Origin of the sequence: Leptospira brenneri, from assembly GCF_002812125.1 — a bacterium.
Taxonomy (GTDB): Bacteria; Spirochaetota; Leptospiria; order Leptospirales; family Leptospiraceae; genus Leptospira_A; species Leptospira_A brenneri.
The window spans coordinates 1-230,686 of the sequence record NZ_NPDQ01000006.1; the positions used below are offsets into that span (position 1 = coordinate 1).

The 230,686-nt window shown below is 38.7% G+C and carries 194 protein-coding genes, 1 tRNA gene, 2 rRNA genes and 1 pseudogene (1 of these 198 cut by a window edge); 125 read left to right on the forward strand and 73 right to left on the reverse strand.

Features of this window, described 5'->3' with window-relative positions:
• From CH361_RS13165 to CH361_RS13220, 12 genes are all read left to right on the forward strand, one after another.
• The coding region (locus CH361_RS13165; protein ID WP_100791284.1) for an ATP synthase F0 subunit C at window positions 1–202 on the forward strand (202 nt) is incomplete at its 5' end.
• 2 nt (window positions 203–204) lie between these two features.
• Complete coding sequence (locus CH361_RS13170; protein WP_100791285.1) at window positions 205–729, forward strand: F0F1 ATP synthase subunit B; 525 nt, start codon at window positions 205–207, stop codon at window positions 727–729.
• A complete protein-coding gene (gene atpH / locus CH361_RS13175; protein WP_100791286.1) occupies window positions 726–1,289 on the forward strand; it encodes an ATP synthase F1 subunit delta in 564 nt (187 codons plus the stop codon). Before CH361_RS13170 ends, atpH begins: the two co-directional genes overlap by 4 nt.
• Entirely contained in the window at window positions 1,286–2,800 is a 1,515-nt protein-coding gene (gene atpA, locus CH361_RS13180; protein WP_100791287.1) for a F0F1 ATP synthase subunit alpha, read from the forward strand. Before atpH ends, atpA begins: the two co-directional genes overlap by 4 nt.
• Window positions 2,801–2,811: 11 nt before the next feature.
• Window positions 2,812–3,681 carry an ATP synthase F1 subunit gamma gene (gene atpG, locus CH361_RS13185; RefSeq protein WP_100791288.1) on the forward strand — a complete coding sequence of 290 codons (870 nt, stop codon included), beginning with the start codon at window positions 2,812–2,814 and terminating at the stop codon, window positions 3,679–3,681.
• Between the two features lie 21 nt (window positions 3,682–3,702).
• The gene (atpD, locus tag CH361_RS13190) at window positions 3,703–5,109 is read left to right on the forward strand and encodes a F0F1 ATP synthase subunit beta (RefSeq protein ID WP_100791289.1); all 1,407 of its coding nucleotides are present in this window, start codon (window positions 3,703–3,705) and stop codon (window positions 5,107–5,109) included.
• 5 nt (window positions 5,110–5,114) lie between these two features.
• Complete coding sequence (atpC, locus tag CH361_RS13195; protein ID WP_100791290.1) at window positions 5,115–5,495, forward strand: ATP synthase F1 subunit epsilon; 381 nt, start codon at window positions 5,115–5,117, stop codon at window positions 5,493–5,495.
• A 47-nt stretch (window positions 5,496–5,542) separates the two neighbouring features.
• Window positions 5,543–5,839, forward strand: a complete 297-nt coding sequence (locus tag CH361_RS13200; RefSeq protein ID WP_100791291.1) for a hypothetical protein — start codon at window positions 5,543–5,545, stop codon at window positions 5,837–5,839.
• Window positions 5,840–5,848: 9 nt separating this feature from the next.
• On the forward strand, window positions 5,849–8,089 hold the full coding sequence (locus tag CH361_RS13205) for a hypothetical protein (RefSeq protein ID WP_100791292.1): 2,241 nt from the start codon (window positions 5,849–5,851) through the stop codon (window positions 8,087–8,089).
• 1 nt (window position 8,090) lies between these two features.
• Window positions 8,091–10,316: a GAF domain-containing protein gene (locus CH361_RS13210; protein WP_100791293.1), complete on the forward strand. Its 2,226-nt coding sequence runs from the start codon at window positions 8,091–8,093 to the stop codon at window positions 10,314–10,316.
• 102 nt (window positions 10,317–10,418) lie between these two features.
• The gene (locus CH361_RS13215; protein ID WP_244279881.1) at window positions 10,419–11,723 is read left to right on the forward strand and encodes an MBOAT family O-acyltransferase; all 1,305 of its coding nucleotides are present in this window, start codon (window positions 10,419–10,421) and stop codon (window positions 11,721–11,723) included.
• Window positions 11,724–11,732: 9 nt separating this feature from the next.
• The gene (locus tag CH361_RS13220; RefSeq protein ID WP_100791522.1) at window positions 11,733–12,782 is read left to right on the forward strand and encodes a hypothetical protein; all 1,050 of its coding nucleotides are present in this window, start codon (window positions 11,733–11,735) and stop codon (window positions 12,780–12,782) included.
• Here CH361_RS13220 and CH361_RS13225 read toward each other — a convergent pair.
• From CH361_RS13225 to CH361_RS13235, 3 genes are read right to left on the reverse strand one after another with little or no spacing between them, the layout of a single operon-like run.
• Window positions 12,744–12,929: a DUF5808 domain-containing protein gene (locus tag CH361_RS13225; protein WP_100791295.1), complete on the reverse strand. Its 186-nt coding sequence runs from the start codon at window positions 12,927–12,929 to the stop codon at window positions 12,744–12,746. The two genes, CH361_RS13220 and CH361_RS13225, sit on opposite strands and share 39 nt — an antisense overlap.
• Window positions 12,930–12,956: 27 nt before the next feature.
• On the reverse strand, window positions 12,957–14,042 hold the full coding sequence (carA, locus tag CH361_RS13230; RefSeq protein WP_100791296.1) for a glutamine-hydrolyzing carbamoyl-phosphate synthase small subunit: 1,086 nt from the start codon (window positions 14,040–14,042) through the stop codon (window positions 12,957–12,959).
• A gap of 46 nt (window positions 14,043–14,088) precedes the next feature.
• A complete protein-coding gene (locus CH361_RS13235) occupies window positions 14,089–14,562 on the reverse strand; it encodes a hypothetical protein (RefSeq protein ID WP_244279883.1) in 474 nt (157 codons plus the stop codon).
• 271 nt (window positions 14,563–14,833) lie between these two features.
• On the opposite strand from CH361_RS13235, the gene CH361_RS13240 reads away from it, so the two are divergent.
• Complete coding sequence (locus CH361_RS13240) at window positions 14,834–15,760, forward strand: porin OmpL1 (protein WP_100791298.1); 927 nt, start codon at window positions 14,834–14,836, stop codon at window positions 15,758–15,760.
• 127 nt (window positions 15,761–15,887) lie between these two features.
• Here the strand turns inward: CH361_RS13240 and CH361_RS13245 are convergent, their stop codons facing one another.
• From CH361_RS13245 to CH361_RS13260, 4 genes are read right to left on the reverse strand one after another with little or no spacing between them, the layout of a single operon-like run.
• On the reverse strand, window positions 15,888–16,184 hold the full coding sequence (locus tag CH361_RS13245) for a 4a-hydroxytetrahydrobiopterin dehydratase (RefSeq protein ID WP_100791299.1): 297 nt from the start codon (window positions 16,182–16,184) through the stop codon (window positions 15,888–15,890).
• Entirely contained in the window at window positions 16,181–17,068 is an 888-nt protein-coding gene (locus tag CH361_RS13250) for a DMT family transporter (protein ID WP_100791300.1), read from the reverse strand. Before CH361_RS13250 ends, CH361_RS13245 begins: the two co-directional genes overlap by 4 nt.
• On the reverse strand, window positions 17,058–17,723 hold the full coding sequence (gene ung / locus CH361_RS13255; RefSeq protein WP_100791301.1) for a uracil-DNA glycosylase: 666 nt from the start codon (window positions 17,721–17,723) through the stop codon (window positions 17,058–17,060). The genes CH361_RS13250 and ung overlap by 11 nt, the downstream gene beginning before the upstream one ends.
• A complete protein-coding gene (locus CH361_RS13260) occupies window positions 17,704–18,921 on the reverse strand; it encodes a hypothetical protein (protein ID WP_100791302.1) in 1,218 nt (405 codons plus the stop codon). The genes ung and CH361_RS13260 overlap by 20 nt, the downstream gene beginning before the upstream one ends.
• 42 nt (window positions 18,922–18,963) lie before the next feature.
• Here CH361_RS13260 and CH361_RS13265 point away from each other — a divergent pair, with 42 nt between their 5' ends.
• Window positions 18,964–19,878 (forward strand): DMT family transporter, encoded by a 915-nt coding sequence (locus CH361_RS13265; protein ID WP_100791523.1) that lies wholly within the window; start codon window positions 18,964–18,966, stop codon window positions 19,876–19,878.
• A 49-nt stretch (window positions 19,879–19,927) separates the two neighbouring features.
• Here CH361_RS13265 and CH361_RS13270 read toward each other — a convergent pair whose 3' ends face one another.
• Window positions 19,928–20,986, reverse strand: coding sequence for an AI-2E family transporter (locus CH361_RS13270; protein ID WP_100791303.1), 1,059 nt, complete (start codon window positions 20,984–20,986; stop codon window positions 19,928–19,930).
• A complete protein-coding gene (locus tag CH361_RS13275; RefSeq protein ID WP_100791304.1) occupies window positions 20,983–21,504 on the reverse strand; it encodes a cyclic nucleotide-binding domain-containing protein in 522 nt (173 codons plus the stop codon). Before CH361_RS13275 ends, CH361_RS13270 begins: the two co-directional genes overlap by 4 nt.
• A 59-nt stretch (window positions 21,505–21,563) precedes the next feature.
• Here CH361_RS13275 and bioD point away from each other — a divergent pair, with 59 nt between their 5' ends.
• From bioD to serB, 7 genes are all read left to right on the forward strand, one after another.
• Complete coding sequence (gene bioD, locus CH361_RS13280) at window positions 21,564–22,256, forward strand: dethiobiotin synthase (protein ID WP_100791305.1); 693 nt, start codon at window positions 21,564–21,566, stop codon at window positions 22,254–22,256.
• Window positions 22,246–23,568, forward strand: coding sequence for an adenosylmethionine--8-amino-7-oxononanoate transaminase (gene bioA / locus CH361_RS13285; RefSeq protein ID WP_100791524.1), 1,323 nt, complete (start codon window positions 22,246–22,248; stop codon window positions 23,566–23,568). The genes bioD and bioA overlap by 11 nt, the downstream gene beginning before the upstream one ends.
• 63 nt (window positions 23,569–23,631) lie before the next feature.
• Window positions 23,632–24,687 carry a biotin synthase BioB gene (gene bioB / locus CH361_RS13290; RefSeq protein ID WP_100791306.1) on the forward strand — a complete coding sequence of 352 codons (1,056 nt, stop codon included), beginning with the start codon at window positions 23,632–23,634 and terminating at the stop codon, window positions 24,685–24,687.
• Between the two features lie 92 nt (window positions 24,688–24,779).
• Window positions 24,780–26,294, forward strand: a complete 1,515-nt coding sequence (locus CH361_RS13295) for an MFS transporter (RefSeq protein ID WP_100791307.1) — start codon at window positions 24,780–24,782, stop codon at window positions 26,292–26,294.
• 24 nt (window positions 26,295–26,318) lie between these two features.
• A complete protein-coding gene (locus CH361_RS13300) occupies window positions 26,319–26,498 on the forward strand; it encodes a hypothetical protein (protein ID WP_002975048.1) in 180 nt (59 codons plus the stop codon).
• Between the two features lie 19 nt (window positions 26,499–26,517).
• Window positions 26,518–27,243 (forward strand): SGNH/GDSL hydrolase family protein, encoded by a 726-nt coding sequence (locus CH361_RS13305; protein ID WP_100791525.1) that lies wholly within the window; start codon window positions 26,518–26,520, stop codon window positions 27,241–27,243.
• Between the two features lie 2 nt (window positions 27,244–27,245).
• A complete protein-coding gene (gene serB, locus CH361_RS13310; protein ID WP_100791308.1) occupies window positions 27,246–28,145 on the forward strand; it encodes a phosphoserine phosphatase SerB in 900 nt (299 codons plus the stop codon).
• Here serB and mutS read toward each other — a convergent pair.
• The 5 genes from mutS to CH361_RS13335 all read right to left on the reverse strand — a co-directional run bounded on the left by mutS (window position 28,116) and on the right by CH361_RS13335 (window position 34,092).
• On the reverse strand, window positions 28,116–30,638 hold the full coding sequence (gene mutS / locus CH361_RS13315) for a DNA mismatch repair protein MutS (RefSeq protein ID WP_100791309.1): 2,523 nt from the start codon (window positions 30,636–30,638) through the stop codon (window positions 28,116–28,118). The genes serB and mutS overlap by 30 nt on opposite strands.
• Window positions 30,622–31,254, reverse strand: coding sequence for a phosphoribosylanthranilate isomerase (locus CH361_RS13320; protein ID WP_100791310.1), 633 nt, complete (start codon window positions 31,252–31,254; stop codon window positions 30,622–30,624). Before CH361_RS13320 ends, mutS begins: the two co-directional genes overlap by 17 nt.
• A gap of 16 nt (window positions 31,255–31,270) precedes the next feature.
• Window positions 31,271–31,891 carry a TetR/AcrR family transcriptional regulator gene (locus CH361_RS13325; RefSeq protein WP_100791311.1) on the reverse strand — a complete coding sequence of 207 codons (621 nt, stop codon included), beginning with the start codon at window positions 31,889–31,891 and terminating at the stop codon, window positions 31,271–31,273.
• A 62-nt stretch (window positions 31,892–31,953) separates the two neighbouring features.
• The gene (locus CH361_RS13330; RefSeq protein WP_100791312.1) at window positions 31,954–33,153 is read right to left on the reverse strand and encodes a Mur ligase family protein; all 1,200 of its coding nucleotides are present in this window, start codon (window positions 33,151–33,153) and stop codon (window positions 31,954–31,956) included.
• 45 nt (window positions 33,154–33,198) lie between these two features.
• Window positions 33,199–34,092 carry a shikimate dehydrogenase family protein gene (locus CH361_RS13335; protein WP_100791313.1) on the reverse strand — a complete coding sequence of 298 codons (894 nt, stop codon included), beginning with the start codon at window positions 34,090–34,092 and terminating at the stop codon, window positions 33,199–33,201.
• Window positions 34,093–34,166: 74 nt separating this feature from the next.
• Here CH361_RS13335 and CH361_RS13340 point away from each other — a divergent pair, with 74 nt between their 5' ends.
• Entirely contained in the window at window positions 34,167–34,511 is a 345-nt protein-coding gene (locus CH361_RS13340; protein ID WP_100791314.1) for a hypothetical protein, read from the forward strand.
• Here the strand turns inward: CH361_RS13340 and CH361_RS13345 are convergent.
• A complete protein-coding gene (locus CH361_RS13345; RefSeq protein WP_100791315.1) occupies window positions 34,416–35,258 on the reverse strand; it encodes a glycosyltransferase family 2 protein in 843 nt (280 codons plus the stop codon). The genes CH361_RS13340 and CH361_RS13345 overlap by 96 nt on opposite strands.
• A gap of 2 nt (window positions 35,259–35,260) precedes the next feature.
• The gene (locus CH361_RS13350) at window positions 35,261–35,965 is read right to left on the reverse strand and encodes a histidine kinase (protein ID WP_100791316.1); all 705 of its coding nucleotides are present in this window, start codon (window positions 35,963–35,965) and stop codon (window positions 35,261–35,263) included.
• A gap of 37 nt (window positions 35,966–36,002) precedes the next feature.
• On the opposite strand from CH361_RS13350, the gene CH361_RS13355 reads away from it, so the two are divergent.
• From CH361_RS13355 to CH361_RS13385, 7 genes and pseudogenes are all read left to right on the forward strand, one after another.
• Window positions 36,003–37,379, forward strand: coding sequence for a hypothetical protein (locus CH361_RS13355; RefSeq protein ID WP_100791317.1), 1,377 nt, complete (start codon window positions 36,003–36,005; stop codon window positions 37,377–37,379).
• Window positions 37,376–38,530 (forward strand): S1 RNA-binding domain-containing protein, encoded by a 1,155-nt coding sequence (locus CH361_RS13360; protein WP_100791318.1) that lies wholly within the window; start codon window positions 37,376–37,378, stop codon window positions 38,528–38,530. Before CH361_RS13355 ends, CH361_RS13360 begins: the two co-directional genes overlap by 4 nt.
• 8 nt (window positions 38,531–38,538) lie before the next feature.
• Window positions 38,539–39,006 (forward strand): tRNA (cytidine(34)-2'-O)-methyltransferase, encoded by a 468-nt coding sequence (locus CH361_RS13365; protein ID WP_100791319.1) that lies wholly within the window; start codon window positions 38,539–38,541, stop codon window positions 39,004–39,006.
• 48 nt (window positions 39,007–39,054) lie between these two features.
• Complete coding sequence (locus tag CH361_RS13370; RefSeq protein ID WP_100791320.1) at window positions 39,055–39,723, forward strand: ATP-binding protein; 669 nt, start codon at window positions 39,055–39,057, stop codon at window positions 39,721–39,723.
• A gap of 6 nt (window positions 39,724–39,729) precedes the next feature.
• Window positions 39,730–41,724 (forward strand): excinuclease ABC subunit UvrB, encoded by a 1,995-nt coding sequence (uvrB, locus tag CH361_RS13375; protein WP_100791321.1) that lies wholly within the window; start codon window positions 39,730–39,732, stop codon window positions 41,722–41,724.
• A 13-nt stretch (window positions 41,725–41,737) separates the two neighbouring features.
• Window positions 41,738–44,083, forward strand: a pseudogene (lon, locus tag CH361_RS13380) (endopeptidase La); the annotation flags it as partial.
• A 23-nt stretch (window positions 44,084–44,106) separates the two neighbouring features.
• Window positions 44,107–46,596 carry a transglycosylase domain-containing protein gene (locus tag CH361_RS13385; RefSeq protein WP_100791323.1) on the forward strand — a complete coding sequence of 830 codons (2,490 nt, stop codon included), beginning with the start codon at window positions 44,107–44,109 and terminating at the stop codon, window positions 46,594–46,596.
• Here the strand turns inward: CH361_RS13385 and CH361_RS13390 are convergent.
• Entirely contained in the window at window positions 46,553–47,974 is a 1,422-nt protein-coding gene (locus CH361_RS13390; protein WP_100791324.1) for an ABC transporter substrate-binding protein, read from the reverse strand. The genes CH361_RS13385 and CH361_RS13390 overlap by 44 nt on opposite strands.
• A gap of 2 nt (window positions 47,975–47,976) precedes the next feature.
• Here CH361_RS13390 and CH361_RS13395 point away from each other — a divergent pair, with 2 nt between their 5' ends.
• Window positions 47,977–49,860 carry an ABC transporter ATP-binding protein gene (locus CH361_RS13395; protein ID WP_100791325.1) on the forward strand — a complete coding sequence of 628 codons (1,884 nt, stop codon included), beginning with the start codon at window positions 47,977–47,979 and terminating at the stop codon, window positions 49,858–49,860.
• A gap of 24 nt (window positions 49,861–49,884) precedes the next feature.
• On the opposite strand, the gene CH361_RS13400 is transcribed toward CH361_RS13395, so the two are convergent.
• Window positions 49,885–50,304: a zinc ribbon domain-containing protein gene (locus CH361_RS13400; RefSeq protein ID WP_100791326.1), complete on the reverse strand. Its 420-nt coding sequence runs from the start codon at window positions 50,302–50,304 to the stop codon at window positions 49,885–49,887.
• 71 nt (window positions 50,305–50,375) lie between these two features.
• On the opposite strand from CH361_RS13400, the gene CH361_RS13405 reads away from it, so the two are divergent.
• The gene (locus CH361_RS13405; RefSeq protein WP_100791327.1) at window positions 50,376–51,878 is read left to right on the forward strand and encodes a succinate CoA transferase; all 1,503 of its coding nucleotides are present in this window, start codon (window positions 50,376–50,378) and stop codon (window positions 51,876–51,878) included.
• Window positions 51,875–53,128, forward strand: a complete 1,254-nt coding sequence (locus tag CH361_RS13410; protein WP_100791328.1) for an FAD-dependent oxidoreductase — start codon at window positions 51,875–51,877, stop codon at window positions 53,126–53,128. Before CH361_RS13405 ends, CH361_RS13410 begins: the two co-directional genes overlap by 4 nt.
• Before the next feature lie 12 nt (window positions 53,129–53,140).
• Here the strand turns inward: CH361_RS13410 and CH361_RS13415 are convergent, their stop codons facing one another.
• On the reverse strand, window positions 53,141–53,896 hold the full coding sequence (locus tag CH361_RS13415; RefSeq protein ID WP_100791329.1) for an SAM-dependent methyltransferase: 756 nt from the start codon (window positions 53,894–53,896) through the stop codon (window positions 53,141–53,143).
• Between the two features lie 41 nt (window positions 53,897–53,937).
• On the opposite strand from CH361_RS13415, the gene CH361_RS13420 reads away from it, so the two are divergent.
• From CH361_RS13420 to CH361_RS13435, 4 genes are all read left to right on the forward strand, one after another.
• Window positions 53,938–54,204, forward strand: a complete 267-nt coding sequence (locus CH361_RS13420; RefSeq protein ID WP_100791330.1) for a metal-sensitive transcriptional regulator — start codon at window positions 53,938–53,940, stop codon at window positions 54,202–54,204.
• A gap of 101 nt (window positions 54,205–54,305) precedes the next feature.
• Window positions 54,306–54,530 carry a YgaP family membrane protein gene (locus CH361_RS13425; RefSeq protein ID WP_100791331.1) on the forward strand — a complete coding sequence of 75 codons (225 nt, stop codon included), beginning with the start codon at window positions 54,306–54,308 and terminating at the stop codon, window positions 54,528–54,530.
• Window positions 54,531–54,534: 4 nt separating this feature from the next.
• Window positions 54,535–55,947: a TolC family protein gene (locus tag CH361_RS13430; protein ID WP_100791332.1), complete on the forward strand. Its 1,413-nt coding sequence runs from the start codon at window positions 54,535–54,537 to the stop codon at window positions 55,945–55,947.
• Window positions 55,925–59,104, forward strand: a complete 3,180-nt coding sequence (locus tag CH361_RS13435) for an efflux RND transporter permease subunit (RefSeq protein ID WP_100791333.1) — start codon at window positions 55,925–55,927, stop codon at window positions 59,102–59,104. The genes CH361_RS13430 and CH361_RS13435 overlap by 23 nt, the downstream gene beginning before the upstream one ends.
• 121 nt (window positions 59,105–59,225) lie before the next feature.
• Here the strand turns inward: CH361_RS13435 and CH361_RS13440 are convergent, their stop codons facing one another.
• The 4 genes from CH361_RS13440 to CH361_RS13455 all read right to left on the reverse strand — a co-directional run bounded on the left by CH361_RS13440 (window position 59,226) and on the right by CH361_RS13455 (window position 64,352).
• The gene (locus tag CH361_RS13440) at window positions 59,226–60,008 is read right to left on the reverse strand and encodes a hypothetical protein (protein WP_100791334.1); all 783 of its coding nucleotides are present in this window, start codon (window positions 60,006–60,008) and stop codon (window positions 59,226–59,228) included.
• Between the two features lie 156 nt (window positions 60,009–60,164).
• The gene (locus CH361_RS13445; protein ID WP_100791335.1) at window positions 60,165–60,971 is read right to left on the reverse strand and encodes a hypothetical protein; all 807 of its coding nucleotides are present in this window, start codon (window positions 60,969–60,971) and stop codon (window positions 60,165–60,167) included.
• A 48-nt stretch (window positions 60,972–61,019) separates the two neighbouring features.
• A complete protein-coding gene (locus CH361_RS13450) occupies window positions 61,020–61,826 on the reverse strand; it encodes a hypothetical protein (RefSeq protein ID WP_100791336.1) in 807 nt (268 codons plus the stop codon).
• Between the two features lie 144 nt (window positions 61,827–61,970).
• On the reverse strand, window positions 61,971–64,352 hold the full coding sequence (locus CH361_RS13455; protein WP_100791526.1) for a HAMP domain-containing sensor histidine kinase: 2,382 nt from the start codon (window positions 64,350–64,352) through the stop codon (window positions 61,971–61,973).
• Between the two features lie 162 nt (window positions 64,353–64,514).
• Between CH361_RS13455 and CH361_RS13460 the strand changes: the two genes are divergently transcribed.
• The 4 genes from CH361_RS13460 to CH361_RS13475 all read left to right on the forward strand — a co-directional run bounded on the left by CH361_RS13460 (window position 64,515) and on the right by CH361_RS13475 (window position 70,182).
• Window positions 64,515–65,171, forward strand: a complete 657-nt coding sequence (locus CH361_RS13460; RefSeq protein ID WP_100791337.1) for a transglycosylase SLT domain-containing protein — start codon at window positions 64,515–64,517, stop codon at window positions 65,169–65,171.
• Between the two features lie 70 nt (window positions 65,172–65,241).
• Complete coding sequence (locus CH361_RS13465; protein ID WP_100791338.1) at window positions 65,242–66,444, forward strand: hypothetical protein; 1,203 nt, start codon at window positions 65,242–65,244, stop codon at window positions 66,442–66,444.
• 3 nt (window positions 66,445–66,447) lie between these two features.
• Window positions 66,448–68,934, forward strand: a complete 2,487-nt coding sequence (locus CH361_RS13470) for a penicillin acylase family protein (RefSeq protein ID WP_100791339.1) — start codon at window positions 66,448–66,450, stop codon at window positions 68,932–68,934.
• A gap of 84 nt (window positions 68,935–69,018) precedes the next feature.
• A complete protein-coding gene (locus CH361_RS13475) occupies window positions 69,019–70,182 on the forward strand; it encodes a tetratricopeptide repeat protein (RefSeq protein ID WP_100791340.1) in 1,164 nt (387 codons plus the stop codon).
• Here CH361_RS13475 and CH361_RS13480 read toward each other — a convergent pair.
• Complete coding sequence (locus CH361_RS13480; RefSeq protein WP_100791341.1) at window positions 70,174–71,463, reverse strand: PilZ domain-containing protein; 1,290 nt, start codon at window positions 71,461–71,463, stop codon at window positions 70,174–70,176. The genes CH361_RS13475 and CH361_RS13480 overlap by 9 nt on opposite strands.
• 92 nt (window positions 71,464–71,555) lie before the next feature.
• Here CH361_RS13480 and CH361_RS13485 point away from each other — a divergent pair, with 92 nt between their 5' ends.
• The 9 genes from CH361_RS13485 to CH361_RS13525 all read left to right on the forward strand — a co-directional run bounded on the left by CH361_RS13485 (window position 71,556) and on the right by CH361_RS13525 (window position 78,748).
• A complete protein-coding gene (locus CH361_RS13485; RefSeq protein ID WP_100791342.1) occupies window positions 71,556–72,083 on the forward strand; it encodes a hypothetical protein in 528 nt (175 codons plus the stop codon).
• Window positions 72,067–72,885, forward strand: coding sequence for an enoyl-CoA hydratase/isomerase family protein (locus CH361_RS13490; protein ID WP_100791343.1), 819 nt, complete (start codon window positions 72,067–72,069; stop codon window positions 72,883–72,885). The genes CH361_RS13485 and CH361_RS13490 overlap by 17 nt, the downstream gene beginning before the upstream one ends.
• A gap of 67 nt (window positions 72,886–72,952) precedes the next feature.
• Window positions 72,953–73,651, forward strand: a complete 699-nt coding sequence (locus CH361_RS13495; protein ID WP_100791344.1) for a Crp/Fnr family transcriptional regulator — start codon at window positions 72,953–72,955, stop codon at window positions 73,649–73,651.
• Window positions 73,652–73,834: 183 nt separating this feature from the next.
• A complete protein-coding gene (locus tag CH361_RS13500) occupies window positions 73,835–74,782 on the forward strand; it encodes a rhomboid family intramembrane serine protease (protein ID WP_100791345.1) in 948 nt (315 codons plus the stop codon).
• A gap of 49 nt (window positions 74,783–74,831) precedes the next feature.
• Window positions 74,832–75,299, forward strand: a complete 468-nt coding sequence (locus tag CH361_RS13505; RefSeq protein ID WP_100791346.1) for an LIC11177 family protein — start codon at window positions 74,832–74,834, stop codon at window positions 75,297–75,299.
• 264 nt (window positions 75,300–75,563) lie between these two features.
• A complete protein-coding gene (gene hisB, locus CH361_RS13510; protein ID WP_100791347.1) occupies window positions 75,564–76,145 on the forward strand; it encodes an imidazoleglycerol-phosphate dehydratase HisB in 582 nt (193 codons plus the stop codon).
• Window positions 76,142–76,768, forward strand: coding sequence for an imidazole glycerol phosphate synthase subunit HisH (hisH, locus tag CH361_RS13515; RefSeq protein ID WP_100791348.1), 627 nt, complete (start codon window positions 76,142–76,144; stop codon window positions 76,766–76,768). Before hisB ends, hisH begins: the two co-directional genes overlap by 4 nt.
• 1 nt (window position 76,769) lies before the next feature.
• Window positions 76,770–77,516, forward strand: a complete 747-nt coding sequence (gene hisA, locus CH361_RS13520; RefSeq protein WP_100791349.1) for a 1-(5-phosphoribosyl)-5-[(5-phosphoribosylamino)methylideneamino]imidazole-4-carboxamide isomerase — start codon at window positions 76,770–76,772, stop codon at window positions 77,514–77,516.
• The gene (locus CH361_RS13525) at window positions 77,516–78,748 is read left to right on the forward strand and encodes a vitamin K epoxide reductase/DsbA family protein (RefSeq protein WP_100791350.1); all 1,233 of its coding nucleotides are present in this window, start codon (window positions 77,516–77,518) and stop codon (window positions 78,746–78,748) included. The genes hisA and CH361_RS13525 overlap by 1 nt, the downstream gene beginning before the upstream one ends.
• A gap of 23 nt (window positions 78,749–78,771) precedes the next feature.
• Here the strand turns inward: CH361_RS13525 and CH361_RS13530 are convergent, their stop codons facing one another.
• From CH361_RS13530 to CH361_RS13545, 4 genes are read right to left on the reverse strand one after another with little or no spacing between them, the layout of a single operon-like run.
• On the reverse strand, window positions 78,772–79,761 hold the full coding sequence (locus CH361_RS13530) for an N-acetylneuraminate synthase family protein (RefSeq protein ID WP_100791351.1): 990 nt from the start codon (window positions 79,759–79,761) through the stop codon (window positions 78,772–78,774).
• 31 nt (window positions 79,762–79,792) lie between these two features.
• Window positions 79,793–81,862 carry a ferrous iron transport protein B gene (gene feoB / locus CH361_RS13535; RefSeq protein WP_100791352.1) on the reverse strand — a complete coding sequence of 690 codons (2,070 nt, stop codon included), beginning with the start codon at window positions 81,860–81,862 and terminating at the stop codon, window positions 79,793–79,795.
• Window positions 81,859–82,098 carry a FeoA family protein gene (locus tag CH361_RS13540; RefSeq protein WP_100791353.1) on the reverse strand — a complete coding sequence of 80 codons (240 nt, stop codon included), beginning with the start codon at window positions 82,096–82,098 and terminating at the stop codon, window positions 81,859–81,861. The genes feoB and CH361_RS13540 overlap by 4 nt, the downstream gene beginning before the upstream one ends.
• Before the next feature lie 9 nt (window positions 82,099–82,107).
• Complete coding sequence (locus CH361_RS13545) at window positions 82,108–83,406, reverse strand: ABC1 kinase family protein (protein WP_100791354.1); 1,299 nt, start codon at window positions 83,404–83,406, stop codon at window positions 82,108–82,110.
• 115 nt (window positions 83,407–83,521) lie between these two features.
• Here CH361_RS13545 and CH361_RS13550 point away from each other — a divergent pair, with 115 nt between their 5' ends.
• Entirely contained in the window at window positions 83,522–85,522 is a 2,001-nt protein-coding gene (locus tag CH361_RS13550) for a helicase (protein WP_100791355.1), read from the forward strand.
• A gap of 89 nt (window positions 85,523–85,611) precedes the next feature.
• On the opposite strand, the gene CH361_RS13555 is transcribed toward CH361_RS13550, so the two are convergent.
• From CH361_RS13555 to CH361_RS13580, 6 genes are all read right to left on the reverse strand, one after another.
• On the reverse strand, window positions 85,612–85,908 hold the full coding sequence (locus CH361_RS13555; protein WP_100791356.1) for a hypothetical protein: 297 nt from the start codon (window positions 85,906–85,908) through the stop codon (window positions 85,612–85,614).
• 25 nt (window positions 85,909–85,933) lie between these two features.
• Entirely contained in the window at window positions 85,934–87,556 is a 1,623-nt protein-coding gene (gene lnt, locus CH361_RS13560; protein WP_100791357.1) for an apolipoprotein N-acyltransferase, read from the reverse strand.
• Window positions 87,525–88,574, reverse strand: coding sequence for a lipase secretion chaperone (locus CH361_RS13565; protein WP_100791358.1), 1,050 nt, complete (start codon window positions 88,572–88,574; stop codon window positions 87,525–87,527). The genes lnt and CH361_RS13565 overlap by 32 nt, the downstream gene beginning before the upstream one ends.
• Window positions 88,575–88,668: 94 nt before the next feature.
• Window positions 88,669–89,595, reverse strand: a complete 927-nt coding sequence (locus tag CH361_RS13570) for an esterase/lipase family protein (protein WP_425268688.1) — start codon at window positions 89,593–89,595, stop codon at window positions 88,669–88,671.
• Between the two features lie 275 nt (window positions 89,596–89,870).
• A complete protein-coding gene (locus CH361_RS13575; RefSeq protein WP_100791360.1) occupies window positions 89,871–90,338 on the reverse strand; it encodes a GNAT family N-acetyltransferase in 468 nt (155 codons plus the stop codon).
• Complete coding sequence (locus tag CH361_RS13580; protein ID WP_165782270.1) at window positions 90,339–91,739, reverse strand: glycine--tRNA ligase; 1,401 nt, start codon at window positions 91,737–91,739, stop codon at window positions 90,339–90,341. It lies immediately after the preceding gene.
• Between the two features lie 63 nt (window positions 91,740–91,802).
• On the opposite strand from CH361_RS13580, the gene CH361_RS13585 reads away from it, so the two are divergent.
• Window positions 91,803–93,611 carry an energy transducer TonB gene (locus tag CH361_RS13585; protein ID WP_100791362.1) on the forward strand — a complete coding sequence of 603 codons (1,809 nt, stop codon included), beginning with the start codon at window positions 91,803–91,805 and terminating at the stop codon, window positions 93,609–93,611.
• Window positions 93,608–94,399, forward strand: a complete 792-nt coding sequence (locus CH361_RS13590; protein WP_100791363.1) for a PrsW family glutamic-type intramembrane protease — start codon at window positions 93,608–93,610, stop codon at window positions 94,397–94,399. The genes CH361_RS13585 and CH361_RS13590 overlap by 4 nt, the downstream gene beginning before the upstream one ends.
• Here the strand turns inward: CH361_RS13590 and CH361_RS13595 are convergent.
• Window positions 94,389–94,853, reverse strand: coding sequence for a GyrI-like domain-containing protein (locus CH361_RS13595; protein WP_100791364.1), 465 nt, complete (start codon window positions 94,851–94,853; stop codon window positions 94,389–94,391). The genes CH361_RS13590 and CH361_RS13595 overlap by 11 nt on opposite strands.
• Before the next feature lie 91 nt (window positions 94,854–94,944).
• On the opposite strand from CH361_RS13595, the gene rrf (CH361_RS13600) reads away from it, so the two are divergent.
• Window positions 94,945–95,061 (forward strand): 5S ribosomal RNA (gene rrf / locus CH361_RS13600).
• Window positions 95,062–95,624: 563 nt separating this feature from the next.
• On the opposite strand, the gene CH361_RS13605 is transcribed toward rrf (CH361_RS13600), so the two are convergent.
• Window positions 95,625–96,260, reverse strand: coding sequence for a TetR/AcrR family transcriptional regulator (locus tag CH361_RS13605; RefSeq protein WP_100791365.1), 636 nt, complete (start codon window positions 96,258–96,260; stop codon window positions 95,625–95,627).
• Between the two features lie 187 nt (window positions 96,261–96,447).
• Here CH361_RS13605 and CH361_RS13610 point away from each other — a divergent pair, with 187 nt between their 5' ends.
• From CH361_RS13610 to CH361_RS13695, 17 genes are all read left to right on the forward strand, one after another.
• Complete coding sequence (locus CH361_RS13610) at window positions 96,448–97,983, forward strand: phytoene desaturase family protein (RefSeq protein WP_100791366.1); 1,536 nt, start codon at window positions 96,448–96,450, stop codon at window positions 97,981–97,983.
• A 53-nt stretch (window positions 97,984–98,036) separates the two neighbouring features.
• A complete protein-coding gene (locus tag CH361_RS13615) occupies window positions 98,037–99,221 on the forward strand; it encodes a 2Fe-2S iron-sulfur cluster-binding protein (RefSeq protein WP_100791367.1) in 1,185 nt (394 codons plus the stop codon).
• Window positions 99,222–99,357: 136 nt separating this feature from the next.
• Window positions 99,358–100,383: a hypothetical protein gene (locus CH361_RS13620; protein ID WP_100791527.1), complete on the forward strand. Its 1,026-nt coding sequence runs from the start codon at window positions 99,358–99,360 to the stop codon at window positions 100,381–100,383.
• 219 nt (window positions 100,384–100,602) lie between these two features.
• Window positions 100,603–101,550 (forward strand): hypothetical protein, encoded by a 948-nt coding sequence (locus CH361_RS13625; RefSeq protein ID WP_100791368.1) that lies wholly within the window; start codon window positions 100,603–100,605, stop codon window positions 101,548–101,550.
• A 56-nt stretch (window positions 101,551–101,606) separates the two neighbouring features.
• Window positions 101,607–101,723: ribosomal RNA gene (gene rrf, locus CH361_RS13630) — 5S ribosomal RNA — on the forward strand.
• Between the two features lie 631 nt (window positions 101,724–102,354).
• Window positions 102,355–102,741 carry a hypothetical protein gene (locus CH361_RS13640; protein ID WP_100791370.1) on the forward strand — a complete coding sequence of 129 codons (387 nt, stop codon included), beginning with the start codon at window positions 102,355–102,357 and terminating at the stop codon, window positions 102,739–102,741.
• Window positions 102,742–102,777: 36 nt separating this feature from the next.
• Window positions 102,778–104,157 carry a TolC family protein gene (locus CH361_RS13645; protein ID WP_100791371.1) on the forward strand — a complete coding sequence of 460 codons (1,380 nt, stop codon included), beginning with the start codon at window positions 102,778–102,780 and terminating at the stop codon, window positions 104,155–104,157.
• Window positions 104,147–105,151 carry a heavy metal-binding domain-containing protein gene (locus CH361_RS13650; protein ID WP_100791528.1) on the forward strand — a complete coding sequence of 335 codons (1,005 nt, stop codon included), beginning with the start codon at window positions 104,147–104,149 and terminating at the stop codon, window positions 105,149–105,151. The genes CH361_RS13645 and CH361_RS13650 overlap by 11 nt, the downstream gene beginning before the upstream one ends.
• Window positions 105,132–108,308: an efflux RND transporter permease subunit gene (locus CH361_RS13655; RefSeq protein WP_100791372.1), complete on the forward strand. Its 3,177-nt coding sequence runs from the start codon at window positions 105,132–105,134 to the stop codon at window positions 108,306–108,308. The genes CH361_RS13650 and CH361_RS13655 overlap by 20 nt, the downstream gene beginning before the upstream one ends.
• Window positions 108,309–108,475: 167 nt before the next feature.
• Window positions 108,476–110,434 (forward strand): PAS domain-containing hybrid sensor histidine kinase/response regulator, encoded by a 1,959-nt coding sequence (locus CH361_RS13660; protein ID WP_100791373.1) that lies wholly within the window; start codon window positions 108,476–108,478, stop codon window positions 110,432–110,434.
• A 50-nt stretch (window positions 110,435–110,484) separates the two neighbouring features.
• Entirely contained in the window at window positions 110,485–111,732 is a 1,248-nt protein-coding gene (locus tag CH361_RS13665; RefSeq protein ID WP_100791374.1) for an Nramp family divalent metal transporter, read from the forward strand.
• 3 nt (window positions 111,733–111,735) lie between these two features.
• Window positions 111,736–113,112 (forward strand): Na+/H+ antiporter NhaC family protein, encoded by a 1,377-nt coding sequence (locus CH361_RS13670; RefSeq protein ID WP_208861440.1) that lies wholly within the window; start codon window positions 111,736–111,738, stop codon window positions 113,110–113,112.
• A 95-nt stretch (window positions 113,113–113,207) separates the two neighbouring features.
• Complete coding sequence (locus CH361_RS13675; protein WP_100791375.1) at window positions 113,208–114,026, forward strand: RNA polymerase subunit sigma-70; 819 nt, start codon at window positions 113,208–113,210, stop codon at window positions 114,024–114,026.
• A 63-nt stretch (window positions 114,027–114,089) separates the two neighbouring features.
• Window positions 114,090–114,431, forward strand: a complete 342-nt coding sequence (locus CH361_RS13680) for an STAS domain-containing protein (protein ID WP_002989181.1) — start codon at window positions 114,090–114,092, stop codon at window positions 114,429–114,431.
• A 21-nt stretch (window positions 114,432–114,452) separates the two neighbouring features.
• Window positions 114,453–117,488 carry an LIC_11026 family protein gene (locus tag CH361_RS13685; protein WP_100791376.1) on the forward strand — a complete coding sequence of 1,012 codons (3,036 nt, stop codon included), beginning with the start codon at window positions 114,453–114,455 and terminating at the stop codon, window positions 117,486–117,488.
• Between the two features lie 7 nt (window positions 117,489–117,495).
• Window positions 117,496–118,083: a DUF1318 domain-containing protein gene (locus CH361_RS13690; protein WP_100791377.1), complete on the forward strand. Its 588-nt coding sequence runs from the start codon at window positions 117,496–117,498 to the stop codon at window positions 118,081–118,083.
• 86 nt (window positions 118,084–118,169) lie between these two features.
• Window positions 118,170–126,026 carry a PD40 domain-containing protein gene (locus CH361_RS13695; protein ID WP_100791530.1) on the forward strand — a complete coding sequence of 2,619 codons (7,857 nt, stop codon included), beginning with the start codon at window positions 118,170–118,172 and terminating at the stop codon, window positions 126,024–126,026.
• Here the strand turns inward: CH361_RS13695 and CH361_RS13700 are convergent.
• Window positions 126,023–127,108, reverse strand: coding sequence for an aminopeptidase (locus CH361_RS13700; protein WP_100791378.1), 1,086 nt, complete (start codon window positions 127,106–127,108; stop codon window positions 126,023–126,025). The two genes, CH361_RS13695 and CH361_RS13700, sit on opposite strands and share 4 nt — an antisense overlap.
• A gap of 3 nt (window positions 127,109–127,111) precedes the next feature.
• On the opposite strand from CH361_RS13700, the gene CH361_RS13705 reads away from it, so the two are divergent.
• The 4 genes from CH361_RS13705 to purM are packed head-to-tail and all read left to right on the forward strand — an operon-like array spanning window position 127,112 to window position 131,374.
• Window positions 127,112–128,239 carry a S1C family serine protease gene (locus tag CH361_RS13705; protein WP_100791379.1) on the forward strand — a complete coding sequence of 376 codons (1,128 nt, stop codon included), beginning with the start codon at window positions 127,112–127,114 and terminating at the stop codon, window positions 128,237–128,239.
• 5 nt (window positions 128,240–128,244) lie between these two features.
• Window positions 128,245–129,546: a pyridoxal phosphate-dependent aminotransferase gene (locus tag CH361_RS13710; protein ID WP_100791380.1), complete on the forward strand. Its 1,302-nt coding sequence runs from the start codon at window positions 128,245–128,247 to the stop codon at window positions 129,544–129,546.
• Complete coding sequence (murI, locus tag CH361_RS13715; protein ID WP_100791381.1) at window positions 129,547–130,356, forward strand: glutamate racemase; 810 nt, start codon at window positions 129,547–129,549, stop codon at window positions 130,354–130,356.
• Window positions 130,349–131,374: a phosphoribosylformylglycinamidine cyclo-ligase gene (purM, locus tag CH361_RS13720; protein ID WP_100791382.1), complete on the forward strand. Its 1,026-nt coding sequence runs from the start codon at window positions 130,349–130,351 to the stop codon at window positions 131,372–131,374. Before murI ends, purM begins: the two co-directional genes overlap by 8 nt.
• On the opposite strand, the gene CH361_RS13725 is transcribed toward purM, so the two are convergent.
• From CH361_RS13725 to CH361_RS13740, 4 genes are all read right to left on the reverse strand, one after another.
• Window positions 131,367–133,853 (reverse strand): PAS domain-containing sensor histidine kinase, encoded by a 2,487-nt coding sequence (locus tag CH361_RS13725; RefSeq protein WP_100791383.1) that lies wholly within the window; start codon window positions 133,851–133,853, stop codon window positions 131,367–131,369. The genes purM and CH361_RS13725 overlap by 8 nt on opposite strands.
• Window positions 133,840–134,220, reverse strand: coding sequence for a response regulator (locus CH361_RS13730; protein WP_100791384.1), 381 nt, complete (start codon window positions 134,218–134,220; stop codon window positions 133,840–133,842). The genes CH361_RS13725 and CH361_RS13730 overlap by 14 nt, the downstream gene beginning before the upstream one ends.
• A 98-nt stretch (window positions 134,221–134,318) precedes the next feature.
• Window positions 134,319–135,647, reverse strand: a complete 1,329-nt coding sequence (locus CH361_RS13735; RefSeq protein WP_100791385.1) for a hypothetical protein — start codon at window positions 135,645–135,647, stop codon at window positions 134,319–134,321.
• Window positions 135,607–136,632 (reverse strand): hypothetical protein, encoded by a 1,026-nt coding sequence (locus CH361_RS13740; protein WP_100791386.1) that lies wholly within the window; start codon window positions 136,630–136,632, stop codon window positions 135,607–135,609. Before CH361_RS13740 ends, CH361_RS13735 begins: the two co-directional genes overlap by 41 nt.
• Before the next feature lie 19 nt (window positions 136,633–136,651).
• Here CH361_RS13740 and CH361_RS13745 point away from each other — a divergent pair, with 19 nt between their 5' ends.
• From CH361_RS13745 to CH361_RS13780, 8 genes are all read left to right on the forward strand, one after another.
• Complete coding sequence (locus CH361_RS13745) at window positions 136,652–136,993, forward strand: hypothetical protein (RefSeq protein WP_100791387.1); 342 nt, start codon at window positions 136,652–136,654, stop codon at window positions 136,991–136,993.
• Window positions 136,994–138,361 carry a PP2C family protein-serine/threonine phosphatase gene (locus tag CH361_RS13750; protein ID WP_100791388.1) on the forward strand — a complete coding sequence of 456 codons (1,368 nt, stop codon included), beginning with the start codon at window positions 136,994–136,996 and terminating at the stop codon, window positions 138,359–138,361.
• 5 nt (window positions 138,362–138,366) lie between these two features.
• Window positions 138,367–139,143: an enoyl-CoA hydratase-related protein gene (locus CH361_RS13755; RefSeq protein ID WP_425268689.1), complete on the forward strand. Its 777-nt coding sequence runs from the start codon at window positions 138,367–138,369 to the stop codon at window positions 139,141–139,143.
• Between the two features lie 3 nt (window positions 139,144–139,146).
• Window positions 139,147–139,611 (forward strand): DUF192 domain-containing protein, encoded by a 465-nt coding sequence (locus CH361_RS13760; RefSeq protein ID WP_100791390.1) that lies wholly within the window; start codon window positions 139,147–139,149, stop codon window positions 139,609–139,611.
• Window positions 139,612–139,662: 51 nt separating this feature from the next.
• Window positions 139,663–142,176, forward strand: a complete 2,514-nt coding sequence (locus CH361_RS13765; protein ID WP_100791391.1) for a glycogen/starch/alpha-glucan phosphorylase — start codon at window positions 139,663–139,665, stop codon at window positions 142,174–142,176.
• A 49-nt stretch (window positions 142,177–142,225) separates the two neighbouring features.
• Entirely contained in the window at window positions 142,226–142,696 is a 471-nt protein-coding gene (locus tag CH361_RS13770) for a response regulator (protein ID WP_100791392.1), read from the forward strand.
• A gap of 115 nt (window positions 142,697–142,811) precedes the next feature.
• Window positions 142,812–143,759: a HEAT repeat domain-containing protein gene (locus CH361_RS13775; protein ID WP_244279890.1), complete on the forward strand. Its 948-nt coding sequence runs from the start codon at window positions 142,812–142,814 to the stop codon at window positions 143,757–143,759.
• Window positions 143,756–144,253, forward strand: a complete 498-nt coding sequence (locus CH361_RS13780) for an LIC_11959 family protein (RefSeq protein WP_100791393.1) — start codon at window positions 143,756–143,758, stop codon at window positions 144,251–144,253. The genes CH361_RS13775 and CH361_RS13780 overlap by 4 nt, the downstream gene beginning before the upstream one ends.
• Here CH361_RS13780 and CH361_RS13785 read toward each other — a convergent pair.
• On the reverse strand, window positions 144,250–145,815 hold the full coding sequence (locus CH361_RS13785; protein ID WP_100791532.1) for a hypothetical protein: 1,566 nt from the start codon (window positions 145,813–145,815) through the stop codon (window positions 144,250–144,252). The genes CH361_RS13780 and CH361_RS13785 overlap by 4 nt on opposite strands.
• 304 nt (window positions 145,816–146,119) lie before the next feature.
• Between CH361_RS13785 and CH361_RS13790 the strand changes: the two genes are divergently transcribed.
• Genes CH361_RS13790 through CH361_RS13805 form a run of 4 tightly spaced genes read left to right on the forward strand, consistent with a single transcriptional unit; the run spans window position 146,120 to window position 149,696 of the window.
• Entirely contained in the window at window positions 146,120–146,335 is a 216-nt protein-coding gene (locus CH361_RS13790) for an LIC12298 family protein (RefSeq protein ID WP_100791394.1), read from the forward strand.
• Between the two features lie 56 nt (window positions 146,336–146,391).
• A complete protein-coding gene (locus tag CH361_RS13795; RefSeq protein WP_100791395.1) occupies window positions 146,392–147,141 on the forward strand; it encodes an ABC transporter permease in 750 nt (249 codons plus the stop codon).
• Between the two features lie 5 nt (window positions 147,142–147,146).
• The gene (locus tag CH361_RS13800) at window positions 147,147–148,346 is read left to right on the forward strand and encodes an ABC transporter ATP-binding protein (RefSeq protein WP_100791396.1); all 1,200 of its coding nucleotides are present in this window, start codon (window positions 147,147–147,149) and stop codon (window positions 148,344–148,346) included.
• A 45-nt stretch (window positions 148,347–148,391) separates the two neighbouring features.
• Complete coding sequence (locus CH361_RS13805) at window positions 148,392–149,696, forward strand: UDP-glucose dehydrogenase family protein (protein ID WP_100791397.1); 1,305 nt, start codon at window positions 148,392–148,394, stop codon at window positions 149,694–149,696.
• A gap of 42 nt (window positions 149,697–149,738) precedes the next feature.
• Here the strand turns inward: CH361_RS13805 and CH361_RS13810 are convergent, their stop codons facing one another.
• A complete protein-coding gene (locus CH361_RS13810; RefSeq protein WP_100791398.1) occupies window positions 149,739–150,560 on the reverse strand; it encodes a thioredoxin family protein in 822 nt (273 codons plus the stop codon).
• Between the two features lie 98 nt (window positions 150,561–150,658).
• Between CH361_RS13810 and hisE the strand changes: the two genes are divergently transcribed.
• Both hisE and lpxK read left to right on the forward strand, forming a co-directional pair.
• Window positions 150,659–150,937: a phosphoribosyl-ATP diphosphatase gene (gene hisE, locus CH361_RS13815; RefSeq protein ID WP_002989187.1), complete on the forward strand. Its 279-nt coding sequence runs from the start codon at window positions 150,659–150,661 to the stop codon at window positions 150,935–150,937.
• 27 nt (window positions 150,938–150,964) lie between these two features.
• Window positions 150,965–152,044: a tetraacyldisaccharide 4'-kinase gene (lpxK, locus tag CH361_RS13820; protein WP_100791399.1), complete on the forward strand. Its 1,080-nt coding sequence runs from the start codon at window positions 150,965–150,967 to the stop codon at window positions 152,042–152,044.
• Here the strand turns inward: lpxK and mnmC1 are convergent.
• A complete protein-coding gene (mnmC1, locus tag CH361_RS13825) occupies window positions 151,992–153,185 on the reverse strand; it encodes an FAD-dependent 5-carboxymethylaminomethyl-2-thiouridine(34) oxidoreductase MnmC1 (protein ID WP_100791400.1) in 1,194 nt (397 codons plus the stop codon). The genes lpxK and mnmC1 overlap by 53 nt on opposite strands.
• 7 nt (window positions 153,186–153,192) lie before the next feature.
• On the reverse strand, window positions 153,193–153,936 hold the full coding sequence (gene mnmC2, locus CH361_RS13830) for a tRNA (5-methylaminomethyl-2-thiouridine)(34)-methyltransferase MnmC2 (RefSeq protein WP_100791401.1): 744 nt from the start codon (window positions 153,934–153,936) through the stop codon (window positions 153,193–153,195).
• A 414-nt stretch (window positions 153,937–154,350) separates the two neighbouring features.
• On the opposite strand from mnmC2, the gene flhF reads away from it, so the two are divergent.
• The 9 genes from flhF to CH361_RS13875 all read left to right on the forward strand — a co-directional run bounded on the left by flhF (window position 154,351) and on the right by CH361_RS13875 (window position 162,115).
• Window positions 154,351–155,691: a flagellar biosynthesis GTPase FlhF gene (gene flhF, locus CH361_RS13835; protein ID WP_100791402.1), complete on the forward strand. Its 1,341-nt coding sequence runs from the start codon at window positions 154,351–154,353 to the stop codon at window positions 155,689–155,691.
• Window positions 155,692–155,725: 34 nt separating this feature from the next.
• Window positions 155,726–156,649, forward strand: coding sequence for a MinD/ParA family protein (locus tag CH361_RS13840; RefSeq protein ID WP_100791403.1), 924 nt, complete (start codon window positions 155,726–155,728; stop codon window positions 156,647–156,649).
• Entirely contained in the window at window positions 156,650–157,123 is a 474-nt protein-coding gene (locus tag CH361_RS13845) for a hypothetical protein (protein ID WP_100791404.1), read from the forward strand.
• Window positions 157,124–157,225: 102 nt separating this feature from the next.
• Window positions 157,226–158,026 carry an RNA polymerase sigma factor WhiG gene (gene whiG / locus CH361_RS13850; protein WP_012387953.1) on the forward strand — a complete coding sequence of 267 codons (801 nt, stop codon included), beginning with the start codon at window positions 157,226–157,228 and terminating at the stop codon, window positions 158,024–158,026.
• Between the two features lie 6 nt (window positions 158,027–158,032).
• Window positions 158,033–160,024, forward strand: a complete 1,992-nt coding sequence (locus tag CH361_RS13855; protein WP_100791405.1) for a FapA family protein — start codon at window positions 158,033–158,035, stop codon at window positions 160,022–160,024.
• An 11-nt stretch (window positions 160,025–160,035) separates the two neighbouring features.
• Window positions 160,036–160,326, forward strand: a complete 291-nt coding sequence (locus CH361_RS13860; protein ID WP_100791406.1) for a hypothetical protein — start codon at window positions 160,036–160,038, stop codon at window positions 160,324–160,326.
• A gap of 47 nt (window positions 160,327–160,373) precedes the next feature.
• The gene (locus CH361_RS13865; RefSeq protein ID WP_100791407.1) at window positions 160,374–161,249 is read left to right on the forward strand and encodes a hypothetical protein; all 876 of its coding nucleotides are present in this window, start codon (window positions 160,374–160,376) and stop codon (window positions 161,247–161,249) included.
• Between the two features lie 12 nt (window positions 161,250–161,261).
• Window positions 161,262–161,546, forward strand: a complete 285-nt coding sequence (locus CH361_RS13870) for a DUF370 domain-containing protein (RefSeq protein WP_100791408.1) — start codon at window positions 161,262–161,264, stop codon at window positions 161,544–161,546.
• The gene (locus CH361_RS13875; RefSeq protein WP_100791409.1) at window positions 161,543–162,115 is read left to right on the forward strand and encodes a guanylate kinase; all 573 of its coding nucleotides are present in this window, start codon (window positions 161,543–161,545) and stop codon (window positions 162,113–162,115) included. The genes CH361_RS13870 and CH361_RS13875 overlap by 4 nt, the downstream gene beginning before the upstream one ends.
• Here the strand turns inward: CH361_RS13875 and CH361_RS13880 are convergent.
• Together CH361_RS13880 and fliJ are read right to left on the reverse strand one after the other, a co-directional pair.
• The gene (locus tag CH361_RS13880) at window positions 162,112–162,762 is read right to left on the reverse strand and encodes a periplasmic-type flagellar collar protein FlbB (protein ID WP_100791410.1); all 651 of its coding nucleotides are present in this window, start codon (window positions 162,760–162,762) and stop codon (window positions 162,112–162,114) included. The genes CH361_RS13875 and CH361_RS13880 overlap by 4 nt on opposite strands.
• Window positions 162,762–163,361, reverse strand: a complete 600-nt coding sequence (gene fliJ, locus CH361_RS13885; RefSeq protein ID WP_100791411.1) for a flagellar export protein FliJ — start codon at window positions 163,359–163,361, stop codon at window positions 162,762–162,764. The genes CH361_RS13880 and fliJ overlap by 1 nt, the downstream gene beginning before the upstream one ends.
• An 82-nt stretch (window positions 163,362–163,443) precedes the next feature.
• Here fliJ and CH361_RS13890 point away from each other — a divergent pair, with 82 nt between their 5' ends.
• Window positions 163,444–166,590 carry a SpoIIE family protein phosphatase gene (locus tag CH361_RS13890; protein WP_100791412.1) on the forward strand — a complete coding sequence of 1,049 codons (3,147 nt, stop codon included), beginning with the start codon at window positions 163,444–163,446 and terminating at the stop codon, window positions 166,588–166,590.
• A gap of 90 nt (window positions 166,591–166,680) precedes the next feature.
• Here the strand turns inward: CH361_RS13890 and CH361_RS13895 are convergent, their stop codons facing one another.
• The 5 genes from CH361_RS13895 to murA form a co-directional block, all read right to left on the reverse strand.
• A complete protein-coding gene (locus tag CH361_RS13895) occupies window positions 166,681–168,045 on the reverse strand; it encodes a FliI/YscN family ATPase (protein WP_100791413.1) in 1,365 nt (454 codons plus the stop codon).
• Window positions 168,046–168,204: 159 nt separating this feature from the next.
• Window positions 168,205–168,984 (reverse strand): hypothetical protein, encoded by a 780-nt coding sequence (locus CH361_RS13900; RefSeq protein WP_100791533.1) that lies wholly within the window; start codon window positions 168,982–168,984, stop codon window positions 168,205–168,207.
• Between the two features lie 137 nt (window positions 168,985–169,121).
• Window positions 169,122–169,436: an LIC10235 family protein gene (locus CH361_RS13905; protein ID WP_002973161.1), complete on the reverse strand. Its 315-nt coding sequence runs from the start codon at window positions 169,434–169,436 to the stop codon at window positions 169,122–169,124.
• A gap of 176 nt (window positions 169,437–169,612) precedes the next feature.
• Window positions 169,613–170,287, reverse strand: a complete 675-nt coding sequence (locus tag CH361_RS13910; protein WP_100791414.1) for a 4Fe-4S dicluster domain-containing protein — start codon at window positions 170,285–170,287, stop codon at window positions 169,613–169,615.
• Complete coding sequence (gene murA / locus CH361_RS13915; RefSeq protein ID WP_100791415.1) at window positions 170,288–171,592, reverse strand: UDP-N-acetylglucosamine 1-carboxyvinyltransferase; 1,305 nt, start codon at window positions 171,590–171,592, stop codon at window positions 170,288–170,290. It lies immediately after the preceding gene.
• Between the two features lie 44 nt (window positions 171,593–171,636).
• Between murA and CH361_RS13920 the strand changes: the two genes are divergently transcribed.
• Window positions 171,637–172,782: a hypothetical protein gene (locus tag CH361_RS13920; protein ID WP_100791416.1), complete on the forward strand. Its 1,146-nt coding sequence runs from the start codon at window positions 171,637–171,639 to the stop codon at window positions 172,780–172,782.
• Window positions 172,783–172,788: 6 nt separating this feature from the next.
• Here the strand turns inward: CH361_RS13920 and CH361_RS13925 are convergent, their stop codons facing one another.
• Window positions 172,789–174,555 (reverse strand): glycoside hydrolase family 3 protein, encoded by a 1,767-nt coding sequence (locus CH361_RS13925; protein ID WP_100791417.1) that lies wholly within the window; start codon window positions 174,553–174,555, stop codon window positions 172,789–172,791.
• An 89-nt stretch (window positions 174,556–174,644) separates the two neighbouring features.
• On the opposite strand from CH361_RS13925, the gene CH361_RS13930 reads away from it, so the two are divergent.
• Window positions 174,645–175,817: a DUF3095 domain-containing protein gene (locus tag CH361_RS13930; RefSeq protein ID WP_100791418.1), complete on the forward strand. Its 1,173-nt coding sequence runs from the start codon at window positions 174,645–174,647 to the stop codon at window positions 175,815–175,817.
• Between the two features lie 7 nt (window positions 175,818–175,824).
• Here CH361_RS13930 and CH361_RS13935 read toward each other — a convergent pair whose 3' ends face one another.
• A complete protein-coding gene (locus CH361_RS13935) occupies window positions 175,825–178,590 on the reverse strand; it encodes a hypothetical protein (RefSeq protein ID WP_100791419.1) in 2,766 nt (921 codons plus the stop codon).
• 302 nt (window positions 178,591–178,892) lie between these two features.
• Between CH361_RS13935 and CH361_RS13940 the strand changes: the two genes are divergently transcribed.
• From CH361_RS13940 to CH361_RS13950, 3 genes are all read left to right on the forward strand, one after another.
• The gene (locus tag CH361_RS13940) at window positions 178,893–179,597 is read left to right on the forward strand and encodes an OmpA family protein (RefSeq protein WP_100791420.1); all 705 of its coding nucleotides are present in this window, start codon (window positions 178,893–178,895) and stop codon (window positions 179,595–179,597) included.
• Between the two features lie 73 nt (window positions 179,598–179,670).
• Complete coding sequence (locus tag CH361_RS13945; protein ID WP_100791534.1) at window positions 179,671–180,783, forward strand: hypothetical protein; 1,113 nt, start codon at window positions 179,671–179,673, stop codon at window positions 180,781–180,783.
• 125 nt (window positions 180,784–180,908) lie between these two features.
• Entirely contained in the window at window positions 180,909–181,568 is a 660-nt protein-coding gene (locus tag CH361_RS13950; RefSeq protein ID WP_100791421.1) for an arylesterase, read from the forward strand.
• Window positions 181,569–181,684: 116 nt separating this feature from the next.
• Here the strand turns inward: CH361_RS13950 and CH361_RS13955 are convergent, their stop codons facing one another.
• The 4 genes from CH361_RS13955 to CH361_RS13970 all read right to left on the reverse strand — a co-directional run bounded on the left by CH361_RS13955 (window position 181,685) and on the right by CH361_RS13970 (window position 183,946).
• A complete protein-coding gene (locus CH361_RS13955; protein WP_100791422.1) occupies window positions 181,685–182,104 on the reverse strand; it encodes a type II toxin-antitoxin system VapC family toxin in 420 nt (139 codons plus the stop codon).
• Window positions 182,101–182,349: a DUF6364 family protein gene (locus tag CH361_RS13960; protein ID WP_100791423.1), complete on the reverse strand. Its 249-nt coding sequence runs from the start codon at window positions 182,347–182,349 to the stop codon at window positions 182,101–182,103. The genes CH361_RS13955 and CH361_RS13960 overlap by 4 nt, the downstream gene beginning before the upstream one ends.
• A 162-nt stretch (window positions 182,350–182,511) precedes the next feature.
• The gene (gene lsa25.6 / locus CH361_RS13965) at window positions 182,512–183,153 is read right to left on the reverse strand and encodes an Lsa25.6 family adhesin (RefSeq protein ID WP_100791424.1); all 642 of its coding nucleotides are present in this window, start codon (window positions 183,151–183,153) and stop codon (window positions 182,512–182,514) included.
• A gap of 94 nt (window positions 183,154–183,247) precedes the next feature.
• Window positions 183,248–183,946 carry a hypothetical protein gene (locus tag CH361_RS13970; protein ID WP_100791425.1) on the reverse strand — a complete coding sequence of 233 codons (699 nt, stop codon included), beginning with the start codon at window positions 183,944–183,946 and terminating at the stop codon, window positions 183,248–183,250.
• Between the two features lie 650 nt (window positions 183,947–184,596).
• On the opposite strand from CH361_RS13970, the gene CH361_RS13975 reads away from it, so the two are divergent.
• The 5 genes from CH361_RS13975 (at window position 184,597) to bla (ending at window position 188,765) form a co-directional block, all read left to right on the forward strand.
• Window positions 184,597–184,668, forward strand: a tRNA-Gly gene (locus tag CH361_RS13975).
• A gap of 62 nt (window positions 184,669–184,730) precedes the next feature.
• Entirely contained in the window at window positions 184,731–186,077 is a 1,347-nt protein-coding gene (tig, locus tag CH361_RS13980) for a trigger factor (protein ID WP_100791426.1), read from the forward strand.
• A gap of 3 nt (window positions 186,078–186,080) precedes the next feature.
• On the forward strand, window positions 186,081–186,683 hold the full coding sequence (clpP, locus tag CH361_RS13985) for an ATP-dependent Clp endopeptidase proteolytic subunit ClpP (protein ID WP_100791427.1): 603 nt from the start codon (window positions 186,081–186,083) through the stop codon (window positions 186,681–186,683).
• A 17-nt stretch (window positions 186,684–186,700) separates the two neighbouring features.
• Window positions 186,701–187,981: an ATP-dependent Clp protease ATP-binding subunit ClpX gene (gene clpX, locus CH361_RS13990; RefSeq protein WP_100791428.1), complete on the forward strand. Its 1,281-nt coding sequence runs from the start codon at window positions 186,701–186,703 to the stop codon at window positions 187,979–187,981.
• Between the two features lie 4 nt (window positions 187,982–187,985).
• Window positions 187,986–188,765, forward strand: coding sequence for a subclass B1 metallo-beta-lactamase (gene bla, locus CH361_RS13995; RefSeq protein ID WP_100791429.1), 780 nt, complete (start codon window positions 187,986–187,988; stop codon window positions 188,763–188,765).
• On the opposite strand, the gene rktP is transcribed toward bla, so the two are convergent.
• From rktP to CH361_RS14010, 3 genes are all read right to left on the reverse strand, one after another.
• Window positions 188,742–189,836 carry an Arg-Lys translocation region protein phosphatase RktP gene (gene rktP / locus CH361_RS14000; RefSeq protein WP_100791430.1) on the reverse strand — a complete coding sequence of 365 codons (1,095 nt, stop codon included), beginning with the start codon at window positions 189,834–189,836 and terminating at the stop codon, window positions 188,742–188,744. The two genes, bla and rktP, sit on opposite strands and share 24 nt — an antisense overlap.
• Window positions 189,833–190,549: a twin-arginine translocase subunit TatC gene (gene tatC / locus CH361_RS14005; RefSeq protein ID WP_100791535.1), complete on the reverse strand. Its 717-nt coding sequence runs from the start codon at window positions 190,547–190,549 to the stop codon at window positions 189,833–189,835. The genes rktP and tatC overlap by 4 nt, the downstream gene beginning before the upstream one ends.
• Before the next feature lie 75 nt (window positions 190,550–190,624).
• Window positions 190,625–190,894, reverse strand: a complete 270-nt coding sequence (locus CH361_RS14010; protein WP_100791431.1) for a Sec-independent protein translocase subunit TatA/TatB — start codon at window positions 190,892–190,894, stop codon at window positions 190,625–190,627.
• A gap of 23 nt (window positions 190,895–190,917) precedes the next feature.
• Between CH361_RS14010 and CH361_RS14015 the strand changes: the two genes are divergently transcribed.
• Entirely contained in the window at window positions 190,918–192,819 is a 1,902-nt protein-coding gene (locus tag CH361_RS14015) for a hybrid sensor histidine kinase/response regulator (protein ID WP_100791536.1), read from the forward strand.
• On the opposite strand, the gene CH361_RS14020 is transcribed toward CH361_RS14015, so the two are convergent.
• Window positions 192,799–193,818, reverse strand: a complete 1,020-nt coding sequence (locus CH361_RS14020; protein WP_100791432.1) for an alpha/beta hydrolase — start codon at window positions 193,816–193,818, stop codon at window positions 192,799–192,801. The two genes, CH361_RS14015 and CH361_RS14020, sit on opposite strands and share 21 nt — an antisense overlap.
• 10 nt (window positions 193,819–193,828) lie before the next feature.
• Here CH361_RS14020 and CH361_RS14025 point away from each other — a divergent pair, with 10 nt between their 5' ends.
• Entirely contained in the window at window positions 193,829–194,266 is a 438-nt protein-coding gene (locus CH361_RS14025) for a copper chaperone PCu(A)C (RefSeq protein WP_244279891.1), read from the forward strand.
• Entirely contained in the window at window positions 194,263–194,829 is a 567-nt protein-coding gene (locus CH361_RS14030) for an SCO family protein (protein ID WP_425268687.1), read from the forward strand. Before CH361_RS14025 ends, CH361_RS14030 begins: the two co-directional genes overlap by 4 nt.
• Here the strand turns inward: CH361_RS14030 and CH361_RS14035 are convergent.
• Window positions 194,809–196,755: a M3 family metallopeptidase gene (locus CH361_RS14035; protein WP_100791434.1), complete on the reverse strand. Its 1,947-nt coding sequence runs from the start codon at window positions 196,753–196,755 to the stop codon at window positions 194,809–194,811. The genes CH361_RS14030 and CH361_RS14035 overlap by 21 nt on opposite strands.
• A 67-nt stretch (window positions 196,756–196,822) precedes the next feature.
• Here CH361_RS14035 and CH361_RS14040 point away from each other — a divergent pair, with 67 nt between their 5' ends.
• The gene (locus CH361_RS14040; RefSeq protein ID WP_100791435.1) at window positions 196,823–197,227 is read left to right on the forward strand and encodes a thiol-disulfide oxidoreductase DCC family protein; all 405 of its coding nucleotides are present in this window, start codon (window positions 196,823–196,825) and stop codon (window positions 197,225–197,227) included.
• Here CH361_RS14040 and CH361_RS14045 read toward each other — a convergent pair.
• Window positions 197,224–198,696, reverse strand: a complete 1,473-nt coding sequence (locus CH361_RS14045) for an ArnT family glycosyltransferase (protein WP_100791436.1) — start codon at window positions 198,694–198,696, stop codon at window positions 197,224–197,226. The genes CH361_RS14040 and CH361_RS14045 overlap by 4 nt on opposite strands.
• Before the next feature lie 119 nt (window positions 198,697–198,815).
• Here CH361_RS14045 and CH361_RS14050 point away from each other — a divergent pair, with 119 nt between their 5' ends.
• A complete protein-coding gene (locus CH361_RS14050) occupies window positions 198,816–199,961 on the forward strand; it encodes a phosphoesterase (RefSeq protein WP_100791437.1) in 1,146 nt (381 codons plus the stop codon).
• A gap of 29 nt (window positions 199,962–199,990) precedes the next feature.
• On the opposite strand, the gene CH361_RS14055 is transcribed toward CH361_RS14050, so the two are convergent.
• The 4 genes from CH361_RS14055 to CH361_RS14070 are packed head-to-tail and all read right to left on the reverse strand — an operon-like array spanning window position 199,991 to window position 203,115.
• On the reverse strand, window positions 199,991–201,214 hold the full coding sequence (locus tag CH361_RS14055; RefSeq protein ID WP_100791438.1) for an LIC_12337 family protein: 1,224 nt from the start codon (window positions 201,212–201,214) through the stop codon (window positions 199,991–199,993).
• 3 nt (window positions 201,215–201,217) lie between these two features.
• Window positions 201,218–201,421 carry a hypothetical protein gene (locus tag CH361_RS14060; RefSeq protein WP_100791439.1) on the reverse strand — a complete coding sequence of 68 codons (204 nt, stop codon included), beginning with the start codon at window positions 201,419–201,421 and terminating at the stop codon, window positions 201,218–201,220.
• Window positions 201,422–201,460: 39 nt separating this feature from the next.
• On the reverse strand, window positions 201,461–202,381 hold the full coding sequence (locus CH361_RS14065; protein ID WP_100791440.1) for a DUF4384 domain-containing protein: 921 nt from the start codon (window positions 202,379–202,381) through the stop codon (window positions 201,461–201,463).
• A 2-nt stretch (window positions 202,382–202,383) separates the two neighbouring features.
• The gene (locus CH361_RS14070; RefSeq protein ID WP_100791441.1) at window positions 202,384–203,115 is read right to left on the reverse strand and encodes a FecR domain-containing protein; all 732 of its coding nucleotides are present in this window, start codon (window positions 203,113–203,115) and stop codon (window positions 202,384–202,386) included.
• A 121-nt stretch (window positions 203,116–203,236) separates the two neighbouring features.
• On the opposite strand from CH361_RS14070, the gene CH361_RS14075 reads away from it, so the two are divergent.
• Genes CH361_RS14075 through CH361_RS14120 form a run of 10 tightly spaced genes read left to right on the forward strand, consistent with a single transcriptional unit; the run spans window position 203,237 to window position 221,930 of the window.
• A complete protein-coding gene (locus tag CH361_RS14075) occupies window positions 203,237–204,787 on the forward strand; it encodes a TolC family protein (RefSeq protein ID WP_100791442.1) in 1,551 nt (516 codons plus the stop codon).
• Complete coding sequence (locus CH361_RS14080) at window positions 204,774–206,141, forward strand: Ig-like domain-containing domain (protein ID WP_244279893.1); 1,368 nt, start codon at window positions 204,774–204,776, stop codon at window positions 206,139–206,141. Before CH361_RS14075 ends, CH361_RS14080 begins: the two co-directional genes overlap by 14 nt.
• The gene (locus CH361_RS14085) at window positions 206,138–206,665 is read left to right on the forward strand and encodes a hypothetical protein (protein ID WP_100791443.1); all 528 of its coding nucleotides are present in this window, start codon (window positions 206,138–206,140) and stop codon (window positions 206,663–206,665) included. Before CH361_RS14080 ends, CH361_RS14085 begins: the two co-directional genes overlap by 4 nt.
• A complete protein-coding gene (locus tag CH361_RS14090) occupies window positions 206,665–207,165 on the forward strand; it encodes a hypothetical protein (protein ID WP_100791444.1) in 501 nt (166 codons plus the stop codon). The genes CH361_RS14085 and CH361_RS14090 overlap by 1 nt, the downstream gene beginning before the upstream one ends.
• A gap of 1 nt (window position 207,166) precedes the next feature.
• Window positions 207,167–207,799 (forward strand): hypothetical protein, encoded by a 633-nt coding sequence (locus CH361_RS14095; protein WP_100791445.1) that lies wholly within the window; start codon window positions 207,167–207,169, stop codon window positions 207,797–207,799.
• The gene (locus CH361_RS14100; protein ID WP_100791446.1) at window positions 207,796–209,196 is read left to right on the forward strand and encodes an efflux RND transporter periplasmic adaptor subunit; all 1,401 of its coding nucleotides are present in this window, start codon (window positions 207,796–207,798) and stop codon (window positions 209,194–209,196) included. Before CH361_RS14095 ends, CH361_RS14100 begins: the two co-directional genes overlap by 4 nt.
• Window positions 209,193–212,153, forward strand: coding sequence for an efflux RND transporter permease subunit (locus CH361_RS14105; protein WP_100791447.1), 2,961 nt, complete (start codon window positions 209,193–209,195; stop codon window positions 212,151–212,153). The genes CH361_RS14100 and CH361_RS14105 overlap by 4 nt, the downstream gene beginning before the upstream one ends.
• A 10-nt stretch (window positions 212,154–212,163) precedes the next feature.
• Window positions 212,164–214,845, forward strand: coding sequence for an efflux RND transporter permease subunit (locus CH361_RS14110; RefSeq protein WP_100791539.1), 2,682 nt, complete (start codon window positions 212,164–212,166; stop codon window positions 214,843–214,845).
• A 24-nt stretch (window positions 214,846–214,869) separates the two neighbouring features.
• Window positions 214,870–221,217 (forward strand): TIGR04388 family protein, encoded by a 6,348-nt coding sequence (locus CH361_RS14115; protein ID WP_100791448.1) that lies wholly within the window; start codon window positions 214,870–214,872, stop codon window positions 221,215–221,217.
• Complete coding sequence (locus CH361_RS14120) at window positions 221,214–221,930, forward strand: hypothetical protein (RefSeq protein ID WP_100791449.1); 717 nt, start codon at window positions 221,214–221,216, stop codon at window positions 221,928–221,930. Before CH361_RS14115 ends, CH361_RS14120 begins: the two co-directional genes overlap by 4 nt.
• 222 nt (window positions 221,931–222,152) lie before the next feature.
• Here the strand turns inward: CH361_RS14120 and CH361_RS14125 are convergent, their stop codons facing one another.
• From CH361_RS14125 to CH361_RS14135, 3 genes are read right to left on the reverse strand one after another with little or no spacing between them, the layout of a single operon-like run.
• Complete coding sequence (locus CH361_RS14125; RefSeq protein ID WP_100791450.1) at window positions 222,153–224,009, reverse strand: adenylate/guanylate cyclase domain-containing protein; 1,857 nt, start codon at window positions 224,007–224,009, stop codon at window positions 222,153–222,155.
• Complete coding sequence (locus tag CH361_RS14130; protein WP_100791451.1) at window positions 224,006–225,982, reverse strand: glycoside hydrolase family 5 protein; 1,977 nt, start codon at window positions 225,980–225,982, stop codon at window positions 224,006–224,008. The genes CH361_RS14125 and CH361_RS14130 overlap by 4 nt, the downstream gene beginning before the upstream one ends.
• A 12-nt stretch (window positions 225,983–225,994) precedes the next feature.
• Complete coding sequence (locus CH361_RS14135) at window positions 225,995–227,305, reverse strand: O-antigen ligase family protein (RefSeq protein WP_100791452.1); 1,311 nt, start codon at window positions 227,303–227,305, stop codon at window positions 225,995–225,997.
• Window positions 227,306–227,354: 49 nt separating this feature from the next.
• Here CH361_RS14135 and CH361_RS14140 point away from each other — a divergent pair, with 49 nt between their 5' ends.
• Entirely contained in the window at window positions 227,355–228,644 is a 1,290-nt protein-coding gene (locus tag CH361_RS14140; RefSeq protein WP_100791453.1) for a glycosyltransferase, read from the forward strand.
• Window positions 228,641–229,267 (forward strand): hypothetical protein, encoded by a 627-nt coding sequence (locus CH361_RS14145; RefSeq protein WP_100791454.1) that lies wholly within the window; start codon window positions 228,641–228,643, stop codon window positions 229,265–229,267. Before CH361_RS14140 ends, CH361_RS14145 begins: the two co-directional genes overlap by 4 nt.
• Here CH361_RS14145 and CH361_RS14150 read toward each other — a convergent pair.
• Both CH361_RS14150 and CH361_RS14155 read right to left on the reverse strand, forming a co-directional pair.
• Window positions 229,236–230,318 (reverse strand): hypothetical protein, encoded by a 1,083-nt coding sequence (locus CH361_RS14150; RefSeq protein ID WP_100791455.1) that lies wholly within the window; start codon window positions 230,316–230,318, stop codon window positions 229,236–229,238. The two genes, CH361_RS14145 and CH361_RS14150, sit on opposite strands and share 32 nt — an antisense overlap.
• Before the next feature lie 49 nt (window positions 230,319–230,367).
• Window positions 230,368–230,686: the 3' portion of a glycosyltransferase family 9 protein gene (locus tag CH361_RS14155; RefSeq protein ID WP_100791456.1), read on the reverse strand. The gene runs 740 nt beyond the window's last position; the window shows 319 of its 1,059 coding nt (coding positions 741–1,059); its start codon lies beyond the right edge, outside the window — the gene reads right to left on this strand; its stop codon occupies window positions 230,368–230,370.

A 230,686-nucleotide genomic window follows, 5' to 3' on the forward strand; every position in this document is an offset into this window, starting at 1 on the left:
TGGTGGATCAGTGGCAGAAAGCATTAGCCGCCAACCAGAAGCAGCGGGAAAGATCCAACTCGTTCTTTACGTAGCAGCAGGTATGATTGAAGGAGCAGCACTTTTCGCAGTGGTTATCGCTCTTCTTATCGCGCTTAAACTCAATGGCTCAATTGACAAAACAATTGGTGCTGGTGCCACTAAAGTAGAACAAGGACAATAGTCTTGGTTATCCTCGCGGCTTCCGGCTTCAATTTGCTGAAAGTCAATCCGGGTCTGGTCATCTGGACCCTGGTCACTTTCTCAGTTGTTGTCTTCGTTCTTAAAAAATTTGCATGGGACAAGATCCTTCATGCTCTCGAAGAACGTGCTTCCGGCATCCAAGGCGATATCAACAAAGCAGAAACCCTTCGCGTAGAAGCAGAGAAGTCTTTAAAAGAATACAAAGACCAACTCTTCAAGGCGACGGAAGAAGCTCACAAAATTGTCGATGAAGCTAAAAAAGATGCAGTTGCTCTCCGCACAAGATTGACGGAAGAAGCACACAACGAAGTAAAAGGCATTAAAGACAGTGCACTTCGCGAAATTGATTTAGCGAAAAGCAGAGCTTTATCTGAAATGCAAAACCAAATTGTGGAAATGTCCGTTCTCATCGCGAGTGAGATCTTGGAGAAACAATTAAAGAAGGAAGACTATGCTTCCTTTGTCGAAAAAGAGATCGCAAAACTCGATAAACTTAAAATCAAATGAGTCTGAACCAAATTTCAAAGGTTTACGCAACGGCACTTTTAGAGTTAGCGCAGGAAGCTAACTCACTTGAGTCAACGGAAGAGGAACTTTCATCTTTAGTGGATGTTTTCTTTTCCGATGAGTCAATTCGCCATTATTTCCTTTCTCCGTTAGTTGATCCTTCCGAGAAAGAAAGAACTGCTGAAAAGTCAGTTCAGGGGAAGGCATCAGAAATCGTTGCCAACTTCATTACACTTGTGGTTCGTAAGAATCGCTTTCTATTCCTTCAGGATATTTTGGAAGATTATAGATCAGGAGTGGACAGGCTTAAAAATCGTAGTTCGCTTCGTATTGTTTCCAAAGAGTCTCTCGGTAAAGAAACAATAGATCGAATCACTAAGTCCATCTCTTCCAAATTCGGACGCGAAGTTCGCGTCACTGAACAAACGGATCCAACACTTATCGGTGGATTCAAAATCTTTATAGACGACTTTTTAATCGATGCCTCGATCCGAGCAAAACTTGCCGGAATAGAAGAGGCTCTCCTCCAAAAGAAAATCCCAGTCGGAGCATTTGAATGAAAATTAAAACAGACGAAGTAACGTCGGTACTAAAACAAGAAATTAAAAACTTCAAAAAAGACCTTCAAGTTGAAGAAGTTGGAACGGTTCTCGAAGTAGGGGACGGGATTGCGAGAGTTTACGGACTCACTAACGTAATGTCAGGAGAGCTTGTTGAATTCCAAAACGGAGTTCGAGGACAAGCATTCAACTTAGAAGAAAACTCTGTTGGGGTTGTAATCTTCGGTGATTATATTAAGATTGAAGAAGGTTTTTCCGTTAAACGTGTTGGGAAGATCTTCGAAGTTCCGGTAGGACCAGAACTTCTTGGTCGTGTGCTTAACCCTCTTGGGGAAGTCATCGACGGTAAAGGACCACTCAATGCTAAAAAAACAAGACCTGTTGAGTCACCAGCTCCAGGGATTGCAATGAGAAAGTCCGTTCATGAACCAATGCAAACAGGTATCAAAGCAATCGATGCAATGATTCCAATCGGTCGTGGACAAAGAGAGCTTATCATTGGTGACCGAGGAACAGGAAAAACTTCCATCGCAATCGACACCATCATCAACCAAAAAGGAAAAGGTGTGATCTGCGTTTATGTAGCGATTGGACAAAAAGCATCTACTGTTGCTTCCACAATCGAAATGTTACGTGAAAAAGGTGCATTAGAGTATACTATCATCGTATCTGCAAACGCATCGGAACCAGCTCCTATGTTATACATTGCGCCTTACTCTGGTGCGACTATGGCTGAATACTTTATGTATGAAGAAGGCAAAGCAACACTCGTTGTTTATGATGACCTTTCTAAACAAGCCGTAGCTTACAGACAAATGTCACTTTTACTACGCCGCCCACCAGGTCGTGAAGCGTATCCTGGGGACGTATTCTACCTTCACTCTCGCCTACTTGAAAGAGCAGCGAAACTTGATGATAAATTTGGTGGTGGGTCCATGACAGCACTTCCAATCATTGAAACGCAAGAAGGGGAAGTATCAGCATACATTCCTACAAACGTAATCTCCATCACTGACGGTCAGATTTACTTGCAGTCTAACCTTTTTGCATCGGGCCTTCGCCCTGCGGTAGACGTTGGTATTTCTGTATCACGGGTAGGATCTGCAGCACAAATCAAAGCGATGAAAAAAGTAGCGGGAACTCTCAAGTCAGATTTGGCTCAGTTCCGTGACTTAGAAGCATTCGCTCAGTTAGGAACAGAACTAGATCCAGTAACACAAGCTCAGCTTGATCGTGGATACCGAGTTCTTGAAATCTTAAAACAACCAAACAACTCACCAACTCCAGTAGAAGAACAAGTAATCTCCATTTTTGCCGTAACCAAAGGTTTTATGGATACTATCCCTACTGCGAAAGTACGTGAATTTGAAACTTACTTACTCAAGACCATGAGAGAGCAACACCAAGAGATTTTGGAAGAAATCAGAACTGCTAAAGAAGTAAAACAAGAAGCGGCTCTGCAAAAAACAATCAAAGCGATTGTAGAACATTTTCTAGCAAAGAATAACTAAGGGGAAAGATCTTGGCGACACCGCGTGAGATAAAAAAGAGGATTAACTCGGTTAAAAACACGAGAAAAATCACTCGAACCATGGAGATGGTCTCCACGGCAAAGGCAAAAAAAGCGACTAACAAAGTGAATGCTGCGAAACCATACGCAGACTTAACTCGTGAGTTAGTTTCTTCTTTGTCTAGCCTTGCGGGTATCATTCACAGCCCTTACTTGAGGAAGCCGGACAAAATCCGAAAAGTTGCTATCCTTGCAATTGCCGCAAACCGTGGGTTATGTGGTGGTTTTAACTCCAACCTACTCCGTATGGTGAAAAATCGTATCGAAGAGTTGAAGTCCAAAGGTGTGGAAGTTGAAGTCCATGCTGCTGGGAAAAAAGCAATCGCTTTCTTTAAATTTGCAAAAGTAGATTTAGTAACAACACATACCAATATCGACGATAAAGCGGGAAGTAAGGAAGCAAACGAACTTGCTTCTTATTTTATGGAACGTTTTGCAAACGAATCGGTGGATTCAGTTGAAATTATTTCCACTCATTACTATTCGGCAGCAACGCAAAAACCTGAGATAACCACTGTGCTTCCATTACAAATGGAAGAGGCTGGATCCAAAGGTTCTTCGGGCCCAGAAGTATTGTATGAGCCAGATCCAAAAACTATTTTGGAAAACCTTCTTCCGATGGTGATCAAAACAACTTTTGTTAAGATCATTTTGGAGTCGGTAGCTTCCGAACACATTGCACGAAGAGTTGCTATGAAAGCGGCAACAGATGCAGCAGGTGAGATGATTAAACTTCTTACTCGCGGTTACAACCGAGTTCGTCAGGCAAAAATTACGCAGGAAATTTCAGAAATCGTAGGGGGAGCGGAAGCCATCTCCTAACAAAGGTCTTTCGGAGTATATATGAATAAAGGTAAAATTAAACAAATCATCGGTTCGGTATTGGACATCAGTTTTGAGTCCGGGAACATGCCTGAGATCTACAATGCCGTAGAGATTCAATCTAAAGTAAACGGCAAAGACGTTACAATTACTGCAGAAGTACAACAGCACATCGGAGACAACACAGTTCGTGCGATCTCCCTTCAATCCACAGACGGATTAAAAAGAGGATTGGAAGTTGTTGATACAGGAGTTCCAATTTCCGTTCCAGTAGGAACAAAAACTCTTGGTCGTATCTTTAACGTGCTCGGTGAGGCAATCGATGAACTCGGTGACCTTCCAAAAGACGTAAAAAAGATGCCAATCCACAGAAACGCACCTTCTTACGAAGAAATTAAACCTAAAACTGAGATCTTTGAAACAGGGATCAAGGTAATCGACCTACTTGCTCCTTATATCAAAGGGGGAAAAACAGGACTATTTGGTGGTGCTGGGGTAGGAAAAACCGTTCTCATCCAGGAGCTAATCAACAACATCGCAAAACAACATGGTGGTTACTCCGTGTTTGCTGGTGTGGGTGAAAGAACTCGTGAAGGAAATGACCTTTGGAACGAGATGAAAGAATCAGGCGTTATTGATAAAACCGTTCTTTGTTTTGGTCAGATGAACGAACCACCAGGTGCTCGTCTTCGTATTGCACTTTCTGCTTTGACTATGGCAGAAAACTTCCGTGATGAATCCGGATCTGATATCCTTCTTTTCGTAGATAACATTTTCCGTTTCTCTCAAGCGGGATCTGAAGTATCGGCCCTTCTTGGTCGTATGCCATCTGCGGTAGGATACCAACCAACTCTTTCCACTGAAATGGGTGGGTTACAAGAACGGATTACCTCAACTGTTCGTGGATCCATCACTTCGGTGCAAGCGATTTACGTTCCTGCCGACGACTTAACGGACCCGGCTCCTGCAACTGCGTTTGCTCACTTAGATGCAACAACGACTCTTTCTCGTGCGATTTCAGAAAAAGGGATTTATCCTGCGGTAGATCCACTGGATTCTACTTCTCGAATCATGAACCCACAAATTGTTGGGGAAGAACACTACAACACAGCGCGTGAAGTACAAAGAATTCTTCAAAGATACAAAGACTTACAAGATATCATTGCAATCCTTGGTATGGACGAACTTTCTGAGGATGACAAAATCCTTGTGTCTCGTGCTCGTCGTTTGGAAAAATTCCTCTCGCAACCGTTCCACGTAGCGGAACAGTTTACAGGTCGACCTGGAAAGTATGTAAAATTGGAAGATACCATCCGTTCCTTCAAAGGAATCATTGAAGGTAAGTATGACACCCTTCCTGAGCAAGCATTCTACATGGTCGGATCGATTGACGAAGTAATCGAAGCGGCGAAACAACTCAAAGGTTAATCAGGATGAGTAAAGAACTGACTTTAACAGTCATCTCTCCTGACAAGATCCTTTATCAGGGCAAGGCAGAATCGGTGATTCTGCCAGGTTCTGTGGGTTATTTTGGAATTTTACCAGGCCATGCCACTCTTGTGTCCCAACTCGATTTTGGACTCATCAAATTGCATACGGCTGGAAAGGAATTTCGAATCGCCATTGATGGGGGATTTTGCGAAGTGAAGGAAGACCAAATCAGAGTGCTTACCGAAGGTGGGGATTCTGAGGACGATTTATCTCATGACCACGCTGTGGAACTCCTCCAGGAGGCGGAAGCTCTGCCTCTCTCTAAAGACAAAGAAATTCTTCTAAAGAAAGCAAAAGTTCGTATTTTACTGCACGAACGTTAATTTTTTTCCCCCCTTCTTGCCGAAAATAAACCAGAGGGGGAATTCCTTTGGCTATAGATTGGATTCGACGTTCTGTATTGGTTACGATACTCATTGCCGGATTCTATTACTTAAAGGAAAACCCTGATTTGCGAAAAAGTATCTATTCTGAAAAACCGATTCGTGTTAAAATTGAAGGACCCGTGCTCCATCCTGGGTTTTATTCATTGGACGCAGGATCGAACGGAAAGGATTTAATTGAGGTAGCAGGTGGTTACGTACCTGGAACGCAAATCAAAACGGAGGACAGTATCTTGGAACAACCGTTAGAAGACGGCCAGATACTAAATTTGGGAAAACGGTAATCGAGGCGAATGGCGGATCAAGAACAGAATAAAAACGAAGATCTAGAAAACATCGAACCAATACTTGATGAAGACTCGTTTTCCTTAGATTTGGATGATTTTGATATGGGTGATGACGATGATTTGAATGTATCACCTGGGATCGAAGCTCCAAACCTTGAAGATATTACTGCTTTCGATGACGATGACGACTCCATTTCGGACATGGTGGCATCCTCCGATTCTTATGATGATTTATTAGATATAGACTTAGATTCAGATTTAAATCTACTTGGGGAAGAAGACCCAATCCTTCATGATGAAGACATACATGCAGATTTTTCTGATTATGAAGAAGAATCCGAAAAAGAAAAACCACAATCAAAACCAAAACAATCACATAATGCTTTAGATGAAGACCTTGAGTTAGAGTTTGATGATGATTTGTTAGACCTCGATAAAGAAATCGAATCAATTCTCAATGGCGAAGACGGAATTTTAACTCCAAAAAAATCAAAACAAAATTTTGAAGAAGAGGAAGATGGACCAATCTCTCTTTCTTTAGAAGAGTTAGAAAATATAACAGGTTCTGCAGAAGTTGAAGAGGACTTTGAGGGATCAGATGATTCTAACTTCGAAGAAGAACATTCTCTTATTGATGAACATTCCGACTTAGATTTAGATCTGGATGATTCTGAAATTGATACAAACCTTTCCTTTGACGAAGAAGGAAAACCTGAGTTTGATCTAACCGATCATGACGAAGAAGAACCATTTATACCTAAAGATGATTTAAGTTCTGGAGAAGAGGAAGAAGAGGTTGGGTTCCAGCCTTTAGTGGATCCAGAAGAAGAAGAACTTTTTGGCCAAACAAAAGAAGATGAAAATTTAACTCTCTCTGATGAAGAATTAGGGAGTATTTTAGGTGCTGGTGGAGAAGCAAGTTTAGAAGAAACACTTGGTTCTGAAGAAGAGTTCTCTTTATCAGATGATGAAGCTGAACTTCCTAGTTTCTCTGATGAAGAAGGCGACTTCGATCTATTAGGTGGTGAATTCGGAACACCAGAAGAAGAACCTATCATTACAGAAGAAGATGGTGAGGATGAAGGTCCACTTACCTTATCTTTGGAAGAGTTGGAAAATATCTCTGGAGAGGCGGTCGAAGAAGACTTTGAAGAACCAACTTCTGATATCTTAAACGAAGAATTAGAAGATGAGTCTATCACACTTAGTCCAGATGAACTTGGAAACATCATCGCAGGTGATCCAATTGAAGAAACAGAGGATTCTGAGGAAGAAGAATCCCACGAACTCGATACAGATCTTGGTGATGATTTTGGTTTTGCATTAGGCGAACCAGAATCTGACTTCGAAGAACCAGAAATTTCTGAAGAAGGTCTCGAAGGCCAAATGGAAGGGTTCGAATCTTCTGATGAAGAAGATGAAGGTCCTATCGCTCTTTCTATGGAAGAGTTGGAATCGATCGCTTCTGATGCAGAAGAAAACTCCGAAGAAGAACTTGTGGATAGTTTGGACAGGGCTCCGCTCCCTTATGAAGAAGAACTAACACCTAAATCTGATTTACTCGCAGAGGATGAGGAAGATGAATCCATTGCCTTGTCCATGGAAGAGTTGGAAAATATCACTGCTTCCGAAGAACAAGAAGAAGAGGAAATCGAAGAAGAAAACGTAACTCTTTCTGCAGAAAGTTTAGATGAAATTTTGGGAGAGGAACTTCCAGGTGAAGGCCTGGAAGACATTGCCGATCTTCCTATAGAAGAAGAATATTCGTTATCTGAACAAACGGGTGACGAAGAACCACTTGATTTCGACTTAGGTTCGTTTGGTGGTGATGATTTAGTAGAACATGAATCGGAAGCTGATTTCGGGGATTTTGCTTCTGAATCAGCAATTGATGATAGTTTTGATTTATCAACTCCCGATCTTCCCAAAGAAACGAGAACACCAACTCTTGCCAGCGATGATTCTGAAGAATATGAAGTTGATTTAGATGATTATGCGATGGATGGAAAACTTTCTCCATTAGAAGAACTTCGCAAATCAGATGTATCGGCACCAGAATTGGAACCTGCTTCTGCAAGTGCAATAGAAGAAGATGGGCCAGAGAATTTATCTGTGGGTGATCGTAAAAAGGTATTGGGTTATTTAGATAACTTACTTGGTAATCTACCTGATGATGTGATCCGTGAGTTCTCGAAATCTCAATACTTCGAGTTATACAAAAAAATGATGAAAGAATTGGAGTTATAAAGTGGGACTTCTCGATAGAGCCGAAGAAATTAAAAAAACTTCGGGTTCCGCGCCTTCAAAACCTTCTTCAAACATTCCCGAAAAACCGTCTTTATTAAAAAAAGCGGAACAGTTTCATGAGGAAGAAGTTTCTTCAATCAAAGAATCTGTTCCCGTCCTTGATTCCGACTCAGATTGGTTAGACGATAGTTTCCCTGATTCACTGGCTACTGAAATTGGCGATTTACCGAATCCAGATGGAGAAGAAGAATTTGATCTCAGCGATATCCCAGAACTTACAGATGCTGATTTTGGTGATTTAGCAGACGAACCTTGGGATGAGAATCCTCTCCCACATTTAGAAAATGATTTAGATGATTCACCAAACGAGTATGAACCTGTTTCGTCTGAAGATCCAACAGCAGAGGATACTCTTGCAGAACCTGACTTGGACTTTGATTTGCCATCGGAAGAGGATTTAAGTCCAGACTTAGTAGCAGAGCCACCAAAACCAGAAGAACCGGTGGAAGAAACACCTCTTTCGCATTCCACAGAACCAGAGTTTGGTGATGATTTGATTGATCGTGATTATCATGATGAAATCTCCGAACCAGATGCTCCTCTTCCGGAAGTGAATATTTTTGATGAGTGGGAGAACGATGCCAAAAAAGAGGCGGCCAAACAACCTCTTCGCCCAACCAAAGATGATCCAGCACCCATTGGAGAAGACGTTCTTTTTGATGATGAATCTGATTTTGGTACAGCACCAATCTCCTACCATTTAGCATCAAAGAAACGTATCGAAAACTATCAGGCAATTTTTGAGATCACTAAAGAAATTGCATCTTCTAAGGAATTTTCCGATTATTTTGATAATCTAGTGTATAGTTTGATTGGTCAGGTGGGTTGTAACTCTGTTGTGGTTCTCACTTCCACAAATCTAAAAAATCCAAAATGGGAATCGGTTGCGGCACAAGGTGTTTCATCCAAGGATTCTTGGTATCTTTCTCCTGGTGATGAGATTTATTCACGCATTGTGGATTCAGAAACTGTTATTTATGCTGGGGAATTTAAATCTTCTCGGTTGCCGGATCGAGAGTTTAAGTTATTAACCGAAATGGGTTCTGAAATTCTTGTACCCATTCGACATGAAGAAAAATGTTTTGGTGTTTTATCTCTTGGAAAACTAATCAACGGAGAAGAATACATCACTGATGATTTGGAATTTGCTAAAATTGTAGGAGATATCGCTGGATCCGTTTTTGCAAGAGTCTCTGAGTTCGAATCCATCAATGATGATTTAGTCCAAGCAAAGGAAGTCATCGAGATCAATGAATCTGTTTTACGTTTTGCTAGGGACTTCGCTCGTGTTCGTAAAATGGATGAAGCTTACGACTTACTCGTTGAAAATATCAAAACAAAGTTAGGTGTAAAACAGTTTTCCTTTTTAGTTTTAGATTCGGAAACTCGTTCTGACTATATTGTATTTGGTTCTAACTTTATATTACCCGAAAGAACCAAAGATTTTAAACTTAGTAAAGATTCTGATATTGTTGGAATGGTTTCCAATGTCCCAGGTGTTTACCGATTAGAAAATTTTCGTGAAGATGCAGAATTAAAATCTATTTTTACAAATGATGAATTGGGAATTATGAATGAGTTCACTATTTTACCAATCATCAATTTAAATTGGCTTGTGGGAATGATCATTGTGCATTCAACGGGTGCTGTTTGGACAGATACAACGAGAGATGTCGGTGTCACTCTTCTTGAAACCTCTGCTCCTGTGTTTGCAAACTTGCTCATTCTTCAGGAAAAAGAAGCTTTATTTAGAAATCCATTCAATCCATTAGAGGCACGAATCTTAAGCGAAATTGAAAAAGCCTCGCAGATGAATACAAACTTCACTGTCACACTTTTCAAAATTCAAAACGTATCCAGAATGATTCATTTGGTAGGAGCAGGGACGTTTGCTCGGTATGCTGATGTTTTGCGTAAAACAATGATGGATCATATTGGAGAACTGGACTTTTTTACTAGAGTGGGACAAGGTAAATTTGCGATGGTTCTTCATGGAAAAGATAAAGAAGAAACCGATGTAGTGATCAAAAAAATCAAATCCTCTTTTGCAAAAAAGGAAGATGCGATCATTGGATCATTTCGAGCAACTTATCGTGTTTTGAATTTATCTTATCCTCATGATACGAAGGACAAAAATCAATTTTTGGAAATGGTTGAAGAAGCCTAAGTAACTTTTGTGTTATTTAATTCTATTTCCTTCCTCTCGCATTTTGTCGTATTCTATTTAATTTATTATTATACGTCAGACCGAATCCGAAAGTATTTGCTTTTGGCATTTGGAATTTATTTCTACTCGCAGTGGAACATCAATGCAACGTTTCTATTATTTTTTTCTGTAATTTTCAATTATAGTTTAGCAAAGTATTTGGTTCAGGTTCCCGGGAAAAACAAAAGAGTTTTATTTGTTTTAGGGATTACTGCTAATCTGATTTATTTAGGAATTTTTAAATACTTTGTTTTTGTTTGGGGATTATTCTCTGATTTAAGAATTGGGTTTGGACTTTCTGGCCTTAGTTGGAAACCGGAAATTATTTTACCTATTGGAATTTCCTTTTATACTTTTCATAACATCAGTTATTTGATTGAAGTTTATGATGAAAAAATTCCTCCTTGCAAAAACTTTTTTACTTTTGCAATTTATGATTTGTTTTTCCCATTATTGTTGCTTGGACCCATAGAACGACCAGGGAATTTGATTCCGCAAATTGAATCAAAACAATTCATTTCCAAAGAAAATATTTGGAATGGAATTTCTTTATTTGTATGGGGTGTGTTCATCAAATCGACAATTGCTGATCCCTTTTCCAGGTATGTCGAGCTTCATGCCGAGAGTTTTGAGACTTTGGAACCAGGAATTTTATGGATTGTGGCTCCCGTCATCGCGTTTCAAATTTATGCAGATTTTTTTGGGTATTCTCTTTGTGCGATGGGCCTTGCTGAAATGATGGGTTTTCGGTTGATGAATAATTTCAAAAGACCATTTTTTTCCTCCAATCCTTCTGAGTTTTGGTCCAAATGGCATATTTCCCTTTCTACTTGGTTACGTGATTACGTTTATATAAAGTTAGGTGGAAATAGGCATGGGTTCTTACGAGAGAATACAAATCTTATTGTGGTTTGGTTCCTGGCTGGTATTTGGCATGGTGCCGGTTATGGATTTGTCATTTGGGGATTGTATTTAGGTCTTTGTTTGATTCTCTATCGTATCATGAAACACTATGGGTTAATCAGGTTTGAGAGTCGGCTTCAGTCCTTTTTTGGAATCATTTTTACTTTTTATAGTTTTTCTTTGGGTTTACTTTTATTTAGAATCCATTCACCTTCTGATACCAAACTGATTTTGGAAAACTTATTGTATCCTCCAAAACTTTCTTCCCTTCCGGTAATGATCCTTGTGACTACGATACCATTGTTAGTCTTTGATTTATGGCAAGAGTGGAAAAAAACGGATCGTCCTAATTTTTATATTTCTACAAAACCATATTCGTTTCTCCTTATGTTTTTCTTTTTGTTTCTTTGGTTTTCGTTATTCTCTCCATTTGGAAAACAGGATTTTTTCTATTTCCAGTTTTAGGTGCATTGTATGAAAATTCGTTATTGGATCCTTACCTTTGTTTTTCTTTCTTTATTTATGCATCTTACACTAGGGTGGTTCATCCCGTTTTGCGAAACTACTTCTTCATATTGGTATTTATCTAAAACTAGAGAAGGAAAAACCTCGGACAAAATTAAGGTTTTGGTATTAGGTGATAGTCAAATTGTCAGTGGGGTATCGCCTAAGTTAATTGCTGAAATCGAAGGAATTTCTTTGGACGAAGTATTATACCTTCCGAGACCAAGTGAACAACCAGAAGGAATTTTATTAAATTCACTTAATTTGATAGGTAAACTTCCCAATCTAAAAAAAATTTATGTAAACCTTTCTCCCTTAAATACAAGTAAGAATTCTATTACTGATTCTCATAAACAATTGTATCATTCTTTCGGAACATTTTCCTTGAATGCAATAACAAATCCATTTTTACGGAAGGCATATTTTTCTAATTTAACAGATATCAGTTGGAAAACTGTTATTACTGTTTTTCCTTATTTTGGAATTAGTTCTAATCTGAATCGTTTGGTTTATGATCGGTCTACTCAAATCGATCTTCCCAGAAGAAAAGAAGAATATCTTTTTATCAAACAAAGTATGCATAACTTACAGGGATCTTGGGTCTGGAAATCAGTTGGTGAAGATCCAACCTTACAAGAATCAGAAGATTTTCCAAATCTAAACACAATGATTCTTTCAGGAAAAAGAGAACTTTCCATTCAATTGTGGTTGGATTGTTTTAAGTTATGGGAAAAACAAAAATTAGAAGTAGTTTTACTTCGAATTCCCTTTTCTCCCAAAATGGAAAAGGACATTTTGAAAACAAAAGCAAATGTAGTGAGTGATGAGATTTTTAAAACTGTTACATCCAATTCTTTTCAAAAGAATGTAGTTATCTTTGATTTTAGGGCTATATTTTTAGAAGAGTATCAGTATTTTGCAGATCTAACCCATCTCAACCAAAAAGGAAGAGATGCGTTTTCACTGATTTTGAAAAGATCGTTATTTGATCACACCCGCTCTTCGACCAAGAGCATGTAAGTTAAGTCCCCAACCAAGGCCAAAAAATTGTTTTGGTGTTAGGATCTCCTCAGTGCTCGGATCCCAGATATCTTTTACAAACGCCTCTGCTGAGATTTCTGTTGCGTAAGGGATTCCCCAGAAATTTTTATCTTCTTTGTATGACATGAATTTGCCTCCTCATTTGACCTAATTTTAGGATTTGGAGGATTCTACCATAGTATAAAATTCTTGGAAATGGTAGGCCGAGTCATGGGGACCGGGGCATGCTTCTGGGTGGTATTGAACAGCCATCACAGGAAGGCCAGTGGTTTTGAGACCAGCAACCGTATTGTCAAATAGATTGATCCTTGTGATTGGCATCTCACTCGAAGACTCACCTAACACATGGAAGCCATGATTTTGGGATGTGATTTCGATTTTACCAGTTTCTTCATTTCGAACTGGATGGTTTCCACCACGGTGACCAAACTTTAGTTTTGCTGTTTTTTTACCCAATGCAAGCCCAATGATTTGGTGGCCGAGACAAATTCCAAAAAGAGGTTTCTTTGCATCCATGATTGCTTTCGCAGAAGCAATGGCATAATCCAGAGGAGCCGGATCTCCGGGACCATTGGAGAGAAAGTAGGCATCGAATCCATCTTTTAGTAGATCTTCAGCTTTTGTTTTTGCAGGAAAAACATGAACATTGAATCCAGCAGAATCGAGAAGTTTGAGTATATTTCTTTTGATTCCAAAATCATAAACAGCAAGTTTAAACTTACTAGGTGAATGTGCTCCAAACAAATATGGTTTTTCACAGGTCACCACTTGGGCAAGGTCTTGACCTTCCATAGAAGGTGCATTTTTTACTGCCTCTAAAAAAGAATCTTCATAAGTTTCGCTGATAAAAATTCCGCAAGACATTGCTCCAGAGTTTCGAATAATGCGTGTTAGTTTACGTGTATCAATCCCTTCAATTGCAGGGACTCCAAATCGAACGAGAAACTCACTCAGAGTTTCTTTGGATTGGAAATTGGAAGGTCGTTTTACATATTCTTTGACAATGAGTCCAGAAGCCTGGATCCGATCGGATTCCATATCGTCGGGATTTATCCCATAGTTTCCAATCATAGGATAAGTGAGGGTCACGAGTTGGCCTTTGTAGGAGGGGTCAGTGATGATTTCCTGATATCCCGCCATAGAGGTATTGAAGACTACCTCGCCGATCGAATTCTTATTTGCACCGAAGGATCGGCCCTTCATGACCGTTCCGTTTGCTAAAACCAAAAAAGCCTGCATCAAATCCATTCCAAAGAATTGAGTCCTAATGACGAACAAAAATTCATTAGTCTTTGGTGTAATAACGTTTTATCCGATCGTAACGGTAATCTCCATTGATTTCCACGGTTTGCATTTGGGAGAGTGATTCAGCCATTTCTTTGGCGAGAGCCGGCTCAATGGTCAAATAAGAACGTTTCCCACGGACCAGGTAGACAATCTGACCGGTTTCCCCATCGGCTTCGACCACCTGCCCTTGGATCCTTTTGGACTGAGAAGCAGGTGAATTGATAGAAACTTGGTATTTTTGAAAGATATGGGGACGGCCTACGCAAACCCAAACATCCGAAGTTGGTGAAATCTGTGTGGCCTTTCCTTCGACATGACGTTTTTCTGGGGACTGGTTGCCGAGAGCAAGGCGCATGGTATCTGCATCACAGAAGATGGTTTTCTCTCGGAGATTCGTACTATCCAAATAGCGAAACTGAGGCTCTGTTCCTTGTGCCTCCCAATGCACCAATTCGCCCGAAAAACGAATCACCTTCCTTTCCTTGGCAAGGAGATCGGTGGAAAACAGAACAAAAAGCAAGAATAATCTGCAAATAAGGAAAACTTGCTTAGACGGCGTTAGACTCATTCGAATTACCACATTTAACACAATTTTCGTTTAGATTTAACAATTTTATTTGACAAATCCTAGAAGAACGACTAGTTTCATTGCAATTGTCGGTATGAATGGCTGCTCACTTGCATTCGTTTGACCACAGGTACGAAAAAAATTCAGGAAACAACTCACTAAGGAGTAATCATCAATGCTGAAATCTCTACGTTTTGGAATGCTGGGGTTCTTACTTTTGTGCTTAGCTGGAAGCTTAAGCGCACAATCGGGTCCTCGTTCTTATTTTATGGTCGGTCTTGGTATGCAATTCGACCTGGCACAACTTGGTGGAACCATCACAAAAGATGGTCTCGATTCAGGTCAACCTAGATTAACTGCTTCAGGCCAACCTTACGGAACTCCGCAAAAAGCAATTTATGCTGAAAACACATTGATCAGCTTAAAGAGAACCACTGGTGGTGCTGTTGGTGCAAAAACTAACGGAGCTATGGTGGGTGGTAACATCAACGTAGGTTACGAAAAAGAAGGAATCTTTGGAATCAATAGCCTTTTTTGGAGAGTCAACGTAAACTACACTACTAAAATCTCAGGTGGTGATACCTCTTCAACAATTATGGGTTACAAATGGTTAGACCAAGAGTGGCACTATACTGCTTGGACAGTTCCTACTTACCTAGGGATCAAACTTTACAATGCGGCTAATGACACTGCGGTTTACGTTGGTGCTGGTGTGAACTACTACCAAGGATGGTGGGGAGTTTCTGGAACAATCAATAACCCTGCTCTTCAAAGTTTCACTGCAGGAATGGGCCGTGATGGAGCTCCATTGTTAGGTGCTGGTGGTGGATCACTTCTTGGTGATGCTCCAAACCCAGGGATTCATAAAGAAAACGTACGTTTTGGTGCAAGCGGGATCGGTTTGAACTGGCTCGTGGGTGCTCAAACAAAAATCACTGACAAAGGTCACCTTTTCTTCGAATTGGAAACTATCCTTTCTGCAGGAATGGGAGTTGGTGGAGTTCAATCAATCGGTGGAGCTTCTGCTCTTGCACCTTGGGTAGCTTACCCAGTGGTAATCGGTGGACAAACTTACCGCGTAGGTTACAAAATCGAGATTTAATCAAGTTTCTAACTTGAGAAAATCAAAAGCCGGTGTTGGATTCCAACCCCGGCTTTTTTTATGCTTTGTTGGTCCGAGAAATCGAATTTGGTTTGAAGAGACCAAAAGAATGATCAGGTGTCGGAACTCAATTCATCAGGTTTGTTATTAGTTCTTTGTCTTTTGTTGTGAGTGAATTTGTTTCATGGGTAAATACTTTGAGTTTCACCTGATTATAAACATTCCATATTTCAGCATGGTGGTCCAATGCTTCTGATACCAGTGCCAGTTTCGTGATAAAACTAAATGCAGTTTTAAAATCGGAAAACTCTTTCTCAAATCGGAAAAAGGAAATCCCGTCCTCTGCATCCAATTTCCAGTCTTTGTAGGCATTTAGAAGTAATTCAATTTCCTGATTGGTAAGATCTGTTGGAGTTTCTCTCATTGTTTTACCTTTCTTTTGTGAAACACAATTAAATATAATCCGAGAAGGATAAAACCTGCACCAAATATTTTTTTCTGATCGAATGGTTCCTGCATAAAGAAAATCCCAACAAACATTAAAAAGATGGGTTCTATGAGTAATGTGGCATTCAGTTTACTAATTGGTAAATAGTTGTGTGCTTCAAAATAAAATGCCCTACCTAAAAAATACCCTAGGAGTGAAAATAACCCGAGAACAAAAATGATAAAAAAGTCAGGGATATGGAAACTTCCAATGAAAAGAGAGTATAAAAAGAAAAATACAGTTAAAAGGAAAAGTCGTAAATAAGCATACTCAAGCCCCAAAATTTCAGGAATGTATTTTTTGATCATATAACTTTGGATCGCAAAAAGAAAAGCACTGACTAAGATTAAAAATGCAGAAAACAGTTGAATCTGTCCCTGTAAGGTGGAAATCATATAGATTCCTAAAATAGCAATGACGATCCCTAAAATTTCTCTTTTCTTAAGCGTTTCGCCAAGAAAAAAAACTCCCAGTAATACATTGTAAAGGACTGTTGTTTTGATAAGGATAGCAGCTGGGCCTAAATCCGTTTGTTTTAGGGCAAAATAATATAAAACAATCCCAATGGCGTTGGATATGGTTCCGAGAGTTAAGATGAGTCCGTCTCTTCTTATGGTTGTGATGACTTTTGTTTGTCTTTTTTTTGAAAACAAAAAGTAGGGTGTTACCATCAAAAAAGCAAACCCAACTCCAAATAAAGCTGCGATCTCTGGTTCTGTGTTGTAGTTACGAAAAATTTCTTTGAATCCAATGACTTCTAAAGCAAAGAATACTCCCGTTAGAAATACAAAGAAATATCCTTTTTTTTCATTACCAGTCAATGGGTTCTTTTCCTTGTGATACTAAGTATTCATTCGTTTTTGAAAAATGTTTATTTCCTAAAAACCCTCGATATGCGGAAAGAGGAGAAGGATGGGCTGATTTTAAAATCAAATGTTTGTTTGGTGGGATTAGAGATTCTTTTTTCCCCGCGAAAGATCCCCATAATAAAAATACCAGATTTGATTTTTCTCTGGCTAAAATTTGGATCGCTGCATCTGTAAACTCTTCCCAACCTTTGTTTTGGTGTGATCCCGCTTTGTCTTTTTGGACAGTGAGGGTAGCATTGAGAAGGAGGACACCTTGGTTTGCCCAGCGTGTCAGATTTCCCGATTTTGGTATGGGTTTTTGTAAGTCATCATGGATTTCTTTAAATATATTTTGTAAAGAAGGAGGAAAGGGGATTCCTTCGTTTACCGAAAAACAAAGACCATGAGCTTGCCTTTCTCCGTGATAAGGGTCTTGGCCAAGAATGACAACTTTCACTTGATCGAAAGGACAAGAATCAAAGGCATTGAAAATGAGTTTTGCTGGTGGGTAAACGGTTGAAGATTTATAAGCCTCACGAACCCATTCACGCAAATTAGAAAAATAAGGTTTTTCAAATTCATCAGTGAGAACCTCTTTCCAACCAGGTTCAATTTGAACGTCTTTCAATTTTACCCTCCGAATGAAAATATAATACTCGTAAGTCGATTCCGCCATGAGTGACATGGATTGTTTTTTTAGAAAAATTTCTAAGTTCTCTCATACAATCACTCCATTTATCTTCCGTGGGACAAAGGACAAATCCAAGTAATTTTGGTTGATTTTTAGTTAGTTTTAAAAGTTCTTCCAAACGTTTCCCGATTTTGGAATAGAGTTTTTCTTCAGGTCCTGTCTGTTCGTGTTTACGAAGTCCATAAGGCGGGTTTAAAGGTAAAAAGTAATGAGCTGTTTTTGAATCTGCCTCTGGCAAAACAGGAAAAGTTTTAAAAAAATCAGAGATACTATGATCCCAATGATTTACTGAAATGATAGACTTCCATCGTTTGAATTCTTCTAACCAATAATTTTCTAGGGCCGGGTCTGTGTCTTGGATAAGAATGGGTGTTGGGTTTGGATGTGTAGATGAAGATAAAATCTCTTGTCGTTTCTTTTGGAAGTGAGTGATTGATTTTTCTGGAAATAAAACTAGTTTAGAAAACAAAAAATTTCTTGGTAAGGATAAAAGAGAAATTTTCTCCTCTTGTAACATCCATTCGGTGGCAAATGTTAAGGTTCCTGCAAATGGAATGTACAAGGCAGAGATATCTTTTTTAGATACAAAAAAAATATCAAAAGTTTGCGAAATCAAGATTTGACTTAAATCTTCTGGGATCGGTGCACTTGTGGGGAAGTTGGCTTTGATTCCACGTTTGTAACCAGGTTCGCCTAGTAATGAAAGCGAAACGGTAATCTCATTCTCAAAATAACTAATATGTAAGTTTTCTTTGATTTCATAAAATTTGGTATTGGTATCAGAAAATAAAGGTTTTGCGATAGAAACCGCTTCCGTTAGAATACGATCCCATTCTTCTTCTCTTACATCAGAAGATTTGTCCCAATCAGTTGTACGACCAATCACCAGACGGATGTCTCTTAGAAAAAGACCATGGAACAAAAGATAGGCGATTTGGTGGGAGTTAGTATTTTCCAGTTTGATTTTTTCAGAAAAAACTCGGACATTGGGTTCCGGTTGGTTTGGCAAAGGAACAGAACCTAAAACCTCTTTGATTTTTTCGCCCACTTGAGTCGCGGTGCCAGGGGGAAAATAAACCTCCCAGCTGAGAGTGGTTCCGGTTTGTGGTTTTCGGATTCTAAATTTCCAATTCATCTTTTCCTTGCTCTGAACCTTTCTTTCGAAAAATTGACTTTTATGTCCAGGATCTTCACTCCAGAACTCTTTTTGGTGATTGCCGCCATTCTTTGGGGTGGAACCTTTGTGGTCATCAAACTTGCACTGGATTCGGTGCCACCTTTCCTTTTTTTAGCCGTTCGGTTCTGGCTTGCTGGGATCATCACTTTACTTCTCTATCGCAAAACTTTATTTTCAAAAGCAAACAGAAGATGGGATTATATCATTCCTGCCTTTCTTGTCGCTTTATCAGCTCTTTTGGGTTATGCCTTCCAAACCATTGGTCTTGTTTATACAACAGCCACTCAGTCTGGGTTCATGACTGGTGCTTATGTGGTATTTGTTCCTCTATTACAAATCTTAATCGAAAGAAAATTACCATCACTTAGGACATGGATTGCTGTTCTCATTGTGGTGGTTGGATTATTTTTAATTTCTCAAAATGGTCGCTCTTATGATGAAATCATTACATCCATGGAATTTGGATTTGGTGATGGACTCACTCTCATTGGTGCTTTTTTCTTTGCCGTTTACATCATACTCATTGATATTTTTAGTAAAAAAATTCCTGCACAAATTTTGGTTTCGTTTGAAATCCTTCTAATCGCTATTGTTTCCACAACCTTATTCCCTGTAGAATCGGTTTTTTTAAACCAATCAATCTCTATTCAGTTTGATTTAAAATTTTGGATAGGAATCATTTATACATCTGTTTTTGCTACGATATTTACCACTCAAATTCAAACTAGATACCAAAAGGCTGTCCCTCCAGCGAGGGCCGGCTTACTGTATAGTATGGAGCCTGTGTTTTCATTTTTTCTCGCTTATTTAGTATTAGGTGAGAGGCTTGGTGCTGTTGGAGCTGTGGGTTCTGCACTTACCCTTTTCGGAATTATATTTTCTGAACTAGGTAAGTGGAACAAAAGAGAAGAGTGATTGTAGTTGTCAGTATTAGAGTTTTCTCCGTGATACTGACAATTTAGGTTTAGATGATCTGGTGTTCTTTAAGAGCGTGATAAAGAATCCCGATGGTTACTTTGAGAATCGATAAAACCGGAATGGCAAGTAACATTCCAAAGATACCAAAAAAATTACCACCAACAGCGATCCCAATCAAAATTGCCAAGGGATGCAAAGATACCGCATTGGCAATCACTACAGGTTGGACAATTGCATTGTCTACTAACTGCGCCACTACGACAACAGAAGCAATGGAACCAATAGAAGGTGACATCTCTGGAAATAGAATATTAAATAAAATCGGAGGAACTGCTCCAATGAGTGGCCCTAGATACGGAATGGAGTTTGCCACTCCAAGAAAGATTCCAAATAGAAAAAAGAATTTAACACCAACAATATAAAATCCAAGAGAGGCAACGATGGCCATAATTCCACATTGGATTACTAAACTTTTTAAATAACTAGTGATTTGTTGGTTCATTCGATAAAACACCATCAGGAACATTTCAAAAAAACGATTGGGTATAAAACTAATCATTGTTTTGTAAATGAGATTAGCATCTAAAAGTAAAAAGAAACTAATGATCGGAATGATGATCATCCAACTGAGAAAAGTAGGGATCATAACAACCATTTCTCTTAAAAATTCTTCTAAGTTGCTAGTTGCCATTTTAGCAACTTCTTCTGGGTTGATAATTTTTTTCCAAAGTTCTGGATTTTTTGATAGAACCGGGAGTTTGTTAAAATCAAACAACTGAAAGTTTGGGTCATCCATTTTGACTGACCATTCTGAAACAATTGGTTGTGCCTTTTCAAAAAGGTTTGGTAAGTAAAACGCCAAAAACCAATAAGCACCAAAGATCAAAAAACTAAAAATAAAAATGATTGTGATGGCCCTGTGGATTCCTCTTGATTCAAAATAATCTACTATCCCATGAAAAATATAAAAATGAATTCCTGAAATCAGAAGGGGAATTGCTAAAAATTTTACTCCAATGATTCCGATGAGTGCAGTGAGGATAATGAGGCCAAAAAAAGCACTACGTAATATTAGCGAGGATATAGTGTTTTCTTTACTGTTCATTTGGTTTTGTTCTTTTTACTTTTAAAGTAAGCTGCTTCTAATGTATCGTTTGTTTTGCGTAGTCTATCAGCGATGATGGAAGCAAAACTTAAAAGTAAATCATTTCCTACTCTTGGTTTTGTCTCGAGTAAGGTTTTTAGTTCCGGTTGGAAAAATCCAAGAAGAATAGAATCAACAAGAGCTACGGCAGTCGCTGATCTTGGGAAATCTTGGAAGAGAGCGAGTTCTCCAAAAAAAGCACCTTTTTCTAGTTCGGCGAGTTTTAAGGTAACACCTTCTCTTTCAGAATAAATTTCCACCTTCCCTTGAAGGATGAGATAGACCCCTGTCCCTGCTTGGCCTTGGTAAAAAATAGTTTCACCAGCATAATATTTTCGTTTGTGGATTAGCCTTGCGACTTCACGTAGTGTTCTGCGAGACATACCTTCAAAGATAGCGGTTTCGCGTAAAAAATGTGAAATCTCCGTAATTGGGTTTTCGTCACGTTTGAGAATGGATTTCCAAAGGGGAAGTTGCATAAAGCCTCTCCTATATAAATCGGATAGACGGGGTCCGGAATTGATAAAACTTGATCCGTATGGGGCAAGCTTTTTACGTAACAGGCACGGGAACGGACATCGGAAAAACTTTTTTTTCGAGTTTGTTTATGGCCAAATACGCAAATACCCACGGATTTCGGTATTGGAAACCGGTCCAAACTGGTGCACCTAGCGCCGGTGATACTCAGTTCATACAAAAAACCACCGATTTACCAGATTCTTTTTTTCTTTCACCGGTTTATGAATTTGCAACTCCTGCAAGTCCACATTATGCCTCCAAACTAGAAGGGAAAAAAATTGATCCCAAATATCTTGTTGGGGAACTGGCAACAGTCAGAAAAACGAATACACTTGTTGAAGGAGCGGGAGGAGTTTTTGTTCCTTTGACAGAAGATTATTTAACCATTCGCGGGATCCAAGAAAGTAACTTCCCTGTGATTGTGATTGGATCCACAGAACTTGGAACCATCAATCATTGTTTACTCACATTGGATGCACTCACAAGTAGGTTTGTTCCTGTTTTAGGATTTTATTTAGTCGGACAAAAAAGTTCATTACAAACTGACAATGCTGAAATAATACAAAAGTTAGGTGGTGTTTCCTGTTTAGGGATTACAAATTTCCCTGAACAAAAATTGTCACCTGCTGAATTTATTTCATTTGCCAACAATCATTTTGATACAGATCGAAATGTGATCGATCTTTTACTGAGTCCAGATGATGAATTTTAATCCCGTTGAAACACATACCTGGGTTCCTTTGACCATCCAAGAAGAGGGCGAAACCTTAATTAATATTGTAAAAGCAGAAGCTGAGTTTGTCACTGATTCGGATGGAAATACTTGGATTGATGCCATCGCCAGTTGGTGGACCATGATCTTTGGACACCGTCATCCCAAGTTAGTTTCTGCGCTCGAAAAACAAATTACAGAACTTGACCATGTTATGCTTGCGGGACATATCCATCCTGCTGCTGAGTCTTTATCTAAAGCTCTACTAGAATTAACTAATTTAGACTTCCATAAGGTTTTTTATTCGGATAACGGATCAAATGCGATCGAAATTGCTTTAAAACTTTCCATCCAATACTATCAAAATCATCCTGATCATAAACCTAGGTCAGAGTTTCTGGTATTTTCTAATTCCTATCATGGAGACAGTATTGGAGCTATGAATGTCTCTGGAAAAAATTATTTTAATCGTATTTTTTCCGACTTAAGATTTCCTACAAAAGAATTTCCGGCTCCCAATTGTATGTTTTGCCCATGGGGAAAGTCGGCAAATACTTGTTCCGTGGAGTGTTTGACCGATTTGGAACTAGCAATCAAACAAAAGGAATATGTTGGAATTGTGATTGAACCGCTTGTTTTTGGTGCCAACGGGATGTTGTTTTATGATAAAAAGGTTCTTGTAAAACTTCGGGAATTAGCAACACAAACAAATACCCTTCTTATTTTTGATGAAGTGTTTACGGGAATGGGAAGACTAGGGGAAGCTTTTGCTTACCAAAAGGCAGGAGTCAAACCTGACTTACTTGTGATGGCAAAAGGTCTCACAGGAGGAATGTTACCTCTTGGTGTTACCTTGGTGGCAAAATTCATTTACGAACAGTTTATATCAAAGGATCCTTATCGCGCTTTTTTTCATGCCCATACCATGACGGGGAACCCATTAGCATGTAGCGTTGGTTATGCGTCGGTTTCTCTCTTAAAAGAAATAGGACTCAGTCAGGTAAAAAAACTAGAGGTTTACTTACAAAAACGAGTGGAACCATTCCAAAGAAAACTAGGGAAACGAATTGAAAACGTAAGGGTGATGGGAGGGATCTTTGCTTTTGAGTTTAAGGAAACCATTGCAGAAGACGAATATTTGAATCCTGTAGGAAAACGGATCCGTGAAAAAATGAAAGAATTCCGTGTTCTCCTTCGGCCATTGGGGCGAACCATCTATATCACTCCCCCATATACCATTTCAGAAAACTCTCTAGACCAGATATTTTTGGCCTTGGAAGAGACCCTACTTGGTTTTGCCGAATCAGATTGAGACTAAATATACGAACCGATTTTCTTCGTTTACACAGGTTCCTGGACTCAAGAACCTGTTCCCATGATTGCAGAAGTCCAAGAAAAAACAGTTTCCTCAGCACCTTCCTTGATTACGGAAGCGGAAGCCCTCGAAATCCTAGAAGGAAAAGTTCCTTTAATTTCGGTTGTGGCGCGTGCATCGGAAGAAAGAAATCGTTATTATACCAACCGTGTTCGCATTCATATATTAGATAATATCAAAAACGGTTATTGCCCAGAAGATTGTGGGTATTGTGCCCAAAGAAAAGGTGGAGATTCAGGAATCCAAGAGTATTCTTTAAAGTCTCCAGAAGAAATTTGGGAAGATGCAAAACGTGCCAAAGACAATGGTGCCTACCGGTTTTGTATGGTGACTTCGGGACGCGGTCCCACAGACAAGGCGGTTGATAAACTAGCTGAGACCATTTCCAAAATCAATGGGGAACTTGGGATGAAGGTTTGTTTGTCTGCAGGGATCTTGGATGCAAAAAAAGCGAGGACTCTAAAAGATGCGGGACTCGACAGATACAATCACAACCTGAATACATCTGAGTCCAAATACAATGAAATTTGTTCCACTCATACCTTTAGAGACCGACTAACAACACTTGAGGCGGCGAGAGAAGCTGATATTGGTCTTTGTTCTGGGATTATCGTGGGAATGGGGGAAGAACTAAAAGACTTGGTTCAAGTTGCGTTTGAATTGAAACGTCTTGGAGTGATCTCTATCCCTGTTAACTTTTTTATTCCCATCAAAGGACATGCCATCCAGAAGTCGTCACTCACTCCTGAATTCTGTATTCGCGTTTTATCTGTTTTCCGATTGGTCAATCCTGATTCAGAAATTCGTATTGGTGCGGGAAGGGAAGGTCATTTGGGTGCTTTACAATCAATGGCTCTTTTCGTAGCCAATTCATTGTTTGCTGAAGGATATTTGAATGTCAAAGGTAGTGAGATGGTTCAAACAATGAACCTGATTCGTGACTGTTCTATGGTTCCTGAATTTACGGAAGGTGTTCCTGAAGGATGGGATGAATTCGAATCACAATTCCTCTACGACGAGAAAAATTTTCCGGAACTCTATAAACATAAAAAGTAGTTTGCCTTTTTTACTTTTGGCGGTAATATGCTCCTACTTTACCGCTTCTAGTGAGAAACATGCGAAAACCATCTTTACCGTTTCGAAAGCAGATGAGTTATGCGATCGGCCAATTGGGCTGGTCCACTCTCGTTAATATCATCGGGCTCCATCAAGTTTACTTCTATCTTCCTCCCGCACCAAAGCCAGGCCAGGAATGTTTTCCTGATTTGATTGAAAAGATGGCCTTTTGGGGGCTCTCTACGATTGGAATTGTTGCTGCTGTGGGTCGTTTATGGGATGCGTTCACTGACCCTGTGATCGCCAATTCTTCGGACCGGTTTTCCTCTCGGTTCGGTAGACGGATTCCATTTCTGTTTTTAGGAGGGATTCCCGCTGCCGTCTTTTGTTGGCTTATTTTTGTTCCCCCATACAATTTCATCTCTTCTACAAATTTGGTTTGGATGACGGTTTGTATGTTGTTATTTTACCTTTTTTTGACCATCTATGTCACTCCCTTCTTTGCTCTCATCCCAGAGCTTGGACATACGCCAGAAGAAAGGTTAAACTTATCTACTTATATTTCAGTGACCTATGCCTTGGGAATCATAGTGGCCTCGACAGAACCAGTCATTGCAGGAATTTTGAAATCTAGTTTTGTTTTTGATGCGGATCTATCTCTCCAAACCTTAATTTCCCGCCAATACGCTCTGGGGATTTTATGTTTGTTTGCAGCGATTTGTATGTACTTCCCGGTTTTCACCATTCATGAAAAAACCTATTGTGAATCGGAAGCTTCGAGTGTTCCCTTCAAAGAAGCGATTTTTCTTACATTCAAAAATAAGAATTTTCTATACTTCGCTTTGTCAGACCTCTGTTATTTTCTTGCTCTCACCATTCTCACTACTGGGATTTCTTATTACGTCACTGTTCTTTTGGAACTTGAGAGAGAGTTTGTCACACAACTATTAACCGTGATGTTACTTGTTTCCTTCGCTTTTTATCCAGTGGTCAATTGGGTGGCTCGAAAAGTGGGAAAGAAAAAAACTGTCTTATTTGGATTTTATGTTTTTTTAGCATTATTCCTTTCGATCTATTTTATAGGGAAGGATCGTTTGCCAATACCGTCACATATCCAAGGTTATTTGATCGTAGCCATTGCGGCGATTCCTATTGCCATTCTTGGGATCTTGCCGAATGCGATCCTTGCTGATATTGCTGAACTCGATTCATTAAAAACCGGTTCAAAACGAGAAGGACTGTTTTATGCAGGAAGAACCTTTATGCAAAAGTTGGGACAAACACTGGCGGTTCTTATCTTTAGCACTGTCATTCTCCTCGGACTTGATCGTGAAACAAAGAAAAACGTAAGTCCCCATGTAACGGGAATCATTGCTCCTTCTGTCTCCGAACCTACGCAAGAAGGGAAAAAAAATAATGAAGTTGAGGCAAAAATAAGTAAGGAATCTACTATTTGTAAAGTCGAAGTAGAAGAAGCAGGAGGGGAGCTCGGCGTCCGTCTGACCGGTCCTCTTGCCTCTGCATTCTGTATATTAGCCATCTTTTTGTTTGGAAAATACAAGGAAGATGAAACTTTAGAAGAGATTGCAAAGATACGTGGAAATTAAATCCTGGTTTTTGGAGCTATTCAGATGAGATATCGCATTGAGACAACCAAGTTAAAGAACGGGTATATCGAAGCCAAACTCATTGAGACAACCACAAATAACCCGATTGAATTTCGGATTTGTGATACGGAAGAATACGCGCAGGCGCAAATCAAAGATTGGCAAAAGCGCTTCCGAATGAATGAACCGCAAGAACAAGATTAACATCTTCCTCCGTTGGGGCATGGTTCTTGCCCTAGTGACGAGCATCACCGATTGTAGATCGAGCTCGAAACGCGATTATTTCGATTCCAGTTTTCAATGTTTTGCAGAGCCAGGGTGGCGAGACAACTCTAACTTTAAAAAGTATATAGAGAACGCTTGGCTCCCCACACGGCTGTTATACGCAGAAGATAATTCAAAAATCAAAAGATCAGATATTGTTTTTGCAGGCGATAGTCTGGTGCATTTGTTTTTACCAGAGTTAATGGTGAAAGAATTCCCAGGCCAGTCAGTCACCAATCGTGGGATTGGTGGGGATATGACAGAAACACTACTCACCCGAATTGAAGAAGACGCCCTGACTCTCCATCCTGGAACAGTGGTGATTGAAATTGGAGGGAATGATTTCATCCAAGGGAAGTGTTTGAGTTTGGTTCAAAACAATCTCCTGGCAATCATTCAAAAGATTCATTCCAAAAATAGAAATACAAAGATCCTTCTCATTGCCATTCCACCTACTAGAGTGAAGGAACTGAATCAAATTGTTCCTGTATTCAATCTATTTCTAAACCAAGTGGCAAGGACCACGGCCAATGTGGAATATATCGAAGTTTGGGACAGAATGAGAAAAATAGATTCTCCTACACTCAGTGAAGAATTCATCCGCCCCAATGGAGACAGCCTACATTTTAATGAAAAAGGATATGAACTTTGGGGTAAAAAGTTACGGCCTTATTTACAAAAATAAAAATGAATTCCCTTCTTCTTATTTCTCGTTCCCATATTCCTAATTCGATTCTTTCTAAAACCTTTGATAATCTAAAGTTTGATCCCACAAATTCGTCTACTGCCGATTCGCTTTCGGCGATATCCCGTACGGAAAAGTTTGGATTGTATTGTATCCGAATTTCGCAACCTGAATCTTTAAACAGAAATCAAGTTCTGAATATTCGAAATCAATTGGCGGAACATAAAATTGATTTTTTATATCTTGGTGCTTTACTACCCAAGGATAAAGAGTCGCTTTTTGTTTTTGATATGGATTCCACCGTAATCAACGAAGAAGTCATTGATGAGTTGGCAAGAAAACACGGAGTGTTTGAGGAAGTGGCGACTGTGACCAAACAAGCAATGGAAGGTGGAATGGGTTTTGATGAAGCCCTTCGCCTCCGAGTGAAACACTTAGCGGGACTTTCCAAAGAAAGTTTTAAAGAAGTGTATGATCTACTCACGCTGAATGATGGAATGGAAAAGGTATTTCAATTTGTTCCGGCCAATGGATCAAAACTCGGAATCCTGAGCGGTGGGTTTACTCCCGTATTACAGTTATTCTCCGAAAAGTACCCTGTTAGCTTTTATAGAGCCAATGGTTTAGAAGAAGTAGATGGAATTTTTACAGGTTCCATTTTTGGTGAGATCATCAACAGGGAAAAAAAAGAAATTTATCTAAAACAATATGCTAGAGAACTCTCCATTCCAATAGAACAAGTGGTTGCTGTGGGAGATGGGGCCAATGATGCACTGATGCTCGGAGCAGCTGGTATTGGTATTGGTATCCACGCCAAACAAGGATTAAAAGATCAAATCACTAATTGGATAGACTTTACTGACCTATCTGCTTTAGTCTTTCTCTTTGAGGATACGTTTTAATTCATCCAAAATGGATAATGCCTCTAAAGGCGGAATTTGGTTTGGATCAATTTGTTTTAATCTTTTTAAAACCTTTTCTTCGTTTGCAGAGATATTGTTTGTTTGATTGTCCATAAGACCTGCAAACAAACTCGGTTCTTCATTTTTAATTTTGATTTCTCGTTTTTTGGATTCTAGCCCAGATAAAATTTCTTTGGCCCGATCCGAAACAGATTCAGGAATCCCTGCAAGTTTTGCAACATAGATCCCAAACGATTGTTTCGATTTCCCTCGTTTGACTTTTTTTAGAAATAGGATTTCTCCTTCTTTTTCAAAAGTATCCAAATACAAATTAAAAATTCCATTTCCTTTTTCTAGTTCCGTTAACTCATGATAGTGGGTGGCAAAGATGGTTTTTGGTTTGGGAAATTTTGCAGATAAAAATTCTAAAATGGCCCAAGCAATTGATAGTCCATCATAGGTAGAAGTTCCTCTGCCCACTTCATCAAATAGGATCAAACTGTTTTCTGAAAATTGATTTAGAATGGTGGCAGTCTCTTTCATTTCAACAAAGAAAGTGGATTCACCTTTGGTGAGATTATCACCTGACCCAATCCGAGTGAAGATTCGATCCACTATAGCCAGTGACGCCTTCTTGGCGGGAACATAAGAACCCATTTGGAAGAGGATTTGGTTGATAGCAATTTGGCGCATAAAAGTGGATTTACCGGCCATATTGGGGCCAGTTAACACGGCGATGGCGCCTTCTTTCGGGTTTAAGTCTAAACTATTGGGTACAAAACGTTCGCCAATAGGTAAAAAAGTTTCTACGACAGGATGGCGAGATTCGGAATAGTTTAGAATTCCATCATTACGAATTTCGGGTCTTGTCCATTGGTATTCTTCCTTAGTTTCTGTGAGGGAGAGGTGGTAGTCTAACGAAGCTACTTCGTTGGAAAGAGTGAGGAACTCTTCATAAAGAGAAATACAATGTGCTACCAGTTCATCAAATTTTTCTTTTTCAATTCTTTCGATGATTTCATCTGCTTGGAGGATAGCTCTTTCTAAATCTTCTAATTCAGGAGAAGTAAATCGTTCTCCTGTAACAAGAGTTTGTTTTTTTAGGAAATGAGAAGGGACTTCTTTTGCTTGTGCTTTAGAGATTTCAATAAAGTATCCCAAAATTTTATTGTAACGAATCTTTAAAGAAGAAATTCCGGATGTTTTTTTCTCCTTCTCCTCCAATTCCAAAATCCAATCTTTCCCTTTTTCTCGAGCGAGGATGGCGTCGTCGTATTCTTTGTTGAACCCCGATTTTAAAAAAGGTGAATTCCCAAGAAATACAGGAAGTTCTCCTTCGAAGAGGGTATCAAAAAATAGTTTGGATAGTCCTATAAGTTCCTTCGGAAGTTTGGAAAAATCATAACCAATTCCATCTAAGATAGTTTTGATATTTTTTGTAGATTCTAAACTTTTGTCGATCCCACGAAAATCTCGTGGCAGGGCTTTTCCTACACGAAACCGAGTGAGAACACGTTCTAAGTCGATAAGATCACCTAACGATTCTTTGATTTGGAACCTTTCTTTTTTGTTGGCAGATAAAATTTCTATTTTATCCCAATGGGATTTGATTTTGTTTTCTTCTCGGGTTGGGAAAAGAATCCTTTGTTTTAGATACCGTTTCCCGGTGGCTGTAATACAACGATTTAAAACTCCAAACAGTGTATGGTTTTTATCATTTGGATTTTCAACAAGTTCTAAGTGGGCAACCGTTTGTTCATCTAGAACTAAATATTCGTTTTCATCAATTCGTCTGGGTGACTTAAAAACAAAGTTTTGTTTTCTGTAATTGTATTGGAGATAAGCATCCAGAACATGGACAACCGTATCAATTCCTGCCCCTTTCTTTTTGGGGATAAAATCGGCAGGCACTTGTGAAAGGATGATTTTTAATTCTTTTGTGAGTGGAGGCAATTCATCAGTATAGATGATTTCTTTTGGTGAGAATCTTTTGATTGTATCGTTGATTCTTTCTGTTTCATTTTCTGAAAAAAAGAAATATAATAGTTCAGAAGTGGATACATCAGCAAACGCTAAATAGACGGATGTTTTTTCCTTATAGTATAAGGATAAATAATTGTTTTGGTATCCGCCGAGTAAATTGTCTTCAACCACTGTTCCTGGTGTGATGATCCGAACCACTTCTCTCGACATGATTTTGGCTTTGGGGTCTTCTGGTTTGATTTGTTCACAGACTATTACTTTTTTTCCAGCAGCGATCAACCTAGATATATAACTTTCTGTAGCATGGTAAGGAATCCCGGCCATAGGGATTTGATTTTGTCTTTTGGTAAGAGTGATGTCTAAAATCTGCGCAGCAATTTTTGCATCCTCTAAGAACATCTCGTAAAAATCGCCCATACGGAAAAATACAATTCCATCTGGATGTTGTTCTTTCACTTCCATGTATTGGCGCATTACGGGAGTATTCAATGCTTCATATTGTTCGGACATTTTGTACCAATTCTCGTATTTTTTTTGGATCTTTTTTCCCGTCGGTTTCTACTCCGCTTGCAACATCGATTCCATAGGGATGGACTGTTTCGAGAGCAGTTTTGACATTTTGGGGTGTGATTCCGCCAGCAAGTAAGAAAGGTCGTTTTACGGATGTTACATATTCCCAAGGGAAACTATGCCCGGTCCCACCACCAAAATCTTTATTATAACTATCTAGAATGACTAAATCGGATTTTGGTTCTAAGTCATCATCGGAGATGACTTTCTCTTGGATACGAATGGCAGGTAGGAGAGTTTTTTTCTCTGTGAAGTTTGTCCAAAGTTCTTGGGTTAGAAACTTATCACCACGAATGAGTTGGATGAGATCGGGATTGTAACGTTCTGTCAAATTTTGAATTTCGGAAACAGAGTTTTCGAAGAATAAAAAGACTAGTTTTGGGAATCCTGGTTTGGATCTAAGTTTTAATAAGGACTTTGCTGTTTCTTCATCGATTTGGCGTGGGGATCGTGGGGAAAAATTGAGGCCAACCAAATCGACCTGGAGGTCCACACAGAGTTCCAATGTGGCCAGGTCTTTGATTCCACAGATTTTGATTTTGTATCCGGTTCCCATCGAGAACCAGATTGAATCAACTCAGATCAGAGGCAATCGATCCTTTGTATCCGTAGTGTAAAAATTTAAGGAAACTGTCCTGATAGAACAACATATCCTCTTTGGAAATGCCCTGTCTAACCATTTGGACAAAGATATTGAGAAAGAAAGAAAGAATGTTTCGAACAACGAATTCGCTTACTTCTCCCTTGTAACTTGGAGTTTTTTCTTTGAAGGTCGTATACTGTTCAAAATTGATTTTTGTAAGACGAGTGAGAACAGTATCTGGGAATTCTTCTAAATGCGAGCCTTGGGCTTTGGTTAATAAAAGGATAAAATCATCTCGATTTGTATCTACATAATCGAGTGCAACATGAAATCGTTCCTTCCATGCATCATAACTGTCGTTAAATCTTTTTTCGAAATAATCTGGATGGGAAACATAAGCAAAAGCTTTTTCCATTCCAGAAAGAACTGGCTGTAAGATTTCCGTGAGTAGGTGTTCTTTGTTTTCGAAGTAATTATAGATATTACTCGTGGATACCTTTGCTTTTTTGGCAATGGTTCGCATACTAGCCTTCTCAAAACCGAGTTGAATGAATTCTTCTCGAGCCGCTTGTAAGATTTCTTTTCTTGTGTGTTCTTTGGGCGTTTGCATGATCCTGAACGTTGTTTCCTAAAAGAACAATGTCGTTCAGGATTCATTTGTAAAGTTTAATTTTACATGTTTATTGTATTTTGTATCAAATTTGCCACAATTCCATACAGGCGAAAACTTCCTAACACCAAAACCGGAGATCTGCCTTGAAATAAGCCTTTCAGATTTTCCTCAGAATGAACTCTCGTTGTTCTGGGCCTTAACACTTCTGGAGGCTCTGGAAAGGTTCCAAATCCGGCTCCCTCCCAAAGGTAAAGAGACTGGAGGGGGAGGCCTTCCAAAACTCGTAAGATTCCTTCCCTGTCTTTGTCGGGCAGGCTCCCCAAAACGATGGAAAAGGAGTCATGTGTGAGGGAAAATTCCCTTGTGGTTGTCGCAATGGCTTCTGGGTTGTGAGCAGGATCAAAAACAATCTCAGGGCTTGTATGTAAAACTTCCATTCTCCCTCGAGGTCGTCCTACGGATTCCCAAGAAATGGAGTTTAGCCTAGGGCGAAGGCCAGGAAGGAATGAACCTAATGTTTCTTTCGCAAAAAGAAAGTTTGTTTCTAGGTAGGTTGGTTTTTTTTCTGTCGGTAGAATCTGAACCGGTATTTTTATTTTTGGAAAACTTTCGATTTCTTTTTTTAGACTCAAGTCTTCTGGATCCATCGCCACAAGTTGCCTGCAAACATCTGTTAGGATTCCTAATTTTTCCTGACAGATTTTTTCTTTGGTGTCACCTAAGATTTCAGAATGATCGATCCCAATCTTTGTGAGTACAACATAATCAGCATGGACAAGTTTTGTGGCATCGAGTCTTCCTCCGAGCCCAGCTTCCCAAATTTCAAACTCTGTTTTTTGAAAAGAAAAGTAGAGATAAGAAAATACAGTTAAAAATTCAAAATAGGAAAGAGATTCAAATTCTTTTAAGTCGGGGAGAATGGTTCTTTGAAAGAAGGCCTCAACTTCGTCTTGGTTTGATAACTCTGGTTTTCCTTCTTTAAAAATTTGGAACCGCTCCAAGGGGGTAAGAAGGTGAGGCGAAGTATAAAGTCCAGTTTTATATCCCAAAGTAGAAAGTAGAGAAGCTAAATAGTGTGAAGTGGAACCTTTTCCGTTGGTTCCCACAACGCTGATTCGAATGGGTTTGTGAACCTTATGTTTGGAACTTAAAGATAGAAAGAGTTTGGATAATCCTTCCAATGAATATTCTTTGAATACATTGAAGTTTCTCGTTTTTTCTATATTCTGTAAGCTATGTAAAAAATTCAAAAACTGCATTGTGATTGATCTAGATTTAAACCTTTTCGTTCATAAATATTAAAGTTAAACTCTAGACTTTAATTGTTTTAGAAGTAAAGACTCCACTTTCCCAATCCATTTCTCTTTGGCTTTCGAATTTGTAAATAACTCAAATTGTTTGATCCCTTGGTAAAGTAACATATGATATCCAGGAATGATATCTGCCTTTTTTTTCTTAGCCTCTTTGACTAGGTCGGTTTCTAAAGGGTTATAAACAATATCGAATAACGTATGTTTTTTGGTAAAAAATTTTTTATCGAGTATTGGTTCCCCACCAAATCCTTTCATTCCCACGGGAGTGGTGTGGATGATGAGGTCATACTGATCCACTTCTTTCATACACTCTTCTTTGGAGGTAATATGCAACCAATCAGGATTCCCCAAGGAAAAAGATATTTCTTTGGAAGCAGATTCATTCCTTGCGAGGATTTTTACCTTTCTTTGGATCTTTTTATCACTACTGTTTTTTTTAAGAGTCTCCGCAATTTCAAATAGAATCCCTTTGGCACTTCCCCCACTTCCCAGGATTAAAATTTGTTTTTCTTTTTTAGGATCTAAAAGCTCTGGATTGGATTTTGTGATGGAGAGAACTGCACCTGTTCCGTCCGTATTCACAGCTTGGATGTTTCCATCGCGGAAAATTAAGGTATTGGAAGAGCCCATGGTCTTTGAAGCATTACAAACAACGTTCGCTTGTGAATAGGCCCATTCTTTCAATGGTATGGTTACTGAAACTCCCTTCACTCCTAGATCTATTAAGGGGCGAAGGCCAATCTCTTTCCATCTTTCGTTCTCAAATACCAAATAGACTCCATCATACCCTGAGAGTTGGAATAGAGTATTATGGATCCAAGGAGAAAGAGTATGACCCAAGGGATATCCTAAAATCCCAAAAATTTCAGTGTGTTTTGAATACAAGGAAAACCTCTTTTTTTATCTTATGGACTAAACTATGGCTTACCGAAAATAGGTATTAGACAGGTACAAGAACAATGATTTCATTACCGCTTGCCGCGCCATCAGAACCATGGACAATTCTAGTAGATATTTTATTCTTTTTTCTCGCATCCGCAGCCTGTGCCTATTATTTTTATTATTATAAAAAGAAAGACTTACTCGGAAAATTTTGGGGATCCACTTTTGTTGCAGGGATTGGAGCGTTAATTGTTTTTGCAACGTTCCAAACTTATATCCGTGACATCATTATGTGGCTCATGTCTCCAAAAATTGGATCCACTCAGTTATCCAACGTGAACTTGGTCGCCATCTTTCTCGGTGGATTTACTGCCCTTTACATCATGAACCGAATCAACCATAACAAAGAAAGAAGAGATTGATTTCGATTTTTCATACAACTTTAAGTATTTAAGAAAATTATAATAAAATCCTAGAAGGGCGAGTACAAATCCTTGTTTACCATCTAGGATTCCCAACCGAATCCAATACATATAGAATCCTTTAAAACAGGCTTTTAAAAAAGCCCAAAACACCGAACTCGATTTTCCTTTTCTGAATTCTTCTTCTGCAAACAAACTAGAATATCGATCAATGAATTGTAAATGGTCGGATATGTTTTTATAAGAATAATGATAAAGTGGATTCTTTAGTTTGATTGGTTTTCCGATGAGTTTAACTCTTTCATGCACCAAACCACCGCTAAACTCTCCAGCCGTTTTTTTAAATAATCTAATTTGGTAGTTAGGATAATACCCGCCAAAACGAATCCATTTTCCTAAATAATAAGTCAGGCGAGGGACAAGATAACCAACAGATTGGAGTTTGTTGTGAGCAAATAAATTGATAATTTCGGACTTTAATCCATCAGAAACCACTTCATCAGCATCAATGGCAAGGACCCAATCAAACTTAGTTTGTTCGATGGCAAAGTTCTTTTGCGAAGCATAATTATCAAACTTACGATAGAAAACACGTGCTCCTAAAGACTTTGCAATTGTTACTGTTTTGTCTGTGGAACCAGAATCGATGACAACAATATCTTCTATAAACGAAAGGGCTTTGAGCGTGCGAGAAATATTATCCTCTTCGTTGAGGGTAATGATGGCACAGGATAAAGGAAGAGGCATATTTAAATTTGGTTGGGGTCTCGCACAGAGACAAACTTATCAGAAAGAGGGATTTCTAATCTTGCGATGGTGGAATCTTCTCCGATAATGATTCGAAAGAAATTGGGGTCGATACCTTCCCCTTTGAGCATAATGAGAATGAGAGCAAGACCAAGGCCGGCACCTTCTGTGGTATCAGCATTGTCCATATAGAACTGGGCGATGTCATCATAGACCATACCTTTCTCTAATCTTTCTCTAATGGCTTTTTCTTCTTCTTTGGCAATAGGGGTGTTGTTGATGACTTCGATGGTGATCCCATCATCATTAAATTTAAAATTAATTAAACAATAGTATCCTTTCTTTTTGGCTTTCATTCCAAATTCGTTGGACATCTCTTCTGAAAACATTTCACGGTATTCTCTAACTCCCCTTGCATATTGAGAGGGGTTCAGCATACTGTATCCGCGTTCTTCAAAAAAGACACGTTTTTGGTTGGCTTTGCAGGCATTGATCGCCAGTTCTTTGATGATGGTATAGAGAGTTGGGACGAGAGTGGGATAGGTGAGGCGATCCAAAATCAGGCCAACAGCCTCTTTGATGTGCTCTTCAACGGATTTGGACACCCGGTGAGTCTTTAGCGAGAGAATTTTCCCATTTTCGATGTGTAATTTGATGTGATCAGAAATCTCGCTTGTTTCCTTTCCCATACCCGAAATCTTTTCCATTCTAGTCCTTACTGTCAAGGTAACTAAGACCGCTAGTATGAAAAACCGCAGGCTTCTATTCCTCTCCTTATTTCTATCGGCTTTTGCCCCTACAATTCTTCTGTCCCAAAATTTGAAAATGAAATCAGTACGAATTTGGGACAGTGAAAAAGCCAATTTTGGCGGATTTGTCGATTTAGAAGTGGCACAAGGCAAAGTCATCTCTTTCCGAGAAGGGACACCGGTTTCCAATCCGAAGTACCTGCTCCCTGGATTTTGTGATGCTTCTGTGACCTTGGGAGCCAATGCACGAGGAGGGAAAACCAACCGTGATGAGCTTCCAACCTACCTTTCTGGGTATTTAGCAGCCGGATTCAGCCATATTGAGTCGGTGGGAGATCCAAATCTCACCCAAGTACAAAATGAAATCACCAAATCGAAATGGTTTTCACCAATTTTCACTCAGTCACAAAAACCAGCGCTCTATTCAGAAATCGCAATCGGACAAAGTTCTCTTTATCATTCGGGACTAGGTCTTGTTCCCGATCCCAAACGAAATCGTCACCTCCCCATTTTTTTAAAAGAAGTAGAAAACAGGGGTTTTTCTCAAACCGAACTCTATGCCAAACGGAGAGAAGGAGAGGAAAAAGGTTATTTACCGGTGGCCTATACTTTTTCGGACAAAACCAGTTGGGAGGATGCTTTGGACACGGGATTTGCTGTGATCTTTCACCCCATGCCGGCAGGAACTAATTTGTACCGGACACAAAAAAGAGACTTTCGTTGGGCACCGATGTTGTCCGTTCTCTACATCCAAAATCTAAAATCCAATCCTGAAGTTTGGAAGGAGGAGATTGAAGTTTGGTCGAAGCTCCATTCGGTTTTTGGAGCTCGGTGGAAGGATTCGTTTTCGATTGAGTCCGAGCCGGGAGAAGATAGCGACTCTGTTCCCAATTTTTCCGAATACCAATCCACATTTCAAACGGAAGCCGAGGCGAGAAAGAATCTCCTTTTTGCCAGTGGGGCAGGGCATTTTGGACTTTTCCCAGGACAAGCTGCCATTGTGGAAGTGAGGCTTTGGGAGGCCTTACTCACAAAAAAATGGGGAGAGAGAACGAGTGCTCCCATCGGGAAACCTGGATTTTGGGCTTCGTTTTTTGGTTCCTTTTCACCGAATTTACAAACTACCAATCTTGATCCAGAAACCTTACCACAAATCCGTAGGGAGATCCTTCAAACTTTGACTCTGAAAACTTGTTCCTTTGTTGGTGCCGATCACGAGGGGAAAATCCGAGTGGGAGGTCCTGCACATTTCTCCGTCCACAACGAAAATCCCCTGAAACGGCCTTCCGGAATATTTCCAATTGAATCCATGGTATTAGGAGGAAAACTGGTATATACCCCAAAACCCACCAAGGAAGGAACCGCAAAATGAAAGGCCCATCCTCAGAATTTGAACGTTTATTAGAAGAAAGTTTTAAAAAAAGACAATCCATCGAACCTGGCTCACGTCATGAAGCCAAAGTAACAGCTGTTAAGAATGATTATGTGTTCATTCGCACTGTAGAAAATAAAATCACAGGAAATATTTCTACTGAAGAATGGAGAGATGAAGTTCCACCAAAGGTTAACGACTCACTTGTTGTTTACTTTTTAAAAGAAAACTCCGGAGATTTTTATTTTACTACCTGTCTTTCCGGCGACAACCTAACAGAAGAACATATTGATTTGGCATCACAGTATGAAATTCCTGTGCTTGGTCAATTGCTTACCGAAGCAAATGGTGGTTGGGATGTCAAACTTGGTAGTTTCTCTGCCTTTGTTCCTTTTAGCCAATTGGATATTTCCTTAAAAGGGAAAAACATTGCTGGAAAACGAATCCGGTTTGTGATTTCAGAACTTGGGAAAAAACAAAATAAAATCATTTTATCTCAGAAAAAAATTGCAGATAAAGAAAGAGAATCTAAGAAACAGCTGTTACGTGATGAACTGAAAGTCGGAATGTTTGTTTCCTGCTCTATCAAAAGCATCCATAAGTTTGGCCTAATTGTAGACATGGACGGATTTGATGCTTTGGTTCCGCAATCGGAAGCAACCTACAAAAAAAATGCAGACCTGACCACAGAGTTCCGAGTGGGTGAATCTCTCCGTGCCAAAATTTTGACTTTGGACTGGGCTACGAATAAAATTTCGCTCAGTGTAAAAGACTTTTTATCAGATCCATGGTCTGGAAAACTTCCGTTCAAAGAATCGGACATTGTGACTGGAACCTTAGAATCGATCAAACCTTTTGGTTTATTCGTTCGGTTAGGTGATGATTTTACTGGCCTTGTTCCTAACAAAGAAACAGGAGTTCCTTCTCGTACACCTTTAAATACTGTCTTTAACCCTGGCCAAAAGTTGGAAGTTTTTGTTTTGGAAATCAATCCTGAAAAAAGACAAATTGCTTTGTCTATTTCCAAAGCGGCAGAAGCAAAAGATCGAATGGAATACCAAGAGTATATGACCAAGGAAGAAAGTCCGAGTTCCGTTTCTAGTTTTGGACTGGCTTTGCAAAAATCGTTGGAAAAAAAGAATAAGAAGTAATTTGCCCTTTGGAAATCGCTCTTTTTCGCCCAGAAATCCCACCTAACACAGGAAATATCGCAAGGCTTTGTGTGAATGTGGGAGTTCCTCTTTCCATTGTGGGGGAGCCGTCTTTTGACCTTTCTGAAAAAGCGGTCCGGCGGGCGGGACTTGATTATTGGAAAGATTTGGACCTTCGTCTTTTTTCGGATTTTGAAGAATTTCGGACCAAAAAAGAGGCGGAAGGGAGCCGAATTTTTTTAGTTTCGAAGTTTGGGACCAAAGTGTACTGGGATGTTGCGTTTCGCCCAACGGATGTCTTTCTTTTTGGCCGGGAAACATCCGGTCTGCCCGAAGAAATCCATCGTTCCTGCCCTCCGGAACATATTATTTCCTTACCTATGGCAGAGGTGAGTCGATCCATCAATCTTTCCAATGCGGTTGCCATTGTACTTTATGAAGCACTGCGCCAAGAGAAAACACGGACTAATCCCTAAAGGATAAAACAATTTACAAGTCCTCCGTTCCCCTTGAAATGGGAATATATGCCGTTCCCTCTCTCCAGAACTGAGTTAGAGAAAGAAGTGAAAACTTTGTTCTCCAATGGCCTCTCGGGGAATGTGAACGATTTTTACTCTTGGGTGTTTATGGAAACCCAACGAAAATTCAAGGACAATCCAAATACCACTTTGGAAACAATGACTTCTCTCCTTGAAGATTTGATCAAAGACGGAATCATCACTACAAATCCGATTGACCCAAGGGAGTATTTACTTCCTGAATCTTCACCTATCGTTCGTAAGATGGGGACTACCGAGCAGTTTGTCATTCTTGGTGCACTTCCTTACAACCCAATGCAATATGTTCGCGCAAGACTCGATTACTTTCTAAAAAGAAATGGAATCGTCGAAGATTTACGTATGGATCTTTGTATTGCCACTGTAGAAGCCGTTGAAAATGCCGCGAAGTATGGTGACGGTGGCGGTGTGGAAGTGATATTTCGGATCGATAAAAATAAAACATTCACCATTGAAATGATCAATACGGTAAAAGACTTTAATCTAGAAGATGATATTCAGAGAGGTAAGTTTTCTTCCACAGCAACTCTTATGCGCGGCATGATGGTCATGCAAAAACTTTTCGATTCAGTGGATTTAGAAATCACCGACAATCGAAAACAAGCTATACTGAAAGCAACTCGTAAACTAACATAGGTTCCTATGGCAAATTTCAAAATGGTTTCTCCTTTTAAGGCTGCCGGAGACCAGGTCGAAGCAATTGAAAATATTGCAAAGTCCTTTGGTGAAGGTAAAAATAAAGTGACACTTGTCGGTGTGACTGGTTCTGGAAAGACTTTTACCATGGCCGAGGTCATCACTCGCGTCAAAAAGCCAACTCTCATTTTGTCACATAACAAAACTCTTGCGGCACAGCTCTTTCGGGAGTTTAAGGAGTTTTTTCCAGAAAACGCCGTAGAGTATTTTGTCTCTTATTACGATTATTACCAACCAGAAGCCTATGTTCCATCTTCTGATACATTCATTGAAAAAGATATGTCAATGAATGAGGAGATCGACAAACTTAGGTTACGTGCAACTTCCAGTTTGTTAGAACGGGATGATGTGATCATTGTAAGTTCTGTTTCTTGTATTTATGGTTTGGGATCTCCTGAAGACTATATGAACTCGGTGGTGATGTTAAAAATTGGGGACAAAATTGACAGAGATCAAATCATTCGTAAGTTTCTTCATATCCAATACGCAAGAAATGATATTGATTTTAGTCGTGGTAATTTTCGTGTTCGCGGTGATACGATTGAAATTATGCCTTCTTACCAAGAAGAAGGGATTCGGATCGAACTTTTTGGGGATGAAATTGATGGACTCTCAAAAATTGATCCACTGACAGGAAAGGTGAAAACCAAACTAGATAGAGTTGTGGTTTATCCAGCCAAACACTTTATCACTTCCGGCCCTAAAATCAAAGACGCCATTGAAAAAATTAAAACTGAAATGGCGGATCAAAAAGATAAATTTTTAAAACAGGGAAAACATTTAGAAGCGGAACGAATTGAGTCTAGAACCAATTACGATATGGAAATGTTGGTTGAACTTGGTTATTGTAGTGGAATTGAAAACTATTCACGTCACCTAACAGGAAGGCAGGAAGGAGAAAGGCCGGCTTGTTTACTCGATTATTTTCCGAATTTAGATTTTTTACTTATCATTGACGAGTCTCATGTGACTCTACCTCAAATTGGAGGGATGTATGCAGGGGATAGAACCAGAAAACAAACATTAGTTGATTTTGGATTCCGTCTTCCCAGTGCTTTGGACAATAGGCCTTTGAATTTTCAAGAATTTGAAACCCTTACTCCAATGACTTTGTATGTTTCTGCAACTCCTGATCAAAATGAAATTAATAAAAGTGAAGCAGTCATTGAACAAATCATTCGGCCTACCGGACTTCTCGATCCGATTGTAGAAGTTCGTCCCACCACAAACCAAATCGAAGATTTATTAAATGAAATTCGATTGCGTATCGAACAAAAAGAAAGGATACTCATCACCACTCTGACCAAAAAAATGTCAGAAGACTTAACCGATTATTATAAGGAAGTGGGTTTGAAAGTTGCCTACCTCCATTCGGAAATTGATACGATCGAAAGAACGGAAATCATCAGAGATTTGCGTAAAGGGGTTTATGATTGTATCATTGGAATCAATTTACTAAGAGAAGGGCTTGATATTCCAGAAGTCTCTCTGGTTGCCATTTTAGATGCTGATAAAGAGGGATTTCTTAGAAATTATAAGTCCCTCATTCAGACCATTGGTCGTGCGGCAAGGAATGTAAACGGTAAGGCAATTTTGTATGCCGACCGAATGACTGATTCCATGAAAAAAGCAATCGACGAAACTGAACGTCGCCGTCTAATTCAGGAAGAACATAATAAGTCATTAGGGATCACCCCACAAACGATCATTAAAGAAATTCATGATATTCTTCCGCGGGAAATGGCGGAAGAGGACAGTAAAGAAGAAGCTCTCAAGGAAATGGAAAAAGAATTCACCTTGAAGAAATATAAAACCAAAGACAAGTTACGTGATGCATTGAAGAGAGAAATGTTAAGATATGCATCTGACTTGGATTTTGAAAAAGCTGCAATGTTTCGTGATAAAATGTTAGCCTTCGGGCCCGATAAAATAGAATCATAAGGTAGGACAAGGATTGGAAACAAACGAATTTTGGGAAAACTCAACGAAGCTTGCAAGGTTAGAAGATTCTCTACCCAAACAAATTTTCCTTCTCCCTATCAAAGTGAGGCCAGTATTTCCAGGAATCATCACTCCTTTAATTGTCCCTCCTGGTCGTTTCATTCAGTCTATTGAAGAATCTTCGAAAGGTGCGGGGTTTTTAGGTCTGATTCTTTTGAAAGAAGATGAGTCTGAACTTCCATCGGAAGATAATATTTTTCAAATTGGCGTGGTGGCTCGTATCTTAAAAAAAATCAATCTCCCTGATGGTGGGATGAATATTTTAGTAAACACCATCCAAAGATTTAAAATTAATTCGATCCATACAAAAGAACCAGTCCTTCTTGCTAACGTAAGTTACCCGGAAGAAGAGCTTGGAACCAGTAAAAATAATATCAAAGCTCTTATGAGAACTTTGCTTATTTTGACCAAGGAACTTGCACAAAACAATCCTTTGTTTACTGAGGATATGAAACTCACAATGATGAATGTAAACGAACCAGCCAAAATGGCTGATTTTGTTTGTTCCATTTTGAATTTAGAAAAAGAAGAATACCAATCTGTGATCGAAGCCATCCAAATTAACGATCGTTTGGAAAAGGTATTATTGTTTCTTAAAAAAGAAATCGAGTTGGTAGTTCTTCAGAAAAAAATCCAAGAACAGATCAACGATAAAATAGACAACCAACAACGTCAGTTTTTTTTACGTGAACAATTAAAGGCAATCCAACAAGAACTTGGTGTTGGTGAAGATAAAACAGAAATTAAATATGATAAACTTTTGGAACGGTTAAAAGCAGTTCCAGTTGCTGAAGAAATCATTACAGAAGTTGAAAGAGAAATCGATAAGTTCAAAAATTCAGACCCAATATCGAGTGATTACAATGTCATTCGAAACTATTTGGATTTGGTAGATGCATTACCTTGGGAAAAACCAAAAGAGAAAGATGTAAATTTGGTTCATGCTAAAAAAATTCTCAATCGAGACCATCACAAACTAGAAGATGTAAAAGAAAGGATTTTGGAGTTTTTAGCAGTTCATAAACTAAATCCAAAAAGTAAAGGATCTATTCTTTGTTTGGTGGGGCCTCCTGGTGTGGGGAAAACTTCTATTGCGAAGTCTGTAGCAGAAGCATTGGGAAGAAAGTTTTATCGTTTTTCTGTAGGTGGAGTGCGGGACGAAGCAGAGATTAAGGGGCATAGGCGAACCTATATTGGTGCGATGCCTGGTAAACTCATCAGTGCCTTGAAGATTACAAAAGAAAGAGATGCTGTGATCCTTTTAGATGAGATCGATAAAATGTCTCAAGGTTTTCAAGGTGATCCGCAAGCCGCATTACTTGAAGTTTTAGATCCGGAACAAAACTCTAATTTTCGTGATCATTATTTAGATTTACCTTTCGATTTATCGGATGTTTTGTTCATTGCAACGGCGAATACTTTTGAACCAATCCCTCGCGTTTTGTTAGACCGAATGGAGGTGATTCAACTTTCGGGTTATATCACAGAAGAGAAGGTCCAGATCTTCCAAAAGTATATTTGGAAAAAAATCTTTGAAAAAAATGGTTTAAATCCGAACTCTTTTTCGATCAAAAAAGAAACCGTCTCTTTGCTCATAAACTCCTATTCTAGAGAATCAGGCCTTCGTGGATTAGAAAAAACTTTTGATAAATTAGTTCGAAAAATTGCCTTAAAACAAGTGTTAAAGGAAAAATATTCAAAAGAAATCCGTGAAAAGGATTTGGTTGAGTATTTAGGAACTCCTCCATTTGTTGACGACCGGATGACGAGCCCAAAGGTCCCAGGAACTGCTCTTGGTCTTGCTTGGACAAATGCCGGAGGATCTACTCTTCTAATCGAAGCTGTTTTTATCCCAGGAAAGGGTGGACTCACTCTTACGGGACAAATGGGAAAGATGATGGAAGAGTCAGCAAATATCGCATTATCGTTTGTGAAAAACTTTGTAAATAATGATGTATTGTTTGATAAAAAAGCCATCCACTTACATGTTCCTGACGGTGCAACACCCAAAGATGGACCTAGTGCTGGAATCACTATGGCCACTGCGATTCTTTCTCTCATAACGGGGAAGGCTATTGCTCCAGGTTTTGGTATGACCGGTGAACTGACGTTAACTGGTGAAGTTCTTGCTATTGGTGGATTACGAGAAAAAATTGTAGCAGCAAAAAGGGTGGGAATCAAAAAAATTATTTTCCCGAAAGACAATGAAAGGGCATTCGAGGAAATTCCTGACTATGTAAAACGAGGTGTTACCTTTTATCCGGTGACTCGTTATGAAGAAGTCGAAAAACTTGTTTTTCCAAAATCCAAAGGTAAGAAAAAATGATTAAACAATCCAATTCTTTTGTTCTCATCCTAGAAGTGTTATACGGACACCTAATTGATCTTCTTCGTTTTTTTTGGGTCAGAAGAGTTAAGTTTTTCACTCTTGGGTTTGTTTTAGCTGTTTTTTTGTCTTTTTTCTTTTTAGGTGGGGCTTATGTAGTTTGGTCGGGAGAAGAAGCTCGCGTACACAAATCTCTTGAAAAATATAGATCTGAAGTCTCCAATTTTTATGATAGTTTCCAACCAAAGTCCATAAAGATCTTAGATCGAAGTGGAAAAGTAATGGGTGAATTTTATCGCAGGAATTTCCGACCCATTCGTACAGACAATTTAGCAAAACATAATGTAATTGTTTGGGCTGTTCTTTCTTCAGAAGATCGGGAATTTTTTGCTCATTCGGGACTAAATTACACAGCAATCGGCCGTGCGGTGGTTACCAACTTAATCCAATTTCGTTTGTCGCAAGGTGGATCTACTATTTCGCAACAGTTAGCCAAACTTACGTTAAATTTAGGAAAACGAAATTTATTTAATAAACTAACCGAACTGTATTGTACTTTCTATATAGAGAGCCAATACTCAAAAGAAGAAATTCTGGCGATGTACTTAAACCAAATTTTCCTTGGTGAAGGGAATACGGGAGTAGAAGAGGCAGCCAGATATTACTTTAGAAAACCTGCATCCGAACTAAGTCCAGAGGAGGCGGCTCTCCTTGTTGGAATCATTCCTGCACCAAGTGTTTATAATCCTGTTCGTAATTTAGGAATTGCCCTATCAAGACAAAAACGCGTGTTATATGATATGGCTAGAAATCCGGAGTTACATCCCTCGCAGAAAGAAATACCTGTTAAGTTTTCTGATTCCATTGAACTAAATTTAAAGAAGTTTCGAACCATTTATAAAATTAAAGAATCAAAAGATGAGGAAGGAAATCCGAAATACTCGAGTGAAATTGGGAAGTATGGTGCTGACAAAGATTTTAGAGTGAACTTAGCGCCCGATTTTAATTCAGAGATTCGGAGATTTATTTTAGAGCGATTTTCGAATGAAGATTTAGAAGAAAGAGGATTACTTGTTTATACTACATTGGATTTGGAAAAACAAAGACTCGCAGAAGAGGCTTTACGTGTAGGTGTTGATTCCGTTCGAACTGATCTCACAAAACAAGAGTCAGATTACCAGAATAAAGGTAAGGCCGATTTAGCCGAAGTGACTCGCGCAATTTTACCACAATTGAGTGGTTCTATGATTTCACTTGATCCAGAAACTGGTGATATCGAAGCCATGGTGGGTGGTTATAAGATATCCAATGTATTTCGATTCAACCGCGCCGAAGATGCAAGAAGGCAACCTGGGTCTACAATCAAAGCTCTCGTTTATGCACTCGCCTTTGAAAAACGGATCGTAAATCCATCCTCCAAAATCAAAGACGAAAAATTGGATATCTCTGGATATTCTCCCAAAAACTGGTATAAAGGTTACAAGGGTGACATTACAGTCCGGCAAGCATTGGCACAATCTGTGAATACAGTTTCTGTGAAGTTGTTGCATGAAATTGGAATTTCTTATTTCATCCAAAAGTTAAGTGCGATCCTCTCCATTCCCGAAGAAGAGGCAGATTCCCGTTTCCAAAGAAATTTATCATTAGCACTTGGATCCGGGGAACTTAGTCCTATGGAACTTTCTGTGATTTATGCGACTCTGATGAATGGTGGAAGGAGAGTCACTCCAAGGAAAATTTTAAAAATCACTGATTTGGATGGAAACGAATTTTATAGCACTGTAGCTAACGAAGCCGCAGAACAAATATTAGATCCTGTTGCTTGTGCTATGGCAATTAATACCTTACAATCTGTCCTTACGGAAGAAGGGACGATGACATTGAAGAGAAAAGAAGGCGAGCCGTTTCTTTATGCTGGGAAAACTGGAACAGTTCAATCTCCAAAACTAAAAGCCTCACGATGGAAAGGGTTGAAAGGGGTTCGTGATGTTTGGTTTGCTGGATTAACACCAAGAAATGTAACAGTTGTTTGGGTAGGGCATGATGAAGGTGCACCGTTCCCTGGATCCGGTTCAGGAGTCTCTGGTGGAATTTGGTATCGGTATACACAAAATGTAAAATCGAAGTTAGGAATGGGAAATCAGTTGATTCCCAATTTTGTTGGAGATTTTGTTAAAGTGGATGTTTGCGCTGATGATGGAACGATTTTAGAGACCACATCCGATTATATTTGTAAGGTGCCTCTTTATGCGCAGTATTATTATATCGGAGACCTTCCACCCAAACGAGCTGGTTTTGTGAAACCAGAACCACCCACTCAAAACACAAACCTAACACCAGAACCGGTTGATGGGGACGATGAATCTGAAATCTCTACTTATGATTCACAAGGGAGTCGCATCCAACCAACGGCTGTGGATTCTGTAGAATTAGAACCACCACTTATAGAAAATCGGAGAGCGCGGTATAACGAAGAAACGCCTTAGATACTAAATAGTTTTCCTGGATGGACCAAAGGAAGATCCAGGGTTTATCTTCTCGAATTTTTTCAATGACTAGTAGTGCATCCTTCTCTGTTTTGAAAGGGTTGTCTAAAATTTTTCCCACATTTTCCTTTTGATAAAAAGATCTGTTCCCACCATTCCCTAGTTTTGTCGGATGAAAAAGTGGATCTAAAAAATTCCAAACAGAATCAAAATCAGAATACCAAGTAAGGAGTGTTAGGTCACCTTTACCTTCTCCATTTTCTTTATAAAGGGGCGCTTTTTCCATTGGTCTTAGTTTTATTTTTAAACCAATTTCTTCTAATGCTTGTTTAATGGCACGTCCTTTGGCTTGGTTTTCATCATCACCACGCATTCTAAATTCTAACTGAGTGGATTTTATTTTTGGGTAACAATTAGATTTTTCTAATTCTCTAACCGCTTGTGCTTTATCATACATCTCTGTTTGAACTTTCCCTTTTTTTAGTTTTTCTATGTATGTGATAGGAACAGGTCCATAGGTTAAGTCTGCATGATTTTCTAATAGTTTATGAATGATTAAATCTCTAGGGATGGATAAGTTTAAAGCATTTCTAAAGTGTTTGTCAAAACAAGAATTGTTTTGATTGATCGCTACATATTGGACAGATCTTCCTCTTTTAGTGAGTGTGGATTCTGAATTGGCTTCTGGTAAAGATAGAAGAAAATCTGTAAGTTTAAAAGCATCTAACTTACCTTTGCGATATAAAAATAAAGAAGTCGAAGACTGTGGTAAGATGAGAAATTGAATTTTTTTAGGAAAGTTAGGGTTGGATTCTGATTGTAAGCGTAAATTTATAAATTCATTTTTTTTCCAAGTAATCAGTTTGTATTTTCCATAGGACTTTAGGTTTTGTTTTTTCCACTCTTCTTTTCCAATGATGGATGCAAAAGGTAAACTGAGTTTCTCTTTCCATTCCGTTTCATTCGTTCCTTTTTTAAATTCTAATTCCAATTGATTTTGGGGTAAGGAACGGACTTGAACTAAAAACTGGTAATCACCCTTTCTTGGGTAGTTTTCCGTGATCAATCGAGACAAACTATATTCAATATCACTTAGAGGTGGGCTTTCGGAATCCAGCTGGAACCGCCAAATCTCCTTTGCGGGATGAAATGTCTTTTCAGAAGAATCGATCCATGGTGATGAGAATCCCGTTTGAGTGCGTGAAAACAGCCCCTGGTGGATAAATTTAGCTAATTTTTGGCCGGAAAGATCGGTAATGAAGAGAGGATCTAAATGCGCTGGATCCGAGGGGAGTGCGATTCTTAGATCAAAATTGGTAGTTTCTTCCCGGCAAAAAGTGAGGGACAAGAGAAAGAAAACGAGGGATAAGGTTCTCATACGTGAAGATTTACCGAAAACTCTGGCCATACTTGGCAAAATACAAATACAGACTTAGCTTCGGTGTTTTCTTGTCTATATTTGTTTCCATTTTTAATGGGGCCTCCCTCACGTCCCTCATCCCTATCTTTGATTCTTTAGGCACTGGCGAAAATTATAAATTTCAAATTGCTCTGACCAAAAAAGACCAATCGCTCCTTTCTGAATATAAAAAGCCTGACCATCTTGAAGGCCTAAAATATTGGGAATGGCAATTTGCTCACCTCAAACAAACAACAAATGAGGAACTTGCAGATAAAAAGCCGGATGATTTGGTTTATCTATTTTGTTTAATCATCCTTCCCATTTATTTTTTGAAATTAATTTGTCTTGCTGGCACTGTTTACTTTGTGAACTCAGCGGGACTTCTTGCTGTGAGTGACCTCAGGCAAGCTCTCTATAAAAAACTCCAAGTTTTACCACTAAACGAGTTCTACCGAGAAAAAACGGGCGTACTGATGAGCCGTGTGATTAACGATGTGGATATTGTTGGGAAAGTGGTATCAAATGATTTAAAAGATGCGATTAACGATTTTTTCTATATCATTACGCACTTAATCATCTTGCTTGTGTTAAGTTGGAAATTGTTTTTTCTTTTATTCATTGTCATTCCGCTCATTGTAGGACCGGTCAGTACTTTTGCAGATCGAATTAGAAGGACCACAAAAAACCAACAAGAACAATTGTCTGAATTGAATGGTGATCTTCAAGAAGTGATTTCAGGAATTCGGGTCATCAGAGCTTTTTCTATGGAAGAAAAGGAAGCTGAACGATTTTTTAAAGTAAATCAAAACCTTTCGGATAAAACTTTTAAAACACATTTTTATCATCAAATTGGTCCCGCATTAACAGAGTTATCTGGTTCGGTCGTAACAATGGTATTTTTAGGAATTGGTGCCTATTTATTAGAAGATGCCAGTTTTTCTAAAGGTATGTTTATTGCCTTTTTTCTTACCTTGATTTTTCTAATGCGCCCTTTGAAACAAATGAGTATTCTCGTAAATTTAATCCAAGCCTCTGTGATTGCCAGTGACAGAGTATTTGAAATTTTAAGTAGAGATGTCGATATCAAAGAACCAGAAACTCCCAATCAATTGGGTTCACTATCAAGAGCAATTGAATACCATAATGTTTCTTATTTGTATCCGAACACAGATATATATGCGTTAAAGAATATCAACTTAACACTCCCTCGCGGCGGAACGATTGCAATAGTGGGATCTTCTGGAGCCGGTAAATCCACGTTAGTTGATCTTTTGCCTAGACTTATTGATCCTAGCGAAGGCGGGATTTTTTGGGATGATGTGAATGCAAAAGATCTGAGTTTAGATAATTTGAGAAAACGAATTGGAGTTGTTTCTCAAAATATTTTTTTATTTAACGGTTCGATTCGCGAAAACATTGCTTTTGGAAAACCAAATGCTTCCGAAGAAGAGGTTAGGCGTGCCGCCGAAGATGCATTTGCTTCTGAATTCATCGAAGCTTTTGAGGAAGGTTATGATACCATTGTTGGAGAAAGAGGGGTGATGTTATCTGGTGGGCAAAGGCAACGGATTTCGATTGCTAGAACTTTACTTGCAAACCCAGAAGTCTTAATTTTGGACGAAGCAACATCCGCATTAGATACAGAGTCTGAACGCCTCATCCAACAAGCATTTGTTCGGTTATACGAAAATAAAACAGTTATCATCATAGCCCACCGCCTTTCTACAGTAAAGATTGCAGATACAATTTATTATCTAGAAAACGGTGAAATTGTCGAAAGCGGTAGTCATGCTGATTTATTGAAGAACGAAAATTCTAAATACAAACGTTTGTATGATATGCAGTTTTCGGGTAATACATAACTCAAAACAGATAATTGGCAATATTTAAGCTAAACGACTTGTTCCACAGTTGGGACAAAATTTAGCATTAGGAACTGCAACAAACGAACCACAGTTGGAACAATTCCAGTCATCATTGATTTTTGGTGAAGGAAGAGTTGTTTGGTTTGTTAGAACCAATTTTTTTTCTTTTAACTCAAGTTCCACTGAATCTAAAGCCTCAATATAAGGAAGTGATTGCGATTGGAACTCTTCCTCAGACAATTTTCCTGAATCAAAATCAGATCGAATGTCTTTTAGTGAGTCGAGTAGGTTTCTCTTTTTTTCTATGATTGGTTTTAGGTCGGCTTCTTCCTCTTTTCCAAAAGGTGACTCGTCGAGTCGAAATCGGAAATGAAATAACACGAAAGGTGCAATCAGAATGATTCCAAAAATGATACAATATAGATACAAGAGAAAATCCATACGTTCAGAATTTGGACTTTTTATTTTTAAGCAATCTCTTTATCTTGGGTGAAAGAAGAGAATTTAGATTTATGACCGTTACAAACTCATTAATTGAACAAAAATTAAAAACAGCAGAAGAAGTTGCGGCACTATTGCCCCAACACGTCACTTTAGGGTGTTCTGGTTTTACACCTGCAGGATACCCAAAACTCATCCCCGTTGCATTTGCCAAACGAATTGAAGAGGAAAAAAAATCAGGAAAAGAGTTTTCGATTAATTTATACGCGGGTGCATCTACTGGGGACGAATTAGATGGAGCATTAGCAAAAACAGGTGCCCTCAAACTAAGAATCCCTTATCAATCCAATTCGCACCTTCGTAATCTCATCAATCAAGGGGAGTCCGATTTCATTGATATGCATCTGTCCCATGTAGTAAAATACATCGAACATGGAATTCTACCAAAAATTGATGCCGCTATCGTGGAAGCTATCGATGTTACTGCCGATGGTAAAATTTATCTTTCCACATCATCCGGTATGAGTGCGACTTATATTCGTAATGCGGAATCTGTTTTTATTGAATTAACAGATACTCATCCTTTAGAATTAAAAGGATACCATGATATCTATTTACCCAATCATCATGAAAAGGGGCTTCCAATCAATATCATCACTCCAGGTGATAGAATCGGTTTGCCTTATATCCAAGTTTCACCGGATAAAATCAAAGGGATCGTACGTTCCAGTAAACCAGACGCGGCAACTGTTTTCAAAACACCAGACGCGGATTGCCAAAACATAGCAGCACATGTTTTGTCCTTTATCCAACATGAAATTAAAATGGGAAGGATTCCTAAAGAGTATCTTCCTTTCCAGAATGGTGTTGGAAATATTGCAAACGCAGTTCTTGCCAGTATGGCAAAAGATCCTAATTTCCACTCAATCCAGATGTACACAGAGGTTGTCCAAGATTCTGTATTTGATTTGATCGATGCTGGTAAGTTGGAAATTGCATCCACTTCTGCTCTTACGTTTTCAGAAGCAGGCTTAAAAAGATTTCATGAAAATATTTCCGAATGGAAATCTAAGTTTGTCATTCGTCCGCAAGAGATTTCAAACCATCCAGAAGTCATTAGGCGAATGGGACTCATTGCGATGAATACAGCTATCGAAGTTGATATTTATGGGAATGTCAATTCAACTCATGTGATGGGAACATCCATGATGAATGGGATTGGTGGTTCCGGTGATTTTACAAGGAACTCTCATCTTTGTATTTTTATGACCCCTTCTCTTGCCAAAGACGGAAATATTTCAGCAGTGGTTCCTATGGTGTCTCATACTGATCATAATGAACATTCCACTATGATTTTTGTTACAGAACAAGGGTTAGCTGATCTTAGGGGATGCCCACCGAAAAAAAGAGCGGAACTCATCATCAATAACTGCGCACATCCAATCTACCGCGACAAACTACGCGAATATTATGAAAATGCTCTTAGGGTTTCTAAGGGAAAACATACTCCGCATGATTTGGAAAAGGCACTTTCTTGGCATGTCCAATTTCTAAAGACAGGAAGCATGAAGTGATCGCAGTTGTGGGTTCTGGAATTGCCGGGTTGACTGCAGCCTGGGCAATTCGAAAGTTTAAGGATGTGACTTTATTTGAAAAACATCCAGAGATAGGGATGGCAGCATTTGGCGCCAAACAAACGATTGGTGGAAATGAGGTAGAGTTTGATATTCCTTTTAGAACCATTAAGCGTGATTATTATCCCACGCTCTTCCAGGTATATGATAAGGTTGGTATTAAAACTAGACCAGTTGACTATTCTTTCCGAGTAGAATCAAATGAGGAGGTTGTTTTTGGATTCCGTTCTCACCAATTGTTTGGGATTCCCTTTGGTATACCAACGATGGATTCTTTTGTTTCGGAGAAGGGTCGTAGAATTTTTTCTGATTTATTAAAGTTTTATGCCAATGCAAAAACCGATTGGCAAAAAGAGAATCCAACCATTTCCATCTTGGATTTTTTGATCAAATATGGTTATTCAAAAGAATTTATTTATGAATTTCTTCTACCAACCTTTGCGCTTGTTAACACTTGCAAAACGGAGACTGTTGGAGCTTATCCTGCAGAGACCATTATTGGATACCATTCTAGAGGTTATTCATATACTCCGCAAGAAACTGCAAGTTTTGGAACAAGAGATATAGTCAATCGACTCACTTCTGATCTTACCAATTTGACTTTGAATGCAGGAATTAAAAAGATTTATAAAAAAGGAAATAAAAATATCATTCAGTTTGCCAATGATGAAAAAGAATTTGATCATATAATTCTTTCGACACAAGCAAACCAAGGACAGGAACTTCTTGGTCAGGGGTTTGAATTAGAAAAAGAAATATTGGATGAGTTTCGTTATGAGTCGAGCGATGTAGTTTTACATACAGACGAGTCTTATTTTTCCAATACTTCAGTTTCTTTGGTTTTTAAAATCAGAGATGGGTATGACAAACCAGAAGTTACCTTAGATTTAGGAAGAATCATTCCTGAGTTACATGGTAAAAAGATCTTTCAAACATGGAATCCACACAAACTCCCAGACAGTAATGATACCTTGAAACTTGCAAAGTTTGAAAGGCCAGTGATGGACGCACGAACTGCTAAAGCAATTGAACGAATCGCAAAATTACATTCAGAAACCAATTGTAATCTATGGTTATGTGGTTCTTATTCTCTATATGGGATTCCTCTTTTGGAAGCAGGAGCAAAGTCGGCTTTGCTTGTGGCCTCTAGTTTACTTGGTCAAAGTATCGAACACTTAATACAAAGATAAAGTTTTAAAATTTTATTTTTCAAATACGTAATAATGATAACTAAGGTTTAGGTTTTTAACGAACCAATTCAAAATTTTACCAAATGTTTTTAAGGAAGTTGGTAATGTTTTTGAGTAATCAATAAAACCGAGTAGGACAGGACTTGTCCAGTCTTCGTTTTTGATTTGTTTGAATCCAATGCTTTCTAATTCTTGAACGGTTTCTTTCACAAGTTTTAAATTCCCTTTAGGAATCAGAAACGGAAGGTATAACCACCAAAAGATTTTCATAGTTTTATTTTTAACTTGGAAATGAGTAAATACTAGTTTCCCACCAGGTTCTAAAACTCGGTAACTTTCCTGATAAAATTTGTTTAGGTTTTCGAAATGGTAAGCTGCATCCAAAGAAAAGATATATTGGTAAGAAGAATCTTGAAATCCTTTTATCTCTTCCCAGCTACCTTGGAGAAAGGGTTTAACGTTTGTATTCGTTGAAACAAACAATTGTTCTGCGAATTCGGATTGTTCTCCAGGAAGATTGATGGCAGATAGAACTTTTGGATTGTATTCTTTCGACCAATACACCAAACTCCCGCCAAGCCCCGATCCAACTTCTAAAATTTTAGATTTCGGTTTTAGGTCGCATCCTTTGGCAAATTCAGATATAAATCTGATTCCCGCGGTTTTGTAGGAAGTATCCCCCGTCCAAAATCCAAAATTAGAGACGAAGTAGGGAGGTGATTGGGGAAAGACGGAAACAGGTGATTTTGAAAAGGGGAAGGGTGTCATTTTTTACTTGATAGAATCTTATACCCTGCTGGGTATGTGGTATGAGCCTTTCGGAAAACCAAACCAAACTGATCCATCGTATCAATCGAATCCAGGGACAGCTGGAAGCAATCAAGAATACAATCACAGCAGAAGAAAAAGACTGTGAAAAAGCCATTTTGCTTTTAAAAGCCGCCCACCAAGCAATGAAAAAATTTGGCGAGGCATACATTCATGAGTATATGGATGGATGTTTTAAAGAAAAGAAATCGACTCAAAGCATTGAATCTGATGTAAAAAAAGCCATTACTGCCGCATTCTCCCTCTAAATTTTCTCTAAAAACCAACCAAAGAAAACAGATAAAAACTTGCTATACATACCCCATGGGTATGTATAGACTTATAGTCATATACTATAGGGGGTATGGTAATGTTTTTGGCTTCGACAAAAACCTGGTATTTGGAGCGATTGGTTTATCTCATCGCTGGCCTTTTCAGTTTGGTGGGTGTTTCTCTAGGTACTTTGGTATCACCTTGGTGGTATCTTTTGAATCTAGTTGTGGGATTTAACTTGGTGATGTTTTCATTGATTGGTTTTTGTCCTATGGCCATTCTCTTGAACAAACTCGGTTTTGAACCCAGAGTTCGGGATTAAGACCATGAAACCGATCATTAGCATTTTGCTTTTGATATTTCCGATGGCTCTCTTTGCTGGAGCCATCGGGTTTGATGACTTGTGGAAAAGAATAGAGGAGAACTCTTCTGCAAGAAAATCGAAATACTTAGAATGGAAGGCAGGAGAGATCGCAAAAGATAGATCCGACAAACATTGGTTACCAAGAGTGTATACAGATTTACGTACCTTCCAAACAAATGACCCCACTCTTAATTTTATGGGGAAACTAAGCCAACGGAGTGCAACAGATTCCGATTTTTCTACCGCTTCCACAAGATATAGAGCTGGAAACTTTTTAGATTCAAATAACCAGCCTTATTCGACTTTAAATTCAAATACGATGAATTTAATTGCTAAAGATACTTTAAACTATCCAGGAACTCATACTTATTCTCGCGGTACCTTGGGAATGGATTTACCTTTGTATGAAGGTGGATCCGGAAAAACGATGGCGGAGATGAATGACAAAAGATCTGTCGGTCTTAAATTTGAGTGGCTCGCCATTCGCGATAGAGAATTTGCACAAACAGGCTTTTATTACAGAGCAATTCAAACATTAAATGAATATAAAAGTAGATTAGAAAAAATAAAAAAAACTGAATCTAAATTTCAATCCAACTATTCATTAGGAAATAAAGGTAATCCCGTTGGATATGCTGGTTATTTAGCATTAAAATCAATTAAGAATCAGATTACTCTTCTTGAAAAACAATCTGATCTACAGATAAATGATTACAAAACAACTCTCTATGTTTTATCAGATTTACTTCCTTCTGATTTAGAAATCACTGAGTCGGATTTAAATGTATTTTTAGATACATATTTTAAACGTCCAAGCGGGTATGAAAGATCCAACCAGATGAATGCTCAAATCAAATATGCTGAGGGTGAACGACTTAAAGTAGATTTGGAAACGGCAAAGTTTTTACCTAAAGTCGCTGCTTATTCGGAAGCTTACGGATATCATGGGAGTCGGGATACTTCTAATGCTTACCAAGCTGGAGTTTATCTACAAATGAACTTATATAATCCCAAAGATATGGGCGTTATCGAAGAATCTAAACTAAATGCAGAGGCTGCGTTAAAAAAAATTGAAGAGAAAACCAAAGAAGAAGAAGCACATGTGAAATCGCTTTTTCAAAAAGAAATTTCTCTGAAAGAGAGTTTAGATTTGGTAAAAGAAACAGTAAAATACCAAGAAGAACAAGTTGTGAATATGCAAAGGCTCTTTCAAAGCGGAGCCATCAATGCCATTCAATTTGCGGAAACATTAAATAAATCTTTAGAATTATCCCGAGTACTTATGGAAACTGAAATCGCTGTTTTGCAAGTAAGAACAGAGATATCGTTATTTTCAAATCATGGAGAGACAAATGAATCCACTGGAAGAAATTAGAAAGGGATTTGCAGGCAGACTTGCTGAAACTTTTTTACATTCGAGACTTACACCAGTCATTGCAGTTGCTAGTTTGGTATTAGGGTTGTTTGCGGTATATTTGACTCCTAAAGAAGAGGAACCGCAAATATCTGTTCCTATGATAGATATCCAAATTCCAGCGCCTGGATTTTCACCTGAAGAAACGGAACGTAAGGTGACTGAGTTTGTAGAACGAGCAGTTTGGGGATTGGAAGGTGTTGAATATGTTTATTCTACGAGTAAATGGCACGGAAGTTATATTACTGTTCGGTTTAAAGTAGGGGAACCTATCGAACCTTCGCTACTTAAGATTCATCATAAACTAATGGAAGTGAAAAATATCCTACCCCGAAACACACAGAATCCAATTGTTAAATCTTATTCCATTGATGATGTTCCGTTCCTTGCATTAAGTTTTAGTTCCGAAAACATAGACGATTATACTTTGCGACAACGAGTCGCTCCACTTGCCCGTGAACTTTCTTCAACCCCTGATCTCGCAAATGTACAGATATTAGGTGGTTTAAAGAAGGTGGTTCGGGTAAAGGTGGATCCAAACCTTCTTGTTCGATATGGAGTCACTGCAATCGAAGTTGCGACAAGTTTGGAACAAAACGATGCTTTGATCCCTGCTGGGAAAAATTGGTCCGCTGATTCCATTATGGATATCGAAGTTGGCGGTGTACTCAAAAAAATATCTGATGTCAAACGTCTTCCTGTAGCGCAACGAGGTGGGCGTGTGGTTCTCATCCAAGACTTAGCAGTTGTTGAGGAAGGGCCAGAAGAAAGGACAAGGTCTTCTCTACTTTTTGATAAATCTCTTGGAGAAGGAAAAAGGAATGCAGTCACTATTGTTTTTGCTAAACGCAAAGGAACAAATGTGGTGAATTTATCTAAGGATTTATTAGAAAGAGCTAATTTATTTCAAAAAGATTTACCAAAAGAAATTCGTTTGAGTGTGATTCGTGATTACGGAAGTACCGCGGAAGATAAATCACATGAGCTCATTGAACACTTATTGATTGCCACTATTTCTGTTACAGTCCTGATCGCACTTTGGATGGGATGGAGATCTGCACTTGTGGTTGCCATTGCAATTCCGGTGACTCTTGCACTTACTTTAGCAATTTATTATTTCCTTGGTTACACACTGAACCGAGTGACTTTGTTTGCGTTAATCTTTTCTATCGGTATTCTTGTGGATGATGCCATTGTTGTCGTAGAAAATATAGAACGACATTTGGAAGAAAATCCGAAATTAGGAATCATCCGTGCTACACTCGTTGCTGTTTCAGAAGTAGGTAATCCGACAATCCTTGCTACTTTTACTGTAATTGCGGCCATTCTACCGATGGCATTTGTTCGTGGCCTTATGGGGCCTTATATGAAACCCATTCCAGTTGGGGCAAGTTTAGCAATGATTCTATCACTTATTGTTGCTTTTGTCATCACTCCATGGGCATCGGTTCGTCTGTTAAAAGAAAATCATACTCATGCAGAGAGTGGATCATTAGAACGTAAAATCTCTAAACTCGACGTGATTTATATCCGTTTTATGAATTGGTTACTCGGGTTCAAAAAGAACGCCACCGTCTTTGGTGCCATTACCATTGGACTTTTACTGATTTCGATGGCTTTTGTTGGATTTAAATGGGTGAAGGTAAAGATGTTGCCTTTTGACAACAAAGAAGAGTTTCAGGTTTTAATCGATTATAAACCGGAAACAACACTGAATCAGAGTATGAGTCATACCGAGGAGTTAACAAAGCTCCTGTTGAAAAACACCAACGTAGAAAAAATTCAAATTTTTGCTGGGGAAGCCGCACCGTTTTCTTTTTCGGGTATGGTGAAACACTCTTTTCTTCGTAATCTCGATTCGATGAATGATTTACAGGTCATTCTAAAGAATAAAAATAATCGAAAAGAATCAAGTCATGAAATCATAGAAAGTCTAAGATTCGACATACAAAAGTTTGGTGAAATGTATGGGGCTGTAACGAAAGTGTTGGAAATCCCTCCAGGACCTCCGGTGATGGCAACTATGGTTGCGGAGGTGTATGGTCCTACCGCACTTGAAAGGAAACGTGTCACAGAAGAAATTTATCAAGTATTTAGCGAAGAACCAAGTGTCGTCGATTTGGATACATCACTTAGAAATGGTCGTCCAAAGATAGTCTACCCAATTGATTTTGAAAAATCAGGACTTTATGGAATTAAAACTTCTGCTCTGGCTTATACGGGCTCCATCCTGTTTTCTGAATCGCCGTTAGTCAGTTTGGCGACTTCAGAAGAGCCGGAAGAAGTCACTGTAAATCTTTCTGTGATTCAAAGTTTCCGCGGCTCTACAAATCCATTCCAAAATCAAAACATAATGTCTATGGAGTCGGGAGTCATCTCTTCAGAACGTGTTTTAGGAAAACCTCATTTGGAAGAAGACCGTGCCCTTTATCGTAAAAATTTAAAACCGGTCAACTATGTGATGAGCGAACTTTCTGGTATGGAGGAAGCTCCCGTTTATGGGATGTTGAAACTTGCACCGAAAATCAAATATCAAACACAAACCGCTGAAGTACCTTGGAATACAACGAAACCTGTGATTAAGTGGGATGGTGAGTGGTTTATCACCTATGAGGTGTTCCGTGATCTTGGCGGAGCTTTTGCGGTGGTGATATTACTCATTTATGTTTTGGTTTTAGGATGGTTTAAAAGTTATACTGTCCCGCTCGTGATTATGGCGCCAATTCCCATTTCACTGATTGGAATTTTACCAGGTCATTTTATGATGGGAGCTTACTTTACGGCAACGTCTATGATAGGTTTTATTGCTGGAGCGGGGATCATTGTTCGAAACTCGATCATCCTTGTAGATTTTATTGAAGGAGAAATCAAAAAAGGTGTCGAACTGAAAGAAGCTGTCGTGCATGCAGGAGTAGTGCGGTTTCGCCCAATGTTACTGACTGCTTCTGCCGTGGTTGTTGGATCTTTTGTCATGTTATTTGATCCAATCTTTCAAGGTCTTGCCATCTCACTTATGTTTGGTGAAATTGCCGCTACGGTTCTCAGTCGGTTTGCGGTTCCGGTTTTATACTACTGGTTTATCGGGAAATCAAGACAAGGTGTGATCAAACATGGATAAAAGACTATCGTTTTTAAATTAAATACTAAAAGCGGATTCTAATAAAAAAAGGCTGAAATGTTTTCAGCCTTTAAGTCAAAACCTATGGTAAAAACCAAAGATTTCTAATCAGACAGAATCATTAACGAGTTCCCTCGTTTTTAATTTCACTATGATTCTTATACAATCCAGTGGCTGTTAAAGAAGGTGCTCTAACATGACCTGTGTATTGTGTATAAGTAGTGCTTCCACTTACGATGGAAGATTGGCATTTATCAAGTCCACCAGCACGGTTGTATCCGCAGGAAGAGTGGTATGCCACAGCATAGTCGTCTTCTCCTGGAAGGATTGCAGACGGTCCAAAAGCACCTTTATAACCAGGTACATGGTTGATCTGAATTCCACCTGTGTTGTTGTGATTGAATGCGCCACGTGCAGTGGATACGATGAGAGATTTGTCCATCGCATTTCCTGCAAATCCAAATGTTACTCCATTTAATGCAGAGGCAAGTTCCGATCCACCAGAAGCCGCAGCAAGAGCTGTTACTTTTGTAAGATTGAATCCTTTTGCCGATGCTGTAGAACCTAGGTTTGACAACCAGAATTCTATCGCATAACACCCTGCAGAGTGACAAACGATTTTGCAAGAGTTAGACCCTTTGCAGTAGTTCGTAAGTCCGGTTGCAATATTTGTTTGTGCACGGGCAGATCCGTAAGTTCTTGGGTCAGAAGTTCCATCGTAACCGATGAAAATTTTAGATCCGGAAACTGTATTCGCAGAGGTTCCCCAATACGAATTTACGTCTGTCGTTCCCACGCCGTTGTGGTTTTTGTCTGATTTACCGTGAATGAACACGGTGTATGTTTGTGCACTGAGCGATCCTGCAAACAGCATCGCAAGTACAGTGGTTATGGTTCTTCGCATTTTTTTTTCCCTTTCCTGATTTTCTATATTACGACACAAATTGCAAAATTAAGTCAAATATGTCAAATTATATATCTTTGGGGCAAAAAAAAGGCCAGCCGATGGGGCTGACCTCTTTTCCTTTCTTCTTTTAAGAAGAACGAAGGTTTCGGTGGCTTACCGATATCCTTCCGATTTGATTTCGCTGTGGTCTAGGTAAAGACCAGTAGCCGTTACAGAGGGAGCACGGTAGTGTCCTGTGTATTGGGTGTAAGTTACGTTAGAGTTGAAAGGCCAAATTCCTTCGCTTTGAGTGAGGGAAGATTGGCATTTGTTCAGTCCACCTGCTTTGTTGTATCCGCAAGAAGAGTGGTATGCCACAGCATAATCATCTTCTCCAGGAAGGATTGCTGATGCACCAAACATTCCTTTGTAACCAGGAACATGATTTACCGCAACTCCTGCAGTGTTGTTGTGATTGAATGCGCCACGTGCAGTGGATACGATGAGAGATTTGTCCATCGCGTTTCCTGCGAACCCAAATGTGATTCCGTTCAGAGCAGAAGCGAGTTCCGATCCACCAGAAGCCGCAGCAAGAGCTGTTACTTTTGTGAGATTAAATCCTTTTGCTGACGCCGTAGAACCTAGGTTAGACAACCAATATTCGATCGCGTAACATCCAGCAGAGTGACAAACAATTTTACAAGTGTTTGCGCCTTTGCAGTAGTTCGTAAGTCCAGTGGCAATGTTTGTTTGTGCACGAGAAGTTCCGTAAGTTCTTGGGTCAGAAGTTCCATCGTAACCGATGAAAATTTTAGATCCAGAAACAGAACTAGTGGAAGATCCCCAGTATCCATTTACATCTGTGGTTCCCACACCGTTGTGGTTTTTGTCTGACTTACCGTGAATGAACACAGTGTAAGTTTGTGCACTGAGCGATCCTGCAAACAGCATCGCAAGTATTGTTGTGATTGAGCTACGCATCCCTTTTTTCCTTTTCCTTTCTATTTAAATGAAACCTATGTAATTTGATTATCTCCAACCTTCGGTTTTGATTTGTCCGTGGTCGAGATAAAGTCCTGTGGAAGATACAGATGGTGCACGGTAGTGTCCACTGTATTGGTTGTATGTTTTATTAGATCCAAATGGCCAGAGACCTTCATATTGAGTGAGGGACGCCTGACATTTGTTAAGTCCACCAGCACGGTTGTATGCACAAGAAGAGTGATAAGCGACAGCATAATCATCTTCTCCTGGAAGGATGGCAGATGCGCCAAACATTCCTTTGTAACCAGGGACATGGTTCACCGCAACTCCTGCAGTGTTGTTGTGATTGAATGCACCACGTGCCGTTGTAACGATGAGAGATTTGTCCATTGCGTTCCCACCAAAACCGAAAGTGATTCCGTTGAGTGCGTTCGCAAGCTCCGATCCACCAGAAGCCGCAGCAAGAGCTGTTACTTTTGTAAGATTGAATCCTTTTGCAGAAGCCGTAGAACCTAGGTTAGACAACCAATATTCGATGGCATAACATCCTGCCGAGTGACAAACAATTTTACAAGAGTTTGATCCTTTGCAGTAGTTTGTAAGTCCGGTCGCAATATTTGTTTGTGCACGGGAAGAACCGTAGGATCTCGGGTCGCTAGTCCCATCGTAGCCAATAAAAATTCGAGTTCCACTGACCGAGTTTACTGAGGATCCCCAGTATCCGTTTACGTCCGTAGTTCCTACCCCGTTGTGGTTTTTGTCAGATTTTCCATGAATGAAGACTGTGTAAGTTTGGGCACTTAGGGATCCCGCTAAAAAAACGGCTGTTAGTGTGGCTAATATCTTTCGCATTTTGATATCCTGGTTCAAAGATGTGTTCCCTTTGTTTTATAAGTTTGGCAAAAGATTGACAAGAAATTTTTTTCCAAATTTAGACAAATTTTTAACATAAATTTGACATTGTCAGGGTTTTTTGGACAGGACTAGGGCTAGAACCTAGGATTTTGCTAGGGGGATGCGGATGGTAAAAAGGGTTTTCCCGGGTTCGCTTTCCACATGGATGTTTCCATTGTGGTTTTCGATGATCTTTTGGACGATGGAAAGGCCAAGTCCCGTACCCATTCCGAGTTCCTTGGTGGTGAAAAAAGGTTCAAAGATACGAGGAAGGATTTCTTCCGGAATGCCTTTGCCATTGTCTTCAATTAGGACCAAAGCTTCCGTTTGTTCGTCTTTTAGTAGAATTCGGATTTTCCCCCCTTCCTTCGGGCAGGCTTGGATGGAGTTGTAGATCAGGTTTGTCCAAACTTGAACCAGTTCATCGGCGTGTCCGAGAATCACTGGGTCTCCCTCCACCTTCCAATCAATTTCGATGTTTTGTTTCCAACTTGTGGAATACATAGAAAGAACTGAATCGATTCCCTCTTTGAGAGAGAGGAGTTTTTGAGATTCTTTGGGTCCAGAATAGGAATGGTGTTTGAGTGCAAAAACAATTTTAGAAGCTCTTTCAACAGCGGTTTCAATAATCCCCAAATGGAATCCAATCACAAATTCATTTAGTTGCGATTGGAAAGTGAGTTTTCCTTCTTCCGTATCAAATAGTTGTTGGTATTCTTCTGGAACCACTTCCATCTTAAAATCAAAACAAGTATCAGCAAGGGAGATTGGATCGGGAATGGATTTGGATTTAAAAAATGCGATAAGTTCCTTTTTTCTTTTGAATCTTGAGGTAACTTCTGAACGTTTTTGGTCTTTAAACTCTGCAATGAATTTTTCTGCTAAAAGATCGTTGGCTGATTTGTTTTGATTGGTTCCAAAACTTTGCCCGTCTTTGATAAATTGAACACTCCCTTTAATGGCTGCTAGTGGGTTGTTGATCTCATGTGCTACGCTCGCGGCAATTTTGCCAAGAGTGGACATTCTTTCTGCTTGTAAGAGTTGTTCTTGGGTTTCTCTTAATTCTAAAATGGTTTGGTTTAGGGAAAGAGTTCGTTCTTCGATTTTTTGTTCTAATTGGAGTCTTGCATCCCGAACGATGGATATCATTTCATTGAAGCTATTGGATAACTCACCGATTTCATCTCTACTCGAAACTTTTACGGTAACAAATAGATCCCCCGCTTGCATTTTTCTGATTCCTGCAAGTAATCTTGTCAAAGGATAAACAATACTCGTTTTATGTAAAACCGGGTATAACATAAAGATGGTAAATAAGGAGAATAAAAGAGTAACGATTAGCCAAACTACTGTTTGATGGACTGTGTTTCTATATTCAATATAAGGGATTGCAATGAAAAAGTGATGGTTTTTAGCATGGAAGTCGGATGTCCAATAAATTCCATTTGGATCGGAGGAAAAAGATTCCAGTTTAAAGGATTCAAAGGTTGCTGGTCTATCTTGAAACTTCTTTATGATTTTTGCTGTATGGTCGGTTTTATTAATTCGAAAATTCTGGTTTTGAATATCAATGACTAGTTCCGTAAGATAAACAAAGGGATAAGTTGAACCTAACTCTAGTTGCGTTTTGATACTATGTTTTTCCCTGCTCATCTCATTTTGAAAGTCTGCGCGAAATCGGTTAAAAAGAAAATTGGCTACAATCGAAAGTATTAAATATAAGACCGTTAAGTTAAAGGTCATGATTTTGAATCCAACCGTTGACGGAATTGTTTCTTGGTTGAGCGAAACCAGAACAAGAATTGTCATGATAATGACTGTTAGGTTGGTAAGTAAAAATAAAAAGGTAGGTTTACTAAAATAATTTAGGTCAACTAAAATGTCTGCAAAGGCCAAGGATATAATTCCTAAAATGGCTAAAAGAAATCCCCCCGTATTCCTTTTTTTGGATCCTTGGAATTTGAAAAATTTTACAGTCAGCGCAAGGATGGTATGCCCAAGGATGAGACACAAAACACCAGCAATCGAGAGAATTGAAAGTTGGACGATATGGGAAGAGGAGTGTTGGTTGGGAACATAGAATTCCATTTTGGGATCAAACTGGATTTCTCGGAAAAAGAAACCGGTCCCATTGGCAAGGATGGCCAAGGTAGCAAGGAGAATGTGGATCCGAAGGCTCCACGCTTTCCAACGGGGAAATCCATTTTCCTGAAACCCAAAGGCTAAGTGAGAAGTGGAAACACCCATAATCAAGATGGCAGGGTTTTTTAAAAAAACGAAAACATAAGCAGTCCAGGGGGCAACGAAAGAATTACAAATCGACCAAGCAACGGACCAGATAAAAAGGCAGGCTAGGGGGATGAGGAGACCACGAAAGGTAGGAGTTAGATCTTCCTTTCGAGACATAAAGTACGCAAAAGCAATCCCGCTCACCAAACAGAGGCCAAAATAGAAAAAACTATAAAGATTCAGTAAGGGAGCCAAGCAATCCAGGTATCCACGAGGTTTGACTTTAGGCAAGCATTTCGCGGTTCCGAGGGATTTTCTTTGGTGCGACGCACAAAATTAGGCTTGTCGAGAGAATCGCTCGCGAAACCATGGCCTTATTGTGCGATGCACAATTGAAAATCGGAACCAGAGGATCAAATGCGAAAAATAAAACCACTCACCCGAATCTTAGGAACAAGCTTTCTTGTCCTTGTTTTCCTTTTGGAGTCTTACGGGAAAATCAGTTCTGCCGGGAATACGGTCAGAAACGAATCTTCCAAAAGGAAATTAGAAGTTTATATCGCCAAATTCAGGCCGAACCTCTCTTCCCAGGAAAGATTGGAACTTGTTTCCGCTATGGAAAGAGCCTCACTCAACCTTCGATTGCCTACTGGAAATAAGCAGGAACGTTATGATAAACTGGGATTTCTTGTTGGTCTCATCCATACGGAATCTCAGTTTCACAAAAAAGCAAAGTCCCATAAAGGGTCACTTGGTCTGATGCAAGTGATGCCAGCGACAGCCAAATGGTTTGCTGCAAGAGAAGGAATTCCTTACCATTCGGAAAAAGATTTATATGATCCAGAAACCAATTTACAAATCGGAGTTTTGTATCTGAACTATTTGATCGAACGAACTGATTCTGTAGAGGCTGCTTTATTATCTTATAATGCAGGACTTGGTGGTTATAAACGATTTGGAGGCATTCCAGAGTATTCAAAATCTATTTTTAGATACTATGAAGATTGGAAATCAATGCCAGTTCCAACACAAGGTTTGATTTCTGAATCTGTCGCGAGTCTTCTTTCTATTTAAATTTTACTTTACATAGTTTTAAAACCGACAAGGCTCTTATCCGTTTTATAAACAAAAAGGATGGGAGCGTATGGATTTAATTCGTAGATACGGTGTGTATCTAGCAGCTGTTATATTGGTCGTTATTGGCCTTATCTTCTATATTTCCAAGGATAATAACGGTTCTGACCAAGATGCTAGCGAAAAGGCCAGACAAGAGCGGATGGCAAGTAGCTCTGATCCAACGCAAGGTGAAGATGGTTCAGTAAGTGGTTCTGATGGATCTGGTGGGATCCCAGATGATGGGGCCACTCCTGAATATATTTTAGAAAAATATTTAGAATGGTCTGAATACCCTCCGTTTTCTAGGCCTATGTCAATTTTAAATCATGACTTAGCCTTTCCTTTCATTATCGAAACTTCTCCCGATTATTCCATTGATCCAAAAACGAACGAACCTACTGGTTACGTATGTTTATTCCAACCCAAAACTTGGGCTGTGATTGGAAACAAAGACATGATGTATGTAACTTTAGAATGTCGTGACAAAGCAAGAAATCGAGTGAAGGTTTCTATTGATTCACACCAAGTGTTTAAAGAATGGGAAGGACAAAGGTATGGAGTTGTCAGCGCTTCTGTAAATGATAATGGAACTGATGGGGATCAAACGAGAGGAGATAATATTTTTACTTTTTCTTGGAAACCGCAAAAACCAGATTGGGGACAAATGTCTCTTGTGGCAGAAATCACTTACGGACCTGAGAACCTTAAAACCACTCTTACTTCTAGTTTCTTTTCTAGTCCCTCCATCCCCGCTGAATTTAATGGAGTGTTTTCCGATTCTCTACAAGATGGATCACTCATTGTAAGGGCAGTGGTTAATGTTTATAAAAAAGGAAAATATCATTTAGAGGCCAATTTAAAGGATGAAAAGAATGGGGAATACATCGCCTATGCTGTGTATGACGGTGATTTAGTATCTGGTTCCAATGAAGTTGAATTTACTTTTTTTGGAAAAATCCTTCGGGATAAAGATTTGGATGGTCCCTATTTAGCTACTTCCTTTCGTGGACATCGTGTGAATTTGCCTATTGACCCTGAATGGTTCAACCAAGGTGCAGAAGGGCTTCGCAAAATCCAAGCTGCAAAAACAACGGAACCGGATCGCGAACTAGTCATCCCTTATAAGGAAGAATATAAAACAAAATATTATAAAGTGGAATCCTTCTCGAATGCTGCTTGGGATTCAGCTGACAAACAAAATCGCATTCGTCAAATTAAATCAATACAGTAAACTATGTTAGAAAAAACTAAATCATTCATCAGAAAGAGACCTTTTCTTAGTCTCTTTCTTCTTTTCATTCTTACCCTTCCGATTTCCTTACATTTTTTGTTTTGGGGTCTTGTTGCTTTCAAAGCTCCGAATTACCAAGGAGAAATTGTTTCTGAGAAACTCACATCCAAGGCAACTGTGATTAGAGACGGAGCGGGAATTCCTCATATAGTGGCTGGGGATGCTAAGTCCGCCTATTTTGCGCTAGGTTATACAATGGCACAAGATCGGATTTTTCAGATGGAGTTACAAAGAAGAATCGGAAAAGGAGAACTTACAGAAATTTTTGGGGACAAACTCATCACCACAGACCAGTTTCTAAAATCACTTCTTTTGAAAAAAACAGCAGAAGAATATGTGAACCAAAAAAGTCATATCTACCCAGAAGCTTGGGACCAACTAGACTGGTTTTTAGATGGTGTGAATCATTTTCTTGCCGAAGACAATTTACCAATTGAATATACGATTCTTGGAATCAAACCAAAACCCTTTGATCGAGTGGATGCTATATCCTTTCTTTTTTATATGGGTTTTTCTTTTGCAGAAGGAATTAAATCGGATAGCCTTTATAGTATCATGGAATCGGAGTTAAAGGGCCGTTCTGCAAGTGAACTTTTCCCAAGATATGATTTTGAAAAGAATGCTACCATTTTGGAAACACAACCTGGAATTCCAAAATTAGCAAAAACAAATGATTCCCCAATTCAAAACCAAAAATGGGAAACTCAAAACAAAATCACTAGGTCTGATGTAGGCAGTCTAAAAAAACTTCTTTCCGCGGTCGATCATCTGCAGTTACCGATTGAGCCATTGGAAGGAAGTAATTCTTGGTTAGTGGGTCCAAGTCGATCCGAAAGTGGTGGGGCAGTCCTTGCTAATGATCCTCATATAGCTCTTTCCAATCCCGGAGCTTGGTATGAGGCTTATATTGAATATCCCGGGTATGAAAACTATGGCTATTTTCTTTCCATCATTCCTTTTCCCCTCATTGCACATAACAGAGACAAGGCATGGGGACTTACCATGTTGGAACAAGATGATGTAAACTTGTATTTAGAAACCATCGAAGGTGGAAAATTTAAAAACGGAAACGTTTGGAAAGATCTGACTTATTACCGTGACCCTATCCGTAAAAAAGATGGAACAGAAATTCCTTTTGAAGTCGGAATTACAAACCACGGTCCGCTCATCACAGAACATATCAAAGGTTACAAAGGTAGACCCGTTAGTTTGTACTGGACTCATCACCATTTAGAAAACCCACTTCTCGATGTGCTTTTCCAAATGGGAAAATCTAAATCTTATACCGAGTTAGATTCCGCTTCTTCTATGATTGGTGCCCCTGGACTTAATTTCAGTTATGCGGATAAAAATGGAAACATTGCTTACTATGCGGTGGGAAGATTCCCGATTCTAAAGTCTGGGAACTCACGAAAAATTCTGGAAGGTTCTACGGGGGAAAATGAGGTAATTGGATATGTTCCCGCAAAAAACAATCCAAAGATCATCAACCCTAAAAATGGAATCATTGTGACCGCAAATAACCAAGTCACTGACAAACCACTTCCCGGACTTGGTAAACCAGATGGAAATTGGCAACCACCAGATCGTTTTCAAAGGTTAGTTGGAATTTTGGAGACGAAAGAGAAGTGGAGTTTAGAAGAACTTGCCTCCATCCAAAATGATACAGTTTCCTCTTTTGCACCAGAGTATTTGGATCTTGTTTTGTCTTCTGTAAAAGATGCAAAAACTCCAAATGGAAAAAAAGTATTAGGAATCTTAAAACATTGGAACTTCGAACATTTTCCTGAATCCCAGGGAGCTGCTGTTTACGATGTATTCTTTTATATCACTCTTCGAGAGTTGTTAATTGATGAAATGGGTTCCGCCAACTTTGAGTTATATGGTGATATGGCTGAATATTGGAATGCCTACCGTCGTTTTGTGCGAAATCCAGAGTCTCCTTATTGGGATGATTTACGTACGGAAGGAATTTTGGAAACAAGGGAAGATATTTTGAAAAGGTCAATTGAAGAGACGGGGAAATATTTAGAGGCAAAACTTTCTGCTTCTCCAAGCCTTTGGACCTGGAAAAATTTATATAAAATCAAACACCCTCATCCTTTGGGAGTGTTACCCCTTATCGGCGGAATTTTTGACATAGGACCGCTTCCCGCTGCTGGTGGGACAGAGGTGGTGAATAACCTGAAATACAAACTCATGAAAGAAGATTGGACTGCATTTGCTGGCCCATCCAAAAGGAGAGTGATTGATTACGGTCGATTCGAAGAATCTGTAACGCAGCTTCCCATTGGAAACAGTGGAAACCTCGCCAGTCCCTTCTATGGAAATTTAGTAGATGACTATATCAATGGAATTCATAGAAAAATTCTATATTCGAAGGAACAAGTGGGTGAAGGTAAGTTCCGTTTGGAATTTAGACCTCGCTAAACTCAGCATTTTCCCCACCGTTTTCGGTGGGGATTCTCGTTTTTCTACTCTTAAAGATTTCCTTTTGGTCGATCCTTACAGTAGATGTTCCGTTTTTTCCTAGTCAGCATCTCCCTTGTAACGACGATTTTTGCTCAATCTTCTTCTGACAGGTTGGCTTTCGCTTTTCGGAGCCAGGCTTCTCTTGACCCCTTACGTATGATTGTAGTGGGTGAGGTTGTTGGGATTGAAAAAGCGAGTTATTATGAAGTGGATACACTTTCCCAAGAGTTGGAAGTGGACACAAGGCCAGATACAGTGACTATCAAAGTCGCCGACCCAAAAGGGATCCGCGTAGGCCAAACTTTGTATCTTTTGGAAAAGAACCAAGACCACAAAACATTTCGTGATGGAAACATTGTGGGAATGATTACGGTAAAATCCGTTTACCAAACTACTTTTTTTGGATGGCAGGTTCGTGGGGAAGGATACCTGCGTTTGATTGAAGACCGCCCTGTAACAGCTGCAAGACTACTTGATACAACGAAATACGATGAAGCTTTTATGGCAAAAAAGAAAGGGGACCATTTTTTTGCCAAAGGACAAATGGACGAAGCCCTCAGAATGTACAAACATTCTGTTTCTCTTGACCAAGGATCACCTGATTCACATTATGCGCTTGGAAAAGCTCATTGGAAAGATGGAGAAGGTTACGTATCCACTGCCTTTGAATATTCTATGGCTTGGAAAAATCGGGAAAGATTTTCTAATCCCCAAGAGAGATTATTATTCCTTGTTGATTATTTACGATTTTTAACTTTTTATTTCAAAGTAGAAGGTAAAGAAAATAAAAAACAATTAGATCTAATGCCACAAGTGGCAAAAGAAGCTCGCAATTTGTATCCAAAAAACTATGAAGTTTGGTTGTATAGTTTTGAAACCTCTTTCCTGAATTTACTCCATTCAAACCTAGCTGATGCGGGTGTTGATGGAAGAAAAAAAAGGGAAGAGTGGGCAGAACGTTCGGAAGAATATTTAAAAAAGGCCTATTCCCTTAGAAAATCTGATTATTATCTTCACAAACTTGCTTGTGAGTTCTACAATCTAAAATGGAAAGAAATGCGCGGTTCTACAAAAGAAACAGAATATAGGGATAAACTTGTGGAACACGGAAAGTTGTTACGCCTTTATTATACGGGGGAAACAACTTTATCAGAAGACCTACTCAACGCGATTCGGCTTGCGGAAAAACAATCTGGATCATTCTGAGAGAATTTTCATACTCTTTTCAAAAAGATAAGATTCTAAATACAACATATCGTCTGGGGCGGAACTGAAATAGTTTACCCCTAGGTGGTAATGATCACCTCTATCCAAAAATCGAATGATTTCTCCACGAATGATCATGGTTCGATCCTTACTTAGAGGGATAAACATTTTAATGATATTGTGACGTTTTAGGTATTGGAACAAACGTTTGTCATAGATTTCAAAAAGAAGTCCATCGAGAGAAATATCCACAACCTTCGTTGTAGACTGCATGGTTTCGTAACTTCCATGTTGGATGGCAATTTTTGTGAACACATAACTGATGATTTCTGCTAATTCAAAAATATAAACAGCTTGGTTATGGGAAATTGTAAATCGATCCATTGCAGTGGAATTTACTTTGATAAATCCAACAACATCTTCATACAAACGAATGGGGGTGATGACATAGGAAACATAAAAGTCTCTCGATTCATCTTTTCTCATGGATTCAAAGAATTCTAAAGCAAATTCTTCCCCAAATTCTTTTGTCATTTCTTTGTATTCGTTAAAATAATTAAAGAGGACATCATCTCCTGGATCATTGATATAGGAAGTGATGCGGTTACAGTCAGGAATATAAATGGACTTACCAGTCCTTAGAATGGTTTTTTTGACAAAGTCTTCATATTCAGTTAATTTTTCATCTGGTTGGAAAAAATGAATTTTGTAGTCTTTGGAAATCCGTTCGATGGCCTCTGTTAACATCACATTGATGAGTTTACTGTCGGGTCTATCCTTTCGTACTTCTTTCATTAGGTGAGGGAACCTACTTTCTGCATAAAGGTTTTTCCCAACTTCCCTAGATCCCCCGGTCAAACTTCGAAAAAGAATGATAAAGTTCATAAACAAATCATCTACCGGGATTCGTTTGTTTGTCCTTAACTGATAGGATTGTAATTCGGTGGGAGTTTTGATAACGGTTCTTTCTTTTTGAATGTCAAGAATCACTACCTCAAATTGGTAGTTGATGTTCATCACTTCAAAACGAACCCGAGCTCTCCTAGATCCCTGTTCCACCAAATCAGGAATCATCAGTGTGACTGTATGTGCTTCAATTTCTTCCACAGCAGCCACAACCGTGTCTTCCTCATAAATAAATTCGAATTCTCTGTTATCGGCTTTGAGATAGTAAAAGAGGTGTTTTACAATATTGACATCAGATCCAATGATGGTTTCTTCAAATAACGATTCTAAAATCGTTATGAGTTCCTGCATCGAATCTGTTCTACCGATAGCCATACTTAAATTATCGATTTTTGGAGTGCGAAAATCGATTTTCTCTCCCGGAAAATGTGATAGGAAACGACAGAATACGCCGAAATGGGAAGTATATGGAACTCACTCTCCCCAAACAAGTTAATCCTGAACTATTGCCGATGATCCGACAAGGACTTCTCAGTCCAGAGAAACTAGCCATTCTGACCGAGTTGTATGCGATTGTGGAGCGGTTTGCGGGTTCGCTTTATACGGATGAGGTGACTCAAAAGAAAATTTTGGAAAAAACAGGATCTATCCCTGACCTCATCACTTGGGGTGATTATTTCCAAACAGAAGTAGCATCACGTTATTTTTTAGAATCGGAAGATTCACTCAAGAGAATTGTGGATACCATTCGTTTTGACCTAATCTCTGCCCATTTGATCTTCAGTGGAAAACCGGATCATTACAAAGATAAAATTAGAGCAGAGGTTTTGGTAAGCAAAGGCATTGATTCCGCCCTTCCCAATCAAAATCTAGAAACACAACACCTAGAAATTCTCCTTAATTACTTCGAAAATATGGAGATCGGGAACAAACCTTTATCTTTACAAGATAAAGCCTGGTACGAATCCTTTCAGATAGATGAAATCGCGATTTGAAACCAAAGAGTATGAATTTCTAGAAATTGAATCCCGTGATACTGAAGATGGAAAGATTGTTTCCATCTTCTTAAATAATCCCACTTCCCGCAATTCCATGACTTGGAAAATGGGGGAAGAGTTCGCAGACCTCATTCATTCCATTAAAAAAGAAAAAGTCCTTCCTCGAGCCGTGATTGTCTCTGGCAGAAACGATGTGTTTTGCGCTGGAGGTGACTTGAATTTATTAAGATCCTTCTCTGAGAAATCATTTTCACAAAACAGACGTGACATGAGAAAGTTCTATGGTTTCTTTTTATCCGTTCGTAAACTCCCCGTTCCAGTCATTGCAGCAGTCAATGGACATGCGATCGGTGCTGGTCTTTCTTTAACCTTTGGTTGTGATTTACGAATTTTTGCCGAAGAAGGGAAGTATTCTTTCAATTTTGTAAGACTAGGAATTCACCCAGGTATGGGTTCTAGTTATCTTTCTCCTGAACTACTCGGAAAAAGTTTAGGAGGTAGGTTATTGCTTACTGGTGAAACTTTTGATGGGAAGTTTGCTAAATCATGTGGACTTGCTTTGGACTCTGTTCCTAAATCAGAAGTGTACACTCGTGCAATGGAACTTGCTTTGTCCTTGACGAAAGCTGCACCACTCGCCTTACAAGAGTTAAAGAGAAATTTATACTCCTGGAAGCAGCTGGATAGTGCCCTAAAAAAAGAAGCAGAATCTCAGGCGCGGAACTTTATTTCGGACGACTTTAAGGAGACGATCAAAAGTATCTTAGAAAAGCGGGAACCAAAGTTTACCGGTAAATGAAAAATTTAGAAGGTTTCTAGATTTATGACTCGACAAGGATTTTTTAACAGGTTACACCAAAACTAAAATGGCGGAACTTCCACTCAATCCTGATTGTTTTGCATGTGACTATAAAAATCACAATGTCTTACACTGTGCTGCGCATGAAACCATAGAAAGGATCAATGCAGGCAAAGACTTTACTGTCTTCCCCAGAGGAAAACACCTCGTTACTGCTGGGATAAAAGCAGAAGGGTTTTTCTTCATCAAAACTGGTCTTGTCAGAAGTTATGTTCAACTTGCGAGCGGCAAGGAACAAACCCTCCGTCTCAGTGGACCTGGAGATTGGGTTGGGTTTCGGGATTGTATTTCAGATTCTGTTTCTCATCACAACGTAGTTGCTGTGGAAGATACTCATGCATGTTACATCACTGGGGCTCTCATTGATGCTCTTGTAAAAGATGATATTAATTTTCAAAAAGAAGTCTTCAAACAAATGGCTAAAGAATGGCAGGAGATGGAGGAACATGTAGTTTCTCTCGGAACCAAACAAGTCCATGAAAAATTAGCAGAGATCCTCATCGTTCTAGACAATGCCCAGGGACGCAAAAACCAAGTAGAATTAAAAGTCACGAGGGATGTTCTCGCCACTTTCATTGGTACCAAAACGGAAACCTTGGTTCGTGCGCTTTCTGACCTCAAAGCACGAGAATTTATCTCTGTGGACAAAAACCGAATTGATATCCTGAACAGAGAAGCATTGTATTCCCTTTCAAAAATTGCCTAAATTTTTTCTCCGGAACTATTAAGCCCTTGGATCGGATTTCCGATGGTAGAAGTGATTGATAATCGAGGTAGGGTCTGTTGCCTGATTTTACCTTAAGTCACTCCCGGGGGGGCTTTCCGAAAGGATTCCCCCTTTTTTTATTTCCCTTGTTTCTTTCTAAGCAATCTAAATTCTGGAAGTTACATGAGTAGAAACCGAAGCCAGGGTCCAAGTTTATTTGGGAATCCCATCCTTCATCCCCTGAATGTCATTCTCATCATCAATTGTCTTATTTTTTTTCTCCAATATTTTGCTAACCAACAATTGATTTATCGATTTGGTTTAACACCTGATTTCGTGTTAGGTGGTGCTATTTGGCAAGTATTCACTTATGGGTTTTTGCATGCAGTAGAAATCATCCCATTTCACTTACTTGTGAATATGTATGGTATGTACATGTTAGGAACCAATATCATTCCTATCATTGGTAAAACTAAGTTTACGATTCTTTATTTTGCCTCACAAATTGGTGCAGGAATTTTTGTGGTTCTCTCTGCCTATTTGAATGAAGTATTAGGTGGCAATCTTCCTTTTTTAGAATCTATGACCACACAAACCATTGGAGCCTCTGGTGCACTTTTTGGAGTATTGGCACTCTTTGGAATTTTTTATCCGAATGCAGAGCTCTTGTTATTTATTTTCCCCGTTAAGGCAAAAAACGCGGTTTGGGTTTCTCTCATCATTGGGTATTTGATTTCCCAATTTGGAAATGGAGCTATTTCCAATACTTGCCATTTGGGTGGAGCACTAACAGCATTACTTCTTTATAAATTGTTTCAAAAACAAATCAAACCAGGAAGTTTGCCTTACATTCCAGGACTTGAATGGGAAGCTCCTAAAGATTCCAAGAATCAGTCCAAACCGAAACCAGCTGTCATCGAGGATCTTTTCCTCGACCAAAAAAAATCCAACGAAAATCTTTTACGTCAGATTGATTCTAAAAAAGACAAACCATCAGTAATAAATTATTTACAAGGTTTGCAAGTAGCAGGTGCCAATATTTGTCCTCCCTCTACGTATAACACCGAGGATCCAATTTGTTTGCGTTGTGAATGGTTAGCAAATTGCGCGCTTCGTAAGGCAAAAGAGTAATTTTTCGTCTAATTCCTTGACAGTCTCCTCAGATAGGGATAATGAAACAATGCCTGTAGAAAAAAAATCCTCAGTAGATGAGGTTTTAAAACGCGAAAAACTAGCAAAAGAATTCGAAAAAGAAAAACGTAATTCCGAACAAAAAGCGATCGAACAAGCAGCTGCTAAATTGTCAGCACAAAGTCCTGAAACAACGGAAACTTCCAAATCATCGAAATTCATTACCAATATCGATATTGCCTTCTCTCAGGCAAAAACTGACCTTAGGTTTTATTTTTTGAATGATGGAACTTATGCAGATGATTTCAAAAAGATGTTCCAAGAGAACGAATCCTTATTCAAACGTTATGGAATCACAAGCCAAAAGTATTTGGAATACATAAGAGAGTCTTTTGATCGTTATAAAAAAATCCACGACATGATGCCTCTTGATCCCATGAAACCCAAACATTTTAAGTATGTTGAAGACTCCATCGCAGAGCTTGTACGGATGTTCAACCAACGTTTTGGGAAGTAAATTTCCCGCACGGATCCGTTTTTCAAAAATCATAGGATTTCCCTAAAAAACTGAGAAGAATTTCCCGGCCAGTTGTTGGTATTTTTAGAGGGACTTCTTTGCAAGAACATTGGAAACGCATTCTCATTTTTTCGGTCATTGCCATGGTTTATATTTTCTGGGTATTTGTAGGTTATGATTTAGCCGGGGTTTTGGGCCTCGCCTCGTAATCCTCTCCCACATTCTCTCTTGACACCTGGGTTTTCTGCCAAACATGCTAGGAATATGGTGGAATCAAGAAAGACATCCGAAACAGACATCCGGTTGGACTTAAATGTCCGAGGAACCGGGGTCTACCAGTTTGATACAGAAATCCCGTTTTTTGAGCATATGCTCTCCCATATTTCCAAACACGGTCTCATCGATATGGATTTGAAACTCCGGGGAGATATTGGAATCGATTGCCATCACTCGGTGGAAGATACCGCCATCCTTATGGGTCAGATGATCCACACACAACTCGGTGACAAAAAGGGAATCTTTCGTTACGGTCATTTTACCTTACCTATGGATGAGGTACTTACAACCGTTGCAGTGGATCTTGGTGGAAGATTTTATTTTAAATACTCTGGTCCTCCTATCGATGGAAAGTTCGGAATTTATGATGCGGAACTCACGTTAGAGTTCCTTCAAAAATTTGCTCTCAATGCGAAGATGAATTTACACGTAGTGGTGCACTATGGTGAAAATCGTCACCACATCCATGAGTCTATTTTTAAGGGGCTCGGCAAAGCGTTACGACAAGCAATTGCTATCGATTCCCTGGCCAAAGATCAAATTCCTTCCACAAAAGGAATGCTCGAGTGATCGCAGTTTTAGATTTTGGAATGGGGAATATCCATTCCTTACTCAAGGCAGTTTCTTTATACACAACAGATTTCCAGTTCACAAGTGATATCGAAACAGTAAAAAAAGCTGATAAAATCATTTTGCCTGGTGATGGTCATTTTGACAAAGCCATGCAAAATTTAAATGGAGCTGGGTTTTCTTCAGTTCTTAAAGAACATGTGGCGGCAAAAAAATTCTTACTTGGGATTTGTATTGGCTATCAGGTGTTATTTGAGGATTCTGATGAAACTTCAAAACCAGGAGCAACCATTCCTGGTCTCGGCCTTATCCGTGGAAAAATCAGAAAGTTTGAAGGAAAACCAAACTTGAAAGTTCCCCATATGGGTTGGAATAAACTTTTCGATATCAAAGCAAAAAATACAAAGTTACTCAAAGGAATTCCGAATGAGTCGTTTATGTATTTTATCCATTCTTACAGGCCTGTCGGAGTAGATCGTTTGGATATCACGGCTAACTGTCATTATTATGGAGAATCGTTCCCTGCCGTTGTGGAAAAAGAAACTGTATTTGGAACTCAGTTCCATCCTGAAAAATCAGATACAATAGGACTTGGAATCCTAAAAAATTTTATAGAACTTTAATATGTTAGTATTACCTGCTATTGATCTTTTGGATAACGAAGCAGTTCGTTTACTCCAAGGAGATTATTCTAAAAAAACTGTTTATTCTTCTGAACCTGAGAAAATGATCCAGGTATTTGAAGAACAAGGTGCCACACTCATTCACATTGTTGATTTAAACGCTGCCAAAACAGGAAAATCAGAAAACGAAAAAGCAATTCGCAAAATCAAAGACAAATGTTCTGTTGAGCTTGAGTTAGGTGGAGGAATTCGTTCCATCGACAATATGAAATTTTATGATGGCCTCGGGGTGTCGCGGTTCATTTTAGGAACTGTGGCTGTGGAAGATGTTTCCGTTGTAGAAAAGGGTCTCAAAGAATACGGCCAGGACAGAATCGTGATTGGTGTGGATGCTAAGGACGGTTATGTTCGTACCAAAGGTTGGGAAACCAATTCTGGAATCAAATACACGGAATTTTTAAAATCAATGTATGAGATGGGAATCCGTCATGTAATCTTTACGGATATCTCAAAAGATGGGATGATGGCAGGGCCAAACACAGCGGTCTATTTGGAGTTGTTGTCCCAGTTTCCAGATTTACAGCTTGTGGCTTCGGGAGGAGTTTCCTCCGTCCAAGATCTAGTGGATTTGTATGATGCTTCTAAGGGCAAACTCTTTGGAGCTATCACAGGAAAAGCCATTTATGAAGGAAAATTAGATCTAAAAGAAAGTATCAGGATTCTAAGTAAGAAGAGGGATGAAAATTAATGAATCGTAAGAATTTAGCATTAGCAGGAGTGATCGGTGGAGCCATTGGACTCATTGTCTCTTTCCTATTAGCAATTGAGTATTTTGGCATAGGAACCGAAAATATTGCCAATTCCGCATGTTCTGCATTAGGTGGTGGTGATTCCTGCTTAAAAGTAGCGGAGAGTTCTTATTCGGCAATCCCCGGAGTTCCTTTTCTAGGGAATGTTCCTATTGCCTTACTTGGTTTTGGTTTTTATGGGTTACTGACTTATTCTTTCTTTTTGATCACTAGAGCAAAAACAAACGAAGAAGTATCTAAAACGATCTCTCTTCTTTTCCCTGTTCTTGTTTTAGGATTTGTTTTAGATTTGGTTCTCTTTGGAATCTCTGTTGGAATCATCGGAACTATTTGCCAACTTTGTTTCGTAACTTATATCGTCACGATTGCCCTTCTTACGATTTTATTTCTACTTTGGAAAACAGAAGGAAAACCTGCTCTAAACATTCCTTCGGCCTTAAAAGAAGGAATCGCCACACTAGGTCTTGTTTATTTCTTCAGTTTTTCTTTAGGATTTGCAACAAGCAAAATGTGGGTGAATAGCGCAAGTTCCAACACTCTGGCAACTTCCAAAGGAATGGATTCTGCAGAAATTCAATCTAAAGTTGCGGCGTATTTTCAAGAGCCTACACTTGGAATCCAAGTAGCTGGATCACCTTTTATTGGTAAAAAAGATGCACCGATAACAATTGTTAAATATGCTGATTACAATTGTGGTCACTGTTTGCATACAAGCCATATCTTACACACCGTCCTTTCTGAATATGACGGAATGGTTCGGGTCGTTTATAAAAACTTTCCATTGGATGGGTCATGTAACCGTTTGATGCAACAACCTAGACCGGGTGCCACTTCTTGTGTGGCTGCCATTGCTGCTATTTGTGCTGATAAACAAGGGAAGTTTGAACCGATGTATCGTGGACTTTACGATAACTTAGAGAAGGGTGTAGCACATTCTGGCTCTAGTGTTGTGAACTTGGCAAACTCCATTGGATTGAATGTTAATTCGTTGAAAGCTTGTATGGCATCTAGAGAAGCACAAAATCAGTTGAATGCAGAAATTGATGAAGCAGAAAAGTTGAATATCCAATCCACTCCTTCCCTTTATATCAACGATAGAAGGATCGAAAGTGGAACTCCAAATCCAATTTTCTTAAAAACACTTTTGGAACAAATCATCCAAAAGATGTAATGATTTTAAACTTTAGCACCTAATTAATACTTAGGTGCTAAACGAATGGGTCCTTCTTGTAAAAGAGAAGGATCTCCCGCACGGTCCAACTCCCAAGAATTCAAAACGGTATTGTCTTTTGTATGTAAGGCTGGTCTTAGGCTTAAGATAGAGTTTCCTTTTTTGTAGAGAGATCTTCTTCCGTAAAACCAACCATTCGTTTCTTCAGAATGAGTGTTCTTTCCATATTCGCCACCCATCTCAAAACTAATTTTTAAATCTTCTGCAAGTTTAGAAAACATGATTGGATCCATGGAGATTCCATGGTCAGGTCCTTCTAAATTTCGATCTAAGGTAAAATGTTTTTCAAAGACAACAGCACCTAAACTTACGGCAACAGAGGAGGCAAGAGTTCCATCTGAATGATCGCTAAAACCCACAACATACTCTGTTGTATCCAAATAGAAGGGAATCGACTGAAGATTTACTTTGTTTAAAGGAGTTGGATACATGGATACACAATGAAGTAAACATATTTCAGCTTTCTCTTTTCTGAAAAAGGAAATTGCTCTTGTCACTTCTTCTGGCAGTGCAGCTCCCGTAGAAACAATCAGCGGTTTTCCTGATTCGGTGGATTTTTTGAGTAAGGGTAAATTAACAATATCACCAGAAGCGATTTTTAAAACAGGAACATCTAGTCCACAGAGTAAATCGACGGCAGACTCACAAAGAGGTGTGGAAAAAAAATCGAGCCCTAGGTCCAGTGCTGTTCTTTGGAATTCTTTATGTTGTGATTCGTTTAATTCGTATTGTTTGAAAATATCAAAAAGAAATTTTACATCTGGATTGGAATTATCAATAAACTCTTCCGTTCTGTATGTTTGAAATTTAACGGCATGGGCTCCAGATTCCTTTGCTTTGGCAATGGTTCGTTTTCCAATTTCTAAATCAGCATTATGATTCAGTCCGATTTCTGCGACCAAATACGGTGCAGAATTTCTAGTAAGAGTTTTTTTCCCAATATGAAAATCCAAGTGTAACCTTCTTTACTTCATTGTCGGCAGTTTAAACAAATCCTAAAATTTTTCCCAATTGAAAAATGAGAAAGGAGGAAGTAACGGCAAGAGAAGTCATATATAAAAATTGAACCACCGGCCAAAAGATCGTACCTGTTTCTTTTTTTGTTACCGCGAGGGTGGACATACACTGGCTAGCAAAAGCAAAAAATATAAGTAAGGAAAATCCTGACAGTGGTGTCCAAACCAGAGATCCATCTGGCCTAGTTTCTTTGCGAAGGGTGGCTCGTAAGGATTCACTTTCTTCATTCTCTTCTGAGCCATATAGCACTGCTAAGGTGGAAACCATCACTTCCCTGGCCGCAAAAGATGTGAGAATCGAGATCCCAATTTTCCAATCAAACCCCATTGGTTCAATTGCTGGTTCTATGGTTTTTCCTATGGTTCCAATGTATGAAGTTTCAATGGGACTAGTTTTCCATTCATTATCTTTGTATTCCGCTGGGAAATGACTGAGAAACCAAAGAAGGACAGAAATATATAAAATGATCTGACCGGCGGAAGATAAAAATGATTTCACTTTTCCATAAACTGTATGAAATAAACTTTTGATCGACGGAACATTGTATCTGGGGAGTTCCATCACAAAATAAGAGGCATCTTCTTTAAACACTGTTTTGCGAAATAGAAGTGCAAATCCAAAACTAGTGATCATTCCCAAAAAAAACATAGAAAACAAAACAAATCCTTGGACATTGAAGATTCCAAATATTGGTGGAAAACTAAAAACAGTTCCAACGATGAGAATATAAACGGGATACCGTGCCGAACACATTACGAGGGGCGATACCATAATCGTTGTAAAACGATCTGATTTATTTTCTATGGTTCTCGTTCCAAGGATGGCAGGGACGGCACAGGCAGCAGAGGAAAGGAGCGGGATAAAAGATTTTCCAGATAACCCGAACTTCCCCATAATTCGATCCATAAGAAAACTTGCACGTGCTAAGTATCCAGATTCTTCCAAAATTCCAATGAATAGAAATAACAAAGCAATTTGAGGAATGAATACAATGACACTTCCTACACCACCAATGATCCCTTCTGTGATGAGTGATCTTAGTAGGCCATCACTGAGAAATGATTCCACTAATGATTGTAAGTTTGTAATCCCCGATTCAATTAGATCCATCGGGACTTCAGCAAAACTAAATAAACTTTGGAATAAGAGTCCCATCAAAAGAAAAAAACAAATAAATCCAAGAATTGGATGTAATAGAAGTTTATCTAATTTTTCTTCAAAGCTTCCAGGTACGGATTTAGGATAAGTGATGGCTTCAGACAAAACCTTTTTAATCAGAAAAGATCGGTGGATCATTTCTTCTTGGTAATAAAAAAGATATCCTTTGCCTTCAACCTCAGAACGTAACCAGTTTCTTGTTTCTTCTGGGAACCTAAGAAAATAACGTTCTTCACTTAGGTGGGGATCTTTGTTTAAATATTTTAAAGACTGTGATAAAAAGAATTCTGCTTCGTTTGTTTGGATTCCCAGTTTTTGTTTTGTTTTGTTTAAGAATGATTCTTCTTTTGTTCCCCAAGTCCACAACCTAGATTGTTTTTGAAAACTATTCGGATTTTTTAATACTTCTTTTAAGGAATCGATTCCTTCTCCTGACTTTGCATTGACAAGAATAAACGGAAGACCAATAGATTTTTTTAGTTTCTCTAAATCGAGTTGGATTCTTTTTTTCTCAAGTACATCTTTCATTGTAAGAACAACAATGGTGGGGACCCCCATATCGATAACTTGTAGTAAAAATTGAAGACCTCTTTCTAGATTCAAAGCATCTAAAACATAAATGACCTGTTCTTCTGGTTTTCTGGAAAGTAAAACTTCGTAAGCTATTTTTTTATCTTCTGCAACTCCACCGAGGCCGTATGTCCCTGGTAAGTCGGTGATGATCCAGTCGGATCCATTTAAGTTAAGAGTTCCTTCTCTTTTTTCTACAGTCACTCCACTGAAGTTTCCTGTTTTTTGTTTGAGGCCTGTGAGTTGATTGAAGAGGGTTGATTTCCCACAATTAGGATTCCCAACTAAATAAATTTTTTTATCTTTCATGTTTGTTTGATTTTGACTTGAATTGCCTTCCCGTCATTCGTCCGTAGTGCAATCGTTGTTCCGCTTAAAACACAAATCATCTTCCCTAGAAGTAAGGATTTGTGTTTTAAAATGATTTCTGCTCCTGGGAAAAAACCAAGTTCGAGTAGTTCTGTCAACATGGGTCTTGGAAGTTTTTCTGAATCTAAGGAAACGATTTCTGCAATTTCGCCAATTTTTAAATCTTTTACAGTCATTGGTTTTGTTTATGAGATAGCAAATTTTTGTGAATCACGGAACAAGTTAATTTCCGGAGCCATCGATTTCACGTATCTGTCGAAGTATAACATTTGTTTCATGAGCAGGGCAAACTCTCTTGGGATTTTTAATCCGTTTTTTTCTGCAATTTCCTTCATCTCATACATAATCCGATTCACTTTGGATTCGTCAAACATCTCATTATCAGTTAAATGCACATAAACAGATTCTAATTCATTAAAAACAGAATCGAGTTCCTTTGCAAGGACTGCTGGATTAACACCGCTGTCTGTTGAATCCATTTCCACTAGTCCTTGTGCCACTAAAGTTGGTTCACCAATCCCAATTCCTTGTGTGAAAAGCATTAACCCCTTCCAGATTTTAGGAGAAATCCTTCCAACAATTCCAAAGTCGATAAAACCGATGGTTCCATCTTTTAGAATCATTAAATTTCCTGCATGAACATCTGCATGAAAAAAACCTTGGTTGGATAAAGAAGAAAACCAAATTTCCAATGCATCACTTAGAACCTTTCTAGGATTGTTTGTGAATTTACGAAGTCCCGCTTCATCAGTGATGGGCACTCCATAAAATCGTTCCATGGTCAAAACCTTCTTTGAAGATAAGGTATGATACACTCTGGGAACTCTGGCTCTTGATTCTTTAACTCGTAATAAATAATCTTCAAACTCTTCGATGTTCTTTGCTTCTTGGATGAAATCAATTTCTTGTAAGATAGAGATTTGGAACTCTTCAAACATAGCAGTCAGTCCCGATTTTTTAAATTCAGGAGCAATGAATGCGAGAATTTTAGTTAAGATTCCTAAAATCTGCATGTCGGTTTTTAAAGTTAGGTGGACATCTGGCCTTTGAACTTTGACAACTACATCGAGTCCTTCTTTGGTAACGGCAGCGTGGACTTGTGCAATAGAAGCAGAGGCAAGGGGAGTTTCTTCAAAACTATGGAATAGGGTTTCTAGTTTTCCACCCAATTCGCGTTCTACGGAGGAACGGACGTCTCGGTAAGCAACGGGCCTTACCGAATCCAAACAGGCTTGCATTTCCTCTACATACTCTTTTGGGAAAATAGAAGGAGCACTGGCGATGAACTGGCCAAGTTTGATATAAGTGGCTCCCAGATGAGAAAACGCTTCCCGGAGGGTAATTGCGATTTCCCTATGATTTGGCTCTCCCTTTGCCAGTTGGGCGAGGATCCCAAATGCCTTGGTAGTGAAGACAAAACTGGAATGGGCGACTCGAAGGCTTGATTGTAGGCCAAAAGAAACTAGTTCAGAAAGGGAATCCATACGCCCTAATTTGAGACCTAAATCGGGATTGGAAACGAGAAAATCCGCTTCGCTCCTACAATTGAAATAGAGTTGCAGGATTAGGTCTCGAACAAAAACTTATCAAATCACACCCATGAGCCAAGAAACTGTCCTGTACCAAGAGTTAGAGAAACTCGATCTCAACGAGATCAAAAAAATCGCCAGCCTTTGGAACATCCAAAAGATCCCGGGAAAGGACAAAAAATCGACCATTTTGGGTCTCATGGAGATTTTCCAGGACGAATTCTACTTAAAAGGGGTTCTGGAAAAGTTCACCCCCCTCCAAGTCAATATTCTGACTTCTATTTTAAAGAACAAAGGGGTCATGACTCTTGGGGAAATTTCCAGAAAGGTCAACATTCCACCAATCAACGTGGAGATGGAACTTAACGTTCTCAGAAAATACTATCTATTATACCAAAGAAAGAATCGTGAACGTTTAACTAATAATTTAGATAAATACCATACTTATGATGAATACTTAAGACTCATCAAAGTAGAAACAAATCCAAAAGGTGAGAAGTTTAAATTCTCTATTGAGAAAGCTTTACACAAAGCCACACTCGCAGAACTTCCGGAAGAATGGAAAGAAGCTGTTGGTGCCAAAAAAGGCGAACACATTGAATCATTCTTAAAGAATGCTCTAGAACAAGAATTTCTTCAGAAACTAATTGAAGGGCTTTCTGATTTTGATAAAGATATACTGCACCAGATTTACATTCATGGTGGTGTGATTGAAGCAGATACAATCCGCAATTACATCACTGTGAACAGAGGTAAGTTTGAACAAACCATTCCTCATCTAACTTCGCTTTATTTGGTTCGCGACTTATACTATGTAGAAGACAAATTCATTCGAGTGATTGTCATTCCAAAAGAAATTTTGGATCATCTACAATTTTCTCCTATTTTACCTCCTGTAAAAAAAGGAACTCGTGTTCGTCAGGAAAAAATTTCTGCAAATGGTCTCGATTTTTTCTTAAACGTAAAAAAACTAATCTCTTATATTTCGCGTAAAGGTTTGAACCTTGCTAAATCAGGAAAAATCAAACAAGCCGATCACAAAAGAACGGAAACAGAACTTTTATCTCCTGATATCGAAATTTTTCCAGAGAAAAGCCAAGTATATCAAATTGAACTCATCCTTCCTATCTTAAAACTTTTAGGATATGTTGATATCAAAGGTGAAAACGTAATTCTCATCCAAGAGACTGATGAGTTTTTAAAGAAAGATATCTTTGAAATCATGAAACTTGTGATTCACGAAGTGAATGAAGCAAGAACACGTCGTCTAAATCCTGCTGAAGTATTTACTGCCACCGAAGTTCCGTTTTACGAAAAAGGAATTTTAGACAAAACTGTAAAACTCATTATGGCGCATGGAAAGATCAACACATCTGTGATCTTTTCACATATCATTCGTGACCATTTGGTTTTTTCTCCTACCTTCCAAATCAAAACTTACGAAGAAGATTTGGCTGATTTACGTAAAGAAATCATTTCTGCTATTTTTTACTTACAACTGTTTGGTCTTATTGAAGTAGAATACCCACAAAGAAACTTAAGTTTGTCTGAACTGGGTGCACATTACTTTAACCATGAAGCATTGGTAACCGTCACAGAAAAAGGTGGAATTACCATCAACCCAGACTTCTCGATCATTGCTTTCCCTGATCGTGTGTCACTCAATGGAATTCATTTATTAAAAGCTTTCTGTGAATTAAAAGATTACGACAGAGTATATACTTTCCTTCTTACCAAAGATAGTTTCCAATTGGGAATTTTACTTGGTTATGACAAGGAAACCTTCGTTCATTTTTTAAGAGAATCTTCGAAAGCGGACCTTGCACAAAACTTACTCTTCTTACTAGATGATTGGGGTAACAACCTACCAATCGTGACCATTACAGAAGATTCAGTTCTCCTTAGAACCAAAGATTCCCAAGTGATGGAATTACTTCTTGGTCAAATCAAAGGGAAAAAGTTCGTATTGGAAGAGGTGAGCCCAACAGGAATCATCATTGAGAAGTCGAAGGTGATGGAAGTGATCGCCATTGCAGAAAAACTAAACATGATCATTCGATTGAACCGGTAATCAAAGTTTTTCTGATTCCCCTTAAATGAAAAAAGACCAACTTTTGTTGGTCTTTTTTTGTTAGGTGTAGATAATGTTTGAGATTTTCTTTATTTTTTTTCACCGACAGTGAGTTCTGGATCAGTGATTTTGATTTTATTTTTGAAATCCCACTTACGAAACGGAGAGACCGCATCCAGACGTTCTTGGGTCACAAAAAACAATCTTTCCCCGTATTTAACAAGCCCACCCTTATAATAAGCATATTTCGTTTTGTGGTCTACTGTTCCCACTTCCACGACCTTATTCCAATCTTCGCAGGTTTTTAAAGAAGGTACCTTTCTGAGATACAATTCCTTAATCGAGTTTTCTTTCACCGCATCGCGAAGTATTTTTTCCCATTCCATATTCGAATAGCCTTTCTTCCCTTACCTAAATTTCAATTTCATTTTTCTTTTTATGAGATAGTATACGAGGTGGACTGCGGAAAAATACAAAAAATATAAGAAAAATAGCCATGAACCGCCAAGGACTGGGGCCGAATTGGATAAACGGAGTGGTTCTTCCCTTTTCCACAGTTGGTAAATCTAGATACCCGATGGCTTTTTGGAATGTTTGTAAATCTCCCATCATCTCTCGGCCCCATGGATCAAAGGCTGTGGTGATCCCTGTGACTGCAACGCGAACCACTGGTCTACCCGATTCGATCGAACGAAGTCTCCCTGCTCCTGCATGTTGTTTTGCTTCCGTCTGACTTTCAAACCAGGAATCATTGGTGAGATTGAGAATGAATTCCGAAGGAGAATGTCTGACTACATTTCCCACAAAATCAGGATAAAGAATTTCATAACAAATGAGCGGACTAAAACTTAAGACCTCTCCTGTTTTTGTTTGGAAACCTAGAGCCTCTGTTAGTTCTCCTGGAATGTGGTTACTTGTTTCTGGAAAAAGATTTCTTAGCCATGGGAGTTTTGTTTCCCAAGGCAAATACTCTCCAAATGGTAATAAAACTTGTTTGTATCTCCTTTCCGAAACAAGAGTGATGGGATGAAGGATCGTGAGTGAATTTCTAGATCCTAAATCCCAAACCAACTCATTAAAAACAAGAGGGGTATTGCTGATTTGTACTAAACTTCTTGTGATATCCACAAAACTTTTGCTATACGTGGAGTTTGGATTTTTAGAATCAAGAGTCCCTAAAAAAGGAATAGAAGATTCTGGTAAAATGAGTAAATCAATCGGTTTCGATGCATTCCGAATGGCTTCAAGCCCAAGATCATATACGGATTGGATGGTATTTGTCATCCATACTTGGTCCTCTCGGATTTCTCTTTTCGCATAGGAAGTGTTTGGTTGTAAGAGTGCGAGATGGATGTTTGTTCCTTGGGGAATTGTTTCTGCAAGAAAGTATAAGTTTAGAGAGAAAAAACAAAAAATAGGAAAAAGGTAAGGGAAGTAACTTTTGATTCCTTGTTTGGATTTTAGAAACATCAAATATAAAAGCGAAACTGAGAGAATAGAAACAAATCCCAAAACTTCTGTTCCAAACTTTGCCATTTGCCTCCAAAGGATTTGGTTTCGAAACAAATCTCCCCAATACACAGGAAAAACCATGGGACAAATCCAATCAGAAACTAAAAATAAAGAGGGTAGAAGGAGTAAAAAGAAATCAGAGTTTTTGACTGTTCTGTTTTTAGTTACAAAGACAGAACCAAAAAAAACAACTCCTACTTTATAAAAAGAAACAAGAGCATAAACGATAAAGAGTAGAATGGAAATTCCCATCCCTTGACCAGATATATTACGAATCGTATTCCAGATCCAATAGAAACTGGTAACAGTCACGAGGCTGGAAAAGAGAAGTGTTGCAAAGAAGGTTTGTTTCCAATTGGATTTTTCTGTGAGTAGTTTTGTGAAGTACAACAAAAGAAAAACGCAGAGAAACCCCGCGGAAGCAAATCCGAAGGGTTCTAGGGCCAAACTAAAAAGAATAGCAACTGGTAAGAGGAGTAAGAGAGGGTATTTAATTTGTGGAATTTTTGAGTGTTTTCTCATATTCCATTCTTCTTGAATATTCCTCTGCTAACTCTTTACTGCCTAGTGTTTGGATTCTAAGATCCATTAATTTCTTTTCGCGTTCCGAGTCGGATAGATTGGGATAGTTTTTCAGGAAGTTTTTTTCCTCAACTTGTAGTTTGGAAATTTTTTCCTCTTCTTCCTTCATTTCTTTTAAGACTTTTTCCATTCGGTCATTTCCGTCTTTGCCAAAGTAACGAATCCGAACTTCTTTTTCTTTGGACTCACGTTCTTGAGGTGAGAGTTTAGAAAGTTCATTTTGTCTTAGATCCATTTCGGTTTCGAACTTATCAAACTTTGGTTCTCTTGCCGTCACTGCATTGTAATAAGAACCAAAGGATTTTTTACGATAGTCTTCATACATCCGAATCCGATCATCAGCTTTTATGTTTTTGGTTTCGTCTAAAAAGTTTTTTCTATTGAAACTGAAATCTGCTGTTGCTTCTTCCAACCCGAATATCAGTTCTGCATCTTCTTTGGCAAAATATTTCCTACGAAGTTGTTTGATTTGTTCGTATCTTTCTTGGTTAGAATAGGATTTGCTAGAAGGATCCAATTGGACCATTGCTTCTTCATATTTTAAATAATTGGAAAGCATTGATACCAGTCGTTTTGCTTCTTCCCCGCCATATTCATTTTGGAGAAAAGCTTTGATGTACTCATGGCATTGTTCTCGGGTGCTACCTTCTGGACATTGCCTACGAAGATTCCAAAGTTCAGAAACAAAATTCAATTCACCTGATTTGGCTCGTGAGATGATTTCATCAAAACGGAGGAACTGTCCATCTGCTGAAAAAATGGTTTTTGCGGATTCTAAATAAAAGGGATCGACGGAAAATCCATCACTTTGGGTGCGAAAGTATGATTCTGCTTTGTCGTTTGGATTTTCATCTGCATGGGTCTCCAATTCTGCAGGAGAGGCAATTCGAAAAACGATATAAATTAGGAGAAGGGCTCCAATGGCATAACTAAGGTAACGTAAATTTTTAACATTCATGGGAGATGGTATCGTAGTAAAGGATGGTGATTACTTCTGAAAACAAAAAAACCCAAGCAGTCGCTTGGGTTTCCTTAAAAAACTTCAGGTTTGATTACTGATTTGCCTTCATGTTAGAAGCCATATTTAGATAGAAACCTTCTACGTCATACCAAAGGCTTCCTGAACGAAGAGTGTTGGATACTTGTAAGTGGTCAATCCCTGTAGTGAAGATTCCGTAAGAAGGTCCACCTTTCCAAGTTCCCCATTTTTGTGAAGAAAGTGGAACGAGTCCATCGTTTGTGAAACCTTGTCCTTGGAAAAGTCCACCAGCTCCACAAGCAGGGTGAAGGATTCCCATAAGAGGGTGTTGGATGAGGTCAGGGATAGTGATCGAAGATCCGTAAGAGAAATATTTCACACCTGATTTGTTTGGAGTGTATCCGTTGAAAGAAGCGAGTCCTTCTTTAGACAAAGAAGCTAAAGCTGCGAGAGCATTTTGTTGGTTCGTTCCACCGTAAACGAGTTTTACAAGAGTTTCCACAACACTTGCAACAAACGGTTGGATCCAACTAGGAAGAACAGTTTTTACGATGTCAGCAATTGGGGAACCGTAGTGAGGAGTGTTGAGAGTGGTGAGTGTTGCTGTGCGACCAGAAAGTCCTAAGTTAGAAACCATATAACGGCTATCAAGACCACCTTGAGAGTGACCAAGGATGTGGAATTTTCCAGAGTAGTTGGTTGCTGCAGAATAAGTAAGGATGGCAGCTTTTAATTCCTGAGCTCGCACTTCGTTAGAGTTTGCGGCAGTTTTTCCTGGAGCAAATACGGTTGCACCTTGGCTTCTGAGGTAATCATCTGTTCCACCCCAGTAGTTTACGATGCTAATGATTCCGCCTGAGTTTTCGCCCCAACCAAAAAGACCATGAGAAAGGATAATAGGATAAGTGCCTGCGAGTGGTTTGGAAGAAGAGCCTGAGCTAGCGAGAACGGGACTTGCTAACACGACTGTGATAAAAATGGCTAAAAGACCTTTGCGAATCATATTTATTTCACCTCTGAATTTTCTAAGATAAAACTGTGTCAATTTGCCTTATTTGGGGCAAGGATATTTTTACTACAAGATTGAAAAAAAAATGCTCTTTATCTAAATTGAACATCTTTAGTTATAAGTTTTCATTCATGGATGTTTCAGAATTAGTTTCTGAGGTTTGGATATTGGTAAGTGGAAACGTGTGTCTTTTTTCGCTTATTTTTACAGTTTAACGAAAGTTTGGTGAAGAGAATTATGAATAGCGAAATGTCTTTGTAGAAATTTCATTCCACTCGTTTGCGGTAGCGGATATAAAACCGATCAAACGAAGACTTATCCCAAAATTTGACTGCTTCTTCGTTTTGTAAAATGGCCCTAAGTTCAATTGCGGGGATGGACTTTTCTTTGCACCAAAGATCTACATCCTTAAGGAGTTCAGACATATATCCTTTTTTCTTTTTACCAAGTTTGGTAACTGCAAGATCGATAAATAAACTTCTTTCTTCTTCTAGGTGGGGTTTTTCTTCCACTCTGCCAATGAGTAAAGAAACAAGTTCGGAATCTTCAAAGAACCCGCGCATATATACTTTGCCAGTTCCGATCAGTTTAAAATAGATATCAGTGAATTTGGTTGCCGCTCTTGGACGGATACGGAAAAGACCATCTAACTCAAGTTCGTTTACTTTTCTGTAGAACTGGTTTACGAGTTCGATGGTCTGGTTTCTATCGGATTCGGAAAGGTCTTTTATCACCTAAACCATTCGATTGATGAGGTAACTTTTCAGTTCTGCGACAGGGATTCTTTCTTGTTTCATCGAATCTCTTTCGCGGATAGTGACGGTTCCATCGCTCATGGTATCGTAATCCACTGTGATACAAAATGGGGTTCCAATTTCGTCATGGCGACGGTAACGTTTTCCGATCGCTCCACTATCATCATAATCCACATACCAATGGTTGCGTAGATCTGCATAAATTTCTTTGGCTTTGGCATCGAGTCCGTCTTTTTTCATTAGTGGGAAAATTGCCACTTTCATGGGACTCACTCGTTTTCCAAAACGAAGGACTGTTCTCACATCATCCTTTTCTAATTTTTCTTCTTCGTAAGCATCACAAAGCACTGCAAGGAAAAGGCGGTTGAGGCCGAGTGCTGGCTCTACAACATAAGGTAGATATTTTTTCTTTTGATCCAAGTCATGATACTTCAAATCTTCAGAAGAAAACTTTTCGTGTTGGGTGAGGTCGTAATCCGTTCTAGAAGCCACACCCCAAAGTTCGCCCCAACCAAAGGGATATTTGTATTCAATGTCGCTTGTGGAATCACTATAAAAAGAAAGTTCTTCTTTTTCATGTTCACGAACGCGAAGGTTTTCTTTTTTTAGTCCTACCACATTCACAAGCCAGTCCATGCAGTAGTCTACCCAATACTTAAACCATTCTTTCTGTGTGCCTGGTTCACAGAAAAACTCCATCTCCATTTGTTCGAACTCACGAGTGCGAAAGATAAATTGGCGGGCCATAATTTCGTTTCGAAAGGACTTTCCAATTTGAGCAATTCCAAAGGGAACTTTCTTCCTAGCAATTTGGGTTACATTCTTGAAATTAATAAAGATCCCTTGTGCTGTTTCAGGTCTGAGGTAGATATCCGTGGCTCCTTCTTCTGAAGCACCATGGGAAGTTTTGAACATCAAATTGAACTGACGAGCATCGGTAAAACTTCCTACAGTTCCACAAGTGGGGCAGGCATAGGCTTTGTCACGGATGGTATTTGTGAGTTCTTCTAAACTTTTCCCAGTGGCAGCACCTTCCCCTTCTTTATCTTCTAAAAATTTATCAACACGGACTCTTGTTTTACATTTTTTACAATCCATAAGAGGATCATTGAAGTTAGAAATATGACCAGAAGCTTCCCAAACGCGAGGGTGGAGGAGGATAGAGGAATCGAGTCCCAAAACATCATCCCGTCTGTGAACAAAGTATTCCCACCAAAGTCGTTTTAAATTGTTTAATACTTCAATTCCGTTCGGACCATAGTCAAAGGTATTGGAGAGGCCTCCGTAAATTTCGGATCCGGGGAAAACAAAGCCCCTTCTTTTGGAGACCGCGACTATGGGTTTAAGCGACTGTTCTTCTTTCTCTTTCGGCTGTGCCATATCCGCCAAATTTTTTGTTTTCCATGAAAATTCAAAGTATTTTCCTTGAGATAAGACTAAAGAATGGATTCGGCAAATTCAAAACTACTCTCTCCCTGGGCTAAAAAATCCTTAACCTTCTTCCTTTGGATGTCCCCCCTGTTTTCTCTTGGGCCTTTTTTGGCCCTAGGTGTCCTATTTGCTTTCCCAAATGAGTTTCGCCTTCGCCTTCGGGCCTTAGCAGTGATTGCTGTTTATATCCTTTCTTGGGTTGTTTTTTATCCCATCGAACTTGTGCACAGGTCAGGGTTGGAATGGGAGGTCGTGATCAACGAATTCCTCTCAAAAGAATCCAGAAGTTTTCAGTTAAAGTTTGGATTTGTTGTGGTTTGTTTTCTTTTACTCCTTGTTAATTTTTTTCATAGCAGAAAGAGAAATAGAAAAAGAGAATCCATCCGAACCGCTAAATTGCAGACAGAACATCCTCATGCCACGATCCGCACGGAGATGCGCATTCGTGATGCCAAGTTTGATACTTTATTATTGATTCTTTTTCTGGCGCTACTTCTCAATTTTGGATTTCAATACATCTCAGAAAAATTACATCCCAACAAATCTCTTTCGCCACTGGCACCCCTTGCGGATGTATACCAATTTGTTTTTAATTATTCCATTTCTCTTTGTATTTTGTTATTTAGTTTCAACCGAAATAAAATCCCTTCTCTCATTGCAGAACCTTATTTGCGTTATATGGAAGGAATTCGCATTCGGGAACGATGGAAGGCCGCAGTAGTTTCCCAGTCCAGATTCCCTTTTCGGCTAGAACTCATTGTCAAAGAAAAAGCAAAATTCCGAGATCGTATTCTTCCAGGTTTTGGGCATATTTTTGTTTATGAGTACTGGCGTGGGTTTCCCATCTTATTTTTAACTTTGTTATTATTTTTATTTTCTGCTGTTTGGGTTTTTTCGTATTTAAGTCCTATCTTCGGGATTCAATTTTTAGCAGGATTTGGTTTGAAACCAGGTGTTCCTGATAAAGACTTTTTTATTTCATCACAAAATATTGCTTATGCGGTATTTTCTGTTTTAGCCCTTGTTGGAATTTATTTTTATTCCTCTTACCTATTGGAAAAATCTTTTAGTTTAGAAAACTTAGGTGTTAAGGAAGATAAGGTAGGTGAGTCGGAACCTTTTTTCAAACCTGGGTTACGGAAAGGATTTCGAAATGTTTTACCTCTTTCTTTACTCTTTCATTTGATTTTGATTTCTCTTGTATTTTTGATTCCGATCACCCTCCAACGTGGTAAGAAGAAAGAACAATCCGCACAAAAAAATGATCACTTTCGTCCAGAAAAAATGGAGTTCTACTTTATTGATCCCAATGTCCCTGATGATACAAAAGGGCTGAATGGCGGAGTGGTCACAGGAAATGAAACAGAAAACAAGGAGAAGGGTGAAAAGATCTCCAACGAAAAAGTAGCGGATAATGGCCCGGTGAAGGGTTATATCAAAAAGATTCGCGGAAAAAAAGTCCCACCAACTTACTCAAACTATATCTCCGCAAAAATGCGAATCCCTGAAAGTTATATGGATTATTGGGCCAAAGCACCACACCCTTATTCTTCTGTTGTCGCCTATACCATTACTCAGGATGGAGATGTGATTGATGTAGAACTTGTGGAAGGATCGGATTATCCTGATCAAGATTTAAGAACCTTACAACTAGTGGAAAGTTTAGGTCCGCTCATGCCTCCACCAGGAACTAAAAACGACATTAGAGTCACAGAACTTTTTTGGAATGGGCCGATTGATCCTGAATTTGTTCCGACTCCACTCCAAAAAGAAATGATCAACCTATTTGACGGCCGTTATATGGAAGAGTTACCAGAATGAAAGAAGTTGGTTATTTTGATTATTTGATTGGTGCATTTACTGTTCTTCCTTGGGCCATTGTCATTTGGAAAGCTTATAAACCTAAAAAAGGTTGGCAGGAAGTAGTAGGAGTCCTCTTGGCTTTGTTTTTCGGTTGGCTATCAACGGATCTAATCCTAAGACTTCATCCTATCCTTTGGCCAGAAGCAGATTTCACTCCCAAGAAAAAAGTAAGTATGCTCACACAAACGGCTCACTTAGCTTTTATCCAAGCAGGGATCACAGAAGAGACATTCAAAGTATTCTTTATTATGATTTTATCTTTTTTTCTTGGTTATGATAAAAAAAACAAAACCTTTTCCCCTAACGTAGTTTTGTTTGGAGCTTTCGTTGCCATGGGATTTTCTTTTATTGAAAACACTCATTACATCGCAAGGGAACCAGAGGAAAAGAAGTTAGATCTTTTTTTTGCTAGAACCATACATTCTTCTAACATTCATTTACTCATTAATCTTTGTTTTACATTCTTTCTTTTGAAAAGTAATGAAAGATTGGAACCTGCGAGCAAAAGGTTGTATATCATATTTGGATTTATTTTGGCCGTGATGCAACATGGGGTTGTTGATTTTCTTTTGATTCCTGGTTCTCTCATTGGACTTTGGATCGCCACATCTTTGTTTGTGGGGATTTGGGTTTGGGTTGTGAATGATTGGAGAGAGTTTGTTGTGGATACAAAAGGAGATAACGAAAGTATCACAAGTTTTGGAGAAGTTAAAAAAACAGGTGAGATTGAATCTTCTACTTTGTAGATAAAAAAACGCGAATCCCTGCTTCTGAATATTCTTCCCAATCCATTTGGTAGGTTCTAATTTTTGGAATTTCCGGATGGTTCCAAATCTCTGCCCAGAATTTAGGAACTACTTCTTCCGGAGCCCCTGGTTGGATATGGAAATAACGGCCGTTTTGTGTTTCAATATGGACTAGTTCCATACCAGGCAGTAATTTCGTTTTCGGATCCACCGCATAACCTAACAAAAAATCATAAGCTCCCGTTTCATCAGAGGCATAATTAAAATACACAGCAAATAGTGGATCGAATTTTCGAAGTAACTCCATTTGTTTGGGAATGTCTTCTTTGTAAAACCGAGAGTAGATTTTGGGAATGTGAATGTCAGCATCCCCAGGAGCATTGGAGGTTCGGATACGAAGTCCCATCACCGAGAAACTAGCTGTTTTTACCAATGGTTCCGTCACTTCAGACATAGAGAAAAAGTTTCAGTTTGCCAAAAAAACGCAACCTTTTCTTACAGAATGGTTTGACTGACCGTGCTCCTCTGTACATTTGGTAAATACTCCTGGTGATTATGGAGAGAAGGTAATACCCGTTCCCATTCCGAACACGGAAGTCAAGCTTCTCATCGCCGATGGTACTATTGGGTTCGCTCAATGGGAGAGTAGGACATTGCCGGGTTAGCACTAATAACTCAAAAGAAAAAGCCAACCGAAAGGTTGGCTTTTTTTATGTACAAACCAAATCCCCATTTGAGCGAACGCAATAGTACCGCCAGTAACCATCTGTTCGCGAAATGATAGACTTGCGACCCATAGGGAGCAAGGCTCGGACACTCGCCCGCGGAGCGGAAAAGCGAGTGGGGGTGGAAGTAGGACATTGCCTCTTTTAGTCATTATCGTTTGATAGAGCGGTCACGAAAGTGATCGCTTTTTTTATTTTTGGACGCTCTGTTTTTGCCGGCTAATGTCCGCGACTTTTGGCTACGCTTCGCTGCTCCGCCCGCCAAAGTCGCCTGCTCGTTCCCTATGGGTCACTGCGCAGGATTGCGGGTTAGGATCTTTTCCTTTACTACCAACATTTCATTTTCACGAACGAATTAGGGCAAGGTGTCTTGCTCGAATTATTCCGGTAGGATTTACCGGGTTAAGATTGATCTGTCATTGGAAAGCTAACGGTGATCTTGGCTTTTTTTGTGTACGAACGAAAATCGCATTGGGTGATTGTTTTTGATTTCCGCGGTTTTATGGTTCCCCCATCTCGACGGATGAACTGACGGTTGCTTTGAATAATTGGATTACATCCATTCCTTTGGGGAGAACGAGGTGACCATCGATGGCAAGGGAAGCAATTCCATGTACGGTGGCCCAAGCACCAAGGGCTCTTGCATGAGCTAACTTTTTACTCACACCTTCCCCTGTAAATGCGGCATAGAGCAAACGAAAGGGACGTTGGGAACTGATTCGGATTTCTCGTTCTGGAGGTTCTTTGTCCGAATTTTTTTCTGGTTCAATCTGGTTCATCATTAGGCGGTAGAGGTTGGGATGTTTCAATGCAAACTGAATGTATTCCACACCATACTGGTAAGCTAACAACCGCCCCATTGTCTTAGGACTTTCTTTTTGAACTTTGACCATATTCATAGCGAGCTCATCATATCCAGAAGCAGCCACCGCTTGGAGTAATTCTTGTTTCCCTTTGAAATGTGCATACGGAGCCATATGAGTGACACCGATAGCAGAGGCAATGGATCGAAGGGAAAGGGAATCAATTCCTTGTTTTTCTAGTAAACTGCGGGCGGCTGAAACGAGGGTGGGGCGCAGGTCTCCATGATGGTAGGTGCTGGATTGTTTCTCCTGGATCGGTTTCTTCGAGGCCATTACAACCTATAAGACCTGCATACCAGTATGGTAAAGTCTTTTCAGATGGGATTTTGGAAGGGTTCGGGTCAAACTTTGCTCAGGGATTGAAAATGACAATTTCCCAAAAGAGGTCAAAAAATGATTGCAATCTTTACATTGTAAAGATTGGGTGTTCCTGAAAGGGTTACCCCTTTGGGAGAACATAATGGCTCACTACGATACAGTTGTCATTGGCGCTGGTAACGCTGGTTTGATGGCGGCCACCCGGCTCCAAAGGGAAGGTGCAAAAACTTTGTTATTGGAAAGGCATAATGTTCCTGGTGGCTGTGCCACATCTTTTGTTCGAGGAGATTTTGAATTTGAAGTGGCTCTTCATCAACTGAGCGGTGTTGGCACTGAATCCAATCCTTTCATTATGCGTCGGGTCTTCGAAGAACTTGGTGTTTTAGATAAAATTGAACTTGTTCAGGAAAAAGAACTTTATCGGATTATTATGCCTGGACGATTGGATGTTACCTTACCTGCTGATTGGCAGGAACTAAAACAACACTTAAAAAATCTTTTCTCTGAAGAAGAAGATTCTATTGAACGTTTTTTTGCCTTAAGTGAAGCAGTGGTCAACGAGTATTATTTTATTCTACCTCGTGTCCGTCTTTCTGGAGATGAAGAAAAGGTAAGGGTGAAATGTCCCAATTTTACGGCTTACGGCCTTCGTTCTACCACCGATGTGTTAAATGAATTTTTTTCGAATGAGGATTTGATTAATGTGATCACACCTTATTGGAGTTATGTTGGAATTCCAACAACGGATTTGGTTTTTGCCGAATTTATCGGTATGCTTTATTTCTATTGTGTTTATAAACCCTGGCATATCAAAGGTGGATCGCAAATGCTTTCCAGTTCACTTCTTGAATCATTTGAAGAAGCTGGCGGAGAAGTTCGTTTTCATTGTGCAGCAGAAAAAATTTTGACTGAGAATGGTGCTGTGTGGGGAGTTCGTCTTGAAACGGGTGAAACTGTAACTTGCGACGCGGTGGTTTCGAATGCAAGTCCCTTACTTACCTATCATGAGATGCTTGATCTAGAAACTCCTCCTCCATCTGTATTAAAAGATTTTCAGTCTAGACGAATGGGTGTTTCCGCTGTTTGCCTTTATCTTGGTTTGGACTCTACACCAGAAGAATTGGGATTCACAACAGCTTCTACTTTTGTGATGACAACTTCCAATGCAGAAGTAACGGAAGATCGTATGTATTCTTTAGAGGCACCTGACTGGGGAATGGTTACTTGTTATAATTTCATTGATCAGGAACTGGCTCCTAAAGGGAAAGCTGTGGTTACTTTAGTTGCATTACAATATGGAGAGGCATGGAAGGATATTTCTCCTGTAAAATATTTTTCCACAAAATATTCGTTTGGTGAAAAATTGATCGATCTTGTGGAACAAGCCTATCCAAAAATTAGAGATCATATTGAAAAGGCGGAAGTGGCAACCCCCATGACTATGATGCGATATTTGAATACACCCGGAGGTGCCATTTATGGATTCAAACAGACCTTACAAGATGGTCATCTATTTCGGGATTCTTTGGATGCCATTGATGGTCTTTACTCAGCAAGTAGTTGGACCAGTATGGGTGGATTCCAACCAACTTATTTGAATGGATACAATACAGCGCGGAAAATCCTAAAACGTTCAAACATCCGACGTAAATCACAGAAATCTTCTCATACAAAATAAGAGAACCATTACCTAGTAATATTACGAATTGCAGACTGCAAAGGAACTAATATATGTTAGATAACAATCAAAAATTAGAAACAAATATTTTGAACTCTGTGGAAGGGTTTCGAGAAGCTATTATCAAAAAAGAAGAACTGGAAAGAGAAGGTTCCAACTTTGAAAACCAAAAAGGACTTGTTCGTCAGACTATAAATCGTCTGCATCCGAAACGATTGAAACTACGTTTAGAAAATATCCGAATAGATACACCATCAACAAAAACTTTAAGGTTCGTTTCCGTTGATGGAAAAAACTTACCTCCATTCCAATCGGGTCAGTATATCAATCTATTTGTATCTCTTTCTGGAGTTTTCACTGCCAGACCTTATTCTATCTCATCTCCTCCAACAAACTTAAGTTCTTATGAGTTGACGATCAAACGAGCTGAAGGTGGATTTGTAAGTCCTTACTTACTAGATGATGTAGCGATTGGACAAGTATTTGAAAGTACAGGACCTATGGGTTCTTTCCATCACAATCCGCTTTTCCATGGTAGAGATTTGGTTTTTCTTGCGGGAGGTTCTGGCATTGCCCCTGCGATGAGTATGCTAAAATCATTTTTAACATCCTCTGAGTCATTTAGATTCCACATCATTTATTCTAATAGTTTCGAAAATGATGTAATTTTTATTGATGAACTTCGGAGTTTGGTCGCCGGTCATCAAAATTTTATTTTGTCAGAATTTCTTTCTCGAGAAGTAGGTCCTGATTACAAAGGATTCAGAGGTCGGTTGAATCTTTCTACACTCAAGACCTTACTTTCTGATGCACCGTCTAAGATGTATTATGTTTGTGGTCCCACACCTTTTAACGACCATTGTGCCTCTTTACTTTCTGAACTAGGTGTTAAATCTGGACGTATTCTGATCGAAAGTAATGGGCCACCCAAGATGCCAGAAAAAATGCAGGGTTGGCCAAGTTCACTTCATCCTGAGAAAGAAGTGAACATCAAAGTTGGAAATGAAAAACCTTTCCCTGCAAAAGTTGGGGAACCACTTTTAAATAGTTTAGAACGAAATGGATATTTTACAGAGAATGCATGTCGTTCGGGTGAGTGTAGTCTTTGTCGGGTAAAATTAAAGTCTGGTGAAGTGTTTAGTCCTCCAGAGGCAAAGATTCGGAAGTCTGATAAAAAATTTGGTTGGATCCATTCCTGCGTTGCTTTTCCGACCACAGATTTGGAGATTCAATTATAAGGATAGAAAGAGGAACGGAATTAAAGAGTATTAGTATATAAAGCTAATTTTCTATCAAAGATGTTCAAAAAGGACTTTAATCGGAAGTAAGTTACTTCAATTTGACGAGAGTTCTTAATTGGAAGGGCTTTATTTTGTGATACGTTTCATATCTATTTTTTTCTTTTTAGTATGTTTTGGGTCTATTCATTCGGAAGAAACAAAAACCGAATCTGTTGAGAGTGAAACAGAGAAAGGATCTTATAAATACATTTCTATCAATCCAGGGGTGACCTTGGAAAGTGTGGCTTTGTCTATACAAGGAAGAAATCGCGATGCAATGATGGTTCAAGATGATCCAGGTCGCGTGTCTTGGTTATTAGATGTTAAATCACCGGAAATTCAATTCTCAAAGTATTTTGGGATGAATTTACTACTACATAATTCCAGTTTTTACTTAAATCGGCAGTCTATTCCCAAAGTGTTTTCGAGAAACTCATCCCCAGAGGTTTCTTCCTCAGAGTCGGAATCCGGCTCTTCCAACTCAAACAGTAATTCTTTAAAACCAAATCGAACGAAAGTCACCGAAGATATCGATACGAGTGTCGAAGGAACATATTCAATGTTAGTTCCAATTTTTTATATTGGTAATCCAGACACTTTCCGTTTTGGAATTGGTTTTGGACCCGCACATGTTAAGTTAAAAGGGAATGTTGATTTTAAGGATTCTGCATCGAACTTATTAATTGCTTATGCAGGATCCAATCGTGATGCTTTTCTGAACAATTTACGAGGATTCCAATTTGTTTCAGGAAATATTAATCCAGAAACAGATCCAACTCTTACTTATCTCATTGCTAATCTTTCTACTGGAAACAATTTAGAGATGGTTGGATATTATTTAGCAAGCCAAGGATTACTTCGCCCTGATGCGACTGCAGTTACTGCATATCTGAGTGGAAGATTTAATGCAGTGGAATCACTTGCCATTAGTAGCCTTATGAGAAATCAAGTGAGCGTAAATTCAGTTGCTAGGTTTGCTTTTATGATGTATTTGGAATCACCACCATTTTTAGGAATGCGGGGTAGAGTTTCCTTTGGCGGTCCCATTGTGAAAGAAAACGGATATACTTATGAATTGCGTACGTTCCATTTTGCTCTTTATATGCCCATAGAATTTTAAGGTATCATCTACAGCCATCTGTCGGTCATTGTAGTTTTGATGATTTCTTGTATTGTATTTAGTTTATAAGATTCATATTTTATTACTAGTATCTATATTCTTTGAGTTACTTTCAGGGATTTGGACATATATTGTTTTAAAAAAGAACAATTAGTAGAAAAATTTTTCTTGAGTCAGTCCCCTTTTAGTTGTTATTGACTGATAGAGGTAATGCAACTAATGAAACGTAGTCTCGTTTTTTTTCTGATGGTCATATCTTTATTTACTGGGTCTTTGTTTGCACAAGGCAAGGTGGAAGGAAATACAGTTCGACTCAAAGGTGCTTTGTTTTTTGGTAGCCTTCGTCCAGACTTCGAAAAGAGAAATTTTTACAATGATATTGTTGGTTTGGAATACAACCAAGATTGGCAAAACAATCGTGGGATGACAATCATCAACGATTTAGGTTTTGATTATTTTCATTCTTTGAATGCTGGGGTTTTGAGTAATGTTTTTATGGGTCTCCACATCAATCGTTTTGGTCGTGGATATGAGTGGAATTCTTATTATGCAAGTGGACTTGGTATTAAAGAAGCAGACTATCGTTTGGTATATTCTGATATCAACCTTGGAGTCACAATCACTCCGGTTTCTAATTTCAGAATTTTGCCAAAGTATGTTCTTCGTAGCATTGGCCAATCCTTGGAAGGAAGTTACCTAGGACTTGGTGCACCAAGTTATTATGGACAAGATACAAAAACAGCAACAGGAACCTCTGGGTTACTCGGAGTTGGATTTGAATTTGATTTAAATGATCGCGCCACTCTTTTTGCAGATCTACTTCTTTTTGGGCCATTCCTTCTCAATTCTTCTGGTACATACAATTCCGAACAGTTTAGAATTTATAACGGTGGTGCTATGTTAAACTACTCTAGCGGTGGTTATACGTTCTATTCCGAAAAATTTAGTTTTGGAGCAAGTATCGTTGTTGTGCCAAAACTTCGTTTGTTTGCAAGTTTTGAAAGCGAACGAATGACTGCAAAAGCCAGAAGTCCCATTGCTGTGAGTGTTAGTGATAACGGTCTCTACCAAGTAGGAACTTTAATGGAGTTTGTATCTGCAACAGCAGAACACAATATCCTCGTTTCTGGTTTAAAATTTGGAGTCACTTACGATCTAAATTTGTAATTTTTCTTCTAAATAGACTTGCAAATCCGGTGCACCTGGAAGTAATGGTAAATACTCCTGGTGATTATGGAGAGAAGGTAATACCCGTTCCCATTCCGAACACGGAAGTCAAGCTTCTCATCGCCGATGGTACTATTGGGTTCGCTCAATGGGAGAGTAGGACATTGCCGGGTTAGCACTCATAACTCAAAAGAAAAAGCCAACGGAGACGTTGGCTTTTTTTGTGTACAAATAAAAACCCCCCACTTGAGCGAACCCAATAGTAAATAGTAACCAATTGTTCGCGAAATGACAGACTTGCGACCCATAGGGAGCAAGGCTCGGACACTCGCCCGCGGAGCGGAAAAGCGAGTGGGGGTGGAAGTAGGACATTGCCGGGTTAGTCATTATAGATTGTGAGGGCGTTCATGGAAGTGAGCGCCTTTTTTGTTTGCGGGGCGTTGTTTGGTCCGGCTAATGTCCGCGACTTTTGGCTACGCTTCGCTGCTCCGCCCGCCAAAGTCGCCTGCTCGCTCCCTATGGGTCGCTGTGCAGGATTGCGGGTTAGGATCTTTTCCTTCGCTACCAACATTTCATTTTCACATACGAATTAGAACAAGTTGTGCTGCTCGAATTATTCCAGCAGGATTATTGGGTTAAGATTGATCTGTCATGGAAAAGCTAACGGTGATCTTGGCTTTTTTTGTGTACAAATAAAATTGTGAACTCAATAGTATGGCTAGTAACCAGTTATTTGCGAAATGGGTGAGAAAAAGTATTGGATCGGTTGATCATTTCGTCTAAGATTTGGTTAAGGGATTAGGAATGAAGGCTTATCGAAAAACAATTGGTTTTTTATCATTGGCTTTGGTCTTTTCTCTATTTGTGACTACAGTTTGTTCTGTTGGCTTTCTCTCTTGTCCAAAAGTAGTTTCGAGCGAGAAAGAAATTAGTTCGAATGATTCCGAATCCTTTCCCTGCCATGAATCTGCAACCGAAGAGCCTGAATGCCAATGTTCTGAATTAGGGTTAGAAAAAAACTTAGATATTTTTTCTTCGACTGTATCGACGACTCCCCAAAAAAGCGATTTGCTCTTTTATCTTTCCTTTCTTTCTCCCGCTTTTCCATCTCCTGTTTATGAGAAAAACCAAGTTTCTTACTATAAAGATACTAGCGAAATATACTCTGACTCCATCCGCCTTTTGATTTAAACTCCTTTTCGTTTTTATCTACGAATAGGAGTTTTTATGTATTTAAAATTAAAGCATTTTAGTAATCAATTATATATTTATATATTAATCATTGTTTTGTCCGTTCTACCACAAGCCTTAGTTGCGGAAGATGACAATAAGCCTGTAGAATCTAAAATTAGATTGTTACTCGGATCTCATCCGGAGTTACTCGTAAAATTTTTAGAGTCTAGAGAAAAAAGACACCGTTCCGAACACGCAGATGTGTATCCAGATCCAAAAATTGGGTTTGCTTATAGGTCGTATCCCTACCGAGGAGATATCTCAAGGGATCGGAGTAGGCCCGACACACCGGGGATGACCGGAAATGAATATTCTTTTTCTCAAGAGATTCCCTTCCCTGGCAAACTGGATCTGGAAAAACAAATCATTCAAAAAGATTCTGAGTTGGATCACTTCAATGCAGAGTGGATTCAAAATCAATTCATTCGAAATTACTTTGAAACCATATTGATTCGATCTGCTTTGTTAAGAGAAATCGCGGACCTGGAGTCACTGGGAAAAAGTATAACAACGGGAACTCGATTGGAATCGAACCAGTATTCTGCAGGTAAAACAAATATTTCGGGAACACTTCGGATTTTAAATCTAAAGGAAAAAATAAAAGACCGGTTGCTCCTACGTAATACTCAGTTATCCGAGTTAATTTCAAAAACATCTTATTTTTCTTTAGATCAATCTTCTTATTTGATTTCAGAGGAAGAGATACTGAAATACTTAAGCCAAAAAGAAAATGGGCTAACGAAAGACTATTCTGAAATGGATATAACAAATTCACCTTACTTACGATATGCGGAAGTAAATGTCGAGAAAGCCGAGGTAGAAGCCAAAAAAGAAAAAATCCTTCATTATCCAGAAACTGAATTGTTTATCAGCTATATGCAAAGGAGAAAGAAACCTTTTTTATTGGATAGTGGTCCTCTGAGTTATTCGATTATGGATAATCCTGAATTCTCTGGGGATCTCTGGAGTGCAGGAATCACTTTACGAATTCCTGTTTGGTCACTTGCGAAGGCGGGGGAGCTGGATCGTTCAAACGTAATTAAAGTGAACCGCATGCAGTTGGAAAAAACGAAACAAAAATATTTTTTAGAAACGGAATTAAAAACTTCGGTGCAGGCTTGGATGGGAAATAAAGAGAGATCTGAAAATTTTCAAAATTCTGTACTCCCCACTTACAAAAAAAGTATCAGTAGTTCCACTCTTGCTTACGCGAGAGGTGACTTAAGTTTAACCGAGATCTATCAATTTTTAACAGAGTCTATGGAAGTAAAATCATCTTCTCATGAAGTGAGTTTGAATCGTTGGCTTTCGTTAATCAAAATTTTAGAAATTACAAACAATCTACTTCCAGAAAGGAATGATCATGAAAAATAAAATATTAAAATCTTTTTTGATTTTTGTAGTCCTATTTCTTTTTTCCTGTGGGGAAAAAGTTACAAGTGGTTCTGATATTTACACTTGTCCCATGCATCCACAAATTGAAATGGATCATGAAGGGGAATGTCCTATTTGCGGAATGACACTCGTAAAAAAGGAACCGGTTATTCATTCGGAACATAAAAAAAATGGAATGGAGGGAGGAAGTCAAAATCCGGATTCATTTTTTCTTTCAGAAGAAAAACAGAAGTTAATCGGGGTGGAAACCACTTTTGTGAAAAAAGGAGAGATCTTAAAAACTGTTTCCTTTAGTGGTAAGGTTGCCTATGATCCAGAACTCTATTCTACATATAACGAATATCGTGTGGTTACTGGTGGTAACGAATCGGAACGTATGATTCGGAAAAGTATCAAATCTAAATTAACGAAACTAGGAGTCAGTGAATCACAGTTATCCTACTTGAGCCATCAGTCGGAAAATTTACTTCTTACGGGGCGATCCAAAAATCTAGTTTTGGTTTTTGTGCAGGTATATGAAGGGGAACTCTCTGAAGTTAACAAGGGAACTAAGATGGAAGTGGTAGTGGATTCCATTCCGAACCTTACTTTCCCAGGGAAGGTGGTGGCTCTCGGAGATTTAGTGGATGAGACCACAAGAACACTTTCTGTTTGGTGTGAAGTGAATGATCCAGGAAATCGTTTGAAACCACAAATGTTCCTCCAGGCGAGTGCCAAAGTAGAGAAAAAAAATGTTCTGCGGATTCCGAGGGAGTCAGTGTTCCCGACTGGAAAAAGAGAAATCGTTTATGTTAAGGACTCAGAGAATCAGTTTATTCCCAGAAGTATCCATACCGGATTTGTTTCTACAGAATGGGTGGAGGTATTAGAAGGACTCGAAGAAGGAGAAGAGATCGTAGCAAAAGCAAATTTCCTTCTAGATTCAGAGGCAAAATTAAAGTTAGGTGGAATCCATGATACGCACAATCATTAAGTTTTCAGCAGAAAATAAATATTTAATTCTATTTCTAGCAGTCATTCTGTTATTTGTTTCTTACTTTTCTGTTAAGAATATTGCGATGGATGCTTTGCCTGATATGTCAGATACACAGGTGATCATTTATTCGAAATGGGATAGAAGTCCAGATATCATCGAAGACCAAGTCACTTATCCGATAGTCACCTCATTACTTGGTGCACCTAAAATCAAATCAGTAAGAGGGTTCTCTGATTTCGGATATTCTTTTGTCTATGTTATCTTTGAAGATGGAACAGACCTGTATTGGGCTCGGTCTCGTGTAAACGAATACTTATCCCAGTTACAAACCAACCTCCCAAAAGATGTCACTTTGAATTTAGGACCCGATGCTACTGGTGTTGGTTGGATTTTTCAATACATACTTGTGGATGAAACTGGGAAAATGGATTTATCGGAACTTAGGTCTTTACAAGATTTTAAGTTAAAGTATTTATTCACTTCTGTTCCAGGTGTTTCTGAAGTAGCAAGTTTAGGTGGATTTCGTAAACAATATCAGATACAAATTGATCCGTTAAAATTACAAATCTATGGGATCGATATGGATGTGGTGATTGACCGTGTCCGTGAATCCAATAACGAAGTGGGAGCTCGGCTTTTGGAAATTGGTGGGGCTGAGTTTATGATTCGTGTAAAAGGTTATGCGAAGTCAGTAGAAGATTTGGAAAGGATTTCTGTTGGATCTGATCGAAATGGAACCCCAATCTTTTTATACAATATTGCCAAGGTCATCACTGGTCCCAATCTAAGACGAGGGGTAGGTGATTATAATGGATTAGGTGACCGCGTTTCTGGAATTGTTGTTATGCGGCATGGAGAAAATGCCCTTCGTGTCATAGAGGATATCAAAACAAAAATAGAAACCATTCAATCTTCTTTGCCAGAAGGAGTTAAAATCATTCCTGTTTATGACCGTTCGATTCTCATCAATCAAACCATTCGACTTTTGAAAGAAAAACTTTTAGAAGAGATGGTGGTTGTTTCGATCATCATTTTGATTTTTCTTTGGCACATTCCTTCGGCCATTGTCCCCATTTTAACGATACCGATTGCTGTCCTTTTGTCCTTCATTCCTATGTATCTTGCTGATATTGGTTCCAACTTGATGTCACTTGCGGGGATTGCTTTGTCCATTGGAGTCCTTGTGGATGGAGCGATTGTGGAAGTTGAAAATGCATATAAAAAATTAGAAGAATGGGAATCGAAAGGGAGGATTGGGGACTTTCATGCGGTTCGGTTGGAAGCACTCATGGAAGTGGGGCCTTCCGTGTTTTATTCTCTACTCATCATTGCTGTGGCATTTTTACCCATCTTTACTTTAGTGGACCAAGAAGGACGATTGTTTCGGCCACTAGCTTTGTCTAAAAACCTAACCATGGCCATAGCGGCCATTCTTGCCATCACACTGGATCCCGCATTTCGAATGATGTTTACGAGAATGGACCCTATCGTGGAATTCACTCCTTCTGTGAATAAAATACTCACTAGTTTTTTTGTTGGGAAGTATCTACCGGAAGAGAAACATCCCATTAGCAAAAGGCTTTTTGCCATTTATGAACCTGTAGTGCATAAGGTATTAGAATTTCCTCGCCAAACAGTGATCATTGCTTTTGGACTCGTAATTTTAACGATGCCTGTATTTTTTAAAATTGGAACTGAGTTTTTACCACCGTTAAACGAAGGAAGTATCCTCTATATGCCCACAACTTTGCCAGGGATATCCATTGGTGAAGCAGAAAAGATTTTGAATCTTATGGATGCGAAACTAAAAAAGTTTCCAGAAGTGTCCTCTGTTTATGGTAAGGCGGGGCGAGCAGAATCTCCCACGGATCCTTCTCCTCTTTCGATGTTTGAAGTCATCATCAACTTAAAACCCGAATCAGAATGGCGAGAGGGAATGACAAAAGAAAAACTTTTAGAAGAAATGAATCTTTCTTTAGATTTCCCTGGGTTTACAAACGCATGGACCCAACCCATTCGAGCAAGGATTGATATGCTCTCCACAGGAATTCGAACTCCGATCGGAATCAAAGTACAGGGAGAAAATAGTGAAGAAATACAAAAAATTGGAATTGAGATTGAAGAGATTCTCAAAAACAAACCAGGGGTTCGATCCGTTTTTGCAGAAAGGACATCTAGTGGATATTATTTAGATATCAATATCAAGCGAGAGTTAGCTGCAAAGTATGGACTCACAGTAGAGGCAATTCAAAAGACAATTCTTTCTGCTCTCGGAGGAGAAACTATCTCCACATCGATAGAAAAAAGAGAAAGGTATTCTATCCAAATTAGATATCCAAGAGAGTATCGTGATAATTTAGAAAGGATTATGAGAGTGTTAATTCCGATCAGTGGAGGTGCGCATATTCCTCTCAGTTCTATCGCTTCTGTAGAATTTGTAACAGGAGCCGCGATGATTCGGGATGAAAATGGATTTCTAACAGGTTATGTGTATCTGGACACTTCTGAATCTGATCTACTTGGATTTGTTGCGAATATGAAAGAGATTGTGGAACTAAATGTAAAAATTCCCAAAGGAATTTTTTTAGAATGGAGTGGGCAGTATGAAAATATCATTCGCGTTAGAAACCGAATGATCATTGTTTTGCCAATCACACTTGTGCTGATCTCTCTTCTTCTTTACTGGAGTACGGGTTCCATTGTGAAAGCAATGATTGTCCTCACTGCGGTTCCTTTTTCGCTCATTGGTGCCATTTGGCTGATTTATATTTTAGGTTACCAAATTTCTGTGGCTGTTTGGGTGGGGATGATCGCTTTACTGGGACTTGATGCAGAAACCGGCGTGTTTATGTTGATGTATTTGGATTTGTCTTATGAAAAACATAAAAAAGAAAATGGGGAGATGAGTCTTCCTATTTTAAAACAAGCCATCATTGAAGGAGCCGTGCAGAGGATTCGACCGAAGATGATGACCGTGATGTCAGGGTTTATTGGACTACTCCCCATCATGTGGGCCACAGGTTCAGGCTCTGATCTGATGAAACGGATTGCAGCTCCCATGGTTGGTGGTCTTGGCACTAGTTTTGTTATGGAGCTTGTTGTCTATCCAGCTATCTATTTGTTATGGAAACAAAGAGAGATGGTTCAGAAATGAAGTAGATCCTAGTTTATGCTACATTTTGTATCTCTAAAGTTTCAGTAGAACCACGAATCTAGGATCGGAAAATCGTAGGTGCCCTGAATCGGGAACACTTACGACTTTTCCTTGGGACTTAGTTATCGCTTGCAGTTTTTTCGAAACTACTTTGAGATTGGAACACGATGGAAAATTTGATTCCTGGTGAAGTCTACTCTTCTCTCATCCTTCAGTATTTGTATGATGCGGTGATCGTAACAGATTTAGATTTTAAGATCACCAGTTGGAATTTGGCAGCAGAACGAATTTATGGATACACTGCTGAAGAAGTCATCGGACAGTCCACATTTAATCTTTTAAAAACCGAACAAAATAACAGTACAAGAGCAAGTCGTCTGGATGAACTTCAGACCAAAGGAATTTGGCAAGGGGAAGTATTTCAATATAACAAAGATTCAAAAAAACTGAAAATCCGTTCTGCAGCTAGTTTCTTAAAAGACAAAGAGGGAAATACGATTGGTCTTGTTGCCATCAATCGTGACATTACCGAAGAAAATGAAATCCAAGAAGAACTTGCTGATAGCGAAGAAAGATTTAGAACCAGTTTCGATAATGCAGGGATTGGAGTTTGTTTTTTAGATCTAAATGGGCGGTTTACTAAGGTTAATAAAAAACTAGAGTCTATGTTAGGTTATCCTGAGGCGGAACTCATCGGCAGGCAATCAAATGAGTTTTCACATGAAGAAGATAAACAACTTTTTGATACTTTTCGCACCTCCGCTTTAGATGGAGCTGAAGAAAGTATTATTTATGAAAAAAGATTTTATTCAAAAGATAAATCAATCCTTTGGGTGGAAATTTCAAATACCATAGTAAAAGATAGGGAAGGGAATCCTTCTTATTTTGTGGTTCATTTAAATAATATCACTGATAGAAAAAATGCTGAGTTCCATCTACTAAAAGCAAAAAAAGAAGCAGAACGGGCCAATGAGGCAAAGTCTGAGTTTGTTGCGAACATGAGCCATGAAATTAGAACTCCTCTCAATGGTGTGATTGGTTTTAATGAATTATTACTTACCACCGATTTAGATTCTGATCAAAAAGAATATGTAAAAAATGCAATCAGTAGTGCTCATGGACTTCTTGGTATCATCAATGATGTATTAGATATTTCGAAAATTGAAGCTGGTAAGTTAGTTTTAAACGAAGCTACTTCCAATTTGGATCAAATCATCAATGATTCGTTAGGTGTGCTTAAGTGGAAGGCTAACGAAAAAGGAATTTATTTGCGATTGGAGGAAGGTCCCAATGTTCCCGAAATTATTTATGTGGATGCAACTAGACTTCGGCAAATTCTAATCAACTTACTTGGGAATGCTGTTAAGTTCACCGAGGAAGGTGGAGTTGTGTTGAAGGTGGATGCTTCACCCGCCGCAGATCAAAAAACAAAATTAGAATTTACAATCACCGATACGGGGATTGGGATTCCGGAAAAACATAAATCACATTTGTTTCAGTCATTTTGGCAAGGGGAATCCAACTCTACAAGAAGGTATGGTGGGACTGGACTTGGACTTAGAATCACCAAGTCGCTATTAGATTTGATGCGTGGTGGAATTGAGGTTCATTCAGAAGTTGGACTGGGGACTGAGTTCCGATTTACCATTGAATGTAATTCTGTTGACCAAACTTTAAACCAAACCTCTACGGATTCCAATGACTACCAAAAGGAACTCATTGCACATTTTGACCAGTCAACTCTTCCCCATATCTCCCCATATATTTTGGTAGTGGAAGACAATGAGATGAATCGGAACCTACTCAAACGAATGATCCAAAAATACATTCCGAACGCTCATATTAAAGAAGCTGTAGATGGGTTGGAAGCTGTTCGTTTTTTTCATGAATCTACACCTGATCTTGTTTTTATGGATGTCCAGATGCCTAATATGGATGGACTGGAAGCCGCAACGGAGATTCGAAAACAAGAGGCAGGAAAAACTGTACCCATCGTTGCACTCACGGCAGGTGCTTTGTATGAAGAGCGTAAAAAATGTTTTGAGGTGGGAATGGATCAGTTTTTGACCAAACCGATCGATATTTTAGCGCTCAATCAAATTCTATTTCATTATTTGAACCAGTAAACTTTCGAATAGAGTAGCACAAACTTGATCATCAGGCCATTTTGTCCAAAATGAGACGATTTCCTTTCCTAGCTTATCTTGGCCCCGGACTCTTATATGCGGGTGCGGCCGTTGGTGTTTCCCATCTTGTTCAATCGACTCGAGCAGGGGCCGTGTATGGATACGGTTTACTCTTTGTTGTATTATTTGCCAACTTAATCAAATATCCCTTCTTTGTTGTGGGCACCAGATATACGATTATCACCGGCAAGTCATTGTTAGATGGTTATGAGGCTTTGGGTAGGTTGCCTATTTGGATTTTTTTCCTGATCTCTGTTGGAACGATGTGCATCATTGTGGCCACGGTAACGCTCGTTACTTCTGGATTGTTTTCTAATCTCCTTGGTATTTCCATGGAGCCTTGGTTGCTCTGTGCGATCATTCTGATATTCTGTTTTTTATTACTTGCGATTGGTAAGTTTGAGGCTCTTGACGGACTCATGAAATGGATCGTGGTTTTGCTTACAGTTTCTACTGTTGTGGCGATGATTCTGTCTTTTTACGCTGGGATTCCGAAATTAGAAACTCCTGGAAAAACATTTTCAATTTCTGACTTGGGTGATGTTGCCTTTCTCATTGCCCTTATGGGTTGGATGCCCATCCCGATCGAAGCCGCGGTTTGGCAATCGGATTGGACCTTGGCTAAAAAAACTCCTGATGGGAAACTCCCTCCAATGAAATACGCGATGATCGATTTTAACATTGGTTATATCGGAACTACCTTACTTGCTGTTTGTTTTTTAGCACTTGGTGCCAATATGATGTACAATACCGGAGCAGAATTTTCTTCTCAAGCGGTTAGTTTTGCATCGGAACTTGTACGTTTGTATACTTCTGCGATTGGTTCTTGGTCTTATCCTATCATTCTCATTGCTGCTTTTTTTACTATGTTTTCCACTACGCTCACTTGTTTTGATGCTTACCCTCGCGTTGTATCCAATGCCAGCCGTCGTTTATTCAAACCTTTGGAAAAAATTCCTACAGAAAAACTCTATTGGTATTGGATCATTCTTGTGGGTGTTGGTTCCATTCTCATTTTATTATTTTTTAGAACGAATATGAAGAGTTTAGTCGACTTTGCCACTACTGTTTCATTTTTGAATGCACCGGTTCTTGCTCTTATCCATCATTTGATTTTATTTGGAAAAGAAATTCCAAGAGAAGAAAGGCCCAAACCATGGATGAATTTACTTTCTTGGTTTGGAATTCTATTTCTTTTTGGATTTTCCATCTATTATATCAATATTACATTTTTTTAAAGTATGCAGGGAGAAAAATCACACTCAATATTTTTCTCCCTTTCTCCACTTATTTACTTAATCCTATCGATTCTTTTTTTTCGATTTTTGTGGGAGGTAAATTACCCACACCCAGCGGCCTTACTTGTAGCAGGTATTCTTTCTTTTTTGCAACGAAGGAATCGAAAGATCGTATTTCTTAAGTCTTCCTTTCGTAAAAACTTTGTTTCCGTTTTGCCAGCGATGGAGATCCTTTTTTTTGTAGGGATGCTCATCGCTTCTTGGGCCTATTCGGGAGTTCTCTCGACAATGATCCAAATTGGAATTTTATTTCTCCAACCGGATTATTTTTTACCATCTCTGGCTATTGTTTCTGCTATGGCGGCAATGGTATCTGGTTCTTCCTGGACCACCGCCGGTACGTTAGGTGTGGCACTGATGGGTGTGGCAGAAGTAATCTCTTTCCCACAAACGATGGCAGCAGGGGCCATTGTGAGTGGTTGTTATTTTGGAGATAAACTTTCGCCACTTTCTGACACAACGAACTTAGCTTCGAGTTTAACTCATGTCCCTATCTGGAAACATATCAGGCATATGTTAAAAACAACCTGTATTAGTTTTGGAATTGCGATTCTGGGATTTTATTTTCTAAATCTTTATGTTTGGGATTTAGGACAAACATCCAACGTATCGTTGGAAAATGGTTTTTTAAGTTCGGTGACTTCTTCTTCTGTTTCTTGGTTTAAGTTAATCCCAGTAGTTTTGGTTTTTGGTTCTTCCGTTTTAAAAATGCACATTCGAGTTTCTTTGTTACTTGGAATTGTTTCTGCCATTCTCTTCAACTCGAATGGATTTGAATTTTCATTTGAAATTTGGGAAACCTTAGTTTTTGGATTTGAATCAAATTCAGGAAATGAAGTGTTTGATCGGTTTTTAAGTGGGGGTGGAATCGTTGCCATTTTGCCTACAGAAATTCTCATTCTTGCTGCAGTATGGTTTGGTGCGGTGGTGGAGGGGTATGGATATTTGAATGAAATTCTAATTCAAATAAAAGTTTGGGCCAAAGATAAATGGGATATTTTACTTTCTACAATGGGTACGTCCTTTCTTTTGAACATGGTAACCGCTGATCAGTATTTGTCTTTGGTGATTCCTGCTCGTGCGTTTCGGAGTCTTGCGGAAGAAAAAGGAATCCCTGAAAAAGATATCTCTCGCTCCTTAGAGGATTCGGGAACCATTACTTCCCCCCTCATCCCTTGGAATAGTTGTGGGGCATTTATGTCTACTTCCCTTGGAGTTTCTGTCGTATCTTTTTTACCATTTGTATTTTTTAATTTGATTCATGTTGTTTTAGCCGTATTACTCTTGCTTGTTGCAAAAAATAAATCTAAAAGTTCATAGTTGAACTTAAGAGGTTCACATATAAGAACCTTCGTTTTAACTATAACGAATATTACAGTTTCTTTCTCTGGCTACGTGGTTTATACCTTCCTTCCATGTTGCCAAAAATACTAGATGAAAAAATTCTCTTTCTGATCCAAGAAGCTAGAGCCAAAAACGACCCCAACATTCCCAAGGAACTGTTACCGATTTGGATGGTGGACCGATTGGCTAAAAAAAGGAAAATTACTGACGACGAAAGTTCTGAGATGGTGGTAACAATTCTAGAAGTTTTCCCTAAAATGTGGGCCTTAAGTTTGGGTTATCATATAACCAACGTTCTGGGCTTTTTTGTGACTTATGCCTTCAATCAGTATCGAAACCGGTTTCGCCACAATCAAATTCCAGAATCTGGTGAGTTGTACTTACAACTATGGAACTATGATTTACCCGCAAACGAAGAAGTTCCAGTAGAACTTTTCCAAGAATCGAATCCCCTAAAATCAGAATTAGAAAAGTTATCAACTCTGACCGCTTTGATTTTATCCTTACAATTTGATTTACCTATGAACCAGAATCTAAAACAACTCCTCCTTTGGAAGTTACGCGAAACTGGTCATGACGTTGATGTCTTTTTTCGGAGTTTAGATGAGAGACGTTTTCACCAACGCCAACTTTTATCTCGGCTTTCCGGAATGATCACAAGGTACACAAGGAAACTTTATGAAACAACCGACCCCAATCGTAGGAATTGGTATCTCAAACAAAAGAAACTCTGGATTTTACGTAGGTCAAGAGCCATAGGTCGCAGCTTTTTTTCGGAACGAGAGATCGCAAAGGCTTTAGGAATTTCCAGAAAGGCAGTTCGTAATCATTTGTCACAGGGAAAACATGAACTTCGTAGGGCTGGCAAAGATTTATTGCACTATGCATAAAAATTTGCTTTACATTCAGCAAAATCGAAGGATGTTAATGGCAACACCACCTTCCGAAGGGTTATGAAAATCAAAGTTACCAGTAAAAACGACGTGCACATCATTAAAATTGAAGGTGCCATCAAAGCCGGAAATGAGTTCGAGCTATCTGAAAAGATTGAACAGTACATCAAAAAAGGCCAAGTTCCCAAATTTATTATTGATTTGAAAAAGGTTCCCTTCATCAACTCAGCTGGATTGGGAACGTTTCTCAATATTTACAAACATATTGATGGCCTAAATGGTAGACTTGTATTTGCGAACTTAAATTCCGATATCGAGAACCTAATGGAAATCACAAAGCTTTCCAGTGTTTTCGAGATTTATAAAACTCTGGAAGAGGCTGAAGACTCCTTCGAATATTAATCGCACGAGGCGATTCTAAAAATGAATCCAATCCTGAAGGTAAGTTTAGGAATCGCCAAAACAAAAACTTTTCGTGGACTAGTCGTCCTCTTTCTCCTCTATAAATCCATTTTCAATGCCTTCACAGCAGACCTAGTCATACCCAAACTCATCTCTCAGTTTACCATGGGAAGGATGGAGGGAAATTTTAGAACATTCTCTCTGTTTTTTGGAATTGAGATCAGTGACTTCCGCCTCTATCCGGGAACTCCCTTTGAAAAAGAACCGATAGCAGAGGCGGGACAGATTCGACTTCGTTATAACCTTCCTTTGCTTCTTTTGGGTAAAATCAGAATCTCTGAGATTGGACTTACGAATGCGAAAATCCAAATCGAAGAAAGATTGGGGCAGTGGAATTTTGCGGCTCTCGTCAAAGCTTCCGAAAAACCACAAGAACCAGAACCAGTTAAGGAAGAAACACCACCACTCACTGCAATCAACACCTATCTACCGTTACAGGCCAGTGCCTATATCCATTTGGATTCGGTAGGGTTCCAATTAAAAGGAGATTCGGGGCCACTTCATTTATTTTCCATCCAAGACTTATCTTTGGAAACAGAACTTGAGACAAATCGCTTTACTTCGATTCCGCTTGATCTTTCTATTGTTGACCAAATCGACCATGTCCTTCTTTCCCTCAATGCTTCCAAACCAATTCCGTTGGAAGTTGATTCAAAAGACTTACGGTGGAAACAAACCATTCCTATGTCATTACGGTTTGAATGGGATAGAACCGTGTCTCCAGAGATGTTTCTTTTTAACACAGATATAGGAAAGGATGATATCCTTCTTGAAGTAAAAGGAAAACCGGTTCAATTAGGATTACGACTGTTATCTGATATTCACTACGACAATCAATTAGATAAAATTGGAATCAACCAATTGGATTTGAGAGTTCTTGGTCAGTCTTGGCTCAGTTTGTCTGGCTCCATACTTGATCTTTCCAAAGAAACACCAAAAGTCAATATCCTTGTGGAGAAGTCTGAGATTCAACTTACTTCTCTCCAAAAGTCACTCGACCAACTCCAAGGGATTGTTCCTGAAATGAAGTTATCCGGGAATCTGTCTTTGGAAGGAACTGGGATCCAAGGGAACTTACAAAATGCACAAACAAATGTAAAATTAAAATCATCGCAGTTGTATGTGAAGATGGGAAAATCGAAGGCTCATTCGATCCCTTCTGCACTCGTTGACATTTCTTCTGAATTAAATTTGGCAGAAAGAAAAACCTTAACTGCAGAAAAACCTTTTCCTTATGTAAAATCTTTAAAAATCGCTCCTTCTCATTTGGATTACAATGGAGCTTCCCTAACATTTTTGGGTAACTATTTAGAATCAGAAGGACTGAATTTTCAAGTAAACATAGATAGACTTCAGTTAGGTGATTATGTTTCTGGCCTTGGTGGAAAATTACAGATGGATCTGGGTGTTCTCGGTGAATCGTTTGCCTCTCTTTCCATTCATTCCAATGCAAAAATTGATGGGTTTCGTTACCAATTGGATCGTTCTAGGTCTCCTTCTTCCTTACTTGGTTTGAGTTTGGATTCGATTTTATCTTTTGATCGTCCTTTCGGGCTTTCTGAAATTAAAATATCAAATCTTAAACTCGATCAAAAAACCATGACGGGTAATAAGGCCTTAGAATTGGATTTAAGAGGGGAGGTTCGACCAGGATCGAATCTTTCTGCCAATTTACAACCGTTAGGTTTAAATATTTATACTTCTAATCTTTTGTTAGTCCTTCCATTGGTTTTAAAGGAAAAAATTTCGCCCTTCCAGAATCTTCTTGGGAACCAACCTAAGTTAAAATTAAACGCTAGATATTCTGGATCGGGTTCCAATAAGCAAATCAAAGCAGATCTCGGTGCGGAACTTCCTGGATTGGAAATAAAAGACCTCAAACTTGCCACTGAATTGTCGTTACATGGTGCAGATACTAATGAAATATTCATCAAAACTTTAAAAATGAATGCATTTGGTGGGATTTTTCAAGTTTCAGCAAATGGTAAATTAATAAAAACCGGAAAACCAAAACCACCACTTGGGCCTTATTTTGGAAATTTAGATTTAAACTTTAATTTAAAATCTCCCACCAAACAATACTTAGCAAAAGGTCTTAGTTTTCACGGTGATATGGGTTTGGATCTTAAGGTCCGAGATTATGATATTACTGGAGATTTTCATTCAAAAGTCCCTGCGATATCTTATAACAACCAAAAATGTCCTGGAGAACAATGTCAGGCCTATCTTTTGGAAGAGGTTGTTGCCCAAATTCCCATCCAACACAATTTAGCACGTAGTCACGAAGAAAGTTTAATCGTCGGTGATAAATCAGTTTTTATCAAAAACTATGGTCGTAATCATCCTCCTAACCTAACGATTGGACAAGTGCTTGGAACTCATCCAAGTATTCCAAATTTACCTTTTGAATATGTAAAAAAACAAAAAGATACACCTGGTCTTTCTGCATTTATCGAATACAAAGAAAATTACGCAAACATTGAATCCTTACGATCTAACTCTTTGGATGGACTAGTTCTTGGCAAAAACATGGTATTCAATTTAGGAAATTTAGATCCTAAATCGATGGAGTTTCGAGGAAACTTTCTCATTCGAGACATTGATTTAAAACAACTAATGGCTCCCAAGGTTCGTGATAAAATTGATGATGGAAAACTAAAAGCAGACCTTAATATTGCAGTTAGAGATTTGAGTGAACCTGTTGCAAATCTAGATTTATTTTTTTCGATCTTTCAGATTGGACGTGATTTTGGGAAAAGTGCACTAAACGTTATTTCTCCCCAAAACTTCCTTATTGATCGCATTACCGATAGTTATTCGATTAATAAAATTGATGTTTCTTTGTCTAAGGGGCTTGTGTATGCGGATGTATATTTTAACAGGTCTTTGTTGTCTTTATTGATTAACTTGGAAGATGGTAAAATTTCTCAACAAAGAATGCCACTTGCAAATTTTTTAAAACGCGCACAGAGCGAAATCCAAACATACCAAGAGTGAGGTATTTATGAAACGTCTTATCCTTGTATTTTTAATGTTGGGATGTAAATCCTTTCTAAATTTAAAAGTTCCTCCTATTACCATTACCAATGCACAAACTGCTGCAGAAAAACAAATGGTGGGAGAAGATAGGGAACTAGAGAAAGAAGGATGGATGATTGCATCCATTCAATCTTCCTCCAATGGCCAATCGAATCGTGAAAAATTGGCATCCGAAGATTCTGACCCTGAAATTAAGGCACATAGAATTCGGCTGAATTATCTTTTGCCAGAGTTAAAAAAGTACAAAATGCACGGTATTGTTGGTGAAACACCATTAGGGTTTGTAAAGATAAATCCGCTTGCGACCGGGCTTCCGGCATATTCTAGATATGAAATTCCTGCGAATAAAAAACGTGTGGAAGATGTGATTGTTTTTCTGAATGAATCTAGAAAGATTATTTGGGAAAAGGAAGTCTCTAACCAAAAGAAAAAAGGTAAAAAAGAAGACGAACTTCTTAAATACAAACAATCATTAATAGACGAATATTATAAATCTGTTTCCGTTGGGGAGTTTTTTGAAACAAATACTGGAAGATGGGAGAAGTTCCAATGAAACCAAATTGTCGGTTTCCTTTCTTCTTAATTTTCCTATTTCCCCTTATCTTTCTTAATTGTGTTTTATTTCAAAAAAGTGTAAAAATGACAAATGTCGATTTTGACTATTCGGCAATTTCTAAAAACTATTTTTCTCCAACACAATCAAAACCTTTTCCTTTAACTGTCCAAAGAGGGAATAATTTATACAACTCAACAACAAAAGATGGGAGGTATTTATTTTATGCGACCGACCAAAAAGGAAATTTTGATATTTGGTTTCGAGATTTACAAAGTTCCGTTACTGTTCCTGTAACCAATCATCCATTTTCAGAAACAAAACCTTCTATTTCACCTAACGGAAAGTATTTGGTTTTTGTGTCAGAGGAATTTGATTCTGAAGGTGATATAATTCTTTTGCCTATGGACACTGAAGAGTGGACAAAGGAATTATTAAAAGGGAATCGATTTATTGATGAAAGTTTTGTTAATCTGACAAACAAACCAAACAAAAATGGTGAGTATACAAAGGGGATCATTGATACAGACCCAGTTTGGTCTCCAGATGGAACTACAATTTATTTTATTTCAGATCGTTTTACCCCAGGTTTACCAAACCTTTGTGCGATGAAACTCGACAACCCGAGTCAATTCACATCCATTACTTCTAAGGGTGCCACTTCGCCTTATGTTTCTTCCGATGGGAACTTTATCTATTTCATTTCTTATTTTGAAGACTCCAAAGGAGAGGTTTATCATATTAATTTGAAAACTTCGGAGATCCAAAGAATCACAAAAAATGATTATTTGGATTTTTCTCCAACGGTGGATTCAAAATCAAAGAATTTATATTATGCATCCATTCGAAAAGATACGAATCAAAACGGCAAACTGGATGAAAGAGATCATAGCATTCTTGTGATGATGAACCTGGCAACAGGTGAAGAACGAATTTTATCTTCAGGGGAAACCTCGAATTTCGATGTGCGTTATTCACATTTTAATGGAGGTTCTGTTCTTTTTTCCGCATCATACTTCAATGCTATCAATATCTACTTTATTCCAGAAAATGGTGCGATTCCCAGACAAACAAACATTCGGGAACAATACCAATACGCTAAAACCTTTTCTGGTGGCCAAAGTTTAGAGTCCTATTTTTTGGCTTTGGATTCAGTAGAGTTATTTTATTCTGATGACCCTTTGTTTCCTGTTTATTCAGCAAGAGTTGCCATACTTAAGTATTTATCATTAATTCGCGTGGGAAAACGTGAAGAAGCAAAATCATTTTTAGAGAATTATCGCCATAGAGCAAATTTAGATAAAAATCAGTTTGCTTTAACTCTAGTTCGTTGGGAAGAGTCGAAACAAACAGGAAAAAAATTCGATTTTAACTCAGAAATTCAATCACATTTTTCTTCTAAATGGACCAAAGATGCAGAGGCAATGTTGTATCACCTTCATGCTGATGAGTTGGAAGTAGAAAAAAAAACGGGTTTAGCATTTGATTCTTTGAAGCTGATTTATGACAGATTTCCCGATTATCACCAAATTGATGAAATCAAGCGAAGATTAGGTGGGTATGAATTCAAACCGACATCTCTCGTATTATCTGCACTTTATCAGGAGATGATCCTGGGTTGGGAAAAGGAAAAAACCCGATATTTATCCAATCCTTCCTTACCATTTTCAAATGATCAAAAAAGAGATCTTCGGTTTATCTTAGAAGATGTTACTTTAAAAATATCTGAAAATAGAAATAGTGAGTCTTTGATTTCTTATGTAGATGGTTTGTTAGCCGATCCAGCAGCGGCCCAAATCCCTCAATATATGCTAACTTTAAAGTATTTGAAAGCAAAAGCATTGTCAGATGTTCGTAAGTTTAACGAATCAAATGAGGTTCTTGATTCAATCATTCCGATTCCAATTCAAATCGATTTGGAGCCTCCAGGAAAACCATCTGTCTTTGAAATGCCGCCGTTTATTGCGGCATATAAAAGTCCAATTCTGTTACGTGCTAATTTACTTAAATACTATAATCAAAAAGCGACCGGTAATACTTCAGATGCCCTTCGTAATCTAAAAATTTATTTAGAGTTTTATGATCCAATTCTTGGTGTTGATTTAGGTGCGGAAGATATCCAAAGTGCCTTTTTTTATTTTGAAAACAAAGCAGTCGAGTTTGAAAGGATTGGTGATTTACTCCAATCTTCATTCCATTATTTTTTCAATAACCAAAATATGTTTTTAGTAAAAACTAGAAATTTATATTTAGATTCTCTCTATAAGGAATATGCAATTTATTACCAAAGAAAGATGGTTGATACGATCTTTCTTTACGGGAAAAAAATTCGTGAGGAGGAAGAGAGAGCCTTACTGAACCAATTAAATATTTTGAGTAAAGATAAACTTAATGTGGTTGGAAATTTGTCTGGTTTGACTTCGATCGTTACGGATAACGAACTTCTTCGCGGAGTTGTTGATATCAAAGATTTTGAAAAAATTGAAGTGTTATCAGAAAAGGCACTTAGTTGGACGGAGTTGTATTACAAACAAGCTGTTCCCCGTGCAAGACCTTACTTGGACCTTGCCACGCTTTATGGATATTCTTATTATTTAATCAATAAATACGTTACTTTTGAATCTTATTATTATTCCACAGGAACGATGACTGATGTTCGTAAAGCAGAGATTTTAGAGAATTTTAAAAGAGCAGAATTGGAATTACGTTGGATTATTTATGCTGATCCAACACATTATGATGCTTATCAGTTGCTTGGTTGGTTGTATCAATATGTTGATTTAATCAAAATGCAAAAAAATCAAAAGTCGGGGGAAATTGACTCTGAAGTATATGAAACACTATATAAAAAATATTTCCCTGATAAAAATTTAGAAGCAAACATCGAACTTTATAACCAGATTTTAGTTTTTTTGGGTGATGATTATGGAGATCGTAAAGTAATTTCTGACTTGAATCTAAATCTTGGTAATAACTATTTTCTTCTTAGTAACTTTCCAAAAGCAAATGAAAGTTATCGTAAAGTGGAAGATGTATCATTATATCTTTCTGTCAAAAATCAGTTTGAAGGATACAAACAAGAAGCGATTTATCGTTTTAATTATGGCAAGTCTTTAATTTACCAAGGCCAATACCGAAAAGCATCCGAGCAGTTTTCTAAATCCATCGATATCTATTTTAAAAACGAATACTATCAATCTGTAAATAATTATGCTTCGGAGCCAAATTCAGTGACTCTCGGGCAGTTAAATGGGACACGCTCTAAATTGGCATTGTTGTTTTCTTTAAAAGGACTTTCCGAACTTGAATTTGGAAATTTTGAAGAAGCTATTGTTTCGTTTCAAACAGCCATTGCCTATAATAAAGATGTAAAGTTTATCAATCCCATCAACTTAGCGAATTATTTGGCGATCGCATTTCAAAAAAGTGGTCGTTTCCGCGATTCTTATCAAATGCTCAGTGTGGCCGAGGAAGAATACAACTCAAATAAGGAATCTTTTTTACAAAGGTTTCGTCGGTGGAGTTGGAAAGATATTATTTTTGGTGATAGTTTTCGGGTCATTGGTGATGGCAGGTTTCCAGCTGAGTTCCCGAATGATTTTAAGTATCTACTAACGCTCGGTATACGAATCGAAAATCATATTGAACAAGAAGAATATTCTTCTGCTTTGTCAGAGATTAAAACAAGGAATGATCTCATTACTTCAAAAGATTTGGACGATACCATCATTGGGAAAAACATTTTAGCAAAATCTAGACAAGTTGAAGCGCAAATTTATCAAAAAAGCCAACTGCAGCTTGAAGCCGTAAATCATTATGATGAGTTGGCAGACATTCTTTTGGAGAATCTTGCAAGTAAGGGTTTTGAGAAATTATTTCAAAACTATGGGCATTCTGTTTATTCCTTACAGGAATCCCCTGAATTCACTTTGGAAACAAAACAGAATGTTTTGAATCAATTCCTTACAAAACTTACTCTCTGGAGAGATCGCACATTATCGTCTTGTTCCGAAGAAAATGAATCTTGTGAGAATCAATTTCGAATTGCGAATCCAAAATTTGATATTGTTTACGGAACTGCCTTATACTATTCTTCTCTTTTGCTAGAAGAACAAGGGAAAGATTACCAGCTCATTCTGGCAAAGGCTGCTCAGTTGTTGGAAAACCCCGGGCTTGTTGATCCCAAAGTAGTGGGTTTGCCAAGTGATCCAATTTCGCGTCAAACAAGAGTCCGTTTGAGTTTAAATCTATACTCTGTTTATATGAAGTTAGGTGATTTTCCGATGGCAGAAAAAAAATGGAAAGAAGCATCTGAACTTGCCTATGAATTTCGATTGGACGAAGAGATGTTTTGGGTCAATGCACAAAGATTTAAATGGGAAAAAACACGTAACATAAAAGAGAGAAATTCAAGTTACCTTAGTTATGGAAAAGATGCGATTCAAACTTACCAAAACAATTTAAATGTTCGTCTTTTTTCTCCTAAACATCGTTTGGTTGATTTTTTGGAATCTTATTCAGATGTTCATCTGGATTCTCTTGAATTAAAAGGGCTTGTCAATCATTGGGAAAATTTTAGAAGTTTAGAATTGTTTAGAGATTTGGTTTCTGCTCAATTTGAGTTTGAAGATTCTAAATTAAATCTTTATTACCAAGACTTACTAAAATGGGTTAAAAATTATCGTAAACTCACTCAATCCATATCAGACAAAACATTAAAACGAGAATCTGTTACAAGTGCTTTAAAACAAGAAACATTAGAAGTTCAGAATTTAGACGGAATCTTAAACAAACTAAAAACAGTTTCCCCAGAAAGATCAACATTTTTAGAACCCAAACGATCTGTCTCTGACTCATTCCCAAGCGGATGGATGGGGCTGTATCCAACGAATCAATCGGTTCATTTTTTATATACATCACAAGGGAAACTAAAAAAAGAATCCTGTGAAAATTCGGAAGAAATTCATCTTTGTTCGCCAAAACTAACGGATCCTTTTTTGCGTTTGCAGATTCTAGGGAAAAGAGTTAACGGAAATTTGGTGAATTCGGTTATCTCTGATTACAAAAGTTCTAATATTTCTCCGGTTATTTTATTTGATAGAACTCATAATGATTTATTTCCCGAAAGGAATGAGCGTAGGCTTAAGTGGGTTACCGTATACGGAGATTTAGGTAAAAATAATAAAGATATTACGAATCTTCGCCATTTGGCGTCTGGAAATTTAGGTGTTTATCTTTATGATACAGACTATTTGGTTACGAATCGTTCGCTCGAAAAACAAACTAGTTTGTTTGGAGATGAAAAGTCTCATATCCTGCCGCTACGTGAAATCTTCCAAGGGAACGGGTCAGAAATTTCTGTTATCGGTTTAGGCGAATCAAATTTTAATACTCCAAAACAATGGAATCTTCTCAGTAAAATCTACGAAATCCTTCGTTCCAAAAGAATCCAAAATATTGTTTCCTATCCAAAGGATTCAAATGAAGATTTTTCTTCGATGAAACTTAGCCGATTTGCAAGTGATAAGGATCGTTTGTTGATTGGAAACTGGAAAGAGTTTTCAATTTCAAAAGATGGGTTTAGTAAAAAGGCAGAAGAACTAATCGAATCTGGCTTTCAAAAAGAAAAGACAAAAGAGTTTGTAGATGCTTATGAAAGTTATTATACTGCTTCTACTCTTATGGATGATAACAACCCTTCTTTGCCGTCTTTAGAATTAAAATTAGCAAAACTAAAAACGGAAATATTTCCTAATGTTCCTCGAAGGTCGATCTTTAGACCACTTTGGATTAAGTATGCTAGTTCCAATTTCCAGAACCAAATTCGTTATGAATACTTAGTTTCCTGTCTGTCATCGAAGGATAAAGAAGAATGTAAATACAACTCTTCTGAGTTTATAGGTGAGGAAAAGGACTCCTATTTGGGTGCACTAGGATTTTATGCAGAGCTTCGTAGTGGAAAAGTAAAAGACCTTACTTCTAAAAATGAACTTAGGTTTAAGGTAGAAAATAAAGAAGATCCGTTTTTACAAGCTTACCGATTGGGCACCTTGTATATACAAAACTATTTGTTTTATGAAGCAGAAGCAGAAACAAGTAGGCTGTCAAAACTTGCAAAAACGCCAAAAGAAAAAACTGTCGTCAAAAATCGGATTTTGGAATTATATTTTCACAAAGGATTTTTGTTAGGCGATAAGGATATTTACTTAACACCACTTACCTCTACTTCTGCATACAATTATGGATTTAAAAAGGATTGGAAAAATTTTGATGAAAAAGTTCTTTCTCGAGATTTTACAAAATTCGGGTATGCAGATTCTATTTATGATTCTTATCGATTGAGATTGTATTCTGCTTGGAAGGAACAGATCCAAACCGGCTATTTTGAACCGATGTCACTAACTCCAGAATATTTGACAAGTGGCGATTCTGTGATTACCAAACTTTCACATCTAAATAAAACTTTGTTGTTCCATTTACTTTTGAGTTCCATCCCTTTTCAAAAGAATAAAGAAGTGAATTCTTTGATTGAACTTTTGGTAGCAGAAGAATTAAAAGAAGGTCGAAATTATAGAACTTTATTTTTTCGTTTGGAATTGGCAAAGGCTTTATTACTTCGTGGTGAATTAGAGATGGCAGAATCTTTGGTTTCGAAGATACAAACCATGGATAAGGATTTAGGTGAGGGCAATCGTTTTTGGCAAGAAAGATGGAGTGATTTTAAGTGGAAATTTGATTATCTAAAAAACCAGCCATCAACTTCTACGCATCCAAGTCCTTTCTTAAAGATGTTTCAAATCGCAAAATCCAAAAAACCGGAAGACTATATTTCTCTTCTAAACGACTTCAATAAGAAATATCGTGGTGAATTTCTAAGTCCTGAGTTAAAAGAAGAATATGAGTTTTTGTTTCATTTCCTCTTACAACAAAGTTTGGAAAAAAATAGTTCTGAAAGTTTTTTTGACTTAGCGGTAGCTCGTGAGATTTTTCGTTTTACTTCAGAGCGGTTCTCCGATACTGAAATGTATGTAAAACAAATCCCGAACTTCGAAGTTTATTCAGAAAGACTCAAGAAGAAGATGGTTGGAAAACAAGAATTCCACGGTTTGTTTGATCTTGGGAAAAAAACATATCTCTTAAGTTTTGCTTCGGGTAAGTCTCTTGGTCGTGAGATGTTTTCTGACAATAAATCTATTTACAGGGAATCTGTTCGATACTTCCGTTCTGCCGAGTCAGGCAGCCAAGAAGTCATTTTAAGAGAATCCTTAACTGATAAATATAGGACGAGTTTTCGGTTCAATAAATCCAATAGACATTATATCTATAGTGCAGGAATTCACGCTGTTGTTCCTATGGTTTTGCCAGATACTGAATACTATGCAGTATCTTCTGTATCTGATTTTCTTTTGAATCCTTCGATTAAATTTAGTGTGACCTCTCCCAAAAAACCTGATGTTTCAATGGTTGGTTGGAAATCTTCATTAGAGAATGAAGTAAGTGCCGGTTTACTTGGTTGGGAGACAAACGGGAAAAAGGATGGTTATTCCCCATATAGCATTAATTTTGCGGAAATTGGTTGGTGTCAGAATAACTGTTTGTGTATTGGGGATCGTCCCTTACTCACTCTTTCTGGAAAAAACGACAACACTGCCACTTTATATGCAAACCAAAAGATGGGAACCTCTGCCCAATATACAAATGATTTTAGCGGAGTTGCATATTACCTCGGCCGTGAAAATTCAGGACTTTTTGTTTTACATTCGGGGATACAAGCCGGTGTTCATAATTTGTTTTTCCTGAAACAGTTTTTACAAGCCGGCGACTTGCCCAAACCATTACACGTCCGTTTGGTGGAAGGAAAAGAAGCAGCTAGAAATTCGGCAATTGATGATCGCTTTTGGATTGGGTATAAACTCTATACTTCAGCGATGATCGAAGATTAATTTTTTTTGTTTAAGAATTCTTGTCTAGATTCTTCTGGTAAATCAAAGAGTTTTTTCACTTCTTTATGAAATTGCCTGAAGTTGTTTCCTGATTGAGTAAACAAGGATTCAAAACTAACTTCACCGGAATGGTAACGTAAGGAACCAAGGAAGTCTTCGTTATTCCATTCCCTTGTTAAGAACTCTTGTGATTTTTCTTCCGGTACTAATTTTTTATCTATCACTTCTTCTTTGAATCTTTTAATGATGATTTGTTTTTGAATGAGTTTCTTCTCTGAGTCCAAGGACGAAGAATACAAAACTTTTAATTCTTCCGCATATTTTTGTAAAAGTTTCAAAGTTACTTCTCTACGGATTTTTTCTTTTTTGAATTTTTGTAAATGGGAGCTAGTTTCTCCTTCTTTTTTTGTGTAATAGATTTCGATTCCTTTTTCTTCCACATAACTTGCATAAGACTCGTTTAGTGTTGAGTCTCCCGGTAAATAAACTGTTGCATGGGCCATTTCGTGAATCACAAGCCCCACGAGTCGATGATCCGACCAGTTCAGTTGCGGGGACAAAACCGGGTCAGAAAACCAACCAAGTGTCGAGTATCCACCGATGGCTCGGATCCGAGTATCATATCCTTCGGATTGTAATTCTTTTTCTAGAGAGACTGCCATTTGTTTATCGAAGAAACCTTTATAGGGAACAGTTCCTGCTATGGGAAACCACCATGTATAGGATTTCAGTTCTAATGCTTCAGAGGCACTGACATTCCATCCAATTTCTTCTCGATCTAATTTTGTGAAGTATTCAAACCCGCCTTTTTCATTTAATGCGAGTTCCCCGATGGCGAAATTTCTAACATCTCTGATTAAATTTAATTTTTGTTTTGTTTTTAAATCCAACTCCGGTAGGTTTAGAATATCTTCGATTTTTTCACGACCCAAGATAATGGACGATTGTTCCTTACCTAAATGAAATAAATACGGTAAACAACCAGTAAGAAAAATGGGGAATAGTAAAACGGTGAATATTCTTGGAATCTTTTTGGTTCGACAAGGATGGGGAATCGACAAAAGTGGAAGTGGTTTTGGCATTCTATGGAAAGAAAAACTTCGATTCCGCCAGTCGTCTACATTAACTTTGCCTTAGTTTTTGTACTTTTGTTCGCCATATTCTTTCCGGAGATTCGATCGGCGGTGACAAAACTGTTTGCTTCCCCAAAACCGATTTCTTCCAGCAAACAAACCCAGGCCATTCAAATCCAAACAAGTTTTCGCAATGTGTACCGCGAAGCACAACAATTTGTAGTTTCAATCCGTACGAAAAAAACAGAGATGATTTTTCATCCTTATGCTTTTGGCGAAAGTAGAGAGGATCGAATTTCCTCCATCGGTAGTGGCTTTATCATCGATGAAAGGGGATTTGTTGTTACAAATTACCATGTCATCAAAAATGCAGAAATTATAGAAATTATCATGTCGGATGGACGGATTTTTCCTGCTCGTTATGTAGGGAGCCATGAACGTGCCGATATCGCTCTTCTTAAAATCCCAAGTAACGACCGTTTTACTCCCGCATTTTTAGGTAACTCAGATGAAATTGAAGTGGGGGACTGGGCCATTGCCGTAGGGTCCCCATATGGGTTGGAAAAAACATTCACTGTCGGTGTGGTTTCTGCCAAGTCACGAGAGGATTTGGATGAGACGGGCCAGACTCATATCCAGACAGATACCGCGATCAATCCAGGTTCCAGTGGGGGTCCTCTTTTGAATATTTACGGGGAAGTTGTGGGAATCAATCGTATGATCCGTTCTTCCTCTGGCGCAAGTGCTGGGATTGGATTTGCCATCCCCATCAATTACGCCAAGCGGGTGCTTCGCCAGATTGAGCAAAATGTAGGCCAGAACATTCGACCAGCAACTCTCGGAGTCATGGCAACCGCTCCGCTTCCTGACCATAGACGTTCTCTCGGCATTCCTGGGGAAACTGTGGGGGTTTTGGTTTATGATATTGAGCCCAATTCCTCCGCAGAAAAAGGAGGGCTTCGGCGATATGACTTCATTGAGGGCGCCAACGGGCTCCAGATCCGTCATATCAATGATTTACGAGAACAAGTGGGACTTGTTGGTCTCGGGGGCGTCTTACGGTTGAAGATATTACGGGATACCCAAGAGATGGAATTATCGATCCCTTTGGTCGAAGCCGCCTATAAAAAAGGCCCGTAAATTTTATGAGAAGAAATATAGTCCACTCGGGTGCTGATGCACTCATTTATGAAATCCGCCAGATTGTTGCCCTTGCGAAACAGATTGAAGCAATGGGGGTAAACATTACCTGGGAAAATATTGGAGACCCAATCCAGAAAGGAGAATCCATTCCAGATTGGATGAAAGACATCGTCAGTGGGCTTGTCGCCCAAAACAAATCTTGGGCCTATACGGCGACACAAGGCGATGAAACCACTCGTAAATTTTTAGCATCAAAGGTCAATGAAAGAGGTGGGGCTCAAATTACCTCGGAAGATATTTTATTTTTTAACGGCCTTGGTGATGCTGTTGCCAAAATTTTTGGATTTATGAGAAGAGAGGCAAGGATACTTGGACCTTCTCCCGCCTATTCTACGTTATCTTCTGCAGAAGCAGCACATTCTGGATATGAACATCTAACTTATGAATTAAATCCAGACAATGATTGGATGCCCGATTTAGAAGACATTGAAAATAAAGTAAAATACAATGATTCGATTGCAGGAATCCTCCTCATCAATCCAGACAATCCTACTGGTGCAGTTTATCCTAAAGAGGTGATGCGAGAGATTGTTAAAATTTGTGAGAAGTATGATATTATACTCATCTGCGATGAAACCTATGCCCACGTAAATTATTCTGAATGGGGGAGCATCCATTTATCCGAAGTCATCGGTGATAAGGTTTGTGGTTTTGCTCTTCGGTCAATTTCCAAAGAATACCCATGGCCTGGTGCTCGTTGCGGTTGGATTGAAGTCTTCAACAGAAAAAATGATCCAACATTTGAAAGATACATTAAGTCATTGTTAGATGCAAAAATGTTGGAAGTTTGTTCCACTACACTACCGCAACTTTCAATTCCTCTTGTTTATTCTCATCCAGAGTTTTTGAATCATTTAAAGTTTCGAAATAACAAATTCAAAAAAAGAGCAGAGAAGGCAACCGCGGCTCTAACGGGGATTCCTGGAGTTAAGGTCATCCAACCAAAGGGTGCGTTTTATTTAACAGTTCTCTTTGAAGACGGGGCTTTGAAACCGCATATGACGCTTCCCATATCCAATACCAAGGTTGGTGACTTTGTGGCACCCCTTATGAACAAAGCGGCGTTGGATAGAAGATTCGTTTTGCATTTGTTAGCTTCTGCTGGGATTTGTGTGGTTCCGCTCAGTTCATTTTGTTGTGATCGTAATGGGTTTCGTGTCACCTTACTTGAGGAAGACGAAGCAAAGTTTGAATGGATTTATGTTACACTCGCAGAAAATATAAGGAAGTATTTAGCATCCTAAATGAATTCTCGCGGAAGGTATAAAATTGGAATTTTCGATTCAGGGCTCGGAGGACTTTCTGTACTCCGAACCTTATGGAAGGAAACATCTAATATTGATTATATCTATTTTGGTGATTTGATTAATTCTCCATACGGTCAAAAATCAAAATCGGAAGTATTGGAACTTTCGAAAAATGCCTTCGAATACTTAATTGAAAAAGATTGTGAAGCCGTTTTGTTTGCTTGTAATACTGCTACGGCAGCGGCAGCAGATTTTCTTAGAGCTAAACATTCTGTTCCTATTTTTGGAATGGAACCTGCATTAAAACCAGCGGTGAACCAAAATCCTGGAGTCAAAATTGCAGTATTTGCAACTGATCTCACTTTAAAAGAAGATAAGTTCAAAAACTTAGTATCTGGATTTCCTTTGGGAACTGAGATTCTTCCTGTTCCGTGTGAAGGACTTGCAAAACTCATTGATAAAGATCTTTGGGAAGAGGCTTGGGATTTGTTTGATTCTAAGATCAAAACAGTTGTTAAAGATTGTGATGTTTTTGTATTAGGTTGTACCCATTATGTTTTTTTAAGAGAACGAATCCTCTATAATTACCCAAAAGTAAAAGTTTATGACGGGAATTTGGGAACAACTCTTCATATGAAACGAATTTTAAATCTTCCCGATTTCCAAGAGAACAAAAACCAATTAGATATCCTTTTAAATACTTCTGACTCTGATTATGTACATCTTGCCGGAAGAATAGCAAAAACAATCACACCCAATCATACACTCTCCCTGATTAATACTACTATAGGAAAACTTCATGTCTGATTCAAATAAAGTTACATACAAAGATGCAGGTGTTGATACCGAAAAAGGTCAAGAGTTTGTAAAAAGAATCAAAACAAATGTGGCATCTACTCACAATAAAAATGTTTTAGGTGGTCTTGGTGGTTTTGCTGCCTGTTATGATGTTAGTTTTTTAAAATCCTATCAAGAACCTATTTTACTTTCGGGAACCGATGGTGTTGGGACTAAGTTACAGATTGCACGCTTATTAGATATCCATGATTCTGTTGGGATTGATCTCGTGGCGATGTGTGTGAATGATATTCTTGTGAATGGAGGAAAACCTTTATTTTTTCAAGACTACATTGCCTGTGGAAAATTATTTTTACCTCGAATGGAAGCCATTGTTTCGGGAATAGTAAAAGGTTGTTCTTTGGCTGATTGTGCTTTAGTGGGTGGCGAAACTGCAGAACATCCAGGTGTGATGCCTGACGATGAATATGATTTAGCTGGATTTGTAGTGGGAGTCGTTGAAAAACAAAAAATGATCGATGGAAAAACCATTAAAGCTGGCGATTCCATCATTGGACTTGGTTCTTCCGGTCCACATAGCAACGGTTTTTCGCTCATTCGAAGATTGTTGATTGGAGATGGAAAATTACCTTCATCTTCTGCCGAATTGGAATTTTTAAAAGATCATGTTTTTAAACCTACAAAAATTTATGTAAAAACAATTTTGTCTTTAATTGAAAAGTTTTCGATTAAAGGAATGGTTCATATTACTGGGGGTGGGTTTTATGAAAATATTCCCCGAGTATTGCCAAAAGGTATCGGTGCAGAAATTAATCAGCTTCCAGAAAGTTATGTTTTTTCTAAGTTAGAAAAAGACCATTCTTTGGATCGTCATGATATGTATGGAACCTTTAATATGGGAATTGGATATATTCTCGTTGTTGATTCCAAATCGGTAGATTCTGTTTTATCTGAATTGCAGTCTTTGGGTGAGTCAGCGTATTTGATTGGTCAGACAGATTCAACTGGCAAAATCACAATTAAGTAGTTAACGGAAAACTAACCTTAAAAATTGTCCTTCCTTGTGTTGATTCGAATTCAACGTTTGCATTATGCCGATTGGCAATTTCTTTAACAAGATACAACCCAAGTCCGAGTCCATCGCCTGTGGTTTTGGTAGAGAAAAATGGCATAAATATTTTTGAATGGTTCTCTTGCGCAATTCCAATACCTGAGTCTTCAATTTCCACATAGATGGTATCGGATCTCTTGAAACTTCGAATTTGTAGTGTTCCTTTGACTGCTACTGCTTGAATAGAGTTCCAAATAATTTGACTCCAAAGTTGGATTAGGTCTCCCTGGATACACCTAACATTCCCGCTATACTCTAAATTTAAAATCAGATTGATGTCTCTTAAGAAATGTTCTTTATAGAGAGATATTGCTGAGTGGATTGTATCGGTTAATGAATAATCATTGAGTTCTAAGTTGGATTGTAATCCCGCAAAGTTTTTTAATGTATATGTAATTTTTGAGAGTCTCTTTACTGAATATAAAATATGTTCTGAAGATTGTTTTACGAGTAATAATCTGCGGAGGATTTGAAAGTCATTCTGATTGCGGATCACTGATTTGATTTTTGATATGGCTGAATTTGTAAGATTACGGATTCCTGAATCAACAAATAACTCTGCAAGCTCCTCTTCAAATGGAAGCGAATGTAATTTGAAATTTTCAATCATTGTTTTGCGAGCTTGTCGATTGGAAAGACCAGTCAGAATCCGTAGGCCTCCAGATTCATTATCAAGGATAAACTGTATTAAATCGTTAACACGAATGCTAGATTCCTGAATTTTTTCTTCTTCCCATTCCGAAACTAATGTTTCTACGGAAGACTTGATCATTCCAATTGGATTGTTGATTTCATGTGCGAGTCCAGAAACAAGTTGTCCGAGAGAAACCATCTTCTCGTTCTGAATTAGTTTTTGTTGTGCTTCTCTTAAAGCAAAGAGTGCAGAGTTTAATTCAAAGTTACTTGCCTGGAGTTCTTTGGTCCTTGCTTTTACTTTTTCTTCCAAAGATTTGTTTAATTCTTTGAGTTCGATTTCTGCAGAAAGTTTGGATGTTTGATCAATACCAATCCAAATAATTTGAGAAGGTTCGTTTCGATTGTCCCGAATGATCCCAAGTCTCCACTCTAAATAAATAATTTTATTAAAAGTTGTTACACAGCGTAAAATTAAACTTTCAGCAATTTTTTGGATTTCGTTTACATCATCTAATACTTCTTTTAGATAATCTCGATCTTCTGGGAGTAAAATTACGTCTTGGATGTATCTCCCGAACACTTCGTTTTTTCTGAGACCTAAAATAGATTCGGCTGCTGAATTGATACTTTCGATCATTCCCTTGGCATCGGTTAATAAAATTAAATTTGCTGCATTGTCGAAGACAGTGGTGTTCAGATTTTTTTCTTGTAATAAAGAAATTTCCGTTTTTTTGGATTTGGTAATGTCAAGAGCAACTACATCTATTCGTTTTTCAATTCCAAGAATATCAAAGGAAACATTTACATAGTGTTCTGTCCAAATCAATGAACCATTTGCATGGATCATTCTTAATACAATGGGTGAATTCCCGGCATAGAGTTCTGAAATTTTATGTTGGTCTTCTTGGATGACTATGTCTTTAAAAAAGTTTGGATTTTCATAAAAATAGTTTAACCCATAACCTGTGATCTCTTCCATTTTGGGGCTTATATAAGATGTTTTCGGTTCTGGTAAAAATTCAATATTATAGATAATTGCAGGAAGTTGGTTGTACATAATCAGAAGCCGAACGTTGACATCTTTAATAGTTTTTTGAAGTAATTCTAATTCTCCAAGAGATAAGTTTAATTTTTTTGTCTGAATGTTGAAATTGAAAAGGATACAACCCACTCCAAACAAAAACATAAACAATGTATTTATAATATAACCGAGAGGTCTATACCATTCTAAACTAAATAAATATGGGAAAGTGATTCTTTGTAGGGCAATGATGAGGCAAACTGTCAGGAAAAAAATACGAAAAATTTTGGGATAAGTATCTAATTTAAAAACGATAATTCCAAATAAAATGAGTGTACCTGCGTTAAAAATGGAGGAGGGTAAGGCTTGCCAAAAAAAATCTAGATCTGTTAGAAGGAATGAAACAAACAATACGTAAATGAAAATCGAAAATAGAAAGATGAGAAGAGGATTTGTTTTTTTAACTATGATAGGGAAAATGGCGGCAATTAAAAGATAGGATCCGAAAATAGAACAACTTTCTGAGAAGAAAAAGAATATAATTTCGTTTCCTTCTCCAAATATAAAAAGTGCAAAGTTTCTAAAAACTAAAACTCCTAGAAAAATTGCTGTGTAACCAAGTCTTACTTCTGATCTTGATTGTTTGGAAAGAAAATAGATGATGATCGCCATCGAAGTATTAAATACTACTGAGATGACAGTAATGGCAAATATTACGTTTACTTCAAAAGGAAGCATCGTTTTCGAATAACTCCGCTACTTGTTTGATTAACTGTTCATTGTTGAAAGGTTTCGCCATCCAAGCATCCGCTCCATTGAATAATGCATTGGCAATGATCTCGGGTTTGTCTTCCCCTGATAAAACAATGATTTTAAAATTTTTATCATTGATTATTCTTTTTGACTCTTGGATTAGTTTGACTCCGCTGAGTCCAGGCATATTGAAATCGAAGATTCCTAGTCGAATAGAGGAATCTGATTTCAGAATTTCTAAAGCTTTTTCTCCATTGTTACAAGTTGTTACGGAATGTCCCTGACTACTAAGGGCTAACCTAACTATATTTAAAACAGTTGGAGAATCGTCTACTACAAGGATCGATGACATTTTTTCCCTAGAGGTGGACGGAAATATACTTGGTTCTTTGTTTTCGTCAAGCCATTCCTCACTTAAGAGAATAAAAATCCGGTGAAAAGAGGACGAAATCAGAACGTCTTTGCATACCCTAAACTAACATAGAATAAATGGACTGGAATATTTTGTAAGGTATATGCTTCTCTGAGCCAAGTTTTGACAATAGAATCCCTTAGGGAATTCCCAGTATCAATTTGTTCAATGGAATTTAGGATTGAGGTATTGTACGCACCATAAATGCGAGAAGGATTCGTTACCTTTCCATCTTCGGAACTGCGATTCCAGTGGGCTTTGTTTGGATCTCCACCAGCATATCCATAGTAATTGTTGGTATCCCAGAGGTATAAGTCCGGACGAAAGATATGTGCAAATTTGACAAAAAAATCACCAAAGAAAAAGGAAGTGGACGTTGTGATGTCTTGGATTCCGTGTCGGTTGTCCACGGCATTATTTCCCATTGCATATCCTAAATTAAAATGAGGCATAATTCGAAAAAATTTCTCTTCTCGGAAAGTATAGGACCCACTGAAGGCTAGATAATTTTTACCAGACATAAGTCCGCCATTTTCGGTGGAGTATTGTGTGTAATAGGAAATGGTCGGTTTGAATTTTTTTAAAAAAGGAAGATGCCAATGTACAAAGTATTCATGCCACATGAGCCGGCTGATCGCATTTGTATTATTCGCATTGAACGTGTTATTTGGTCCTCCGGAAGCAGTTGGATTTTGTTTTTGTGTTGCTGGTGATAGAAGAGAACTGGAAGTTTTTTGAAAGGTATTGTAAAACCAAATACCCACTGCAAATTCTCCCCAAACACTCGGGTCAAAATGATAACTCATAGAAAAAAACAGCCCATCTGCTCTTTTGTTTCCATTCGGTTCTTTTTTAGGCCCATACCCATGGTTTGGACTATAACCTAAGCAGGGATCTGAGCTTTCTGTAGCCGTAGAAATTCGATTATGAACGGACTGGACACAAGGATCTTGGCTATAGGGATCATAGAATTTTGTTTCTTCTCCCAAGTAAGAAGGACCAACTCCTCCTGGTCTAGATTGTAAGATACGTTTATCGGAATCAAAATCATCTCGATTCGTAAGTTGGAAGTTTCCAAAGAGTGACCATTGGAATTTTTTTTCTGGTGACCATACATTGACCGAAGGTTGGAGGGCTGGTGCGTACGTAAAACTTTGATAAGTTGCTCCATTCCTACGGCTTTGTGCTTCCCCAACAAAGGAATTCCCTCGCCAAAGGAAGTCCGAAACAATTTCTGTATTGGTTTCAACAGTGAGTGATTTGGTTTCTTCCGGTTTGGATTCTGATCTTAGAGTAGAAGAAAATACAAAAACTATAACTAGAAAATTAAGGATTAGGAATCTCGAACATCGTTTGGAATATTTCACGAAACCTTCTTCCTCCTTCCTTGTTGATGGGGTTTTGTAATAAAGTTTCCGAACTATTTTTTGAAGTTAAGATGACCTTGTATTCTTTTTTTAATAGTACAACATGAACATATTCGGCGAAGGCTTCTGCATACGTATCGTCCGCATTGGTCGCAGCATATAAGGAAACAAATCCAGTATTGGTAAGTTTTTTATAAAGGAATTTGCCTTCAGGAAATAAAGATAGATTAGGAGTTTTTTTGTAGAATTTGATTTTGTTTCTTTCGGGAAAGAATGTGGCTTCGTAAGGGGAATAAGTTTCTGACCACCAAATTCCTTCAAAGAGTGGAAACTTACGAAAGTCTCTTTGTGTTTCTGAAAAATCAGGGGCATGTCCTTTGGTGATTGATAAAATATGGCCTAATTCATGTAATATGATAAATTGAACAGCGGTTTCTATAGAATTACTATCATCCAAATGAATTTTGATGGAATGTTCCTTTGAAGGAAGAAAGGCCGTAGATTCTTTTTTGGATGCCCAATCATTTCCTCCATCACCCAGCAGATCAGAATCTAAAAAAATAATCCCGCCAATGGGTTTTCCATTTTCATCCCGAACAATTCCGGTAAGCCCAGTGGAACCTAAGTTTGTCACAAAGTAGATTCCATAAATGTAAGAATCTGCAAGGTCATTGACTGCCTTAGGTAATGAGTTCTGAATCTGATTTAGTTTTGTTTTCCAAATGGATAAATCTTTTGTTGGCGAAGGAATGTCATCAATTCCATCGATGACATTGACAGAAACGAGTGTATCCAATCGATTTTTGTCCAAGGGATAAATCCTCTGGTTCCATGTTCCTTGCAAAGGAGGAAGGTTTTTCACTTGTAAACCAACATTGTTTTTTGCCCAGTCTGCATATGGGTTGGGCGGTATGGAAAATGAACTAGGGGTACATACCCAAAAAAGGAAAGGAAGTAAGGATATGATGTAAGGATTCGATCTCATTTGCCGATTGTATTTCTATATGAAAGGACTTCTCGGTCTATGCTTTTTTTTGCCATCGATCGTTTTCGCTGAAATCAATCCTTGGAATTTACGGCCTGATGTGCGTATTTTAACTAGAAAAGAAGTGTCTCATATTGTTATGGAAAGAAGGCCTGACCATTTTCGTGTGACTCTCATTGTTTCTGAGCGTTTCCCTTACAATTATAAAGCTTTATCACACCCTTTTTTCTTTCGAATGGAAGATGAGAAAAAAGCTTTCGAACTTGCGAATCAAATGGACAAGTATTTGGATACTGGAAAAGCTTTCACCATCACCTTGAATGGATCAGAGATCCAAACTTTGGTATGGGGAGAACCCTGATTGACACGGTCCTTTTATTTATACTTTAAAGAAATCTTTCGTAAACCTACGAAATCAGAATGGGAAATTTTAAAATTAGTAGAAGCCCGTTATGATAAAGAATATACGTTTTATATTTTTATCACTCATGTTATTGTTTACTCACTTCTCATAGCTCCTCCTTTCTCTGAAATTCGTTCGCAAGTATTACCTTATTTACTAGGTGTTTCGATTGCTCGCTTAATTTTACTTTTACAGTTTTATACTAAAAATATCCCCATCCACAGAGTGATTTATTTCAGCGGATTTGTTGCTGATGGATTGGTTTATATTGTTTTTATTGTCGGGATTCATTCCTTCCCTTCGCTTGGGAGTTTTTATTTACTCAATTCCTATTTGATGTCCTTTATTTTCCCAATTCTTTTATACAGCACAAGACTTGATCCCAAAGCTTGTATTTTGAGTGCTATTTATTTTTCTGTTTTGCATATCATTTACATTTTTAATTTACCTTCCTCTGTCTCTGATCAGTTTTCATTTTTTAGTAAATACTTTTTGGTTTTGGTTTATTGGGGAAGTGCCGCTCTTGGTACAGTTTTTATTTTAAACAAAAGAAAAGACACAACAGATATGTACAACCTTTCTGAAGAAAAAAGGTTTATCCAACATGAATTGGAGCTCGCAAAAAAAGTACAAGATGCACTCTTTCCTGGAAATATTAAAATTCCCAACATTGCTTTTACTTTCTACCGAAAAAGCCCCAATGTGATTGGAGGAGACTTTTTTGATTTCGTCCAACTCCGGGAAGGAAACGTCGGTGTGTTTTTAACGGATGTGGCTGGACATGGAATTTCTTCGGCCATGGTTGCTTCCATCATGAAGGTTCTTGTTTCAACAATCCCGTATCGTTTCAAAACAGCTCCCGCCAAATTAATGGATTATTTAGATGATCGTTTGGCACATGATTTAAATAAATACCATGCATCGGCCATCTATCTATTCTTTGATTTTATTGAGAAAAAGCTGACCCTTGGAAATGCGGGACATCCTTATTTGATTTTAGCGCACAAAGGCGAAGATTACCAAGAGTTAGAAACCCAAGGTGCCATCCTTGGGTTTAATATTAAAATCCCTCCAATTACAGAAAAGATAATTCCCATTGCACCAGGAGATCGTTTTTTTATTTATACGGACGGACTGATTGAATCTACAGATCCGGAAGGCAATAGTCTTGGGACTGAGGGGCTTTTAGCGCTTCTCAATCGGCACAGGCAAAGTTCGAACATCAAAGATTTAGAGATCAACCTCCTTACAGAATTAAAATCTGATTATGGGCTTGATAGTTTTTCTGATGACACCATGTTTCTTATATTGGAAGTAGAAGAATAAGGAGAATTCATTTGTCTTTTTTAGATATCCAAATTAAATCCAATTTTGCACTCGTAACCATCAAAAGGCCAGAGGCTCTGAATGCACTGAACGATGTCGTAATTACTGAAATTGGTGATATGGTTGACGAACTAGAATCCAACAATGCTGTTCGTGGATTCATTCTTACCGGTGAGGGAAAGGCTTTTGTTGCTGGAGCAGACATTGCCAAAATGAAAGAGTTCAATGTTCGGGAAGGTCAGGCTTTTTCTGAACTCGGCCAAACCGTATTTAGAAAAATGGAACTTTCAAATCTAATCTCGATAGCTGCCATTAATGGATTTTGTCTCGGTGGTGGGATGGAACTTGCAATGGCATGTGATATTCGTTATGCGGTAGCATCAGCTAAGTTAGGACTCCCTGAAGTGACTCTCGGTTTACTTCCTGGATTTGGTGGTTCACAAAGACTTCCAAGACTGATTGGTGTAGGACGCGCCACAGAACTTATTCTTTCTGGTGATATGATTTCTGCAGACGAAGGATATCGATTGGGACTTATCAATAAAGTGACAGACCCTGCAGAACTTTTGAATGAATCAGAAAAAACACTTTCTACCATCCTTTCACGGGGACCTAACGCAATTAAGGCGGCAAAAACTGCGATTCGTCAAGGTTTAGAAACCAATATGCAAGGTGGACTCGAGTGGGAAAAACAACTCTTTGGTGGCAGGTTTGCTGATGAGGAAACCAAAGAAGGTTTATCTGCTTTCCTAGAAAAAAGAAAACCAAACTTTAAAGGTTAATGTATGAAAACACGGATTGGAATTCTACTCTTCCTTTTAGCACTTTCTTTTTGTAGACAAGCAGAATCCTTTCCGTCACAAACAAACACTCCTGAAATTATTTTTGGGAGCGTTGCCGATCGTGCTTTAAAATTGGAAATTGCCAACACTCCTTCTACTCGTGCTACCGGGCTTATGTATAGAACCAAACTTGGGGAAGATGAGGGTATGCTTTTTGTATTCCGTCGCCCCGAAGTTTTAAGTTTTTGGATGAAGAATACTCTGATTCCCCTGTCGATTGGTTATTTTTCAGAAGATATGCGACTTTTAGAATCATTCGACATGAAACCCAACCAAACCGAAGAAGTATATAATTCTAGAAAACCTGCGATGTATGCTTTGGAAGTCAATCAGGGTTGGTTTGCAAAACATAAAATTGGTAAAGATGCTGTCCTCACTTTGGAAAGAAAGGTCTCTGCTCGAGATTAAATTTTCTCTTTTTACTTGAATCTCTGATGCCCATGGTTAGTATTTTTTACCATGGTTGTCAATAATCCTCGTTTAATTACACTTTTATCTGAAGAACAAAAAGCCGACTTGGCTTCGATGGAAAAACAATTTGCCCATCACTTAGAATATACCATTGGTAAAAATAGATTTAATCTTAAAAACGAAGATATCTACAAAGCACTTGGACATACAATCAGAGACTTTCTGATCGATCGTTTGAATGTCACTCATGAACGTTACCGGAATGAAAATCCCAAAAGAGTTTTTTATTTTTCTTTAGAATTTCTCATGGGTCGTACTCTGATGAATGCTCTCATTAGTCTTGGGTTATACGAAACAATCCAAGTGATGCTTCGAGGAATTGGTTTTGAACTCACAGATGTATTGGAGTTTGAAACAGATGCAGGGCTTGGGAATGGGGGACTTGGTCGACTTGCCGCTTGTTTTTTGGACTCTATGGCCACACTGAATGTCCCTGGATTCGGTTACGGAATTCGTTATGATTATGGGATCTTTAACCAAATCATCGCTAACGGAAATCAGTTAGAGATGCCTGACCATTGGGATGCTGATGGAGTTCCTTATGAAGTGGTGCGTTCTGATATTTCCTTCTCAGTAGGATTTTTTGGACATACGGAAACAAAGGTTTCAGGGAAAGGAAAAATCCAACATGACTGGGTTCCCGATGAAACGGTTCTCGCTTCCGCCCATGATTATCCCATCCCTGGATTTAACACGAGTACGGTGAACTACCTCCGTCTTTGGGCAGCTAGATCTTCTGAAGAATTTAATTTGGACTATTTCAATCACGGTGATTATATGAAAGCCGTACAAGATAAATCCATATCCGAAAATATTTCAAAGGTATTGTATCCGAACGACACCACCGAACAAGGAAAGGTGCTTCGTCTCAAACAACAATATTTTATGGTTTGTGCTTCTCTCCAAGATATTTTGATCCAATATCGCGAAACCAATTCCAATTTAAAGGAACTACCGAACTACATCGCCATCCAATTGAATGATACCCATCCCAGTATTGGAATCGCTGAACTCATGCGTATATTCATAGATAATGAAGAAATGGATTGGGAACAAGCCTGGGAGATTGTCACTAAAGTTTTTTCTTATACCAATCATACTGTTTTGCCGGAGGCTTTGGAAACCTGGCGAGTGGAACTTTTTGAAAGACTTTTGCCAAGACATCTAGAAATCATTTATGAAATCAATCATCGATTTTTATCAGAGGTTCGTAGTAGGGGTGTATTATCAGAATCAGAAATCCAACAGGTGAGTATCATTGAGGAAGGAAATGAAAAACGAATTCGTATGGCAAACTTAGCTGTGATTGGTTCTTACCGTGTCAATGGAGTTGCCGAGTTACATTCTGAACTCATTAAAAAAACGATTTTCCAAGCATTTACGAAAGTTTTCCCTGAAAAATTTAATAACAAAACAAACGGAATCACTCCTCGTCGATGGTTATTGCAATCTAACCCTAGTTTGGCGAATTTGATTTCTAAACGAATTGGAAATGGTTTTACGACGGATTTATACAAACTAAAAGAATTAGAAACCTTTGTGGGCGATGTTGATTTTCGAAACGATTGGCAAGTTGTAAAACAAACGGCAAAAGAAGATTTAGCCAAACTCATCAAAAGTGAAACAGGAATCTCCATCGATCCTAAATCCCTCATTGATGTACAGGTCAAAAGGTTTCATGAATACAAGCGCCAACTCTTGAATATCTTACGAGTGATTGCTCTTTACCGTCGGATCAAAGAAAATCCTTCTCGTGAAGTGACACCACGAACGGTTATTTTTGGTGGGAAAGCAGCTCCTGGTTATTATATGGCCAAACTCATCATCAAACTCATAAATAATGTGGCTTGGGTCATCAACCGAGATCCAGATGTTGCGGATCGCTTAAAAGTAGTATTTCTACCCAATTACCGAGTGAGTCTTGCGGAAAGGATCATTCCTGGAACGAATCTTTCTGAACAAATTTCCACAGCAGGTACAGAAGCCTCGGGAACCAGCAACATGAAATTTATGTTAAACGGTGCTCTGACCATCGGAACTTTGGACGGAGCCAATGTGGAAATTTTGGAAGAGGTGGGGCCTGAAAATATGTATATATTTGGCCTTCATACCGAAGAAGTGTATCGCCTGAAAGAGGCAGGATACCAACCAGCTGATTACATTCGCAAAAATGATGAACTCCACCGGGTTCTTTTGATGATTCGGGAAAATCTATTCTCCATCGGAGAACCGGGTATTTTCGGGCCTATCTATGACAGTCTTTATTACACTGATAATTACCTCCTCATGGCTGATTTTGCGGCTTATGACGAGACCCAAAACCTCGTGGCGAAGGATTATTTGGACGAAACCACTTGGACCAAAAAATCCATCCTCAATGTGGCGAGGTCCGGCAAATTTTCCTCAGATCGCACGATCCGAGAATATGCGAAGGATATTTGGAAGGTCCCCCTTCTTGACACAGTTCCTCCCAAAACTATCTATAAATTGCCACAAAACTGAATCGACACAAAAGAACTAAGGTTATATTGTTCCAAGGAAAGGGTTCCAAATGAGTAAAGGTTACATTATATGTGTCGATGATGAAATATCGGTATTGGAGACGCTCGCAGAACAGCTTCTAGCTCGATTTGGCGAATCCCATATCATTGAAACCGCGAGTAGTGCGGAAGAGGCGCTTTCCCTCATTGATGAAATCATCAGTAGCAACGACATCGTGGAGTTGATTGTTTCTGACCAAGTGATGCCTGGAATGAAGGGAGATCGGTTTCTGGAACAGGTACACCACCGAGCTCCTGATGCGATCAAAATCCTCCTCACTGGCCAAGCGGGACTTGATTCGGCAATCTATGCCATTAATAACGGGGGACTCAGTCGGTATGTCGAAAAACCTTGGAACATTGAAGAACTATCCAAAGACATCAAAGACCTACTCGATAAGTTTCGGCAGAATTTGGAAAACCAACATCTCATCCAAGCTCTCAACCGCCGTATCATCGAATTGGAATCACAGCAACAGTAATAAACTTGCATTTTTTATTTTAGCCTTAGTTCTCATTTCTCTTTCTCCAGTTTTTGGGAAAGAGAAAGAACTTAGCCCTGAACAAATTTCCAAAAAAAAAGAAGTCCTTTCGAAAATGGTTCGTTATGGAACGAGCCAAGAAAGGAAACAAGCATTAGGTGAGCTCACGCGTTTCCCTAAAGAAAATGCTTCCGAACTTTATGAGCTTGTAGGCGAACAATTAAAAACAGAAAAAGACATGGGGATGAAAATTGTCCTCTTAAAAACCATTGGTGATTTGGACTTAAAAGAAAACAAAGATACCATCATTGGTCTGTTTGAAGATTCTAATGAAGACGTAGTCAAACAAGCGGTAACTTCTGCAAAAAAGATGAAACTAGCGGAAGCCACAAATCCCTTACTCGAAAAAGTAAAAAAGGAAGATTTTACTAAAAATTCAAATTCATTAAGTCTCTACATCAGCGCTCTTGGGGAATTGCCAGATGGAAAGATAGCAGCTCCCTTCTTAGAAACAAAGTTTCGTGAAAAGTTTAATAATGCAGATATGCGGGGCCAAATTGCTTTGTATTTTGGCGGTGTATTGTATGCAGATTCAGAGTCAGCGTTGATGGAAGTAGCTTTTGATGAAATCCAACCCACCACTCTTCGATGTTATTCGATGAATACTCTTGGTAAATTAAAATCCGAAACAGCAAAACCTAAGTTATATGAACTATTGGATTCTTTGAAAAAAACCGCAGGTAAATTGGATGCTAAAAAAGCCCAATCCTTAAAAATTTATGCAATCGGTGCCCTTGTGACTATGGGGGACAAAGAAGTTTTCCAAGAACTAAATGAATTTGCTCGTGATGATGATAGTATGGTGAGACTTCGTGCCATTGAATTTATGGGAAGTTTGAAAGATCCCAAAGCTTTAGAACTTTTGGAATACAAACGCGACAGAGACCCAAGTCCCAAAGTCCAAAAAGCTGCTAAAAAAGCCATCGACCAAATCAATGGGAAAGAAACAGCTCCCGAAGAAGAAAAATCGACGGAAGAAAAACCAGAAGAAGAACCCAAATGAAATCCAAGGTTTTTCTTTTACTCCTTCTTTCTTTTTTTGTTTTTACAAATGGTTCTCTGCATTCCGAAGAAGACGGTAGGTATACCGGTCCCATTTCTCGTTCCGAAAAACGAATCTTAGATGGGAAATCAGAATTTCAGAAATCGGGAACCTTTCCTTTGGAGTGGAAATTGTTTTTTAAAGGAAAACAAGGGGATTTTGTTGTTTTTTATGACTTAAATGGTGATGAGATCCACTACCGATACAGACGTAATAAATTTGATTTGGACGGTGAATTTTTTGTAAAGGATCTGTTTCCTGGAAATCCATATAGAGTGAAGGGTGAATGGATTGGGTATTATTTTTATTCTATGGATGAAAGAGGAAAACGTTCTTCTCTTCCCACCCCTAAAAAACTCCCAGCAGAACCTAAAGAATTTGTAGATAGACAAACCATTCCTATTTTTAAACTCCAAGAGTATATTGAGGTTAGGACTGACGATCTTTTGTATTAAAAATCAAATTTTTGTAATAGTTGAAAGTTGATAAATAAAATTGGGTTGGGGTCATTTTCCTTTTCCGAATAACTTACGTTTAGTGAAATAAAAGGGCTTACCCATTTGAGTTTGATGATTTCTTGTCTATCGGTTAAGTTGATATTAAAATCAGTGGCATAAGTCCAGTTTTCAAACCAAGCTCTGGTATAAGGATGGCCTTCTCGAAAGATAGCACTTAACTCTAATAAATTTCCTGGATCAATAGGAATGGCTAATTTCCCTTCCCATTGCCCTCCTGTTTCTCTAGATTCAAATCCAACAGAGACTACTGCTTTTTCTTTTCTCCATTCGTAAAATGCGGCTCGTCCCAATTCATTCCAATGGTAATTTCCTGATTCATTGTATTCTCTATACCGGTAAATCAAGTTCCCCCATTCACTGATGAAAAATGGAAAAAATCCAGACCTTCCATTTTCATACCGATGTCCTTCCGTTGAACTTAAGAATTCAGATCCAATCAAATGTTTGAAATTGGTTCTAAGATAACCTAGAACTTGTGGGATTTGTGGTCTAACTTCTTCAGGTGATACCATTCCATAGAGTAAGGGTGAGTCTCGGTACATTGTGGCATCTAAAAAAAATTTAGATTCAGGAGATTCTGATTTTAGATAAAAAAATCCCACAGATTCTTTTTTATCAAATATAGATTCCGATTGAACTCTATGGGTTCCCCAGTCTTTCGAATTCCAAGAATCATTGATATACAAACTTGATTTTTGGTCTCCCATAGACCAAACTCCCGAATAGGATTTGTTTGGTGATACAAAATAAAGTCCAGGATGGGAAGAAAATGAAGCTGCATGATAAATTCCCAGTTCATATTCTTTTCCTTCATTTAAGAACCGATAACCGAAAAAATTTGTATATAACATGGGTTGGGGGAGGGGAGATCCAGTTCGTTCCAGTTGGGAATAAAAGTTCGGATCTTTGGCAAAGTAAAAATGGGGAATTGGTTTATAGCGGTTTCCTGAGGTAAATCGTAATTGTTTGAAAGTTAGATTGGTTCCATAAGAAAAGTCTTCATCTCTTTTTTCTATGATCCAAATTTGTCCCTTGTTCCTTCCTCCGAAAAATATAGAAGAATGGTTTTTTTCTTTTCTGGGTAGATAACGAACATCTAAGTTTTGGTAAGTGAATCCGAAAAAAAGTTCCGAAGGTGGATCCGTTGTATTTGTTGAAAGTGATAGGTCTTTTTTGGTGTTCTTTGATTTGTTTATCTCCGAATGGTTTCGATTGGTTTGGGGATCTGATTCAGATTGAGATTTTCCCTTCTCGGCAAATTTTTGTTTGGTGGCATATAAGGTGATTTGTTTTTGTTTCCAAACCTTGGATACGAGAGCTGCATCTTTTCCTTTGAGGGATCTTTTCCATTCTAAAAAGATTTCAGGTGGTTGTTTTGCTTTTTCCTTCCAGGCTGCGGCCAAATGAGGGGGAAAACCTGCCTGCAAAAGTTCTGGAACAGAAATTTGATCCGGCTTTTTTTCTACGGCTTGTAAACTCTGTACGAAACAAATCCACAAAATAACGCCAATTTTCTGCCAATCCACCAGGATTTAGGTTTGAAATTTCGTTTTTTAGCCCCCATTCGGATTGCTTTTTTTAAAAAAGGGACATATTTTATACCTCCCAAATCAAAAAATCAATCTCCCAGGCGGGTTTTGTCCCAGGTGAATGCTAAATTTATATGTAGAAACCGATAAAAACGTGAAAAAAATATTGACTTAACTTCTCAAATGTTAAGTAGTGTAAACAAGCGTTTAGTATATTATTGGTATTATTTTTTAGTTTTATGTCGTCTAACATGATGACGGGGAGGAAAAACCTATGATCGTTCGATCCATCCAACAACCCGCTTACAACCGCCACAAGGACTCAGGTCTCGCTGGCCAAGGTCCGAAAAAGGGATTTTCCCAGAACCAAACTGGGAAGACCTTTGAAGAGTATTTAATGGAAGCCTTCCAAGGGGAAGTGGTTCAAAAAGGAGAGTGGGTTTCCCCAGGTCTCTCCGATCTTGGCCAAAAAAACCTGAAGAGGATGTAGAACCAAAATACTGGCTCCCGTTCTAGAACGAGGAGCTAGCGGCCGACAATCAAAGTATGGAGAAAGTATCCATACTTTGGGCTCTCGTTCGGCGTGACTATGCACTGCAATATGCAGGATCCTTTCTGGGCATCTCCTGGATGTTCTTGCAAAACCTAGTGCTCATCAGCATGTACGCACTGGTTTTTTTGGTGCTCAATTTAAAAACTCCCTCCACACAAGAAGATTTCACTGCCTATCTTTTAACAGGGTTACTCTATTGGATTCCCATCCAAGAGCTCCTAGTCCGAGGAACGGGGATCCTGACTGACAATCGCGCTTTATTAAAAAGATCCAGTCTTGGAATTGATTTATTTTTATGGATTCCCTATGTACAATTTTTGATTCATAGCCTCATCACATCCATTCCTGTTTTTATCTATTTAGCATATTCGGGAAAATTAAATCTTGCGGGAGTTTTCGTTGGATATTTGACCCTTGTGTTTTCTGGATTGTATTTGATGCTACTCCTTCATTATCTTTCGCGGTTGAATATTTTGTTAAAAGATATATCACCTTTAATTCGTTTGGTGAGCCAACTTATTTTCTGGGGAATTCCTGTTTTGTATTATCCCACTGGATTACTAAAGGAGTGGAACGGATTCAATCCATTCACGATCCCTTTGGATGTCTTTCGTAGTTCCGTTATTTCTGGTTTTACTCCTCAGTTTGATTGGATCCAAATTTTACCATTTCTGTTTTCGTTTTTTTTGGTTTACTTACTTGCGAAACGTAAATTCCAGTCGGTAATTTTGGATCATCTATAAATCCAATGATTTCTGTTGTTTTAGAAAATCTTTCTAAAGATTACCATGGATTTTCAAAACCTTGGAAAAGAATCCTTGCTGGCCTTAGTTTTGGATATTTTGGTATCGATTCAAATTTTACCGCTTTACGATCATTAAGTTTTCGAGTAGATCCTGGTGAAATTTTAGGAATCATTGGTAGAAACGGAGCCGGAAAATCCACACTTTTAAAATTGATTACGGGTGTGATTCGAAAAGACAAAGGAAATCTTTTTGTTAATGGATCCGTTCGTGCCCTTCTTGAATTAAGTGTTGGATTTAATCCCGAACTTTCTGGAGAAGAGAATGTTTATTACAATGGACTTGTTTGGGGTTACAAACCGTCCGAAATCAAAGAACTAACAGACTCCATTTTTGAATTTGCGGAGTTGAATGAGTTTCGAAAGACTCCTTTAAAGAATTATAGTTCCGGGATGGCAATGCGACTTGGTTTTAGTTTGGCCACTGCGAAACGACCAGACATCCTCATTGTGGATGAAGCTTTGGCAGTTGGGGATGCTAGTTTTCAACAAAAATGTTTAAAAAGAATTAAGGAATTTTCAAACCTTGGATCCTGCATTTTAGTTGTGAGCCATGATCTTGGTCTCATTTCTTATTTTTGCACAAGAGTGATCCTCTTAAACAAGGGAAGTATCTTATTTGATGGAAATCCTAAAGATGCCATTGAAGAATATATGTATGTGTTAGCTGGCGGATCAGAGACTTCAACTGCACATAATTCTGAAACGATAAAGGACATCCAAATTTTTCTGAAAAATCCAAAAGGTTTGGATACTCGCCATCATTTTCTTGGGGAAAAAGCCACTCTTCGGATCGAGTTCCAAACGATTCGACCCATTACAGAGGGAACCATTGGTTTTCATATTGATAGCGAAAAGGGGATTCGAATTTTCGGAACCAATTCCCACCATCTGGGAAAACCTAACCTAACCTTGAATGGACCAGAACGTTCGGTAGTGGAATTCCAATTCCCTATCCAGTTTGGGGAAGGAAAATACAGTTTGGGAGTTTCCATCCACAAGGGTGAATCTCATATCGAGGGAAGTTACTTTTGGGGAGAATCTGTTTTGGATTTTGAGGTAGAGAGAGGGAAAATTGAGAAATTTGTTGGGCTTTCTTATTTACCCACTGAATTTTCCATTCAGTTCCTTCCCAAATCAGACTAGAAAAACGGTTTCCTTTAAAGGAAAAAATTAAATTCTGGAAATCCTATGAAAGTTTGTGTGGTCGGAACCGGATATGTAGGCCTTGTTGCAGGGACCTGTTTTGCTGAATATGGCAATGAAGTTATTTGTATTGATAAAGACGAAAAAAAAATAAACGATCTTAAAAAAGGGATCATCCCCATCTATGAACCAGGGTTATCCGAACTTGTGGAAAGGAATCACAAAGAGGGAAGACTCTTGTTTTCCACTTCGCTAAAAGAAGGTGTGGAATCTTCTGAGTTTGTTTTTATTGCAGTAGGAACTCCGACTTCTGATAATGGGTCTGCTGATTTGCGATTTGTTTTTGCCGTGGCCGAAGAGGTCGGTAAAACAATGAACGGCTATAAAATCATCGTCGATAAATCTACAGTTCCCGTGGGAACCGCAGACCAAGTAAAAGCAATTGTTGCTAAAAACACAAAACACCCGTTTGATGTTGTTTCTAACCCTGAGTTTTTAAAAGAAGGTGCTGCGATTGAAGACTTTATGCGACCTGAGCGTGTTGTGATTGGTGCTGAGTCTGAAAATGCTGCTAAAAAAATGAGCGAGTTGTATTCCCCTTTTGTACTGAACGGGAACCCAATCATTACCATGAGCATTCGTTCTGCTGAGCTCACAAAATATGCATGTAACGCTTTTCTCGCTACTAAAATTTCTTTCGTCAATGAAATTGCTAACCTCTGTGATGCGGTTGGTGCCAACTATGATGATGTGAGAAAAGGGATGGGAACTGATTCTAGGATTGGGCGTCAGTTTTTGTATGCAGGAATTGGTTACGGTGGATCTTGTTTCCCAAAAGATGTAAGAGCTCTTCTTCGCACCGCTGAAGAAGTAAAAGCTCCGATGCATATCATTCAATCTGTCGAAGATGTAAATGAAAAACAAAAAACTCGCCTAACAGATAAAATTTTTGAACACTTTAAGTCAACGGATATGAAAGGGAAAACTTTTGGTATTTGGGGATTATCTTTCAAACCAGGAACAGATGATATGCGTGAAGCTCCATCGATTCCTCTCATTTATGAACTGCATAAAAACGGAGCAAAAATTCAAGTTTTTGATCCAGCTTCTATGGAAACTTCTAAATATTATTTTGATGGAAAGGTAGAATACAAAAAGGATGCTTATTCGGCTCTCCAAGGGGCTGATGCGATGTTACTTTTGACGGAGTGGCGCGAATTCAGAGAACCTGATTTTAATAAAATTAAGAGCCTACTAAAAAGCCCACTTGTTTTTGATGGAAGAAATCAATACAAACCAACTCTCATGAATGAGTTAGGTTTTACTTACTATTCTATCGGAAATAGATAAACGATTGTTACTTAGTCTAACAGAGATGAAATTTCTGTTGGACTAAAACCCTCTTTCAATTTCGGACAAAGCTTCGTTGCACATTGATTTATCTGAATCGGAAGTTAGTTGTGGTTTGATTTCTGTAAGTATTGACTTTGCTAGTTTTGATTCACCGGAATCTTTTAGGGTTAATCCATAGTAAAGTTTAGCGGTTGTTTTGCGGTTTGAGGTTGGATAAGTTTCTAGAAATTCTTTCCACGCTTTTACGGCAGACTCTTTTGGTCCATGGATGGATTTTACCAAGTTTAAGTTAAACTGAGCATTTTCTTTGAGTACTGGTAAAGTTTTGGATTTTTGAACCGTCTCGGTAAATTGAATTTCTGCTTTTTCAAATTCTTTATTTTGAAAATATAATAATCCTAATCGAAAATGAATGTCTGGGCTATTTACATTTCGCCTAAGTTCTGTTTTAAGGTAAGATTCTATATTTGGTTCTTGGAGAATCCTTCTTGTGACTCCTAAAATGTCTTCTTTTGTGGCAAGACCTGCGATTTTTGTTACATAGTTTCCATCCCCATCCAGAAATAGGATGGTTGGATACCCTTCAATATTGTATTTTTTTCGTAAGTTAGGAAATTCTTCACCATCTAACCGAACCTTTACGAAGCTATCCAAAACCTTGTTTACTTCCGGATCGGGAAAAATTTCTTTTTCTAAAACCAAACAATAAGTGCACCAATCAGCAAATACATCTACAATGATAAATTTTTTGTCCTGTTTTGCGGTTTCGAATCCCTTTTGGATCGAACTTCCCCATGGGGATTCGGAAAATAAGGAAGTGGAAAGTAGAAGGAAACAAATTGGAAGAATCTTACGAACCATCTCCTTGAATCTTAATGTTTTTCCCTTCGTTTGAATAGTCAATTTTCGCTTTTTCGAAATGGATTGGCTGGTTTCTATGGTCGAGAGAAGGTCAAAATATGGAATTTTTACTGAAATTGGAAGAACTACTCCGCAAACGTAAGGAAGAATTGCCTGAAAAATCTTATACTGCCGAGCTCTTCCGTGATGGTGTTGACCGTATCCTTAAAAAAATTGGCGAAGAAGCAGGCGAAGTGATCATTGCTGCAAAAAACCCCAATGAAAAAGAACTCATTCACGAAATTGCAGATTTGGTATTCCATCTGGAAGTTCTAATGGTGGAGAAAGGAATTAGTTTATCTACCATCGCAAAAGAATTGGAAAAACGCCACAGCTAAACTAATTGTTTCCCATTGGAAACTTAAATGAAGATACTTCTGTATTTCCTTTCCCCTTTGAGTTTGTTGTACCGCTTTTTGTTTTGGTGGCAACAGCGAAGGATATCATCGTTTCGTCTTCCTGATGTTTTAGTCATTAGCGTTGGAAATCTCACAGTAGGGGGAACTGGCAAAACTCCATTTGTTCAGTATCTTGTTAGGTTTTTTCAGAAAGTTTATCCTAGTTATGCAATCACAATCTTATCTCGTGGTTATAAGGCAGAAAAAAGTAGGGAAGGTGCAATCTTACCGGATGGTTTGGATCCAAAATCATTTGGTGATGAACCAAGCCAACACAAAGAAATGTTCTCTGACATACAGGTAATGATTGGTCGGGATAGAAAAAAATCTTTTCTTTTATACAATCAGATTCGATCCAAAAAACATATTGTGATTTTAGATGATGGGTTCCAACACAAAGCCCTATATCGTGACTTTGATTTTGTTTTATTGGATACAAATTCACCGTTTGGAAATGGGTTTACGATCCCATTGGGTTTTTTAAGAGAACCAGTGAGTCATATCAAAAGAGCAAGTGCGATTGTATTTACAAAGTTAACTCCTAGAAATAGGGAAAATTTAGTCCGATACAAAAAAACATTGCAGAAATTAGAAGTATCTATTCCCGTTTTTGATTCTGAATTCAAATCTTCTGTGTTGGAAGTTAAATTTGATTCTAACTTAGCCACGAAACCTTTTCAGTCAAAATTAGATTCGAAATACTTTTTAGTGACAGGTGTAGGGAATCCAAAACATGTTTATGAAACTGCAAAATCTAGTTTGTTATCAGAAAACATTCGAACAAAATTTTTCCCTGATCATTTTGAATTTACTGAACCTACCTTGTTATCTCTACTCAATGAAATCCTAGACGATGAGATATTGGTAACCACCGAGAAAGATTGGATTAAAATGAAAACTAATACTGTTTTTTTAAAAGAACTAAAAGAGAAAAACGTGAAGGTACTCTTACTTGTGATTCAGGTATCTGTTCATGAGGATCATGGGATAAAATCTATGTTAGCTGGTCTCGTTTCCACATACGAAGTAAAAAACGGTCTGGTTTGAGAGATTTCAGAATTTTTTCTGATACAGGACTTTCTTCTTCCAGGACCGATGAAACCAAAATTTCGGCAGCATATAAAGAGTGGGTTAGTCCACGTGATCCAAGTCCATTGAGTATTCCCACTCTTTCAAAGTAAGGAATTTTAATTTTTTTTCCATCTTTCCTTAATGAATTTTGGTATTTTACTGATAAATCCATCTTAGATAGGTTGGGTAATTTTCCAACAATGGGATGACGATCTTGGGATTGGGTTCTGTAACTCACTCTAGTTTGCAGCAAACGAGGGTTTAATGGCTCCCATTCAGAAAATAATTTTGGCAATCTTTCGGATAAATCCTTCCACATGGATTCCGATTCTTCAGGTCTTGGTTCTGGTTCCAGTTTGAATTCATCAAAGGTTGCACCTAAAACTTGATGGCCTTGGATGGGTGCGGTTAGGTAGTCACCGTACAGAATACCAAATGAATTTGTTGGACTTTGTTCTGGAATTTTTAAGATTTGTCCACGTACTTTCTTTAACGGTAACCAATTTGATTTGGGATCATCTGAAAATTGGTACCCTTGGCTAAGGAAAAGGTAATCGCATTGAATCTCCCCTTGGGAAGTTTTACATAGAATTTTGGAATCTTTATCTGACTCTTCCCATGTTAGTAACTGACAATTGTATTTTGTTTCAGCATTGGTTAATGATACGATTTCTTTTGTAAGTTTAACGGGAGATACGGATTTTCCATTCGGAAAAAAGAGGGCTTTTGCACCAGAGATCGGTTCCATTTCTTCTTTCGCTACTTGTTCTACAATTTGATGAGAACTGATTGCATGAGAGTACCGATCGTAAGATGATTCAGTATCCATCAGAAAGTAAATTCCATTGGCATGAGGAACTAAATCTTGTAATTGAAACTTCTCCCAGATAGATAAAAAATATAAAAAAGCATTTAAGGAGAATTCGGATTCAGCTGTTTTGTGTTTGGTGAGGAAAGGATATACTACACCAATAGGATTCCCGCTTGCATGAAGGGCTGGCCCCATATCAGAATCAATTAAAATGGTTTTGATGTTTCTTTTTTTTAATGCAAGGCAAATGCTCGCACCTGCAATTCCTGCTCCCACAACCAACGCAGTTTTTTCTTGAATGCTCATTTTTTCATTACTTCAGAAAACCAGAAATCATCTCTCGTTTTCGACCAAACCCTTTTTTCTTTTCTACTAGGAATCCAAGTTCGGTGAGACTTCTTCGTAAAAAACCAGCAGAGGAGAAGGTTGCAAAACTTGTGCCCGATATGGATTTTTGACGTACAAGGTTTAAGGTATCTTGGGACCACATATCAGGATTTTTTCCTGGAGAAAATCCATCAAAATACCAAGCATGAATGATAGGAAAACTCGGAAGGCAAATTTGGATGTCACCAAAATATACTTTTAATGAAAACTGTGCGCCGTTAGTTTTGTGGTGCCAAACATAAGTCCAGGTGTTTTTTGTGTTGTCATTTTCCCAAATATCTTTGGCAGATTCATAAGAATGAATTAGTTCTGGAAACCAGAGGTTTTTGTCCGGATAACTTTGATTTAATGTAAATAAGATCTCTGCAGCTAAAGGATAACCTTCCAAACTGATAAATTCCATCGATTTTGGGTTTTGTAAGGACGTCCAATTTTCCAAAGCCACAAACAAATTCAGTCCTGATCCAAATCCTAGTTCACCAATCCGAAATACAGTCTGGTCATCATCTTTAATCTTGGATTCAATTTCGTTTCCGTTAAAAAAAACATAATTCGATTCTTCCCAGCCACCTTGTTTTGAAAAATATACATCATCAAATAAAAGAGAAACAGGGACACCCTCTTTGAATTCAATATTCTTATCCGAGTGATCTGAAGGTCTTTTTTCCATAGATGAAAACTATTTCCCAGTTTCTAGCCCTCACTTCACTTGGAAACCGAATCTCGAAGCCGACTTGGTGTAAAAAGTAAGTCACTTACCTTTTGCATCTGGTTTCCATGATAATTCGCTTTCCTTTGTAATCATCTTTCTTTCGAAACCGACTTTCCAACGAAACTCGTTTACCAAATGGATCCCCTCACTTTCGAAACCCCGTTTCCAAAGTAAGCCAATCCCTAAGTTAACTCACTTACCAAAGTAAGTGACTCACCCAATTTCCCATTCATCCCGATCCATATCGCTTCCATGAATACTCCCTCTATATCCAACACCCACCGATCCTCCTTGAATTTATTATGTCTCATAAAAAAGACTTTCCAAATTGAGGGTACTCTTCATATTTTTCCCAGGTTCGGGGGCGATTCTATGGATTTTGTAAAAATCCGAGGTAAAGACTTACAAGACTGCATCATGCAGATGAAGATGAAATACGGTCCAGAGGCACATCTCTATGACCAAAGAGTGATCACGGAAGGTGGACTCTTTGGAACGGGACTTATGGCTCAAAGGATGTATGAAATCGATGTGGGTGTTCCCGAAAAACAAAATTCCAAAGAGAGAATTGAACGTAAGTTAAAAGATCTCAAAGAACTCATCAAACAAAAACAAAGAACAGATTCCCTTCCTGAGTCAGGCTTAGTCGAAATTGGATCCAAAAACCAATCTGCGGTGGGAGGAGGGAATCTCTCCGTTCGCAAAAAAAATATCGATGCGGTTCGTCCTTTTTCGGAGCGTCGTCGCAGACAGAACCCCGCTGTCTATGAAATCGAAGCTCTAGATGAAAGACCAGTCGGCCTTTCTCTTGCCGAAGCAAAAGAATCCTTTCTGGAAGTTCCGCAAGTAGCCAAACCACAGGTTCCAGAAAGACATCCTCATATCCAAAAAATCATCGATCGTTTGTTAAACGAAGGTATGTCTTCTGGGTTTTTAGAAGAAATGGCAGTCGCTCTCGAACGTAGATTGTCTGCTGTGGATCTCACTCGTTATGCCAATGTTACGGATAAGGCAGTGGCTTATTTAGAAGAAAGGATTCAAATTGACTCTGATCTTTTTAGTGGAACCCCTCGCGGAAAACGAAAGGTAATTTTCTTTGTGGGTCCAACTGGATCCGGGAAAACGACATCCATTGCGAAATTGGCAGCTAAGTACAGTTTGCACATGGGGAAAAAAGTTTCCCTTTACACAACGGACAATTACCGAATTGCTGCGATTGACCAGTTGAAGTTTTATGCGGATGCAATGGGCCTTCCTTTTTATGCGGCCAAAGATTTGAGAAAATGGAAGGAGACCATTCTTCGAGATGGATCCGAACTCATTTTGGTAGATACGGCTGGTTATTCACACAGAAAGTCCGAAAACCTGGAAAAACTTCAGGAATTCTACCAAGTATTTGGGGAAAAGGATTATATCGAAACAGTCTTAGTGCTTTCCTCCACTGTATCAAAAGACAATGCACTCGCAGTTGCAAACGCGTATGAGACGGTCGGATACAAAAGAATTTTATTAACGAAGCTAGATGAAGCAGAATTTTTAGGTTCTGTAGTGGAATTGGCCGATACTATTCACAGGGAATTCGCATTCTTAAGTGTGGGGCAGGATGTTCCTTTTGATATCCTAAATGCCTCGAAAAAACTTCTTGCCGAATGTGTGATTTTTCCGGAAAAATTGAAAGGGATAGCGGGGGAGGTCTTCGAAAAGACCGTGTAACCAACTTCGTTATCCTTACGACCTAGGGGTAACGATGGACCAAGCTGCAAATCTTAGAAAGCTCACTGAAACTGGTACTGGATTAAAACTTGTTCAACCCCAGGATGCAGTCAAAAAAACCAAAATCATCGCTGTGGCTTCTGGCAAAGGTGGTGTGGGCAAAAGTACTGTATCCGTTAATCTTGCTATCTCTATTGCAAAGACGGGACTCAAAGTTTTAATCTTTGATGGTGACTTAGGTCTTGCGAACGTAAACGTTCTTCTTGGGATCATTCCGAAATATAATTTATACCATGTGGTGAAAGGCCACAAATCTCTCAAAGATATCGTCATCTCTACTCCTGAAGGTGTGGACATCATCGCAGGAGCTTCTGGGTACTCTCAACTTGCCAATCTCAATGAAACACAAAGAAACAATCTAATCAAAGGATTTGCGGAGCTAGATCGATATGATGTGATGATCATTGATACAGGTGCTGGGATCTCTGCCAATGTCATTGGTCTTGTGATGCCTGCTGATGAAGTGGTAGTGGTCACAACACCAGAACCTACTTCGATTACGGATTCTTATGGTCTGATCAAATCCATTGTCTCCCAATCCAAAGACAAAAATCTCAAAATCATCGTCAACCGAGTGCGTTCTGCCATTGAAGGGAAAAAAGTAGCAGACCGAGTCATTGATATCTCTGGTCAATTTTTAGAAGTCCAGGTAGAAAATTTGGGGTTTATTTTCCAAGATGAAGAGGTCGAGAAGTCGATTCGGGAACAAAAACCATTTATCATCGGGGCTCCTCGCTCGAAAGCCGCAGCTTGTCTCACTCGTGTCACTCATACCCTCTTACAAACAGAAGGTGGATATGATGATGAAGAAGGTCTTACCGGTTTCTTCAAAAAATTCTTTAGCTTCGTAGACTTCAAAGAGAAGGAAATGGATGAGAAGATGGAGGAAGACAACTAAGTGCAGATAGGATTCATACTAGGATTTGCGATCCTAGGAGCAATCATTAGTTCTATCTGTGGTTTCCTTGTGGGAAACCGCCTTGGTTATATCTTTTTTGTCTCTCTCATTTCCACATTTGCTTTCGGCGGTTTGGGATTTGGAGTTTTTACTGTATTACAAAAGAAAGTCCCTGAGTTTTTAGAGTTCTTATCTGTATTTTCTATTGGTGGATTTGGTGGGGAAAGCCATGCGGAAGATCTTGACCAGGACCATGGAAGTATGGACTCTTTTCGGTCTGAGTCTACGGGATCTGACGACTTTGGTGTTCAACCGGTCGGGGATGCCGCAATGGATGCCAAACTTGCTATGGCGAAATCTGGAAAATTCGGAGATCATATCATTGTGGATAAAATTGCGATCAAAAACGAGCCAAAACTCATGGCAGAGGCCATTCGTACCATGATGGCTAAGGATGATCCCCAAGACGGCTGAAAAATTACTGTTTTTAGAGGACATAAGAAAAAATCCTCTTGTAATTTCTCTTTCTTTACGATTTTTTCTATAAAGTAAAGAGATTCCGTACCTCGGTTCCCTATGTCAAGATTGCTAGACAAATACAATCAGTTTGATGAGACAGATCTTTGGAAACAATACCGCGTCAAAAAGGATGCGGAGATCCGAAGTTACCTTGTTGAAAAATATTCACCTCTCGTCAAACATGTGGCAGGGCGAATTGCAATTGGTATGCCTCAAAATGTTGAGTTTGAAGATCTCGTCAGTTATGGCGTTTTCGGTCTGTTAGACGCCATTGAGAAATTCGATCCTTCTCGCGAAATTAAATTTAAAACTTATGCCATGACCCGGATTCGGGGATCAATTTTTGACGAACTTAGAAGTGTGGACTGGATCCCACGGTCCATCCGTCAAAAAGCAAAACAGTTAGAAAACATCATTGCCATGCTTGAGAACAAGGAAGGCAAAAAAGTAGATGATGAAGAGATCGCGAAAGAACTCGGCGTCTCTATGGAAGAATACAATTCGCTACTCGCAAAACTTTCTGGAACCTCTCTAGTATCTTTAAATGATATTTGGTTTCTCGGTGATGAGAACGATGAAGTTTCCTTTATGGAAACTTTGGAATCTCCGATGAATATGAACCCAGACAATATCATCGAAAAAGAAGAAATCAAAAACGTAATCGTAGAAGCCATCCAGTCATTACCAGAAAAAGAAAAGAAAGTTATCGTACTTTATTATTATGAAGACCTCACACTCAAAGAAATTGGTGAGGTTTTGGAAGTTACGGAATCTAGGATTTCGCAACTTCATACAAAAGCAGTCGCAAGACTTCGTAGTAAACTCTCCAAAGTAAAATCCGCGATCCAAAAAAGGTAATTAGAAATGTCACTCACTGAATTTCTTACAGAGGAACTGAAAGAGTTCGATCGTAAGGAAAAAGAACAAGTGGAAGTCATTGCCGATACCATAGAAGAGTGTCTGGCAATTGCTTCAGCACATTTGGGCCGTAAGGTTCATGAAATTGATTATACTGTTTTAAAAAGAGGGAAAAAATCTCTCTTTTTCTCGGAACCCTATCATATCCGTGCTTCCATCATTCCCGATGATTTATTATTGGATGAACTCAGTCTTCTTGATGAACACCTAACTGGCGGTAGTGGTAAATTAGTTTCAAAAGAACTAAAAGAACTAGTTACTCCTAAAAATAAAGACGGTCGGGTCACTGTTAAAATTTATAGAACTGGTGTTTTTGTTACCATTTATCCTCCGAGTGGGGAAGGCCTTGCCATGTCCATGGCAGACGTTTCTAAAAAACTTTCCTTTCGTGGTGTTGCGGGTGTAGATCAAAACCTCATTAACAAAATAATTAAAGAGAAGAAAGGAGAACCAGTCCTTATCTCCAATCAAAAACCGAAAGCAGGAAATGACTCGAGTTGCAACGTAGAAATTGCGCAAGAGAATATGCGGGCTTTTGTGACCGTGTTCCCTGCAAGACCAGGTGGTCGTGATTTAGAAGTTTCTGATATAGTGGCCGCCCTCAAAGGGATGGGTGTGGCCCATGGTCTGAAAGAAGATGAAATTCGTAAATCCTTGGAAGATGACATTCACAACAAACCATTTATTGGTGCGGAAGGTGATTTCCCTGTGAATGGGAAAAATGCTGAAATCAAATACTATGTTCGCACGGAAAAGAAAATTAATTTCAAGGAAGATCAGTCTGGTCGTGTTGACTACAAAGACTTAGATATGATTGAAAACGTTGTCGTGGGACAACTGTTAGCCGAAAAACTTCCCGCCGAAAAAGGAAAGTTCGGACGTAACTTATTTGGGATGGTATTACCTGCTAAAGATGGTTTGGATACCGAACTCAAACAAGGGAAAGGTACTATTTTATCGGAAGATAAAATGCGTCTGACAGCAGAAGTCAACGGTCAGGTGTTGTATGCAGCCGGAAGGCTCTCTGTCGAAACAGTTTACCGAATCAATGGAGACGTGGGTGTCCGAACAGGAAATGTTACCTTCCTTGGATCCATCATCATTACAGGAAACGTAGAGGATAATTATTCGGTAAAAGCTGCCGGTAATATTGAAATTTATGGAACCGTCCAAAAGGCGATCGTTGAAGCGGATGGGGATATCATTGTCCGCCAAGGGGTGACGGGAAGGGAAGAGGCTCGCGTCGAATCTACAGGCGGAAACATTGTCGCCAAGTTCATCCAGAACGCCACTTGCATCACGGAAAAGGATATCATTGTCCAAGAAGGAATTCTACATTCGCATTTGATGGCCGGGGGAAAAATTTCCTGTAAAGGAAAGCGGGGCCAAATCGTGGGCGGAACCATCCAAGCGGCCCAACTCGTTTCTGCAAAAATCATCGGATCACAAGCTAACCCACAAACCGATCTCATCGTTGGTAACAATCCAAAGATTCTCAAACAGATCCAGGAATACGAAGAGAAACGAAAAGAGAACCAGGACAAACTGGACCAACTGACAAAAACTATGCGCACGCTCAAGGCAAGAAAAGATGCTGATCCGGCCAGTTTTACTTCTGAACAGGATGCTCATTTGCAGAAATTAGAAGCTGGGACCAAAAAACTCGAAAAGCGAATTGCAGAAGCAGGGAAGGACATCCAAACCCTTACCGAGTATATGGATGAACAGGCTGCCAGTGGCCGTATTTCGGTCGAGAAGACCATTTTCCCGGGTGTTACCATTCGCATTCGCAATGCTGAGTTCAAACTCCGCCACGAGACCAAAGCTAAGACTTTTTACGAAGAAGAGGCCCAGGTCCGCAGTATGCCATACGAAGATCCAGACGAACAGAAAAATGACTGGAGAAAAAAGAGAGGGCGTGGTAAGTCTAAGAATTAGGAGGGCTTTCTATGATTCTCAACGAAAACTTTGCGAGTCTTGCCCACCACTACGATTTTGCACGTAGGGCCCAGGCCGAAAATCCCTTCACCCATCAAAACCAGGTGGTGGAATTGCAAAAGGTTGTGATCCAAACCCAAAACCGAGCACAAACGGTTCCCGAAGCAAAGTCGGGTAATCAAAGTTCGGCGGCTAAACCGAAACAAGATAAAGAAAATTCGGTTTATGCTTATTCGAAAGAGGGAGTCATTTATGATCGCCCTAGTTTCGAAAGAGGATCTCGTTTTGATTTAAAAGCTTAAAGCACTCACTTCGGAATGTTGTTGGAAATGTTCTGTAGGAGAGCGACATGGAACTCTTTTCTCTCGTTTTAATCAATTTATTATTTTGTGGGATGATGTATGTATTCATCTCAGCCAAAGTCCAAAAAGCTGTCGGAGAATATTACGATAAAAAATTAAACCGTGCGATTGATATGGCAACGGCGGAAACCATCCGGGAACTGGATGCAACCGTTGCTGTGATTGAATCCAAAATGGTTGCTCTTCGTTCGATGATGGAAAAAGGAGAGGCTCTGGTAAAAGAATTTAAACATTACCAATCTTCTGGACTTTCTATGAAATCAGAGTTAGTTCCTGATTTAGTTAAGGAAGAAGAACCAGTTCTTGATATCAAAGAACAAAGAACGGGTATTGGTAAAATTTACCAAGCAAACCAAATCCCTGTTCCAAGTGACGAAGTGGAAACAACAGAAGGTGCTGTGAACCAAGCCTTTGGTAAATTGGGAAAAGCAGTTAAGGGAATCTTTGGAATGGATGCTATCAATTCTCCTTCGGCAGAAGCAATGGACAATTTAGAAGTGCCAACATTTCAACCTAAGATGAATTATACGGTTGGTGGAAACCCTTTTGCCGAAGAAAAACCGACAGATTTAATTCGGAATGAACTGGTGGATGGCCCCAAAAAAAGAGAATTTCTAAACGAAGTATCAAAAGCAAATGATCCAGCCTTTGCTTCCTACCAAAAAATGAGTTTGGACAAAGTGGATCTTTCCATTGAATCGGCTTTGGAAGAACTCACCGCATCGGCAACGAAGATTGATAAAGTAGTGCATCTCATCAAAAAAGGATACAAACATGAGGAAATTTCAGAAGCAATGAATATCGGTATTCATGAAATTCATTTAATTGAAACGATTCGACTTGATCGATCTAGAAGAATCTAAAAATATGTTTTCATGTCTTCGTTCCCGATACTCAATGTAGGTTTTTCTAATGTAGTATTTGTATCGAAAATCCTTACGATCCTCCAAGCAGATTCTGCTGGAGCCAAACGACTTCGTTCTGAGGCCAAATCGGAGAACCGGTTGATTGATGCAACCGGTGGACGTAAAACAAGATCAGTTCTTGTTTTAGATTCTGGTCACATCCTCCTCTCAGCAATCCGACCTGAAAGTTTATCCAAACGTTTAGAGTCCGGTGACAATCATATTGGCGAAGGAGAGGAGGAATCAGAAGATTGAAAGTTAGCCCTAATTTATACATTCTTTCTTCTGTTGCCGGGGGTGGTAAGTCTACTATCATCGCAGCCCTCACAGAAGAGTTTCCTGAATTCTATTTTTCTATCTCATGCACCACGAGAGATCCTAGGCCAGGTGATGTAGAAGGAAAAACCTACTATTTTCTCTCTGTTCCCGAATTCAAAAAAAGAATAGCTGAAGGTGAATTCTATGAATGGGCCGAAGTACATGGAAATTATTACGGAACTCCCAAAACCCCCATTTTAAAAGCAATTCAGGAAAACCGAGTGGCTCTTCTTGATTTGGACGTCCAAGGAGCCAAGTCGGTGAAGGCCCTGCGACCAGAATCAGTGACCATATTTATAGAACCACCGAGCAGGGAGATTTGGATTGAGAGATTGATTCGGCGTGGTACGGATTCTAAAACTAGTATTGAACGACGAATCGAAAATGGAGTTAGGGAACTCGACGAGGCGTCTAGTTTTGATTATGTAGTCGTGAATGATAAGTTAGATGATGCCATTCGTGAAGTGAAATCTATTTTATCTGGAACCAAAAACAAACCTTTCTAAGGTTCGTCATTGTCTTCATCAATACTTTTCCCATAATTAGGAACGTTCTTCGCGCCCGCATCTAACCATTTGTTAGAGATTACAGACCTTCTTTCTGCAGGGAATAATGTGAGTAGGTAAGTGGTGATGGTTTGTCTTCCTTCTTCTTCTGCATCTCTATCCATTTGTTCGAAAACTTCGATGATGTCGTAGTCTGGCCAATTGATGAGCATATCTCTTGCCGATTCGGGTGGCATATTGGCAACTTTGTTTGCGAGCACTTTTACTTTCTCGGCGCGGGCATTGTCTTTTTTTAATTTGTCCGCCATTTCTTTTTCTTTACGTTGGATTCCTTCTCGTAGCTCCTCTAGACGTTCTTTGTCTGCATGTAAAGAGGAAGATTTTTCTTCCAACTCTCGTTTCATTTGTTCGAGTTCTTCGCGGTCAGCAATCAGTCTCTCTTTTGCTTTTTCCATTTCTAATTTTTCTAATTCGGTTGGAGAAAGTAGATCTTGGTTTACGAGGCCTGCTTGTTTTTTGAGAAAGGGTAAATAGTCTTCTGCATTGATGACTTGAAAGTAATCAAAAACAAAAAAACCGATCGCGATGAGAAAAAAGATGAGAACGATTAAAAAGAAGGATCTTGTGCTATCGGTTACACTTGCCATTATGATTTGCCTTGTCCTAGGTAGAATTTTTCATAAAAATCACGGAGAGTTTTGAAGTCGGACGTGAGTTCGTCACCCCCATCCTCGCGGTTGAGAATTTTAAAAGTTCTTGGAATCTTTTTAGATTTAGAAGGCCTATAACTTTCTGTCGAATCGAATAATGATTGTTTGCTTAGCTGAAGATTAAATTCTTCAACCTCTCTCCGTTCTGCTCGGTTTCGTTTTTTCTTCCATTCAGCAAATCGTTTGTCTTTTAAAACTTCGATTACCTTTTTATTCATTCGAGCAACCATTACATCTTTACGAACTACATTGACTTCTTCATTTTGTGTCAAAATTCGTTCGTCTAACTCTTCATTGCGCCGCATGAGGCCTTGGATGTATTGTTCGATGGAAAGGTAATCGGATAAACTCGTTCCCACCTTTGAGGAGGCGAGGATGGCTTCGTAGGAAGATTCGATTTCTCGTTCATTGGAATCTTTTTCCCCAATGAGAGAATTCAGTTTTGAGACAACTTGGGAGAGTCGACGAATTTCTTCTTCTTCTCTTCGGCCTCGTAATTTGAGGACTGTCTCCAAACTAAAACGAAATCGTTTCATAGCTGTCTATTTCTTCGGTTCTAAATAATTTTTGTACTCTTTTTTACTCGTATTTTTAAAAAAATGAGTAAAACTTGCACTATTGTCCAATATACGCTTACATCTGATTGGTTCGGCGATAGTCCTTTTGGGTCTTATGGCATCGCCTCTATTTGCCACACCACCAACTGAAATTGTACTTAAAAGTCAGGGAAATCCAGTTCATTTAGAAGGGGAATGGGAATTCTATCCCCATACCTTCCTGTCTGAGCTAACGGAAATTCCAGAGACCAAACTTCAAGTGGTAGTTCCTGGGATTTGGAACTCAGAGCTCGGGACTGGGAATGGGTTTGGAACCTATCGTTTGCTTCTGGAAAGACCAGAAGGAACAGATCCAGAGGCTGTTTATGGAATCAAACTTGTGGATTTGGCTACGGCCTCTCGTGTGTATTGGAACGGAAAACTTCTTGGATCTTCTGGGGTAGTTTCCAAAAATCCGGATGAGTCGGAACCTTCCTACCAATTTCAATTTTACCCTTTGCCTTGGAAAGAGGGACCTAACGAACTACTTGTGGAAATCTCTAATTTTCACCATGACAAAGGGGGGATGTGGGAACCACCTTATGTTGGTGAGTGGAAAAAACTTTTTAAAGAAAACGAAAAAGATTTAGCCTCTTCTTTATTTCTAGCGGGTGCGGTTTTCATCATTGCACTCTATCACTTTGGGTTATTTTATTTTAGAAGATCCGATAAAGGAAATTTTTTATTTGGCTTTGCGGCTCTCCTTTTATCCCTTCGTACCTTGTTTACCGGAGAAAGGTTTGGATTCAATGAACTCTCTCCTTATATAGGATGGAATCTTTGCCTTCGCATTGAATACTTTACGTTTTATTTATCTCCGTATTTATTTTTTGCATTTTTTAGAGAATTTTATCCTAGTTTTTATCCTCGTTGGATGCAGAGAGTTTTGCTTTTTCCCACTCTTGTTTTTATTAGTTTTATTTTGGTATTACCTACACCCATTTATACAAAGTTAAATGGATACTTTCATATTGTTTTTCTTTCCGGAATTCTTTTAATTTTCCAAGGTATTTTTCGAGCTGTCATCGGTAGAAAAGAAAGTAGTTTGTTATTTGCGATTGGGATTATCTCTGTTGCGATTGCTGCTTTTATTGATTTACTCAACGCCTACCAAGTTGTTTATACTGTCGAAGCCATTCCCATCGGGATTTTTGTTTTTATTTTAGTCCAGTCTTTGACTTTATCTAGAAGGTTTAGTCGAGCTTTTTCTGATGTAGAATCTCTATCCAAAAGACTTCTTGCTCTCGATAAACTAAAGGATGAATTTTTAGCCAATACTTCTCACGAATTAAAAACACCTTTAAATGGGATTATCGGAATCGCCGAATCTATGTTTGATGGAATCGGTGGAAAACTCACTCAAGAACAAAGGCAAAATTTAGGGATGATTGTTAGTTCTGGAAAAAGATTGTCTTCTCTTGTAGATGATATTTTGGATTTTTCCAAAATGAAAAACAGAGATTTGGATTTGGATCTAAAGGCCATCGATTTACACCAGATTTGTGATTTAGTGCTTGTGATTTCTAGACCTCTGTATGTAACAAAAAACCTCACAGTTCGCAATCATGTTCCGATGGACTTCCCTCCTATTTTGGGTGATGAAGCAAGACTGCAACAAATTTTATTCAATCTGATTGGAAATGCGATTAAGTTTACCGAAAAGGGTAGAATTGATGTTTCGGCGGAGATTATGGAAAGGATGCTCGTTCTTTCTATCAAAGATACAGGCATTGGAATCCCAAAAGATAAATTTAACGATATCTTTAGATCTTTTGAACAAGTTGACTCGTCCACCACACGTAAGTTTGGTGGGACTGGACTTGGACTTGCTATATCCAAACGTTTGGTGGAATTACATGGTGGAACCATTTGGGTTGAATCGATAGAAGGAGAAGGTTCTACCTTTAGATTTACTTTGCCACTAGCAAGGGAAGGGGAGATCCCTATGGAAAAAATCCCTTCTAAAAAAACAGATTTATGGTTTGGTGGAGAGTCTCCAGAATTTGAACCAATTGAAGAAATAAATGAAGAATACGATGGCGAAAAATTTAAGGTTCTTGTTGTGGATGATGAACCCATCAATAGGCAAGTCCTAAAAAACCATCTAACTCTTATTGGTTGTGATGTCTATGAGGCATCCAACGGTGGGGATGCCATTCGTATGGTTCGTGATGACGGGCCATTTGAACTTATGTTGCTCGATATCATGATGCCGGGGATGAGTGGGTATGATGTTTGTGCGGTTCTAAGAGAGTCATATTCTTTATACCAACTTCCTATTTTGTTTTTAACGGCAAAAAATCAAATTACTGATATCATTGCCTCATTGGAAGCCGGTGGGAATGATTACCTTGCAAAACCATTCGATAAACGAGAGTTAATCTCTCGGGCGAAAAACTTAATTACATTGAAAAAAGCAGTCGAAGAACAAAACAAATTCATCGCTTTCCAAAATGAGTTGGGTCTTGCAAGAAAACTACAAAGTTCCATCCTTCCAGAAGAAGCTCCTGATATCAAAGGCATCAAAACAGAGTTTTATTATGAACCAATGGATAGTGTGGGAGGAGACTTTTTTGATTTCCATGCCATTTCCGAAACGGAGCTAGGTGTGATGGTCGCCGATGTGTCGGGTCATGGGATTCCAGCGGCCCTCATCTCTGCCATGTTAAAGATTGCCTTTTCTACACAAATCCGTTTGTCTAGGGAACCGGCCCAACTCATGACACAAATCAATTCTACTTTGCTTGGAAAGATGAAAGGGGCCTTTGTCACAGCATCTTATATTTATATCAATCTTGAATCGAGAGAAATCATCCATGCTAGGTGTGGACATCCTCCTCTCATCATCAATCGAGCCGGGGGATCAAAACCTACTTTAAGTTTGCCACAAGGAAAACTCATTGGTTGGATTCCTGAGTTAGACATTCAAGAAGATATCATCCCTCTCCATCCTGGAGACAGAATCGTATTGTATACAGATGGGATTACGGAAGCAACCAATGCTGAAAAAGAAATGATCGGACAAGAAAATTGGGAGTCCATTGTTCAAAGATACAGTGGGTATCCGATTTCCGAATCCAAACGTTTGTTACTGGAAAGGATCAAAGAATTTACAGGAAATCGTTCTCCAGATGATGACGTGACTCTTGTGATTTTAGAGATCGAATAAACTTCTCGATCTTGATTGATCCATACAAGTCGTATTTCTTATTGTTTTACTGAGAAAGAAAAACTAAATTTTATAAAATCTAAGCTTAGATTAAAAATCATCCTCATTACGAGCCGAAGATTGTAATATCTTTGCCAACCTGTTGGTGGCATCATTGTAACTTGATTTTTCTTCGATCCTTTGTCTGAGGTAATCATCGATTTGTGATTTTTTATCAATCGCCATATCTACTTTTTCATCCGCACCACGAACATAGGCATTGAGTAAAATAATATCTTCTGAGTTTTTGTATTTCGAGATTAGTTCCCGAACAATAGAAGAACGCATATAATGATCTTCATTCACAATTTTTTGCATGAGTCGAGACAAAGACCCAGGAACATCAATGGCTGGGTAATGACTTTGTTCTGCGAGTTTTCTCGTGAGTACAATATGTCCGTCAATAAATCCACGCACTTTATCGGCAACGATATCATCCATATCATCTTCGGCATCAGTTAAGACGGTATAAAATCCGGTGATGGAACCACCATTATGTGAAGTTCCTGCTCTTTCTACAAGTTTGGCCATTTTTGTAAATACACTCGATGCATATCCTTTGGTGACCACAGGTTCTCCTATGGAAAGTTCTCTTAGGGCTTCTGCATAACGAGTGAGAGAGTCCATATATAAATTGACGGACATTCCTTTTTCGCGAAAGTATTCTGCTGCAGAACAAGCTAGATTTGCACAACTCACTTGTTCCATTTTGGATGAGTCTGAGGTTGCGACAAAAACAACGGACTTGGCCAAAGCTTCTTTTCCAAGTTCTACGTGTAAGAATTCGTTTACCTCGCGGCCCCTTTCACCAATGAGAGCCACTACGTTGACATCTGCGTTCGTATAACGAGCGATCATACCAAGTAAACTTGATTTACCCACACCCGAACCGGAAAAAATTCCAATCCTTTGTCCTCGACCAACGGTTAACATCCCGTCGATGGCACGAACTCCAGTTTCTAAGATTTCCGTAATGGGAGGGCGATCGAGTGGATTGAGAAAACGAGGTTCGGATGCTCTTTCCTCTTTGGTGATGAGGATCCCTTTACTATCAATGGGTTTGCCAAGACCGTTTAAAACCCTGCCCAAAAGTTCGGGACCAGCATTCAATGTAATTTGTCTTCCAGAAGAGAAGACAAAGGCATGAGGAAATATTTCTTGTGTGTCACCGAGTGGCATCAAGGTATAAAGATGGTCTTTGAAACCAACAAGGACACAAGCAAGGTATCCTTTGTCTGACCCACGTTCCACTTCCAAAATTTCACCAACTTTGGAATCAGGTGGACCTTGTGAATAAATGACATTTCCCACCACGGACACAACGACCCCACTTTTGCGGATGGGTTCAATTTTTTCGACGACATTCAAATATTTGGAAATGGCATCGATATGTTCCGTGAATTTCTTTTCAATCATGGGGGCTTTTCACTCATCCAATCATGTGACATAATTAAATCAAGCGAATTGAGAGGGTCGGACTACTGAATACGACTCTTCTGGGACGGGACTACGGAGATTTGTTTTGGGAAGTACCGAAGCCCCCTTTGGTTGGGGCTTCGATCCCTTCTTAGTCTTTTAGCGACAGAGTTTGATTTGGTCGATATTGGAGATCTGGCGGGGAGTGGGTAATTTTTTACCGAGGGTCACGTTTCCACCTTCCCCAATGATCGCCGATTCATAAGCCCACTTTCCAAAATTGGTCGATACCGTGAAACAATCGGGAAAGGATTTTGTTTCCTCTATTGTAGATCCTGTCCAAAGGAGGATTCGGTCTGGGGTCCTGAGATAAAGTTTCTTTCCATCTTCTGCCCAACGAATTCCGTAAAGGGGGAGAGCTGTCCAAAAATTGATAGGATAGGTTTGGATTTTTTTATCTGCAATTTGGATGAGGTTGAGTTCAAATTCTGAAAACTCACCTTCGGCAGTAGGGTTTGCCGTAATCAGTGCCACCAAGTTACCGTTAGGGGAAGGTGCCATTTGGAATATAATTCTTTTTTCAGGTGTGGCTGGGTAGGAAAAGGCACCTCCGGCTTCTGGATAAAGAGATAAAGTTTGGTTTAGAGTTCCATACTCATCATCTTTTCCGTATAACACAAATAATGTGGAAGAACCTGTATGATAAAAAATCCCATCCGCGAGAGACCAAGAAGGAAGGTCCCATTCTTTGATTGGTTTTGCTCCTGTCGGCGCATTTTTTATCAATTTGATTTTACTTTTATAATTTCGTTTGTCTGTGGTTCCGTTTAGAGGATTCCATGAATCTTTTTCTTCGTAACCAACCGTAAGAATTAAGTGAATGCTCGGGTCGTTTGTCGGAGAGACTTCCTCTGGCAATTGTGTTTGGCGCCAGATCATTTGGGAACATCCCATTAGGGTGATAGCTAAAACGGCTAGGAGGAACTTCATGACAAAGAAGATAGGTCGGAAGGCTGGTCTGTAAACAAAAAAGGGGACCAAAGTCCCCTCTTAGTTAGAAAAATGCTGCTAAAGGACTATTTTCCTTTTTTAGCTTTTGCTTTTTCTTTGTTTTTTTGGTCAATTTCCGCTCTATGTGTGTCACAAAGTCTGTAAAGAATTCCTGTAACAGGGTTCTTACGTGTCACTTTTGTTCCACAAACGATGCAAAGACCTTGTGCTCTTCTTCTTTTGTAGAGTTGTTGTACTCTTTCTGCACCAGAAGCCTTATATTTAGAGATTTGGATTCTGAAACCTTTGAAAAGGTAATTTCCAATGGATTTTTCAGGATCTTTTTTCAAATCCTCTGCAATTTTATCGATTTGACCTGGGCCTACTTTTTGTGGTTCCATAGCTTTCTTTTTCCTTTAAATCTAGATTTTATCTTTTTTTGACGAGGGAAATTCCCTTGCTCTAACAAGGGTATCTCTCTTGTATCCGAAAAATTCAAGATATTTTTTCATCGAATAACAATTTTTTGATGTTTTGCGGTAAATTTTTTTCTAAAACGATTGATAGGTGATTATGATTATTTTTTGAATTTGATTTGTATTGCTTTCGGAAAACTAGGACAAGATTCAACACAAAGCCCACATCCTGTACAGGAAGATGTTGCAAAAACTGGCAAATTTCCTTTAAATTTCACTGTTTTTTCAATAGGACAGGCAACAAAACAAACATTACAGGTCGATTCACCAGTTTTTTCGTTGATACAATGTTCTGTGATGGCTTTCGCCTTACCAAAATTTGGTTTTTCACCGGACAGTTCGTACGGTATGAGTGCCTCTTCGGGGCAAACACTAATACAAGGCCAATCACTGCAAAGATGACATGCCTTTGCATTGGGATCTAGATGAGGAAAATTTTTTCCCGATTCTGGAACTGTAACAGGGAATAAGACGGCGTAAGGGCAGGCAAAAATACATTCATTACATCCAGTACAAAGAGAAAAAAATTCAGAAGTGGCACCAGGAGGTAAAGAGAGCGTCTGAAACATCCTAGTTTTGCGTTTCCGAACATTTTTTGGTTTGGGGACCAACTTTTCTTTGTCAGATGGTCTTTTCTTTTTCGCAGGAGACTTTCCTTTCAGAGGTTTTTCTTCTTCCCAAACCTCTCTGATGGTTTCTGTTAATTCGTCTGCCTTCTGAAAGGTAAATTGGAAGACGGATTTAAAACCTTCTCGGAAAAGATCTTTTCGTTTCATCTAATCGGAAACTCTTTCGATCTGGGCACCCAAAGAACGAAGACGGGTATCAATCGATTCAAAACCTCTATCAATCTGAACAATGTTATGGATTTCGCTTTGTCCTTCGGCACAAAGAGCTGCAATGATCATGGCCATCCCCGCACGAATGTCGGGACTTGCGACCCTTTGGCCATAAAGACGGTTGGCACCGATCACGATGGCTCTGTGTGGGTCACAAAGAATGATTTGAGCACCCATTGCGATGATATTGTCTACAAAGAAGAGCCTAGACTCAAATAACTTTTCATGAATGAGAACAGTTCCTTTGCACTGGGTTGCCGTCACAAGGGCCACAGAAGTCATATCCGCCGGAAATCCTGGCCAAGGGGCATCATCAATTTTGGGAGTGGCTCCATGGTAATCAGGAATGATTTCCATCTTTTGGTCAGAAGGGACTAGGATTCCATTTTCAGTGGGTCTTACTTCAATCCCAAGCCGAGAGTAAACCATTCGGATCATACGGATGTCTTCAGGGTTAACATCGGTGATGTGAATCTCTCCACCTGTAACAGCGGCAAGGCTGATAAAAGATCCTATTTCTAAATAATCAGATCCGATTCTATGTTTTAAGCCACCAGCCGGAGATTTTAGACCACTCACACCTGTGATCGTTAGGTGGTTTGTTCCCACTCCTTCAATTTTGGCTCCAGCAGCGATTAAAAAACGACAAAGTCCTTGGACATGGGGTTCGGAAGCAGCGTTACGAATGATGGTTTGGCCTTCTGCATAAACAGCAGCCATCACCGCATTTTCTGTGGCCGTGACAGAGGCTTCGTCGAGTAGGATGTCTTTTCCCACCAAACGGTCTGCAGTGATCATATAACCGTCAGGAAAAACTTCGATTTTGGCACCGAGTGCTTCTAAGGCAAGTAAGTGGGTGTCCATCCGTCTGCGCCCAATTTTGTCCCCACCTGGTTTAGGAAGGAAAACCCTTCCTGTGCGAGCAAGGATGGGTCCCGCCAGTGTCACGGCTCCTCGGAGTTGTGAACAAAGTTCGTATGGGAGATCTGATTTCACTGGATTTTTTTTCTGAAAGAGGTATGATCCTTTTGGACCTGTGGCAGTGATTTCGACCCCGATTTGGCGGAGGACTTCCATAAGTTTGAGAACATCGGCGATTTCAGGAAGGTTTTCCAGAATGACGTCTCCTTCCCAAAGAAGGAGGGCACCGAGAAGCGGGAGCGCTTCGTTTTTATTTCCTTGGGGAACTACTGTCCCGTGGAGAGGATTTTTGCCGATAATTTTGAAGTAGGAGGAACTCACCTTGCTTCCATTCACCACAATATGGATATGAGGAAAAGTAAATTATGAATTTTATAGCACAAGTCGTTTGGATTTTTCCAAAATTTGAGACGATCTACCTCTTTTACATCTTTCTTATGGGAGTTGCCGCCTTTATTTACGTGAAGGTAATGAACTACCTACAAAACAAACAAACAAGTGTTGTGAATCATTGGGTTGAGTTCCAAAGGTATGCCACTGCTAGGAAGTGCAACCAACAAGAATTAAACATTCTTCATTCTTTTTATGACCACTTGAGTGAAGATGAACGTGAAATTTACCTTTTGCCGGAAAATCGAAACAAACTTAAAAATGCTCTCTATCGATACTTTTTAAAATCCAATACCAATACGACTGAAAAGGAAGTGGATCTTTTTGATAAACTCTTTCGTTCCGGAGTGGAGTTCAAAAAAGAAATTCTTTCATTGAATGATCTTACTGTAGGTGAGGTTGCAGCTCTTGAGGCTGACGGAAGGGAAGAACTTACTTATGTGATGCAGAAAACAACGGATGAACTTCTTTTATCGATGAAAGGTCTTTCCAAAGATTTACTTGTACCGGGTAAGGAAGCAAAACTCTATGTATTTCGACCCAGTAGCGGTGGTTATCTTCTGGAAGGAACTGTGATCCGAACCAATGAAAGTGGTGTCATTTTCCATTTTAATGGAAGGATCGAAAGAAAGGGTGAATCTCATTTGATGCTAATGGATAAGGTATCTCTCACTGTGGCTCCTTGGCCACCACCTGATGAAAAAAAACAAGTCTTAGAACTCGATAAAAACAAACTTCTTTTTACGGAAGAAAATATTGATAAACAATTGGACGTTTTGAAACGAATTGCAAAGGACCAAAGAGAACATAACGAAAAAAGATTTGAAATGAAAGAAACACCAACTGCTTTCATTACGATGTCGGAAAGGTTGTCAGATCGAGGGATTTTGTTTGCTTTTCCAGCAGGGATTTCTTCAGAGATATGGAAGTTACAAGATCTTTGGGAAGTGAGTTTTAGTTTAGAAAATGGCCCAATCTTTCACATTCGAGCTAAGATGATGCCCACCAAACAAAAGTCAGATTTGTATTTGCTTCGCTATGTGGATGCTGATGAAACGGTGCGGAAATCTTTGTATGAAGAAATCCGCAAAAGAGGTGGAGTCAGGGAAGTTCTTACTTAAAAAAAATTATAACCTTTCGGGGAAGGCACCTTTCGATGGTGTCTTCGATCCTTTTGGTAATAAAATTAAATCCACTTTTGGAATTTCTTTCCCCGAACTGAGTTTCTCACCTAACGCTTCCCAAGATCCTTGGGTCAAAGAAAAAGATAACAAATATTGTAAGTTGGGAAGCTCGGGGAGTTTGATAAACGGAGTTCCTCCGTGCAAAATGATAAATCGTTTTGTTGGGTATTTTTTTGCAAGAGTTGCTACGGAAAGAATTTCGTTTTCGGAAGTAGAATCAAAAAGGAAAGTTGTGGTGGTTTTGTTTTTGATCTCTGCCGGAAAGGATTTAAACGGAACAGAATTTATTTTTTTGTTTTTGAGAGTTTCTTTCAGACGATTGTTTTTAACAAAAGAAATAGTTTCATCGGCTAGAATTCCAGAAGTCAGCACAGATTTTGGATAGGCTCGGATCGAGTCTTCGTTGATTTCCTTTACAAAGTTTTTGGACTCACTCAGTTTTATATAACGATTCTTTCTTTCCAAATTCCAATTGGCTAAAAATTCTTTTTGTTTTAGATTTTCATCATACACATTCGGTAGGATGGAATTTTCATCGTAAAGACCAAGTTCTAGTTTTTTACGGATTTGTTTTTGGACGGCTTCTTTCAGTTTATCGTGTTCTTTTCCTTCTTTGTCTAGATAACGAAACTCACCATCCCGGTAAGCATCCGTTAGCTGTGCTTTGAACCTTCGTGCTGTTTCGCCCCAGCTAGTCAGAAGAACAATATTGGCACCAGCAAGTATAGTTAAAACTCCCGGCCTGTCTTTTTCATAATTTTTAGAAATGGCATGCATCTCCATCGCATCTGTGATGATGATTCCATCAAAGTTTAAATTCTTTCGCAAAACATCCGTAAGGATGGTTTTGGAAAGAGTTGCGGGGAACTCGGGATCAATTTTTGGGTAAACAATATGAGCAGACATCACGGCTTCCGCACCACCGGCGATAGACTGTTTGAAGGGAAGTAGTTCCAGTGCTTCTAATTCTTCCAGACTTTTGTTGATGATGGGAAGACCCAAGTGGCTATCCACAGTGGTGTCACCATGGCCAGGGAAATGTTTGATCACAGGGAGGCATCCGCCAGCCCGAGCCCCCTTTTCATAAGCTACGGCCACTTCTGAAACTCGTTTGGAATCGGAACCAAACGAACGTGTGTTGATGACTGGATTTAAGGGATTGTTATTGATATCCAGAACGGGTGCAAAAAGAAAATTAAGTCCAAGGCTACGAAGTTCGTAAGAAGTAACAAATCCAACGACTTCTCCCCATTGTGTATTCCCTGTTTGGCCGACTGCCATTGCCCCTGGGTAAGGTGTGATTCCATCTTGGACTCGGAAAACCCGACCTCCTTCTTGGTCTGTGGAGATGAGAAAGGGTGCAAGTTTAGAGTCTTTTGCTGCCCCTTGCAGGCCGCTTGTGAGAGAGAGAATTTCTTCTTTTTTTCCAAGGTTCTTTCCAAAGAGAATGATCCCCCCGGGCTTCGTTGCTGCAATTTCTTCCAAAGCAATTGGATCCACAGTTTTAGAAGGGATAGCAATGTGGATGGTTTGGCCGACAAGTTCTGCTTCGGTCATACTGTTCGTAATGGCCCAAGCCTTTTCATCTAACCAGAGTTTTCTTTCGTTAGCGGCAAGTTCAGTCAGGTAAAATCCAAAACAATAAGAAGAACCAAAAAACCCAAAAAGGAGGAGGAGGGAGAAAGAAGTGCGGAGAAGAACTTTGTTCATAAGCTATGATGGTACGATCTACAGACGGCTTTTTCGAGACAACCAAGAAAAAAATCTACTTTGTCTCAGAATCCAACGTCTGAGTCTCTGTGGATGATTTTTATAAAAACCTAAAGCCGAGTTCTAGTTTTAAAAATCTTTTTGATGGAACGATGCCAACGAAAGTTCCTGATGATTGGTTCGTTCTCATTACCGATATTGTTGGATCCACAAAGGCGATTGAAGAAGGTCGTTATAAGGATGTAAATACTGCCGGTGGACTTACGGCCATCGCTGTTGCCAATGTTTACGGGCATATGGATTTTCCTTTTGTGTTTGGTGGGGACGGGGTGACTTTTTTACTTCCTGTCAATCTGTTGTTTCCCATTCGTTCTGCGATTGCCGATACGATCTCCCAGGTAAAGTCAGCTTTTAGTTTGGAAATGCGAGCAGGGATCGTACCCGTCCAAGAGTTGTATCGTGTTGGAGCCGGATTGTATTTAAGTAAGTTTCGTGCATCCGAACACTATGTCCAGTGTTCCTTGTTCGGTGAGGCTTTGCCTTTGGCAGAAACTTGGGTTAAGGAAGGAAAAGACGAGTCTTATCTAGTTCGAGAAAATGAAAAGATCACACCTGCTGATTTTACTGGATTTACCTGTCGGTGGAAGGACATTCCTAGCGAACGTGGGGAGATTGTTTCTCTCATCGTCAAACCCATGCATAACGATTTTGAAGTTTGTAAAAAAACGGTCACTCGCGTTCTGAATTTCATTCGTTCTGAATATGGAGAAGAAGGAGATTACCATCCTTTACGAGTGAGAAACATCCAATTGGATTCTGGTCGGTATTTAAAAAAGGAAGCTACAGCTCGGATGGGTAAGTCGAGTGGCCTTAGATTTTACTTTGCACTCGCAAGAATTTGGTTCGAAAGATTGGTTGTGGGGTTTGCCATTCGGTTTGGAATCCCCATTCGGTCAGGACATTATTCATTAAACAAATTGAAGGATTACCAAGTTCTTTCGGCAGACTTTCGTAAGTATGATGGAACCTTAAAGATGGTCATTGATGGATCCAAACACCATAGAGAAACCCTTGTACAATTTTTGGACCAGATGGAATCGGAAGGACTCCTTTGTTATGGAATCTTTGTCTCTGATCGCTCACTGATGACCTGTGTATTGAAGGTCGCATCTTCTGCGGAAGTTCATTTTGTGGATGGAGCTGATGGCGGCTTTACGATGGCCGCCAAGTCTTTGAAGGAAAAGTTGAAACTAAGAAGTTAACTTTTGTTTATTGCTGTACACAAATTAATCTTTTGTTTGCAGAACAAATAGATTCTTGGCTTGTGATACTCGTTGTTGATGCCATTGACCAAGATTGACCATAGAGAAAACTAGCTGGTGTGGATGGACAGTTTTGGTAGGTAAATCCATGGCAATTGTGTCGGTAAGTTAAACCATCCCCGGTACAAGCAGGGGTGCTTGCTTGTGTCGCTGGTGCGAGAGCATTTGTCATCCCTGTCCAATACTCGTGACCTACGCTTGAGAATTCTCTTTGTAAATTGGTTGGATCAAACCCAGCTGATCCATTTGCGATAAACAATTGAGAATGTTCATCACTGCAATTGGTATAGCCAGAGGTATTACAACGATAGTAGTGATACCCCGCAGTCAAAACCCAATTTGTCCCATTCGGGATACGATTATTAGCAATCGTTGGATCTCCTCCACTATTACTAACAATTAAAGCTTTATACGTTCCAGTAGGAACTCCACCCGGTTTATTATTGTTGCAGGTATCATCAGCACCAAACACACCTTGTGCGGTCATCTCTCCATTGTATCCAGGCGCACCGCTGGTTGTTACAAAAACTGCTTTACCTGCAGGTTCATCATCTCGATTGGTAATGGTTTGGTTGGAAAGGGTCGCAGCCCCACTCGAATAAACTCCATCCGTATTGGCATTTTTCGTAAGGTTGACTGTATAGTCCTGCGATCCATCTGCAAAATTATCATCTGCACCGAGAACGGTTACTGTTTGTTTTAGAGAAGAATTCGCACAATTCGAATCGCTTGCATCAGCATCAGCCACACGGCTTCCCGCAGGAAAAGTGAGGGTTGCAGTCGAAAGAGTTCCACATTCCCCAAAGGCTGCGGTTCCAGCGCCGTAGGTAGCACAAGCAACGCTTACAGTGATGGTTTCCGTATTTTGCGCACCCAAACACACATGGATAGTCGCAGTATCTGCTGCAGTTGATGAACCTTCTTTAGTAGAGCCTAATTTACTAACATAAAAATATGCTTCATTGTCCGTTGTTGTGGCATAGATATCAATTGGATTGTATGCAACGGCTCCTGTGGATAAGGCAGTGGTCACTTCCCAGCCAACTGATCCGTCCACTTCGTTGTCATCAGCATGGCTAAGCAGGATACGATTGGTTCCACCTGATTCCATAAAATTATAATTTGCGCTACTTACTGTTACAGTAGCAGGAACGGTTCCCTCACTTGTGTCTGTACTTGTTAGACCAATGGTCACATCAGAACTAGGATTTGATTGTGCAATCATCCAGATATGAGTTGACCCACCCTCTGTTGCGGATAGGCGATTTCCAGAAGTTCCGAAAGGTGAACCAGAAAAATTACAAGGTTGAAGGAGGTGTGCCCCATCATTATCACAAGAACGAACGGTAAAAGTTGGTTCTGCAACTGTTGTATTGTAGGTAGCATCAGCAGAGGATGCAACAAAAGAAACCGTATAATCCGCATTACCAGAGTTTGCTGAATCTGATTTCCCTTCTACTTGGAAAGTTTGGTAATCGTTCCAGTTAGTGGAAGTGAATGTGAGCGATGGAGTTAAAATGGTGCATTTGTTTCCACAAGTAGATGAGAAAGTGAGTGTCACATTACTTGTAGGTTTGGTTCGTAACTTCAATTGAAAGTTTGAATATTTAGTACCTAACTGATTGCTCTCATCAGTTGCAAAACGAGTAACAGCTCCTCCGGCTGTACCGGTGGTTCCTGTAGTGGTATCAAATCGCATATAAGCATACCCTGGAACACTTTGGTCACGGTTGTAAACGACTACGTTTCTTGGTTTGATTCCATTATACTCTGAGTCTGCGCTGGATGTTGTTCCAACTTCTACTGTATAAACTTTCACTCCATCAATTTCTAAATCGTCGACGGAAGTTACCGTAACTGTCTGCGGAGTGGCAAAATTCGCATTGGTAAATGTTAGCGTCTTTGGACTTGCTGTCCCTTCTCTGTTACCCGCATTGACTGCATCATAAGTATCGTTGATTGTCATAGATACATTGGCTGTAGGAGCAGTTCGCAGTCTAATTTGGAAAGTTCCATTCGTAGCTGTAGCCGATGGACTTGGTTCTTCCATTACTCGCGAGATATTGGACACACGAACGCCAGGTGCTTCATCATCATCTATTTTGACTGAAATATCGCAGGCATCTTTACCGGAGTAAGTTCCTGAAGTTTCTTTGCCCCCCGCATCTTTTTGAACCATAGTTCCTAAGGCTACTGTCATAGGATCTACAACTGGATTTCGAATCGCGTCTTGGACAACGGTAAATTTAAAACATTGTCTTTCTGTTACACCATTACTCGTAAAGGTAAGTTTAGTGGGAATTGCAACCTCAGCTCCCGGAAATGATTTTACAGAAGTAACTCGCGAACCATAATTATTTGTAACTGAAACTGGGATATCAAGTGATCCACTAAAAGGGGAATTCGGATAGATACAAGTTTCAAAAGTACTATAACCCCATTGTCCAGCAGACAAAGTGAGACCGGAATCACTAGAAGCATTGAACGCCGCTGTTACATCACCATCCTCTTCCAAATACACTGCCTTGGTGGAAACGGTCACATCTGAGGAACAGGCCACCGTTGCCTCATTTCCAAGCAGTCGATCAAATCGTTCACTGACCCCAAAAAGGAAAGTATCTCCCGCAGAAACCTGTCCGCTACAATTTTGGAATGATACTAAGGATAAAATAAGAACCAAGATTGTGGTAAATAGAGACTGATTGATCTTCATAGCTAAATTTCCGGTAATATGTTTTGAAACTGATCCAATCCTTTCGATTTCTCCCTTGGGGGCAACGAAAAACTAGTTTGTATTAAAATTTGGTTCTCCTACAGACAAAAGTTAGTTGGTGGTAAAAAATTAAGCAGTTTGTAGCGAAATTCCAGGAGGTAATTTTGTGTGTACTCCTAACTTATCTGCTACGATCAATGGGCAAAAGCGGAAGTTCTGTTCCAAATGCTGTTAATTTTAAAATCAAGAATTTATCAATTGATTTTAGCGGTTGCTTCTCAAGATAAGGATTGGTTGGCTTTATGCGTAAAAGAATATCCTTATCAATCCTAATCCATTCCACCTTCCTTTTGTTATTTGTTATCAATTGTAATAGCATCGTAAAACAAGAATGGAAGGATTCAGTTGCTTTTCAAAAGTTTTGCGGATGTGTCACTCCTAAAGAGGTGAAAGCCGGTGACCATTTGGGGAGTTTACCCGAAGGTTCTTTGGATAAACTGGGGACTTCGGAATACTTGGAGAAATTATATAAAGGTCTTCGCAGTGATTTCGAACACTCTGGAACTCCGTTTGAAGAAGTAGGTGGAAGTCTTGTTGGAAAAGGGGTCGAACTCAAACGTATTGAAGATGATGAAAAAAGGTTACGAGAACTTTTAATCGTGATCGATGGGGACGTAGCTTTCCCATCTGGAAAATCAACTCTCACTCCAAAAGCAAAAGAACTCATCGCCAAAGTTGGGGACGCTATGGAAGCATACCCTGAAACCAATTGTCGTATTGGTGGACACACAGATAGTGTGGGTGCATTCGCAATGAACCTTAAGTTAAGTAAGGAACGTTCTCAATCCGTAAAACTTGAATTAAAACTGATTCATAGAATTGTTGAAGCACGTTTTAAGGAAGTGGATGGTTTCGCTGATTTACACAAAATAGTCGATACAATGCTTGCGGAAAAGAAAAACCGTAGAACAGAAGTTTACGTTGGGACGGTTCGCATTGTTTATTAAGTTTCCAAAATCGATTTCATTAAAATTTTATTCAGTTCTATTCTCTATTTTATTTGTCTTTGCGGTTATACCTTTGAGGTCAGAGGAATCCAAAACGGAAGGCACAGACGCTAATACAAATTCTTCCTTCGCTTTAGAAGATCGCGAAGATAATAAAACTCGAATGGATATCTTCAACCAAGTTTATGAACATAGGTTGATGTTTCGCGGTGGTTGGGGGATTGGAAAATTATCTCCGGCGATCTTAAATGAAACAGGGCCTGCTTGGTTTCAGAACTCACTCTTTCGTCAAATCACGGAACCCGGTGCTCCCCTTTCCATTCCTTACAAACCAGCTAAAGACTTGGGTGTGAATTCTCAGTTTTGGGACATTCGTTACGGTTATAAAAATAAATTTGAAGTACAGTTTGCTGAAGATACCTCTCTTGGTGTTTATAGTCGAAGTCTTCCTGCTTCCAATAATTTCCTTTCTCCAAGAACCGATACGTATTGGGGAAGTACTTTTGAAGGGAATCGGTTACTTCGATTTGAAGGTGTGAGCCAACATTTAAGATTTTCTTATACACATCCCGTTTCTAAAATTTGGATGATTGGACCGTCCATCAACTTCCATCGTTATACGGAAAGAAACAATATCTCTTATGGTTCCTATTCTACAAGTCGACCCGAAGCAGGGGTTCCGAACAAAGTCACTTGGTCGATTGGAGGAGATGCTAACGCTGAGTATTCCATGAAAGGAATTTTGCCTGGGATCTACACCAAGTTTAAACTTCGTGATTGGTGGGAACTTCGTGCCCGTGTGGAACTATTAGATCGAAAAGGAAACTTTTCTGTGTTAGGTTCTCAATTCATCCAAGAAAACTTTAATGATGGGAGTTCGAACTTAAATGGGGTGGTTCCTGCTTATGGCGGAAAGGTTAGAGATAAGGGAACCATTGTTAATTTAGAAACATCCTTTCAATACTGTCGTTTTACTTTAGACATTGGGGTGATTCGCCAAGATGTCAAAAGAACCTATGACAGTTATTTTGGAGATACTATAGGGAATGTTCCCAGAAGTGATTATTCGGCAAGGAGTGTTTACATCGGGTTTTCGGAAATGTCTGCCTCGATCAAACACACTGTTACAGAATTTTACATCATGCCTGGAGTTTCTTTTTTTTACGACGCAGATAAAATTTACTAATCTGATTCTTGATTTCCCCATTTGGTTTATGGAGGTTTCCTTCGCAAATCCAATGGGTGAACCGGCCTACCTCCTTCTACCTAAAAATGTTTGATTTTTCTTAGTTTCCAAACAATCTAAAGGATGTGCCGTATTTAATCTTTATCAGTTTCTTCCTTATGATCGCTTGTGGGAATCCTTCCGACGAGAAAGACAAAAACCAATTGGAGTCAAAAACTTCCAGTGATACCAAACGGATCATCTATTTTGGAGATTCCCTCACTGCAGGTTATGGCCTTCCCGATTATGAAGATGCTTGGCCTCATGTCCTTACGAAACGAATCAACGCAGAAGGTTACTCCTACCAAATGACAAATGCCGGTGTTTCTGGGGATACAACAAGTGGTGGCCTGGGAAGACTAGAATGGGTTCTCGCAGAAAAACCATCTGTCTTTGTGCTTGAGTTAGGTGCCAATGATATGTTACGGGGAGTAAACCCTTCGGTCACCAAAGAAAACCTACGTTCGATGATTCGCCAAATCAAATCTCAATATCCATCCACCAAAATATTGTTAGTGGGAATGTATGCCACTCCCAATATGGGGAAAAAATTTGCTAAAGAATTCAATTCTATTTATCCCGATCTTGCAAAAGAAGAAGAGGTTCCTCTTGTTCCTTTTATTTTGGAAAAGGTGGCATCCATCCGCAAACTCAACCAAAAAGATGGAATCCATCCGACAGAGGCCGGACACAAACTAGTTTCTGATACAGTCTATCCTTATCTGAAAACTTTGTTAGTGAAATAGTTGGGTACGTTGTCCTTTTGGAAGGATCATAGTTAGAGCCGATTCTGTAACTAAATTATTGGTTACAGAATAATTGATGTTATGCGCCGGAGATAAGTTTAAAAGAAATCTTAATCTTATACTTTAAAAATTGTAAGAAATTCTTTCGGACTTAGAGGTTTAATTTCTCCCTTGGGATAATCTTTTTTATTTCTAGTGATAATATATTTAATTTTTTTTGATTTAGCTGCAAAGTATTGAATTGAATCTTCAAAATCCTTTATTGTCGAATTTAATGCAAGGTCGATTATTTTTTCGTCAACAGGAATTATTTCTATTATGGTTTTGAATTCTTTAATTAATGCTCTAGCAGATTTCTCATTAGTATACTTTGCCAGAATATAGAAAATATTCCAAATAATTGGTGAAGAAATATAACCCTTAATTTTTTTATTTTCTATTCGCGAAATTAGTTCTACTGTTTCTTGAAAGAAAGGTTCTCTCGCGTATAGATAATCGATAATAACATCAGAATCTAAGTAAACATTTCGAATCATTTGTATTTCTTTTCAAGAAAATGAGCTATATCATTCTTAATATCTATGTCTTTTTTACCTTTTAGTATTCCTGCTAATTTTTTTGTCACAGGTGGAAGATTCTCTTCATCAGATGGGATCTTTGAAGAAATTCCACCTAGATAGTCTTCTATCAGTTTAGATAAACTTTTATTTCTCTGCTTAGCAAATTCCTTTGCTCGTTTTATTATTTTGTCATCAAGAGATAGTGTAAGTTTAGTATTCATCCAGAAACACCTATACGTATAATGATTAATTTTAGTTACGTAAATGTCAATCTTTACTTTTCCACAAATAATCCATTTGGTGGTTTATTTTCTAAAAGATTTTGTCTCTTGTGCATAAAACCTTCTCACTGCTGTTAAATTGGCTTATCACTTGTTATCTCCCTACGGTTGGTAAACCGCCCTATATTTGCTTTGTAATACTTTTTCTGGGTGGATCGCCCAAGATTCTGAAATGGGAATTTTACGGCTTGGGCCTAAGTCGGTTAGATTTTTAGAACGAATAAAAGTATCGACTTTTTCAAGATTGTCTTTCCCTTCTGCCCAGATCCGAATGGTTCCATTTTCTTGGACCAGTTCCTCCACTCGTGCGCCTATAAAAATACGAACATTCATAAAACCATTTTCATCCGTATCGAAGTCGGAGTAGGCAATATGTCCAGATGTGATTCCTGTTTTTGCGGTTTGGTTAAAATAGGTTTTTGTTTCCCAAATCCCATTTTGATTTTCGTCAGACCATTCCACTAATTTTTTTGTCTCGGGCCCAAACCACAACCTGCGTGTAGGTTGTTTTTTTTTCGGATCTCTCCATTCGTTAAACAGAGGAAAGGTTTTGGATTGGTCTTTTAAATCACCGTAAATCCAAGCTAGGTCATGATAAAGATCGCCTTCTTCTTTGGTAGCTAAGAAAAACCCAAGACCTAAGTCTTTCCATTGGATGATGGCTTGGTTTTTCACTTCTGTGAATTGTAAGGGAGAGCAGTTAAAATAAAGGCAAGAGATTGTAAGGATAACTATTTTTTTCATAAAAGAGAAGAGGTCAGAGTCAAACGATGTTGATAAACAAAAAAGCCGGCCACCAAAGTGACCGGTCCTTAAAAACTGAATTTCTTAAGAGATCTTAGAATTCAGTATTGAGTGTGGCACATTTTGTAGTCGCAGGTTCTGCTGAGCCATAAGTACAAGTTGAAAAGATTAATTTTGTCGGAGGGGTTGAAGTCACAGCATCAATCAGAGTTTGGTTCATTGCTTTTAAAGCATTGGCACAAGCCGTAGTACTGCTACCTTCAACTGCTGCCACATAAAAATAATCATCTAAACTTGTTGGGGACGTAGCAGCAATTTGTGCTTCAGTCCTTCCGTCATTTTTTAACTTCGCTGCTGTTTCTACGACAAGGTTTGGCACTGAGAACGCTCTTTTGGAAGCAACAGAAGCTTCGAAAGTAGCATCATTTGTGTTGTTTGAATTTGTAATTTGTGTGTTAATCCCGTTTGTAATCGAAGTAACAGAGGAATCGCAAACGGATCCAGCTTTTGTGTAGTATGCAATGATGTTATTTTTTGTAGTATTGTAAGTTGCTTCAACTTCTGCTTTCGTTCGATCCACTTTACAAGCGCCTTTGGGAGTAGGAGTGATGCTCACAGAATAAGACGTTGCACTATTTTTTGTTACAATGGCACAGTTTCCACTTAATTGGTCATTAGTATAAAGTAAAAATGCCAGCAGAGGGGTGTTGTCTTCTTTTGATTCAGCTTTGCAGTTAGCAAAAGATGTTACAAAGAAAAGTAGAGTCAGTAGGATAGGTGTTGTTTTTTTCATTATCTTTCCTTGAGAAATTTGATTGTCGTATGATACATACGAACATTGTTCGTCAGTGAAAAAGAAATACAAATAACGTCAATGGAATTTGATTAAAAGTCATCGGTGACTTGTATTAGATCGTTTTTTATAATATTAAAACTAACTAATGTTTGTTTTTGTGATAACTCCTAAAATAAAAATTCGCGAATTAAGTTTCACGTGATATATAGGTAATACTTTTACTGATTGTGTATCTGTCGTATATATCTGTATGTATTGCAATCTAACAGGTGATAAGTTGTTTTTTATTTGTGGCTAAAAATTGAAAGTTATGAATTCTTTGTTTTTTTTTCACAAATGAATTTTGTTTTGTTAAGTATTTTAGTAAACTTTGATAAAGTTCACTGTTGGATTTAGTTTATGATCGATCCATTGATGGAAAAAATTTTCAATCTTCGGATTGGTTGGAAGGACGATTTTATGATAGAAGATGAAAATGGGGGAAACAAAAATTCCTAATTTTTAAAAATCTCTCTTGTTCGGTGGCGAGTCTTTAGGTCTACTTTGTGATAGCAGTTCCTATTCCAAACCTGACTTTCCCCCTCAATTTTCGTCTTTTTTCCTTGCCGATTTGTCCTGATTCCAAATGATGGTTTCACAAACCTTCTGCGGGAATAGCTCAGCGGTAGAGCATCTCCTTGCCAAGGAGAGGGTCGCGGGTTCAAGTCCCGTTTCCCGCTAATGAAGGTACGCTTCTTTTTCTTTCCACTACACTCTCTTTATTTACACTGGATATAATACGATGGAATTTACGGCAAAAAAAAATAACAACGCAACTTGTGACCTCAGCATTCAATTTACCGCTGAAGAAGTCCGCACTGCCTACTCTAAGGCTTACAAAAATGCATCAGAAAAAGTAAAAATCCCCGGTTTTCGTCCCGGAAAAGCACCTCTCGATATGGTCGAAAAAGTTCTCGGTGATTCCGTTATGGATGATGCAGCGAACATCATGTTAAACCAAGCAATGGCAGACCTATTTGATAAATTGGAACACAAACCAATTCGTCTGCCACAGTTTCAAATGGAAACTTTTGATAAAAATACTGGGGCCAAAGCCAAAGCCACTTATGACACGAAGCCAGAAGTCACCTTACCAAAGTTAAAGAAGATTAAAATCCAACCAAAAGAAATTAAAATTTCTGATGCTGACATCCAAAAAGAATTAGAAGGGATCCAAAAAAATATGGCTCGTAACTCTTTGAAAGAAGAGGGTGAGGCAGTAGAATCTTCTGACCTTTTAGAAATTAATTATAAGTTCAAAGAAACGGACAAGGAATACCCAGAACAAGGCCAGGTGGGAAAATTCCAAATGGGAGCTCCCCAAAACCCACCGGGTTTTGAAACCAATCTTCTTGGAATGAAACTAAACGAAACCAAAGAGTTTTCTTTCACTTACCCAGATTCTTACCCACAGTCTCCTGAGTCCGCTGGAAAAACCATTATTTATACTGTGACAGTTTCTGCTGTTTACAAAGTGACTTATCCAGAAATTAACGATGACTTTGCATCTGAAGTGGATGGTTCTGCCAACTTACAAGAGTTAAAAGAAAAAACGAAAAAACAACTCATAGAAATTTTCGGAAACGCTCTGACAAAACGGGCTACAGATGATGCTTATAATGAAATCATCAAAGAATCTAAATTCATCATCCCTGAATCTTTAATCTACGAAGAAACAGAAACAGTTTTTCAAAACTTTATGCGTGAATTTGGCCTTCCGGTAACTTCCCTTGCGGACTACGCAAAACGATTGAACAAGGAAGAAAAAGAGGTTCGCGAATCTTTCTCCAAAGCAGCAGAAAAACGCATCCAAACCTATATTTTGAAGCAGAAAATCGCGGAAGACCACAAAATCCAGATTTCTGACGAAGAAGTGGAGGCTGGATACGAAAAAGAAGCAGGCCAGCAAGGAATTCCTGCCGAATCTCTGAAAAAAGAAGTCCAAAAACAGAAGGCGGAATCCTTCTACCGCGACAAATTCCTGTTTGATAAAATCGACGAGTTTGTGTACGCTGAGGTAGAAAAGAAGTCGCCGAAAGCAATTTCAACGGAAGAAGCAGAGAAAATTCTCAGCGGGAAAGAAGAGTAAACTATGTCTACACTCATGCCTTATGTAATCGAACAAACTAGCCGTGGCGAACGCCAATATGATATTTTTTCACGGCTTTTGAAAGACCGGATCATTTTTCTTGGATCTGCCATCGACGAAACTTATGCCAATGTGATTTCGGCACAGCTTTTGTTTTTGGAAGCAGAGAACCCTGACCGTGATATCTATCTCTACATCAACAGCCCTGGTGGGTATGTAAGTTCTGGTCTTGCCATTTACGACACCATGCAGCTCATCAAACCTGAGGTAAGAACTCTTTGTATTGGGCAAGCTTCTTCTATGGCGGCACTTCTTCTTGCTGGTGGTGCCAAAGGGAAACGTTCTGCACTTCCTAACTCTCGAATTATGTTACACCAACCTTATGGTGGAGCAGGCGGACAAGCTTCCGATATCGAAATCTCTGCCAAAGAAATCATAAAGATCAAGGACAAACTCATCGATCTTTATGGAAGACACACGGGAAAATCCTCTGACCAAGTCCGAAAAGACACGGAACGAAATTTCTTTATGAGTGCCGATGAAGCCAAAGAATACGGAATCATCGACAACGTCATCCAAGAACGCAAACAAATGCCACAAGCTTAAAAAGGGGGCCTAAAGCCATGACCAAACGTCCAAGCCAAACGGGTAATTCCAGAGAAAAATTACATTGTTCTTTCTGCGGGAAGGCCCAAGATGAAGTAAGACGATTGGTCGCAGGCCCTGGTGTTTATATTTGTGATGAATGCATTTCTTTATGTAATGAAATCATCGCAGAAGAGCCGCAAGGTGGTGAAAAAACTGCCATTGTGGGAGACATCCCAAAACCAACTGAAATCAAAAAAATCTTAGACCAGTATGTGATTGGTCAAGAACAAGCCAAAAAAGCTTTAGCTGTTGCTGTTTATAATCATTACAAAAGAATCTTTCATAACGAACGTAAGGCGGGGGATGTGGAATTGGAAAAATCCAATATCATGCTCATCGGACCTACCGGTTCTGGAAAAACCCTTCTTGCGCAGACACTCGCTCGGATTCTAAAAGTTCCTTTTGCCATCGTAGATGCAACTGCCCTTACTGAAGCCGGTTATGTGGGAGAAGATGTCGAAAACATCATTCTCAAACTCATCCAAAATTCTGACAACGATGTGAAACGTGCAGAGATGGGAATCATCTATATTGACGAAATTGATAAAATTTCTCGTAAGTCGGACTCGGCTTCCATCACTCGCGATGTGAGTGGAGAAGGGGTTCAACAAGCACTTCTCAAAATCATTGAAGGGACTGTTGCCAATGTGCCACCACAAGGCGGTCGTAAACACCCTCATCAAGAATACATCCCTGTGGAAACCAAAAACATCCTCTTTATTTGTGGGGGAGCGTTTGTGGGACTTAGCGATATCATCAAACAAAGAGTAGGTGTGAAGTCGATTGGTTTCCACTCGAGTGAAGCAGTGAATGATAAGGGGCACAAAATCGAAGAAGGGGAGTCCGTGGTTCACCATGTCATTCCTGATGACCTTATGAAGTTTGGTCTCATTCCTGAATTCATTGGACGACTTCCGATCATTGCCACTCTAGATGAACTCACTATTGATAGTTTGAAGTCTATTTTTACGGAACCAAAAAATTCCCTTCTCAAACAATACCAAAAGATGTTTGATATTGAGAACGTAAAACTTAAGTTCACAGAATCTGCCATTGAAGCCATTGCACAAACGGCCATCAAACGGGAAAGTGGAGCTCGTGGTTTACGTGCGATCGTGGAAGAGATTATGATGGAACTCATGTTTCAAATTCCATCCAGGAAGGATGTTTTGGAAGTGGTCGTGACAGATGAAACTGTCTTAAAAAAAGATGCACCTATCACGATCCTGAAAGGTGATATCGAAAAGATTGCGTAGTGATATGATTCAGGTGTATCGAAGTCTTTTTCTTTTTGGACTTTGTTATTTGAATCTTTTTTCTTTGGGATCTTGTATCAGTAAGGAAACAAACCAAAAGTCTTCTCTACAGGAAGAGGTTTCCCTTCCTTCGCTTGAGCTCGAGAGAATCAAAGAATCTGTCTGGAAACATAAAAGTTTTGGCATTGTGAATGGAAACATTATGCCATCCAATGGGCTCGTTGTTGTCACTTCGCGGGGAATCGTTCTCATCGATACGGCCTGGGGATTGGAACAAACGATAGAACTCGAAAAACTGATCCAAGAAAAGTTCAAAAAAGAAATCCTATTTGTTGTCATCTCTCATTCTCACGAAGACAGATCCGGGGGAGTTCCTTTGTTTTTGAAAAAAGGAATTCCTGTATACACATCAAGTCGCACTGGAAAACTTTTAAGTGCAAAATCCATGACTGGATTACGTGCCGTTTTGGACATCCAACCCAGAATTCCCGCGGGAGACCAAACCGTTGAGGTTTATTTTCCAGGTGAGGGCCATACTTCCGACAATATCGTTGTTTGGTTACCGGACACTCATATTCTTTTTGGGGGTTGCCTTGTAAGACCTCTCGATGCAAAAGATATGGGTAATACAAAGGATGCCAATTTAGGCGAGTGGGAAAATTCTGTGAAGAAGGTTCTCGCCCGTTATCCAGATGCGGAAGTCGTGGTCCCAGGGCACGGAGATTGGGGCAAACTGGACTTACTCCGCCATACGATTCGTTTACTTGTTCCTGCGAACCACTAAGATCGAAAGTTTTTCCATAGGATTTGTGAGATTTCTCTCAGCACCAAGGGCACTCATCTTTTTGGCAATGGCAAGTAACATCTGTCTAGACGAACTTGGCCTTAGATCCAAAAGATAATCTACAAACTCTTCCATAATTTCAAAAGAAGTGAGTCCAAACTGGGTGAGGGTTCTGTCACTGGCCCAAACCAAATAATCTCCGATTTCAATTCCATCCGCCATGGAAAGTGGATGTTTGTGATTGGGATACCAATGATCGTCACCACTCCCTTCAATCACTTGGATTCCATGATCAGAAAATTGAAAGATGGGCATATCCATATAGTGTAGAAATGACATTTTATCTTCTTTGTTTTGGATCACAAAGGCAGAAATTTTTAGTCTTAAAAATGTAAATTGGTGGAGAGCAAATTTTAATTTTTCTAGTAGTTCTTCTGTGGAAAAAAGCCCATCTCCAAAGGAAGATACGATCCCATGAATGAATACTTTTTCTGAGGATTCTAAAATTCCTGGTTCCATATGCCCGGCAAGGATTCCAAAAATCCCATCTTTCGCCCGAACAATCCGAATGTAATCAGCACCCGCATAACGCATGACTGATGGGAACACGGAAACATCAAATCCTGGAATTTTTGGGATTTGAATGTCTGGAATTTGTTTGTTCACCGAAACGGCTTGGTTGGTTTTCCAATCAAATTTATTTTCGAACTGCTCTTCTCCAAGACTTTCATCTCCTTGAAGAAGAGCAAAACGGACCGATTTATAAATTTTATATTCTTCTGAATCTTGGTTTAGATTTCGAATGTCTTTAGGAAGTTCATTGTCCTGGATATGAGCAATGACATGAAGTATGAATTGGTATAAAAATCCGAGAAAGTAATAGATGATAAATCCAGTTAATAAAGAGAAAACAAAAGATGAATACACACCAACTAAGTTAAAGTTGAGTGTGTTTTCTCCTTTTGGATTTTGCCAGTGGGTGAATGTAAATTCAGCAAATAGAAAATGGATTAAAAAAAATAAAAAACTAATGATTCCGAAAAGGATCGGAAGTTTGACTCGGTAACTCATTTTCTGTCTGTTGTTTCCAATACTTTCATTATAATTGCAGAAAGAAAGAATAGAAAACTAAGAGGAACAAGTAACATAAGCATAGAAAAAACATCAGGGCCAGGTGAAAGGACAGCAGATACAACAGCGATGATGAGAACTGCTTCTCTCCATCTGGAAATGAGAAAACGAGAAGATAGGATTCCAATCCTACCTAGTAAAATGAGAACAACTGGAAGTTGAAAAGAAGCACCAAACACTAGGTGCAAATTAAAAAACAAATCGTAATATTCGTCAATCGGTAAATAGGGATCTACCCCATCTGGTCTGAGTACCACAAGGAAAATCCGAAGGAAGTTTTCAAAGACAGTAAACCAACAAAGAGCAAGGCCTGACCAAAAAAGTAAGGTGGAAAATAGAATGATGAATTTTCCCCATTTTTCCGTCCTCGGGTCCACAGCCGGAGCAATGAATCCCCAAAGGATAAACAATAAAAAGGGTAAAGAAACAAGGACTGATAGGATGAGAGAGGTTTTCAGATAAATGAGAAACGGCGCCATCAATTGGATCTGAAAAAAGTGGGCGTCCGGACCGAGAACAGATTTATAGGGCTCTATGAGAAAAGTATGAATTTCGCTCCCATAATACAAAGTACCAGTCATAAAGACGGCCACAACTAAGATGGAATAAATGAGTCTTTGGCGGAGTTCTTCTAAATGATCCCCCAGGGACATGTATTTTTCCCTGGTTTCAGAATCCTCCGGTAGCGGAAGTGCGGTTCTTTTTTTCCCTGCCAAGGTTTCGGTCTTTTATGCTTTTTTCTTTTTTCCAGATTTGGAAGCGCTTGTGGAAGCAGACTTTGGTTCTTCTTGTGGAAAACTAGGTTGGGATGGTTCGTCTTCCTGGCCCGTTAAGGACTTACGAAATTCTTTGATTCCTGAGCCTAAATCTTTGGCAAGGCTTGGAAGGCGTTTTCCGCCAAAAAAAAGTAACGCTAAGAAGACAATGAGTGCAATCTCCCATGGTCCTAAATTAAAAAAAGCAATAGGTGCTTGAAAAGAAAACGGATTGGATGGCATATTTCCCTCTTAAGGCAAGAGTTATGCAAACGAATCTAGAAGCAAGCGGAATGATAGAATTCTTTAAGGTCTTGCCCAATCTATTTTCCGGTGGAGTGTATTTAACAGATCCCAAAACCGGTCAGATTTTATTTTCGAACGATTTTTTTAAAAACAATTTGGGTTGTCATAGGGCCGGTGAGGACTGTTTGGAGTCAGAGCTTTTGTTGTGGGTCGCAGAAGAGGACAAGACAAACTTTCGTGACCATTTTTTATCACAGAATAAACATTCTGATCGGGACACCATTTCTGGTGATTACCGGTTTCGTATGCCGAATGAGGTTCTCGTTCGTTGGTTTCAATTCGAGAAGAAAAAAGTAAACATCCCTAATATGGATCCCAACTTACAAATTGTTTTTGTTCGTGATGTAACGAATGAAAAAACAAACGAAGTCAATATAGTTGAACAAATTCAGTTTTTCCTTGGTCTGTTTGAAAATGCATCGGTAGGGATGGCCTTACAAGACTGGGAAGGTGGATACTTCCGTGTTAATCCAAGGTTTACAGAAATCACGGGATATAGTTTTCAAAATTTAACAGACCTCAATATCAAACGAATTAAGGGCGAATCGATTTCCGAAGAAGAGATGGAATACTTTAGTTTCTTCAAAGAAGGGGTAGAGGAATCAAGACTGACTCGGAAAGATGGTAGGCGGATCAATGTATATCGAAGGATCAGTGCCTTTCGAAACTCCCAAGGCAAACCAGATTTTTATTATGTTTTTTTGGATGATGTTACAGAAAAAAAACAATTAGAATCTTATCAGTTACATTCGCAAAAAATGGAAACCATTGGTAGTTTGGCTACAAACATTGCACACGACTTAAATAACTATCTTCAGCCCATTCATGTATTTTCTCAGTTAGGTGAGGAACAAATCCAATCAGGAATATTTGATCAAAAAAAAATATTAGAGTATTTAGGTAAAATTAGAATGGGTGCAGATAATGCTCGTTCTATGATCCATAGAATCATCAAATATTCAAAGGTAAAAGATGAAAACTCTGCAACCAAAGTGGAGATTTCATCTGTGATTGAGTCTACCATTCCTCTGATCAACGCAGGTTTGCCAAAAAATGTGGAAGCACAGTTTGATTTTCATAAATCAGCTTTATATACTAAAATAGATGCAGTTCGATTTTCTAAAATTCTATGTGAATTAACATCAGGTGGACTTCTTGTTTGGGATGATCGTAAACGAGGACAGGTCAAAATCCAAACCTCCCACGAAGACGAATTTAAACTTTTAGTTTCGATGGAGTTTACAGGACTATCTTTACCAAGTCTTTCTGGACTGAGTATTCTCGATTTTGTGAACTTTGGTGATGAAGAATTCCAATGGACTGGTATGCACCTAATCAATCGTTATGTGAAAAACTGGGGTGGTGAATTTTGTATCGAAAAACCAGAACCAATGACAGTTCTCATTCATATTTTCCTTCCTTTGGAAGAAGGACAGGTTCTATCTGGTATTCCCAAATCAACATCAGGAAGTGATCCTAAGGATGTTTGGTTTGAAATTTCAAAAAAAGAGATTTGGATTGTGGAAGATGACGCTGCCGCAAGCGAAGCCATTTGTTTTGTATTATCACAAAAAAATATCGTTCCTAAGGTCTTTCGAAGTGCCTCCACTGCCTTGGCAACATTAAGGGATGAGGTTCCCGATTTTATTTTATCCGATTATCGGATGCGAGAGATGAATGGTCTTCAACTCATTCGGAAGATTAAAAAAGTAAATCCTGATCTTTCTGCCGTGTTATATACTGGAAATAGGGAGGGTTTAGATTCGGAAGAACTGGGTCAGGAAGGGATATTGGTTCGTTCCAAACCAATATCCATCGATGAACTTTATGAAACGATTTTGTTATCGTTTGGGTTTCTTTGATTTAGGAGCTTCTTCTGCTCCGGTGCTATCTTTGATAAACTGGATGACTTCCTTTTCAATGAGTTCTTTATCCGTTTTTACATACTTCGAAAGTAATACATGGGAACCATTTTCGATTTTTAAAAGTTTGTTTAGGGGACTATGGTTCGGACCTGACTCGATCAAATCATAAACTTTTAACATCGCAGGAACAGAAGCTACAAAATCATGTTCTCTCTCTGATTTGTAGTAATACATTAGTAAGGTGGGAGTTGAAATTTTAGGATAAGGATTGTTTTGATCCACAAATCTTTTGAGTTCCAAGATGTTTTTGATAGCACCGAAATACTGATCTAAATACCAATATTTAGCTGACTCATCCTTTGGGTCGGTTTTGGAAATACGCATTTTACCTTTGATGGCATTGATAAAGGATTCTCCCCAATGGAAACGAAAGATATGAGCGCTGGGATCATCAAAATCATAAAATGGCGAAGCAAGGATGAGTGAGTCTACAAGTTCTGGATGTTTTGCCGCCAAATAGGATGCAATGTTTCCACCCATACTCGTACCCACGAGCACAGTTTTGTGTCCGAGTTCTTTTGCATAAATCAAACTATCTTCTGCATCTTGAAGGTAACTCTGGAAGGGAGTGCGGAGATGGTCTTCTGGATTTGTTCCATGTCCAGGTAACCTTAGATAATAAGTATTGGCGCCAAAGTATTCTGTGAGTTTGTTTGTGACTTCTTCTCCTTCTCCACGACTGGCACCAAATCCATGTATGTAGACGATGGTTATGGGAGTTTTTTCTTCGGAGACTCGAACAAGTAACTCTTCATTGTTTGGTCGAACATTTTCTTTGAGACTTAGTCCGAGTTCACTTTGATAAAAAGCATCAAAATTTTCGAATTTGCGAGAGGAATCATAATTGTATTCACCGATAGACCAGTTGTAAGTGGATACTAGGAATGAAGAAAAAATGAGAGTGATGGCAATCACCCATTTGATTAGTATTCTCATCGAGGTTCTCTTGTTACGAAAGATAAATATAACAAATTCAGGAATTCTGTTACTAATTCAAGTCAATTTGTTTGTTTTCTGTCACAAACCTTCAGATCCCATCCAACTTTGGATGACACGACCTCCAGAAGTAGCAAAAACCGCTGCTGTCTATGGTCAAATAACAAACTCTTATGGAACCGATTTGACGATTCTTTCTATTTTTAGTAATGGCTATCAATCGGTGGAGTTTCATGAAACTTCCGTAGACGAAACATCACAAATTGCCCGTATGCATAAGCTAGAATATCCGATTGCCATGAAAGCTGGTGAAACTATTTTACTAGAAAGGTCGGGAAAACATTTGATGTTATACGATAAAGTAAACAGTTCGGAAAACTTAAAATTAGAGATCCATTTTTCAAATGGTGAAAAACGAACTGTGGTTGTGGAGGAAAAGTCGTTATGATTCAAAGATTATTTTTAATCTTTAGTTTGCTTGTAAGTCTCTTTTTAGTTGATTGTGGTCCTGGTTTTGAATTCACCGAACTGCCGATTGGTGGAAATATCGAGGCAGTTGATAGAGCTGGTAATTCCGTATCTTTTCAATCGATTCCAGAGCCAGTTTTACTCGTGTTTTTTGGTTATACGTATTGTCCAGATTTCTGTCCAAATACACTCGCAAAAATTAAGGCTGCTACCGAAGGTTTAACAGAAGAAGAAAAAACAAAATTCAAAGTGGTTTTTGTTTCTGTGGATCCAGTTCGTGATTCTCCAGAGACAACAACAAAATATGTAAGGTTTTATTTACCGGAATCCATTGGTCTTTCTTTTAGTCCCGATACAACTAACAAAATCATAAAACAGTATGCTGCTTATGTACAAAAAACAGAAGATGGTCAAAGCATTGACCATTCTACTTATATTTATGTATTAGATCGGAATCGAAAAACTCGAAAACTCATTAAGTCTACCGATTCCAAGGAAGTCATTACTAAATCAATACAGCTGTTAAGCGGCAATACCATTTAATCTTAACAAAGCATCGATTTCAGGATCTTTTCCATAAAAATCTCGGAAAAGATCCATTGCATTTGCCGATCCACCTTTTTCTAATACGGTTTTTCTGAAATGAGCTGCATGCTCTAGATCAAAAACACCTCGATCTACAAAAGAATAGTAGGCATTTGCAGAAAGTAACTCAGCCCATTTATACGAATAATATCCGGCAGCATATCCACCTGCAAAGATATGAGTGAATGAGTTTTGAAACTTATTGTATGTTGGAGGAAAGAATACTGAAACTTCTTTTCTGACTTGGTCTAGGATTTCTTGTACTCTGGATTCATTCGGTTTTTCGGCATGAATCAACATATCAAACTTTGCAAACTCTAACTGACGCACAACACCCATCGCTGACATAAAATTTTTAGCCTTTACCATGGTTTCAATGTAAGAACTTGGAATTGGTTCTTTCGTCTGGTAATGTTTGGCGAAGAGTTCTAATACCTTTGGCTCATAAGCAAAGTTTTCCAAAAATTGGGATGGAAATTCAACGGCATCCCATTCCACACCATTCACCCCACTCACAAAAGCCTCATTCACACGAGAGAGTAAGTGGTGGAGGGCATGACCTAATTCATGAAAGAGAGTGACCACGTCACTTGGACGAAGTAGTGAGGGTTGTGAACTTGTCGCTTTCGGAAAACTCGCCACCACAAAGGCAATGGGCAATTCTGTTTTTCCCGTCTCATCTTGGAAATGCGGTTTCCAATTGTGCATCCAGGCCCCACCTTTTTTTTCTGTGCGGACTTCTAAATCTAAATACAGACGTGATCTGGTAGTTCCTTCTACGACTAAGTCATAACAAAGAACCGAAGGTTCCCAAACAGCTGTATTTACTTGTTTGAACTGGATTCCAAGTAGTTTTTCTAAGAATTGAAAGGTTCCTGAAATCACAGTTTCTTTTTCTAAATATGGACGGTAGATCTCTTCGTCATAAGAGAATGATTCTTTTTTTAATTTCTCAGAATAGTAAGTTAGATCCCATGGTTCAAGTTCTGTCTGCCCTAATTTTTTTGCAAAATTTTTAATTTCATCTAATTCTCGTAAGGCGATTGGTTTTGCTTTTTTTGCTAAGTGATCTAAAAATTCGATCACTTGTTCTGGAGTGTCTGCCACTTTTGTGGCTAAACTTAGGTGGGAAAAAGTAGGAAAACCAAGTAGGTTTGCTTCTTCCGTCCGAAGTTTTAAAATTTCCTCCATTAGTTTTCCATTTTCTGGTGCTCTTGTGCAGTAGCCATCATAGAGTTTTTTACGAATTTCACGGTTTTCTCCGTATGTCATATAAGCAATGTAAGATGGGAAATGTAGCGTGAATTTATAAGTCCCATCTTCTTGTTTTGCCGATATTTTTTCGCTTTCGGGAAGACCTTTTACTTCTTCTTCCGATAAGTAAAGGGCAAAGGCATTTGTTGCGTTTAAGACATTTTGGGAAAATTGATTGGAAAGATCCGACAAACGAATGCGAATTTCTTTGAGTTTTTCTTTTGTTTGTATGTCGAGACCAACTCCAGACAACCGAAAGTCTCTGATTTCATTTTCTAAAACTTTGTTTGCCTCTTTGTTTAAATTCGTTTCAGAGGTTTGAATTTTTAATAGGGCCGAAAAAATATCTTCGTTTTGTCCAAGATCTGTATAGTATTCACTCAGAATTGGTAAGAGGCGACTGTAAATCGTTTGGCTTTCTTCGTTATTTTTTACCGAATTGAGGTGAGAGATCTCTGTAACGAGGTCTCCCAGTTCTGTTTGGATTCGTTCGTAAGGTTTTACGAAATTTTGAAAAGTCGGGTTTTCTATCTTTAAGAGGGTTTGAATGAAGCTTTTGTTAGACTCCATTTTTTCTAAAATGGTGGATTCTTTTTTAGGAAGATTTTCAGAATGAAATTCAGGAAACATAAAGACCTCTATAGATTTAGACTCGATTTCAAATGGTTCTTCGTCAGTTTGGGAACAGAGGGAAAGGATGCCACCGGAAAAAAGTAAAATTGTTTTCTTTGATGGGGTTTGTCATTTGTGTATGGGATCAGTTCAATTTCTATTGAAACAGAACGAAAAAGAGAATTTATACTTTTCGGCGATTGGTTCCCAAACTTTTTTATCCCTCATTCCAAAAGATGTACAACCGAGTTTGCCTGATAGCATTCTCTATTGGAAAGAAGGAAAACTGTATTTAGAATCGGATGCCATTGTGCAACTGGTTCGGGAACTGAAATTTCCTTGGTTTCTGTTTTCTGTATTTTGGATCATTCCTAAATGGGTTCGAAATCCAATTTACAGGTTTATCGCAAAACACCGTTATCAGTGGTTTGGAAAAGCCGAAGCCTGTATGATCCCATCACCAAATATCAAAAAACGATTTTTGGATTAAGGACTATTTGTTTTTACAAGTCTGAGGTTTAACTTTTTATTACGATCATAAGCGTATATAGAGATAGGTTCACCCAAAGATTCCCATTCCATTCCAAGTCCCTTCCAGATTAGAAAATCTGATTCCGAAACTAAAAAATAACCTTTGGTCTTGGGGAGTTCTGTTGTGCTCACCTCTTGGATCTTTCTATGATAGTAGTAAGCAAAACTAGGGATTCCGTGCGCCCCAAGCGAATATAAGGTTTCACCTTCTGGAACAATAGTTTGTACAACTGCAGCTGCTTTTTTGGTATCCATTCGTAATTCAGAAAATTTAGGTAAAAGAACCAAAGAAATAATTGTTACCATCACTAAGGCGACTGTAAGGTAAATTCGATACATATAAATTTGGTTGTGTTTTCTAGCAAGTTGGTCAGCAAGAAGAATAGAAAGAATTGGGTAAGCACTGAGCGGATAGGAAGGAAGTTTACTCGCCAAACATTCGTAAAAGATCCAAGAAAATCCAAGTCCAATGAGTAAAAACCGTTTTGCTGTAAAAGTGTAATCCATTTCTTTCCAATTCCAAGGAAGAAAATGTTGGATCATAGAGAATCCATTCGTTTTCAATAAGGCAAAAAGTTTCCAAGCGTTTTCATGAAGAAAAGAAAGATAAATTCTCGTCCAAGGGAAGAGTGTAATCACAAATAACAAAAGATAGGTGCCTGGTGGTCCCGATTGTCCGAAAACGGGATTAGTTGCTCTACGATAAACATACCAATCAAGCATCCAACGAATGAGTTCTCCCTCATCCTTTTGCCAAGAGAGGTATCCCCAAACGAGAAGTGGGAGTAGGGATAGCGGTAACCAAAAAAAAGGATTTAGTTTCCAAATTTGAGATCTTATTCTGCTTATCGAAAGTAGAAGAACACAAGTCCCTCCTAAAAAAATAAGGATCGGAGGCCCTTTGACAAGTAATCCAAAACTTACACTCAACCAAAATAAAAGAACAAATCGAGTTTTGTTGGATTGAATCCAGTGGTAGAGGGAAACATACCCCAACATTCCAAAAAATACGAGGAGAGAATCCACCAAAGCTATTTTCCCATTCAAAGGAAAATACAATGAAAAACTCAGAATACTAAAAGCATAAAGGGCTGTCCTAGATCCGTAGATAACATTTGTCAGATGGTATGTTAATAAACTCGTTCCTAAAATGCAAAGTGCTGGGAATAGGCGTAATACCCATTCAGAGGCTCCAAAGATTTGAAAAAAAGATGATGTGATCCAAAAATGCAAAGGTGGTTTTCTATGGGGTGTGGAATAAGGAAATTCCATGCTGAGGTAGTCTCTCGTTTCCATCATCGTACGAGAAAATCCTGCATAAGCAGCCTCGTCCTGGTCCACAAGGGGAGATGAGTTGCCATAGAATAAAAATATAAGTAAGATACCGGCCAGGATGAGGAAGGTGCGGTGGACAGATAGGAATTTCACAGTCTCAAAACAGAAAACCCTATCTCATTTGTCAAATGAAGAAATAGAACTTTGGTTTTGTATCCATTTTGTAACAAAACTGGAATCAAATTGGAAAATAAGATCTGTAAAGTTTTCTTATGCTTTTTAATGTACCAGGTCCAATTGTAGACATAGAGAAACAAACTACCTTGCGTCCTTCCTTATGGAAATACCGGTACGTTCTAATATCGTTAGCCCTACTTGGGATTTTATTCGTTTACCAATTAGCAGTTGTATTACTCCTTCGGAAGTCTGTCATTTTGCCAACTTCTCCCTTTACAGGTTTTAAACTTGTAAATCCTTATGAGAGTTGGAAGGGTGATGGACAAGAAAAGATATCCTTACACGCCCATTCTGATGAGGTATGGTTCACTCCAGAAAGACATAGTATTTCGGAAATCCAATCGGAATACAAACGAGAAGGTTTTTCGAATGTAGCCATCACGGATTATGGACAAATTTCTGAAACAGAAAATACAGATTACATTCGTGGATTTGAATGGGGGCAAAATTTAAAAAAACGCCACCTTCTTTCTGTTGGTCTTAAAAAATCTTTTTATGATTATTTCCCCATTTATGCTTCCAGAGAAAACTTAAACTGGGTCATGGACCGTATGAAAAAGTTAGGTGGGTATGTTGTGATTTCTCATCCAAAACTTTTTGATTCTTTTTCTAAAGAAGAAATTTTGTCTATCGCTGGGTTTCAGGCCATTGAAGTGTATTCTCCATTTGGTGATGATCATAAAATTTTGGATTCTCTTTTGAGTGTGGGTCGCAATGTTCATTGTATGGCAAGTGACGACTTACATTACTTTCCAGAAACATCGATCAAAACTTTTGACCAACCAACTTGGAAAGACATGATCCAAACTCTTGGAAACCAAAGAGGGCGCAAAGGGGAAAGTTTTTTACGTTATATTGTTACTGCTGAAGGGAATCTCAACCAAGCGGCTGTTCTTGCTTCTTTAAATTCTGGATCCTTTTATTGTGTTAAGAAGTTCTTTCAAGGAGCAGAAGATCCTATGGTTCCAAGAATCCAAGTGACAAAAAATGATACCATCCAAGTGGATTCACAGGAAAGGTATTTGGAAATTCGTTTTATCGGCCAGGCGGGTGAAGTTTTGCAAGTGAGCCCTGATACAAATAGGGCCGAATATAAATTTCAAGAAAAGGATTCTTATGTGCGTTTGGAAATGATCGCCCTAACTGGATCCATCCTTTCCAACGCCATTTATAGAAACTAAGATTAATTGACCATTCGGTAATCTAATCTTTATTTAAAGGTCAGATTGCCAGCAGAACCATCGAAGGCATCTAAAAACGCTTTGGATGTGTCTTCGTATTGTTTTACGGTTCCCAGTCCAGTTTGTCCTGCGATGCTCGCTCCTAAGGCTACATAGGTTCGATTGAAGGCTTCATCCACTGACATAAAATCTGCTCCCCCTACAGTTGGGCTTGGGTAATCTGCCGGAATTTCTCCTGCCGTTAATTGGTCTGTGACATACCCATTGATATTAAAAATTCCATAGGATAATTTTGCTCCAGGAAATGAGGAGGCAGGTAAGTTACAGATGGTTTCAGGTCTAGCTGTACTCATGGTGAAAGTTGCTTTTGCTGTTGTTTGGAAAGGCAAATCGAACTTTTGCATATAAGCGAGTGCATAATAAATTTGATCACTCGATCCTGTTCCTTGAGCCGTGTTACAAGCTGTTTTTAAATTGTCTAAGCCAGTGGCTCCTGCAGGATTTACTTCTTTTAGTTTGGTAAAAGTCAAACGAACTACAGAACGGAAACAAAGTTGTCTTCCTGCATCAACTTCAGTAAGAACCACACGACCATGTTTACTAATCCATGCCGCGTTTTCAGGACCATTCCTCCAAGTATAGGTTTGGAATTTTGTTCCATAGATAGAATCATTTCCTGTATAACTTTCTGTGATGACATCTCCCACTGAAGCAAATTGTGGATTTCCAAAATCTACTAAACGATAATAAACAAGTGCACCATCGTTCCCCAGAGTTGTTTCTGGATCATCGAAAAACAACTGTAAGGAGGGTACACTTGCTCCCGTTTTTTTGATTTCAAAAAAATGATTAAAGGTTTTGTTTCCTGTGTAAGCAGTGGAGGCAATATTGGCAGTTGGTATATTGATTTTTATTGTGAGTGTGGCAGAACCAAATCCACTCAAATTCACATTGGTAAATACATCATTTCGAGTTGTCCCTGGATTGTTAAAGTATCCTGCGTTTTTGAGAGATAAGATCAGTGAATCAATAATTCCTGAATTCCCCCGAGCCCAAGTGGCAGACTGGCGCACAAAACCCCAGTTGTCGGCACTAGTGGCTGACCAAAGTTTTTCAGATCCGATCCCCAAGTGGATTGCTTTGCTAAAAAGGTTGGAGAGTTGTTTCTCTCGACTCAAACGAGTGAGTTTGTTGAAGTCAGTAATCTGTAAACTCACTCCCAAAAAGAGAAAACAGTATAAAAGTTTTTTCATGGGTTACTCCGCGATTCCTTTGGGAATACAAATGGTAAATCCAGACTTAGGCCCAGAACATCCAGCGGCCTGGTTATAAGCCCAAACGGAAAGAAGGAGGGCTCCTAGTAGATCTTCTTTTTTGTTGTCTTCCTTTTCGAATAAGGAACAAGAAAGTAAGGCACTGAGTCCTAAAATGGCAATGGATTTAAGGATTAGAGTTCTCATACCTTGATGACACAAGGTATGAGGCAAATTTGCAAGAATTTATTGAGAGAGGATTTGGTATTCCCATTCCATGACGGGAGTTTGTTCAATCGGAGTGGTGATGGTTGTCACGGCAGCCATCATAGAACGGTGTGTTGCTTTGGTTCCCGTGACCGCAGGAGGAAGGAGTCTATAAAATGAATCTTCTTTCTTTCCTCGGAGTTGGAATTCTTTCCATTCTTCGCGAGAAGCAAAAGCTCGGATCCTATCTTTGGAGGGAGTGGAGGATGCTTTGAAAGAAATTCTTTTATCAGGAATGATCACTTTGTCTCCCTTCCGAACGAAGTTGTCGTTTTGGATTTGATTTGGGAAAAGGAGAACTGGTTCTCCTTTTTGATTTTCTGGGACAATTACTACATAAACATAATTGTCTTCTGCTGACTCGATTTCAAAACGAATTGGTTCTCCCGCTATATAAGTCGGTTTCAGAGAATTGATTTTGAGAGGAGAATTTGATCCTGTTCCTGTTTCCGAAAGCGCTAAGTAGATATTTTTTTTGTCTAGAAATCCTAAGAAGTCAGAAACTAAAGTTTTGGAAAGGCTATCAGGAAGGGAATTTCTATATTCCAATTTCTTATGGAGGACATCTACAAAGGAAATGATGGCTTGTCCATCTTCGGTCGAAACAAGTAAAAGTTTGTCTGTATTGTTCAGATTTCCTAAACTCTCTATTGTTTTTGGGGAAGGGTTTCCGTCTTTGTCAAATTCCCAAGTGTTTTCTTCAGATCCTTTTAAGGCAAGAGTGACCATTCCTCTCGCAGTGGATTGAATTTCTTCCTTGATGAAATCACGGAGAGCTATGCTTTCTTCGTTTGTAGAAACCGCTTCCACGGCAATTTTATAAACGGGAACCTTTCCGATCTTATCAGAAGAAAAGAGAGATAGGGAGATGATCGCCGATAGAAATAGAAATTGTTTCATGATTAGTCTACCTTTCCTTGTCCCTTATATTCGTTCATAAGTTGGTCGTTCTTTTCGTATTGTTCTTTGATTCGTTGGTAGTTTTCTTCTTTGATGGCTTTGAATTCTTCGAAGATACGCATTTTATCTTTCACGAATTCATCTAAGATTTGTTTTTTTAATTCTTTTCCCGATACGAGCACTTCTTCGTTCTCATTGACCAGAGTTTGTTTTCCCTTTTTGTCTGGGCTAACAGCGACAGTTCCTTCGTTGACATAAACTCCTGTTTCCACAGCACTTAGGTCATCGTCTGTTCCGCCGACATCGGGAGCCGCCGCCAAGAACTCAGTCCCGCGTACACCTGCCACAAAACTTGGATTGACCACACTCAGTTGGTTTTGGCTGGGAACTCCGGCAGCCGGTTTGTGGGCTTTGACAAATAGTTTTCCACCGACGAGTTTCAATGTGGTGGATTTTGATTTAGGATTAAGTAAGTCTTCGATTTGGATGGAGGAAAATTTTGCAAGGCGCACGGTGGCTTGGGTAGCCAATTGGATTTCGCAAGTTCCATTTTCTGTAGTGATCGTATCTCCCTTTTTTAGGATACTTCCTAACTTTACAGGTTCCTTTGCCTTTTTAAAACGTGGACCAGAAAGGTAGTTTGTTCCTTGGATGAAACTTATGATCCCTACTTCGTCCGCAACTAAGGTAGTGGTTACAAAAAGAAACAAAATGGATACTAGAAATCGAATCATGCAACTTTTATAAGGGAAATCTCTACTCTTACAAGCCAAAATCTAAAAAAAAAATTAAAAAAATCCCCTACAAATTTGGTGATTGGGAACCATCTTTAAGATCTACCACCTATCTATTGATATGTGGCATAAAACTTGGATCCTTTGTGTTTTCATTGGAAATCTATCTACTTCTTTACAAGCAGAAAGTAAATTACAATGGGAAGACTGCGTTTGGATTGGAATGGAACGAAGTGGAAGTTTGGGATTAGAAAATGTACGTTCTGAAATCTTTCCTATTCTCACAAGAGACAAGTGGAAACAATACCTTCCTAAACTAGGTGTACATTATTTTGGAATCTTCTCTAAAAATCAGGAACAAATTGACCAAGAGTATCGAGATGTTCGGTTACAAATCCAACAACTTCTGTATGACGGAGGAGAAACCGAAAGAGAAAAACAAAAAATTGAACTGAGAAGGCTCATCCATTCTGAAGACAAAAAACTTCTGAAGGAAAAGATATTTAAATCCATCTCATTATCATATTTGAATTTTAACAAACTGATGTTGGTTGATTTACTCTACCAACTCCGTGCAGAACGTTACAGACTCGAAGAGAAAAAAAGAGAAAAAGAATCTGAACTTGGACTTTTAGCCAAAGGAGAACTCGGGTTTTTAAAAATTTGGGAGGTTGAATTCCAATCTAAAAAGATTCATTCTGAATCTGCAAAGAAACTCGCCCTTTTGGAATTAAAACAAGCGATGTCCTTAGATTCTCGTATGAGTTTATTTTTGGAAGGAGGGATTACCGAAAGGATCCGTTTATTTGAGCCGAGAGAAATCCAGACCAGTGATGCGAACCATCCAGTACTTAAAAAAGTTCGTCTGCAAATGGAACTTGCGGAATTAGAAGATGAAAGTTTAGAAAATGATTGGAAACCAAAACTTGTATTAGGTGGTTATGTTGGGAAAAATGGGAATCTTGGGTTTCCTTTACAAAATGAAATTTATGGATTCAGTTTGGGGGTTCAGGCCAATTTAGGAGGAACTAGTTTTCAATCAAATACACAGAACGGAATCCAGTCGGAAGGAAATGGAATCCAAAGGATTCCCGGATATGGACCACAACCAGTTGGTTCAGGAGAAAACGCATTTCAAAGTGGATCCATTGGACTTTTTGATGATATGGGTCGAAACAAAAAAGTATTTGAATCAAAAATGTCTGTTTTGCAAGCAAAGCAAGATTGGAAACAATCAGACATTAGTTTCCAAAACCAAATCCAATCAGTTGAAATCAAAGTCATTGAATTGTATGGAAAGTACAATCTGTACTTAAATAATTTTAAATCCAATTTATTCCAACTCCGATCCAAAAGAGAAGAACGAAAAGAAAATTTGATCTCCGAACTCGAATATTTGAAGTCGGAAGATGAAATGTTTCTCGGAATGGAAACACTACTTGATCATTATTTTCAATACATTGCGAATGCCCTAGAACTTGTTTTATTACTTGGTGAAAATCCTTTTGAAAATCGTTATTACCGACTCGAGTCCAAACAATTTTCTAGTGACCTGAATGATGTTTTGGATGTTTGGAAGGAAAAAACCCATAAAAAAAATTCAAAAACAAATGAACCAAAACTGATAAATAAATACCCATTTCTAATGGAGGAATCGTATGAATCCCGTTAGTTGGAGTGGTTTTTCTATGTTTTGTTTAGGTTTGGTGTTTTTTGGTTGTTCTTCGAAGTTTGGCTCCCTGGAAGATTGGTTGGGGGTTTTGAATGGTGAAAAAACTCCCACAGTCTTATCTTTTACACCTAATGCAGAGGCTCAAAACGTAGATCCAAAGACAACTGTCTCGATTGTCTTTAGTCATCCCATGTCTATTGAATCTTGTGTGTCTGCTTTTTCATTGGAGCCACAAGTTAGAGGTAGTTTTGAAACTTCCGAAATCAGTATTAAATTTACACCTAAAGAAGAGCTCACTTCTGGCGGTTATATTGTCCGGCTTACCAAACAATGTGAAGATAAATCAGGAAAGGATTTGGATCGTGTTTATACAGTTCCTTTTCGTATTGGAGAAAAGGAAATTCCAGAGGCTCCCGTTATCGAAGAAATCTCTATTTATACGGGAACAGAAACAGAATGTTTGGCTGGGGGAATGATCACAAATATTTTGTTAGGTGATGTGACGCCTGGGTGTACGGGAATACCAGGGCCAGCTCCCATCCAGGTTCGGTTTTCAAAACCGATGAATCCATCGGAAGTAAACCTTGGTCTTAGAATGGAACCTTCTATTTCTTATCGAATCGAATGGGAAAATCCTTCTCAAATCAGAATTTTGCCCGATTCCCTTTTTTTGCCCAATACTCGGTATTATATCTTTTTTCCTGCAGGGATTCATTCTTTGGATGGAGTGGCGTTGGAGGAAAGTTTTCGAAAAGATTTTTTAGTCGGTAATGTTTCTGATCCTGCGGTCATCGGGTTTGGATTGGAATCACAAAATTGTGGTTTGGGAATCCAGGAGATCGGGTCTATAACGGGCGCTCGTTGGGATTCAGCGACTTGTTTTTGGAGTGAAGGTTTGCCTATTTTAAGTCCTCATTCTTATCAGTTCCGAGGAGGGGATGATGGAACTGGTGACTCAGGAATTTCCTCTGCGTGTGCGGATGTAAATACAGACAACTTTAGGATTTTTTTTAACCAATTTATGGACACAACCTCTGTCATTGGGGCGACAAGATTCTCTAAAATTTCTCCTCCTTCCACAAACATTCGTTTATCGACATGGGTTTGGTCGAATTGCCAAACCGTTTCTCCCTATGGTTGTCGAGAGCTCACTTATTCTTATGCAGAAAGTGAGGCAAGTTGTAACGGTTCCTTATTTGGTAATATCGCAACAGGGGGAGATTTCAATTTATCAGCCTCTATCTCTTCTCCAAATTTTTATCCGTACTATGAATTTCGATTGGAAGCGGAGGCAAAGTCTATTTTAGGAAAACGAATGAAGAATGCCTTTGTCATTCAGGTGGAGGCAAAATGAAATTACTTCCCATTGTTTTATTTTTGTTTTCCTGTATCCATTCCTCCCGAGGGTTTAAGGAAGTTCATTATCCCATACCTAAAGGAAATAAAGTTTTATTCATTCATTTATCTAACTTTGGAATATCTGACTCTTATTCCGAAGCGAAAGAAATTAATTTACTCATTTTAGATGAATTAGAGCAGTCGGGATTCCAGGTTGTACTCGGAGATTTGGTTAAAGAAGAATCTCTTTCATCTATCGGAGATTCGGATCACCTGGAAGTCTTTCAAAACAAACTAAAAGAATTCACCCCCAGTGAAAAACCAAGGATTCAAATTTGGTTGGAGCAAGCAGAAAAAATAGGGGCATCGGATTTGGTTTTACTACGCCATAGTGCAAATCTGGAATTCAAATCAAAATCACTGAGAATGTTTTGGATTCGTATCAGTAAAAAAGAAATCATCCGATTGGATTGGCCTTTTGATCTCAAAGAACCTTTGCCCTTTCGGGAAAAACTTTTAGAGTTTCAAGGGGGAAAGTAATGAAAAGTAAATTGGTCAATTTTTTGTTTGTTTTCTCTCTCGGTTTTTGTTCGGAAGGTTCCGAATCTGAGAAAAAAGATTTTAAGGTTCTATCAGAAGCATTTCGTTTAGGTCATATCAGTTTTGTAAATTCGATTCTAAAGGAAAAAAAAGAAGAGAGAGAACTAACGGAAAGAGAATTGACCATCTATTTTAAGACCTTGTTCTATTCGGGCCAATGGAAAGAGTTATTCTCTGAATGGTCTTTCGTGAAACACAAACCACCTGAAATGGTTTTGTTGTATTTTAAAGCTCTTTTGCTTTCCAAAGAAGCAATTTCAGTTTCACAAGAAGATGAAGTTAAACTTTTGGAATTACTGCCAGTCTCTCCTGAAGCTTGTTTATTATATTTAAAAATTTATAAAAAGAAAACACCATCCAATCAGAAAAAAATATTTTCGGCCCAGTCCAAACAATTCCAAACCCATTTGGATCGACTACATAAGGAACTTGGGGAATGAAATGGATTGGTTGATTGGGGATGTATCGATTATTGAAAGTGTAAAAGCAAAAATACAAAAGGGAAAAAACTGGCTTCTTAGGTTTCCAAAATCATATTATTTTTTCATAACTCTCTATGTTTTCTTTTATGCATTTCATTGTTTTTTGAATTGGGATGAGTTTATGCTTCTCAATCGTTCGTTGGAACTGGAGGCAGTCAATTCTGGAAAACAAGTTCCCTTACTTCGTTTGTATCCCTTTCAAATCATTGCAGTGTTTGTCTGTGCAACTTTGTATTTTTTAGTCTGTGTTGGCATTAATGTTTTATTTTCCTTGGGAAGTAAGGATGGTAAAATTTTACGAACTAATTTTGTTGAATTGTTTCGAAATCTGATTCGTTTGTTTTTTCTATTTGTCTGTGTTTTGTTTTTAGGGAACCAGATACTTGGGTATTTTCTACATAGTGGTGTTTATTCAGTGCTTGTTATCATCTTTTGGACTTCCGTTTTTTTATTTTTTATCATCGAAAATGGAAAATTATATAGAAGATTGTTTCTATCAACAGATCGTAATACTTTATTGATTTCGCATAGTTTGGGTTATGTAAATCCGATTCTCTTTGTGTTTTTTGTTCTCATTTTGGCGAATCTATGAAATCAAATCATTTGCCAAAATTTAAAATTTGGATCCGTAAACTACTAGTCGTTTTCATTTTGTATCTTTTTGCTTCCGTTCTTTATACATTTTTTTCTACAGAAGAGCTGCGTGGACGTTCTCCTTTTTTAGTAAAGTGGTTTTATTATCCAAACCAATGGGACACCACAACAGAAGTTTTCGCAGGCGAAATGCCTAAAAAGAATTTTATATTTTTAAAACCTCGTTTAGTAGAAGAAAATAAGGTCATTGAATTTCCTTGCGTTGTTGAACCCACAAAAGAAATCCATTTGCATGGCAAACAGTCTGGCCGTGTCCGAAAGATTTTTGTTGCAGAAGGGAGTTTTGTCAAAGAAGGAGATCTTCTTTTGGAGATTGATGATGAACTATTGCGACTGGAAGGAGAGAAGTTGCGACTTTCTCTTGAGATTGCAAGTTCTCAAGTGGCGATTGCATTGGAGAAATGGAAACTTGCGGAGAAACAAATAGATGTTAAATTAAGAGAAATTGATAAAAAAACGGAGTGGATCAGTATTGCCGAAAAAGAATGGAACCATTCTCAGAATTTAAAGGAGAAAAAAATTCTTCTTTGGAAACAAGGTTTTGTTTCTCTCTCGGAGGTTGAAAAATTAAAACAAGAAGAAGAAACAAAGGAATCTCAATATAAAAACTTAGTAAGAGATCGAGAAAATCTTTTGAGTGGTGTCAATTTAGATTTAGGAATTGAGAATCTTAGTTTTGAAGAACAATTAAAAGTTTGGAGAGAAAAAAATACTTCTTTAGAAAGATCTGAATATGAGTTAAGTCTTTCTCATCAAAAAATCATTCAAAATCAAATCAAAACCAATAGAGAGTTGTTATCGGAAACTAAGTTACGCGCTCCGAAACCAGGAAAGATTTTAAAAATTCAAATCAAAGAGGGGGAGAGTCTCGGCCAAATGCCGGTTATGGTTTTAGTGGAAAAAGGAGAATTGTCTGTCGGATTTCAAATTGGGGAAGCCGATCTTCCGAATCTTTCGCCTGGAAAATCAGTTTTGTTTTTTCCTTCCGATGGAAAAAGAGAACCTATCTTTGGTAAGGTGGATCGCGTGGGAGGATATTTGGATCCAAAATCACATAGCATTGGAATTAAAGTTAGGTTGGATTCCAAATCACCTTTTATTTTGCCTGGAATGTTTGGTTTGGTTCAGGTGAAACTTTCAGAAACCACGGAAAAAATTCTCATTTCAAAACTCTCTCTTCGCGGAGACGAAACGAGTGGGTTTTATGTGAATGTAAAAGGCGGTGAAGGTGTCGAGAGACGATTTATTCAATTCAAACCATATTTATCAGATGAATTAGAAGTAATGTCGGGGCTTACTCTAGAAGATGAAGTTGAATCTAGTTTATCTTTATGAATATCGACAATTACGTTCGTTCTTTATCAAAACATAGAAGATTATACTTTGTTATTTCGTTTTCTCTTTTGATTGCCGTATTCTTTCGTTTGGATGAACTTCAAATTTGGTTGTTACCAAGGTTAACACCTATTCGGTATTTTGTCGTTACTGAATTTCCAAACCACTCAGCAGAAGATACTGATCTGATGGTGAGTTTACCTATCTCTGAAATTTTATCTTCCGTAAAATCTGTAGAAAGGATTCGTTCCGTATCAGAACACGGTAAGTCAATCGTTCAATTGGATTTATCCTACCGAGCTTCTCTTTCCGAGTTTGAGGAAGAATTATACCAAACTATATTTGAAATGAAAGATAAACTACCTCCGGGAGTTGGAGTTTCAAGATTAGTGGAAGGTGGTAGTGATGATAAACCCTTTATGGAAATTTTAATCTCTAAGCCGAATGAAAAAGATTTAGAAAATTTTGATTTTCATCTAAAACAATTGCAGTTTCAGTTGGAACGAATTTCTGGAATCACAAAAGTTCAGATCCTGGGAAAACCAAAAGAATCTACTTTCATTTCGATAGATCCGAAAGTAATCGATTTATTCCCTTTGAACATTCGAAACTTGGAATTACAGATTCTATCTGGACTACACTCGGGTTCTCTGGGAAAAGTTGAGGGTTTCACAAGGGACACCGAATTAAAATTTGCCTCGGAAATTAAATCTAAGGATGACCTAAATACATTTCAAATCCATTTAGAAAATGGAAAATCAACATCCCTCGCACAACTTACAAAAATTTTTGATTCTGAGTTGCCAGAGGAAAGATTAACAAGAGTCGGTGGAAAAGAAACTATATACATTGCAATCTATTCAGACACAAAAACAAATCCTCTTCGTGTCTCTGAAGCAGTTCAAAACAAAATTAATGGTTTTGAAATGTTTTCTGCAAAGATTTATTCTGATGTTTCTCAAGAATTAAGAACAAGTTTGATACAGTTTGTAATGAATCTTATTTGGGGTTTGGGATTTGCATTTTTGTTTTCCTATTTTCTTTATCGAAGTTTAGTCCCATCCCTTCTTTTGTTTGTATCTGTTTTCTTTTCTTTGATACTTTTTTTTCATCTAATTTTGTTTTTTTCAGTTTCCATCAATTTACTGAGTTTAGGTGGAATTTCTGTTGGCATCGGAATGCTTTTTGACGCCAGCAATTTAACCGTGTTTTCGATTCGCAGTCAACTTCTCTCACAAAAGAATCCTATCGAAGCAGTTTCCAAAGGCATTCGATCTGTAATTGTTTCCCTTTTTTCTTCCTCTCTTACGACCATCGTGGTTTTTATTCCTCTCCTCGTGTTTCCGATGGAATGGAAAGATTTTCTTTTTGATTCCGGGGTCAGTATTGCTCTGCTAGTGTTCTGTTCCTTTGTATCTTCATTGTGGATAGTCCCTTTGTTTTCTGTTTCATTCCCAGAGATCAGAGAAAATAAGGAGAAGATCGAAAGAAAAAATTTAATTTTGAATTGGTATTCTCGAACTTATCAGCTAGGAGAGTTTTTTCTTCAAAGAAATTTTATCATTGGTTTTGTGCTTGTTTTAGGTCTGTCTGCATTTTGTTTTGGTTCGAGGTTTGAAATTTTCCCCAAACAGTCGTCTGTTGGATTGAAGGTAAAGGTCTTTCCTAAAAAAGGAATGTCTTTGCAGGAGGAATTGTATTTTGTTCATCAACTAGAAACTCAAATTCAGAACTTTGATCCAGGAGTTTCCGTTCTTGTTTATCCTATCGAAATCTCAGATGATTCGAACAAACACCCAGAAAAAGCAGTTCCGATCCAATGGAAATTTTTTGGAACACAGAATCCAAAAAATCTAGAAGATTTTTTAAACAAAAAACTTTCTGATTCTCATTGGGATTGGAGACTTGAATCGATTGAGTCAGAAGTTTCAAAGGCTTTGCCGTTTTTGCCTTATGATTCGATCGTTTTTCTTGATGGAAACCTGGAGAAACTTCTGAATTTTTCCTATGAATGGAGAAAAAATACCGAAAAATTAAAGTTAGTTGGTGATTTCGATTTTTTACCAAACCCAATCATTGTAGAGGAATGGTCGAGGTTTTCCATTCCAGTTCCCGAATTTCTTCCTGACGAGGATGATTTAAAAAATAGGATTCTTTATCAAAACATTCCTCGGTATTTGGGAGAATTAGGAAATATTCACAAACGAGATTTGTATTTAGGGATAGGATTGTTGAATTCAAATTTTCTTGGAGAGGAAAATTCAGAAAGAACTAATTTCAAAACAAAATTAAACGATCTTGTTTCTGCAAAATCGATTTATACACCAAAGAATAAAACAAGTTATGATGAGTTTCGTAGGGAGTCTGGTTTGTTTTATTTGGAATGGATGGGAGTTTTATCGGATTTCGACAAAGACTTTTTGAAACGGTTTGGAATTTCCTTTATAAAGTTTTCTGCTGAGGAAGAAATTTATAAATTCTTTAGCATATTAATTTTTTTGTTTTTCATTGCTTTTGTTTTTATCTATTTAGCCTTGGTTGGGATTTATGAGTCTTTTCAAATTCCCATATTTTATTTAGGCATATCTATATTTTATCTTTTCGTTGCATCTTTAACTGTTTGGATTCTATTTGATACCTTCCATTTAGGGCATTATATCGGACTTGTTGTTTTACTTGGATTGTCGATTGATAATATTTCTCTTTTTGGCGAAAGATGGAAGGACGTACCACTAGAAGCAATTAATACGAATGGTAGAGAAATTGTATTTCGTTGGTTGGCTGAACCAATATTTTTAAACGCAGGAACAACTATGATGGGTTTTTTGCCTGTTTTATTTTTCGGATTTTCTGGTTCCGAGTTTTCTCGTTCAATTGCCCTAACTATGTTTGTTGGGATTCCGATTTCTGTTTTCTTTGTTTTTTACATCTATCCATATCTTTTCCAAAGGTTTTGAGAAGGGTAGAATGATAGATCACTGGATCAGAATTCATCGTCATCGAATTTTAGCTTTGATACTCTTTGGAGTATTATTGTCTGTTTTGTCTTGGAAGGGAATTGTTTTTGGAGAGGAAATTTATTTAGAGAAAAAAGAATCGATTCAAATTGTGACCCGTTGGCCAAATAAAACAGCCCTTCAGGTAGAGGAATCCTTAACTAAACCTTGGGAACAAATTTTAAAATCTATTTCCGGATACGAACAAATAGAATCTATATCGGAAACTGGAAATTCTTTAATCCTACTTCATTTAAAGCCTGGAATCCAAAAACAGGAGATTGTGAGATCCATTCGAAATCAATATCTGTTAGAAAGACAGAGGTTCCCGAAGGATTCGCTTTTCCCAAAAATCCAGTTGGGAAAAGAGCAAGAGAACTATATTGTTATTTTGCAAAAACAACATAAAGAACCTGATTCTAGTAGAAAAGACTTGGAACAGAAAATACGTAACATAAGCGGAGTTTTATCTTTTGTTCATCATCCAGACAAAGAAGAAGAAATCGTTTTAGAGATTCAAAGAGATCGAATTCAAAATTCCGAACTTCCTTCTTTATCTACTATTTTTTCAGCGATTAGAAATCATTCATTTGGGTTTGTTTTGGAGAAAGGAAGTGGAAAATGGTTTCAGAAAGAATCTCCTTTAGAATTTAAAGATTGGTCTCAGGTCTTTATTCCTTCCATATTTGGTGAAGGTTTGAAGTTTTCTTCGATTGGTTCTGTTTCTTTGCAAGAGAAAGGGGGCTTTCGTGGAACAAGGATCAATGGCCTTAGTTCAGAAACAATCATCATCAGCGCAGAGAGTAGTACGTCTTTGTATCATATTTCAGAAGAATTAAAGTCCATTCTATTAGATCATAAAGATTGGATACTTTTATATAATAGTCACGAAGACTTTATGAATGATCTTTTTCGATCAATGATTCTTTTTTTTACACTGGATTTTGTTTTGATACTTTTTTCTTCTTTTGGGGGAAAATCAATAAATGATTTAGTAGTTCATTTATTTTCTTATTATATTTTAGTTTTTTTGTTTTTTGGTGTTTTAAATCTTCTTACTTATCCTATAGGTAGATCCATTTTAATGTTTCTGATTCTTTGGAAATATTTATTATTCTTTTTTCCGATTCGGCGTAAGGGGCCTTGGATCGGTTCTGTTTGTTCTAGTTTGGGTTTTTTTCTGATTATGGTGTTTGGGAATTGGATCCCAAAATCGTTTTTTGTTTTTTCTCTCTGTCATTTATTTTTTTTATTAGGCCACTTGTTTCTATTCAGACTATTGAAACTAATTCTGTTGAATCTAATTCCTTCCATTCGTTTGATTCATTTGCCTTGGTTTTCTTATCTTTTGAAAGATCATTCTAAAAAACAAGAATCCCTTGTGATGAAAAAACGGAGTATTCTTGTCTTTTTTGGATTTTTGTTTTTGGGTGTTCTTTTTGCTTTAGGTTCTAGTTTTCATGTTTATCCTTTAAGACCTTCACAAGGAAATATTCAAATGGGAAAATTGGAATTTCCAACTTCTATTTCCGAGGGAGAATCCATTCGGATCACAAGACAGGTCGAAGAATCAATTTTGAAGCAAAAGGTAACGGAAACCCTTGTAGTGAAACAAAATGCATCAAGTTCGGATTTTTATTTTCGATGGAATGAGTTAGGATTGAAGGATGGAATTCAGAATTTGCCAACAGAGTCTGGATATTTTCATTTGTTAGGTGGTTTGGAAACAAATTCGAATCTAAAACTGCGCTTTTCTAATGCAAATACGGAAGAAATAGAACGTGTTGTTTTGGGACTAGTTCCTTGGATGTATGAGGGAACAGGTGTTAAAGAGGCTGTGTTATGTTTCCAACCTTCAACAGAGGGTAGGGAGATGGTTTCTCCGAGTAAATATAGAAATTTCCTTGACCTCAAACTTGAGGATTTATGGCGTGAAAGATCACTCGAGTTACAATCTGCAATTGTTAGAAAGGTGGTAAGAGATGATCAACTAATAGATGTTCGCTTTTCTGTAAAACAGACCAAGGACTCGGAGCGTGATTTGGAAAAACCTACTAAGTTAAATACAAAACAATCGGTTTATAGTTATTCGTTTACAAATTATGAAAATATAAAAGTCCCAGGAAGGATTTATCGGAAAAATGGCGAAACTAGTTTGGAGATTTTAATCAAAGGAAATGATGTCCGTTGGGAGGAGGTCAAATCTAGAATACAAAAGTTTTTGCAAAAAGAAAAAGTGCGGCTTACCGAAGTAATGGAAGAGAACGCTGCCGAAAGAAACTACAGACCATTTTTTTTGTTTTTAATCATCACCTTTTTTCTATATAGAAAAAAAGATAAAATGGTTACATGCATTCAAGTCCTTAGTTTTTTTCTTCTTTGGAGGATGAATGTTTCTATTTTTGGGGGTAACTATTTGTTGTTTGGCTCCGTTGCCACGTTGTTATTGTTTTTTAACCTTGGGGTTCCTCGTAGATCACTTTTGGTAACAAATTATATTCCTCTTTTTTTGCTACTCCTTCTATTTTATTTTCTTCCAGGTCGAGGTGGTAAGTCCTTCTTAGAAGGACTAGTTTTGATGATTTGTTTTTTTCTATTACAATCCAACTTACTTCAAAAATGGAGATTTTTTAAAACCAAACTTTCCTTTTGATACCTAAGAGAACAGAGGTTCTCTATGTTGTTTCATTCTGGTCTCATTCGTTTTTTTGTTCTAGTGGTCACTTCTGTGCTTTTGGTTTCCATTTTTGTATGTAGTCTCTTTGGGCAATCACTTTCGGAAACTTGGAACGTTCCTTCCTATAGGCCCTCGGATTATTCTGAGTTTTATGGGAATGTATATTTTTCTAATTCTATGGAAGAGTGGGATACTCGAGTAGAAGAAGTTTTAAGTGCTTCCATGAGTCAGTGGTTGGAGAATGCCGATCGAATGGTCGAGCAGCTCCTATCGGAAGAGAATGGAGAGGATGCGTTTATATCCAATACGGGTTATTTGGATGAAAGAATGCGATCCTTATATTCGGAAGTATCTGTATTATTTTCTGAATGGGAGAGGACTCTTACGGATGATTATTTTGACCATCGAAATGCATTTTTGCATAAGTTAGAAACTGGTAAAGTAGATGCATTGTATTTTCAAAGAATAGGTCAGGAAGCCCTCTATAAGGAATATACTGAGGAGGAACGTGCTTTAATAGAGAATCGAAATCGTATTCTGGAATCTTCAAAAGAATGGGAATACGAATGGAATGAGACAAAACAAGAAGGACTAGATTCGTTTGCTAGTTCTCTTGCGGATTTGCAAACAGATTATGATGATTATGTTCGTTCTTTACAGGAAACGGATCTTCGTTTTTCAGAAAATTTAAATGCAATTAATTTATATAAAGAAACCATTCGAACGGCTTTACGTGAGATTGTTTTGGAACTAAAAGTTGGTTTGGATTCCTCTTGTACTGTGACCTCAGGATGCCAGTATAAAAATTTTGACGGAAGTTATAATGAAGCTGGTAAAATTTTTTCAAAATTCATTGGAGAACTTTCTGATGAATTGAATCATGAGGAGGTTGATCCTGATTCCATCCTCACTTCCATTTCCTCAAAAATCAGAAATTTTTTATCAGAGGAATCAAACAAAGCCTTTGCTGAACATACTTTTCATCAAGGCCGAATTTATACTTACCAAACCGGGTTTCAAATCAATCTGGGTCAGTCGAAATCAAGTTTTGATTTGGGGGCCGCTGAATGGAGGATCAGAAACCAAACCTATTACGACGTAACGAGTGATATGAGATACGAGAACTGGTTGTATGGAGGTACTGGGGAGATCGGTCGTTTTTCGATGGTATATGATGCAGAGATGCAAGGGATTTTTCAATCGATCCACCATGGAGATTATGGAAGGCTTACATCGATCATAAATAGTAAGTTAGGTGGAGGTAGATCAGTCCAGTCTTTGATTTCTGCTAATTTGTACACCGATGCCTTCCATTTTATCAACAACGATCAATTCGGAGATTTCTATGTTCCCTTTGATGAGGCTCACCATACCCAAGGAAACCTAATGTTGGATGGACAAAGTAAGTATGGATATTGGATTGCTGATCGTTACATTACAATTTTAACTCCAGGTCGTCATTCGTTTCAAATGGGTGCGATTGGTTATTCCTTACTTTATGAAATGTTCGATGAAAATTCATTAAAAACTTCTCTTTATTGGAAAGAAAATTCTTCACAGTTAGGGGGACAATACAATCACTTCCAAAATACTTTACTCCCTGCTGTTTCTCACTGGGAATCAAAAGTAAAGGAATATGCATCTTCTTATGAGGATTGGAAGGAAAATCGGCAAAACCTTTTGGAGGAAGCAGCGTTGAAATTGGAATCAAACCGCCAGGAATTAGAACGTTCTAAGGAAGAATGGTTGTCCCGATTAGAAGAAGAAAAAAGGGATGGAGTTAAGTCTTGGGTTGGTTTATATGGAGCAGAAGATCCAAAAGAAATAAATTCTCCTTCTATCACACCATGGACACCGAATCAAAATCTGAAGGAAATGGATCGAACCACACTGACAAAATATCTTTCTTTATCATCTGTTTTAGACCTATCTTCGGGAGTCCAGGTCGGTGGTGTTAGTTTCATGGAAGAATTGCAGAGGACGATTGCTGGTGTGAGTCAGTATGCCTCCGTAATTCAAACCAATTCCGATTTGGAAGAATTTCAACGCTCTGAACAGAAAAAATTAATTTATCAAATGACGTATGGGATCAACTGGGAATCATTAGGTGGAAGATCACTTACAAAAGAAGAACAAATTTTGTTAGGAAACTATGATACATCTTTACTTTCTCAGGAAGAACTAAGTCGTTTTGGTTCCTGTTATGAAGATCCGAATGTTAGCAGTTGTAAATCATTGTTAAAAAAAGAATTTGAGGCCAGTTTGAATTCAGACACGGGAGTGCTTACATTAAGGAAAGAGATTCATAATGGTTTATTGAATGATAAAAATAAAGATGGGGAATACAATCCTGGGAAAACAGAGGAAGTTCGACACATCCAACTCAGCTCTTTAGAGAAAGTTCATTTGCCTATGGGAAAAGATCTTTTTAGTGTTTGGACGGAAGAAGATTGGAACAGTCTGAATCAATCTAAATCGAAAGTTATCGATTCCTTTTTAACGAATGCACTCACGAAGGATAAAAAATCGATCGGTTTGAATGTCAATTCTATCCATGAGCGAGACAATCGAAATCAAGAATTGTTTTTAGCGAGAAAGGAAGCTCAAGAAAAAACTGATTCCTTGATTCAGGAATTAGCACTAGCTTATTTTACCGGCGGGGCAGCAGGTATGAGAGCGTCTTTAAAAGGAAAGGTTGAGTCTACAATTAACGGAGAATTGGCGAAGGCTTGGATTACTGCCACTGGTGGTAGTGCCTCCGATATCCAGATGGCAACGATGGCTATTGATTTTATGCGAGGACGAATGACAATGGATAAAATCAAATCCACAAAGACTTTTGTTGGTTTAGATAATCCTTTGGAAATATTAAATCCTCTTGAACAATTGAAACTTACTGGCCAAGTAACAAAAGCTGGTTTGCAACATACCAAAACTGCATTAATCTCTTCTATGGATTTCCTAAATAATGCAACCGGTGGCGTATTTGGAGCGGTAATGAATACCTTTGTTATGTTACCTACGACCATTATTGGGAATGCAATTTTTGGCAAAAATGAAATGGATCGTATGCTTGCACAAAAGAATGCACAGGCTAATCGTATCAAAGAAATTAAGGCAAATGAAGTTTCGATTGCGAAGTCTGCCGCTTCACAGGCTATTGCTCGTGCCACTGGTTTACCGATTGAGGTCGTGAGTGCTGGTGTCGGTGATTTTGCCAGTTCACGTGATGCTAAAAAAGCCAGAAGAGCGATTGAGAAAAATCCAATAACTAATGCATTAACCAATGTTTATGGAGTTGCTGGTGGAATTACTAAGTCTGCACTTATGGCAGTGGGTTTTACGGAATCAGAACTCCAACATACCTTATTACAAGCAAACCAAATGGGAAGTAGCACTTCTCTGAACCAATCGAGTGCAGAACTCGCAAGTTTAGGATTAGTGGAAAAGTCGTTTACAATGAGTGCTACTGGCACCTCATTTCAGTCGCAACTTCTCAATATCAAAGATAAAGATAGGGTCATAGAAGAGTTAGGGAAACGAGCATTAGCTGACAAAATCGCAGCAACTTTAGGAATCGATCCGAAAATAGCGAAAGGTTTTCTTGATAAAGGATATAGTGATTATAAAACTAGAGAGAGTGACAAAAAGGCTCAAAGTAAAGCGATTGAACAAACCGCAATTACTGCTGCTTCTGTTCTGATTACTATGGGTGCAAGTTCTGCCCTGACTGCTGCGGATGCTGCTGCAAAAGGTACTGTCGCTACTACCAATGCGGCCGCAACCACGGCTACCGCTGCCACTACAACGACTTCTTCATTGGTTTCAACAGTAGGAAGCACATTACGATCTATTGGACAAAGTGTGAGTGGTTTTTTTGGTGTTACCACTAACGCAAGAAATGCGATTCAAATTGGCGAAGCAATTGCGAACGCTACCGTCCAAGGGGTTGCTGGTTCTAAAAATGGTATGGAAGGTGTCTTGGCTGGAATTGGAAACGGACTTCTCGGTGGGGTGATGAAAAGCAATCTTTTAAAAGGATTCAAAGATGGTTATCTTGGTGGAATGACCCCGGGCCTTGGTCTTACCTATTCCCCTGATCATGGTTGGGGAGGGATGATTGGGATTGGAAATACAACATCTAATGTGAATGTAACTTTTTCTAGAAAAGGAAATACTACGGTCCAAGGATCGTATTCTTTAGGAAAGAGCGGTTACCAGATTGCTGGTGATCTTACTACGAATGGTGCAGCCAACCTTGGTTTGAACTATAACCCAACAGGAGAAGGGACTAGACGTGATTGGAACTTTTCTTTGATGTATGACCTGGCTGGAACAGGCCTTTCCGCGAGTGTTGGATATACGGATCCAGTAAGTACTCTCGGTTTGAGATCAACGCTTGGTCATGAAGGATTATCTACCTCTGCCGAACTGACTGGGGTGAACATTGCTACCAATGGTCCGAATGGGTTCCAATTGGATGAAATGAACTTCGCCGAACAAAATATCAATTCTGCTCAAGATAAAACACAAGATGACCAAAACCCCAGACCGGATGACTTATCCCAAGCAGCTGATGGTGATTTGTTAAGAGACCTTGCTAACGCAGGGACTGTCCTTGCTGGATTACTAACTGGTGGGGCCGCTATCGCAACTGGGCTGTTTGGTGGTAACTCCAATCCTTCTAATCCGGGGCCTTCGGCTCCGATGCCACCGAGTGCAGAAGCGGTTGTATCGGAAGGCGATCGGAAAAGAAAAGAGGAAGAAAGGGGCGAGCCAGAAGAACTAGATGTATATCGAAGTGAAAAAGATGAAGAAGTATTTTTATCATACCTTTCTACTGAAGATAAAACGGCTTACATGAGTCTCAAGAAAACTATGTATGAGTTACAAAGTAAAAGTTTGGTAACTGACAATTCTGAAAAAGTAAAAATCACTGCCGAACAAAATGCTAACATCAGTGCTTTCGATAAGGCTTTAAAGGAGTATGCTTTATTTATCGAAAAGAAAACTGTTCAGCGTGAGAAGAACCAATTTGGAGAAATTGTATTTACTCAAAAACAAATTGCTGCTTTCCTCGCAAGCAATCAACCAATCATTCTCAATGGTGAGGCATTCAGAAAAGAAATCATCAACGGGGTGGAGTCCTTTGTTCGGGAAAAGAAAGGGGAATTGCAGGCATTGACCTTCCGAGAGGATGGAAAAATTAGGGAAACAATGTTCACGATCAAAGAGGGGATCTTTGGTAATAAATCTTATACAAATCCTAAAACAAAATTATTTGATGCTGCCGGAAAACCGATTGATCGTGAGCTCGGATATGATACAAATTTGGGACGGTTTAAGGAACCTACAACATATACATTTGATAAACTCAATGATACATTTGTAAAAAAAATCACAGAAAACTATGAAGCCTTAGCAGCTAAAGCGGATACGGCGTTCGAGGCTTACAATCAGCTTACGGATGCGGAGAAAAAAAAGATTAAGCCTACGCCAGAAAACGGGGATCGGATTAGAAAAACGATCGAAGAGGCTTTCAAAATTTATGATATTTCTACGTTAGATGGTTTGATTGGAGAGGAAAAACAGGCAAAGATAGATAGCATGTACAAAGGCTTAACCAAACCATCTACTCACTTGCAAGGAGGGAATGATCTCGGATTAAAGCTGCAAATGAGTGCTATTGTTGAATACTTACGCAATAAATATCCCAATGGCGAAGGATTTGAGTTTTCTCCTAGTCGTGACTTAAAGGGAAATGATTTGAAAGCATTTGAATCCCGATTTAAAGAGATTAAAAAGTTCTTATTCGATTCAAAAACAAGTGCTGAATTGGGGAATAAATTTGGAGATGAAATCTGTAAAGTTTTTTCTAATTATGGAATGGGGGTCATGAACGGGCACTTCCAAGGAAGTTTTGCACAATATATGGAGACAACTTTAAAAATGGGAGATGTGGATTTTTCAAAAGGTGTTCCAATTGTAGCGCAAAATAGAATTATCGAAGGTCGTTATTTCTGGGATCCGCCAAGCAAAATGGAACACCCTGTTTCGGACAGCGAACTGAATGCGAAACTAAAAAATGCTTATGACGCAGGACGAGTCGGAGTGGGTAGTGTCGTTCAAATCGACCTGGATACTAGCGGCGATGGTAAACACAATCATTTTACTCTGGGGATTGTCTATAGAAAAGAAAACGGAGATTTGTCGATCAAAATCAATGACCATGCTGTCAAAGACCGATTAGATGGTAAGGATTGGCTAGATGTTAATAACGGAGAAGTTAACGAGCATAAAAAAATGAATGTTTTGCGACTCATCACAACGGATGTGAAAGAAAAATGAAGATACAAAAATTGAAAGCGTTTGCTCTTTTGGGATGGTTATTGTTTAGTCTTGTGTCTATTTCTTGCCAGAAATTTCGTGGACTTAGCAGAGAGGTGGCACGACCAGAGCTTTTTGAAGCAGGACGTGCTTTTGCAGAAGTCGCCGGTGTAACTTTGACCGAAGATGGACCTGGTGAGGGATCCAGATATTGTTTAGAAGTAGATTTTATAAACAAGAAGCTACGTGCGGCGTTCTACAATGAGAATTACGTAAAGAAAAAACCAATCATTGAAATTCCATTGTATGAAGACGATACATATTTATACGCAAAAGCAAAACATGGTGGCCGGATTTTTATCTTTGCTGGTCCATCTGGATGGGAAACGGATAAAAAAACATTCATCTATTTTTCTTCCAATCGAGATACGATTGAGTCAAGGTCGAAAAATGCTAAGGAAAACGACTTCGATAATCTAACAGGTGGCGATGATAAAAAATTCGGGCACGAGGCACGACTTGCTTGGCCAGTTTTTCCTGTCTCCAACGAAAATAGCAAACGTTATAATACAATGGAATATTGTATCAAAGAGTTACCGGACTTTTACAAAAATGGTCAAGAAGAATATGAAGCTTATATGAAAGAGGAAGTAGAAGCAGGAAAGCGATATATAGAAAGCGAGCTGAAAAGGATTGAGGATGCAGAAAAACGTGGATTGCCTATCGATGATTAAGAATTGCGAATCCAATGTAAGTAAAGGCATTATGAAATTCAGAAATAAATCTCCGAGAAAACAAAACTAACTTTGTGCGAAAATCATTTCCACTGGAAAGATTGCAGCGTAAAGCACGATCGGTAATGGCTCTCATCTTTTACACCTAACCAATTCGAGGCGACCAATGATTGCATAGTCACTCGTCTAGCCGTTCCACTTTAGGAGTGGGAAATCTAAACCCTATACCTTCCAAACATAAACAAAATCAGTTCGATCTGCCCAGGGTAGCGGGAATTCCACTTTGTGTAATTTTATGGACTCTGCTCGTAAATATTCTCGGATATCACGATCACGGAAGATGGTTTCGCTGAAGGATACTTCGCCAGAGTTTGTAACCGATTGGAGTTTGGCTGTGTAATTGACGGTGTTTCCAAAATAATCAATATTACTGTTGAGGTTAACGGCAAGGCAATTCCCTGTGTGGATTGAGATTCGTATCCTAACGGGTGTATGTTTGTTTTCTGGATGAAACCATTCTTGCATTTCTTTTGCCGCTTTGAGTGCATGTAAAGGGGTGGAGAAACTTGCCATCACCGCATCACCAATTGTTTTTACAACCACACCCCGAAAGTTTTGGATGATTTGGTTTGTTTTGATGAAGTGTTCTCTCACTTGTAAAAATGCGCCATGATCACCTTCGGATTCATAGAATTTGGTAGAACCAACTATGTCAGTAAACAAAATCGTTTTGAGGCCGATGTCGAGTTGTAAATTGGTAGCTATGGCTTCTTCGGAAAACAAATCTCGAAATTCTTGGTAATTGAAAATTTCGGAAGGTCTTAGACTTGTTTGGTCTTCGCTCCTTTCTTCTAGGACGATGGTTACATCGGAATCGGATTCGTTTTCAAAAACTAAATTTGGTTTTGGGGAAACTTTGATCTCTTCCTCTTTGGTTTCAGGAAGCCATAGAATATCTGTTTGTTGGTAAGACTGTTTGATATCTACCAATCGGTATTTCTTTTCCCCTTTTTTTCTCAATCGAAAAACTCCTGATCCAACAAGTAAACTTGCAGAAAAAGATTTTTTGGCAGGGATGGTTTTGGTGAGAAGGATATGTTGTTTTTTTGCCGGCTCTGCAGCACAGTAATATTGTTTTTCTATGATTCGGATACTTGGGTGGAGATGAAAGGTGACTTCGATGGAATTAACACCCGTAGTATCAAAGTCAATTTCACAAACTTCACATTCATCCTTGGCGGGTATATCACTCAGTTTTGTTAGGCTCGTCCTTACTCCGCGACAATGAGGACAAACAATATCCCAACTTAGAGTAAATAAACCCAAACGACATCCGTGTAGAAAAAGAAATAATGTTTCGTCTGGGTCAAGGTTTAATTGCCTACTCACTTGTTTGATGCGGATGCGATCAAGGTCGTTATCACTTGCGGATTTGATCCATTGGAAGACTGATGTAACGGCTTCCTTGGAAATACCTTGCGATATTAGATTTTGGGTTTCCTTATCTAGTTTTTCTTGGTGAATCCATTGGGGTTCTGGGACAAAAGAAAATTCTTTTCCTGATGTGGGGACGGTTTTCGGTTTTTTCCCTTTAATTTCTTTAGATATATCATTGAGGCCTTTTCGAAAATCTTCCTCTAGTTTAGGCATTGCATATTGTAATAATTTTCGCATAAAGAAATTTCGAGGAATCCAGCCAAAGTAAATATAAACCTTACTTCTTGATTCACCTAATGTCTCTAAGATGATGCGACTTCGGATGTAATACCCAAATCCTTTTTTATAAATTCGAGCATTCCCTATTTCTTTTAAATACTCCCATTCCCAAGGAACTTCTTCCCATTCCAATTGGAAACCGGCTTGTTTGGCTTTTCCAATTAGTTTGCCATCTACTTCTTTGTATTCGAATCTTGGCATACCCACTCTTTTGTTAAAAGATGAGGTATCGATAAGATAAGGCCAAATTTCTTCTCTTGTGACAGGAAGGTCAAATTCCCAAAGCCAATCCATCGGAGTTGCGAGGCGTTTCCAATGCTCTTCCCATGGATATTTTTGAATGAGTGAGTTTAAGTCTATCATAATGGTTTGAGGATGAGACTGGCCTTTCCTCCATTCCCTTTGACTAAAAGTTCACCATCGATTTCAGAAATTTTTTCAGCATTGGAAAGTACAACTTGTACACCATTGGGATAGACGAATTTAGGAACTTTAATGATACATGGTTCTTTAATGGAAAGATCTGAATTCCACTCTAAACGAAACTCTCTGTTGTCTAAGTTGTATTTCATTTTAAGTGGTGTTCCTTGTGTGAAGGCAGCATAAGGCCTACAAAAACCTTCGATCGCACGACCACCACCTCCGTAAACATCTGGATCAGAACCGGGAATGATTTGGTCTTTGGAAAAAATGCTGAGGTCTTCTTGGTTCCAGCCATCTCCTACCATTAAATCATTTTCATTAGAAGCGGTGTAGTTCCAGAGAGTGTTGGACAAAAATAGATGGTCCATTGCGTTATACATTGCATCAAGAGCCATCACATGGCGTTTCCAAATCTTCGGTGTGCGATTTCCTTTGTTCCATTCTTTATAAGCTTTTCCACCTTCCAAGTCAAAAGGGATTCCAAATTCTCCAATAAGACTCGGAATTTTTCCAGGAACGGAATCTGCCGTATTTTTGATCTGTGTGAGTTGGCGCACATACATACCTTCGATACCTGAACGACCGAATACTGGACGTTTGGTGAGAGTATCTATCGCAATTGGATATAAAAACTTTTTAAAAAGAAGGGTTAGCGTATCATACCAATGAGCAGCATTTACGGAAAGTTTGGGAACAACCCCATTTAAACGAGGATTTGAAAAAGCATCAGTTGCTTCTCGTTCAATAAAAACCATCCAGTCTTTTCTAATTTCTTGAATAGTTTCCCCAACGGTGCGCATAAAAGGGATGAGATAATCCCCATCAAAATCAATGGTTCTTCCATTTACCTTTTGGAAATAATCATTTTTTTCGATGAAAGGAGTTCCATCTTTCGTGATGGTGTAAGCCCCTTCTAATTGAAAGGGATCTCCCGGAGATTCTGGTGACCAGATGGAGACTTTGTTTTTGTTTACCGTAACAGTTTTTGTCGGGACAAATCCTCCTCTCCAAACTTTAAGAGTGAGGTATGGTAAATCAATGGAATGACCATGAGAAGAGAATAGGGCATCAATCGGAGACCAACCAAGTCCAGGTTTTGCCGGATCTTCGTCTTTATCGATTAATCCTCTATCGTTCATGGCACGTCCGATAAACCCTTTGCCTGGTTCATTTAGAGAATCAAAACCCAGAACAAAGTCAAAATCTTTGACTCGTTCGGCAATTTGTTTCATACAACCTAAATAGTGACCTTGTAAATAATCCTGAACGTTTTTTCCGTTGATGAGAAAGTTCGGTGCAAAATCTTTTCCGCCAAAAAATAAAGTCCAAAGAATTGCATTCCCGGCATAACGATAGTTTTGTGACCAACACATGGTTGGATAGTTTTCTTCCTGACGAATTCCTGGTCTTTTGTAATCATAAGCTCTTTGCATCACTATGGCAGCATCAGCTTCGGAAAGTTTGCGGTAATCAATACCTAATGTTTCAAAAATCCAACCAGGGGCGCCGTCTCCTCCTGTCATCCGAGACCAAACATCTTGGTGAAAATCAACAAATACATAAAAGCCGTATTCACCAGCCAAACGAACGATTTCTGTAAAGTAATTTAGATAATCTTCATCGTATTGATTTGGTCCTTTGTGTTCGACTGCTTCCCAAGTGGTCAATAAACGAAGAACGTTAAACCCCCATTTTTTTAGCCTAGTAAAATGGATCTCTGCCTCTGAGAGGGGGAAGGGTCTGCCAACAAAACTCACTTCTTTATGGTCAGAAAAGTCAGTTGGGAATTGGGTTCCTCCATTGGGAAAAGGAACCTTTGTGTCTCCGCCTAAATTAACTCCGCGTAAAATTACTTTTCTGCCACTTGCATCGACAAACCATTCGCCTTGGGGTGAGAGTTTTTTTGGTGCCATCCATTTATCCTTTTATATTAACTCAGTTGTATTTTTTTCTGACTCAGCGTAGAGGTTGAGATATCCGAGTAAAAAGTAAAATACAATCAAAACTTCATCATCTTGAAAATAACATTGTAAAAGTCCAGAAAAGAAAAATCCGACGAGTCCGTATGTCATAAATCTAATTTTTTTAGGTACGTTTCCGGCCAAAAGAGTGTAGAGGATCGTAGCAAATAATACGAGATAAAGAATTCCTTGTGGTCCTCCAAAGATAGCCGTTAAATGAAAATAATCATTATGTGCATGCCCTCTTTGAGTTACTTCATAAAAGAATCCTAACTCTTTATTTTCTTTTTCTTTTTCTTTTCTTGAGATTTCAATTTCTTTTTGATAGTTTCCTGATCCAATTCCAAAGATAAGATTTTTTTCGATCAAAGGAAAAGTGGAATCCCAAATAAAAGTCCTTCCTGAGTCTGTGTGTTTTTCTCCACCAAACAGAGGATCCACAACTCGTTTGACTGCATTTGTTGTTTTATATCCTGTAAAAATAAGAACTACGATTACTAGGATAAAAATACCGATACGTTTGAGCATTTTCTTTGAAATGTCTTTATCGATAAAAACAAGAATATAAATACCAAAGATAGTGCTCACGAGAGCGCCTAAAAGAGAAGATCTTGCATTATTAAATAGAAAAACAATAGACACTAACAGGAGTAAAATGGCATTAATTACGATTTTAGATAAGGTTTCTTTTTCATACCATGAATCATAAAGTCGAAAGATAAATCCAGGAAAGATAAATGCAAGTAACCCTCCAAAAGTAAGGTGGGTGTTCATAAGGCCTATGGGAAGGTAAATATTTATATTCGTAATTTTCCCATAATGGTGTTGGTAAGGCCAAGAGGTTGAAGTTTTGTAGAGATCAGAAATCAATCGAGATAACCTTGTCATCGAAAAAATGGAAACAAAGCCAGTGAAAACAATCACGAGGGCAAAAACAAAAAATACTTTGTATAAATATTTACGATCTTCTGGTTTAATGCCGTGTACGGAGACAAATGCGGTAACAAGAAAGATATCTTTCATTTCGTCACGAAACGCATGTTTGATGGAATTGAAGTCAAAACCAGAGGCCGAGAAATGATACAAAACGGTTACAATTTGCCAGGCATAAAATAGGAAAATAATTTTGACCAAATTACTTGTGAATTTTGTTTTTTTCGGAAGGAAGAGAAAAAATACAAAAGAAAGGAGTAAGAAAAGTTGGCTAAGCGAAACTGATAAAGCACAGGAAATGATAGACAAGGTTAGAAACGAACGATAGATTCGGTAATACATAACTTTGGATGAGACTAATGCTTTTCTCCAATTTGTAAAGAGGTAACAGTTGCGAGTCTTATATTTTTCCGATACTTTTTTGCCAAAAACCGACGGAGTTGCTGTTTCTATTAAGAATTTTTCCGAACTTTTAGCTTTGCGAGGGCATGAGTTTTGTATTTGTGCTCCTAAATACGGAGACGGGGACTTTGACCGGATGACGGACAAAATTCAAGTGGTTCGGTTTCGGTCGGGTTATTTGCCCAGTTACCCAGATATCAAAGTAGTTTTGCCGTCTCCTGGAAAAATCAAACGAATCATAGAAGATTTCAAACCTGACCTCATTCATATTCACACTCCTGGACTTTTGGGTTTGTATGCCGTGAATGCTGCCGAAAGGTTTGGGGTTCCGACCATCGGAACTTATCACACTCTCATGGCAGAACAAGAGATGTATGTTTCTTTTTACCGATTGTTCAAACTTGATAAACTTTTTTTTAAAGCAAATAAATTTAAGAAAAAACTAAATATTGATGAGCTTGATAAAATTGTAAAATTTGATAACTTCAATATTCGTAAAAAAATCATTCTAAAAATTTGTAATGATATCTATAATCGATGTGATGTGGTGATTTCTCCGAGTCATCTCATCAAAGAGCAGCTGATTGAATATGGAATCACTCGTCCCATTACTGTTGTCTCCAATGGAATGGATCTAAAAAGGTTCCAAGGAAAACCAAAGGTATATACGGGTGGTGATGCTCCTAAGTTTTTACATGTGGGTCGAATCTCCTATGAAAAAAATTGTGATGTAGTTCTTACGGCATTTAAAACCATCCATGAACATTATCCCAAGGCAACACTTACCATTATCGGAGAAGGGCCGGCCATTCCCACATTAGAACGACAAGCAGAACATTTGGGCATTGAGAAAGCAGTTATCTTTAAAGGATTTATCCCTAATGCTGTTTTGCATGAAGAATATCCCAAGTATGATGTATTTTTAACAGCTTCCACTATGGAAACACAAGGGCTTGTTGTTTTAGAAGCCATTGCTTGTGGATTACCGGCGGTAGGAGTCGATGCCTTCGCCTTACCAGAGTTAATTCGCCATGGAGAAAATGGATACATAGCAAAATCCTTTGACTCTCATGGGATTGCAGAATCTGCTCTTTCCATCATCCGTAATCCAGATGATTATTCTAAGTTTTCAAAAAATTCCATTCAAATCGCTTCTGGTCATGAAATGGAAAAATGTGTTGATACCATGGAAGAAGTTTATCAGAAAGTTGTCGAAGCAATGAAGGGAAAGGTAAAAAAATCCAATATTTTTGATCTGTTTTTTGATTTTATGCAATGAACAACTTCGTTTCGATTGAGATAAGATCTTTTGTTACTGTTATTGCTGTTTTTTTAACTTTTTATGCGTACATTCCGTACATAAAAGGGATACGGTTTGGTAACATTCGCCCTCATGTATTTTCTTGGATCATTTGGGGAGTCACCACCTTTATCGTGTTCTTCGCTCAAATTGCAGGGAATGGGGGAGTTGGTAGCTTCCCCATTGGTGTTTCAGGAATCATTACCTTTCTTGTTGCTTTTTTTGCGTATCGGAAACGAGGTGATATCGAAATCACTCATTCGGATTGGTTTTTCTTTGGTTTAGCACTTTCGAGTTTACCGTTTTGGTTTTATTTTTCCGATCCTTTGGCGGCGGTAGTTGTTTTGTCATTAGCTGATATTTTGGGATTCGTTCCAACCTTTCGCAAAGGTTATATACTTCCGAATTCAGAACCTTTGGGTTTTTATCTTATTTTTCTATTTCGCAACATTCTTGCTATGTTTGCGCTTGCTGAATGGAACGTGACAACTTTACTTTTTCCTGGATCAGCTGGAATTGCTTGTGTAGTCTTTGTGGTTATGGTAAAAATAAGGAAAACAAAATTAGATATTATTCCTTATCAGGAATCGGATAAAAAATAACAGATTTAAGCATTCTACCATCTTCTGTGTCTTCATAAACAACTTCTGCTTGTTTTGAACGAGCTGGGATATAAAGTTGAATCGTTTCGACGATTTCATAAGCACTTAAAGTGTAATCCAATGCTTTGATGGCAAGTTCCGCACTTAAAAGACGTTCCCGAGTCACAGTTTTAGTTTCTGTTTTTTTTGTGATGATGAGCCATTTGTAAAGTCTCGCGGAACGGTTTGTATCCATTAAATTCCTGATATCAAGTTTCATCAAGGGAAGGATGGCAGGAGTTTGGTTGAACCTAACTTCGATTCCTCGGGTAGAGGCCTCACTCAGTCTCAAAGACAACTGTTTGTCAAATAGGGTATCGTCGATATATTCAATTCGATCACAGGTAGAATACACTGTATTACATAGATTGCCGTAATTTTTATGAAAGAAAAAAACTTGTAACACTTTCCCGGTGGTGGGGTGGTAAAGGACTTTCGCGTTATAATGACCCATCCTCCCAAATTTGACAACAGAACGAATCCTTTTGTATAGATTATAACTGAGTCCAAAAAGATCTTTGATGATAGGAATATCCGTCACACCAAACCCTCTGGTTGCTAAATAAAATGGTTCTAAACTTACATGTCCATCTCGTTTGGCAATTTCGCGTAAGTATTCAGTGATATCGTCCATTTTTGATTCGCTAAGCGAAAGGGGAGAATCTAAAAAGTCCACGACCACCTTACCACTGTTTTTTCCTAATTCATCCCAAACTTCGGATAAGTATTTACCATCTTCCGAATAGGAAATCTTTTTACAGTATAGATCTTCGCATTTGATTTGTTCTTCGTAATCGGCTTTGTTGGGGGAAGGAAGAATTACTGGTTTAAATTCAGAAGAAAACTCTTGTCCTCTGATCTGACTTGGGAGTAAAAAAATGGAAAAGATAAGATAAAAAGAAAAATATAAAACTTTTTTCTTTAAAAATGTAAAACTACCTAAGGTGAAAGAGATAATAAATTTTCGTTTGAAAATCTTCGGAGAAAAATCTCTTTCAATTGGAAATAACATGGAAGTCTCCGTTTTCTCTTGAGTGTCGTGTAAGTGTTTTAACTAAGGGTTACCAAAGAGTATTTACATTTTGAATGAGTCTGATTCTTCGAACCACGTCAAGCGGATCAATGAGTTCCATACAAGCATGGTCCCCTCGCCAACACTTTGTGTTCCCATATATCGAACAGGGACGACAGGGTAAGTCTACTTGTAATACTCCTGAATCTTCTTGAGCAAAAGGTCCAAATCCAGAAAGCGGATGTGTGGTTCCATAAATTCCGATCACTGGTTTTTTGAGAAGAGCTGCAATATGAACGTTGGAACTATCCATCCCAATCATTACATCTAACCTGTCCATGATTCCAAGTTCTCCGCGGATTCCAAGG

Excerpts from the sequence above, each read along its gene's own strand:
- atpH (WP_100791286.1), top strand. The coding sequence starts at position 726 with ATGAGTCTGAACCAAATTTCAAAGGTTTACGCAACGGCACTTTTAGAG.
- atpA (WP_100791287.1), top strand. The coding sequence starts at position 1,286 with ATGAAAATTAAAACAGACGAAGTAACGTCGGTACTAAAACAAGAAATT.
- atpD (WP_100791289.1), top strand. The coding sequence starts at position 3,703 with ATGAATAAAGGTAAAATTAAACAAATCATCGGTTCGGTATTGGACATC.
- atpC (WP_100791290.1), top strand. The coding sequence starts at position 5,115 with ATGAGTAAAGAACTGACTTTAACAGTCATCTCTCCTGACAAGATCCTT.
- CH361_RS13205 (WP_100791292.1), top strand. The coding sequence starts at position 5,849 with ATGGCGGATCAAGAACAGAATAAAAACGAAGATCTAGAAAACATCGAA.
- CH361_RS13220 (WP_100791522.1), top strand. The coding sequence starts at position 11,733 with ATGAAAATTCGTTATTGGATCCTTACCTTTGTTTTTCTTTCTTTATTT.
- CH361_RS13225 (WP_100791295.1), bottom strand. The coding sequence starts at position 12,929 with ATGTCATACAAAGAAGATAAAAATTTCTGGGGAATCCCTTACGCAACA.
- carA (WP_100791296.1), bottom strand. The coding sequence starts at position 14,042 with ATGCAGGCTTTTTTGGTTTTAGCAAACGGAACGGTCATGAAGGGCCGA.
- CH361_RS13240 (WP_100791298.1), top strand. The coding sequence starts at position 14,834 with ATGCTGAAATCTCTACGTTTTGGAATGCTGGGGTTCTTACTTTTGTGC.
- CH361_RS13245 (WP_100791299.1), bottom strand. The coding sequence starts at position 16,184 with ATGAGAGAAACTCCAACAGATCTTACCAATCAGGAAATTGAATTACTT.
- CH361_RS13260 (WP_100791302.1), bottom strand. The coding sequence starts at position 18,921 with ATGAATTGGAAATTTAGAATCCGAAAACCACAAACCGGAACCACTCTC.
- CH361_RS13265 (WP_100791523.1), top strand. The coding sequence starts at position 18,964 with ATGTCCAGGATCTTCACTCCAGAACTCTTTTTGGTGATTGCCGCCATT.
- CH361_RS13270 (WP_100791303.1), bottom strand. The coding sequence starts at position 20,986 with ATGAACAGTAAAGAAAACACTATATCCTCGCTAATATTACGTAGTGCT.
- CH361_RS13275 (WP_100791304.1), bottom strand. The coding sequence starts at position 21,504 with ATGCAACTTCCCCTTTGGAAATCCATTCTCAAACGTGACGAAAACCCA.
- bioD (WP_100791305.1), top strand. The coding sequence starts at position 21,564 with ATGGGGCAAGCTTTTTACGTAACAGGCACGGGAACGGACATCGGAAAA.
- bioA (WP_100791524.1), top strand. The coding sequence starts at position 22,246 with ATGAATTTTAATCCCGTTGAAACACATACCTGGGTTCCTTTGACCATC.
- bioB (WP_100791306.1), top strand. The coding sequence starts at position 23,632 with ATGATTGCAGAAGTCCAAGAAAAAACAGTTTCCTCAGCACCTTCCTTG.
- CH361_RS13295 (WP_100791307.1), top strand. The coding sequence starts at position 24,780 with ATGAGTTATGCGATCGGCCAATTGGGCTGGTCCACTCTCGTTAATATC.
- CH361_RS13300 (WP_002975048.1), top strand. The coding sequence starts at position 26,319 with ATGAGATATCGCATTGAGACAACCAAGTTAAAGAACGGGTATATCGAA.
- CH361_RS13305 (WP_100791525.1), top strand. The coding sequence starts at position 26,518 with ATGGTTCTTGCCCTAGTGACGAGCATCACCGATTGTAGATCGAGCTCG.
- serB (WP_100791308.1), top strand. The coding sequence starts at position 27,246 with ATGAATTCCCTTCTTCTTATTTCTCGTTCCCATATTCCTAATTCGATT.
- mutS (WP_100791309.1), bottom strand. The coding sequence starts at position 30,638 with ATGTCCGAACAATATGAAGCATTGAATACTCCCGTAATGCGCCAATAC.
- CH361_RS13320 (WP_100791310.1), bottom strand. The coding sequence starts at position 31,254 with ATGGGAACCGGATACAAAATCAAAATCTGTGGAATCAAAGACCTGGCC.
- CH361_RS13325 (WP_100791311.1), bottom strand. The coding sequence starts at position 31,891 with ATGCAAACGCCCAAAGAACACACAAGAAAAGAAATCTTACAAGCGGCT.
- CH361_RS13330 (WP_100791312.1), bottom strand. The coding sequence starts at position 33,153 with ATGCAGTTTTTGAATTTTTTACATAGCTTACAGAATATAGAAAAAACG.
- CH361_RS13340 (WP_100791314.1), top strand. The coding sequence starts at position 34,167 with ATGATTTCATTACCGCTTGCCGCGCCATCAGAACCATGGACAATTCTA.
- CH361_RS13345 (WP_100791315.1), bottom strand. The coding sequence starts at position 35,258 with ATGCCTCTTCCTTTATCCTGTGCCATCATTACCCTCAACGAAGAGGAT.
- CH361_RS13350 (WP_100791316.1), bottom strand. The coding sequence starts at position 35,965 with ATGGAAAAGATTTCGGGTATGGGAAAGGAAACAAGCGAGATTTCTGAT.
- CH361_RS13355 (WP_100791317.1), top strand. The coding sequence starts at position 36,003 with ATGAAAAACCGCAGGCTTCTATTCCTCTCCTTATTTCTATCGGCTTTT.
- CH361_RS13360 (WP_100791318.1), top strand. The coding sequence starts at position 37,376 with ATGAAAGGCCCATCCTCAGAATTTGAACGTTTATTAGAAGAAAGTTTT.
- CH361_RS13370 (WP_100791320.1), top strand. The coding sequence starts at position 39,055 with ATGCCGTTCCCTCTCTCCAGAACTGAGTTAGAGAAAGAAGTGAAAACT.
- uvrB (WP_100791321.1), top strand. The coding sequence starts at position 39,730 with ATGGCAAATTTCAAAATGGTTTCTCCTTTTAAGGCTGCCGGAGACCAG.
- CH361_RS13385 (WP_100791323.1), top strand. The coding sequence starts at position 44,107 with ATGATTAAACAATCCAATTCTTTTGTTCTCATCCTAGAAGTGTTATAC.
- CH361_RS13390 (WP_100791324.1), bottom strand. The coding sequence starts at position 47,974 with ATGAGAACCTTATCCCTCGTTTTCTTTCTCTTGTCCCTCACTTTTTGC.
- CH361_RS13400 (WP_100791326.1), bottom strand. The coding sequence starts at position 50,304 with ATGGATTTTCTCTTGTATCTATATTGTATCATTTTTGGAATCATTCTG.
- CH361_RS13405 (WP_100791327.1), top strand. The coding sequence starts at position 50,376 with ATGACCGTTACAAACTCATTAATTGAACAAAAATTAAAAACAGCAGAA.
- CH361_RS13415 (WP_100791329.1), bottom strand. The coding sequence starts at position 53,896 with ATGACACCCTTCCCCTTTTCAAAATCACCTGTTTCCGTCTTTCCCCAA.
- CH361_RS13420 (WP_100791330.1), top strand. The coding sequence starts at position 53,938 with ATGAGCCTTTCGGAAAACCAAACCAAACTGATCCATCGTATCAATCGA.
- CH361_RS13425 (WP_100791331.1), top strand. The coding sequence starts at position 54,306 with ATGTTTTTGGCTTCGACAAAAACCTGGTATTTGGAGCGATTGGTTTAT.
- CH361_RS13430 (WP_100791332.1), top strand. The coding sequence starts at position 54,535 with ATGAAACCGATCATTAGCATTTTGCTTTTGATATTTCCGATGGCTCTC.
- CH361_RS13435 (WP_100791333.1), top strand. The coding sequence starts at position 55,925 with ATGAATCCACTGGAAGAAATTAGAAAGGGATTTGCAGGCAGACTTGCT.
- CH361_RS13440 (WP_100791334.1), bottom strand. The coding sequence starts at position 60,008 with ATGCGAAGAACCATAACCACTGTACTTGCGATGCTGTTTGCAGGATCG.
- CH361_RS13445 (WP_100791335.1), bottom strand. The coding sequence starts at position 60,971 with ATGCGTAGCTCAATCACAACAATACTTGCGATGCTGTTTGCAGGATCG.
- CH361_RS13450 (WP_100791336.1), bottom strand. The coding sequence starts at position 61,826 with ATGCGAAAGATATTAGCCACACTAACAGCCGTTTTTTTAGCGGGATCC.
- CH361_RS13460 (WP_100791337.1), top strand. The coding sequence starts at position 64,515 with ATGCGAAAAATAAAACCACTCACCCGAATCTTAGGAACAAGCTTTCTT.
- CH361_RS13465 (WP_100791338.1), top strand. The coding sequence starts at position 65,242 with ATGGATTTAATTCGTAGATACGGTGTGTATCTAGCAGCTGTTATATTG.
- CH361_RS13470 (WP_100791339.1), top strand. The coding sequence starts at position 66,448 with ATGTTAGAAAAAACTAAATCATTCATCAGAAAGAGACCTTTTCTTAGT.
- CH361_RS13475 (WP_100791340.1), top strand. The coding sequence starts at position 69,019 with ATGTTCCGTTTTTTCCTAGTCAGCATCTCCCTTGTAACGACGATTTTT.
- CH361_RS13480 (WP_100791341.1), bottom strand. The coding sequence starts at position 71,463 with ATGGCTATCGGTAGAACAGATTCGATGCAGGAACTCATAACGATTTTA.
- CH361_RS13485 (WP_100791342.1), top strand. The coding sequence starts at position 71,556 with ATGGAACTCACTCTCCCCAAACAAGTTAATCCTGAACTATTGCCGATG.
- CH361_RS13490 (WP_100791343.1), top strand. The coding sequence starts at position 72,067 with ATGAAATCGCGATTTGAAACCAAAGAGTATGAATTTCTAGAAATTGAA.
- CH361_RS13495 (WP_100791344.1), top strand. The coding sequence starts at position 72,953 with ATGGCGGAACTTCCACTCAATCCTGATTGTTTTGCATGTGACTATAAA.
- CH361_RS13500 (WP_100791345.1), top strand. The coding sequence starts at position 73,835 with ATGAGTAGAAACCGAAGCCAGGGTCCAAGTTTATTTGGGAATCCCATC.
- CH361_RS13505 (WP_100791346.1), top strand. The coding sequence starts at position 74,832 with ATGCCTGTAGAAAAAAAATCCTCAGTAGATGAGGTTTTAAAACGCGAA.
- hisB (WP_100791347.1), top strand. The coding sequence starts at position 75,564 with ATGGTGGAATCAAGAAAGACATCCGAAACAGACATCCGGTTGGACTTA.
- hisA (WP_100791349.1), top strand. The coding sequence starts at position 76,770 with ATGTTAGTATTACCTGCTATTGATCTTTTGGATAACGAAGCAGTTCGT.
- CH361_RS13525 (WP_100791350.1), top strand. The coding sequence starts at position 77,516 with ATGAATCGTAAGAATTTAGCATTAGCAGGAGTGATCGGTGGAGCCATT.
- feoB (WP_100791352.1), bottom strand. The coding sequence starts at position 81,862 with ATGAAAGATAAAAAAATTTATTTAGTTGGGAATCCTAATTGTGGGAAA.
- CH361_RS13540 (WP_100791353.1), bottom strand. The coding sequence starts at position 82,098 with ATGACTGTAAAAGATTTAAAAATTGGCGAAATTGCAGAAATCGTTTCC.
- CH361_RS13545 (WP_100791354.1), bottom strand. The coding sequence starts at position 83,406 with ATGGATTCCCTTTCTGAACTAGTTTCTTTTGGCCTACAATCAAGCCTT.
- CH361_RS13550 (WP_100791355.1), top strand. The coding sequence starts at position 83,522 with ATGAGCCAAGAAACTGTCCTGTACCAAGAGTTAGAGAAACTCGATCTC.
- CH361_RS13555 (WP_100791356.1), bottom strand. The coding sequence starts at position 85,908 with ATGGAATGGGAAAAAATACTTCGCGATGCGGTGAAAGAAAACTCGATT.
- lnt (WP_100791357.1), bottom strand. The coding sequence starts at position 87,556 with ATGAGAAAACACTCAAAAATTCCACAAATTAAATACCCTCTCTTACTC.
- CH361_RS13565 (WP_100791358.1), bottom strand. The coding sequence starts at position 88,574 with ATGAATGTTAAAAATTTACGTTACCTTAGTTATGCCATTGGAGCCCTT.
- CH361_RS13580 (WP_165782270.1), bottom strand. The coding sequence starts at position 91,739 with ATGGCACAGCCGAAAGAGAAAGAAGAACAGTCGCTTAAACCCATAGTC.
- CH361_RS13585 (WP_100791362.1), top strand. The coding sequence starts at position 91,803 with ATGGATTCGGCAAATTCAAAACTACTCTCTCCCTGGGCTAAAAAATCC.
- CH361_RS13590 (WP_100791363.1), top strand. The coding sequence starts at position 93,608 with ATGAAAGAAGTTGGTTATTTTGATTATTTGATTGGTGCATTTACTGTT.
- CH361_RS13595 (WP_100791364.1), bottom strand. The coding sequence starts at position 94,853 with ATGTCTGAAGTGACGGAACCATTGGTAAAAACAGCTAGTTTCTCGGTG.
- CH361_RS13605 (WP_100791365.1), bottom strand. The coding sequence starts at position 96,260 with ATGGCCTCGAAGAAACCGATCCAGGAGAAACAATCCAGCACCTACCAT.
- CH361_RS13610 (WP_100791366.1), top strand. The coding sequence starts at position 96,448 with ATGGCTCACTACGATACAGTTGTCATTGGCGCTGGTAACGCTGGTTTG.
- CH361_RS13615 (WP_100791367.1), top strand. The coding sequence starts at position 98,037 with ATGTTAGATAACAATCAAAAATTAGAAACAAATATTTTGAACTCTGTG.
- CH361_RS13625 (WP_100791368.1), top strand. The coding sequence starts at position 100,603 with ATGAAACGTAGTCTCGTTTTTTTTCTGATGGTCATATCTTTATTTACT.
- CH361_RS13640 (WP_100791370.1), top strand. The coding sequence starts at position 102,355 with ATGAAGGCTTATCGAAAAACAATTGGTTTTTTATCATTGGCTTTGGTC.
- CH361_RS13645 (WP_100791371.1), top strand. The coding sequence starts at position 102,778 with ATGTATTTAAAATTAAAGCATTTTAGTAATCAATTATATATTTATATA.
- CH361_RS13650 (WP_100791528.1), top strand. The coding sequence starts at position 104,147 with ATGAAAAATAAAATATTAAAATCTTTTTTGATTTTTGTAGTCCTATTT.
- CH361_RS13655 (WP_100791372.1), top strand. The coding sequence starts at position 105,132 with ATGATACGCACAATCATTAAGTTTTCAGCAGAAAATAAATATTTAATT.
- CH361_RS13660 (WP_100791373.1), top strand. The coding sequence starts at position 108,476 with ATGGAAAATTTGATTCCTGGTGAAGTCTACTCTTCTCTCATCCTTCAG.
- CH361_RS13665 (WP_100791374.1), top strand. The coding sequence starts at position 110,485 with ATGAGACGATTTCCTTTCCTAGCTTATCTTGGCCCCGGACTCTTATAT.
- CH361_RS13670 (WP_208861440.1), top strand. The coding sequence starts at position 111,736 with ATGCAGGGAGAAAAATCACACTCAATATTTTTCTCCCTTTCTCCACTT.
- CH361_RS13675 (WP_100791375.1), top strand. The coding sequence starts at position 113,208 with ATGTTGCCAAAAATACTAGATGAAAAAATTCTCTTTCTGATCCAAGAA.
- CH361_RS13680 (WP_002989181.1), top strand. The coding sequence starts at position 114,090 with ATGAAAATCAAAGTTACCAGTAAAAACGACGTGCACATCATTAAAATT.
- CH361_RS13685 (WP_100791376.1), top strand. The coding sequence starts at position 114,453 with ATGAATCCAATCCTGAAGGTAAGTTTAGGAATCGCCAAAACAAAAACT.
- CH361_RS13690 (WP_100791377.1), top strand. The coding sequence starts at position 117,496 with ATGAAACGTCTTATCCTTGTATTTTTAATGTTGGGATGTAAATCCTTT.
- CH361_RS13695 (WP_100791530.1), top strand. The coding sequence starts at position 118,170 with ATGACAAATGTCGATTTTGACTATTCGGCAATTTCTAAAAACTATTTT.
- CH361_RS13700 (WP_100791378.1), bottom strand. The coding sequence starts at position 127,108 with ATGCCAAAACCACTTCCACTTTTGTCGATTCCCCATCCTTGTCGAACC.
- CH361_RS13705 (WP_100791379.1), top strand. The coding sequence starts at position 127,112 with ATGGAAAGAAAAACTTCGATTCCGCCAGTCGTCTACATTAACTTTGCC.
- CH361_RS13710 (WP_100791380.1), top strand. The coding sequence starts at position 128,245 with ATGAGAAGAAATATAGTCCACTCGGGTGCTGATGCACTCATTTATGAA.
- murI (WP_100791381.1), top strand. The coding sequence starts at position 129,547 with ATGAATTCTCGCGGAAGGTATAAAATTGGAATTTTCGATTCAGGGCTC.
- purM (WP_100791382.1), top strand. The coding sequence starts at position 130,349 with ATGTCTGATTCAAATAAAGTTACATACAAAGATGCAGGTGTTGATACC.
- CH361_RS13725 (WP_100791383.1), bottom strand. The coding sequence starts at position 133,853 with ATGCTTCCTTTTGAAGTAAACGTAATATTTGCCATTACTGTCATCTCA.
- CH361_RS13730 (WP_100791384.1), bottom strand. The coding sequence starts at position 134,220 with ATGTCATCGATCCTTGTAGTAGACGATTCTCCAACTGTTTTAAATATA.
- CH361_RS13740 (WP_100791386.1), bottom strand. The coding sequence starts at position 136,632 with ATGAGATCGAATCCTTACATCATATCCTTACTTCCTTTCCTTTTTTGG.
- CH361_RS13745 (WP_100791387.1), top strand. The coding sequence starts at position 136,652 with ATGAAAGGACTTCTCGGTCTATGCTTTTTTTTGCCATCGATCGTTTTC.
- CH361_RS13760 (WP_100791390.1), top strand. The coding sequence starts at position 139,147 with ATGAAAACACGGATTGGAATTCTACTCTTCCTTTTAGCACTTTCTTTT.
- CH361_RS13765 (WP_100791391.1), top strand. The coding sequence starts at position 139,663 with ATGGTTGTCAATAATCCTCGTTTAATTACACTTTTATCTGAAGAACAA.
- CH361_RS13770 (WP_100791392.1), top strand. The coding sequence starts at position 142,226 with ATGAGTAAAGGTTACATTATATGTGTCGATGATGAAATATCGGTATTG.
- CH361_RS13775 (WP_244279890.1), top strand. The coding sequence starts at position 142,812 with ATGGTTCGTTATGGAACGAGCCAAGAAAGGAAACAAGCATTAGGTGAG.
- CH361_RS13780 (WP_100791393.1), top strand. The coding sequence starts at position 143,756 with ATGAAATCCAAGGTTTTTCTTTTACTCCTTCTTTCTTTTTTTGTTTTT.
- CH361_RS13790 (WP_100791394.1), top strand. The coding sequence starts at position 146,120 with ATGATCGTTCGATCCATCCAACAACCCGCTTACAACCGCCACAAGGAC.
- CH361_RS13795 (WP_100791395.1), top strand. The coding sequence starts at position 146,392 with ATGGAGAAAGTATCCATACTTTGGGCTCTCGTTCGGCGTGACTATGCA.
- CH361_RS13800 (WP_100791396.1), top strand. The coding sequence starts at position 147,147 with ATGATTTCTGTTGTTTTAGAAAATCTTTCTAAAGATTACCATGGATTT.
- CH361_RS13805 (WP_100791397.1), top strand. The coding sequence starts at position 148,392 with ATGAAAGTTTGTGTGGTCGGAACCGGATATGTAGGCCTTGTTGCAGGG.
- CH361_RS13810 (WP_100791398.1), bottom strand. The coding sequence starts at position 150,560 with ATGGTTCGTAAGATTCTTCCAATTTGTTTCCTTCTACTTTCCACTTCC.
- hisE (WP_002989187.1), top strand. The coding sequence starts at position 150,659 with ATGGAATTTTTACTGAAATTGGAAGAACTACTCCGCAAACGTAAGGAA.
- lpxK (WP_100791399.1), top strand. The coding sequence starts at position 150,965 with ATGAAGATACTTCTGTATTTCCTTTCCCCTTTGAGTTTGTTGTACCGC.
- mnmC1 (WP_100791400.1), bottom strand. The coding sequence starts at position 153,185 with ATGAGCATTCAAGAAAAAACTGCGTTGGTTGTGGGAGCAGGAATTGCA.
- mnmC2 (WP_100791401.1), bottom strand. The coding sequence starts at position 153,936 with ATGGAAAAAAGACCTTCAGATCACTCGGATAAGAATATTGAATTCAAA.
- flhF (WP_100791402.1), top strand. The coding sequence starts at position 154,351 with ATGGATTTTGTAAAAATCCGAGGTAAAGACTTACAAGACTGCATCATG.
- CH361_RS13840 (WP_100791403.1), top strand. The coding sequence starts at position 155,726 with ATGGACCAAGCTGCAAATCTTAGAAAGCTCACTGAAACTGGTACTGGA.
- whiG (WP_012387953.1), top strand. The coding sequence starts at position 157,226 with ATGTCAAGATTGCTAGACAAATACAATCAGTTTGATGAGACAGATCTT.
- CH361_RS13855 (WP_100791405.1), top strand. The coding sequence starts at position 158,033 with ATGTCACTCACTGAATTTCTTACAGAGGAACTGAAAGAGTTCGATCGT.
- CH361_RS13860 (WP_100791406.1), top strand. The coding sequence starts at position 160,036 with ATGATTCTCAACGAAAACTTTGCGAGTCTTGCCCACCACTACGATTTT.
- CH361_RS13865 (WP_100791407.1), top strand. The coding sequence starts at position 160,374 with ATGGAACTCTTTTCTCTCGTTTTAATCAATTTATTATTTTGTGGGATG.
- CH361_RS13870 (WP_100791408.1), top strand. The coding sequence starts at position 161,262 with ATGTCTTCGTTCCCGATACTCAATGTAGGTTTTTCTAATGTAGTATTT.
- CH361_RS13880 (WP_100791410.1), bottom strand. The coding sequence starts at position 162,762 with ATGGCAAGTGTAACCGATAGCACAAGATCCTTCTTTTTAATCGTTCTC.
- fliJ (WP_100791411.1), bottom strand. The coding sequence starts at position 163,361 with ATGAAACGATTTCGTTTTAGTTTGGAGACAGTCCTCAAATTACGAGGC.
- CH361_RS13895 (WP_100791413.1), bottom strand. The coding sequence starts at position 168,045 with ATGATTGAAAAGAAATTCACGGAACATATCGATGCCATTTCCAAATAT.
- CH361_RS13900 (WP_100791533.1), bottom strand. The coding sequence starts at position 168,984 with ATGATCTGGCGCCAAACACAATTGCCAGAGGAAGTCTCTCCGACAAAC.
- CH361_RS13905 (WP_002973161.1), bottom strand. The coding sequence starts at position 169,436 with ATGGAACCACAAAAAGTAGGCCCAGGTCAAATCGATAAAATTGCAGAG.
- CH361_RS13910 (WP_100791414.1), bottom strand. The coding sequence starts at position 170,287 with ATGAAACGAAAAGATCTTTTCCGAGAAGGTTTTAAATCCGTCTTCCAA.
- CH361_RS13920 (WP_100791416.1), top strand. The coding sequence starts at position 171,637 with ATGAATTTTATAGCACAAGTCGTTTGGATTTTTCCAAAATTTGAGACG.
- CH361_RS13925 (WP_100791417.1), bottom strand. The coding sequence starts at position 174,555 with ATGAACAAAGTTCTTCTCCGCACTTCTTTCTCCCTCCTCCTCCTTTTT.
- CH361_RS13935 (WP_100791419.1), bottom strand. The coding sequence starts at position 178,590 with ATGAAGATCAATCAGTCTCTATTTACCACAATCTTGGTTCTTATTTTA.
- CH361_RS13940 (WP_100791420.1), top strand. The coding sequence starts at position 178,893 with ATGCGTAAAAGAATATCCTTATCAATCCTAATCCATTCCACCTTCCTT.
- CH361_RS13955 (WP_100791422.1), bottom strand. The coding sequence starts at position 182,104 with ATGATTCGAAATGTTTACTTAGATTCTGATGTTATTATCGATTATCTA.
- CH361_RS13960 (WP_100791423.1), bottom strand. The coding sequence starts at position 182,349 with ATGAATACTAAACTTACACTATCTCTTGATGACAAAATAATAAAACGA.
- lsa25.6 (WP_100791424.1), bottom strand. The coding sequence starts at position 183,153 with ATGAAAAAAATAGTTATCCTTACAATCTCTTGCCTTTATTTTAACTGC.
- CH361_RS13970 (WP_100791425.1), bottom strand. The coding sequence starts at position 183,946 with ATGAAAAAAACAACACCTATCCTACTGACTCTACTTTTCTTTGTAACA.
- tig (WP_100791426.1), top strand. The coding sequence starts at position 184,731 with ATGGAATTTACGGCAAAAAAAAATAACAACGCAACTTGTGACCTCAGC.
- clpP (WP_100791427.1), top strand. The coding sequence starts at position 186,081 with ATGTCTACACTCATGCCTTATGTAATCGAACAAACTAGCCGTGGCGAA.
- clpX (WP_100791428.1), top strand. The coding sequence starts at position 186,701 with ATGACCAAACGTCCAAGCCAAACGGGTAATTCCAGAGAAAAATTACAT.
- bla (WP_100791429.1), top strand. The coding sequence starts at position 187,986 with ATGATTCAGGTGTATCGAAGTCTTTTTCTTTTTGGACTTTGTTATTTG.
- rktP (WP_100791430.1), bottom strand. The coding sequence starts at position 189,836 with ATGAGTTACCGAGTCAAACTTCCGATCCTTTTCGGAATCATTAGTTTT.
- tatC (WP_100791535.1), bottom strand. The coding sequence starts at position 190,549 with ATGTCCCTGGGGGATCATTTAGAAGAACTCCGCCAAAGACTCATTTAT.
- CH361_RS14010 (WP_100791431.1), bottom strand. The coding sequence starts at position 190,894 with ATGCCATCCAATCCGTTTTCTTTTCAAGCACCTATTGCTTTTTTTAAT.
- CH361_RS14015 (WP_100791536.1), top strand. The coding sequence starts at position 190,918 with ATGCAAACGAATCTAGAAGCAAGCGGAATGATAGAATTCTTTAAGGTC.
- CH361_RS14020 (WP_100791432.1), bottom strand. The coding sequence starts at position 193,818 with ATGAGAATACTAATCAAATGGGTGATTGCCATCACTCTCATTTTTTCT.
- CH361_RS14030 (WP_425268687.1), top strand. The coding sequence starts at position 194,263 with ATGATTCAAAGATTATTTTTAATCTTTAGTTTGCTTGTAAGTCTCTTT.
- CH361_RS14035 (WP_100791434.1), bottom strand. The coding sequence starts at position 196,755 with ATGTTTCCTGAATTTCATTCTGAAAATCTTCCTAAAAAAGAATCCACC.
- CH361_RS14040 (WP_100791435.1), top strand. The coding sequence starts at position 196,823 with ATGCCACCGGAAAAAAGTAAAATTGTTTTCTTTGATGGGGTTTGTCAT.
- CH361_RS14050 (WP_100791437.1), top strand. The coding sequence starts at position 198,816 with ATGCTTTTTAATGTACCAGGTCCAATTGTAGACATAGAGAAACAAACT.
- CH361_RS14055 (WP_100791438.1), bottom strand. The coding sequence starts at position 201,214 with ATGAAAAAACTTTTATACTGTTTTCTCTTTTTGGGAGTGAGTTTACAG.
- CH361_RS14060 (WP_100791439.1), bottom strand. The coding sequence starts at position 201,421 with ATGAGAACTCTAATCCTTAAATCCATTGCCATTTTAGGACTCAGTGCC.
- CH361_RS14065 (WP_100791440.1), bottom strand. The coding sequence starts at position 202,381 with ATGAAACAATTTCTATTTCTATCGGCGATCATCTCCCTATCTCTCTTT.
- CH361_RS14070 (WP_100791441.1), bottom strand. The coding sequence starts at position 203,115 with ATGATTCGATTTCTAGTATCCATTTTGTTTCTTTTTGTAACCACTACC.
- CH361_RS14075 (WP_100791442.1), top strand. The coding sequence starts at position 203,237 with ATGTGGCATAAAACTTGGATCCTTTGTGTTTTCATTGGAAATCTATCT.
- CH361_RS14080 (WP_244279893.1), top strand. The coding sequence starts at position 204,774 with ATGAATCCCGTTAGTTGGAGTGGTTTTTCTATGTTTTGTTTAGGTTTG.
- CH361_RS14085 (WP_100791443.1), top strand. The coding sequence starts at position 206,138 with ATGAAATTACTTCCCATTGTTTTATTTTTGTTTTCCTGTATCCATTCC.
- CH361_RS14090 (WP_100791444.1), top strand. The coding sequence starts at position 206,665 with ATGAAAAGTAAATTGGTCAATTTTTTGTTTGTTTTCTCTCTCGGTTTT.
- CH361_RS14095 (WP_100791445.1), top strand. The coding sequence starts at position 207,167 with ATGGATTGGTTGATTGGGGATGTATCGATTATTGAAAGTGTAAAAGCA.
- CH361_RS14100 (WP_100791446.1), top strand. The coding sequence starts at position 207,796 with ATGAAATCAAATCATTTGCCAAAATTTAAAATTTGGATCCGTAAACTA.
- CH361_RS14105 (WP_100791447.1), top strand. The coding sequence starts at position 209,193 with ATGAATATCGACAATTACGTTCGTTCTTTATCAAAACATAGAAGATTA.
- CH361_RS14110 (WP_100791539.1), top strand. The coding sequence starts at position 212,164 with ATGATAGATCACTGGATCAGAATTCATCGTCATCGAATTTTAGCTTTG.
- CH361_RS14115 (WP_100791448.1), top strand. The coding sequence starts at position 214,870 with ATGTTGTTTCATTCTGGTCTCATTCGTTTTTTTGTTCTAGTGGTCACT.
- CH361_RS14120 (WP_100791449.1), top strand. The coding sequence starts at position 221,214 with ATGAAGATACAAAAATTGAAAGCGTTTGCTCTTTTGGGATGGTTATTG.
- CH361_RS14125 (WP_100791450.1), bottom strand. The coding sequence starts at position 224,009 with ATGATAGACTTAAACTCACTCATTCAAAAATATCCATGGGAAGAGCAT.
- CH361_RS14130 (WP_100791451.1), bottom strand. The coding sequence starts at position 225,982 with ATGGCACCAAAAAAACTCTCACCCCAAGGCGAATGGTTTGTCGATGCA.
- CH361_RS14135 (WP_100791452.1), bottom strand. The coding sequence starts at position 227,305 with ATGTATTACCGAATCTATCGTTCGTTTCTAACCTTGTCTATCATTTCC.
- CH361_RS14145 (WP_100791454.1), top strand. The coding sequence starts at position 228,641 with ATGAACAACTTCGTTTCGATTGAGATAAGATCTTTTGTTACTGTTATT.
- CH361_RS14150 (WP_100791455.1), bottom strand. The coding sequence starts at position 230,318 with ATGTTATTTCCAATTGAAAGAGATTTTTCTCCGAAGATTTTCAAACGA.